This window comes from Paraburkholderia antibiotica (genome assembly GCF_012927125.1).
Lineage (GTDB): Bacteria > Pseudomonadota > Gammaproteobacteria > Burkholderiales > Burkholderiaceae > Paraburkholderia > Paraburkholderia antibiotica.
Map to the genome: position 1 here is coordinate 1 of NZ_JABBFZ010000014.1, position 212,654 is coordinate 212,654.

The 212,654-nt window shown below is 63.8% G+C and carries 174 protein-coding genes, 3 tRNA genes and 3 pseudogenes; 100 read left to right on the forward strand and 80 right to left on the reverse strand.

Going from position 1 to position 212,654, the window contains the following annotated elements; all coding sequences use genetic code 11:
• Positions 1-251 precede the first annotated feature (251 nt).
• Positions 252-7,133: an autotransporter outer membrane beta-barrel domain-containing protein gene (locus HHL14_RS21240; protein WP_169499590.1), complete on the reverse strand. Its 6,882-nt coding sequence runs from the start codon at positions 7,131-7,133 to the stop codon at positions 252-254.
• Between the two features lie 1,012 nt (positions 7,134-8,145).
• Here HHL14_RS21240 and HHL14_RS33290 point away from each other — a divergent pair.
• The 4 genes and pseudogenes from HHL14_RS33290 to HHL14_RS21255 form a co-directional block, all read left to right on the forward strand.
• Positions 8,146-8,310: pseudogene (locus HHL14_RS33290) on the forward strand (IS4/Tn5 family transposase DNA-binding protein); the annotation flags it as partial.
• A gap of 48 nt (positions 8,311-8,358) precedes the next feature.
• Entirely contained in the window at positions 8,359-9,126 is a 768-nt protein-coding gene (locus HHL14_RS33990; RefSeq protein ID WP_407945298.1) for a lytic transglycosylase domain-containing protein, read from the forward strand.
• A 68-nt stretch (positions 9,127-9,194) separates the two neighbouring features.
• Positions 9,195-10,010, forward strand: coding sequence for a TapB family protein (locus HHL14_RS21250; protein ID WP_169499592.1), 816 nt, complete (start codon positions 9,195-9,197; stop codon positions 10,008-10,010).
• 46 nt (positions 10,011-10,056) lie between these two features.
• On the forward strand, positions 10,057-10,443 hold the full coding sequence (locus HHL14_RS21255) for a hypothetical protein (protein ID WP_169499593.1): 387 nt from the start codon (positions 10,057-10,059) through the stop codon (positions 10,441-10,443).
• A gap of 381 nt (positions 10,444-10,824) precedes the next feature.
• Here HHL14_RS21255 and HHL14_RS21260 read toward each other — a convergent pair.
• Positions 10,825-11,007: pseudogene (locus tag HHL14_RS21260) on the reverse strand (transposase); the annotation flags it as partial.
• Between the two features lie 257 nt (positions 11,008-11,264).
• Here HHL14_RS21260 and HHL14_RS21265 point away from each other — a divergent pair.
• Positions 11,265-11,648: a hypothetical protein gene (locus HHL14_RS21265; RefSeq protein ID WP_144241896.1), complete on the forward strand. Its 384-nt coding sequence runs from the start codon at positions 11,265-11,267 to the stop codon at positions 11,646-11,648.
• Positions 11,649-11,801: 153 nt separating this feature from the next.
• On the opposite strand, the gene HHL14_RS21270 is transcribed toward HHL14_RS21265, so the two are convergent.
• The 8 genes from HHL14_RS21270 to HHL14_RS21305 all read right to left on the reverse strand — a co-directional run bounded on the left by HHL14_RS21270 (position 11,802) and on the right by HHL14_RS21305 (position 17,674).
• On the reverse strand, positions 11,802-13,010 hold the full coding sequence (locus HHL14_RS21270; protein WP_169499594.1) for an XRE family transcriptional regulator: 1,209 nt from the start codon (positions 13,008-13,010) through the stop codon (positions 11,802-11,804).
• Complete coding sequence (locus HHL14_RS21275) at positions 13,007-13,654, reverse strand: alpha/beta hydrolase (RefSeq protein ID WP_169499595.1); 648 nt, start codon at positions 13,652-13,654, stop codon at positions 13,007-13,009. Before HHL14_RS21275 ends, HHL14_RS21270 begins: the two co-directional genes overlap by 4 nt.
• 140 nt (positions 13,655-13,794) lie before the next feature.
• Positions 13,795-14,886 (reverse strand): integrase, encoded by a 1,092-nt coding sequence (locus HHL14_RS21280; protein WP_169499596.1) that lies wholly within the window; start codon positions 14,884-14,886, stop codon positions 13,795-13,797.
• Positions 14,887-15,006: 120 nt separating this feature from the next.
• Positions 15,007-15,082: transfer RNA gene (locus HHL14_RS21285), tRNA-Ala, on the reverse strand.
• Between the two features lie 65 nt (positions 15,083-15,147).
• Complete coding sequence (locus tag HHL14_RS21290; RefSeq protein WP_230413149.1) at positions 15,148-15,438, reverse strand: c-type cytochrome; 291 nt, start codon at positions 15,436-15,438, stop codon at positions 15,148-15,150.
• A gap of 80 nt (positions 15,439-15,518) precedes the next feature.
• The gene (locus HHL14_RS21295) at positions 15,519-16,310 is read right to left on the reverse strand and encodes a BON domain-containing protein (RefSeq protein WP_169499598.1); all 792 of its coding nucleotides are present in this window, start codon (positions 16,308-16,310) and stop codon (positions 15,519-15,521) included.
• A 26-nt stretch (positions 16,311-16,336) separates the two neighbouring features.
• Positions 16,337-16,924: a phosphoheptose isomerase gene (locus tag HHL14_RS21300; RefSeq protein WP_169499599.1), complete on the reverse strand. Its 588-nt coding sequence runs from the start codon at positions 16,922-16,924 to the stop codon at positions 16,337-16,339.
• A 240-nt stretch (positions 16,925-17,164) separates the two neighbouring features.
• Complete coding sequence (locus HHL14_RS21305; RefSeq protein WP_169499600.1) at positions 17,165-17,674, reverse strand: YraN family protein; 510 nt, start codon at positions 17,672-17,674, stop codon at positions 17,165-17,167.
• A 262-nt stretch (positions 17,675-17,936) separates the two neighbouring features.
• Here HHL14_RS21305 and rsmI point away from each other — a divergent pair, with 262 nt between their 5' ends.
• Positions 17,937-18,821, forward strand: a complete 885-nt coding sequence (rsmI, locus tag HHL14_RS21310) for a 16S rRNA (cytidine(1402)-2'-O)-methyltransferase (protein WP_169499741.1) — start codon at positions 17,937-17,939, stop codon at positions 18,819-18,821.
• 213 nt (positions 18,822-19,034) lie between these two features.
• On the opposite strand, the gene HHL14_RS21315 is transcribed toward rsmI, so the two are convergent.
• Entirely contained in the window at positions 19,035-19,637 is a 603-nt protein-coding gene (locus HHL14_RS21315) for a septal ring lytic transglycosylase RlpA family protein (RefSeq protein WP_169499601.1), read from the reverse strand.
• A 646-nt stretch (positions 19,638-20,283) separates the two neighbouring features.
• Here HHL14_RS21315 and HHL14_RS21320 point away from each other — a divergent pair.
• The 3 genes from HHL14_RS21320 to HHL14_RS21330 all read left to right on the forward strand — a co-directional run bounded on the left by HHL14_RS21320 (position 20,284) and on the right by HHL14_RS21330 (position 22,107).
• A complete protein-coding gene (locus HHL14_RS21320) occupies positions 20,284-20,928 on the forward strand; it encodes an MBL fold metallo-hydrolase (protein ID WP_169499602.1) in 645 nt (214 codons plus the stop codon).
• Positions 20,925-21,557, forward strand: coding sequence for a 3'-5' exonuclease family protein (locus tag HHL14_RS21325; protein WP_169499603.1), 633 nt, complete (start codon positions 20,925-20,927; stop codon positions 21,555-21,557). The genes HHL14_RS21320 and HHL14_RS21325 overlap by 4 nt, the downstream gene beginning before the upstream one ends.
• Before the next feature lie 91 nt (positions 21,558-21,648).
• On the forward strand, positions 21,649-22,107 hold the full coding sequence (locus HHL14_RS21330) for an Lrp/AsnC family transcriptional regulator (RefSeq protein ID WP_012431468.1): 459 nt from the start codon (positions 21,649-21,651) through the stop codon (positions 22,105-22,107).
• Positions 22,108-22,212: 105 nt separating this feature from the next.
• Here HHL14_RS21330 and HHL14_RS21335 read toward each other — a convergent pair whose 3' ends face one another.
• The 3 genes from HHL14_RS21335 to HHL14_RS21345 all read right to left on the reverse strand — a co-directional run bounded on the left by HHL14_RS21335 (position 22,213) and on the right by HHL14_RS21345 (position 25,197).
• Positions 22,213-23,502 (reverse strand): cation diffusion facilitator family transporter, encoded by a 1,290-nt coding sequence (locus HHL14_RS21335; protein ID WP_169499742.1) that lies wholly within the window; start codon positions 23,500-23,502, stop codon positions 22,213-22,215.
• Between the two features lie 318 nt (positions 23,503-23,820).
• Positions 23,821-24,123 carry an H-NS histone family protein gene (locus HHL14_RS21340; protein WP_008921239.1) on the reverse strand — a complete coding sequence of 101 codons (303 nt, stop codon included), beginning with the start codon at positions 24,121-24,123 and terminating at the stop codon, positions 23,821-23,823.
• Between the two features lie 393 nt (positions 24,124-24,516).
• Positions 24,517-25,197 carry a HugZ family pyridoxamine 5'-phosphate oxidase gene (locus HHL14_RS21345; RefSeq protein WP_169499604.1) on the reverse strand — a complete coding sequence of 227 codons (681 nt, stop codon included), beginning with the start codon at positions 25,195-25,197 and terminating at the stop codon, positions 24,517-24,519.
• Between the two features lie 194 nt (positions 25,198-25,391).
• Here HHL14_RS21345 and HHL14_RS21350 point away from each other — a divergent pair, with 194 nt between their 5' ends.
• Both HHL14_RS21350 and HHL14_RS21355 read left to right on the forward strand, forming a co-directional pair.
• Entirely contained in the window at positions 25,392-26,606 is a 1,215-nt protein-coding gene (locus HHL14_RS21350) for an MFS transporter (RefSeq protein ID WP_169499605.1), read from the forward strand.
• 256 nt (positions 26,607-26,862) lie between these two features.
• Entirely contained in the window at positions 26,863-28,518 is a 1,656-nt protein-coding gene (locus HHL14_RS21355; protein ID WP_169499606.1) for a collagen-like triple helix repeat-containing protein, read from the forward strand.
• 593 nt (positions 28,519-29,111) lie between these two features.
• On the opposite strand, the gene HHL14_RS21360 is transcribed toward HHL14_RS21355, so the two are convergent.
• Both HHL14_RS21360 and HHL14_RS21365 read right to left on the reverse strand, forming a co-directional pair.
• Positions 29,112-30,257 (reverse strand): branched-chain amino acid ABC transporter substrate-binding protein, encoded by a 1,146-nt coding sequence (locus tag HHL14_RS21360; RefSeq protein ID WP_169499607.1) that lies wholly within the window; start codon positions 30,255-30,257, stop codon positions 29,112-29,114.
• A 452-nt stretch (positions 30,258-30,709) separates the two neighbouring features.
• Positions 30,710-31,813 (reverse strand): NAD(P)H-dependent flavin oxidoreductase, encoded by a 1,104-nt coding sequence (locus tag HHL14_RS21365; RefSeq protein ID WP_169499608.1) that lies wholly within the window; start codon positions 31,811-31,813, stop codon positions 30,710-30,712.
• A 403-nt stretch (positions 31,814-32,216) separates the two neighbouring features.
• Between HHL14_RS21365 and HHL14_RS21370 the strand changes: the two genes are divergently transcribed.
• Together HHL14_RS21370 and HHL14_RS21375 are read left to right on the forward strand one after the other, a co-directional pair.
• Positions 32,217-32,915 carry a dienelactone hydrolase family protein gene (locus HHL14_RS21370; protein ID WP_169499609.1) on the forward strand — a complete coding sequence of 233 codons (699 nt, stop codon included), beginning with the start codon at positions 32,217-32,219 and terminating at the stop codon, positions 32,913-32,915.
• A gap of 247 nt (positions 32,916-33,162) precedes the next feature.
• A complete protein-coding gene (locus tag HHL14_RS21375) occupies positions 33,163-34,743 on the forward strand; it encodes an amidase (RefSeq protein WP_169499610.1) in 1,581 nt (526 codons plus the stop codon).
• Between the two features lie 60 nt (positions 34,744-34,803).
• On the opposite strand, the gene HHL14_RS21380 is transcribed toward HHL14_RS21375, so the two are convergent.
• The 4 genes from HHL14_RS21380 to HHL14_RS21395 form a co-directional block, all read right to left on the reverse strand.
• Positions 34,804-36,096, reverse strand: a complete 1,293-nt coding sequence (locus tag HHL14_RS21380; protein ID WP_169499611.1) for an MFS transporter — start codon at positions 36,094-36,096, stop codon at positions 34,804-34,806.
• Positions 36,097-36,405: 309 nt separating this feature from the next.
• On the reverse strand, positions 36,406-36,717 hold the full coding sequence (locus tag HHL14_RS21385) for a high-potential iron-sulfur protein (RefSeq protein ID WP_169499612.1): 312 nt from the start codon (positions 36,715-36,717) through the stop codon (positions 36,406-36,408).
• A 153-nt stretch (positions 36,718-36,870) separates the two neighbouring features.
• The gene (locus HHL14_RS21390) at positions 36,871-37,977 is read right to left on the reverse strand and encodes an NAD(P)/FAD-dependent oxidoreductase (protein ID WP_169499613.1); all 1,107 of its coding nucleotides are present in this window, start codon (positions 37,975-37,977) and stop codon (positions 36,871-36,873) included.
• A gap of 377 nt (positions 37,978-38,354) precedes the next feature.
• Positions 38,355-39,332, reverse strand: a complete 978-nt coding sequence (locus tag HHL14_RS21395) for an AAA family ATPase (RefSeq protein WP_169499614.1) — start codon at positions 39,330-39,332, stop codon at positions 38,355-38,357.
• A 337-nt stretch (positions 39,333-39,669) separates the two neighbouring features.
• Between HHL14_RS21395 and HHL14_RS21400 the strand changes: the two genes are divergently transcribed.
• Both HHL14_RS21400 and HHL14_RS21405 read left to right on the forward strand, forming a co-directional pair.
• Entirely contained in the window at positions 39,670-40,284 is a 615-nt protein-coding gene (locus tag HHL14_RS21400; protein WP_169499615.1) for a hypothetical protein, read from the forward strand.
• Positions 40,285-40,351: 67 nt separating this feature from the next.
• Positions 40,352-41,149: an endonuclease/exonuclease/phosphatase family protein gene (locus HHL14_RS21405; protein ID WP_169499616.1), complete on the forward strand. Its 798-nt coding sequence runs from the start codon at positions 40,352-40,354 to the stop codon at positions 41,147-41,149.
• 119 nt (positions 41,150-41,268) lie between these two features.
• Here the strand turns inward: HHL14_RS21405 and HHL14_RS21410 are convergent, their stop codons facing one another.
• Positions 41,269-42,231, reverse strand: coding sequence for an aldose 1-epimerase (locus tag HHL14_RS21410; RefSeq protein ID WP_206002445.1), 963 nt, complete (start codon positions 42,229-42,231; stop codon positions 41,269-41,271).
• Between the two features lie 451 nt (positions 42,232-42,682).
• Here HHL14_RS21410 and HHL14_RS21415 point away from each other — a divergent pair, with 451 nt between their 5' ends.
• The 5 genes from HHL14_RS21415 (at position 42,683) to HHL14_RS21435 (ending at position 48,908) form a co-directional block, all read left to right on the forward strand.
• Positions 42,683-43,735, forward strand: a complete 1,053-nt coding sequence (locus HHL14_RS21415; protein WP_169499744.1) for a LacI family DNA-binding transcriptional regulator — start codon at positions 42,683-42,685, stop codon at positions 43,733-43,735.
• Between the two features lie 176 nt (positions 43,736-43,911).
• Positions 43,912-44,931 carry an ABC transporter substrate-binding protein gene (locus HHL14_RS21420; RefSeq protein WP_169499617.1) on the forward strand — a complete coding sequence of 340 codons (1,020 nt, stop codon included), beginning with the start codon at positions 43,912-43,914 and terminating at the stop codon, positions 44,929-44,931.
• A gap of 366 nt (positions 44,932-45,297) precedes the next feature.
• Positions 45,298-46,863 (forward strand): sugar ABC transporter ATP-binding protein, encoded by a 1,566-nt coding sequence (locus tag HHL14_RS21425; protein ID WP_206002446.1) that lies wholly within the window; start codon positions 45,298-45,300, stop codon positions 46,861-46,863.
• 43 nt (positions 46,864-46,906) lie between these two features.
• Positions 46,907-47,884, forward strand: a complete 978-nt coding sequence (locus tag HHL14_RS21430) for an ABC transporter permease (RefSeq protein ID WP_169499745.1) — start codon at positions 46,907-46,909, stop codon at positions 47,882-47,884.
• A 67-nt stretch (positions 47,885-47,951) separates the two neighbouring features.
• Positions 47,952-48,908, forward strand: a complete 957-nt coding sequence (locus HHL14_RS21435; protein WP_169499619.1) for an ABC transporter permease — start codon at positions 47,952-47,954, stop codon at positions 48,906-48,908.
• Positions 48,909-49,124: 216 nt separating this feature from the next.
• On the opposite strand, the gene HHL14_RS21440 is transcribed toward HHL14_RS21435, so the two are convergent.
• Positions 49,125-50,087 (reverse strand): NHL repeat-containing protein, encoded by a 963-nt coding sequence (locus HHL14_RS21440; RefSeq protein WP_169499746.1) that lies wholly within the window; start codon positions 50,085-50,087, stop codon positions 49,125-49,127.
• 771 nt (positions 50,088-50,858) lie between these two features.
• Between HHL14_RS21440 and HHL14_RS21445 the strand changes: the two genes are divergently transcribed.
• The 12 genes from HHL14_RS21445 (at position 50,859) to HHL14_RS21500 (ending at position 65,822) form a co-directional block, all read left to right on the forward strand.
• The gene (locus tag HHL14_RS21445) at positions 50,859-51,629 is read left to right on the forward strand and encodes a ferredoxin--NADP reductase (protein ID WP_169499620.1); all 771 of its coding nucleotides are present in this window, start codon (positions 50,859-50,861) and stop codon (positions 51,627-51,629) included.
• A 423-nt stretch (positions 51,630-52,052) separates the two neighbouring features.
• Positions 52,053-52,946 (forward strand): sensor histidine kinase, encoded by an 894-nt coding sequence (locus HHL14_RS21450; RefSeq protein ID WP_169499621.1) that lies wholly within the window; start codon positions 52,053-52,055, stop codon positions 52,944-52,946.
• A gap of 10 nt (positions 52,947-52,956) precedes the next feature.
• Complete coding sequence (rqpR, locus tag HHL14_RS21455) at positions 52,957-53,613, forward strand: response regulator transcription factor RqpR (RefSeq protein ID WP_169499622.1); 657 nt, start codon at positions 52,957-52,959, stop codon at positions 53,611-53,613.
• Positions 53,614-53,949: 336 nt separating this feature from the next.
• Positions 53,950-55,341, forward strand: coding sequence for an amino acid permease (locus HHL14_RS21460; protein ID WP_169499623.1), 1,392 nt, complete (start codon positions 53,950-53,952; stop codon positions 55,339-55,341).
• Positions 55,342-55,759: 418 nt separating this feature from the next.
• Positions 55,760-56,305 carry a (2Fe-2S)-binding protein gene (locus HHL14_RS21465; protein ID WP_169499624.1) on the forward strand — a complete coding sequence of 182 codons (546 nt, stop codon included), beginning with the start codon at positions 55,760-55,762 and terminating at the stop codon, positions 56,303-56,305.
• A 10-nt stretch (positions 56,306-56,315) separates the two neighbouring features.
• Positions 56,316-58,706 (forward strand): xanthine dehydrogenase family protein molybdopterin-binding subunit, encoded by a 2,391-nt coding sequence (locus HHL14_RS21470; protein WP_169499625.1) that lies wholly within the window; start codon positions 56,316-56,318, stop codon positions 58,704-58,706.
• A gap of 27 nt (positions 58,707-58,733) precedes the next feature.
• Entirely contained in the window at positions 58,734-59,531 is a 798-nt protein-coding gene (locus HHL14_RS21475; RefSeq protein WP_169499626.1) for an FAD binding domain-containing protein, read from the forward strand.
• 214 nt (positions 59,532-59,745) lie between these two features.
• Positions 59,746-60,627: an AAA family ATPase gene (locus tag HHL14_RS21480; RefSeq protein ID WP_169499627.1), complete on the forward strand. Its 882-nt coding sequence runs from the start codon at positions 59,746-59,748 to the stop codon at positions 60,625-60,627.
• An 11-nt stretch (positions 60,628-60,638) separates the two neighbouring features.
• Positions 60,639-61,904 (forward strand): vWA domain-containing protein, encoded by a 1,266-nt coding sequence (locus HHL14_RS21485; protein WP_169499628.1) that lies wholly within the window; start codon positions 60,639-60,641, stop codon positions 61,902-61,904.
• Positions 61,895-62,497 (forward strand): CoxG family protein, encoded by a 603-nt coding sequence (locus tag HHL14_RS21490; RefSeq protein ID WP_169499629.1) that lies wholly within the window; start codon positions 61,895-61,897, stop codon positions 62,495-62,497. The genes HHL14_RS21485 and HHL14_RS21490 overlap by 10 nt, the downstream gene beginning before the upstream one ends.
• Positions 62,470-63,492 (forward strand): XdhC family protein, encoded by a 1,023-nt coding sequence (locus tag HHL14_RS21495; RefSeq protein ID WP_169499630.1) that lies wholly within the window; start codon positions 62,470-62,472, stop codon positions 63,490-63,492. Before HHL14_RS21490 ends, HHL14_RS21495 begins: the two co-directional genes overlap by 28 nt.
• A 419-nt stretch (positions 63,493-63,911) precedes the next feature.
• Positions 63,912-65,822 (forward strand): DUF3857 domain-containing transglutaminase family protein, encoded by a 1,911-nt coding sequence (locus HHL14_RS21500; RefSeq protein WP_169499631.1) that lies wholly within the window; start codon positions 63,912-63,914, stop codon positions 65,820-65,822.
• Positions 65,823-65,873: 51 nt separating this feature from the next.
• Here the strand turns inward: HHL14_RS21500 and HHL14_RS21505 are convergent, their stop codons facing one another.
• Both HHL14_RS21505 and HHL14_RS21510 read right to left on the reverse strand, forming a co-directional pair.
• Positions 65,874-66,920, reverse strand: coding sequence for a serine/threonine protein kinase (locus HHL14_RS21505; RefSeq protein WP_407945296.1), 1,047 nt, complete (start codon positions 66,918-66,920; stop codon positions 65,874-65,876).
• Positions 66,921-67,113: 193 nt separating this feature from the next.
• On the reverse strand, positions 67,114-67,326 hold the full coding sequence (locus HHL14_RS21510; RefSeq protein ID WP_169499633.1) for a hypothetical protein: 213 nt from the start codon (positions 67,324-67,326) through the stop codon (positions 67,114-67,116).
• Positions 67,327-67,734: 408 nt separating this feature from the next.
• On the opposite strand from HHL14_RS21510, the gene HHL14_RS21515 reads away from it, so the two are divergent.
• The 5 genes from HHL14_RS21515 to HHL14_RS21535 all read left to right on the forward strand — a co-directional run bounded on the left by HHL14_RS21515 (position 67,735) and on the right by HHL14_RS21535 (position 75,855).
• Positions 67,735-70,917, forward strand: coding sequence for an efflux RND transporter permease subunit (locus HHL14_RS21515; RefSeq protein ID WP_169499634.1), 3,183 nt, complete (start codon positions 67,735-67,737; stop codon positions 70,915-70,917).
• A 91-nt stretch (positions 70,918-71,008) separates the two neighbouring features.
• A complete protein-coding gene (locus HHL14_RS21520; protein ID WP_169499635.1) occupies positions 71,009-72,322 on the forward strand; it encodes an efflux RND transporter periplasmic adaptor subunit in 1,314 nt (437 codons plus the stop codon).
• 197 nt (positions 72,323-72,519) lie between these two features.
• Positions 72,520-73,971: an efflux transporter outer membrane subunit gene (locus HHL14_RS21525; protein ID WP_230413151.1), complete on the forward strand. Its 1,452-nt coding sequence runs from the start codon at positions 72,520-72,522 to the stop codon at positions 73,969-73,971.
• A gap of 38 nt (positions 73,972-74,009) precedes the next feature.
• Positions 74,010-75,287, forward strand: coding sequence for an MFS transporter (locus HHL14_RS21530; RefSeq protein ID WP_169499636.1), 1,278 nt, complete (start codon positions 74,010-74,012; stop codon positions 75,285-75,287).
• A gap of 385 nt (positions 75,288-75,672) precedes the next feature.
• Positions 75,673-75,855: a hypothetical protein gene (locus HHL14_RS21535; protein ID WP_169499637.1), complete on the forward strand. Its 183-nt coding sequence runs from the start codon at positions 75,673-75,675 to the stop codon at positions 75,853-75,855.
• A 107-nt stretch (positions 75,856-75,962) separates the two neighbouring features.
• Here HHL14_RS21535 and mgrA read toward each other — a convergent pair whose 3' ends face one another.
• Complete coding sequence (mgrA, locus tag HHL14_RS21540) at positions 75,963-77,006, reverse strand: L-glyceraldehyde 3-phosphate reductase (RefSeq protein WP_169499638.1); 1,044 nt, start codon at positions 77,004-77,006, stop codon at positions 75,963-75,965.
• A 226-nt stretch (positions 77,007-77,232) separates the two neighbouring features.
• Here mgrA and HHL14_RS21545 point away from each other — a divergent pair, with 226 nt between their 5' ends.
• A complete protein-coding gene (locus HHL14_RS21545) occupies positions 77,233-77,439 on the forward strand; it encodes a DUF3185 family protein (protein ID WP_167282239.1) in 207 nt (68 codons plus the stop codon).
• Between the two features lie 28 nt (positions 77,440-77,467).
• Here HHL14_RS21545 and HHL14_RS21550 read toward each other — a convergent pair whose 3' ends face one another.
• The gene (locus tag HHL14_RS21550; RefSeq protein ID WP_169499639.1) at positions 77,468-78,229 is read right to left on the reverse strand and encodes a phytanoyl-CoA dioxygenase family protein; all 762 of its coding nucleotides are present in this window, start codon (positions 78,227-78,229) and stop codon (positions 77,468-77,470) included.
• A gap of 618 nt (positions 78,230-78,847) precedes the next feature.
• On the opposite strand from HHL14_RS21550, the gene HHL14_RS21555 reads away from it, so the two are divergent.
• Entirely contained in the window at positions 78,848-79,210 is a 363-nt protein-coding gene (locus HHL14_RS21555; protein WP_169499640.1) for a hypothetical protein, read from the forward strand.
• A gap of 367 nt (positions 79,211-79,577) precedes the next feature.
• Here the strand turns inward: HHL14_RS21555 and metK are convergent, their stop codons facing one another.
• Complete coding sequence (gene metK / locus HHL14_RS21560; RefSeq protein WP_169499641.1) at positions 79,578-80,768, reverse strand: methionine adenosyltransferase; 1,191 nt, start codon at positions 80,766-80,768, stop codon at positions 79,578-79,580.
• Between the two features lie 283 nt (positions 80,769-81,051).
• Here metK and HHL14_RS21565 point away from each other — a divergent pair, with 283 nt between their 5' ends.
• Positions 81,052-81,936 (forward strand): lipid A biosynthesis lauroyl acyltransferase, encoded by an 885-nt coding sequence (locus HHL14_RS21565; protein ID WP_169499642.1) that lies wholly within the window; start codon positions 81,052-81,054, stop codon positions 81,934-81,936.
• Between the two features lie 163 nt (positions 81,937-82,099).
• Here the strand turns inward: HHL14_RS21565 and HHL14_RS21570 are convergent, their stop codons facing one another.
• From HHL14_RS21570 to HHL14_RS21585, 4 genes are all read right to left on the reverse strand, one after another.
• Positions 82,100-82,468, reverse strand: a complete 369-nt coding sequence (locus HHL14_RS21570) for a hypothetical protein (RefSeq protein WP_169499643.1) — start codon at positions 82,466-82,468, stop codon at positions 82,100-82,102.
• A gap of 235 nt (positions 82,469-82,703) precedes the next feature.
• A complete protein-coding gene (locus HHL14_RS21575; protein ID WP_169499644.1) occupies positions 82,704-83,000 on the reverse strand; it encodes a hypothetical protein in 297 nt (98 codons plus the stop codon).
• A gap of 93 nt (positions 83,001-83,093) precedes the next feature.
• Positions 83,094-83,450: a hypothetical protein gene (locus tag HHL14_RS21580; protein WP_169499645.1), complete on the reverse strand. Its 357-nt coding sequence runs from the start codon at positions 83,448-83,450 to the stop codon at positions 83,094-83,096.
• 12 nt (positions 83,451-83,462) lie between these two features.
• On the reverse strand, positions 83,463-84,248 hold the full coding sequence (locus HHL14_RS21585) for a hypothetical protein (RefSeq protein WP_169499646.1): 786 nt from the start codon (positions 84,246-84,248) through the stop codon (positions 83,463-83,465).
• Positions 84,249-84,634: 386 nt separating this feature from the next.
• Between HHL14_RS21585 and dapF the strand changes: the two genes are divergently transcribed.
• The 8 genes from dapF (at position 84,635) to hslU (ending at position 93,480) form a co-directional block, all read left to right on the forward strand.
• Positions 84,635-85,582 (forward strand): diaminopimelate epimerase, encoded by a 948-nt coding sequence (gene dapF, locus HHL14_RS21590; protein ID WP_169499647.1) that lies wholly within the window; start codon positions 84,635-84,637, stop codon positions 85,580-85,582.
• A gap of 57 nt (positions 85,583-85,639) precedes the next feature.
• Positions 85,640-86,380: a DUF484 family protein gene (locus HHL14_RS21595; RefSeq protein WP_169499648.1), complete on the forward strand. Its 741-nt coding sequence runs from the start codon at positions 85,640-85,642 to the stop codon at positions 86,378-86,380.
• A 35-nt stretch (positions 86,381-86,415) separates the two neighbouring features.
• On the forward strand, positions 86,416-87,339 hold the full coding sequence (gene xerC, locus HHL14_RS21600; RefSeq protein ID WP_169499649.1) for a tyrosine recombinase XerC: 924 nt from the start codon (positions 86,416-86,418) through the stop codon (positions 87,337-87,339).
• 120 nt (positions 87,340-87,459) lie between these two features.
• Positions 87,460-88,662: a class I SAM-dependent rRNA methyltransferase gene (locus HHL14_RS21605; RefSeq protein ID WP_169499650.1), complete on the forward strand. Its 1,203-nt coding sequence runs from the start codon at positions 87,460-87,462 to the stop codon at positions 88,660-88,662.
• Positions 88,663-88,906: 244 nt separating this feature from the next.
• Positions 88,907-90,013: a CobW family GTP-binding protein gene (locus HHL14_RS21610; RefSeq protein ID WP_169499651.1), complete on the forward strand. Its 1,107-nt coding sequence runs from the start codon at positions 88,907-88,909 to the stop codon at positions 90,011-90,013.
• A 740-nt stretch (positions 90,014-90,753) separates the two neighbouring features.
• Positions 90,754-91,173, forward strand: coding sequence for an RNA polymerase-binding protein DksA (gene dksA / locus HHL14_RS21615; protein ID WP_169499652.1), 420 nt, complete (start codon positions 90,754-90,756; stop codon positions 91,171-91,173).
• Positions 91,174-91,587: 414 nt separating this feature from the next.
• On the forward strand, positions 91,588-92,124 hold the full coding sequence (hslV, locus tag HHL14_RS21620; RefSeq protein ID WP_169499653.1) for an ATP-dependent protease subunit HslV: 537 nt from the start codon (positions 91,588-91,590) through the stop codon (positions 92,122-92,124).
• A gap of 9 nt (positions 92,125-92,133) precedes the next feature.
• On the forward strand, positions 92,134-93,480 hold the full coding sequence (gene hslU, locus HHL14_RS21625) for an ATP-dependent protease ATPase subunit HslU (protein WP_169499654.1): 1,347 nt from the start codon (positions 92,134-92,136) through the stop codon (positions 93,478-93,480).
• A 110-nt stretch (positions 93,481-93,590) separates the two neighbouring features.
• Here the strand turns inward: hslU and HHL14_RS21630 are convergent, their stop codons facing one another.
• Together HHL14_RS21630 and HHL14_RS21635 are read right to left on the reverse strand one after the other, a co-directional pair.
• Complete coding sequence (locus HHL14_RS21630; protein ID WP_169499655.1) at positions 93,591-94,133, reverse strand: response regulator transcription factor; 543 nt, start codon at positions 94,131-94,133, stop codon at positions 93,591-93,593.
• Complete coding sequence (locus HHL14_RS21635) at positions 94,130-95,437, reverse strand: ATP-binding protein (RefSeq protein ID WP_169499656.1); 1,308 nt, start codon at positions 95,435-95,437, stop codon at positions 94,130-94,132. The genes HHL14_RS21630 and HHL14_RS21635 overlap by 4 nt, the downstream gene beginning before the upstream one ends.
• 154 nt (positions 95,438-95,591) lie before the next feature.
• On the opposite strand from HHL14_RS21635, the gene HHL14_RS21640 reads away from it, so the two are divergent.
• The gene (locus tag HHL14_RS21640) at positions 95,592-97,229 is read left to right on the forward strand and encodes a tetratricopeptide repeat protein (RefSeq protein WP_169499748.1); all 1,638 of its coding nucleotides are present in this window, start codon (positions 95,592-95,594) and stop codon (positions 97,227-97,229) included.
• A gap of 49 nt (positions 97,230-97,278) precedes the next feature.
• Here HHL14_RS21640 and HHL14_RS21645 read toward each other — a convergent pair whose 3' ends face one another.
• On the reverse strand, positions 97,279-97,512 hold the full coding sequence (locus HHL14_RS21645; RefSeq protein ID WP_169499657.1) for a cysteine-rich CWC family protein: 234 nt from the start codon (positions 97,510-97,512) through the stop codon (positions 97,279-97,281).
• A gap of 292 nt (positions 97,513-97,804) precedes the next feature.
• Here HHL14_RS21645 and argB point away from each other — a divergent pair, with 292 nt between their 5' ends.
• From argB to HHL14_RS21680, 7 genes are all read left to right on the forward strand, one after another.
• Positions 97,805-98,704: an acetylglutamate kinase gene (argB, locus tag HHL14_RS21650; RefSeq protein ID WP_169499658.1), complete on the forward strand. Its 900-nt coding sequence runs from the start codon at positions 97,805-97,807 to the stop codon at positions 98,702-98,704.
• Positions 98,705-99,214: 510 nt separating this feature from the next.
• The gene (locus tag HHL14_RS21655; RefSeq protein WP_169499659.1) at positions 99,215-99,982 is read left to right on the forward strand and encodes a pyrimidine 5'-nucleotidase; all 768 of its coding nucleotides are present in this window, start codon (positions 99,215-99,217) and stop codon (positions 99,980-99,982) included.
• 41 nt (positions 99,983-100,023) lie between these two features.
• Positions 100,024-100,797, forward strand: a complete 774-nt coding sequence (gene slmA, locus HHL14_RS21660) for a nucleoid occlusion factor SlmA (RefSeq protein ID WP_169499660.1) — start codon at positions 100,024-100,026, stop codon at positions 100,795-100,797.
• A 610-nt stretch (positions 100,798-101,407) separates the two neighbouring features.
• The gene (gene metX / locus HHL14_RS21665) at positions 101,408-102,553 is read left to right on the forward strand and encodes a homoserine O-succinyltransferase MetX (protein WP_169499661.1); all 1,146 of its coding nucleotides are present in this window, start codon (positions 101,408-101,410) and stop codon (positions 102,551-102,553) included.
• Entirely contained in the window at positions 102,550-103,158 is a 609-nt protein-coding gene (gene metW / locus HHL14_RS21670) for a methionine biosynthesis protein MetW (RefSeq protein WP_169499662.1), read from the forward strand. The genes metX and metW overlap by 4 nt, the downstream gene beginning before the upstream one ends.
• 13 nt (positions 103,159-103,171) lie before the next feature.
• A complete protein-coding gene (locus HHL14_RS21675) occupies positions 103,172-104,566 on the forward strand; it encodes an AmpG family muropeptide MFS transporter (protein WP_169499663.1) in 1,395 nt (464 codons plus the stop codon).
• A complete protein-coding gene (locus HHL14_RS21680) occupies positions 104,548-105,942 on the forward strand; it encodes a M48 family metallopeptidase (RefSeq protein WP_407945297.1) in 1,395 nt (464 codons plus the stop codon). Before HHL14_RS21675 ends, HHL14_RS21680 begins: the two co-directional genes overlap by 19 nt.
• Before the next feature lie 96 nt (positions 105,943-106,038).
• Here HHL14_RS21680 and HHL14_RS21685 read toward each other — a convergent pair whose 3' ends face one another.
• The 5 genes from HHL14_RS21685 to gatC form a co-directional block, all read right to left on the reverse strand.
• On the reverse strand, positions 106,039-106,818 hold the full coding sequence (locus tag HHL14_RS21685) for an exodeoxyribonuclease III (protein WP_169499664.1): 780 nt from the start codon (positions 106,816-106,818) through the stop codon (positions 106,039-106,041).
• Between the two features lie 52 nt (positions 106,819-106,870).
• A complete protein-coding gene (locus tag HHL14_RS21690) occupies positions 106,871-107,710 on the reverse strand; it encodes a PPK2 family polyphosphate kinase (RefSeq protein WP_169499665.1) in 840 nt (279 codons plus the stop codon).
• A 132-nt stretch (positions 107,711-107,842) separates the two neighbouring features.
• Positions 107,843-109,318, reverse strand: a complete 1,476-nt coding sequence (gatB, locus tag HHL14_RS21695) for an Asp-tRNA(Asn)/Glu-tRNA(Gln) amidotransferase subunit GatB (RefSeq protein ID WP_169499666.1) — start codon at positions 109,316-109,318, stop codon at positions 107,843-107,845.
• Positions 109,319-109,323: 5 nt separating this feature from the next.
• Positions 109,324-110,817: an Asp-tRNA(Asn)/Glu-tRNA(Gln) amidotransferase subunit GatA gene (gene gatA / locus HHL14_RS21700; protein ID WP_169499667.1), complete on the reverse strand. Its 1,494-nt coding sequence runs from the start codon at positions 110,815-110,817 to the stop codon at positions 109,324-109,326.
• A 133-nt stretch (positions 110,818-110,950) separates the two neighbouring features.
• On the reverse strand, positions 110,951-111,250 hold the full coding sequence (gene gatC / locus HHL14_RS21705; RefSeq protein WP_169499668.1) for an Asp-tRNA(Asn)/Glu-tRNA(Gln) amidotransferase subunit GatC: 300 nt from the start codon (positions 111,248-111,250) through the stop codon (positions 110,951-110,953).
• Between the two features lie 373 nt (positions 111,251-111,623).
• On the opposite strand from gatC, the gene HHL14_RS21710 reads away from it, so the two are divergent.
• The 5 genes from HHL14_RS21710 (at position 111,624) to rodA (ending at position 118,201) form a co-directional block, all read left to right on the forward strand.
• Positions 111,624-112,667: a rod shape-determining protein gene (locus HHL14_RS21710; RefSeq protein ID WP_004189550.1), complete on the forward strand. Its 1,044-nt coding sequence runs from the start codon at positions 111,624-111,626 to the stop codon at positions 112,665-112,667.
• A 154-nt stretch (positions 112,668-112,821) separates the two neighbouring features.
• The gene (mreC, locus tag HHL14_RS21715) at positions 112,822-113,964 is read left to right on the forward strand and encodes a rod shape-determining protein MreC (protein ID WP_169499669.1); all 1,143 of its coding nucleotides are present in this window, start codon (positions 112,822-112,824) and stop codon (positions 113,962-113,964) included.
• On the forward strand, positions 113,961-114,473 hold the full coding sequence (gene mreD, locus HHL14_RS21720) for a rod shape-determining protein MreD (RefSeq protein WP_167042135.1): 513 nt from the start codon (positions 113,961-113,963) through the stop codon (positions 114,471-114,473). The genes mreC and mreD overlap by 4 nt, the downstream gene beginning before the upstream one ends.
• Before the next feature lie 166 nt (positions 114,474-114,639).
• The gene (mrdA, locus tag HHL14_RS21725; RefSeq protein WP_169499670.1) at positions 114,640-117,042 is read left to right on the forward strand and encodes a penicillin-binding protein 2; all 2,403 of its coding nucleotides are present in this window, start codon (positions 114,640-114,642) and stop codon (positions 117,040-117,042) included.
• Positions 117,043-117,052: 10 nt separating this feature from the next.
• Positions 117,053-118,201, forward strand: a complete 1,149-nt coding sequence (rodA, locus tag HHL14_RS21730; protein WP_169499671.1) for a rod shape-determining protein RodA — start codon at positions 117,053-117,055, stop codon at positions 118,199-118,201.
• Positions 118,202-118,265: 64 nt separating this feature from the next.
• On the opposite strand, the gene HHL14_RS21735 is transcribed toward rodA, so the two are convergent.
• The 14 genes from HHL14_RS21735 to def all read right to left on the reverse strand — a co-directional run bounded on the left by HHL14_RS21735 (position 118,266) and on the right by def (position 131,121).
• A complete protein-coding gene (locus HHL14_RS21735; RefSeq protein WP_169499672.1) occupies positions 118,266-119,000 on the reverse strand; it encodes a tetratricopeptide repeat protein in 735 nt (244 codons plus the stop codon).
• Complete coding sequence (locus tag HHL14_RS21740; RefSeq protein ID WP_169499673.1) at positions 118,997-119,779, reverse strand: HpcH/HpaI aldolase family protein; 783 nt, start codon at positions 119,777-119,779, stop codon at positions 118,997-118,999. The genes HHL14_RS21735 and HHL14_RS21740 overlap by 4 nt, the downstream gene beginning before the upstream one ends.
• Positions 119,780-119,985: 206 nt before the next feature.
• Positions 119,986-120,435, reverse strand: a complete 450-nt coding sequence (gene queD / locus HHL14_RS21745; protein WP_206002452.1) for a 6-carboxytetrahydropterin synthase QueD — start codon at positions 120,433-120,435, stop codon at positions 119,986-119,988.
• Positions 120,436-120,444: 9 nt separating this feature from the next.
• Positions 120,445-121,077 carry a 7-carboxy-7-deazaguanine synthase gene (gene queE, locus HHL14_RS21750; RefSeq protein WP_075294827.1) on the reverse strand — a complete coding sequence of 211 codons (633 nt, stop codon included), beginning with the start codon at positions 121,075-121,077 and terminating at the stop codon, positions 120,445-120,447.
• A gap of 134 nt (positions 121,078-121,211) precedes the next feature.
• Complete coding sequence (gene queC / locus HHL14_RS21755; protein ID WP_169499675.1) at positions 121,212-121,943, reverse strand: 7-cyano-7-deazaguanine synthase QueC; 732 nt, start codon at positions 121,941-121,943, stop codon at positions 121,212-121,214.
• 405 nt (positions 121,944-122,348) lie between these two features.
• A tRNA-Phe gene (locus HHL14_RS21760) sits at positions 122,349-122,424 on the reverse strand.
• Between the two features lie 94 nt (positions 122,425-122,518).
• Entirely contained in the window at positions 122,519-123,208 is a 690-nt protein-coding gene (gene esaR, locus HHL14_RS21765) for a response regulator transcription factor EsaR (RefSeq protein ID WP_169499676.1), read from the reverse strand.
• Positions 123,209-125,635 carry a sensor histidine kinase gene (locus HHL14_RS21770; protein WP_169499677.1) on the reverse strand — a complete coding sequence of 809 codons (2,427 nt, stop codon included), beginning with the start codon at positions 125,633-125,635 and terminating at the stop codon, positions 123,209-123,211.
• Entirely contained in the window at positions 125,625-126,224 is a 600-nt protein-coding gene (locus HHL14_RS21775; protein ID WP_169499678.1) for a DUF4390 domain-containing protein, read from the reverse strand. The genes HHL14_RS21770 and HHL14_RS21775 overlap by 11 nt, the downstream gene beginning before the upstream one ends.
• On the reverse strand, positions 126,221-127,669 hold the full coding sequence (gene rsmB, locus HHL14_RS21780) for a 16S rRNA (cytosine(967)-C(5))-methyltransferase RsmB (RefSeq protein WP_169499679.1): 1,449 nt from the start codon (positions 127,667-127,669) through the stop codon (positions 126,221-126,223). The genes HHL14_RS21775 and rsmB overlap by 4 nt, the downstream gene beginning before the upstream one ends.
• A gap of 197 nt (positions 127,670-127,866) precedes the next feature.
• Positions 127,867-128,724, reverse strand: a complete 858-nt coding sequence (htpX, locus tag HHL14_RS21785) for a zinc metalloprotease HtpX (protein ID WP_169499680.1) — start codon at positions 128,722-128,724, stop codon at positions 127,867-127,869.
• 107 nt (positions 128,725-128,831) lie between these two features.
• The gene (locus HHL14_RS21790; protein WP_169499681.1) at positions 128,832-129,473 is read right to left on the reverse strand and encodes a LysE family translocator; all 642 of its coding nucleotides are present in this window, start codon (positions 129,471-129,473) and stop codon (positions 128,832-128,834) included.
• A 116-nt stretch (positions 129,474-129,589) separates the two neighbouring features.
• Positions 129,590-130,585 carry a methionyl-tRNA formyltransferase gene (gene fmt, locus HHL14_RS21795; protein ID WP_169499682.1) on the reverse strand — a complete coding sequence of 332 codons (996 nt, stop codon included), beginning with the start codon at positions 130,583-130,585 and terminating at the stop codon, positions 129,590-129,592.
• A gap of 32 nt (positions 130,586-130,617) precedes the next feature.
• A complete protein-coding gene (def, locus tag HHL14_RS21800) occupies positions 130,618-131,121 on the reverse strand; it encodes a peptide deformylase (protein ID WP_169499683.1) in 504 nt (167 codons plus the stop codon).
• A gap of 241 nt (positions 131,122-131,362) precedes the next feature.
• Between def and dprA the strand changes: the two genes are divergently transcribed.
• From dprA to HHL14_RS21815, 3 genes are all read left to right on the forward strand, one after another.
• Positions 131,363-132,625, forward strand: coding sequence for a DNA-processing protein DprA (gene dprA / locus HHL14_RS21805; RefSeq protein ID WP_169499684.1), 1,263 nt, complete (start codon positions 131,363-131,365; stop codon positions 132,623-132,625).
• A 101-nt stretch (positions 132,626-132,726) separates the two neighbouring features.
• On the forward strand, positions 132,727-133,104 hold the full coding sequence (locus HHL14_RS21810) for a thioredoxin family protein (RefSeq protein WP_169499685.1): 378 nt from the start codon (positions 132,727-132,729) through the stop codon (positions 133,102-133,104).
• Between the two features lie 301 nt (positions 133,105-133,405).
• Positions 133,406-136,072 carry a DNA topoisomerase III gene (locus HHL14_RS21815; RefSeq protein WP_169499686.1) on the forward strand — a complete coding sequence of 889 codons (2,667 nt, stop codon included), beginning with the start codon at positions 133,406-133,408 and terminating at the stop codon, positions 136,070-136,072.
• Positions 136,073-136,252: 180 nt separating this feature from the next.
• On the opposite strand, the gene HHL14_RS21820 is transcribed toward HHL14_RS21815, so the two are convergent.
• Together HHL14_RS21820 and HHL14_RS21825 are read right to left on the reverse strand one after the other, a co-directional pair.
• Positions 136,253-137,350, reverse strand: coding sequence for a LysR family transcriptional regulator (locus tag HHL14_RS21820; RefSeq protein WP_169499687.1), 1,098 nt, complete (start codon positions 137,348-137,350; stop codon positions 136,253-136,255).
• A 344-nt stretch (positions 137,351-137,694) separates the two neighbouring features.
• Positions 137,695-139,551 carry a phosphoenolpyruvate carboxykinase (GTP) gene (locus tag HHL14_RS21825; protein WP_169499688.1) on the reverse strand — a complete coding sequence of 619 codons (1,857 nt, stop codon included), beginning with the start codon at positions 139,549-139,551 and terminating at the stop codon, positions 137,695-137,697.
• Here HHL14_RS21825 and HHL14_RS21830 point away from each other — a divergent pair.
• The gene (locus tag HHL14_RS21830) at positions 139,543-139,872 is read left to right on the forward strand and encodes a hypothetical protein (RefSeq protein ID WP_169499689.1); all 330 of its coding nucleotides are present in this window, start codon (positions 139,543-139,545) and stop codon (positions 139,870-139,872) included. The two genes, HHL14_RS21825 and HHL14_RS21830, sit on opposite strands and share 9 nt — an antisense overlap.
• Positions 139,873-139,945: 73 nt before the next feature.
• A complete protein-coding gene (locus tag HHL14_RS21835; RefSeq protein ID WP_169499690.1) occupies positions 139,946-140,959 on the forward strand; it encodes a D-2-hydroxyacid dehydrogenase family protein in 1,014 nt (337 codons plus the stop codon).
• 102 nt (positions 140,960-141,061) lie between these two features.
• Here the strand turns inward: HHL14_RS21835 and HHL14_RS21840 are convergent, their stop codons facing one another.
• Positions 141,062-141,937: a patatin-like phospholipase family protein gene (locus HHL14_RS21840; protein WP_169499691.1), complete on the reverse strand. Its 876-nt coding sequence runs from the start codon at positions 141,935-141,937 to the stop codon at positions 141,062-141,064.
• A gap of 76 nt (positions 141,938-142,013) precedes the next feature.
• A complete protein-coding gene (locus HHL14_RS21845) occupies positions 142,014-142,418 on the reverse strand; it encodes a PaaI family thioesterase (RefSeq protein ID WP_169499750.1) in 405 nt (134 codons plus the stop codon).
• 205 nt (positions 142,419-142,623) lie between these two features.
• Between HHL14_RS21845 and HHL14_RS21850 the strand changes: the two genes are divergently transcribed.
• The 3 genes from HHL14_RS21850 (at position 142,624) to HHL14_RS21860 (ending at position 144,680) form a co-directional block, all read left to right on the forward strand.
• A tRNA-Lys gene (locus HHL14_RS21850) sits at positions 142,624-142,699 on the forward strand.
• A gap of 395 nt (positions 142,700-143,094) precedes the next feature.
• Complete coding sequence (locus HHL14_RS21855) at positions 143,095-144,372, forward strand: type II toxin-antitoxin system HipA family toxin (RefSeq protein ID WP_169499692.1); 1,278 nt, start codon at positions 143,095-143,097, stop codon at positions 144,370-144,372.
• A 2-nt stretch (positions 144,373-144,374) separates the two neighbouring features.
• Positions 144,375-144,680: a helix-turn-helix domain-containing protein gene (locus HHL14_RS21860; protein ID WP_169499693.1), complete on the forward strand. Its 306-nt coding sequence runs from the start codon at positions 144,375-144,377 to the stop codon at positions 144,678-144,680.
• Between the two features lie 181 nt (positions 144,681-144,861).
• Here HHL14_RS21860 and HHL14_RS21865 read toward each other — a convergent pair whose 3' ends face one another.
• A complete protein-coding gene (locus HHL14_RS21865; protein WP_169499694.1) occupies positions 144,862-146,376 on the reverse strand; it encodes a sensor domain-containing diguanylate cyclase in 1,515 nt (504 codons plus the stop codon).
• A 428-nt stretch (positions 146,377-146,804) separates the two neighbouring features.
• On the opposite strand from HHL14_RS21865, the gene HHL14_RS21870 reads away from it, so the two are divergent.
• Positions 146,805-147,392 carry a LysE family translocator gene (locus HHL14_RS21870; protein ID WP_169499695.1) on the forward strand — a complete coding sequence of 196 codons (588 nt, stop codon included), beginning with the start codon at positions 146,805-146,807 and terminating at the stop codon, positions 147,390-147,392.
• A gap of 120 nt (positions 147,393-147,512) precedes the next feature.
• Here the strand turns inward: HHL14_RS21870 and HHL14_RS21875 are convergent, their stop codons facing one another.
• The 6 genes from HHL14_RS21875 to cadR form a co-directional block, all read right to left on the reverse strand.
• Entirely contained in the window at positions 147,513-148,415 is a 903-nt protein-coding gene (locus HHL14_RS21875) for a helix-turn-helix transcriptional regulator (protein ID WP_169499696.1), read from the reverse strand.
• Between the two features lie 144 nt (positions 148,416-148,559).
• Entirely contained in the window at positions 148,560-149,354 is a 795-nt protein-coding gene (locus HHL14_RS21880) for an ABC transporter substrate-binding protein (RefSeq protein ID WP_169499697.1), read from the reverse strand.
• A 169-nt stretch (positions 149,355-149,523) separates the two neighbouring features.
• Complete coding sequence (locus HHL14_RS21885; RefSeq protein WP_169499698.1) at positions 149,524-150,678, reverse strand: pyridoxal phosphate-dependent aminotransferase; 1,155 nt, start codon at positions 150,676-150,678, stop codon at positions 149,524-149,526.
• Positions 150,679-151,162: 484 nt separating this feature from the next.
• The gene (dbpA, locus tag HHL14_RS21890) at positions 151,163-152,560 is read right to left on the reverse strand and encodes an ATP-dependent RNA helicase DbpA (protein ID WP_169499699.1); all 1,398 of its coding nucleotides are present in this window, start codon (positions 152,558-152,560) and stop codon (positions 151,163-151,165) included.
• 23 nt (positions 152,561-152,583) lie between these two features.
• Entirely contained in the window at positions 152,584-152,784 is a 201-nt protein-coding gene (locus HHL14_RS21895; RefSeq protein ID WP_169499700.1) for a hypothetical protein, read from the reverse strand.
• 156 nt (positions 152,785-152,940) lie between these two features.
• Entirely contained in the window at positions 152,941-153,372 is a 432-nt protein-coding gene (cadR, locus tag HHL14_RS21900) for a Cd(II)/Pb(II)-responsive transcriptional regulator (protein ID WP_169499701.1), read from the reverse strand.
• 81 nt (positions 153,373-153,453) lie between these two features.
• Here cadR and HHL14_RS21905 point away from each other — a divergent pair, with 81 nt between their 5' ends.
• Entirely contained in the window at positions 153,454-155,979 is a 2,526-nt protein-coding gene (locus HHL14_RS21905; protein WP_169499702.1) for a heavy metal translocating P-type ATPase, read from the forward strand.
• Between the two features lie 113 nt (positions 155,980-156,092).
• Here HHL14_RS21905 and eutC read toward each other — a convergent pair whose 3' ends face one another.
• The gene (gene eutC, locus HHL14_RS21910) at positions 156,093-156,908 is read right to left on the reverse strand and encodes an ethanolamine ammonia-lyase subunit EutC (protein ID WP_169499703.1); all 816 of its coding nucleotides are present in this window, start codon (positions 156,906-156,908) and stop codon (positions 156,093-156,095) included.
• A complete protein-coding gene (locus HHL14_RS21915) occupies positions 156,905-158,299 on the reverse strand; it encodes an ethanolamine ammonia-lyase subunit EutB (protein ID WP_169499704.1) in 1,395 nt (464 codons plus the stop codon). Before HHL14_RS21915 ends, eutC begins: the two co-directional genes overlap by 4 nt.
• Positions 158,300-158,719: 420 nt before the next feature.
• Between HHL14_RS21915 and HHL14_RS21920 the strand changes: the two genes are divergently transcribed.
• Positions 158,720-159,601, forward strand: a complete 882-nt coding sequence (locus tag HHL14_RS21920; RefSeq protein ID WP_169499705.1) for an AraC family transcriptional regulator — start codon at positions 158,720-158,722, stop codon at positions 159,599-159,601.
• A gap of 454 nt (positions 159,602-160,055) precedes the next feature.
• On the opposite strand, the gene rtcR is transcribed toward HHL14_RS21920, so the two are convergent.
• Positions 160,056-161,675 carry an RNA repair transcriptional activator RtcR gene (gene rtcR, locus HHL14_RS21925; RefSeq protein WP_169499706.1) on the reverse strand — a complete coding sequence of 540 codons (1,620 nt, stop codon included), beginning with the start codon at positions 161,673-161,675 and terminating at the stop codon, positions 160,056-160,058.
• A gap of 675 nt (positions 161,676-162,350) precedes the next feature.
• Between rtcR and HHL14_RS21930 the strand changes: the two genes are divergently transcribed.
• Together HHL14_RS21930 and HHL14_RS21935 are read left to right on the forward strand one after the other, a co-directional pair.
• The gene (locus tag HHL14_RS21930; protein ID WP_169499707.1) at positions 162,351-163,490 is read left to right on the forward strand and encodes a slipin family protein; all 1,140 of its coding nucleotides are present in this window, start codon (positions 162,351-162,353) and stop codon (positions 163,488-163,490) included.
• 67 nt (positions 163,491-163,557) lie between these two features.
• On the forward strand, positions 163,558-164,781 hold the full coding sequence (locus tag HHL14_RS21935; protein ID WP_169499708.1) for an RtcB family protein: 1,224 nt from the start codon (positions 163,558-163,560) through the stop codon (positions 164,779-164,781).
• Between the two features lie 174 nt (positions 164,782-164,955).
• Here HHL14_RS21935 and HHL14_RS21940 read toward each other — a convergent pair.
• Positions 164,956-166,120, reverse strand: a pseudogene (locus HHL14_RS21940) (IS3 family transposase).
• A gap of 297 nt (positions 166,121-166,417) precedes the next feature.
• Here HHL14_RS21940 and HHL14_RS32875 point away from each other — a divergent pair.
• From HHL14_RS32875 to HHL14_RS21965, 5 genes are all read left to right on the forward strand, one after another.
• The gene (locus HHL14_RS32875; protein ID WP_206002440.1) at positions 166,418-167,233 is read left to right on the forward strand and encodes a GIY-YIG nuclease family protein; all 816 of its coding nucleotides are present in this window, start codon (positions 166,418-166,420) and stop codon (positions 167,231-167,233) included.
• A 455-nt stretch (positions 167,234-167,688) separates the two neighbouring features.
• Positions 167,689-169,047, forward strand: coding sequence for a DNA cytosine methyltransferase (locus tag HHL14_RS21950; RefSeq protein ID WP_169499709.1), 1,359 nt, complete (start codon positions 167,689-167,691; stop codon positions 169,045-169,047).
• A gap of 53 nt (positions 169,048-169,100) precedes the next feature.
• Complete coding sequence (locus HHL14_RS21955; RefSeq protein ID WP_169499751.1) at positions 169,101-170,633, forward strand: ATP-binding protein; 1,533 nt, start codon at positions 169,101-169,103, stop codon at positions 170,631-170,633.
• Positions 170,630-172,870: a Z1 domain-containing protein gene (locus HHL14_RS21960; protein ID WP_169499710.1), complete on the forward strand. Its 2,241-nt coding sequence runs from the start codon at positions 170,630-170,632 to the stop codon at positions 172,868-172,870. The genes HHL14_RS21955 and HHL14_RS21960 overlap by 4 nt, the downstream gene beginning before the upstream one ends.
• A complete protein-coding gene (locus HHL14_RS21965) occupies positions 172,871-173,830 on the forward strand; it encodes a PD-(D/E)XK motif protein (protein WP_329601715.1) in 960 nt (319 codons plus the stop codon).
• 589 nt (positions 173,831-174,419) lie between these two features.
• Here HHL14_RS21965 and gyrB read toward each other — a convergent pair.
• From gyrB to dnaA, 3 genes are all read right to left on the reverse strand, one after another.
• The gene (gene gyrB, locus HHL14_RS21970) at positions 174,420-176,891 is read right to left on the reverse strand and encodes a DNA topoisomerase (ATP-hydrolyzing) subunit B (protein WP_169499711.1); all 2,472 of its coding nucleotides are present in this window, start codon (positions 176,889-176,891) and stop codon (positions 174,420-174,422) included.
• A 114-nt stretch (positions 176,892-177,005) separates the two neighbouring features.
• Positions 177,006-178,109, reverse strand: coding sequence for a DNA polymerase III subunit beta (dnaN, locus tag HHL14_RS21975; protein WP_169499712.1), 1,104 nt, complete (start codon positions 178,107-178,109; stop codon positions 177,006-177,008).
• Positions 178,110-178,389: 280 nt separating this feature from the next.
• Complete coding sequence (gene dnaA, locus HHL14_RS21980; protein ID WP_230413153.1) at positions 178,390-179,979, reverse strand: chromosomal replication initiator protein DnaA; 1,590 nt, start codon at positions 179,977-179,979, stop codon at positions 178,390-178,392.
• Positions 179,980-180,362: 383 nt separating this feature from the next.
• On the opposite strand from dnaA, the gene rpmH reads away from it, so the two are divergent.
• From rpmH to yidC, 4 genes are all read left to right on the forward strand, one after another.
• Entirely contained in the window at positions 180,363-180,497 is a 135-nt protein-coding gene (gene rpmH / locus HHL14_RS21985; RefSeq protein WP_004198824.1) for a 50S ribosomal protein L34, read from the forward strand.
• 10 nt (positions 180,498-180,507) lie between these two features.
• The gene (locus tag HHL14_RS21990) at positions 180,508-180,996 is read left to right on the forward strand and encodes a ribonuclease P protein component (protein WP_206002441.1); all 489 of its coding nucleotides are present in this window, start codon (positions 180,508-180,510) and stop codon (positions 180,994-180,996) included.
• A 113-nt stretch (positions 180,997-181,109) separates the two neighbouring features.
• Positions 181,110-181,340 carry a membrane protein insertion efficiency factor YidD gene (gene yidD, locus HHL14_RS21995; RefSeq protein WP_169499715.1) on the forward strand — a complete coding sequence of 77 codons (231 nt, stop codon included), beginning with the start codon at positions 181,110-181,112 and terminating at the stop codon, positions 181,338-181,340.
• 30 nt (positions 181,341-181,370) lie between these two features.
• Positions 181,371-183,029 (forward strand): membrane protein insertase YidC, encoded by a 1,659-nt coding sequence (gene yidC / locus HHL14_RS22000; RefSeq protein ID WP_169499716.1) that lies wholly within the window; start codon positions 181,371-181,373, stop codon positions 183,027-183,029.
• 137 nt (positions 183,030-183,166) lie between these two features.
• Here yidC and HHL14_RS22005 read toward each other — a convergent pair whose 3' ends face one another.
• On the reverse strand, positions 183,167-183,574 hold the full coding sequence (locus tag HHL14_RS22005; RefSeq protein WP_169499717.1) for an XRE family transcriptional regulator: 408 nt from the start codon (positions 183,572-183,574) through the stop codon (positions 183,167-183,169).
• A gap of 388 nt (positions 183,575-183,962) precedes the next feature.
• On the reverse strand, positions 183,963-184,370 hold the full coding sequence (locus tag HHL14_RS22010) for an XRE family transcriptional regulator (protein ID WP_169499718.1): 408 nt from the start codon (positions 184,368-184,370) through the stop codon (positions 183,963-183,965).
• A gap of 379 nt (positions 184,371-184,749) precedes the next feature.
• On the opposite strand from HHL14_RS22010, the gene mnmE reads away from it, so the two are divergent.
• The 3 genes from mnmE to HHL14_RS22025 all read left to right on the forward strand — a co-directional run bounded on the left by mnmE (position 184,750) and on the right by HHL14_RS22025 (position 187,925).
• The gene (gene mnmE / locus HHL14_RS22015; protein WP_169499719.1) at positions 184,750-186,144 is read left to right on the forward strand and encodes a tRNA uridine-5-carboxymethylaminomethyl(34) synthesis GTPase MnmE; all 1,395 of its coding nucleotides are present in this window, start codon (positions 184,750-184,752) and stop codon (positions 186,142-186,144) included.
• 175 nt (positions 186,145-186,319) lie between these two features.
• Positions 186,320-187,507, forward strand: a complete 1,188-nt coding sequence (locus tag HHL14_RS22020) for a tyrosine-type recombinase/integrase (RefSeq protein ID WP_169499720.1) — start codon at positions 186,320-186,322, stop codon at positions 187,505-187,507.
• 256 nt (positions 187,508-187,763) lie between these two features.
• Positions 187,764-187,925 carry a hypothetical protein gene (locus HHL14_RS22025; protein WP_169499721.1) on the forward strand — a complete coding sequence of 54 codons (162 nt, stop codon included), beginning with the start codon at positions 187,764-187,766 and terminating at the stop codon, positions 187,923-187,925.
• 141 nt (positions 187,926-188,066) lie between these two features.
• On the opposite strand, the gene HHL14_RS22030 is transcribed toward HHL14_RS22025, so the two are convergent.
• Entirely contained in the window at positions 188,067-188,411 is a 345-nt protein-coding gene (locus tag HHL14_RS22030; protein WP_169499722.1) for an ecotin precursor, read from the reverse strand.
• Positions 188,412-188,705: 294 nt separating this feature from the next.
• Between HHL14_RS22030 and HHL14_RS22035 the strand changes: the two genes are divergently transcribed.
• The 8 genes from HHL14_RS22035 to HHL14_RS22070 all read left to right on the forward strand — a co-directional run bounded on the left by HHL14_RS22035 (position 188,706) and on the right by HHL14_RS22070 (position 198,571).
• Positions 188,706-190,337, forward strand: a complete 1,632-nt coding sequence (locus HHL14_RS22035; protein WP_206002442.1) for a methyl-accepting chemotaxis protein — start codon at positions 188,706-188,708, stop codon at positions 190,335-190,337.
• 54 nt (positions 190,338-190,391) lie between these two features.
• On the forward strand, positions 190,392-190,856 hold the full coding sequence (locus HHL14_RS22040; protein WP_169499723.1) for a chemotaxis protein CheW: 465 nt from the start codon (positions 190,392-190,394) through the stop codon (positions 190,854-190,856).
• A complete protein-coding gene (locus HHL14_RS22045) occupies positions 190,853-192,448 on the forward strand; it encodes a CheR family methyltransferase (RefSeq protein WP_169499724.1) in 1,596 nt (531 codons plus the stop codon). The genes HHL14_RS22040 and HHL14_RS22045 overlap by 4 nt, the downstream gene beginning before the upstream one ends.
• Positions 192,441-193,136, forward strand: a complete 696-nt coding sequence (locus HHL14_RS22050; protein WP_169499725.1) for a chemotaxis protein CheW — start codon at positions 192,441-192,443, stop codon at positions 193,134-193,136. The genes HHL14_RS22045 and HHL14_RS22050 overlap by 8 nt, the downstream gene beginning before the upstream one ends.
• Positions 193,133-195,631: a hybrid sensor histidine kinase/response regulator gene (locus tag HHL14_RS22055; protein ID WP_169499726.1), complete on the forward strand. Its 2,499-nt coding sequence runs from the start codon at positions 193,133-193,135 to the stop codon at positions 195,629-195,631. The genes HHL14_RS22050 and HHL14_RS22055 overlap by 4 nt, the downstream gene beginning before the upstream one ends.
• A 5-nt stretch (positions 195,632-195,636) precedes the next feature.
• Positions 195,637-196,671 carry a chemotaxis response regulator protein-glutamate methylesterase gene (gene cheB / locus HHL14_RS22060; protein ID WP_169499727.1) on the forward strand — a complete coding sequence of 345 codons (1,035 nt, stop codon included), beginning with the start codon at positions 195,637-195,639 and terminating at the stop codon, positions 196,669-196,671.
• A 35-nt stretch (positions 196,672-196,706) separates the two neighbouring features.
• The gene (locus HHL14_RS22065) at positions 196,707-197,822 is read left to right on the forward strand and encodes a diguanylate cyclase (RefSeq protein ID WP_169499728.1); all 1,116 of its coding nucleotides are present in this window, start codon (positions 196,707-196,709) and stop codon (positions 197,820-197,822) included.
• 323 nt (positions 197,823-198,145) lie between these two features.
• The gene (locus HHL14_RS22070; RefSeq protein WP_169499729.1) at positions 198,146-198,571 is read left to right on the forward strand and encodes an HIT family protein; all 426 of its coding nucleotides are present in this window, start codon (positions 198,146-198,148) and stop codon (positions 198,569-198,571) included.
• A gap of 226 nt (positions 198,572-198,797) precedes the next feature.
• Here the strand turns inward: HHL14_RS22070 and HHL14_RS22075 are convergent, their stop codons facing one another.
• Entirely contained in the window at positions 198,798-199,019 is a 222-nt protein-coding gene (locus HHL14_RS22075; protein ID WP_206002443.1) for a hypothetical protein, read from the reverse strand.
• A 522-nt stretch (positions 199,020-199,541) separates the two neighbouring features.
• Between HHL14_RS22075 and sap1 the strand changes: the two genes are divergently transcribed.
• Complete coding sequence (gene sap1 / locus HHL14_RS22080) at positions 199,542-199,880, forward strand: surface attachment protein Sap1 (RefSeq protein WP_169499730.1); 339 nt, start codon at positions 199,542-199,544, stop codon at positions 199,878-199,880.
• A gap of 257 nt (positions 199,881-200,137) precedes the next feature.
• On the opposite strand, the gene araH is transcribed toward sap1, so the two are convergent.
• From araH to HHL14_RS22100, 4 genes are all read right to left on the reverse strand, one after another.
• Positions 200,138-201,142, reverse strand: coding sequence for an L-arabinose ABC transporter permease AraH (araH, locus tag HHL14_RS22085; protein ID WP_169499731.1), 1,005 nt, complete (start codon positions 201,140-201,142; stop codon positions 200,138-200,140).
• An 82-nt stretch (positions 201,143-201,224) separates the two neighbouring features.
• The gene (gene araG / locus HHL14_RS22090; RefSeq protein WP_169499732.1) at positions 201,225-202,781 is read right to left on the reverse strand and encodes an L-arabinose ABC transporter ATP-binding protein AraG; all 1,557 of its coding nucleotides are present in this window, start codon (positions 202,779-202,781) and stop codon (positions 201,225-201,227) included.
• A gap of 120 nt (positions 202,782-202,901) precedes the next feature.
• Positions 202,902-203,906 carry an arabinose ABC transporter substrate-binding protein gene (locus tag HHL14_RS22095; protein WP_169499733.1) on the reverse strand — a complete coding sequence of 335 codons (1,005 nt, stop codon included), beginning with the start codon at positions 203,904-203,906 and terminating at the stop codon, positions 202,902-202,904.
• Between the two features lie 191 nt (positions 203,907-204,097).
• Positions 204,098-205,546 carry an aldehyde dehydrogenase family protein gene (locus HHL14_RS22100; RefSeq protein WP_169499734.1) on the reverse strand — a complete coding sequence of 483 codons (1,449 nt, stop codon included), beginning with the start codon at positions 205,544-205,546 and terminating at the stop codon, positions 204,098-204,100.
• A gap of 222 nt (positions 205,547-205,768) precedes the next feature.
• Between HHL14_RS22100 and HHL14_RS22105 the strand changes: the two genes are divergently transcribed.
• Complete coding sequence (locus HHL14_RS22105) at positions 205,769-206,746, forward strand: LysR family transcriptional regulator (protein ID WP_169499735.1); 978 nt, start codon at positions 205,769-205,771, stop codon at positions 206,744-206,746.
• A 142-nt stretch (positions 206,747-206,888) separates the two neighbouring features.
• Positions 206,889-207,443, forward strand: a complete 555-nt coding sequence (locus HHL14_RS22110) for a YaeQ family protein (protein WP_169499736.1) — start codon at positions 206,889-206,891, stop codon at positions 207,441-207,443.
• 104 nt (positions 207,444-207,547) lie between these two features.
• On the opposite strand, the gene HHL14_RS22115 is transcribed toward HHL14_RS22110, so the two are convergent.
• Positions 207,548-207,973, reverse strand: coding sequence for a VOC family protein (locus HHL14_RS22115; RefSeq protein WP_169499737.1), 426 nt, complete (start codon positions 207,971-207,973; stop codon positions 207,548-207,550).
• Between the two features lie 447 nt (positions 207,974-208,420).
• Between HHL14_RS22115 and ada the strand changes: the two genes are divergently transcribed.
• The 3 genes from ada (at position 208,421) to gshA (ending at position 212,474) form a co-directional block, all read left to right on the forward strand.
• Positions 208,421-209,650, forward strand: coding sequence for a bifunctional DNA-binding transcriptional regulator/O6-methylguanine-DNA methyltransferase Ada (gene ada / locus HHL14_RS22120; RefSeq protein ID WP_169499738.1), 1,230 nt, complete (start codon positions 208,421-208,423; stop codon positions 209,648-209,650).
• Positions 209,647-210,564: a DNA-3-methyladenine glycosylase family protein gene (locus tag HHL14_RS22125; protein WP_169499739.1), complete on the forward strand. Its 918-nt coding sequence runs from the start codon at positions 209,647-209,649 to the stop codon at positions 210,562-210,564. Before ada ends, HHL14_RS22125 begins: the two co-directional genes overlap by 4 nt.
• Positions 210,565-210,857: 293 nt before the next feature.
• Entirely contained in the window at positions 210,858-212,474 is a 1,617-nt protein-coding gene (gene gshA / locus HHL14_RS22130; protein WP_169499740.1) for a glutamate--cysteine ligase, read from the forward strand.
• Positions 212,475-212,654 lie beyond the last annotated feature (180 nt).

Genomic DNA, 212,654 nt, shown 5'->3' on the forward strand with positions numbered 1-212,654 from the left:
CGCTACGCTGCTCGCGCACTAAACGTACTGCACGCTCGCGAACCTCCGGGGAAAACTTGGTTGCCTTCTTGTTCATGGCTCCATTCTCTCAAGAGTTGGAGCCTCCACAAAATCCGGTGCGGTTCATGATCAAGTTGCGCACGCTGGGCGAGAAGCTCACGGTAAGATTTCATGGGTGGTGTCCTTTGTGATTCTGTGAGGCGACCGCCTGACACGTTCGAGTAGCCATGTCGGAGCGATCACTCAGTCCGTTACCAGCTATAGCGATAGCCCGCGTGAGCGGCGACGCCCTGCCGGTACTGCCCACCCAGATTGCGCGTGTACTTCACGTCCGCATAGAACTCCCCCGATTTCCCGAAATTCGTGGTCACCCCTACGCCTAGTTGATACCAGGTGCGGCCAAGGCCAGAATCAAAGGAAGCACCACCGATCGACGTCTGGCCCGGCGCAAAAAAATCGTGCAGCACATCGGCCGTGAAATAAGGCGTCGCCGCGCTGGTGTGCGTGTCGTTGTCCATATTGGCACTGAACACGCGCACGCCGAGGCGGCCGCGTAGCGCGTTGGTAGCGGTGCCGGAAACCGCCGAGATGTTGTCCTCGAATCCGTTGAGCTTCAGGTACTGGTACATCAGTTGCGCCTGCGGCTCAATCGCGACCGCGCTGCTGCCCAGGTAGAATGGCTTGCCAACCTCCTGGGACAACGCGAATCCGAAACCGTTTTGCGAAGCCGCGCTACCGTAGACGTCGCTATATTGATTGTTGTAATGCGTCAGTTGCCCGACGCTGTCGAAGTAGGTACCGTCGGGCAGATAGCGGGTCCAGTAACCACCGAGACTCTGCGCATGCATCTCCACCGAGCCCGTCGAGGTCGATAGCGTCGGATTGATGCTTCGCGCCGCATCGCTGAAACTCGCGTCCGCCGTCCCGATGGTGACCGTCGCGCCGGCATGCGTGCTGCCGCCGCTAGCCGCCCCGTCAAGCGTCCAGTCCTTGCCGAACTGCGCGAAGAATGTTTTCTCGTCGGCAGCGAAACGGCTGTCGGCGTTCGCGTCCAGGCTTTGCCCGCCGATGCGTCCCCATACACCGTCGTGATTGCCCGTCTGTTTCTTTTCGACATTCGCGATGTCGCCGACCCGTTCGTGCAACGTGCCCAGCGTAGAAAAGCCATAGTCGGCATTCAGCGATGGCGTCATCGTGTAGCCCACCACACCCGGCCGGTACGCGACTGGTGCAGTCGCGGCGGGTTGGGCCGGTGTCGGCGTCGCACCAGCCGATCCGGAGGGAGGCGTAGTCGCCCCCGAAGTCAGGTCCGAGCGCAAATACCAGCTATCCGCGTTGCTCTGCCCGCCGCGATACAGCAGGTATTCGTACGCGCCTGCCTGCACGGGTCCCGCAAGATGGAACGCCGAGGTGGTTGTCGAGGCGCCATTGGCGGCCACGACAACCGGAATCCCGTCGCTGGTGGTCTGCGCACCGGAACCCGTCGTATTGGTAATCTTCAGCGCTGTCGTACCGCTGGCACTGCCACCGCTCACAAGGAGTTGATCCGTTGGTGAGGTGTCGGTACCAAGGTAGGTGTTCAGCGCAATTGTTCCGCCGTTACCGACGTAGCTGCCCGTCGTCACAGTTTTATAGCTACCCGCCAGCGACGGGTCACCTGTCGGGGCAACGAAGGCCACATTGCCCGCATTGTTCAGACTGCTCAACGTGGAACTGGCGGTCACATTCCAGGTACTCGTGTTGTCGATCGTCATCGCGACCGGATCGATGTAGCCAGTGAGCGTCGTATGGTTCGTCAGGAAGATGTCGCCAGCACTGGCCGCGTCCGAAAAGATGTTGCCGGTCAGGTTTTCACCTGAAGCGGTGAACGTCACATTGCTGCCGTTCGTCAGGTTCAGTAGCGTGCCATTGCCCGCCGTGACCGTCGTGCCGTTCTGGACCGTGATATCGGCCGTGCCGCCATTCGCCAGGAAAGCCGGCCCCGTGGTGGAAGTAACACTGCCGCCGGTGACGGTCACGGTATTGGTTGCCCCATTCGCGAGCGTGTCCGAGGTGACGATGCCCGACGTTGTTCCTTTCAGGGTCGTGACATTCAACGTCAATATGCCACCGCTATCAGCTGTCGCGCCGTTGGCTGCGGCGCTGTTGATGGACGAGCTCGTGTCGGTCACACTGCCGCCGTTTTGTGCGACCAGGCCGTCAGCCTCTGCGCCCGTTGTCCTGACGACGACGGATGCAAGCGTGGCTGCACCGCCGTCCGAAGCCATAACACCGTTGGCGGACGTGCCGGAAGTGGTCACCGCCAGCGCATTGCCCGCCTTGATCGTCGAGGTTGCGCCACTAGCCAGAAGACCGTCGGCCGACGCAGCTCCAGTCGTCACCGACCCGCCGGACAAGGTGGCGGTACCACCCTGGGTACCGGTGCCGATATCGGCCTGGACGCCCGTGGCGTTCGCGCCAGTGGTCGAGATCTGCGCATCCGTCAGTGTCAGCGAGCCGCCGCTGGTCGCGTATGCGCCGATCGCTCTGGCGCCCGCTGTATTGACGACCGTACCACTGGTCGATGTGATCGACGAACCGGCGCCTGTTGCCTGCACACCGTCCGAGCCGTCGCCCGTTGTCTTGACGACGACGGACGCGAGCGTGGCCGCACCACCGCTGGAAGCCATGACGCCGTTGGCGGAGGTTCCGGAGGTGCTCACCGTCAACGCATTGCCCGCCTTGATCGTCGAGGTTGCGCCACTAGCCAGAAGACCGTCGGCCGACGCAGCTCCAGTTGTCACCGACCCGCCGGACAGGGTAGCGGTACCACCCTGGGTACCGGTGCCGATATCGGCCTGGACGCCCGTGGCGTTCGCGCCAGTGGTCGAGATCTGCGCATCCGTCAGTGTCAGCGAGCCGCCGCTGGTCGCGTATGCGCCGATCGCGCTGACGCCCGCTGTATTGACGACCGTACCACTGGTCGATGTGATCGACGAACCGGCGCCTGTTGCCTGCACGCCGTCCGAGCCGTCACCCGTTGTCTTGACGACGACGGACGCGAGCGTGGCCGCACCACCGCTGGAAGCCATGACGCCGTTGGCGGAGGTTCCGGAGGTGCTCACCGTCAACGCATTGCCCGCCTTGATCGTCGAGGTTGCGCCACTAGCCAGAAGACCGTCGGCCGACGCAGCTCCAGTTGTCACCGACCCGCCGGACAGGGTAGCGGTACCACCCTGGGTACCGGTGCCGATATCGGCCTGGACGCCCGTGGCGTTCGCGCCAGTGGTCGAGATCTGCGCATCCGTCAGTGTCAGCGAGCCGCCGCTGGTCGCGTATGCGCCGATCGCGCTGACGCCCGTTGTATTGACGACCGTACCACTGGTCGATGTGATCGACGAACCGGCGCCTGTTGCCTGCACGCCGTCCGAGCCGTCGCCCGTTGTCTTGACGACGACGGACGCGAGCGTGGCCGCACCACCGCTGGAAGCCATGACGCCGTTGGCGGAGGTTCCGGAGGTGCTCACCGTCAACGCATTGCCCGCCTTGATCGTCGAGGTTGCGCCACTAGCCAGAAGACCGTCGGCCGACGCAGCTCCAGTTGTCACCGACCCGCCGGACAAGGTGGCGGTACCACCCTGGGTACCGGTGCCGATATCGGCCTGGACGCCCGTGGCGTTCGCGCCAGTGGTCGAGATCTGCGCATCCGTCAGTGTCAGCGAGCCGCCGCTGGTCGCGTATGCGCCGATCGCGCTGACGCCCGTTGTATTGACGACCGTGCCACCGGTCGATGTGATCGACGAGCCGGAGCCTGTTGCTTCTATCCCATGTGCGCTCAGACCGGTGGTGGCTACCTGACCTCCCGAGAGCGTCCCGCTCGCGCCGCTGCTCATCTGAATGCCGACAGCGTTCTGGCCGGACGTCGTGACGGTAGCGCTGGAATTCGTTACCGTCGAGCCAGCGCCTGAGACAAACAGGCCGATTGCATTATTGCCCACGGTACTGATGGTCGTTGCCGGATCAGCCGAGATCGTTGCCCCGGTACCCGTCGATGACACGCCGTCGCTGGAGTCTGCGCTCGTGTCGATCCTGGTACCAGCCAGGGTGATGGTCGAATTCGCCCCCAGATTGCTGATACCTTGCCCGGAGCCGTTCACCGTGATTGAAGTCGCGCCCGCGCTGACGCCTCCGCCCGAATCGGTCGCATCGATCAGGACGCCATCTGCGGTCCCACCAGCAATTTCGGCTCCTCCACCCGACAGCGTGACCGACGCACCAGCCCCGGTCAGATGAATGGCCGCAGTGCCGCTATCGGCTTCAATGGTGCCCGTGTTGGTCAAGGTTGCCGTCGCGCCCTGAACCAGTGCGCCGGTACCGTCGGACACCTTGATCGTGGAGGTATTGTTGACTGTACCCTGCGGGCCCACAACGACACCGGTGGAACCCGCACCGGTCAACGTAATGGCGCTGTTATTGGCGAGAGTGCCAAGGTTCTGGGCGACGAAACCGGTCACCCCGGCTGTCGCCGACGTCACGGCCGCGTTGTTGGTCAGCGTGGTCGCAGTCGGCGTGCCGGTTGCGGTATTGGTCAGGTCGTAGGCCTGTCCGTCCACGACACCCGCGATGGCGCCCGCTGCATTCAGATTGATGGTGGTTGCTGCATTGATGGTGCCTGCTGCGCCGCCCTCATCCATGATGGCGATGCCGTTCGCTCCGTTGACGTTGTAGACCGAATTACCAGTAGAGAGGGCGGTGCCTGCGTCAGTTGCAACCACTCCCTGCGCGCCCTGGCCATCGATATTCAGGGTCATCGTACCGGCGGACGAGGAGCCTGTATAGGCCGCTCCGCCCGCGACACGGAACAGGGTCGAGCCGGCTGTGCCGACGGTAAGATTCTGGGCGGCAACGTTGATCGTGGAGCCCGCGCCATAGGTGAAAAAACCGATCTGGTTGGTGCCGGTGCTGAAGCCCGGAAGTGCACTGGCGCCGACGTTAACAGTAGCCCCAGCGCTGGCAAAAACGCCGATCGCGCCGGTACCGGTCAGGTTGAGGCCGCCGTTGATCGTGGCGGTGGCCTTTGAGCCCTGCGCCCAGACCCCATAGTTACGCGTTCCCGTGCCCGGATCCGCGCCACCCGCGACATTGATCGTACCCGTCGAGGTCACGGCTGTCGGTGTCGAGCCCGTCCCAAACACCTCGATACCGATGCCATTGATGCCGTTCAGCGTAATCGTGCCGGTATTGGTCACGGTTGCAGCGGTGTTGCTGGCCAGCATGCCGATATTCGCCAGGGGTACTCCCGAAGCCGCACCGTTGATGGTGATGGCGCCGCTATTGTTCAGGATACTGCCGGCAGCGGAGCTGATACTGGCCATGCCAGTGGCATTTTGCGTCTGGCTACCAATAATGATATTGCCGGCATTGTTCGCCGTCCCGGAGCTCCCGGAACTGCCCAGGAGAATGCCATAAGACGTGACGCCAAGCGCCACATCAGGTACGGATTCCGGCGAAGCGACGTCATACTGGGCCGCCCGCCCGATATAGATCGTGCCGCCCGCGATATTGGTAAAAATTCCCCCAGAACCTACCAGGCCGCCGATCGCCTGAGTTGCGGCATTATCAGCGTTGACCCCAACATTGATAATGCCGGCATTTGAAGCAACCGCGTTACCCGATACGTAAACGGCGTAATTTTGCTGGGCCGTGTTGGTATTGGTCAAATTCCAGGCAGCCACGTTCATGATGCCTTTATTGACAAAGCTCGTACCCGTTCCGCTGGCAGCCACACCATCGCCTTCGGTATAGGCATTAAAACCGAAATTGCTGGGCTGGGCAGATGTGCCGGTATTGAAATCAGTACCCGAATTGTACCCGGACGATATCACGCCATTGTTGACACCCTGGGCGCCACTCTGGAGACCGACTAGCGTGAAGTCACCGGAAAGTTGCCCGTAGTTATTAAAACTGGCGCTGTTCTGTGCCAGAACAGCATAACTACCGCGAAAGTCGATCTCGCCGCCGGATTGAATATTAAGCGTGGCGTTTGCGCCACTTCCGTGCATGGCCGTTGTCGTCCCGGCCGGAGCGGTGACCAGATCGCCTGAAGTGACATTGCTGGTGGAGTTATACTGCACAGTCTCAGTTGTGAAACTGACCGCCTGGTTGAATGCTACGTTATAAGCCGCCTGAGAACTCAACGCTCCACTCTGGAGCGACTGGATCAGGAAATTGTTATACGCCGCAAGCGAGGCCGCATCGGTCACTGTCCATGAGCTGCCATTGAATGCCGTGAAGGTTCCACCGTAAGTGGGGACCTGAATGGTAGCAGTGGCAGGTGCACCGCCACTAGGCGCCACCGAGGAATCAAATCTAATCTGATTATCAGAATCCCAATTCACGACACTCGGCGTGGTTCCCGTACCATTGGCGTAGACCAGGTCGAGACTTTTGCCGGCCATTGCAATTGCGTTGCCGGTGGCCGATGGCGAACTTCCTGAATTACCAATGTCGACGGCCAGCGTGCCACCGGTTACGGTACCTACCAGGCCGCCGGGGGTCGAGGTCCCCGCATTGGTATATTGGTTACCATTAACATTCTGGTAGACTGGAACATTCGTTGTCCCCCAGTTTGAGGCAGAAAAATTGTTCGAATTGTAAGCTGCGACGACCGTATTGCTGCCGGTTACCGGATTGGGAGTGGTAACACCTTGCGTTTCCCCTCCAATGCTCAGATCAGTCTGGTTCGGATTACCCGAAATAATGGATACCGTGTTGAGCGGTACAAGAGTGTAGCCACTACTCCCCGTGGTACCTGTCCAGGTACCGTTCATCTGCACCGTTGCACCACCGGTGACTGTCGTCGTTCCCGCCATGTTGTTATTTGCAGCCGGACTGAATGAGGCAACCGTACATGTCTGGCTGACTGTGTAGGTGCCGCCGCAGGTAGCCGCATACGCTGTCCCTGCTGACATGGCCGCGATCGCGAACCCCAGCGCGGTAACGATGCGGCGCTGCTGCCGTACCGGAAGCCGCGCATCGTTCCCAGTTGCCGCGACAACGCCACCCGAGCGCTTGCCGCGCGCCCGGGTTGTTTCCGCAACAGCGACCCAACTGCCAAGCGCGTCACTCCAGATAGAGAGAAATGATTTATTCACGCCAATCCTTTATATTTTTTAGACGTCAAATATTTAATTAAATATATATTTAATATATTTCGCTGCCAAATCTCCCGAACAGAGATTTGCACCCTGGATTGGCGCAGACTCTATTCGAATGGACCGATTTCTGAGTTACTGACAGAACAAGTCATCGAGCATTTCGTGCTTGACCTGGAGGGGTGAAGAGCGGCCGACACGAAATTTCAAACGCCTGAATCCACGCCAGTGCATCACACGCCATGCGGCTATGTTGGACGCGCGCCGTTTAGCATTAAGTGTTGCGAGAAAACGCAATTCAATTTCCATCGGACGGCTCTTCCGAGCACGCGGCAAATAGGTGCGGCGAAATGAAATCTGTTTTCTCGCAATACTTAGCAGCACTCGGCGCCAATCAACTGCCTAACCGGCCCTTAATCTGGGAGCCGTATCCGTGCGCCCAAAAACCGAACTCTTTCGCACCGGTACAACCACCCCGATTCCGATTATTCGAGGCCCGTTTCACCAAAATCAGGCTTTCCATTTCGTCGAACACAGACACGTATTTCATGGGCAAGACAATTCCCTCACATGGCCTGCCCAACATCAACACGTTAACTTCCAATCTGCTGGCTCAATGCACTGGATTTTCATTTCGAAACGTGCTTCAAAAGCATGCAGGTTTTTTCGCAAGCATTGAGACATAAATCCTAGGACTAAAGTCTATACCCCTCCAGATTCCCATTTTCTAAATAACGTTAAATATCAACCTGGAAGTTATAGAAATGTTTAACAAGAATGGCATGATCCGTACGGTTTTATGAAGGGGTGGGCGCGGGTTCTGTCAACTTGCGACCGTAACCGGATAAAATCACAGCATGAAGAAGAGCAAATCACCTTATCAGCATCGTCTTATACACAAGTCTGCCCTCCGCAACCGTAGGCCGGAACAAACCGTCTTCGAGCAATGAGATAGACCGGGCTTGTAAACTTTCGGCGCATCGCGTTTCCCCTCGCTTTTTGCGTGAACGCCTTGGCCCTGGACACACCGTGCTGGACGGAAACCGAATTTACCGACCTTGACCTTGGCGACGCGCGCTTGAACAGGCGAGCGAGGACATTGATGGAACGATTGGCAGCCAGGCCGACGGCTGGCGTGCCGCAGGCGTGTCGGGGCTGGGGCGAGACGATGGCGTCGGTGCCGGTGTGGGCGACCGGCGGCGTGATGTATGTGATCGGCGGCGTGATGTATGTGATCGGCGGACATACGCTGCCGGCACGTGACAGCCGCGTGCGGGTGCTTGGCGCGACGCCGGAGCGCAGTGCGGTTGCGACGCGCTCCGGTGTCGCGCCAGCGGAACGACCAGCACTGCAGGGCAGCGTCGGCGCTGACACAGGCGCTCACGCTGGTGCAGGCTTTGGCGCTAATTCCAACGCTGATGCCGATGCCGCTTTCGACACACCGCGCGCGCATGGCGTCGTGCTCAATAGCGCGGCACGCGAGCTGTCCACTCGCCCGTCCCGGCCGCGCGTGAGCGCCTGTGCCGATTGCAACTACGCGACGATGGAACCGCTCATCCGCAACGTATCGCATGCCGTGGGTGTCGATCCCGCGTTGGTTGCGGCGGTCATCGACGTCGAGTCGGGCTTCAACCGTCGCGCGGTGTCGCCCGCGGGCGCCCAGGGGCTGATGCAATTGATGCCGGCCACCGCGCAGGGCCTCGGCGTGTCCGACGTCTATGATCCGGTGCAGAACGTCGCGGCAGGCACGCTGTATCTCGACCAGATGCTGCGGCAATTTTCAGGCAATCTGTCTTATGCTCTGGCGGCCTACAACGCAGGCGAAGCCAACGTACGCAGCTACGGAGGTATCCCTCCGTTCGCCGAAACGCAGGCGTACGTTCCACGCGTGCTGTCGCGCTACGCTGCATTCAAGGCACGTGGTGCGCCCTGGCACGATATTGCCGAACCAGAGCCTCGCGCGGTACACATGACGCTCACCGAGTATCGCTAGATTGAACTTGCCGCGCGCGGCGGCGGTCCTGACGATCAGGCCTCACCCATAACAGTTGGAGAAGAACGATGAATAGCAGCAGGAATCATCCGGTTGCAATCAGCGTGCGCGAGGCTGCTTCGCCGTTGCGGCGCGCGCTCATGATCGCGGTTGCTGCCGCGTGCGCGGCAGGCGTCTCGCAGGCGCGTGCCGAAGTCGCGTGCGATGCACCGTGGATGCATCAGGGCGGCGGTTTCACCACGACGTCGTTGCCGAGCCAGCGCACGACGGTATTCACCGTGGTCCAGTTTTCGAAACGCGACGGTAACAACTGTAACGGCCAGATCCGCGCGGTGATGAACGTGTCGATGGGCGGCCAGCCGGTGCGGAGCGAATCGAACCTCCGGTTCGAGATTGCCGACGGCAAGGTGCGAGCGCAGACGGAAGCCGTCGCGGGGTCGATGAACAGCCAGGCGGGCGCGGGCACGTTCGGCGCTTCAATGTCGTCGCAGACGGTCGGCGTGCTGAGCTACGTCGGCGAAATCACCAGCGATGGGCAGCGTATCCCGGGTAGCAGCAGCGAAGGCTCGATGTCGGGCAAGCTCGCCAACATGGGGCCGGCGATCGGCACGCTGGCCGCGCAGAAGTTCGTCACGACGACGAGCGACAAGCAGGTCGGCAAGCAGGAGCAACTGCAGACACCGGCCGGCAAGTTTGCGTGCTGGCCTGTTACATATGAGCGCAGCATGCGCGCCGACAATGTGAAGATGATGAGCCGCACCATCGACCTGAATACGCAGATGCACGTTGTCGATCACTTCTGTCCGGCAACGGGTCTTGTCATGCGTCAGGACATGACCACCAACGGGAAGCCGACGTCACAGACGGTCAGCGCGCTGCACTAAGCCGCCTCCGATTGCTTTACTTCAACCCATTCAAGGCCCCCCATCAATGAAGACCCGCCGAAACGCATTGCTCAAACTGTCCACTCTGTTGTTGAGCGTCGCCTGTCTCGCGTTGGGCGCGAGCGGCGCGAATGCGCAGAATCAGGACGCGATGCAGAAGATGATGAAGTCGGCGGTTATGTTGGCCGCGAACAATGCGCGCGTCGCCTCGGAGGTTTGCGGCGTCGATGCGTCGACGGTGTCGGGTTACAAGAACTCGGCGAGCAAGAAGTTCGGCCAGGATTCGAACTTCGCGGCGGACTGGGATACGGGGTGGAAGAGTGCTGCGAAAACCGTGACTGGGTTCCAGCAGATGAAGGCCAGTAATTCCAAGGAATACGATGAGCAGAAATCGGCGACTTGTAAGGATTTGCAGGAGCAGATGAAGTCGTAGAACCGCCATGCGCTGTCGTCAGCGGGCACAGGGCTTTATGTGTAGACAGCAGCATTTGACTCGACAGACAGTGTCGGTTCATCTCGTCATTCCCGACTTGATAGCTGTCGTATCGAGGCGATGAGAAGGTCAAGCCCGAAGCCGCGAAGCGGTGCGCCAGAGGCACAGGCTTGAGGTTCGACTCGTCTCGGAGAATCATTCCCTTGGTCGGGAACGGACGATATCTCTGCTGACATTGCCTGACTGGTCGAGTACCGGCTAATACACTTTATGCCATTGATGCCCGCTACGGCGGCGCTGCGTTTCAGTGTGTCGGATGTTAGTGATCCGGTATGACTATCGACCATGTGGCCGGGCTCCCGGCGGCTCGCTTGGCGGCGCCCCTGCCGCACCAAACACGTCTGCCGCGCGCTCCTGCAACTGCCGCTTCCATTCCGTGATCTGGTTCGGATGCACATCGAACTGCTGCGCCAGTGCGGCCGGCGTCCGCTCGCCTTTGACCGCGTCCAACGCCACCTTTGCTTTGAACGCCGCTGAGTGCGTCCGTCGGGTTCTCTTCGTCATTTCCTCCGTTCCTTTGCCAGCATTATCGCTGGCTCAGGCTCCGGCCAAACCACTTATCTGACTGTCCGAATTTGCGCGGCCACCTCTATACGACTCCTTCGGACCATATCGACCTGATTGGCCGACCATTTCATCTGATGTATTCTGAAGCCGCATCAGCGATGCCCGGCGCAGCCCGAGCGGTAGCCGGCCCAATACAGCGTGACGGCTTTGCCGTATGCCCTACGTCCGATATCAAACAATGTGAAGGGAGAACGATGAACGAGCCTATTAAACGCTCCGCATGGGGCTGGCAACTGCTTGGATACGTGGTGATGTATGTCGGATTTACGTTACTCGCAGCGATGCTAGCCACACCACCGGATAATCCGTCTACGCCATCGTTCGTCTATCGCTTGGGTGGTCTCGCTGGGCAGCTACCCGGCGCCGGCGTCTGGCCAGAACTCATGGACATGAACGGCAAAATTGCGGGCAACTTTCCCGTACCGTTCGTCGGCGGGGCCATTCTAGTTTTACTCGGCGCCGGAGCAATACAAGTGGGGCGCAACATACGCGCACAACGGAAGCATGACGCCGCCATTGCACGCGATGAAGCCATACGTATTGGCGAAAGAGAGCGCCGTCAATCGCGCCCTAGGTAACTCGCCCCATATACATCCGCGATGCATGATTCACTTCTTCCTCGCTACCGGCCCATCTGCGTTTTAGAAGCCTGCATCTGCAACGGCGTCGGCGTCGGCGTTATACGAGTCCCCTAGCACTCATATTCCGCCAACGCCGCCGACAGCCACTCGCTACTTTCTGGGAGATCTAAACGGCAAAACGGTACTGCCCTCTGTCAGCACCTGGGCTGGGGAATTGCCTATCGCCGACCGCAACCGAGCCATGTGAACTACGTTCGGCCTACCCTGGAAGTACCCCTCAGGTAGACCGGCCAGCATCTCGATGTCATATGCCGCCAAACCAATATGGCGGGGAATTGCATCGAGCGGCAGTACGTTTTCCTCAACCAACAGATCAATGGTACGGCGTAGCAAGCGAGGCCGCTCCGGCGCACGATCACCATCCCCCGGCTCTGACTTAGCCCCCCATCTTGCAGAGCGCCGTTTGAAGAGCAGTTGAGCAGCATCTTCATCCAGTATCTTCAACGCACGCAGACGCATTATGATCGCAGCAACGGAAACGCCCCACCGTCTCTTCAACAACAGCAGATCGTCCAATGTGACGGGCGTACGAACTTCATTGGCAAACGTTTCAGCAGGCAGCAAAAATGCGCCAGCAAAACGATGGGCTTGCGCCTCCAGCTGCTTGTGACGCTCTCGTTCCGTTGATCGCGGGATATGCCGGTGCAAAATCAAATGGCCGAGCTCGTGCGCGAGATCAAAGCGGCTGCGGTAGCCGTTATCCTTATCGGCTGACAACAGCACGAGCGGCCGCCCAAGTACCTCGCTCCACGTCGAAAGACCCTCAATCTGCGCAATGCCGGTTTCCTCCCTGATCAAGATGACGCCAGCACCTTCAATTGCGAGCGCGAGATCCGGCACGGCAGTTCGCCCGATGCGCCATAGGTCCCGGCACTCGATCGCCGCAGACTCAATCTCGTCCGGCGTGACCTCATCCGGCTCCTTGAAGTGCCTGACGGGCAAATTCACTTCGGGATAGTCCACGAACTCCGACAACGCGAACGCCACATCCTGAGCCCATTCGACACGCGCCTCCAACATTGCTCGCGCAGCGACATGTGCGGATGCGTTGCTGCGAAACAATGGGGGAGACACTCTCGCAGAAGGTGCTCTCGTGAACCACTCAGGAGTCACGTTAACGACGCTTGCCAGCCGCTCCAAAGTGTCACGCTCCGGCGCTTGAATCCCCGAGCGCCATTTGCTTACTGTTGCAGGTGACACCCCGACCAGCGACGCGAGCTGGGCTTGACTCAACCGCCGAGCTGCCAGAACCTGACTGAGACGTTCATTGTGAAACGCCTGAACACCACCGCGACTCATGACGCCGTACCTTCGTTGCCCTGCTTCTTGATCTTCTTGAGCTTCGGCTTGGCCAGATCGTCCTGCACGGCCGGCTTGTCCTCGTAGCGCTGGAGGAAAGCATCAACGGATTCCCTAAACAACCAGCCGCGCATGTGCCGATCCGGGACCGCAATTTGAATAGACAGCGGCGCATCCGGCTTAACGTGAAGCGATCCGGAAAAGCACGCAACGAAAAATGCCACCGCGTCGGACGGTGCCGAGTACTCATCAAACAGTTCGGGTTGAACCAGCGGCTCGATGGCCCTATTGGCGGCCGACATTTGCCGGCGCGTATGGCTGCGGCGACCGTTGATCCAGAAACCTTCGGGGATGTTGAATCGGGCAAGCGAAAAAACGCCCGAGCGCCCGCTCACGACCCCATTTCCACGAATCGGCGTCGGGGACGCGCCACCCACCTCAAGAGCCCGATGAAACGACTCGTTCATATGAAAGTGCCGCAGTTGCCCGACGGCATGCGGAAGATGCCCGTCGGCCATCCCCTTCGCTGCTGCGAAAGCGCGTTGAGCTCCGGCGGAAAGTGCATCTTCAATTGCCATAACGAGCTCCCGCGGCACATTGCGCAGCAGAAGATCCGGGATCGAGTCAGTCGAGGGATGAGCCATGCGGCCTCCAATGGCAGTTTCGCTTACCGGGATTCTATAGGAGAAAAGTTTCGTTTAAAAGCCCTGACCGGCCCCGACGTTGCGACCTCGCTGAGAGAAAAAGAGAGCAACTATTCAGCCGCGGTTACAGTTGACTTCAGCTATTGAAGCTTCTTCGCCAGATCTTCGGCCAGCGGATGGTAGTAGCGCATCAGCATGCGCGGATCTCGATGACCAGTGATTTTCGCCAAATCATGCATGGGGAAAATCGAAGCCAGCCGCGAGGTCGCTTCGTGCCGCAAATCGTGGAAGCGCAGATCCACGAGGTAGCTCTTACTCGGCAGCTTGCCGTTCGCACCACATTCCGCCTCATATGCGGACCGCGCACGCTCCACTGCCCGCTCGAAGGCGCGAGTAACTGCGTCTCCACGAACGGGAAACACCCTCCCGTCACCTATGCCCTCCTTGGCAGCTTTTCGCTGTGCCTTGAGCACGCCAATTGCCCGAGTCGACAACGGAACATCTCTCGAATTGCCATTCTTTGTTTGAGGAAGGTGGGCGACCCTTCGGCGCAAGTCGACATGTTCCCATCGAAGATCAACGATCTCTCCACGGCGCATCGCCGTTTCCACCGCCAGCCAGATGATCCCCGGCAGAACTTCGGAGTTACTGGCCGCGACGACGCGTTCCAGTTCGCCATCCGTTGCTTGCCGACCGGATTCCATGTCAGGCTCGGCGACAGCCACGCGACGAGTTCGTGCATTGTTCGCAGGCGGTTTGCGGACGTTCTCTACGGGGTTGAGCAAGCTCTCCATGCCCCATTCCTTGCGGGCGATACTAAAAACGTGCGAAAGCACCGCCAGACGGCGCAGCACCGTGGCCGGCTTCAGAAGAGGATTCGCCTGCTTGAGCCAGTCGTCTCGCAGCTTAGCGATGTCGGAACTGCGAATTGAAGCCATCGACCTTGGAGCAATGGCGGCATTCTTCCAAGTCCGCAGCAACGAGGCCTCTTGGGCGTACCCCTTTTTGTTCGACGCGATCTCTCGGTCGTAACGGTCGAGCGCCTCGGCAAGCGTCGTGGACTCTGCCTCGGCTCGACTGACGAAGACCCCACGGTCAATCTCGGACTCAATCTGTCGAGCCCAAGCCTCCGCATCAGCTCGCGTGTTGAACGTCTTGATCTGCACGGGGTAGCCCTTGCGGCGAACACGGGCCTGCCACTGGAGATCTCCTCGACGGGTGATAGATGCCATTCACTGCTCCTCAAGAGTTGCGTCCAAGGCTTCGACAGCCCGAGTGGCGCAAAATTGGCGCAATAAATCGAATCTACCAAAGAAAAAGGGCCTAGCCATCGGCTAAGCCCTTGATTCTATTGGTGGAGAGGAGGAGGATCGAACTCCCGACCTTCGCATTGCGAACGCGACGCTCTCCCAGCTGAGCTACCCCCCCGACACGAAAATCATTCTAGCACAGCCATTTTTTGTTTTGCCATGCGAGGGATCTCGGGGAAAACCTCACTTCGACGGCGCGCCCGCGAGCACCCAATCGACCACCGCGCGGACGTCCGCATCGCTCATCGACTGATGGGCCGGCATCGGAATCATGCCCCACACGCCGGCGCCGCCGTCCTTCACCTTGCGCGCGAGTTTCGCCGGCGCCTGCGCGTCGCCCTTGTATTTCGCGGCGACCTGCTGGAACGACGGCCCGACCAGTTTGCGATCCACCGCGTGACAACCCATGCACGCATTCGCAAACGCGACGCGCTGGCCGTGCGGCACCTCGCCCGCCTGCGCCGACGCTGCCATGACGCCCGTCAGCGCACCCAATCCCAGCGCAAGCGCAACGCTCGCGCGCCTTACCGAACGAGAACGAACGACAGCCCGCATCACTGCGGCGCCTTCGGGTTACCCGGACGCACCGCCGTCGACGAATTGACCGGCGCCGGCGCCTGCTGCTCGAGCGGTTTCGAGCTCACGCCCGAATCGGGAATCGCGCCCACCGTCGGCTCGCTCGCGTCGGGCTGCGACGCGGCCACCGGCGCCGTCCCCGCTGCGGCCGCAGCGGCCGCGGCTTCCTGCGGCTGGATGTACTGGAACACCTTCACGACCTGCACGACGCCCGGCACGCGGCTCGCGACGTCAGCGCCGCGATTGCCTTCGTCCATCGTCACGAGGCCCATCAGATACACGTTGCCGCGCTCGGCCACCACCTTGAAGTTGTTCGCCGAAATGTTCTTCTCGGCGATCAGCGCGGTCTTCACGCGCGTCTCGAGATAGGTGTCGTTGGTGCGCGACGAGAACGAGCTCGCCGGCATGATCGCCAGTTCGTTGACGATCGTATTCACGTTGTTCAGACCACGCACGACGCTCTCGGCACGCTGCTTCGACGCATCGCCCGCAACCTCGCCGGTCAGCAGCACGCGACGATTGAACACCGCGACATTCACGTGCGCGGAGTCCGGCAGATTCTGGCTGATCTGCGACAACGCCTTCACCTGAATCTCGCGATCCTCGGTCTGCGCGCCGAGCGTGCGACGGTCGGTCGCCATCAGCGCGCCGCCACCCGCCGCACCCGCAACAGCGAGAAAGCAACCTTGCAGCGTGGCCGACAGCCCCGCCGCGAACCCCACCACGAGCACGGTTCTCACCAGTGTCTTCTTGACGCGGAATACGCTCATCAACTAGCTCTCCTTCGAAATCAGTCTCAGTCTTCGCCGAGCAACATGGCATCGATGCCGTCGCACAGGCAATGGATGGTCAGCAGGTGTACTTCCTGAATACGCGCGGTGCGATCGGACGGCACGCACACGTGGATATCGGTATCGCTCAACACGTCCTGCGCGCGACCGCCGCCCTTGCCGGTCAGCGCGACGACGATCATCTCGCGCTCGTGCGCGGCTTCGATCGCGGCGAGCACGTTCGCGGAGTTGCCCGAGGTCGTGATCGCGAGCAGCACGTCGCCCGGCTGGCCGAGCGCCCAGACCTGCTTCGCGTAAATCTGTTCAAACGAGTAATCGTTGGCGATCGCGGTCAGCACCGACGTGTCGGTGCTCAAGGCGATGGCCGGCAAGCCCGGCCGCTCGCGCTCGAAACGGCCGATCAGTTCGGCGGCGAAATGCTGCGCGTCGGCGGCCGAACCGCCGTTGCCGCATGCGAGGATGCGATTGCCGTTGGCCAGCGCGGCGAACATCGTGTCGATCGCGGCGGCGATCGGCATCGAGAGTGTTTCCAGGGCTGCGAGTTTGACTTCCGCGCTGTCGCGGAAGTGTTGTTGAATACGTTCGACTGACATCGAGTCTCTATCTTCTACCGCTTGGTTTTACCGTTTGGGGACCGCACTGTGCGGCCGTGTTGTAACGTCATGCTGCCGTTGTGCGCCGCCGATCGACCAAGCGGACAACGCCGCACGCGGAGCGCGAAAAACCTCGTGAAACGCGCAGCTTCGTGCGTCGTTTCGCGTATGACGCTTGATGGCGAGCGCAGCACGCGTGCGCAAGTTTATCGCACTCACGCGCGTTGCCCGCCCGCGCCGTCAGACTTCGTCGGCGCGAAACGCATCGCGCAGCCACACGAGCCGGCCGCCGTCGAACGCGATCACGTCGAAACGGCACGCGGGCTCTTCGTGCGAGTCACGCGGGTCGCGCTTCGTGGCCAGCGTCGCGAGATAGTGCCGCGCCGCGCGCACGATGCGCTGCTGCTTCTGCCAACCGACGCTCGCCGCCGCGCCGCCGTAATATCGCTGCGCTCGCGCGCGCACTTCGACGAACACCAGCGCGCCGTCGCGATCGCGCATCACGAGATCGATCTCGCCGCCCCGGCATGACACGTTGCGCGCGACGAAGCGCAGACGCTGACGCTGCAGAAATTCCTGCGCACGCGCTTCGAACGCCGCGCCGACGGATTTGGACCGGTGGGCCGCGGAAAAGTTGTGGGGTGCCGGGGGCGTGGCTTTCGCGGCGGGTCCGGCCGCCGTGGTGCGTGCGGGGATGCGAGTCGCTGTGCGTGCAGTTGTGCTCGCGGCAGCGCGCGCAGTTTTGCACATGGCAGCGCGCGCCATTTCACTCGCGGCAGCGCATGCAGTTGCATCCGGGACCGAGCATGGAGTGGCGAACCGCACTCCCGCTGCCTTCGCCACGGCATCCGACGCGTTTTTTCGCACCGCCGTTGCCGCGCACGTGGCCGCTTTCGCGGGCATCTTCGCCGACATCTTCGCGGGCCGCCGCGCCTGCCCCGCATCGCCCGATTCCCTCGATCCCGCGTGGCACAATGTCGGCCTCATTCCGTCTGTTTGCGTCTTCCGTTTCATGACTCCTCTCTCCGAACTCGCGCAAGGACAGCAGTACCCCGCCGCCGCGCTGTATGTGGTGGCCACGCCGATCGGCAACATCGCCGACATCACGCTGCGCGCGCTGCATGTGCTCGGACTCGCCGACCGCATCGCCGCCGAAGACACCCGCAACACCGGCCAATTGCTCGCGCGCTACGGCATCTCGAAGCCGCTCGTCGCCGTGCACCAGCACAACGAGCGCACGGCGGCGCAACGCGTGATCGAGTATCTGCAGGCCGGCGAGCGCGTCGCTTACGTGTCCGACGCAGGCACGCCCGGCATTTCCGATCCGGGTGCGAAGCTCGTCGACGCGGTGCGCGAGGCCGGCTTCGCGGTGGTCCCGCTGCCCGGCGCCAGCGCACTCGCGACCGCGCTGAGCGCGGCCGGCGACTGGGTCGCGACGTTCTCGTTCCTCGGTTTCCTGCCGCCGAAACCGAAAGCACGTGCCAGCGCGTTGCAGGCGCTCGCGCAACATCCGCATGCGATGGTGTTCTACGAAGCGCCGCATCGGATCGTCGAGACCGTGCAGGCGCTCGCCGACGCGTTCGGCGGTGCGCGCCGTCTGCTGATCGCGCGGGAACTGACGAAGTTACATGAAGCGCTGCACCAGGGCACCCTGGCCGAAGGGCCAACGTGGCTCGCCGCCGACGCGAACCGGCAGCGCGGCGAATTCGTGCTGGTGGTCGAAGGCGCGACGCCGCAAGCCGCGGGCGAACACGATCACGACGCGCTGCTCGGCATGCTGCTGGAAGAGTTATCGGTGAGCGGCGCGGCAAAGGTCGCGGCGTCGTTGACGGGCGCATCGCGCAACGCGTTGTACTCGCGCGCGCTGGCACTGAAGGAAGACAAGTCCGACGCCTGACGTTCGAGGCGCACGGAAAAAAAAGAAGGGCCGCATGAAGCGGCCCTTCTTTTTGCAAATCGGTTCCGGCAAACGCAACTCGCCGGCCTGAAACCTGGCGCAAGCTGCTGGACGTGGCGGAGCGGATTACCCGACTCCGCCGCCGGCTATTCAACTGCCCGGCGCGACGGCTAACTGCTCACAGCAAGCTCACCGCCCTTCCCGCCATTTACCTCACTTGCTCGCGTCCGAACCCGAGTTCGACGCCAGCGTCTCGTTCATCTCGGCGCGCGCTTCCTGCTGCGTGAGCCCTTCGATCTTGACCTTGGCGGTGCCGCTATGGCGCATGTCGAGCGCGGACGCCGCCGCCATCGACAGATCGATCACGCGGCCACGTGCGTACGGACCACGGTCGTTGATGCGCACGACCACCGAGCGCGAGTTGGCCGGGTTGGTCACGCGCACGTACGAGCCGAGCGGCAGCGTGCGGTGCGCAGCCGTCAGCGCGTGCATGTCGTAGCGCTCGCCGTTGGCGGTGCGGCGACCATGGAAGAAGCGCCCATACCACGACGCGCGACCGGTCTGACGGAAGTCAGACGCATCGACGCCGTCGTCGGTCAGAGGCTGCGCATCGGCCAGCGGCGTGCTGGCTGCGCTCGGGCTCGAAGCCGGTGCGCTGCCGAACGATTGTGGGCCGAACGAGCTCAGACGCACATTTTTTGTGCTGCGCGGCGTGTCATTTGCAGACGTGTCGGTCGCGCCCGGAGGCGTGGCACAGCCGGCCAGTACAAAAAAGGCAAAAAGAGTCCCCAGACCACGGGTTAGCCGAGTTTTCATAAGACGTGCAATCACAGTGTCGAGTCGCGTTGCCCGTCAAGGCAGGGCATGTTGCTTGCGACTCCGGCGGTAGGGACGACAACGCGCCGCGCCGATAAGCGCAGTACGTCAAAGCCCGGATGCGACTCACTCAGCCGCTACCGCACGGTTAATTTTCACGTCTGGCGCAACCTGTCCCCGGCAGCCTGACCAGACCCCACATGCCGCCAACTGAACGTGGCAATCACGTTCTTGCGCGCGCAACTCAACGCACAGGAACGGCGGCGTAGGCCCCACCCAGCGTCACGGAAGTTAAGTCCGTAGCAGGCGCGCGGCGCCTGGCTGGGCAAGACGTGTGCATCGAACGCATCGATACTGGATGGCCGTCGGCATTCCGACAGCCCTTACTTGAACGGCGAGCGGCGTACCTTTTATAGGGACGCATCGCCTTGTGGCAGCGCAAATTTTCTGCGCATGGGTCGCATTATACCCAAAAACTTTTTTCAGGACGGCGAGCGGCCCAACGCCTTGATTAATCTTCACATTTATCGCAAAAATGGGCAGACGAAAGACCCACCTGGCATCGTCCGCAGAGGCCCGTTGCGCGGGCGCCGGCGACATCCGTGGGGCCGGTACAATCAATGTTTTTCCAGCGCGCCGTCCAGCCATGAAAGTCACCCTGATCCCCGTTACGCCGTTCCAGCAGAACTGCTCGCTGCTCGTTTGCGAAGCCACCGGACGCGCGGCCGTCGTCGATCCGGGCGGCGATCTCGACGTGATCCAGGCAGAGATCGCGCGGCAGAACGTGTCGGTCGAAAAAGTTTTTCTGACGCACGGCCATATCGATCACTGCGCCGGCGCGAAAACGCTCGCAACGCATTACGGCGTGCCGATCGAAGGGCCGCATCCCGACGAGCGCTTCTGGCTCGACAAGCTGCCCGATCAAAGTACGCGCTTCGGCTTTCCGGCCGCCGAAGCATTCGAGCCCGATCGCTGGCTCGACAACGGCGAGACCGTGCAGTTCGGCGACGAAACCCTCGAGGTCTACCACTGCCCCGGCCATACGCCGGGCCACGTGGTGTTCTTCAGTCGCGCGCATCGGCTCGCGCTGGTCGGCGACGTGCTGTTCGCCGGCTCGATCGGCCGCACGGATTTTCCGCGCGGCAATCACGCGGACCTGATCCGCTCGATCCGTCAAAAACTCTGGCCGCTCGGCAGCGACGTCACCTTCGTGCCGGGCCACGGCCCGACCTCGACGTTCGGCGCCGAGCGTCGCAGCAATCCGTACGTAGCCGATGGAGCAGGCGCATGAGCAGCGAAATCTATGTGAGCACCGACGTCGAAGCAGACGGCCCGATCCCCGGCCCGCATTCGATGCTCAGCTTTGCGTCCGCCGCGTACACCGAAGACAAGCAGCTGATCGCGACCTTCTCGGCGAATCTCGAAACGCTCGAAGGCGCCGCGCCGCATCCGGTGCAGGAAGCGTGGTGGAAGACCCAGCCCGAGGCGTGGGCCGCGTGCCGCAAGGATCTGCAAACGCCGGTGGCGGCACTGACCGCCTACGTCGACTGGGTCGAGGCGCTGCCGGGCAAGCCGGTGTTCGTCGCGATGCCGGCCGGCTTCGACTTCACCTATATGTTCTGGTACATGATGCGTTTCGTCGGCCGCTGCCCGTTCTCGTGGTCGGCGCTCGACATCAAGACGCTCGCGTTCGCGATGACCGGCCTGCCGTACCGCAAGAACATCAAGCCGCGCTTCCCAAAGCACTGGTTCGACGACCATCCGCACACGCACGTCGCGCTCGACGACGCGATCGAACAAGGCGCGCTCTTCTGCAACATGCTGAAGGAGTTGCGCGCGAGCCGGCCGGAGCAAGCCGCGAGCGATAAGGATGATGGGGACGGCTCAGGGCAAAACGCCGCTCCGGACCCGGTAAATTAGGGCAATCTCGCTCGACTGAGCCGTTTTACATTGCGTTTCGTTTTCGCGCCCTCTACCATGCGTTGATACGGCGACGCTAACGGAGGCGCAGTTGACACTCGATACGTTCTCTCAGAAGATCCTGCGCCTGCTTCAGCTCGACGCGCGCCGTTCGGTGCAGGAAATTTCCGACCAGGTCGGGCTATCGAGCACGCCGTGCTGGCGGCGCATCAAGGACATGGAACAGTCGGGCGTGATCCAGCGCTATACGGCGCTGCTCGATCGCGAAAAACTCGGCCTGCACGTGTGCGCGCTCGCGCATATCCATCTGACCCGCCATACCGAGGGCGGCGTCGAGCAGTTCGAACGGGAAATCGCCACCTGTCCGGAAGTCACCGAGTGCTACAGCACGACCGGCGAATCCGATTACATCCTCAAGATCGTCGCGCCCGACATCAAGGCATACGACAGCTTTCTGCACGAACGCATCTTCAAGATTCCGGCCGTCGCGCAGGTACGCACGAGCGTCGTGCTACGCGAAATCAAATTCGATACGCAGTTGCCGTTGTGACGCGTTGTGACGGATGCCGCTGCGAGCGAGCCAGGCGCACCCTCGCGACGGATTTGACGAGCCTGAAGCTTGAGGCCTGAGGCCAGTAAAGAGGGAAACCGGCAATCAGGCGGCGTTGTGCGGTTCGGCACTCTTCTTCGCCTGACCAGTCCATGTCCCCGTTCCCGCTTCGACTCCCGCCACCGTGGAAACCGTGGCTGCCGCCACGTCCCGTTGCAGCAGCACATCGAGTTTGCGCGCACCCAAGCGGCGCTTGAGCGCGTCCAGATCGACACGTCCGAGCGATTGCGCGTCACTGTCCAGCCCACGTACCGCCTCCGCGCCACCTGAGCCGCCCGCGGCACCGGACGACATCGCCGGCAAAATCACCTCGACGTCGAGCCCCGTACTCAGGTAATGGAGGTTCACCGCCGCGGCATGCAGGCCGCCGCTCGCCAGCGCCGCGTTGACCTCGGCCACTACCCGCTCGCGCGGCGGCAGGTCGACGGGCGGATGCGCGAGCGCATCGTTTTCCGGATCGACGTGGATCAGCGCGTCGAGCACGCGGTTGTCGCCGAGCACACGCAGGCGCGCCGACTCGGCGATGTAATGCCCTTCGGACACCGAAATCAGCGGATCGACGAGGATATGCGCATCGACGAGCGCGAAATCGCCCATCTTGCGTGTGCGCATTTCGTGCACGTCGCGCACCCCGGGCGTGGAGAGCAGCAGCGCGCGCATGTCGGCGGCGGCGGCTTCGTCGAGCGCGCGATCCGACAGGTCCTGCAGCGCGTCCCAGCCGAAGGTCCAGCCCATGCGCGCGACCATGAAGCCGACGATCGCAGCCGCGATCGGGTCGAGCAGACGCACGCCGGCCAGACTTCCGACCACGCCGATGCCCACCACCAGCGACGACGCCGCGTCCGAGCGCGCATGCCACGCGTTCGCGATCAGCATCGCGGAACGCACGCGCTTGGCCTCGCGCAGCATGTAGCGAAACAGCGCTTCTTTCGACACCAGCACGAGCGCCGCGACCGCGAGCGCGCTCGCATGGATCTCGGGAATATTTTTCAGATTGGCAAGCCGCGTGCCCGCGCCCCACAACATGCCGACGCCGACCGAAATCAGCAAGCCGCCCAGAAATAGAGATGCCACCGTCTCATAACGGCTATGTCCGTAATTGTGATCGGCATCGGGCTTTGCGCCGCTATGGTGATTGGCGACCAGCACGACAAAATCGGAAATGAGATCGGCAAGAGAATGGACACCGTCGGCAACCAGCGCCTGGGAATGCGCAACCGTCCCGATGCCGATTTGGAGCGCCATCAACACTGTATTGAGGGCAATACTCACAAAGGTGCTTTTACGCGCAACGCGTTGTTTCTCGGTGGATTGGTCGAGCGTGGCGGAAGACATGTCGAAAAGGAGAAAGGTCAATTCCGATATTGTATCGCGCCGGCTATCGCAGCGAGTTCCAGAGACACAGAAAAAACCTTTTGAATCAGTTGCTTATCTTAACGAAAAGCATTCGCGTTCCGCTCAGAGGACGCGATGGGGACAAACGCATGACATCGTCATTTGACAAAAGCGTGCCCTCAATGACAAAAAGCCGCGCCCTCAACGGTGCGCGGCTTTTGCGAGTCCGGCTTTCTGAGATTCGGCATCCTATAAAACGCCTGCTCAATTGCCGGTAATCCTATTACTGGTCGGCGGTATTAGCTGCCGATCCGGGCATTATTTCTGGATCAGAAATTTTTCGCGATCGAGGCCTGCGATCCAGCGCGGCGGCTTGCCGCGGCCCGACCACGTGCTGCCGCTTTCGGGGTCACGGTATTTCGGTGCGACGCCAGCGCGCGGACGGCTTGCTTTCGCGCCCTTCGGTGCGCGGCCGCCGCCGAGTTCGCTCAGCGAAATGCCGTAGTCGGCCATTTTTTGCTTGATTTCATTCAAGACTTCCGCGTATTCGCGCGACTTCGCTTCTTCTATCTGCTTTTCGAGCTTCTCGCGCTGCGCGAGCAGTTCCTTGTAAGAAGACATAGTTTCCCTTGTGGTATGGATAAATGACTGCCGATCTTAAGCCGACTTGCCTTTGAAGGTTTCATGCCTCGGAATTTGATGGCGAGATTAACACAGAATAGAAAAACTGCAAAAGCGCAAATCAAAAATTAATTTAAATTCGTTTCAAAAAGTTTCCGTCGTGCATCTCTGTCTGGCCACCGCCTTTCAATTAGCTGATTTCGCACTCTGCGGAAAAAAGCAGTGGCTATCCATATTTATACGATTAACTATCAGAAAATGGGATTTGAGATGTGAATTTCGCTTCAACATTTCACGCCATGAGAGCTTTCGTTGCGATAAGCATGCACTATTGAGACAAAAGACGCGCGCCCCGTTCCGCACATGAGTGTTTTCCCGAAAAAAAAATAATGCTTAATGCGCGTGCCGTTCGATGCAAACTTCCAGCGCCGCATGCAATGTTCCGGCGTCGACTCCGATGCCGTCGAATGCAACACGTATGCGCGCGCCGTCGCGTTTCACGTCTATCCCATAACGGTCGATACCGATCAATTCGGCACGACCTGCCGCGCCCGCGTTTGCCGGATTGCCGAAGCGCGGCGCCCATTGCGCGAGCAACGCGTCTTCTTCATCGGCGCCCAACGGCGGCAGCGGATCGAGTTCGGCGCCGTCGAGCCAGCCCATCGCGCCGAAGCCGCCGATATAGCGCAGCCGTTCGAGCTTCATCGCCCAGAACGTGAAGTCGCCGAGCATCAGATAGCGCTCCGCGTCCGCGTGATAGCGCAGATAGCGGCGCACGACTTCCAGGCTCGAATCGATCGGCTCGAAGCGGCCCAGCAGCGTCACGCGCTGCGCGCTGAGCACGTCGCCGTCGGTGGCGTCGACCGCGAGAAAACCGGCACGCGAATCGGCATGCAGGTTGTGCGTGTGCTCGGCGAGACGGCTCACGAGAATCGTCGGCCGATGCCGCGCGTCCGGCGCGAACGGCAGCACCGACGGATAAGGAAAGCCCTCGGGCTGGCGCGCGTGCGTCGCGAGCGTACCGACGGCGGCCGTGTGCAAGAGATGCAGCGGAGCGTGAGCGGGAATTTTCAAGTGAGCGTACCTCGCGAGTGAACCGGCGACCGGATAGCCTGTGCGGGAGATGCAGCGGAGCGCGACCATCTGCGCTTAATCGTACGTGCCCGCGTCCGGCGCTCCAAGCATAAGCGAGCCCGCTTCGATAGAATCGGAAATTCGCTTTCAACGCGCTTTCCCTCGCACTCACGCCCTCTGCGCCCGAGACCTCCGTGCCCGATCACCCAAGCTCCGAATTCGCTGTCCTGCCCGCCGCTCATCGCGACCTGTCCGACACCGCGCGGCAACGCGCGCGCATCGCCACGATGGCGCTGTTTTTCATCGCCGGCATGATGTACGCGTCGTGGGGCGTGCACGTGCCGACGGTGCGCGACCGCTTCCATCTGAACGCGGCGATGCTGTCGTTCGCGCTTTTCGCGGTGGCTGGCGGTTCGATCGGCGCGATGGTGACCAACGCGTCGTGGATCGCCCGCGTCGGCACGCGCCGCGCGTGTCTCGCCGGCGGCCTCGTGATGGCCGCCTGCGCGGCGCTGGTGCTGATCGTACCGGCGTACTGGATGCTGCTGGTCGTGCTCGCGATCTTCGGCGCCGGCATGGCCACGCTCGACGTCGCGATGAACGCCGAAGCGAGCGCCGTCGAAAAAGCGCTCGGCAAGCCGATCATGTCGTCGCTGCACGGCATGTTCAGCGTCGGCGGGATGTTCGGCGCGGCGGCCGGCGGGACGCTGCTGTCGCGCGGCATGGCGCCGGCGCTGCATCTGGCGCTCGCCGCGGCGGTCAGCGCGCTGGTGCTGGTGATCGCGTGTCCGTCGGTGCTGCCGCACGTGCCGCATGCCGAACATCCCGATGCCGCGACGCCGCGCGCGAGCCGCTGGCGCTCGCCGGCGCTGTGGGCGCTCGGCACGATGGCGCTGGTCGCGCTGATCGCCGAAGGTGCGATGTACGACTGGGCTACGGTCTATATGCGCGACGTCGTGCTTGCGACGCCGGCCGTCGCGAGTGCCGCCTACGCGGCGTTTTCGGGCGGCATGGCGGTCGCGCGTTTCGCCGGCGACGCGGTGCGCGCCCGCTTCGGCGCGCCGCAACTGGTGATGATCAGCGCCGCGCTCGCCTGCGCGGGGATGGTCGACGCGCTGCTGTTGCCGAACGCGGTCGCCGCGCTCGCAGGCTTCGCGCTGATCGGCCTCGGGCTCGCGAACATGATGCCGGTGCTGTTCGCGGCGGCGGCCAGCGTGAAGGGCATCCACGCGGCCGAGGGGCTCGCGCACGTTGCAGGCCTCGCGTACTTCGGTCTGCTGCTCGGGCCGGTGATCATCGGCGCGGTCGCGCAGGTGACCAATCTGACGATCGGTCTGTCGGTCGTCGCGGTGTGCGCCGCGCTGATCGCGCTCGTCGGGCCGAAGGTGCTGCGTCGTTTGAAGATCTGACGCGAGCGCGCGCCGGCTCTGCGTCGGCGCACTCCTGCTCCATACGAAACCGGCTCGCTTACGTTACGTTACGCGCGGCCCGCGCGCCGTCGTGTTCCGCGACACATCGCCGTAATACGGCGCCCCACCGCTCTCACGCATCGCCCGCGAACCCTTGATCGACGGGGTTTCGGCGCGCTCCCCGGCGACGGATGAAATTGGCATAAGCTTTGCAGTTAGCTCCCCAGCAATGTCCATATTACGAGGGGAGCGGAACATGTATCGCACATTCAAACTGACGGCAGGCGCGCTCTGCGTGTCATCGATGATCGTCCTCACTGGCTGCGGTAGCGCACTGACCCAGCCGGGCGTGTCGAGCAACTCCGGCGCGGCCGGTTCGAGCAGTGGGTCGACGAGTGGGTCCAGCAGTGGCTCGAGCAGTGGCTCCAGTAGCGGGTCGAGCAGCGGATCGAGTAGTGGCTCCAGCAGCGGATCGAGTAGTGGGTCGAGCAGTGGCTCCAGCAGCGGATCGAGCAGTGGTTCCAGTAGCGGGTCGAGCAGCGGATCGAGTAGCGGTTCCAGCAGCGGTTCCAGCAGCGGTTCCAGCAGCGGATCGAGTAGCGGCTCAAGCAGCGGCACCACCAGCGCCAACCCCGTCGGCGTCGTCGTGCAGAACACCGGCAACGTCGTCACCGCGACCGGCCAGACCGTGGCGGCGGTGGGCAGCCAGATCAGCTCGACCTCGCTTCCCGGCACCAATGCTGCCACCACTAACGCGCTCGGCGGCGTCGTCACGAATCTCGGCAACGGCGTGACCGCGCTCGGCACCGGCGCGGCGAACGGTCTCGGCCAGCTCGGCAATTCGACCGATCCGCTCGCCACCACGCTCGCCAGCAGCGGCACGCTCGTCGCCGACGCAGGCCTGGCGGTCAACAGCGCCGGTCAACTGGTGACAAGTCTTGGCACCGGCCCGACCTCGGCGCTCAGCCCGCTGACGACCCCGCTCGGCAGCGTGGTCTCGACGGTCGGCAACACCGTGACCACCGTCGGCACGGATCTCGGCACCACGCTGTCGAACGGCCCTGTGCAGCAACTCACGCAGGGCCTCAGCACCGCGATCACGCCGATCACCTCGGTGGTCGCTCAAACGACGCAAACCGTCGGCGACACGACCGGCCTCGGCGCACCGCTGAACGGCCTGTTGTCGACGATCAGTCACGGCCTCGACAGCGCCGGCACCAAGATCAGCGGCGCAACCGATAACGCGATCGGCCAGAACCTCGGCAATGTCGTGACGAAACTCGGCGACACGGTCACATCGGTGGGCGGTCTGCTGACGGCCGGCGGCACCAGCGGCAGCAATCCGCTTTCGGGCCTGACCGGCATTCTGAGCGGCACCAGCAGCAGCAGCGGCGGCAGTGGCACGTCGAGCAACCCGCTCGGCTCGCTCACGAGCATCCTGACCGCGCTGCCGAGCACGCTGAGCAGCGGCCTGACCGGCGGCAGCGGTTCCAGCAGCAGCCCGCTCGCGCCGCTGACCAACGTGGTGTCGTCGCTGACCAGCAGCCTCGGCAGCGCCGGTTCGGGTAGCGCGCTGGCACCGCTGACCAACGTCTTGACTTCGGTGACCAGCACCGTCACCGGCGCGCTGGGTGGCGCGACTTCGAGCGGCGGCAGCAGCAGTCCGCTGGCACCGGTGACGTCGCTCGTGACCTCGCTGACGGGCGCGCTCGGCTCGGCGACCGGCAGCAGCTCGGGTAGCGGCAGCAGCACCAGCAGCGCGCTCGCGCCGGTCACGAGCCTGCTGACCACGGTCACGAGCACGCTGACGAGCACCGTCAGCGGCGCGGCGAGCACCTCCGGCAGCAGCTCGGGCGGCGGTCTGCTCAGCGGCCTGACGAGCGGCCTCACCAGCCTCTCGACGAAGAAGTGATCAACAAGAAGAACGACAGCATATAAAGGCGCGGCAGGAACAAGCGCCGAAGGGAGGGTGGCGAGCCGGGCAACCGGCTCGCCATTTTTTTATCGTGGTGGGGCTGCGTGGCTTTCCCGGTTTCCCCGGTTTCCCCGGTTTCCCTGCTTGCCCGGTTTGCTCGACGGCCCCGCCATCCTCGACGCGATCGCCACGCGCGTGTTCGCCCGACACCTCGCGGATCGCGCGCCGCGCCGACACATGCCGATATGGTTCGGTATCCGTAGCGTAGTGACGCGAGCGGCGACACGCGGCGATACAGGCAAACGTTAGCGTGGTCGACGTATGGCTTTTGCCACACCGCCGGCGGCAAGCCGAATGCCCGCGCCAATCGATACATCGATCGCAGCACGTCGACAACAAACACTATCCGCAGCACCAAAGCTCGCGCCACGCCGACAGCAACGGCGACATCCCATCGCCCAACTCGCGCCGAACCACCGGCAACGACACCCCCACCCCACAAAACAAAAGGCACGCAAGCCTCACGGCCCACGTGCCTCTTTAACCGCGATGCGAAGGACGGCTAACCGCCACCTTCGCTCACGCCGGATTTACATCTTCACAACGTCGAGCAGCGTCTTCTTGCCCGACTTGTAGTTGTACAGCGAGATCACGCCGTGCTGCAGATCGCCCTTCGAATCGAAGGTCGTTTCGCCGATCACGCCCTTGTAGTCGGTGGCCGGCATCGCAGCGAGGATCTTCGCCGGATCGGTCGAGTTCGCGCGCTTCATCGCGTCGACGATGATGTACACCGCGTCATACGTGAACGGCGCGTAGATCTGGATCGGCTGACCGAAACGCTTCTGGTACTTCGTCTGGAACTCCTTGCCGCCCGCCATCTTCTCGAGCGCCATGCCGGCTTCCGAGCAGACGATGTTGTCGGTGGCGTCGCCGGCCAGATCCGAGAGCTTGTCGGTACAGACGCCGTCGCCTGCCAGCACCTTCGCGCGCAGACCGAGCTGCTTGGCCTGCTTCGCGAACGGGCCGCCGGTTGCATCCATGCCGCCGTACATGATCGCGTCCGGATTTTCACCCTTGATCTTGGTGAGAATCGCGCGGAAGTCGACGGCCTTGTCGTTGGTCGCGTCATGCGAGACGACGTTCAGGCCGAGCGCCTTCGCGGTCTTCTCGAATTCGTTCGCGAGACCCTGGCCGTAAGCGGTCGAGTCGTCGACGATCGCGACGCTCTTCACCTTCATGCCCTTGGCCGCGTAGTTCGCGAGTGCCGGACCTTGCTGCGCATCGGTCGCGACGACGCGGTAGGTCGTCTTGAAGCCTTGCTGCGTATAAGCCGGATTGGTCGCCGACGGCGAGATCTGCACGATGCCCGCATCGCTATAGATCTTCGAAGCCGGAATCGAAGTGCCCGAGTTCAGGTGACCGACCACCGCGACGACCTTGTCGTCGACGAGCTTCTGCGCAACCTGAGTGGCCGTGCGCGGGTCGGCCGCGTCGTCCTGTGCGTCGAGTTGCAGCGTGATCTTCTGGCCGCCGATCGTCAGCCCCTTCGCGTTGATTTCCTCGACGGCGAGGCGCGCGCCGTTTTCGTTGTCCTTACCCAGGTGAGCGATACCGCCAGTCAACGGCGCAACGTGACCGATCTTGACGACCGTGTCGGCCGCCGCCGAAGTTGCCAACGTCGCGAACAGCATCGCAGCAGCGCTGATCGGCAACAGCTTTTGAATTCTGATGTTCATGTAAGTCTCCAGTGTCGGTCAAAACAACGTAATCGCCCTGTGCCCCGCTTCCCCAACACGTGTCGCTCAGTCCCGTGGACGACCACGCCGGTTGCATCGTTCATGCACTTGGCCAGTACGTTTGCCGGACCGTTTGTGACGGTTGACAAGCCGTACTTGCGCGCAAGTGTAGGTCATCAAATTAAATTGGGGGAATTTTTTGAGAAAGTGGGAACAACACTAATAGCGCGGTTTGCGCGCGCTCTACTTCAGACGTAGGGGAACAGGCTGGAGAGCCCCGCCCCATGCGGGTTTCCGCTAATCGGACTATTTTCCCGCAGGCGCGAATTCAGGGTTTTTACGGTTTGAAGCGCGCGCGATTGGAAGGATTTTTCAACTCTAAAATGTGGGGCGCCGCACAGGTTTGCGAGCGCCCCGCAAAAGATTAAAACAAACTTAAATCGGACAGCTGATCAGCGCCCGAATGCGGCGACTCGCTCGACGGCGACAAGCCATTCCTGTTCGAGTTGCGCCATCAGTTCGGCGGCGCCAAGCGCTTCGGCACGCGCGCGGCCGAGCGGCGCGCCTTGCCCCGCCCACAACGACAGATAGTCGCCGTTCTGCGCGCGCGCCGCGCTCTGCCGCAACTCCTGCGTCAACGCGTTTTGCACCGGATACGGCGCGATGCGAGCCGGCGTTTCGCTCAGACGCTGCATCAACGGATTGCGGATGCCGCGCGCGTGACGGCCGGTAATCGCGCGCGTGACCGTGGTCGACGTATCGGCCATCTCGCGCACGCGGGTTTTCCATACCTCGGGGATCGCGCTTTCGCGGCAGGTCAGAAACGCCGTGCCCATCACCGCGGCCTGCGCGCCGAGCGCGAGCGCGGCAACGATGCCGCGACCGTCCATGATGCCGCCGGCCGCGAGCACCGGCAGCCCGGTCGCGTCGACGAGCTGCGGCACGAGCGCCAGCGTGCCGACCAACGCATCCTCGAATGCACCGATGAAAGTGCCGCGATGCGCGCCCGCTTCCGCGCCCTGCGCGGCGATCGCATCGGCGCCCGCGTCGCGCCACGCTATACCTTCGGCAACATGCGTCGCAGTCCCAACTACATACGTGCCGTTCGCATGCAAACGCTCGACGTCTTCGGCCGATAGCAGTCCGAACGTAAAGCCGGCGACCGGCACGCGCAATTCGATCAGCGTCTCCAGTTGCGCTCGAAAATCCGGCGCGTAGCGTTCGAGCGGCTGACCCGCCGGCAGACCGAGATCGGCGCGCAACGGATCGATCGCTTCGAGCGCGCGACGCACGGTGGCCTCATCGGGCGAAGCGGGATCGAGCACGAACAGATTCACGCCGAACGGGCGATCGGTCAGCGCGCGAATCGCCGCGACCTCGCTCGCAATCTTCTCGGGCGACAACGCCGCGCCCGCGAGAAAACCGAAGCCACCCGCATTCGATACCGCGGCGACCAGCGCGGGCGTCGTCGCGCCGCCCGCCATCGGCGCCTGCACGACGGGCACGCGCATCTGGAAACGCGCGGCGAACGGCGTCACAAAACTGCCTTCATTCATGATCGATTCCTTTCCGGCAAACTGCCGGCGAGAGTGCTGTCGATGATTGCTGTCGATGCGTGTTGTCGATGCGCGCGCAAACGTATCCGTCATCTGTTCACGCTATGTTGCCGATGCGCTTGCGCTGCATGGTTCCGCTGCATCGACGACCGGTTTGCGCTCGCACACACGATTACGCCGACTGTACCGATACGCGTGGTCGCGGGGAAATGAATTATCGAGAATGTTTCAATCGCCTTACGAGAATCGAGTCCTGCGAGGCAAGCCGCAAGGCCTCGTCCAGCCGTACTGCACGCCGTTTCTTTTGATGGCAAACTAACCGCCCGCCGCAGCGCCTCGAGGCCTCCGGCGTTTCGTACACACCGACCTCGCGCGACACTCGCGCGAGTCTATGGAGAACAGCATGACCACGACTTCCCGATGGATCGACATCCCCGCCGGCAACGACAATTTCGGCGGCTACCTCGCGCTGCCGAAGGGCGGCAAGGGACCGGCCGTCATCATCATTCAGGAAATCTTCGGCGTGAACGGCCATATCCGCTCGGTTGCGGATCAGTACGCGCAGGACGGCTATGTCGCGCTCGCCCCGGACGTGTTCTGGCGCGTGCAGCCGCGCGTCGAACTGACGTATGACGGCAAGGACCGCGAAAAGGGCATCGAACTGATGCAGAAGACCAAGCTCGACGATGCGGTCGCCGACATCGGCGCCGCTGCCGCCGCACTGCGCGCGCTGCCGGAAGTGACCGGCAAGGTCGCGGCGATCGGCTACTGCTTCGGCGGCCGCCTCGCGTATCTGGCCGCGGCGGCCGGCTCGGTCGATGCCGCGATCGCCTACTACGGCGGCGGCATCCACACGCATCTGGATCAGGCCGCGAACGTCAAGGTGCCGATGCAATTCCACTACGGCGAACTCGACGCGCATATTCCGCTGTCGGACGTGGGCCAGATCCAGGAACGCTTCGCCGGCCGCGACGACGTGCAGTTCAACATCTACCCGAATGCCGACCACGGCTTCAACTGCTCGGAGCGCGCGTCGTACAACCAGCGCGCGTCGGCGCTCGCGCACGGCCGCACGCTGACGTTCCTCGGCGAGCGGATGTAAATACCGCGAGCGACGATCCGCGACTCAGGTTGCGGATCCGTCATGTCCCGTTTCGCACCGCCTCGCAGGATCGGCGGCACGCATTTGAAGTGCGTGTCCGGATCGTTCGGGATCACGGCGGCGCCTAAATCCGGTACTCTCTGAAAGACGGCGTGTCGACGGCACGCCGTCTTTTTGCATCTGCGACGAATCATCGACCGGCCAAGCTTCAACGCAAGATCCCCATCGACCGTGAGGGCCCTTAGCCGTGGACTCAGACTATCTCGCTCATGACGCGATCGGCCTCGCCGAACTCGTGCGCACGCGCCAGGTCAGCGCGCGTGAATTGATCGACGCGGCGATCTCGCGCACCGAGGCCGTCAACCCCGCGATCAACGCAGTCGTGCTGAAGGACTACGACGCGGCACGTCAGCGTGCGTCGCGCGGCGACGCCATCCGCGCCAGCGGTACCAGCGGCACAAACGACGCAAACAGCGCGAACGGCACAAGCGGCCCGAACGGCACCCCCCACCTCAACGGCACGGACAACTCGGCCGCCCACGCCGCGCTCGCCGGCGTGCCGTTCATGATCAAGGACCTCGGCGCGCCGATCGCCGGACTGCGCATGGCGATGGGCAGCCGCCACTACCGCCACTTCATTCCGACACAGGACGCGCCGGTCGTCGCGCTCGCGAAAGCGGCGGGCCTGAATATCTTCGCGAAAACCAGCACCTCCGAGCTCGGCCAGATGCCTTATACGGAGCCCGAACTATTCGGCCCATGCCGCAATCCGTGGAATCTCGATCACACACCAGGCGGCTCGAGCGGCGGCGCCGCGGCGGCGGTCGCGGCCGGCATCGTGCCGCTCGCGCATGCGTCGGATGGCGGCGGCTCAATCCGCATTCCCGCGTCGTGCTGCGGACTGTTCGGCCTCAAGCCGTCGCGTGGACGTGTGCCGCGCGCGGCCCAGCCCGGCCCCGGCGACCTCGGCATCGATCTCGCGGTGTCGCGCAGCGTGCGCGATAGCGCGTTGCTGCTCGATCTGCTGTCCGGTAACGCGGAGCGCGCGGCCGGCGCGCCCGGTACGTTTCTCGGCGCGAGCCGCGAGCCCTGCAAGCCGCTCACCATCGCGTACGTGACCGAGCCGATGCTCGCACCGTCGCTATCGGCCGATACCCGCGCCGCACTCGACGACGCCGCGCAACTCGCCGCCTCGCTCGGTCATCGCGTCGAGCCGGTCTCGCTCGGCATCGATTTCTCGACGGTCGGCCACGCGTTTCTGACGCTCTGGTCGGTGACCGCCGAAGAACTCGTGCTGAACGCGGAGCGCATCACCGGTCGCAAGCCACTGCGCGACGAGTTCGAAATTTCGACGTGGACGATGGCTCATGTCGGCCGCAAGCTCGGCGAGCAGGGCTTGCCGGCCGCGCTCGACGAACAGCGCCGCATCACCGAGCGCCTCACCGATCTACTGAATCGCTACGACGTATTGTTGTGCGCGACGCTCGCCGCCGCGCCGATCAAGATCGGCGAGATGCAGCCGACGCCGCTCGAGCGCGCGCAGATGCGCGCGGTCACGACGATGCCGCTCGAAGCGCTGATGAAAAAGCTGCTGCACGAAACGTCGAGCCGGGCATTCGCGTGGGCCGGCTGCACGGAGCTGTTCAACCTGAGCGGGCAACCGGCGATGTCGGTGCCGCTGTACTGGAATGCGCGCGGGCTGCCGATCGGCGTGCAGTTCGCGGCGCGCGTCGGCGGTGAAGCGACGTTGCTCAGACTCGCCGCGCAACTCGAAACCGCGCGACCATGGTTCGACAGACGGCCGCCGCTGCTCAATGCGCAGCGTTAGACAGACACGCCACGCCGCAACGTACTTTTAGAAAAAGAAGAAGAGAGATAGCGCGCGACCTCAGGCCGGTTTGCGCTGCGCATCCAGATCGACGTGCCGCTGCCCCGGAATGCACGCGATCGCCGCGATCGACAGCGCGAGCCCCGCCATCACGTACCACGTCGGCGCGAGCGGCGAGCCGGTGGTTTTGATCAGCCACGTCACGGCGAACGGGCCGAAGCCACCGAACACCATCACCGCCACGTTATAGGCGAGCGACAGGCCGATCGAGCGCACATTGGCCGGAAACAGCTCGGCGATCAGCGCGCCGAACGGCCCGTAGTAACCCGATAGCGTAATCGACAGCACCGCCTGCACGAGCACCAGCTTCGACACGCTCGGCTCAGCCGCGAGCCATGCGAACAGCGGATAGATCAGCACGAACGTGAGCATCAGCGACCACAGCGACAAACCCTTGCGCCCGATCCGGTCCGACCATGCGCCCGTCAACGGCGACAGCACGGTCAGCAGCAGATTGCCGACGACCACCGCATAGAACGACTCCGCATACGGCAGCTTCAGTTGCTTGACCGCGAAGGTCGGCAGATAGCCGATCAGCACATAGATCGTCACGGTGAGCGCGATCACCGCGCCGAGTCCGCACAGCACGTTGCGGCTGTGGTTCGTAAACACGTCGTGCAGCGTCGCGCGCGGCGCGTTCCTTTGCGCGAGCAGAAAGACTTCGGAATCGGCGAGATGGCGGCGAATATAAAAACCAACGGGCCCGATCGCGAGACCGATGATGAACGGCACGCGCCAGCCCCAGGACTTCAGCGCCTCGGGCGACAGACCGCGCGTAATCAGCGCGCCGACCAATGCGCCCAGCAGTAGCGCCGCAGCCTGGCCCGCCATCTGACAGCTGCCGTAGAGACCGCGTTTCGAGAACGGCGCCGCTTCGATCAGCAACGCCGTCGCGCTGCCGAATTCGCCGCCGGCGGAAAAGCCCTGCAACAGGCGGCCGAGCACGATCATCAGCGGCGCGGCGATGCCGATCGCCGAATACGGCGGCGCAATCGCGAGCAGCAGCATGCCGAGCGTCATCAACGCGATCACGAGCGACAGCGCCGCCTTGCGGCCGGCGCGATCCGCGTAGAGTCCGAGCACGACGCCGCCGATCGGCCGCATCACGAAAGCGACACCGAAGGTGGCGGTAGTCAGAAGGATCGACGAATAGTCGTTGCTGGAGGGAAAGAATAGCTGGGCGATCACCACCGTCAGGAAGCCGAACACAGTGAAGTCGTACCACTCGAGCGCGTTGCCGATCACGGCGGCGACGACTGCGCGTGTATGAAGGCTCCTCGACGCGGGTGCCATTCGAATCTCCGGCTTGCAAAAAAGTGTCCCGGGGTCAGCGCGGTCGGATGCCCGTATCGACGCAAATGTAGATGCGCCGCACACCGCTGCCCTTGTTTATGCGCAAGAAAAATCGCGCTGGTGCAAGCAATCGCTTTGGAGTGTAAAGAGGGGCCAAACGGTTTTCAAGCCGTTTCAAACATCTCTAAAACATCAGGTGTACGTCTGCCGCTCGTGGCGGCAGACGCTTGAAACGTCCCGCTCGGCAACGCGCCGCGATGTTGCGGCGCATCCCGGAGAGGTCTGTCTGAACGTCAGATGCAGACCTCGTCAGGCTTTCTTGTTATATGCGCTGCACCACCCGGCGGCTGCGACCTGCTTGCCCGCGAACATCGGACAGCCGCCGTACGCATCGCCCGCCTTGCCCTGGAAAAAGCTGCAGTTGCCGCATTGCTGGCCGGCCGCGAATTTGGCGAATTTCGCCTTGTCGACCTTGCTCGCGTCGGCTTTGTAGCCCAGCGCCTGCGCGGTCGGATCGGTTTCGGAAACTTTCGGTGCATCGGCGAACGCCTGGCGCGACAGCGCGAGCGTCGATGCCACACCGATACTGGTGATCAAAAACGTACGACGGGACGATCTCATGGGGACTCACTCCATTTATGGAAAACACGCCGTTCTGATGACAGCGTTCGGCAAGCATAGCAACGAAGCCAGCCGGCGTGACGATCCAATGATGGAGATAAGCAGATCGGTAGGAGCGCGGACGTGCCGCCGCGCGCCCGCCTCCTGTCGGGCTCAGACGCGCCCGCTCAGCTCGCAGACCCGCTGCGCGATCGCCAGCGACGCGGTCAGTCCCGGCGATTCGATTCCGAACAGATTGACGAGCCCGCGCACGCCGTGCGCGGCCGGTCCCTGAATCACGAAGTCCGCGGCGGCCTCGCCGGGACCGGACAGCTTCGGCCGGATGCCCGCGTAAGCGGGCTGCAACGCGTGATCCGGCAACGCGGGCCAATACGCGCGAATCGCCGCGTAAAACGAATCCGCGCGACGCGGATCGACGTCGTAATTGATCGCGTCGACCCACTCGACGTCCGGACCGAAGCGCGCCTGGCCACCGAGGTCGATCGTCAGATGCACGCCGAGGCCGGCCTCGTTCGGCATCGGGTAAATCAGGCGACTGAACGGTGCACGCCCCGAGATGCTGAAGTAGTTGCCGCGCGCGAAGTAAAGCGGCGGCACGTGCCGCGCGTCGAGCCCGCGAATCTTGCGCGCCAGCGCGTTCGCGTGCAGGCCCGCGCTGTTGATCACGCAGGCGGCACTGATCGTGGTCGGCGCCGCGCCGCCGACCGTGACGATGAAGCGGCCGTTGTGTGCCTCGATCGCCTCGACCGGCGAATGAAACGCGCACACCGCGCCATCGCGCTCGGCGTCGCCCTGCAACGCGAGCATGAACTGATGGCTATCGACGATCCCCGTCTGCGGCGAGAACACCGCCTCCACGCATTCGAGCGCCGGTTCGAGCGCCTGCGCCTGATCGCCGGTGATACGCAGCAGATCGAGCACGCCGTTCTCGCGTCCCTTGGCCATGATGCTTTCGAGTTGCGGGATCTGATTACGCGACGTCGCGACCAGCAGCTTGCCGCAGCGCGAATGCGGCACGTTGCGCCCGGCGCAGTAGTCGTACAGCATCTCCCGGCCGCGCACGCACAGCGTCGCCTTCAGCGAACCGCGCGGATAGTAGAGGCCCGCGTGAATCACTTCGCTGTTGCGCGAACTGGTGCCCACGCCGATCGCCTCGGCGGCTTCCAGCACGATCACCTCGCGTCCGCGCGCCGCCAGCGCGCGCGCCGTCGCGAGGCCGATCACACCGGCGCCGATCACTACACATTCGATCTGATCCATATCCGTTGACGCGGCGTGGCTACGCCGCGCGCTGCCTCGTTCAGCTAATGGAGAGAAAGACAGCATGCGGCGCCGTGAGGGCGCTTTCGTTCGTTATCGAACGCATCTGTCTGCTGGTTTGCCTGAGTTTGACTGGGTCTATCGATATCGTTTTATCACCGTCACACAAAATTGTACGACGCAGTACAGACTGGCGTGACCGTCGACGATGCCCGCCCGTTGTCGGCCGACGGGCATCGCCTGGGCGTGAACGCGCGCCCCATCTCAAAAACAGCAACAATTGCCATGGCATTCATAGCGCGCGCAGTACGAATTGCACCCATAAATCATGCGAATCAAATAAATGCCGATTTTTACCCAGAAATTGGCCAAAAACCTCAAAAACCGATCGGTTTTCGCCGGTTTCCGTAATCGAGGCGAATGTCGGCCGGCTCGATCCGGTCGCGGCCCGCGATGCGCGCCGCACCGAAGCCGTTCAGGATCGCGCGGCGCATTTCGCGCGGCGACGCGCGCCTGAGCGCATCGAGCGTCGCGTCGCCAAGCGCTTCCGGGAAACGCAGCCCCCAGTTGTGCGCGCAACGAATCTCGTCGTAGATCGACTGCGCAATGCGCCGCGCGCCGGCATGATCGGGCGGCGGGATTTCGTAGACGTTCATCCGGTTCAGGATCGGCTCGGGAATCGCGCGTTCGTCGTTGGCGGTCGCGATCCAGATCACGTTGCCCGCGTTGATCGGAATCTCCGCGAATTCGTCGATGAAACTCTGCGCGGTGTCATGTTCGAGCAGCGCGTACAACGCGCCGAGCGGATCGTATTGCGAGTCGCCGGTGGCCTTGTCGATTTCGTCGACGGTGATCACCGGGTTCGCGTAGCTGCCGTTCACCAGCGCATCGAACACCTTGCCCGGCTTCGCGTTTTTCCATTGCGACGACGCGCCCGACAGAATCCAGCCCGCCGTCAGCGAACTCATCGCGACGTATTGATACGCGGTGCCGAGCAGACGCGCCAACTGTTTCGCGAAATGAGTCTTGCCGATGCCGGGGTCGCCGAGCAGCAGGAGCGGCATCAGCTCGAGCCGGTCTTCGGTTTCGAGGCATAGCGCGACCTGCTTGCGGATGTCGTCGAGCGGCGCGGAAAAATTGGGCAGCGCGTCGATCAGCGAATCGATCGACGGCATCCGGTTCGGCTTCACGCAAAAGCGCAGATTGCCGGTTTTCAGCATCTTTTCGTAGGTTGCGCGCAGCGCTTCGTTGGCGCCGTCGCCGAGACCGTTCAGCGCGGTTTCGACCTGATCGAGGTCGTACACCCGGCTGAACGAGGCCACGGCGATTTCCTGTTTGACCATTGCTGTCGACATCGCTCACCCCGTTTGACTGGTGTTGCTGCGGCGGTGCCTTGTGAGCACCGGTTCGAGTCCAGTGTAGCGACGACATAAACGCATGCAAGCCAGCAGTCGTATGGCTCTGCTGCTAACAACGGCGGACTGGTCGACGGCTATCGACTCGCGGGTCGCCCGTGGATCGCCTGCTGGCCGCTTGTTTCGGCGATTGCCGTCCTTATCTGGAATGCATTGTTGCTGAACCGGCCACGGTTCGATATGTCAGAAAATCGTTGCGGCCATCAGAGGTAAGATGGCTCTCTCAAATTAATGCGGTGCTTGCTTGCGGATTCATGCCGCGACCGGAGATTCCTGTATGTGGAAAACCAGTATCGTGGCCATGCTGCTTGGCGCTTCGTTGCTCGCGCACGCGCAACAACGACCAACCCAGCAAGCCGTGCAATGGCAGTTGCAGGTGGTGAAGGACGGTCAGCAGATCGACTCGTTCGAAGGCACCACCACCGTGGGCCAGGCGCGCACGGATACGCATCATCAAGTGATCCAGCATAACGTCGGTTGCAAGGACCAGCCGGCCGGCAGTATCGACCTGTCGCGCACGATCACGCTGTCGCCGTTGCGCGTCGACCCGCAGGGCGTGATGTTTTCCATCGATACGCAGGAAACGCTCGAGGACGACAGCGCGGCGCGCACCGACATCGGCTGCAAGCTGCCGCCGCAACCGCGCCAGTTGAGCGCGAGCCATCCAGGCCTCGTGGTAGCGCCCGACCAGTGGGCGAGCTGGACGATCGTCGAGCGCAGCCCGAACCTCGTCTACCGCTTGCACGCGAACGTCGTGGCCAATGGCGCGAACGGCAACGGCGATGCGAATGGCACAGGCAGCACGAGCGGCACGAGCGGCACGAATGGTGCGAATGGTGTGACGAACGGCAATGTCCCCGTCAGCGGCACCGCGACCGGCAAATCGAACTGACATGAACAGCGGACGTGAACCACGCGCCCTCGCGGCGCCCTCAAACAGAACACGTGGATAACGCGGCATGCGAAACCCAGAAGAATTGATCCGCGAGAATCTCGCGCCGAACGATTTCATCGCGGTGAGCTGGAACCTGCACAAGGGCCGCACGCCGCTCGGCTTCCAGGCCTGGCAGGCGATGCAGCGCTGGGTCCAGTCGACTCACGCGGACGCCTATTTCCTGCAGGAAGCGATGGCGCGACGCATGCCGTCGCCGGTGCTCGCGAGCAGCTTCGGCTCGCCGATGGCCGATCCGCTGACTGACGTCTGGCACTGCCAGGCCACCGAAATCGCGCGCGCGCTCGAACTCGAAGTCGCGCTCGGCCCGAACGTATTCAAGCCGTCGTGGCGGCACGGCAATGCGATCCTGTCGCCGCATCCGCTCGATCTCGGCGGCCGCTGGGACATCTCCGCGCACCGCTTCGAGAAGCGCGGTCTGCTGGTCGCGCGCGCGACCTTCGGCGGCCGGCTCGTCACGCTGCTGTGCGCGCATCTGGCGCTAACCCGCCCGGCGCGATTGCGGCAGATGGAGTGGATCGCGCACTGGATCGCGAAGGAAGCCCCCGATGGTCCGCTCGTGCTGGCCGGCGACTTCAACGACTGGCGCAACGACTCGGTGCCGCTCTTTCGCGAGCACGGTTTGCAGGAAGTCGCGACGCTGCTCGGCGAGCCGGCGCGCACGTTCCCGGCGTTCTCGCCGGCGTTGTCGCTGGACAAGATGTTCGTGCGCGGCATGCAGCCGGTCGAATGGATTCAGCCGACCCAGGAGACTGCGTGGCTGTCCGATCATTTGCCGTATATGGCGAAGTTGCGGCTGGATTGACGGGAGGGCGACCGGACGCAATGATCGGCCGGAGAAAAACAGCAAGGGGCGGTCTGGACCGCCCCTTTTCTTTTGGCTCGCTGGAAACACCTGGCGGAGCATCCGCGCCTACAACCTCATCACCCCCGCTGCGGCGTCCACGTCAGCGCCGCCTCGATCTCCTCGCCCGGCTGCAGCACGCAGCCGCCGACCTGCTCGCGCATCCCCGCGTCGTCGAACACGTTGAAGCAGTCGGTCGTATTCGTGACCGGCTCCACGCACAGTTGCGGATCGTTGGCCGGCGCGAACACCACCATGTGATCGAACGGCGCGTCGGCGCGCATCGTCAGGCTGCGATGTTCGTCGGGCCACGCGATCGTCGCCTCGCGCGTCCAGTTCGCGAAGTTGTTGTCGAGATCGAAGGCGTCGGGCGACATGCCCGCGCGCAACGCGTCGACGGCTGGATGCGGGCCGAGATGGGTCGGCAGCACGTCGGCGTTGGCGTGCCACATCGCCCGCACATCGGCGTAAATGCGCGTCTGCGCGGTGCGCGGATAGTACGGATGATGGCCCATGCCGAACGGCATCGGCCGCTCGGCCAGGTTCTGCGCGGACAGCGTGATGCGCAGGCCGCCGTCGCGCAACTCGATGCGCTGCCGCGCGCGATAACGAAACGGCCAGTCGCCGGGCACGCTCGCATCCGGCTCGTGCTCGAAGTGCAATTCGACCGAGCTTTCGCTGCGCGCGCCGATGCGCCACGGACGCCGCCACGCGTTGCCGTGCAGCGCGTGCGCGAAGCGCGTGTCGTTACCGGCGAGATCGATCGTCGCGCCGTCGAAGTCGAAATGCGCATCGCGAATCCGGTTGCAGTACGGAAACAGCGGGAAGCTCGCCATCCGCAGCGGATCGCGCTGCGCGAACGCTGCCGGCGTAGCCGGCCGCAGCCAGTGCTGGGGGCCGTCGGGCGTGACTTCGTAGAAAGCCGCGAGCGCGCCGCCGATGTCCGGCGCCAGCACCGCACGCAACGGCCCGGCCGACAACGCGACGAGCCGCGCGACGATCGCCGGATCGTCGAGCCACGCGAGTTGCGTGCCGTTCTGCATGTCGGTCTGCGCCACGGCCTGCACCACGGCTGGCGCTGAAGTTGGCGCTAAGGCCTGCGCCGCGGCCGGCATCAGCGGCGCCCGGATCGGCTTCAGGGAAGCGTCGCGCATGATCAACAGACGGGAAACCGCGAGCGGAGGGCGGCGTCAACGTGCATTCGTGTCTCCTGTAACGGGCCGCGCACAGCACGCGGCCGGCGGACTGTATCGAGCCAGCGCGATCGAGAATCGCACGACAAGCCCTGCCCAGTCAATATTATTAGTAATAAAATTGTTCACGAGACCCTGTAACGTACCGAAAGCACTGTTCCAAATGACGGGTTAGCGCGCGTTGCCGCACACATATTATTAGTGGTACCGTCATCGGCATGATGCCAGCGGTATCCCCCTGCTTTCGCGCCGCCTCGCCGCGGCCCGCACAATGAAAAAATCGACTCAACGCCGCCCGACCATGACCGACATCGCCAAGCTCACCGGCGTGTCGCAATCCACCGTTTCGCTGGTGCTCAACAACGCGGCCGGCGCGAAATTTTCCGAAGCCACCCGCAACAAGGTGTTGAAGACCGCGCACGACCTCGGCTACCGGATGTCGCTGCGCGAGCCGGTCACGACCTCCGGCGACGAGCGCAATCTGATCGTCTATCTGGCCGACGAAATCTCGACCAGCCCGCATCCGGTCGTCAACGTCGACGGCGCGCGCGACGCCGCCTACGCGAGCGGCAAGATGCTCGCGGTCTACTCGACGCACGGCAACGCCGACATCGAAAAGCAGGTGCTCGACACGGTGCTCACCAACCCGCACGTGTTCGGCGTGATCTACGCGACCGTCTACACGCGCAAGGTCGCGCCGCCGGCCGCGCTGTCGCAGGTGCCGACGGTGCTGCTGAACTGCTACACCGGCGACAGCGCGTTTTCGTCGGTGGTGCCGGCCGAGGTCGCGGGCGGCCATCTGGCGACCGACTACCTGCTGCAAGCCGGCCACCGGCGCATCGGCTACATCAATGGCGAGCCGTGGCAGGATGCCGCGAAAGACCGCCTGAAGGGCTACCGCACCGCGCTCGCGACCGCCGATCTACCGTTCGCGGCCGAACTCGTGCGCGACGGCGACTGGAGCTCCGGCCTCGGCTTCGAGCTGACGCTGTCGCTGATGCGCGAAGCCAACCCGCCCACCGCGATCTTCTGCGCCAACGACCTGACCGCGATCGGCGCGATCGAAGCGCTCAAGCAGCTCGGCCTGCGCGTGCCCGAAGACGTCTCCGTGCTCGGCTACGACGACCAGGAAATCGCCCGTCATACGCACCCGCCGCTCTCCACGGTGGTGCTGCCCAACTACGAGCTCGGCCGCTGGGCGGTCGAGACGCTGCTGCAGGAAGAGCACAACCGCGCGGCCGGCGCGCCGGTGCGGCATCGCACGGTCAAACTCGACGGCCCGCTGGTCGAACGCGCGTCGATCAGGGTAATTACCGAGGCGAAACAGCCAATAATTAATAATATTAGTGATTGACCGATAATAATTCCGAATGGAATAATCGGCACGTCGAGTCGGGAAGACGGACCGCGCCAGGCGATTGCCAACGGGTCCCGTCGGCGGCGCAATCAGCGTCGGGCTCCCGCGCGACACGCGGCAATCCCGAGCAGCACAAAAAGCAAATACACCGTTACCGGTTACTGGAGGAAGACATGGCGTCGCTCAACACGCAGTCGCGCGAGCTCGCGCGCAAGCAGCAGATTCGTCCGCTGGCAGCTTCGCTGCTGGCTCTGGCAATCGGTCTCGGGGGCGCCGCCGCGCACGCCGACGACGCATTGCCGAAGTTGCCCAACAAGACCCCGCTGAAGGTCGGCTTCGCGCAGACCGAAAGCAACAACCCGTGGCGTCTCGCCGAAACCAAGAGCTTCAAGGACGTCGCCGCGAAGTGCGGCTGGCAGGTCGTGATGACCGACGCCAACGGCTCCAATTCCAAACAGGTTTCCGATATTCAAAGCATGATCGCGCAGCACGTCGATCTGCTGGTGTTCCCGCCGCGCGAAGAAAAACCGCTCGCGCCGATCGTGCTGCAGGCGAAGAAGGCCGGCATTCCGGTGATCCTCGTCGACCGCGACGTCGACCAGTCGGTCGCGAAGGCGGGCCGCGACTACATCACCTTCATCGGCTCGGACTTCATCGATCAGGGCCACCGCGCCGCCGACTGGCTCGTCAAGGCGACCAACGGCAAGGCGAAGATCATCGAACTCGAAGGCACGACCGGCGCGTCGGCCGCGAACGATCGCAAGAAGGGCTTCGACGAAGTGGTCGCGAAGAACCCCGGCATGACGATCATCGCGTCGCAAAGCGGCGACTTCGCGCGCGACAAGGGCCGTCAGGTGATGGAAACGCTGCTGCAGGCACATCCGGACGTGACCGCCGTGTACGCGCATAACGACGAAATGGCGCTCGGCGCGATCGCCGCGATCAAGGCGGCCGGCAAGCAGCCGGGCAAGGACATCCAGATCGTCACGATCGACGGCACCAAGGGCGGCATGGATGCGATCGCCGCCGGCGAACTCGGCGCGAGCGTGCAGTCGAGTCCGTTCTTCGGCCCGCTCGCCTGCGACGTCGCGCAACGCTACGCGAAGGGCGAAAAGATCCCCGTGTGGGTCAAGGTGTCGGACCGCTTCTACGACAAGGAAAACGTGCAGCAGAGCATGCAGTACGGCTATTGATCGCGGACCTGGGGAAGCGCCCCTGAAGGCCGCGCTTTCAGGGGCTTCCTCCGGCGCTTCAGCGTTGTAGCAGGAAGTCACCCGCCTTCCATGAAAGTCTCCTCGTCGGGCGGGTGGCGGGAAGGGTTCGAAGCGACGCGCCCGTGCCCTACGGACCACGGACCGTCGCTTCGCTTTTATGCGGCGTACCATGGTTCGGCGATTGCTCCGCGCTCATGCGCGCCGGGCCCGCGCCGAACGCGCTGCGCGCCCCGCCTCGACGGCAACATCGGCACCACCGGCAGTATCCGCATCAGGAGAACCCCCGTGACGGAATCCGGCACGCAAACGCCACACTCCCCTCTTACCCGTTCGCCGCTGCTCGAGATGCAGGACATCGGCATCAGCTTCGGCGGCGTGCCCGCGTTGCGCGGCGCGAATCTGAGCGTCGCCGCGGGCGAAGTGCACGCGCTGATCGGCCAGAACGGCGCCGGCAAATCGACGATGATCAAGATCCTGACCGGCGCGTATCGGCGCGGCTCGGGCAGCGTGCGCTTCGAAGGCCGCGAGGTCGATTTCCGCACGCCGAAGCAGGCGCGCGAAGCGGGCATCAGCACGATCTACCAAGAGATCAACCTGGTGCCGTTCCGCTCGGTCGCGGAAAACATCTTTCTGGGCCGCGAGCCGCGCCGCTTTGGTCTGATCGACTGGCGCACGGTGCAGCAGCGCGCCGCGGCGCTGCTCGAATCGTTCGGTCTGCAGATCGATGTGAAGAAACCGGTGGGCCGTTATTCGACCGCGATCCAGCAGATGGTCGCGCTCGCGCGCGCCGTGTCGTCCGACGCGAAGATGGTGATCATGGACGAGTCGACCTCGTCGCTCGACGAACGCGAAGTGGAACTGCTGTTCACCGTCGTGCGCAAGCTGCGCGACGACGGCCGCGCGGTGATCTTCGTGTCGCACCGGCTCGACGAACTCTACGCGCTGTGCGACCGCGTGACCGTGATGCGCGACGGCCAGACGGTCGCGCAAAGCACGATGGCCGAGATGGACAAGCTGCAGCTCGTCACCACGATGCTCGGCCGCACGCTCGCCGCCGTGGTGCAGGAAGACACCGCGTCGCGCGAGGCGAATCTCGCGAAGCGCGGCAAGCAGGTGATCGGCGCGACAAATCTGGGCGCGCCGCCGAAGGTCAACGGGGCGTCGCTCGAAGTGCATGCCGGCGAAGCGGTCGGCCTCGCCGGTCTGCTCGGCTCGGGCCGCACCGAAACGATGCGATTGATGTTCGGCGCCGATCCGCTCGCGCAAGGCTCGCTCACGATCGACGGCGCGGCGGTCACGCTGAAGTCGCCGCAGGACGCGATCGCGCGCGGTCTCGCGTATCTGACCGAAGACCGCAAGGGCGAAGGCATCGTCCCCGAACTGTCGGTGCGCGACAACCTCACGCTCGTGTGTCTGCGCACGCTCGCGAAGAACGGCGTGGTCGACGTGAAGAAGCAGCAGGCGATCGTCGATCGCTTCATCGCGTCGCTCGGCATCAAGCTGCGCTCGCCCGATCAGCCGATCCGCGAACTGTCGGGCGGCAATCAGCAGAAGGTGCTGCTCGCGCGCTGGCTCGCGGCCGAGCCGTCGCTGCTGCTGCTCGACGAACCGACGCGCGGCATCGACGTCGGCGCGAAAGCGGACGTCGCGAAGATCGTGCGCGAGTTGCGCGACGCGGGGCTCGCGGTGCTGCTGTCGGCGTCCGAACTCGAAGAGCTGACCGCCGTCGCCGATCGCGCGGTGGTGATTCGCGACGGCCGCACAGTCGCCGAACTGAACGGCGCCGACATGAGCGAGACCGCGATCATGGATGCGATCGCGTACGGCAGCGAGGGCCAATCGGTGCTCGCCGAAGCGGCCCAATCCGCACACATCGAAGACGCGTTGGAGGGCGACCGTCATGGCGCTTAAGCTGCATTCAGATTCGCTACGCACCGAGGCGTCGGGCGCCGCCATGCAATCGACCAACACCCCGCCCGCCCGGTCCACCGGCACCGTGCAGAAATGGCGTCATCTGGCGATGCAGCGCGAAGTGATCGTGCTGCTCGCGATGGTGCTGTTCAACCTGATCTTCACGCCGCACTTCTGGTCGCTGCAAACGTTCAACGTGAACATGACGCAGGTCGTGACGATCGTGATCGTCGGTATCGGCATGACGCTGGTGGTGGCGACGGGCGGCATCGATCTGTCGGTGGGCGCGTCGATGGCGATTTCGGGCGCGCTCGCGCCGATGCTGTTCCTGAACATCCCGGGGCCGCTCGGCATCGTGCTCGCGTTCGTGCTGCCGGTGCTGGCCGCAGCCGCCTGCGGCGTGTTCAACGGCCTGCTCGTCACGCGATTATCCGTGCAGCCGATCGTCGCGACACTGGTGCTGTTCATCGCCGGACGCGGGATCGCCCAGGTCGTCACCGACGGCAGCCTGCAGGCGTTCAACACGCCGGCCTTCCAGTGGATCGCGCTCGGCAAGGTCGCGGGCGTGCCGTTCCAGGTGCTGCTGATGCTCGCGCTCGTCGCCGTATTCGTGTGGATCGTGCGCAAGACGCTGTTCGGCCAGTATCTGCTGATCACCGGCGGCAACGAGAAGGCCGCCTATTTATGCGGCGTGCCGACCGCCGCCGTCAAGCTGATCGCCTACACGCTATGCGCGGCGCTCGCGGGGCTCGCCGGACTGATTTCGATCTCGGTGAATTCGTCCTCCGATGCGAACGTGGTCGGGCTCGGCGTCGAACTCGATGCGATCGCGGCGGTCGCCGTCGGCGGCACCGCGCTGACGGGCGGCAAGGCGTATATCGGCGGCACGCTGATCGGCGCGCTGATCATCCAGCTGCTGCGCTACACGCTGCTCGCGCACGGTATTCCCGACGCGGCGGCGCTGGTCGTGAAGGCCGGCATCATCGTCGCGGCGGTATATGTGCAGCGGCGCTCGCGTTGATGCGTTCGCGCTGCCCACTCCCGCCGTCCACCCCGCTATCCCGCACGACACCTCAGGACTCGATGCGATGAAAAAGAATCTTCCTATCCTGCTCGCGCTCGCGGCGCTGGTCGTCTTCGGCCTCGCGCGCTACGAGCACTTCGGCTCGGCGTACAACATCACGTCGTTCTGGCGTTACAACTCGATGTTCGCGCTGATCTCGATCGGCATGGCCTTCGTGATCATCACCGGCGGCATCGATCTGTCGGTCGGCACGGTCGCCGCGCTCGCCAGCGTGGTCGCCGCGCTGGCGAGCGTCTACGGCGGCTGGGTCGCGGTGCTGGCCGGCTGCGCGGCCGGGCTCGCGGTCGGCGTGCTGAACGGCATCATCATCACGCGGATGAAAATCCTGCCGTTCATCGTTACGCTCGCGACGAGCCTCGGCGCGCACGGCGTCGCGCTGCTGCTCGGCAAGAACGACGCGGTCTCGATCGCCGCCGATTCGAACTTCGGCAACTTCGGCCAAGGCGATCTGTTCGGCCTGCCGATCCCTGGGCTCGTCGCGCTGGTCGCGGCGGTGGCGGGCTGGCTCGCGCTGCGCAGCACGCGCTTCGGGCGGCACTCGCTCGCGATCGGCGGCAGCGAGGAAGCCGCGCGGCTGATGGGCCTGAACGTCGACCGCACGCTGGTGATGGCCTACGCGGTGAGCGGCCTGCTCGCCGGCATGGCGGGCGTGATCCTCGCCGCGCAGTTCGGCGCGGGACAGCCGAACGAAGGCGTCGGCTGGGAGCTGTTCGCGATTTCGGCGGTGGTGCTCGGCGGCACCCTGCTGACGGGCGGCGAAGGCTCGGTCGCGATGACGATCGCCGGCGTGCTGCTGCTCGGGCTCGTGTTCAATCTGCTGAACTTCGAGAACGGGCTGGGCTTTATCAGCCTGTCGGCGTACTGGCAGTCGGTGATTCGCGGCGTGTTCCTGCTGCTCGTGATCGTGCTGCAGGCGCGGGTGTTGAAGCAGCGCGGCGCCCGGCGCGCGGCGGCGGCCTGAGCAGGTCGCCCGGGTCGGTCCGGCGTCACCTGATCGACTCAGGTAAATATCCTTGCATAACCGATGGTTGGCGCGATCCTCGTCGCGTCAGCCTCATATCTGTGTACCGAAGATATCAAAGCAATCCCCTCGCTTCGGATGGACGCGGCGCCACGCCGCTACGTCCATGCCCACGGGGCCTCACCCGTCGTTGTGCTGCCGCTTATTGGCTTCCGCTTATTGGCCGTCCGGACGCAGCGTCCAGACCGTCGCCGAATTCGTGTTGTCGTCTACCGCGGCGAACTGCGGATGGCGCTTGCTATCGAGGCCGAATGCCAGGCCGAACGCGGAGCCCGGCGCCGCATCGACCGACAGTTGCGCGACGAATTGCCCGTCGACGGTGAACTCGACGATTTCGCTCGGTTGTTGCGGGTCGGGATTGACCGCGTCGCCATTGGCCGTCACGAGATGCCCGTTGGATGCGAGCGCCAGCGCAAGCGGACCGTGGAGGTGCGTGTTGTCCTGATAGATCATCCGGCCGACGCCGCCGCTCTGCTTCGCGCCGGCGGCGCCGTAGATGGCGAACACCGCGTTGTCGCCCGTCGAGGCGACGTAGAGCACGTCATGCTGCGGGTCGTACGCGAGGCCCGTCGGGCCGACGACGAGCGCCGCCGGATCGGTGCGGTGCACATAGCCCGACGCGATGATGGTCGAGCTCGGCAGCATCTGCACGCCGTTCTCTCCGATCGCCAGATCGATCCGCGCGACCTTGCCGCTCAACACGTCGGAGACGAAGACTTTGACGAATCGTCCCCCGTCGATCACGGTCAGGTCCCACGGGCCATCCAGCAGGTTGGCATCCTTCAGCTCCCGGACCAGCCCGCCCTGCGGATTGAGGATCAGCAGCGATCCCGGCGCGACCACGTTCTTGCCGTCCGGGGCCGGCACGTTGCCCACCAGCACGAAGCCGCTTCTGAGGACGGCAAGCGCCGTCGTGAGGCCGAGATTGTGCCCTTGGAAGAACGTCACCGGATTGCTATTGGAGACGAGCTTGACGATGGTCGTACCGGTTCCCTGCAGATTCGACTTGGCATTGAAATTCGACACCACCACGTCGCCCGGTTTGAGCGTGCTCCAGGACGGCACGCCGGCCGGCACGAAGGCAATGCCGTACGGATTGAGATCGCCGTTGGTCGGCACGGTCGACGAGGTCACCGCCTGCGGCGGCAGAATCGCCTCCTGCGCCTCGGCCCAGGCCGTCCCCAGCGATAAAGCCAGCACACCGGCTGCACACGCCGCATAACGCACGGAGCGCGCGAAGCACACGGTGCGTGCCCCTTTCGTCCTATGCGCCGGCCCATCGAAACCGACGTATGAACGGGATACAGACATCGAACGAGAAGCTTCCATTTGACACCTCCTACTCGCACGGACGGCACCAGCCGCCAGGACGCATCGCGCGACGCCACGACGCTATGTGGCGTCGCGCGATTCGCGTCATGCGTAAACGCAGCGGCGCCGTGCGTATTCCCGCGAAAACCCCGCGCCATCGAGCGATTTCGCGCCATTTGCCAGTTTTATCAGCAGGGTCAATGCTGCAGCGCACGTCGCGTTTCGGTATGATCCTGAAGTCGTTGTCTGCGCGGCGCCGCTTTCGCGCCCGCCGGACAGCCCGAGTGAGCCAGAACGGCAGCCGCCCTGCGCGGCATTCGCCGAATCGCCGTACCCCGCTGAAGCACGGCCGCACTCACGCCAACGTACTTTGCGGCGCCAGAAACCGGCGCCCACGCTTCCTGGTCCGGCAACCCGCTTCACCACGCTCGACCGCCGCGCCGAGGCCCCGCAACCGCGGGCACGGTAAAATGGCGGATTACGCGTGACTCCCGACCACGGGTCAGCGCAGCATCGCCCTTGCCGTGCCGGCCGGCTCAGACGACTGGCCGCCTTTGTTTTCGCACTATCCAAGAAGCCATGAGCAACCTGAATTCACAAACCGTCCTGAGCGTCCATCACTGGACCGATACGCTTTTCAGCTTTACCTGCACACGCGACCCGGGTTTCCGCTTCGAAAACGGCCAGTTCACGATGGTCGGGCTGCAGGTCGACGGCAAGCCGCTGATCCGCGCCTACAGCCTCGCGAGTGCGAACTACGAAGAACATCTCGAATTCCTGAGCATCAAGGTTCAGGACGGCCCGCTCACGTCGCGCCTGCAGCATCTGAAGGTTGGCGACGAAGTGCTGATCGGCAAGAAGCCGGTCGGCACGCTGGTCGCCGACAACCTGCTGCCGGGCAAGACGCTGTGGCTGCTGTCCACCGGCACGGGCCTCGCGCCGTTCATGTCGATCATTAAAGATCCGGACATCTACGACCGCTACGAGCGCGTGGTGCTGACCCATACCTGCCGCTTCGTCGACGAACTCGCGTACAAGGAATACATCACCGACCATCTGCCGGCGCACGAGCACCTCGGCGAACTGGTGCAGGAAAAGCTGCTGTACTACCCGACCGTCACGCGTGAAGCGTTCCAGAACCGCGGCCGCATCACCGAGCTGATCGAAACCGAAAAGCTGTTCGCCGACCTCGGCGTGCCGGGCTTCTCGCTCGAAAACGACCGCATCATGCTGTGCGGCAGCCCGCACATGCTGCGCGACACGCGCAAGCTGCTCGACGATCTCGGCTTCAAGGAAGGCAGCAACAACGACCCGGGTCACTACGTGGTCGAAAAGGCCTTCGTCGGCTAAGCGATACCCCCGTTTTTGCGGCCCGCGCGCCGCGAATTCACGAAAAGGAGCCTACGGGCTCCTTTTTTGTTGCCCGTTACAATTTGCCGTCATCCGCCTAACATTTGATGTCGGTATTCTTCTGACACCAGGTTATGCAAAAGACATCAAGTGACAGGTGAGGACTCAGCGCTAACCCTTGGTACGACTGCATTTTTTATTTTTTTGAGATATCATCGCGCCGCCAGTTCGGACGAATTCATCACGCCTGTCGTACGTCCGAGTTGTTACTGAATGTAAATTTCGTTACTTTGAGCCATAGTGTTTCATCCGTCACGCGCTATGTGTGACGAACGCCTGGACTCGATAGCGCCGGGATTCGCGTTTTCCGCGCCGCACGTGCGCACCCGCTTCGCCGTCCACCGCTTCCTGAGAGGGACATTCATGGATACGTCGACTGCCGTCCCATTCAACGCTCTGCTGACATCGTCAGCGGCACGTGATGGCGTCGACGCGCCGTCGCGGGCCATCGAGCGTGAACTCGCGCAATTACGGGCGCGGGTACGCGAGCTGTCGGCCGAACTCGTCGACGCGCAGGAGAGCGTGCGCCGCCACGTCGCGCGCGAGTTGCACGACGGCGTCGGCGCCGAGCTGACCGCGACGCGCTTTGCGCTCGCCGGCATCGAAACCTGGCTGCCTGCCGACGCGCCGTCGCAATGCACGGCCGCGCTGGCGGTCGTCAGCCGTTCGCTCGACGCGGTGTGCGCGGCCAACCGCGAGGCCGTCGCGCAACTGCACGCGCCGTCGTTCGAGATGGGTGTCGCGGCGGCGCTGCGGCACTGGAGCCGCGACTTCGCAGCGCGCACCGGTTTGCACACCTCGTTCGGCTGCAGCGACGACGCGCGGCTCGCGCGTCTATCCGCCGACGCGGCGCTCGCGGTGTTCCGCGTCGCGCAGGAAGCGCTGAACAATGTCGCGAAGCACGCGCGTGCGAGCTGCGTCGACGTCCGCATCGAAGCCGGCACGCGTCATCTGAAGCTGTTCGTCAGCGACGATGGCATCGGCATGCCGCGCGGCGGTCACAAAAAAAACCGTAGTCAGCACGGCGGCCATTTCGGCCTCGCCGGCATGCAGGCGCGCTGCGTCGCGTTCGACGGCACGCTGCGCGTGAGCGCTCGGCGCGCCAGCGTGAACCGTGCCGTCGAAGCCAACGATGCCACCGCTTCAGCCTCCGGCACGTCCCCACGCGGCACGCTGATCCAGGCCCGCTTCGGCTGGGACGCGCTGCTCGCCCCCGTCTCCACGGTTCGCGCCAGCCGGCGCGCGCTGCAATCGTGAGCTCGCGACCATGAGCCTGCGCATCCTGATCGTCGAAGATCACGCGGTGGTCCGCCAGGGCGTGCGCCAGTTGCTGCTCGATCGCGGCATCGCGCGCGAGGTCGCCGAGGCGCAAAACGGCAGCGAAGCGTTCGATGCGGTCGGCCAGCACAGCTTCGACGTCGTGCTGCTCGACATCTCGCTGCCAGACATGAACGGCGTCGAAGTGCTGAAACGCTTGAAACGCAAGGCGCCGCGCGTGGCGGTGCTGATGTTCTCGATGTATCGCGAGGACCAGTACGCGGTGCGCGCGCTGAAGGCCGGCGCGTCCGGCTATCTGTCGAAAACCGTCGACGCCGCGCAGATGATCGGCGCAATCCAGCAGGTCGCGGCGGGCCGCAAATACGTGAGCCCCGAGATGGCCGAGGCGCTCGCCGACTACGTGTCGTTCGACGGCGAGCAGTTGCCGCACGAAAAGCTCTCCGATCGCGAATACCAAACGCTGTGCATGCTCGCGTCGGGCAAGCGGCTCACCGACATCGCGACTACGCTGTCGCTGTCGGTGAAGACGGTCAGCGTGTACCGCACGCGCCTGCTCGAAAAGATGAAGCTGCGCAACAACGCCGAGCTTACGTTCTACGTGATAAGCAACCGCCTGGTCGACCTGAATCCCGCGATGGCCGGCTGAGCGCGTTTGCGCCGTGTGCAGTGCGCCGCGCGCCGCCGTCGCTGTCGCCCGCGCAAGCGGCGATTCGCCGCAAAACGCCCACCGTGGCGTCGCCATCACGGGAGAGATTCCTCCCCATTAATTGCTTATCTCGTAAAAGCTTTGCCGCCGCTCCGCCTCCGGCACACCAGGACCAACCCTGAACTTCCCTCCTGACGGGAGTTTCCGCCCGTCGTCCGAGACTGAAAAACGACGCTGCCGGCCAGCCCCGGCGTACGCATCCGCTAGAATTGCGGGTTTTCCCGACATCCCGACATTCGGCGCGCAACACGCGTGCACTACTGGAGACCCACGCCAATGTCCCTGTTTCGCAAAAAGAGCGTCGAGCATCTGCTCGCGACCAGCGCTCAGACCGCCGGCCTGAAAAAGGCCCTCGGCGGCCTGGACCTGACCTTCCTCGGCGTCGGCGCCATCATCGGCACCGGCATCTTCGTGCTGACCGGCACGGGCGCCGTGCAAGCCGGCCCCGCGCTGATGATCTCGTTCGTGATCGCGGCGATCGCCTGCGGCTTCGCTGCCCTCGCCTACGCGGAATTCGCGTCGACGATCCCGGTCGCCGGCTCGATCTACACGTACTCCTATGCGACGCTCGGCGAGCTGGCCGCGTGGATCATCGGCTGGGACCTGATGCTTGAGTACGGGCTCGCGACCTCGGCGGTGTCGGTCGGCTGGTCGGGTTATCTGCAGTCGCTGCTGTCGGGCTTCGGCGTATCGCTGCCGACGGCGCTGACGGCCGCGCCCGGCGCGATCCCCGGCGTGCACACGCTGTTCAATCTGCCCGCGTTCCTCGTGATGATGGCGATCACCACGCTGCTGTCCGTCGGCATCCGCGAATCCGCGCGGATCAACAACATCATGGTCGCGATCAAGGTGACTGTGGTGCTGCTGGTGATCGTGGTCGGCGTGTTCCACGTGACCCCGGCCAACTGGCATCCGTTCATGCCGAACGGCTGGAGCGGCGTGTTCGGCGCGGCCGCGGTGATGTTCTTCGCGTTCATCGGCTTCGACGCGGTGTCGTCGGCGGCCGAGGAAGTGAAGAATCCGAAGCGCGATCTGCCGGTCGGCATCATCGCGTCGCTCGGCGTGTGCGCGGTGCTGTACGTCGCGGTCGCGGCGGTCGTCACCGGCATCGTGCCGTCGGAGAAGTTCGTCGGCATCTCGCACCCGGTGTCGTACGCGCTGCAACTGGCGGGGCAGAACTGGGTCGCGGGCTTCATCGATCTCGGCGCGGTACTCGGCATGCTGACCGTGATTCTGGTGATGGCCTACGGCCAGACGCGCGTGATCTTCGCGATGTCGCGCGACGGCCTGCTGCCGGCCAAGCTGTCGAAAGTGCATCCGCGTTTCTCGACGCCGTTCTTCACGACGTGGCTGGTCGGCATTTTCTTCGGGCTGATCGGCGCGCTGGTGCCGCTCAATGTGTTGGCTGAACTGATCAATATCGGCACGCTCGCCGCGTTCTCGATGGTGTCGATCGCGGTGCTGGTGCTGCGCAAGACGCACCCGGACCTGCCGCGCGCGTTCCGCTGCCCGGGCGTGCCGGTCGTGCCGGTGCTGGCCGTCGCATCGTGCCTGTTCCTGATGCTCAATCTGAAGGGCGTCACGTGGGGCGCGTTCGGCATCTGGCTGGCGATCGGCATGCTGGTCTATTTCGGCTACTCGCGCCGTCATTCGAAACTGGCGAAGTAAGTCCGAAGTAAGTCTCTACGCTGGCGAGGCCGCGTTCAAGCGCTCGACGTGCTCGACGTGCGCGGCCCGAACCCCGGCCTTTCCGCTGATCTATCGTTGCGCCCCGTCATGTACCGCATGACGGGGCGCAACGCTTTTGGGCACCCGGTTCGTCGGATCTCACGCGCTGCTGCGTGCGCCCGCGCGCACCGAACACACTTCCCCTCATAGCGCGCTCGCGCGATTTGTGCTTTACTTTTCGGCAGACCTATAACACCCGCAGCACCCGCATCGGACCTCGCGAATCGCAATCAGCACGCAGTCGAAGCACAGCAGGGGCAATAAAAAACACAGGTCCGGTCTCACCCACAGCAGCGACCTTGCATGGGACGCAGTCAGCGCCAAGGCGCTCATTGCGGCCAACAAAGGAGACAGCTTCATGACGATCAGCATCAGTCTGACGGTCAATGGCGCCCCCGTAAGCGCCTCGATCGATCCCGGCACCCTGCTAGTCCAGTTCCTGCGTGACCAACTCCGACTGACCGGCACGCACATCGGCTGCGATACGGCCCAATGCGGCGCCTGCACCGTGCATCTGAACGGCCGCGCGATCAAGTCCTGCAACATCCTCGCGGCGCAAGCGGACGGCGCGCAAGTCACCACCATCGAAGGACTCGCGCACAACGGCACGCTGCATCCCATGCAGGCCGCGTTCAAGCACTGCCATGGTCTGCAATGCGGCTTCTGTACGCCGGGCATGGTGATGAGCGCGGTGTCGCTGGTGCAGCGTCAACCCGACCTCACCGGCGACGACGTGCGCGCACAACTCGACGGCAATCTGTGCCGCTGTACGGGCTATCACAACATCGTCAAGGCCGTGCTCGAAGGCGCCGAAGGGATGAAGTCGTGCGGCGCGAATGCGGGCACGAATGCCGGCATCAACGCAGGCTCACATGCAGGCGCGGCCACCGCGCCCGCCGCCTGAGGAGCCGACGATGAACGCACCCGATACCCCAAGCCTGATCGGCGCCGCCGTCGAACGCAAGGAAGACTATCGCTTCCTGACCGGCAAAGGCCAGTACACCGACGACATCGTGCTGCCGCAGCAAACCTACGCGGTGTTCCTGCGCTCGCCGCACGCGCACGCGAAGATCAGCCGCATCGACACGCGCGCGGCGAAGCAGTCGCCCGGCGTGGTCGCGATCTTCACCGGCGCGGACCTCGCGGCGGAGAACGTCGGCGGCCTGCCGTGCGGCTGGCTGATTCATAGCACCGACGGCAAGCCGATGAACGAGCCGCCGCATCCGGTGATCGCGCATACGAAAGCGCGCCACGTCGGCGACCAGGTCGCGCTGGTGATCGCCGAGTCGATCAAGGCCGCGAAAGATGCCGCCGAATTGATCGACGTCGATTACGACGTGCTGCCCGCGGTGGTCGACACCGCGCATGCGGCCGATGCGGGCCAGCCGGCCGTGCACGACGAAGTGCCCGACAACATCTGCTACAACTGGGGCCACGGCGACAAGGCCGCGACCGACGCCGCGTTCGCGAAAGCCGCGCACGTCACCACGCTCGACATCGTCAACAACCGCCTCGTGCCGAACGCGATCGAGCCGCGCGCGGTCAACGCGAGCTTCTCGGCGCAGGACGACAGCTACACGCTGTATGTGGCGAATCAGAATCCGCACGTCGAGCGCCTGTTGATGGCCGCGTTCGTGCTGTCGCTGCCGGAATCGAAACTGCGCGTGATCGCGCCCGATGTCGGCGGCGGCTTCGGCTCGAAGATCTTCCTGTACGCGGAAGATGTCGCGCTCACGTGGGCGTCGAAGAAGATCGGCCGGCCGGTCAAATGGACCGCCGAGCGTTCGGAAGCGTTCGTCTCCGACGCGCACGGCCGCGACCATGTGACCAAAGCCGAACTCGCGATGGACGCCGACGGCAAGTTCCTCGCGATGCGCGTGCACACGATCGCGAACATGGGCGCGTATCTGTCGACGTTCGCCTCCAGCGTGCCGACCATCCTCTACGCGACGCTGCTCGCCGGCCAGTACGCGACGCCCGCGATCTACGCGGAAGTGAAGGCGGTCTTCACCAACACCGTCCCCGTCGATGCGTATCGCGGCGCGGGCCGTCCGGAAGCGACGTTCGTCGTCGAGCGTCTGGTCGAAGCGGCCGCGCGCGACATGAAGCTCGATCCGGCCGAAATCCGCCGCCGCAACTTCATCACGCAGTTCCCATACGCGACGCCGGTCGGCCTCACCTACGACACCGGCAACTACGACGCGCTCCTCACGCGCGCGCTCGAACTCGCGGACGTCGAGGGCTTCGCCGCGCGTCGGCAGGAATCCGAACGAAACGGCAAGCGGCGCGGCCTCGGCTACTCGTGCTACATCGAAGCGTGCGGGCTTGCGCCGTCGAACATCGCGGGCGCGCTCGGCGCGCGGGCCGGCCTCTTCGAAGTCGGCCAGATCCGCGTGCATCCGACCGGCTCGGTGACGGTCTTCACCGGCTCGCACAGTCACGGTCAGGGACACGAAACGACCTTCGCGCAGGTGGTCGCGGACCGCCTCGGCATCCCGCTCGACAGCGTCGAGATCGTACACGGCGACACCGGCCGCATCGCGTTCGGCATGGGCACCTACGGTTCGCGTTCGATCGCGGTGGGCGGCTCGGCGATCTCGAAGGCGCTCGACAAGATCGAGGCGAAGGCGAAGAAGATCGCCGCGCATCTGCTCGAAGCGTCGGCCGAAGACATCGAGTTCAGCAACGGCGTGTTCCGCGTCGCCGGCACCGACCGCACCAAGGCGTTCGCGGAGATTTCGCTCGCCGCCTACGTGCCGCACAACTATCCGCTCGACGTGCTCGAGCCGGGCCTCGAAGAAAGCGCGTTCTACGATCCGACCAACTTCACGTATCCGTCCGGCGCGTACCTCTGCGAGATCGAGGTCGATCCCGACACCGGCGTGTGCCGCATCCAGAAGTTCACCGCGGTCGACGATTTCGGCAATGTGATCAATCCGATGATCGTCGAAGGCCAGGTGCATGGCGGGCTCGCGCAGGGCATCGGCCAGGCGATGCTGGAGCGTTGCGTGTACGACAACGAGAGCGGCCAGTTGCTATCGGGTTCGTACATGGACTACGCGATGCCGCATGCGTCCGACCTGCCCGACTTCAACGTCGAAACCTCGAAGGGCACGCCGTGCACGCACAATCCGCTCGGCGTCAAAGGCTGCGGCGAGGCGGGCGCGATCGGCTCGCCGCCGGCGGTGATCAACGCGATCATCGACGCACTCGCGCCGCTCGGCGTGACCGAGCTGCAGATGCCGGCGACGCCGCATCGCGTGTGGTCCGCGATTCAAGCGGGCAAACAGGCGGCGCAGCCCTGACCAACGATCCTGAGCGGAGCATTCGACATGTATTCATTCGAGTATCAACGCGCGACGGATCCCAAAGCGGCCGCCGCAGCCCTCACCGCCGACAGCGACGCGAAATTTCTGGCCGGCGGCCAAAGCCTGCTGCCGACGATGCGCCTGCGCCTCGCGCAGCCGTCGCAACTGGTCGACGTCACGCGCATTCCCGCGCTGAAGTCGATCACCGTCGACGCGAACAAGGTGACGATCGGCGCGGCCGTCTGTCACGCGGACGTCGCCGATCACGCCGACGTGCGGCGCGTGCTGCCGGCGCTCGCGGATCTCGCCGGCCATATCGGCGATCGCCAGGTGCGCGCGCTCGGCACGATCGGCGGCTCGCTCGCGAACAACGACCCCGCCGCGTGCTATCCGGCCGCGGCGCTGGCGCTCGACGCGACGATCGTCACCGACCGGCGGCGCATCGCGTCGGGCGATTTCTTCGTCGGCATGTACGAGACCGCGCTGGCGCCCGACGAGCTGATTGTCGCGGTCGAGTTTCCGGTGCCGGAGCGGGCCGCGTACGAGAAATTCCGCAATCCGGCCTCGCACTTCGCGCTGGTCGGCGTGTTCGTCGCGAAGTTCGCGAGCGGTGTGCGCGTGGCGGTGACGGGCGCGGCGGCGTCGGTGTTTCGCGCGACGGAGCTCGAAAGCGCGCTATCGGCGAACTTCACGCCGGACGCCGCACGCGCGGTCAGCGTCGCGCCCGACGCGCTGAACGACGACATGCACGCGAGCGCCGCGTACCGCGCGCATCTGATTCCGGTGATTGCCGCGCGCGCAGTTACGAAGGCGAATAGTTAGCAATCTTGACTAATCGGGCCGGCTTGCCGCGTGTCGATGTATCGCGTGGACAAGCCGGCTTCGCCCGCTTTGCGCATGCGCGCCGATGCGCGACGTCAGTACGCTTTTTCGTGCGGCGCTGTCGCCCGTAGCTCGCGTGGCACGATGCACGCGCCGCGCTTCGACATTCATCCGCCACGTCAGCCCCAGCAGATCGCACAGATTCAGGACCACCATGCAGCCGGCTTCAATCGACGACACCCTCGCCCAACTCGCCGCCCAACGCTACTTCGCGAGCCGCGAGCTGGCGACCGCGTTGTATCTGGCGCTGCGCATGGAGCGGCCGCTGTTCGTCGAAGGTGAGCCGGGCGTCGGCAAGACCGAACTCGCAAAAGCCGCCGCCGGCATGCTCGGCACCACGCTGCTGCGACTGCAATGCTACGAAGGCCTCGACACCGCGAGCGCGCTCTACGAATGGGACTACCCGCGCCAGATCATGGCGCTGCGCCTTGCCGAAGCAAGCGGCGAGCGTCCCGACAACGACACGCTGTATCGCGGTGAATTCCTGCTGAAGCGTCCGCTGCTGCAGGCGCTCATGCCCGACGAAAACCACCCCGGCGCGCGCCGCGTGCTGCTGATCGACGAGATCGATCGCGCCGACGAGCCGTTCGAGGCCTTCCTGCTCGAACTTCTGTCGGACTTCCAGGTATCGATTCCCGAATACGGCACCGTGCGCGCGACGCAGCCGCCGCTCGTCATCATGACGTCGAACCGCACGCGCGAAGTGCACGACGCGTTGAAGCGCCGCTGTCTGTACCAATGGATCGGCTATCCGGATCGCGAGCGCGAACTCGAAATCGTCGCCGCGCGGGCGCCGCACACGTCGGCGCAATTGCAGCGGCGCGCGGTCGATTTCGTGCATCGGCTGCGCGGCATGGATCTGTTCAAGGCACCCGGCATCGCCGAGACGATCGACTGGTGCCGCGCGCTCGAAGCGCTATCGGCGACCGAACTCGATCCGCAATCGGTGCAGGACACGCTCGGCGTGCTACTCAAGTATCAGGACGATCTCGCGCGCGTCGACGCCGCGCAGATCGCTCAATGCCTGTCCACGTGAGGATCGTTTGGATGACGAACGAATCTGGCACAGTCAACCCTCACTACGCGAACAAGGCGGACGCGCCGATGCTCGCGCGCAACGTCGTCCATTTCGTGCGCGTATTGCGCGGCGCGGGTTTGCCGATGTCGCCCGCGCAGGCGGTCGACGCCCTCGCCGCGCTGCAATGGATCGACCTCGGCCGCCGCGACGACGTGCGCGCCGCGCTCGCGGCGCTGCTCGTCACCGCTCCCGACGAACGCGAACTCTTCGACGCCGCGTTCGAGCTGTTCTGGCGCGATCCCGATTGGGAAGGCAAACTGCGCTCGCTCCTGCTGCCGAAAGTACGCGACGGCCTGCCGCCGCCTAAACGCAACAACCGTCTCGCCGACGCGCTCGCGGTGCGCATGCCGCCGTCGCCGCACGTCAACGCGCAGCAGGAAACCGAGCAGCACGAGTTGCACGCGCAGCTTACGTTCAGCGCGGAAGAGCGGCTCCGTCACCGCGATTTCGACACGCTCAGCGCCGACGAATGGCGCACGCTACGTCATCTGATTCGCGGCCAGCGTCTGCCGCTCGCAACCGAGCCGACACGTCGTCTGAAAGCGGCCTCGCGTGGCACGCACGCGGATCTGCGCGCGAGCGCGCGCCACGCGGTGCGCGCGGGCGGCGACTGGACCGTGTGGAAATATCGCGCGGTGGCCGAGCGCAAGCCGCCGCTCGTGTTGCTGCTCGACATCTCCGGCTCGATGAGCCACTACTCGCGCGCGGTGCTGTATTTCTGCCACGCGCTGCTGCAATCGCGCGAACGTCTGCAGGTGTTCCTGTTCGGCACGCGGCTCACCAACGCCACGCGCGCGTTGCGCGAGCGCGACCCCGACGTGGCGATCGCCGCGCTCAGCGATCAGGTGCTCGACTGGTCGGGCGGCACGCGCATCGGCGCGGCGCTCGCCGAATTCAACCGACGCTGGGCACGTCGCGTGCTGAACGGTCGTGCCACCGTGCTGCTCGTCACCGACGGCCTCGATCACGAAGCGATCGATATGCTCGACACCGAAATGGCGCGCCTCGCACGCTTCGCGCATCGCATCGTATGGCTCAATCCGCTGCTGCGTTTCAGCGGCTTCACTCCGAAAGCGCGCGGCGTGCAGGCGATCCTGCCGCATGTCGACGCGCATCGTCCGGTTCATAATCTAGACAGTCTCGCCGCGTTCGGCCGCGACCTCGCGCAACTCACGCGCGCGCCTCGCCACGCCGTCGCCGCGACGACACCCGCAGGAGCAACGCCATGGAATTGACCGAGACTCACACGCTGCCGGTCGCGCAGCAGCAAACGTGGGACGCGTTGAACGACACCGCCGTTCTGCGCGCGTGCATCCCCGGCTGCGAAAGCATCGATCCCGATGGCGAGAACGCGTACCTCGTCGCGCTGAGCGCGGCGGTCGGCCCGGTCAAGGCACGCTTCAAGGGACGCATGCAACTGACCGACATCGACGCGCCGAACACCTACACGATCGTGTTCGAAGGCCAGGGCGGCGCCGCCGGTTTCGCGAAGGGCAATGCGCAAGTCACGCTCGAAGCCGACGGCGATGCCGCGACGAAGCTCAGCTACACGGCCAACGCGCAGGTCGGCGGCAAGCTCGCGCAGATCGGCTCGCGACTCGTCGACGGTGCGGCGCGCAAGATTGCCGGGGAATTTTTCAGGCGCTTCAGCGCCCAGCTCTCGGGCGACAATAGCGGCGAGGCAATAGATGGCGGTGCCGCGGCAGAGCAATCCGATGCTGCCGCGGCCGCCGCGCAAACAGAATCGAACGAGGCCGCGGACGGCGAGTCCGACGGCGACGCAAAGAAAGGGAAGAAATCATGGACAGCGTGGATCTCGAGGTCTTGAAATCCAGCGCCCGCTGGCTCGAAGAAGGACATCGCGCGCTTCTCGTGACGGTCGTGAAGACGTGGGGTTCGTCGCCGCGTCCCGAAGGCGCGATGCTCGCGGTGCGCGACGACGGACTCGTGGTGGGCTCGGTATCGGGCGGTTGCATCGAGGACGATCTGATCGATCGTGTACGGCAACGGGGCATCGAGCAGACGCATCCGGAAGCGGTGAAGTACGGCATCACGGCCGAGGAGGCGCATCGCTTCGGACTGCCGTGCGGCGGCACGATCCAGCTGGTGCTCGAACCGTTGACGCTCGCCAGCGGCGTCGCCGAGCTGTGTCATGCGGTCGAGAACGGCCGGCTGGTCGCGCGCGCACTCGACATGACAACGGGCGCGGTGCGGCTCGACAACGCGCAGGCCACCGACGGCGTGCACTTCGACGGCGAACGTCTGCTGACGATCCACGGGCCGCGCTACCGGATGCTGGTGATCGGCGCGGGGCAGTTGTCACGCTACCTGTGCCATATCGCGGTGGGACTCGACTATCAGGTCACCGTCTGCGATCCGCGCGAAGAATACACCGAGGAATGGGACGTGCCCGGCACGAAGATCGTGCGCACGATGCCCGACGACACGGTGATCGACATGAAGCTCGACGAGCGCTGCGCGGTGATCGCGCTCACGCACGATCCGAAGCTCGACGACCTCGCGCTGATGGAAGCGCTGAAAACGCCGGCGTTTTACGTCGGTGCGCTCGGCTCGCGCAGAAACAATCACGCGCGCCGCGAGCGGCTCAAGGAGTTCGATCTGAACGAGGCCGAGTTGGCGCGTTTGCATGGGCCGGTCGGTATTTATATCGGCAGTCGCACGCCGCCTGAGATCGCGGTGTCGATTCTCGCGGAGGTGACCGCGGCGAAGAACGGCGTGTCGCTGCCGACGCTGCTGCAGGTCGAAGGTGCAAAGGCCGCGCGGGAAATTGCGGCGTCGGGCGGGGCTGCTTGCAGCGTGTAGCGCTGCGCCCGGCTGCCGGTTTGCGGGTGTCGACCTCGCGGCTACGTTTGCTCGCGTGAACACAAGCGCCGCGCTGTCCGGCGGCGGACCCGCTTATTCGGCAGAAGCGGGAAAAAAGCGGGAAGCAGGAAGGAGTCGGATCGCCCGGCTTGCGGTCCGGGCGATCCGGTTGAGAGGCTGGCTGGCAGTCACAGAGGAGGAGAAATGTGACGGGAAGCTGGCGGCGCCCCTCAATTGAGAATCATTATCATTACATATTTGAGTGATTTGCTCAATGGCGGCTACACGGTACGCATGACGTGCACGACGTGCATAGACCCACGTCAAGCGGAATGCGAGCAAGCCGCTTGACATCCATGCAGCGCGAACCGACGCTAGCTGGCGATCCCGTCAACGTCACCGTTCGGATACCCCCCGTCATGCGCCTCTCCGTGCTCGTCCGCGTTGCTTCGCTCGGCTGGCTCGTCGGCTTTCACGCCGCGAGCGCGAGCGTGTCCGTCAAGCTGGACGACCCCTATACCAACGAAGGCGAGACGCAGACCTTCACGGTCAACGCGGACGGTTCGTACTCCAAGCTCGATTCGATGACGCTACGCGTGAACAACGAAGCCGGCGTCAGCCGGGTCGCGCAGCAATACGTCTGGTTCAACCGCAACATGGCGGACGTGCGGATTCTCGAGGCCTACACGCTCACCGCGGACGGCCAGCGGCACGACGTGCAGCCCGAGCAGATCCGCGACGTGCAGGAAGCCCGTTCGTTCGACGCGCCGATGTTCCAGGACATCCAGGAAAAGGTGATCGTGTTTCCGGCGGTCGAACCGGGCGCGCGCGTGCATCTGACCTACCGGAAGACACAAAGACAGCCGATCGTGCCGGGCGAGTTCAGCGACTTCACGCCGCCCGATCTCGCGCCGACGCGCAACTTGCGCCTGATCTACGATCTGCCCGCCGACAAGCCGCTCTACGCCGACGCGCGCGGCTTCAACGCGCTGCAGCCCGTCACGCGCGACGGCCGCACGCGCTACGAATTCCGCTACGACAAAGCGCATTTCGACCGGCTCGAACGCGGCTCGATCGCGTATGTGTCGTATGGCGACCGGCTGATGGTGTCGACGTTCCCGAGCTATGCGGCGTTCGCCGCGTCCTATCGCGAGTCGGCGGCGGCCCAGGGCACGCATGACCCCGCGATCGCGCAGTTCGCGCGGCAGCTCACCGCGCACGACGCTACGCCGCGCGACAAGGCGAAAACGCTCTACGACTGGGTACGCCGCAACGTGCGCTACGTCGCGATCTACGTCGGCCGCGACTCGGTCGTGCCGCACAGCGCAAGCGCGGTGCTCGCCAACCGCTACGGCGACTGCAAGGACCACGTCGCGTTGTACGGCGCGCTGCTCGATGCGCTCGGCGTGCGCAACGAACCGGCGCTGATCAGCAGCGGCACGATCTACACGCTGCCGAGCGTGGCCGGCTACGGCGTGATCAATCACGCGATCACCTGGTTGCCCGACTTGCAGCTCTACGCGGATTCGACCGCGTCGAATGTGGAATTCGGCTTTCTGCCCGCGTCCGACATGAACCGCCCGGCCGTGCTGGTCGGCGCTGGCGTGCTCGCGCAAACGCCGGCCACCGCGCCGATGACGCGCAGCACCGAACTCGCGATCAAGGTCGCACCAGATGGCTCGGCGAGCTTCACGTACCGCTTGCAGGACGCGGGACCGTACGCCGAACAGGGCCGCGAGAGACTGCGCACGCAAACGCCCGCGCAGCGCGAGGAATCGATTCAGGCCGAGTTGCGCAACGCGAATCTGCGCGGCACCGCGACGCTCACGACGAGCGACCTCGCCGCTACCGACGGCCCGCTCACGCTGACCATGAAAGGCACGCTCGAAGACCTCGTCGTGACCGGCATGACGGCATCCATTCGGGCGTTGACGAGCCTCGGCGGCGGCGTCGAAGCGGACACGCGCTACTGGCTCGGCGAACGCAGGCGCACGCAGCCGTTCGTGTGTCACAACCTCGCGATCCACGAAAGCGCGCGCATCGAGTTGCCCGCCAATTTTCGCGTGCTCGATATGCCGGAGGCGCAACGCACGCAGGACCGCTTCGTCGATTTCACGTCGCAATACGCGTTCGATCCGCAGACCAATGTGGTAACGATGGCGCGCGACGGCGCCACCCATTTCGACAGCGAAGTCTGCACGCCCGACGATTTCACGCGGATGCGGCCCGCGATCGAAGCGATCGGGCGCGACGTGCGCGCGGAGGTGATCGTCAGGTCGACGCTGATGGAGTCGTCGAGCGTGGCGTCGAAGGCGCCTCAGACGCCTTGAGGCGCGCGTAACCCGAAACGTCTGTGCAAACGTCTGCACAAACGCCGAACTTCACACCGGCCACAACGGCCCTTCCTGCATCGCGCCGATCTGCTCGCGCATCTCGAGGATGCGCTCCTCCCAGTAACGCTGCGTGTTGAACCACGGAAACGCAGCCGGGAAAGCCGGATCGTTCCAGCGCCGCGCGAGCCACGCCTGATAGTGAATCAGCCGCAGCGTGCGCAACGCTTCGATCAGATGCAGTTCGCGCGGCTCGAATTCGCAGAAATCCTCGTAACCGGCGAGCAGATCCGTCAATGCACGCGACGCCTCCGCGCGCTCGCCCGGCAGCAGCAGCCAGAGATCCTGAATCGCGGGACCCATGCGGCTGTCGTCGAAGTCGACGAAATGCGGGCCGGCATCGGTCCACAGCACGTTGCTCGGATGACAGTCGCCATGCAGACGCAGCGTGCGAATTTCGCCGGCCCGCTCGAACGCGCGCGCGACGCCTTCCAGCGCGAGATTGACTGCCGTTTCCCACGCGGTGCGCAAATCATCCGGTACGAAACGATGCGCGAGCAGAAAGTCGCGCGGCTCGTAGCCGAACGTGTCGATGTCGAGCGTGGGACGCTCCGCGTAATTCTGCGTCTGCCCGATCGCATGAATGCGGCCGATAAAACGGCCCAGCCATTCGAGCGTGTCGCGCCGGTCGAGATCGGGCGCGCGGCCGCCGCGCCGCTCGAACACCGAGAATCGGAAACCGTCGAACGTGTGCAACGTGCGGCCCTCGAGCACACGCGCGGGCACGACCGGAATTTCGCGCGCGGCGAGTTCGGCGACGAACGCGTGTTCTTCGAGGATCGCGGCATCGCTCCAGCGCTCGGGGCGATAGAACTTCGCGACCACCGGCGGACCGTCTTCGACGCCGACCTGATACACGCGATTCTCGTAGCTGTTGAGCGGCAGCAGCCGACCGTCGGTGCGTACCCCGTCGGTGGCAAGCACGCCGTCGAGTGCGTCGAGCACGGTTTCCGGCGTGAGCCGCGCGAACGGCACGGCGCTATTCGCGCCAGCCTCGGGATGGGAAGGATCGGGAATGGTGTCGTTCATGCCCCGCATTGTGCGCCGCGCAGCGGGTAAAGACGAGAGCAGACGAGAACCGACGGAAGCGGAGGAGCGCTAAAGCCCGCCAACCGGCCTCACCTTACAGCTTCACTACAATCTGCGCATGACCTGCCCATGCGTGTCACGGAAGTGCAACGAAACGTAGCAATTAAAGAGGCAACGACAGATGCCGCCGCTGCGGCCCACATCAATGCGTTTGCGCGCCGGCCGGACGTATCAGGTCTCCGGTATCGATCAGATCTTCAAGGAAAAAGGGTTCGGTATTCAGTTGCTGCGAGGCGCCGGGCTCGCCGGCGTACCACGCCACCATCGCCATGTCGCCAAGAATGCGCATGACGATTCCGCGCGCACCTTGCGGCACGGCGATATGTACCGTTCGGACAATGGAACCGACTTGCATGATATTTCCCCGTTTCCCTTAGCCGGCTTCATGATTTCCCGCCGGTCGAGGTGATGATAAAAACGCCGCTTCGCGTGTAACGTTGCGAGCGCACCTAATCCGCCGCGCTCCTTGCGCGTATGAGGTTCGAGTCATTGTTCCCGTTTTGCGGGGCTTTGGGAAGCGCGAACAAAAGGCTTTTCACCCGTCGTTTCGCCCTATTCCAATTACGCTGCGCACGGCCGATGATCTCGGCGTAAGACCTCGTCATGCGAACCATCATAAACCCTCGCGGGCCGGAGACCTCAAAAACGTGCGCTGCCAGAACGATCTGCCTGAGCGCGGCTGCGGCCGCCCGTATCGCACGCTTTATGCGCGCGCCGCCGGCATGCACGCCGGCGTGACTCACTTCGCTCGTTCGCGCTAGCCATGTGGATCGTTCGTCTCGCGCTGCGGCGTCCCTATACGTTCATCGTGCTGGCGCTGCTTCTGCTGATCGTCGGGCCGTTGACCATCCTGCGCACGCCCACTGACATTTTCCCGAACATCGACATTCCGGTGCTCTCGGTGATCTGGTCGTATAACGGCCTGCCCGCCGACGAAATGGAGCGACGCATCGCGCTGAACTACGAGCGCGGCTTGTCGGTCGCGGTCAACGATATCGAGCACACCGAGTCGACCTCGCTGAACGGCATCACCGTCATCAAGATCTTTTTCCAGCCGCACGCGAATATCGACGAAGCGCTCGCGCAGGTCACCGCGCTGTCGCAAACGCAGTTGCGCTCGCTGCCGCCCGGCATCACGCCGCCGAACATCCTGCGCTACAACGCGTCGACGGTGCCGATTCTGCGGCTCGCGCTGTCGTCGGCGTCGCTGACCGAGCAGGAGCTGTACGACTTCGGCAATAACTTCCTGAAGACCCAGCTCGCCACCGTGCCCGGCGCGTCCGCGCCGCTGCCGTACGGCGGCAAGCAGCGGCAGATCATGGTCGATATCGATTCGCGCAAGCTGCAGGAGCGCAATCTGTCGCCGCTGGACGTGGTCAACGCGGTGACCGCGCAAAATCTGATCCTGCCATCGGGCACCGCGAAAATCGGCTCGACCGAGTACTCGGTGGAAATGAACGGCAGCCCCGATTCGCTCGCGGGCCTGAACAACATTCCGATCCGCACCACCGCGAACGGCACCGTTTATATCCGCGACGTCGCGCACGTGCGCGACGGTTATCAGCCGCAGACCAACATCGTGCGCGTGAACGGCCAGCGCGCCGCGCTCCTGACGATCAACAAAAGCGGCAACACGTCCACGCTCGATATCGTCGATCGCATCAAGACGATGATGCCGACGCTGCGCAATCTGGTGCCGCCGTCGCTGAACATCGACCCTGTCGCCGACCAGTCGCTGTTCGTGCGCGCGTCGGTGCAGGGCGTGCTGCGCGAAGCGCTGATCGCCGCGTGCCTCACAGGTCTGATGATTCTGCTCTTCCTCGGCAACTGGCGCGCAACGCTGATCATCGCCGTATCGATTCCTTTGTCGATGATCACGTCGATCATCGCGTTGTCCGCGCTCGGCCAGACCATCAACATCATGACGCTCGGCGGGCTCGCGCTCGCGGTCGGCATTCTGGTCGACGACGCGACCGTCGCGATCGAGAACATCAGCCATCAGCTCGAACAGGGCAAGACGCTTGAGCAGGCGATTCTCGACGGCGCGCATCAGATCGCGATTCCGACGCTGGTCTCGACGCTGTCGATCTGCATCGTCTTCGTGCCGATGTTTCTGCTGACCGGCGTCGCGCACTATCTGTTCATTCCGCTCGCCGAAGCGGTGGTGTTCGCGATGCTCGCGTCGTACTTCTTCTCGCGCACGCTCGTGCCGACGCTCGCGAAATATCTGCTGCGCCATCACCACAAGCCGGCCGATCCGCATCACGCGCCGGCGCAAACGCGCAATCCGTTCATGCGCGTGCACTATGCGTTCGAGCGCGACTTTTCGCGTTTGCGCGAGCGGTATCGCGTGTTTCTCGAAGCGCGTGTCGCGAAGCCGGGCCTATTCGTTACGCTATTTCTCGTCTGCTGTTGCGCGTCGATGCTGTTGCTGCCGTTTATCGGTCGCGACTTTTTTCCCGCCGTCGATGCCGGCACGATCGCGCTGCACATGCGCGCGAAAACCGGCATGCGGGTCGAGGAAACCGCGGTGCTCACCGATCGCGTCGACATGCGGATCCGTCAGCTGATTCCGGCGGACGAGCTGCATTCGATCATCGACAACATCGGCCTGCCGGTGTCGGGTATCAATCTGTCGTACAGCAACACCGGGACGATCGGCACGTCGGACAGCGACGTCCTGATTACGCTGAACCCCGATCATCATCCGAGCGCCGGCTATGTACGCGCGCTGCGCCGCACGCTCAGCGACGAATTCCCCGGCGTGCAGTTCGCGTTCCTGCCCGCCGATATCGTCAGTCAAACGCTGAACTTCGGCATGCCGTCGCCGATCGACATTCAGATCGTCGGACGTGAAGTGGCCGCCAATCGCGTGTTCACCGCGAAGCTGCTGAACCGTCTGCGCACGGTGCCGGGTCTCGCCGATGTGCGCATCCAGCAGCCGGCCGATCTGCCGAAAATCTTCATCGATGTCGATCGCACGCGCGCGCAGCAGGCCGGTTTTTCGCAGCGCGATATCGCGAGCGATCTGCTGATCACGCTGTCCGGCAGCCAGCAAACCACGCCGACGTTCTGGCTCAATCCGCGCAACGGCGTCAGCTACAACGTGATCACCGAAGCGCCGCAATACACGATCGATTCGCTGCAATCGCTCGCGAACATTCCGTTGAACGCGAACGGCCATAGCAACATCCTCGGTTCGCTCGCGACGATGCGCCGCGAAGCCGGCAATGCTGTGCTCACGCACTACAACGCGCAGACCACGATCGACATCTACGGCACCGCCGACGGCCGCGATCTCGGCGGCGTGTCCGACGACATCCGCAAGATCATCGACGACTCGAAAGCCGACCTGCCCAAAAGCTCGACGATCGAACTGCGCGGCCAGGTGCAGACGATGAACGATTCGTTCTCCGGACTACTTGCGGGTCTGCTGTTCGCGGTGCTGCTCGTGTATCTGCTGATCGTCGTGAATTTCCAGTCGTGGCTCGATCCGTTCATCATCATCACCGCGCTGCCGGGCGCGCTCGCGGGCATCGTGTGGATGCTGTTCCTCACGCACACCACGCTGTCGATTCCGGCGCTCACCGGCGCGATCATGTGTATCGGCATCGCGACCGCGAACTCGATTCTGGTGATCAGCTTCGCGCGCGAACAACTGCTGTTGCACGGCGACGCGACGCGCGCGGCGATCGAGGCGGGCTTCACGCGCTTTCGTCCAGTGCTGATGACCGCGCTCGCGATGGTGATCGGCATGGTGCCGATGGCGATCGGTCTCGGCGAAGGCGGCGAGCAGAACGCGCCGCTCGGGCGCGCGGTGATCGGCGGTCTCACGGTCGGCACGGTGGCGACGCTGATCTTCGTGCCGGTGGTGTTCTCGATGATCTATCGACGGCTCGAGACGCGGCATCGGCGCGCGGCCGAACACGTGGTGCAGAAGCCATGAACGCCACGCGCACGACGATGACGGTGGCCGGCACGCGCCGCCCGACAAGAGGCAGCCTCGACTGCCCGGGTATTTTCAAAGGGGAAGTTTGATGGAAGCACAACGTCCAGACGGCGAGCACGATCCCGCCGCGCGCGCCCGGACACCAGCGAAGCGCACGCGCTGGCTTGCGATCGCCGCGGCCGTCGCGGTGCTCGCGCTCGCCGCGCAAGGCATCTGGTCGCGCCACGATGCGCACGCGGCGCTCGAACGCGATGCCGAGCACGCGAGCCAGATCAGCGTCGAAGTCGTGCAACCGCAGAAGTCGTCGGCCGGACTCGATCTGGTGTTGCCCGGCAACGTGCAGGCCTTTCTCGACACGCCGATCTACGCGCGCACCAACGGCTATCTGAAGAAGTGGTACGCGGACATCGGCGCGCACGTGAAGAGCGGTCAGTTGCTCGCGGAGATCGACACGCCCGAAGTCGACGATCAGTTGCGCGCCGCCCGCGCCGATCTCGCGAACGCCAACGCGAACTACGCGCTCGCGAAGAGCACCGCGGATCGCTGGACGGAAATGCTCAGGAGCAAGTCGGTGTCGAAGCAGGAGACCGACGAGAAAGTCGGCGACATGCTCGCGAAAAAAGCCACGCTCGATGCCGCGCGTTTCAACGTCGCGCGTCTCGAGAAAACGCAGTCGTTCCAGAAGGTCTACGCTCCGTTCGATGGCACCGTGACCGCGCGCAACGTCGACGTCGGCGCGCTGATCGATGCGGGCAGCTCGGGCGGTCCCGCGAAGGAGCTGTTCCATGTCGCGCAGGCGGACCGGCTGCGTGTCTACGTGAACGTACCGCAGGCGTACGCGCAGCAGGTGCGCGCGCAGCAGAGAGCGTATCTGACGCTGACCGAAACGCCGGCTCGGCATTATCCGGGCACCGTCGCGCGCACCGCGGGCGCGGTCGATGCGCAGCAGCGCACGATGCTGGTCGAGGTCGACGTCGACAATCGCGACGGCGAACTGCTGCCGGGCGCGTATGCGCAGGTGCATTTCGCGCTCGGCGCGGGCGCGGCGTCGTTCACGCTGCCGGGCAACACGCTACTGTTTCGTCCGGACGGCGTGAAGGTCGCGAGCGTCGATGCGCAGCACAAGGTGAAGCTGCTGCCGGTATCGCTCGGCACGGACTTCGGCACGCGCGTCGCGATCGTGTCGGGTTTGCAGGGCAACGAGCAGGTGATTCTGAATCCGCAGGATTCGATCGTCGATGGCGCGCCGGTGCGGATCGTGCCGCGCAAGGCGCAGGGTGGCGGCGGTAGTAGCAATGGCGGCGGCGCCTCCGAAGGTGCGAGCGGCGCGGCGGCAGCGGCGGCTGGCGCGGCAAGCTCGTCGGCAGCGCAAAGCGGCGTGCGGCCGGCCGCGAGGACGTGATCATGAAGATGCCGGTTTTGCGCCGGGCTGTCGTTGTGGCTACCGCTGCCTCTGCTGCATCGTCAGCTACGACTGTGGCCACGTGCGTTTCCAATCACATCTCGGCGCGCTCGCGCGCACGGGTTGCGGCATGCGCGGCCACCGCCACCGCGCCTCGCGAGCCGAGCCGCTCCGCACTGCGCGCGTCGGCGTTCGCAATGATCGCCGCCAGCCTGCTCGCCGCCTGCACGGTCGGCCCCGATTACGTGAAGCCTGTCACCGTGACGCCCGCGACGTATCGCGAACTCGACGGCACCGGCTGGAAGCCCGCGCAACCGGCCGACGCGCTCGCGCGCGGCGCGTGGTGGCACATCTACGGCGACCCGTCGCTCGATGGGCTCGAGCAGCGGGTCGCGAGCGCGAACCAGGACGTGCAGGCCGCCGAAGCACGCTTTCGCGCCGCGCGCGCGAGCGTCGCGCAATATCGCTCGCAGTACTTCCCGGTCGTCAGCGCGGGCGCCAGCTTCACGCGTACGCGGACCTCGGAGAACGTGCTGCACAAATCGACGGCCGGCCTGTCGCTGAACGACTATCTGGTACAGGCCGACGCATCGTGGGAACCCGATCTGTGGGGCCGCGTGTCGCGCAGCGTCGAAAGCGCGAAGGCCGGCGCGCAGGCAAGCGCCGCCGATGTCGAAGCGGCGCTGCTATCGATGCAGGCCGAACTCGCGACGGACTACTTCGAGCTGCGAGGAATCGATCAGGAACGCCAACTACTCGACGACACGCTGCACGCCTATCAGCAGGCACTCGAACTCACGCAGCACCGCTACGCGGGCGGCATCGCAACCGACGCCGACGTCGCGCAGGCGCAAACGCAGTTGAAGACCACCCAGGCGCAAGCGCTCGACCTCGGCGTGCAGCGCGCACAACTCGAACACGCGATCGCGATCCTGATCGGTCAGCCACCGTCGACGTTCACGCTGCCGGTCGCGCCGCTCGTCGCGGTGCCGGTGGTCGCGGCGACCGGCGTGCCGTCGGCGCTGCTCGAACGACGGCCCGACATCGCAGCGGCCGAACGGCAGGTAGCGGCGATGAATGCGCAGGTCGGCGTCGCCACGGCAGCGTTTTTTCCGAGCCTCGTGCTGGCGGTGACGGGCGGGCTCGAAGCGACCAACTACAGCCAGTGGCTGCTCGCGCCGAGCCGGCTGTGGTCGCTCGGGCCGACGCTGGCGGGCACGCTGCTCGACTTCGGCGGACGCGCGGCCGTCAAGGAGCAGGCACGCGCGCATTACGACGAAAGCGTCGCGCAGTATCGGCAGACGGTGCTGAACGCGTTCGGCCAGGTCGAGGACAATCTCGCCGCGCTGCGCGTGCTCGAACAGGAAGCCGCCGCGCAGGACGACGCGGTCGCGGCCGCGCGAAGGGCGCTCGCGGTCGTGTCGGACCGCTATAAAAACGGCGCGATCACCTATCTCGACGTCGTGGTCGCGCAGACCACCACGCTCACCAACGAGCGCAACGCGGTCGCGATCGCGCGCCGCCGGATGGCCGCGAGCGTCGCGCTGGTAAAGGCGCTCGGCGGCGGCTGGGATGCCTCGGCGTTGCCGACCGACGAAGCGCTGGTGCATCCGTCGGCGGCCAGCGCGCCCTTTTCAGCGTATCCTTAACGCCTTTCAGCTTTTCGTATGACCCAAGGAGTTATGTTGTGACCTTGCCGCCGGAATCCCAGCGGACTGCATCTGCCGTTCCCTCCGTTTCCGCAGCTTCGGCTGCTGCCACCGGCACCTCCGCCGTGTCGGACATTCCCTATCTTGAACGTGGCTCGCGAGCCTATTGGCGCGCGAGCATCGCGCTGCTGTTCGCCGGTTACGCGACGTTCTCGCTGCTTTACTGTGTGCAACCGTTGCTGCCGTCGTTTTCCGAGGCGTTCGGCGTGACGCCCGCGCAAAGCAGCCTGTCGTTGTCGCTGTCCACCGCGGCGCTCGCGCTGGCGATTTTCGTCGCCGGTTTCGTCTCCGAAGGATGGAGCCGGCACAAGCTGATGACGCTTTCGCTGACGGTGTCGGCGCTGCTGACGCTTGGCGTATCGATCGCGCCGCATTGGCATCAGCTGCTCGTGCTGCGCTTTCTCGAAGGACTCGCGCTCGGCGGCGTACCGGCCGTCGCGATGGCTTATCTCGCCGAGGAAGTGCATCCCGATGGCCTCGGTCTCGCGATGGGGCTGTACGTCGGCGGCACCGCGATCGGCGGCATGGCCGGGCGGGTGATTACCGGCGTGGTCGCCGATCTGTTTTCGTGGCGCGTCGCGATCGGCACGATCGGCGTGCTCGGCCTGCTGTCGATGCTCGCGTTTCGCGCGCTGCTGCCGCCGTCGCGCCATTTCGTGCCGCGCCGTGGGCTCGGCTTCGCGCATCACCGCAGCGCGCTGCTCCGGCAGTTCACGCGACCGGGCCTGCCGCTGCTGTTCCTGCTCGGCTTCGTGCTGATGGGTAGCTTCGTCACGCTGTACAACTACCTCGGCTACCGGCTGCTGGCGCCACCGTATCGGCTGAGTCAGACGGAGATCGGCGCGATTTTCGTCGTCTATCTGGTCGGCGTGATTGCCTCGCCGTGGTCCGGGCGCATGGCCGACACGTTCGGCCGCGCGCGGGTGCTAACCGCGAGCCTGCTGCTGATGGTCTTCGGCGTCGCGCTGACGATGCTGCATCCGCTCGCCGCAATTGCGCTCGGTATCGCCTGCGTGACGTTCGGTTTCTTTGCCGGGCACTCGGTCGCGAGCGGCTGGGTCGGGCGACTGGCGAAAGACGCGAAAGGCCAGGCCGCGGCGTTGTACCTGCTCGCGTATTACCTCGGCTCCAGCCTGATCGGTTCGTACGGCGGACACGTGTGGGCCGGACACGGATGGAATGGCGTGGTCGGGCTGGTGGGCGCGTTGCTCGCGATCGGCCTGTTGGCGGCATCACGTTTGCGTGGGCGCGAATAGCATCGCAGCATCGCAGCCGGTTTCACGCGACGAAGTTCGCGTGTGCCGGCGCTGCGCTGCATGCGCTTCGAATCGCGCCACGCGCGACACCGCCCGTCGCGCAATGACCCAGCCGGCATGGATTAGCGGCGAAACGCAAGCCAATCGTAAGTGTCCGCTTCATATTTTTCGCCGCTTTTGCTGCGCCGCGCCAATCGCCGGACGCCCGACGCCATCGGGTTCAGCGGCTTGCGAATAAGCGTCGCCGGCCGTGGTCGTCCGATCATGCCGCGTCACCGGTCTCCTATACTCGAAACGAGCGCGGGCGCTGCCTGATCCGCAAGCCGCAGCCCGCGTCGGAACGACTCAGCAATCCTGTTGCATGGGTTCGACAACGGAGACGAATATGACGTACTTCACGATCGGCGATTTCATCCTTGTCATTCCGATGGCACTGGCGGGCGCATTGTTTGTCGGCGCGCTGCCATGCAAGACCGAGATGCGCCACAACGCGCTGCGCGTGCTGGGCGCGCTGATCGGCGTGATGTGCGCGGTCGCGCTGGTCGAGGGTCTGCCGGCGCTCGTGTAGCGGCGCGCGCGAAAGCGATCAACACACAACCGCCATAAAAAAACCGCACGCGAGCCGCGTGCGGTTTTCTCTGTCCGCCAGCTGCGCGGACACACACCGTCACACGATCAGATGTCCTGATCCGTCGACGGCTTTTCCCACAGATTGATCCCACCTTCGGTCGCAAAGCGATCGATCTCCGCCAGCTCATCCGCCGAGAACGCGAGGTTCTTCAACGCGCCGACGTTCTCGCGCACCTGCTCCGCGCGGCTCGCGCCGATCAGCACCGAGGTCACGCGCTGATCGCGTAGCGCCCACGCGAGCGCCATCTGCGCGAGGCTCTGACCGCGTCGCTGCGCGATGTCGTTGAGCTTCCGCACATGCTCGATGTTCTGCGGGCTCAGATGCTCGTCCTTCAGCGAGCCGCCGCCCGGCTTGTTGACGCGCGCATCGGCCGGCACACCGTTCAGGTACTTGCCGGTCAGCAGACCCTGCGCGAGCGGCGTGAATGCGATGGTGCCCGCGCCGACTTCGTCGAGCGTATCGAGCAGGTCGCGTTCGATCCAGCGGTTCAGCATGTTGTACGACGGTTGATGGATCAGCAGCGGCACCTTGTATTCGGCGAGCAGCTTCGTCATTTCGCGCGTCTTCGCCGACGAGTACGACGAGATGCCGATATACAGCGCCTTGCCCTGCTGCACCGCGCTCGCCAATGCGCCGGCGGTTTCCTCGAGCGGCGTGTGCGCGTCGAAACGATGCGAATAGAAAATATCGACGTAATCGAGGCCCATGCGCTTCAGGCTCTGATCGAGACTCGCGAGCACATACTTGCGCGAGCCGCCGCCCTGGCCGTACGGACCCGGCCACATGTCCCAGCCGGCCTTCGACGAAATCAGCAACTCGTCGCGATACGGTTTGAAATCGTCCTTGAAGTGACGGCCGAAATTGGTTTCCGCGCTGCCGTACGGCGGGCCGTAGTTGTTCGCCAGATCGAAGTGCGTGATGCCGAGATCGAAGGCCGTGCGCAGGATGTCGCGCTGCGTCGAGATCGGCGTGGTGTCGCCGAAGTTGTGCCACAGGCCGAGCGACAGCGCCGGCAGTTTGAGACCCGACTTGCCGCAGACGCGGTATTGCATATCCGAATAGCGTTCTGAAGCTGCTTCGTAAGCCATTGCTAGTGTCCTTGTCGATGAAATCGCCCGGCGTTTGCGGGCATGGGGATTCGCGCGTTGCGGGAGGCGTGCGGCTCGGAGATTTGTTGTTGTGGTGTGTTGCGGTACGGCCAGACCCGCTATGTTAGCCAATCGACGCGACGCTTGCAGGCACCCGATATGCGGGATGGACGCGCGCAAACGGCTCCCCTACACTCTGGCCGGATCAAGCTGATGGGAGGATTAGATGACGAAGGCGATTTCGATCGCGCTGATTGTCGGCGGCATCGTGCTGCTGTATTTCGGCGGGCAGGCGTTCAATTCGGTAAGCAGCGACGTGTCGCGCTTCTTTACCGGCTCGCCGACCAACAAGGCGATCGTGCTGATCGTCGCGGGCGTGGTCGCGACGCTGGCCGGCTTGACCGGCGTGGCGTTGTCGGGGCGCAAGCGCTGAACATTCGCGCGCGGCCCCTGATCGAAAACTAGAACGCGATCTCGGGCTTCGCCGCGGAGCGCGTGCCGGGCAGCGGCACGTTGCTCACGCCGTGATAGGTGTACACCAGCGAAAACTTCACCTGATCGCTCAGATTCTTGCCGGCCGAGTGCAGCGTGTTGCAGTGAAAGAACACCACGTCGCCGGCCTTCAGTTCGGGCGACACCGCCGTGCGGATCGCCGCCTGATTCTCGTCGAGATCGGTGCGGAAAAATTTCGCTTCGTCGAAACGGTCGGACGTGAACGCCGAGCCGTGCGATTTCGGCACGAACCACAACGCGCCGTTATCGACCGTTTCCGGGCCGACCGCGAGCCACACCGACACCAGATCGTCGCGCTCGAACGACCAGTAGCGCACGTCGCGATGCCAGCCAGTGAGGCTGCCGTACGCGGGGTGCTTGGTCATCATGCAGTTGTGATGCGCGCGCGACAGACGCGGCTCCTCGCCGAAATACAGCTCCATCCAGCCGCGAATTTCCGGCGCGGTCGCCCATTGCGCGAACGCCGGATGACGCCCGTACGCATCGAGCAAACGCCGCACCGTATGGCCGCCCGGCGCATCCTTCGACGACGGCGCGCCCGGGTATTGCAGATCCGCTTCGAACTCGATCGGCGCGGCGGCTTCCTGCAACTGCTGTTGCGCGATCCGCTTCAGTTCTTCGCAACGCTCCGGCGACACGAGTCCGGGCACGACGACGAACCCCTGCTCCCGTAACGCCTGGATCTGCTCTTTCTTCGAATGGAGTGACATGGGTGTTTCCGTTACTGTCGACTAACTTGAGGTTCGATTGTAAAACGGGCGCGATCGGGGTGCGTGGTTTCGCCGGTGTGGGCGCTTGATCGGGCGCAGCGGCGAGCGTACTGCGGGCTCCCGGCAAACTCGCAGGGAGCTGTTTTTCCCGGCCATTTCCCAGCCGCCCTCGCCGCACGACGATGCATCGGTTCACGCGGAATGCCTGCTGGATTCGCACCGGTGCTGGGCAAACACGCACGCAAAACGGTCTCAAAGGGTGCGATCGCGTGTGCATCTGCGACGATTCGATCCAGGAGAAACCCCGACTCGCAGGGTAATAACGGACTTTCTGACGTCACGATTCGCGTGTAGCCTTCAAGGCTATGTTGATCGTCGCTTACGCACTTTCTTGCCGTGCGCGGGCCGTCAGGGCTCGTGCCGTCGGTTTCTCCGCGTTTTTCCGTCGCTGCCTGTGGCGCCGTCCGCCGCATCGCGTAGTCCGTCGCAGCGATTCATATCGAATTTCCGGCTTTCAGGCCGCTCTTCGCAAGCCCGTCATTGGCACACCTGGTGCTGAACTTGCGTGCACATCCGGTGCACGTGCCGACGTCCGGTACATTGCCTACTCGTGAAGCCATGCATACTCTTCTAAGCACTCGTCTTACCCGCGCCGCGCTGAAAGCGGCGCGTCCCGCGCGCCGTCATCTGGTACGGGCGCTGCGCCACCACACCGCTCGCAGCCGCGCGCTCGGCGAACAATGGCGCGATGCGAAGGCCGTCGACGGCATCCGCACCTGGTTCAATACGTTCTTCTCCGCGCTGCGCCAGCAAGGCGGCACGCGCCGCCTGTCGCTGCGCACGCTGCTGCGCAAACCGACGCCGCTGCGCCTCGCTGTCGGCAAACGTACGCAGGTCGTCCGCCAGGCGACGAGCCGCCGGCCGCGTCGGCTGTCGACGAGCAGCAGCGGGTGGTTCGCGTTCGCGTTTGCGAGTCGGTGAGAATTGGTGCTTTGGCGGGTTGCTGGCTATCAGGTGAGCTAGCTAGTGGCCTGCTGAGGCGTGCGTTGAGGCGGCTGTGCAATCGTCCTGCTGATTCACTGCGTGGCAGCTTTACATGCTCTGCGCGGCATCGCGGCAAGAAGCCAGGGGCGTATCGGGCGAAACGATCCGCCACGTTGAGTGCGGCGGCTAGTACCGTACCAATTCCTCGATAAACCACGCATCAACGTCAATCGGTACGCGTCTATATCCGCTTTTCGGTGCACCAAAAGAAAAACCCCGCCCGGCTCGCGCCGGCGGGGTTTTTTGCTGCGTATCCGCTAGCAGCAAGTGCTAGCAGGGGCTCACAGCGAGCGCTCAGCCGCGCTTACTCGGCAAGCGCCGCAACCGGCTCCGTGCCGGCCGCTTCGGCGAGTGCCAAGGCCTTGTCGGTGGCTTCCCACGTGAATTCCGGCTCTTCGCGGCCGAAGTGACCGTAGGCCGCGCTCTTCTCGTAGATCGGGCGCAGCAGGTCGAGCATCTGGATGATGCCCTTCGGACGCAGATCGAAATGCTCACGCACGAGTTGCGTGATCGTCGCATCCGACACGCGGCCCGTGCCGAACGTGTTGACCATCACCGAGGTCGGCTGCGCGACGCCGATCGCGTACGACACCTGAATCAGGCAGCGTGAAGCAAGACCTGCAGCAACGATGTTTTTCGCGACGTAACGGCCAGCGTAAGCCGCCGAGCGGTCGACCTTCGACGGATCCTTGCCCGAGAACGCGCCGCCGCCGTGCGGAGCCGCGCCGCCGTACGTATCGACGATGATCTTGCGGCCCGTCAGACCGCAATCGCCTTGCGGACCGCCGATCACGAAGCGACCGGTCGGGTTCACGAGGAACTTGATGTCGCCCTTGATCAGCTCGGCCGGCAGCGTTGGCTTGATGACCTCTTCGATCACCGCTTCGCGCAGCGTTTCCAGCGAGATGTCCGGCGAGTGCTGGGTGGACAGCACGACGGTGTCGATGGCGTGCGGCTTGCCGTCGACGTAACGCACGGTGACCTGCGACTTCGCATCCGGACGCAGCCAGGGCAGACGGCCGTCGCGGCGCAGATTGGCCTGACGCTCGACCAGACGGTGCGACAGGTGGATCGGCAGCGGCATCAGTTCCGGCGTTTCCTCGCACGCGTAGCCGAACATCAGGCCCTGGTCGCCGGCGCCCTGGTCGAGGTTGTTGTCGTGCGCGCGGTCCACGCCCTGGGCGATGTCCGGCGATTGCTTGTCGTACGCGACGAGCACCGCGCAGCCGCGGTAGTCGATGCCGTAGTCGGTGTTGTCGTAGCCGATGCGCTTGATCGTGTTGCGCGCGATCTGGATGTAGTCGACGTTCGCGGTCGTGGTGATTTCACCGGCCAGCACGACGAGACCCGTGTTGCACAGCGTTTCTGCGGCGACGCGCGAGTACTTGTCCTGAGCGAGGATGGCGTCGAGGATGGCGTCCGAGATCTGATCCGCGACTTTGTCGGGATGGCCTTCGGAGACGGATTCGGAAGTGAAGAGATAGTCGTTTGCCACGTTGCAGACTCCTGTTGTGGTTACGGTTGATTTTCACGTAGCCAGCTTCGAAGTCTGAAGCGGCGACGCTTTAGCGGATTACCTGACCGTTGGACGCCTGCCGCATGGAAACCCATGGACCGCACCCGCCGGCTTCGCCCCGCAAGTTGTCTATTAACTCGGCGAAGCCCTTATTATAGCGACTTCCCTTGAATGTCACAGAGTGTCCACGCGTGCGGTATCCCGTTACTTTTTCCGCTTCCCCGCAGTCCGTTAGTCGCGGTGCCCCCTTCGTGGAGGCCGCATGCTGAGCCGCTATGGTCCGAAGCTCGCGATCGGGCTGCTCAAACTCTTTGCGCTGTTGCCCTATGGTTTCGTCGCCCGACTCGGCGACGGGCTCGGCTGGCTGCTCTATCAGATCCCGAGCCGCCGCAAGCGCATCGTCCACACCAACCTGAAGCTGTGCTTCCCCGACTGGAGCGACGAGCGTCGCGAGGACGTCGCGCAGAAACACTTCCGGCACGCGATCCGCAGTTATCTCGAGCGCAGCGTGCAGTGGTTCGGCTCGGCGAAGAAGCTGGAGAAGCTGATCCAGCTCGACAGCGCGATCGACCTCACGGACCCGAACCTGCCGCCGACGCTCTTTCTCGGCTTTCATTTCGTCGGCATCGAGGCCGGCTCGATCTTCCTGAACTACTCGCTGAAGCGCCAATGCGGCTCGCTCTATCAGCCGATGTCGAACCCTGAACTCGAGGAAGTCGCCAAAGCGGCGCGCGCGCGTTTCGGCGCGGACATGGCAAGCCGCGCGGACAGCGCGCGTATCGTGCTGCGCTGGCTGCGCGAGCGCAAGCCGGTGATGCTCGGCGCCGACATGGACTACGGCGCGCGCAACTCGACGTTCGTGCCATTTTTCGGCGTGCCGACCTGCACGCTGACCGCGGTCGGCCGTCTCGCGAAGGTCGGACATGCGCAGGTCGTGCCGTTCATCGGCGAAGTGCTGCCGAACTACAAGGGCTACCGCCTCAAGGTCTTCAAGCCGTGGGACAACTACCCGACCGGCGACGACGACGCCGACGCGCGCCGCATGAACGAGTTTCTCGAAGAGCAGATTCCGCTGATGCCCGAGCAGTATTACTGGGTGCACAAGCGCTTCAAGACGAGGCCGCCGGGGGTGCCGGGGGTGTATTGAGCGGCGGCCTAGCCAGTTTTCGGGCGATGCGACTGGGTTCGTAATCGCTGTTCTGGCCGGGCGCCGTGATGAAAAAGCCGACTCTCGCGAGTCGGCTTTTTTGTTGCATCGTGGAAGCTGGAAGCCGCCGCAAGCTCGCCGACACGGCGTGCTCACTTTCCGGTCACGCCAGATTCGTCACGACCTCCACCGTATCGAACTCGATCGGCAATTCCGCGCCCAACGTGGCGCTTAGCGAAGCAATCGGCTTATTGGGGCGACTCTCTTTGCCGAAATACGATTTTTCTAGCGCATGAAGCGCGCGCTGATAGTCAGGGGACTCGAAATCCGTGAGCACCTTCACTTCGTAAATGATGTTCTGGATGAGGAAATCGTTTGCAAGGCAGCGCGTGGCGCCCTTGAATTGGACGCGAGCCCGGTCTTTTCCGTTGTCGAACATCAAGGCGAGTTCAACGATGCGCGCCTCTCGATCGGCTAAGACGCCCATCAAGTACCAGTCGTGAAATGCGTTGAGTTTGTTGGTGAGGTCCATCGGATGATTCCTTTCAAGGATGCCAAGGGTTGAACGGCACAACGTCATCGCTGCCGTTACAGACACCGTTGCCCCGATTGTGTGCATGGGGCTGCAATCCGTTGTGCACGTGGTCAAAGTCGAGATCGACAACGGGTTTTCTGTCATCTCCGTACAGCCGCATTTGCCCGCTACCTGGGTTTGCGTACAAGGCCCTCGGATCTCCGAGGTTCGGAGTTCCGGCGATATCGAACGCTCACTCCGACGGCGGCTCGACTGGCGTCCAGTCCATCGGCGCTTCCGTAGTAATTTCCAGGCGCTCTCGCAGTTCTGGATGTGCGTTACCGTGAGCCAGAAGGGCCATGGCGCCGAGCTTTCGGGCATCCTCGTCGGTAAACGGCGCTTGCGAGTGGTCCGGCGCGTCTGGCGGCAAGGTGAGAGTCAATGCGCGGTCGATGGCAGCCTGGACCCGTTCGCGCAGGACGACACAGAATTTCACCTGCCCGGTTTCTTTGTCGTAGAAACTGATGAATGCCGATTCCCGTTTGTTCATTGATACCCTCTACATGCCTGATAGTTGCTAAACGCACGCTGCTCACAGCAAGAAGGTGCGTGAATCCCGATGCTGTGATGGCGCGTGAGAAGCTCAGGTGACAGGTGACTCAATTTCCAGCAGATCAAATTCAATGACAAGCTCGGCTCCGCATGTTGAGACGATTTGCGCGACGCTAGCCGGTTTGCTATCAGTCCATCGTTGAGCCTTGGCCAATACCCTCTGCGCTTTCTCCCAGCGCGCAGTACCCGGTTCCAGCACATTGATTCCGTAAACAATATTCAGAAGACCGATATTTTCGAGCACACATCGATTCATTCCAACGAATGACACCGAAGCACGCCTGTCTTGCTGGTACAGGCCAAGTCTCAGCGTTTCACGCTCTGTCGAAACATGGAACGTGTCGATATACCAATCGTGGAAGTGATTAAAAGCTTTGAGGTCGTCCATAGGATTACCTTGTTACGGAAGAATTGATACCGGGTTACCGAAGTCACGTTTCAATCCGTCCCAATTATGGGAATGTGGCGCTCCGAAACCGTGGTCATGATCAAAGTCGATATCCACTGCAGCATCACCGTTGGCGTCGTATAGGCGCAATTGCCCGCTGCCCGACGGATTCGTTACCCAGGTATTGGGCGGCCCCTCCTTGATTGGCATACCGGCCAGCGTCGCATCGTCACCTTGCAGAGAATTCTCGGCATACTCAAACGGCTGCACCTCACCCAGCGGCGTCGCTACCGGCGTAGCGATGGTCCCATCCGGCAACACGTCGCCCGGACGAGCGAACCAGATCGCGAGACCATCTTCGGCCGGCAAGCGCGGCAATTTCGGGCGCTCGAACGAACGTGCGGCGCGCACGACAGGCTGCGAGCGTCCGAATAGCTGGGAGGGCGTGAAGGTCTCGTAGTACGGCCGGATTTCCTGCTCGATGGGTGCACGGCTTCTGGCCGAAGCTAGCGGCTTCGATACGACGGCAATCACGTCGCCCCGCTCGACGGTAGCCTGCAGCGTCCGCACAAGCTGTTCCGGCGTCGCGCCGCCCACCGACATACCGATGCGCGCGTCACGCATGAACTTGAGCAGCCGGCTGATCTGACGGCTATCGCGCGTCAGTTCCGACGGCGCGGCCGAGGTAACAAGCTGGCGACCGTCGCGCGCCTCGCTGCTCAAAGGGTTACCGCGATATTCCTGCCGTGTGTGGAGCATGCAGCTCCGGTGGGTTCCGACCTTGAAATCAATCGCCATCTACTTGTAATCCATCGACACGCACCGCTCCGCCGAATCTCGACAAGCATCTATACGACCATGTCACGCCGGTTCGCAGCAATCAGCGCGTTCCGATTGTGTGTAACGCTGGTCGATCCCCCCCGCCCACGACATCGCGCGCGGGCCGATGATGCAACCAGCCCGAGCCCGCACCCACCGCAGACCTCCAGCACACGCCCCCGCCCGTCTCGCCCCACCGTACCGGTTCCCGTGTGCCAGCGTGTATCATTTGCCATTGGCCAAACACGCTCGAAGGGACGCCCGGAACGGGCGTGCAACCCCGACGGCCGGCCAGACCAGCACTCCAGCTTTCCGGCTTCGCGCACACACGCGAGGCCCTACGCAGCAACGGATACACAGAAAACGTGAAGCTCAAGTTCACCAAAATGCACGGCGCCGGCAACGACTTCGTCGTGCTCGACGGCTACAGCCGGCCGGTCAACCTGACCGCCGCGCAGGTGCGCGCGCTCGCCAACCGGCACTTCGGCGTCGGCGCCGACCAGCTGCTGCTGGTCGAAAAACCGACCGTCGACGGTGTCGATTTCAGATACCGCATCTTCAATTGCGATGGCGGCGAGGTCGAGCACTGCGGCAACGGCGCGCGCTGCTTCGTCAAGTTCGTGCGCGATCGCGGTCTCACCGACCGGCGCAGCGTGCGCGTGCAGGTCCAGAAAGGCACCATCACGCTGACGATGCAGGACAACGGCGAAGTGATCGTCGATATGGGCACGCCCGTGTTCGATCCCGAGCGCGTGCCGTTTGCGACCAAGGGCCTGCAGGGCCGTCCGGAAGGCGCGGACACGCTGTGGCCGCTCGACGTCAACGGCACGACGCGCTGGATTTCGGTCGTGTCGATGGGCAATCCGCACGCGGTGCAGGTCGTCGACGACACCGAAGGGTTCCCGGTGCTCGTCGAAGGTCCCGCGATCGAGCGGCACACGCGTTTTACGCAGCGGGTCAACGCGGGCTTCATGCAGATCGTCGGCCGCAACGAGATCCGGCTGCGTGTCTACGAGCGCGGCGCGGGCGAAACGCTCGCCTGCGGCACCGGCGCGTGCGCGGCGGTCGCGGCCGGCATCCGGCGCGGTCTGCTGGACTCGCCCGTGCTGGTGCACACGCACGGCGGCGATCTGACCATCACGTGGGACATCGCGCAGCCAGGCTCGCCGCTGTTGATGGCCGGCCCCGCGACGACCGTCTTCGAAGGCGAGATCGAACTGGCCGATGAGCTGGCCGACGAGCTGGCCCATGCATCATCCGACGCCGTCGGCAACGCATCCGTGAAGCCGGCCGCTGCCGCATCCGCTGTTTAATCTCATTGACCGGCGCGCCGTCCCAAACGGCCGTCCCGTAGTCTTCTAGCCGAAACCATGAACGATCGCGAAGTCGCCGAATACCTGCTTGCCAATCCCGAATTCTTCGTCGAACACGCGGAAACGCTCGCGACGATCCGGCTCGCGAACCCGCACGGCAAAGCCGCGGTGTCGCTGCAGGAACGGCAAATGGAAATGCTGCGCGACAAGAACAAGCATCTGGAGCGCCGTCTCGCCGAACTGCTGCGCTACGGTCACGAGAACGACAGCATCGCGTCGAAATTCAATCGCTGGACGATTCGCGTGATGGCCGAGCGCGATCCGTACGCGTTGCCGCGCACGATCGCCAACGGTCTGCGCGACATCTTCGACGTGCCGCAAGCCGCGCTGCGCGTGTGGGACGTCGCCGAGCCGTACGCGCAGGCCGACTTCGCGCGCCACGTCGGCGAGGAAGTGCGCATCTTCGCGAACAGCCTGGCCACGCCGTACTGCGGCGCGAACACCGGCTTCGAGGCGGCGCAGTGGCTCGCGCCGGCGGCGAATGCAAGCGGCGCGACGAACGGCGCAAGCGTAGCCGACGAGAACGGCGCGGCCCCGGCCGAGGCCGCGCAGACCACCGAATCGATCGCGCTGCTCGCGCTGCGCGACCCCGACGGCGCCGAAGACGCACCGACCTTCGGCCTGCTGGTGATGGGTTCGGCCGACGCCCGGCGCTTCCACGACGGCATGGCCACCGACTTCCTCACCCAGATCGGCGCGCTCGCGAGCGCCGCGCTGAGCCGGCTGCTGCCGCGCTGAGTCCGGCCCCGCCCGCGCCCGCTGCCCAGCCCACCGTGACCGCCGCCGATCCGATCGCCGCCTACCTGTCGCATCTCGAACACGAGCGGCGGCTGTCGGCGCACACGCTGCGCGGCTACACGCACGAATTCGACGAACTGAAGCGGCTCGCCAACGGCCGGCCGCTCGAAAGCCTGAGCGCCGTCGATATCCGCGGCGCCGTCGCGCGCGCGCATGCGGGCGGTCTCTCCGCGCGCTCGATCGGCCATCGGCTGTCGGCGTGGCGCGCGTTCTATCGCTGGCTCGCGGGCCGTGTCGAGATGCCGGCCAATCCGGTCGCCGCCGTGCGCGCGCCGAAGCAGGCGAAGCTGCTGCCGAAGGCGCTTTCCGTCGACGATGCCGCGCGCCTGATGGACAACCCGCCCGCCAGCTCGCCCGAAGGCCTGCGCGACCACGCGATGCTCGAACTGTTCTACTCGTCGGGCCTGCGTCTCGCCGAACTGGTCGGCCTCGACGTGCGCTTCACCGAGGTCGACGGCTACCGCTCCGCCGGCTGGCTCAAGCTCGATTCCGGCGAGGTCGAAGTGCTCGGCAAGGGCAACCGGCGCCGCATCGTGCCTGTCGGCAGCAAGGCGGTCGCGGCGCTGAACGCGTGGCTCGCGGCGCGCGACCAGATGGTCCGGCACGATCCGCATCCGCTCTTTCTGTCGGTGCGCGGCAACCGGCTTTCGCCGAACGTGGTGCGCGAGCGCGTGAAGCGCGCGGCGCTCGTGGCCGGTATTCCGGCCAATGTGCATCCGCACGTGTTGCGCCATTCGTTCGCGACACACGTGCTGCAATCGAGCGGCGATCTGCGCGCCGTGCAGGAGCTGCTCGGCCACGCGAGCATCACCGCGACGCAGGTTTATACGGGGCTAGATTTCCAGCACCTCGCCCGCGTCTACGACAGCGCGCATCCGCGTGCGAAAAAACGCGACTGAAGACTGAGGGCGCGACTGACGCCCCCCCACGCGGCCTCGCGGCCAGCGTCTGAATTTCACCCGCCGCGCCGGCCTCACGGCGCGGCCCATTGCCTGATCTACCGCTTTACCGACACCCTGATGAATACCGTTACGCTCAAACCGTCGAAAGAAAAATCGCTGCTGCGCCGCCATCCGTGGGTCTATGCCAACGCGATCGAACACGTCGACGGCAAACCCGCGCCGGGCGCGACCGTGCTCGTGCGCGCGCACGACGGCCGCTTTCTCGCGCGCGCCGCGTATAGCCCGCACTCGCAGATCCGCGCGCGCGTCTGGAGCTTCGACGAAGCCGAGCCGATCGACCACGCGTTCTTCAAGCGCCGCGTGCAGCGCGCGCTCGCGCATCGTCGGACGATGGTGCGCGACACCGGCGCGGTACGGCTGATTTTCGGCGAGGCGGACGGCCTGCCGGGCCTGATCGTCGATTATTACGTTGCCGAAGACGCCGGCCAGCGCAGCCAGATCGTCTGCCAGTTCATGGCGACGGGCGTCGAGGCGTGGAAGGACGCGATCGTCGCGACACTGGTCGGCGCGACTGGCTGCCCGAACGTCTACGAACGCTCTGACGTGTCGATCCGTCAGAAGGAAGGGCTCGAGCAGATCACCGGTGTGCTCGCGGGCGAGCCGCCGTCGGAGCAGTTGATCGCGAGCGAAAACGGCGTGCGCTATCACGTCGACGTGCGCAACGGCCACAAGACCGGCTTCTACGTCGATCAACGCGACAACCGCCTGCTCGTGCAGCAGCTCGCGCAGGATCGCGACGTGCTGAACTGCTTCTGCTACACCGGCGGTTTTTCGTTGGCGGCGTTGAAGGGAGGCGCGAAACGCGTGGTGTCGGTCGATTCGTCCGGCGAAGCTTTGGCGATCGCGCAGCGCAACGTCGAGGCCAACGGCTTCGACGCCGAGCGCGCGACATGGCTCGACGCCGACGCGTTCAAGACGCTGCGCCGCCTTTACGACGAAGGCGAGCGCTTCGATCTGATCGTGCTCGATCCGCCGAAATTCGCGCCGTCGCGCGAGCATGTGGACCGCGCGTCGCGCGCGTACAAGGACATCAATCTGACGGGTCTCAAGCTGCTGCGACCGGGCGGCCTGCTGTTCACCTACTCGTGCTCGGGCGCGATCGACCCGGAGTTGTTCCAGAAGATCGTCGCCAGCGCGGCCTCCGACGCGCGGGTCGATGCGCGCATCCTCAAGCGGCTCGGCGCGGGCGTCGATCATCCGCTGCTGACCGCGTTCCCGGAAGGCGAGTATCTGAAGGGCCTGCTGTTGCAAGTCGCCTGATCGCCCTTATGTACGGTCGATTACGCATGCCGGCGACAGCAACGGCAGGCGTCGGCGCAGACGAACCTCGACCCGGCCTCAACCGGCCGCGCCCAGTCCGACCTGCGCCCGCCTGGCAAATATGTTTCAATATCCGGCTGGACTGGGCCGCGCGCCGACCGGCTGCCGCGCCCACCTTATGCATCCGGCTAGCCTCGCGCTAGCGTTCGATCACGCACCGTTTCACGACTTACAGGCGACCCACATGATCCCAGTCACCATCCTGACCGGCTTTCTCGGCAGCGGCAAAACCACCCTGCTCAAGCGCATCCTGAACGAAAAGCACGGCATGAAGATCGCCGTCATCGAGAACGAGTTCGGCGAAGAGAACATCGACAACGACATCCTCGTGCAGGACAGCAACGAGCAGATCATCCAGATGAGCAACGGCTGCATCTGCTGCACGATTCGCGGCGACCTGTCGCGCGTGCTGGGCGATCTGGCCGCGAAGAAGCAGGCGGGCGAAGTGGACTTCGACCGCGTCGTGATCGAAACCACCGGCCTCGCGAATCCGGGCCCGGTCGCGCAGACCTTCTTCATGGACGACCAGATCGCGAGCGAATTCCTGCTCGACGCGATCATCACACTGGTCGACGCGAAGCACGCAAACCATCAGCTCGACGAACACGAAGTGGTGCAGCGCCAGGTCGGTTTCGCGGACCGCCTGTTCATCACCAAGGCCGACCTGGTCGATGAAAAGCACATCGCCGATCTGCGTCACCGTCTGCTGCACATGAACCCGAAGGCGGCGATCAAGGTCGTCAATTTCGGCGAAGCGGACATCAAGGAAATCTTCGATCTGCGCGGCTTCAACCTCAATTCGAAGCTCGAAATCGATCCGGACTTCCTGACCGAAGACGAACACGCGCACAGCCACGCGCATGCGCACGACGAGCACGGCCATACCCACGCCGATCACGACCATGACCACGATCACGCGAACTGCGATCACGACCATGGTCATTGCGATCACGAAGGCCACGACCACGCGCATCACCACCATGCGCATCACGACGACAAGATCAAGTCGTTCGTGTACCGCAGCGACCGTCCGTTCGACGCGAACAAGCTCGAGGACTTCCTCGGCGGCATTCTGCAGATCTACGGCGAGCATCTGCTGCGCTACAAGGGCGTGCTGTACATGAAGGGCGTCGATCGCAAGGTCGTGTTCCAGGGCGTGCATCAGATGATGGGTAGCGATCTGGCCGCCAAATGGCAGCCGGCCGAGAAGAAGACCAACAAGATGGTGTTTATCGGCATCGATCTGCCGCGCGATCTGATCACCGACGGTCTCGACGCCTGCCTCGCCTGAGCGGACCGCACACCGGGCTCGCGCCGGCCGACGCCGCGCAGGCCCGGCGATCCGCCAGCCGGGCTGCCGAACGCGGGAAGCGGCATGCGCCGTGCTACTTGCATGCACATCCGCTCGCTACGGGCGCTGGTCGCCGCAGCCCTACGCGACGCGCAACGCCGAGTTAATCGTCTGCTGAAAATACCGGGCGACTCGCATCACGCTGCCCGACGGCCGCATTTGGACGCCGCTCACGTGAAAAGCGCGTGAAAACCCTGCTGTATGAATACGTGCACGACCATCGCTTTTTGCTCTTGTGCGCGTTATATTTTCGGGATATCAATGCGCCGCAGACAGATTTTCGGCAGATGCGGTAGCGGATTGTGATTCAGTTACAATACGTGCCCACTGGAGAATGACAACGAATTGCCCGGTCGCGCGTATCCCGCGACGGGCCAGAAACGGCGCCGGAAAATCTTGTCCGGAGACACGCCGAAAATGCCGGCGGGCAAGGCCTGAAAGGGCACGCGCTTGCCGGCAAGCGATGCCTCAGGAGCACTGAGAATCGGTTTCCAGAGGAGTTCGGCCCCGCAGCGGCGTAGCTAGCAAGGCCCGGCGTTTGGCCGCCTGGCGCTTCGGCGTCACGACAGCCCATCGTTCGTGGCCACCCTGCGCTGCGCGTCCGCGCGACGCCTTTGCGGGCTATACGAGAGTGCGGGCACTATGTAAGAGTTTTGCCTCACATTGAAGAAGTAAGCCAGATGACGACGAAACGACTCTTGACCGAAGCCGAAATCCTGAAGATGAGCGACAAGGATTACATGAATGAGGATCAGCTCGCCTTCTTCAAGAACAAGCTCGAACAGCTGCAGGCGGACATTCTCCGCAATGCCGGCCAGACGACCGAGAACCTGCGCGAAACGGTAATCGTGCCGGACCCGGCCGACCGCGCAACGATCGAGGAAGAGCATGCGCTCGAACTGCGCACGCGCGACCGCGAACGCAAGCTGCTGAAGAAAGTGCAGCAATCGATCGCACGCATCGACGCGGGTGAATACGGCTGGTGCGAAGAAACCGGCGAACCGATCGGCATTCCGCGTCTGCTCGCGCGCCCCACGGCTACGCTGTCGCTCGAAGCCCAGGAGCGCCGCGAACTGCGCCAGAAGCTGTTCGGCGACTGATCAGCTGCGGCGCGGCTTCGGCTCCGCGCCCTGAAAACGCTGCTTCGTCGAGAGGCGCACGGAGAACCGTGCGCCTTTTCTTTTTGTGTCAATTTCTGTGAAGATTCGCCGTGAGTTCGCGGTAAGCCGCCCTCCAGAGGCCGTCCTTGCGCCTCACGCGTCCGCCGTCCGGTGAACGCACCGCCTTGCCCCCTCAGCGCAACCTCTCCGCGTCCTCCTTTCTGCCTCTCACGCACTCGATGCGCCGTTTTTTGTCCTATGCCTTTTGGCGGATCTTGATATGAAGGCGTGCGCCCTAAAATAGATCGGACATGCGCTCACGAGCGCGCCAGCCGGCGCGCCGTCCGCTGACAGGATTCATGCGGTGGCGCGCCGCGCCGCCGTGTCCTACCCGTTTTGCAAAGAGGAACGCATATGGAGCAATTTCACGGCACGACGATCGTTTCCGTGCGCCGCGGCAACAAGGTCGCGCTCGGCGGCGACGGCCAGGTGACGCTCGGCAACATCGTCATGAAAGGCGGCGCCAGGAAAGTCCGGCGCATCTATAACGGCAAGGTGCTGGTCGGCTTCGCTGGCGGCACGGCCGACGCCTTCTCGCTACTCGACCGCTTCGAGGCGAAGCTGGAAAAACATCAGGGCAATCTGACGCGCGCCGCCGTGGAGCTCGCGAAAGACTGGCGCACCGACCGCATGCTGCGCCGCCTCGAAGCAATGCTGATCACCGCGGACGCCACCACCACGCTCGTCATCACCGGCAACGGCGACGTGCTCGACCCCGAAGGCGGCATCTGCGCGATCGGCTCGGGTGGCGCGTATGCGCAGGCGGCCGCGAAAGCGCTCGCGGACAACACCGAGCTGTCGCCGCGCGACATCGTGGAGAAGTCGCTGGAGATTGCCGGCGACATGTGCATCTACACGAACCACAACCGCGTCATTGAGACGATCGAGTAAGGACCCACGATGAGCACCATGACCCCCGCCGAGATCGTCTCAGAACTCGACAAACACATCATCGGCCAAGGCCGCGCGAAGAAAGCCGTGGCTGTCGCGCTGCGCAACCGCTGGCGCCGTCAGCAGGTCGAGGATCCGCTGCGCCAGGAAATCACGCCGAAGAACATTCTGATGATCGGACCGACCGGCGTCGGCAAAACCGAAATCGCGCGGCGTCTTGCGAAGCTCGCGGACGCGCCGTTCATCAAGATCGAAGCGACCAAGTTCACCGAAGTCGGTTACGTGGGCCGCGACGTCGACAGCATCGTGCGCGACCTGATCGAGATTTCGGTCAAGCAGACCCGCGAAACGGAAATGCGCAAAGTGCGGACCAAGGCGGGCGACCTCGCCGAAGACCGCATTCTCGACATCCTGCTGCCCACCGCCCGCCCGGTCGGCTTCGGTTCGAGTTCGAGCGCGACCGACACCGCCGACGAGGGCAGCAGCACGCGCCAGACCTTCCGCAAGCGTCTGCGCGAAGGCGCGCTCGACGACAAGGAAATCGAGCTCGACGTCGAGCAGCCGCAGGTCGGCATGGACATCATGGGGCCGCCGGGCATGGAAGACATGACCGAGCAGATCCGTTCGATGTTCGCCAACATCGGCGGCGGCAAGAAAACGCGCCGCAAGATGAAGGTGAAAGAAGCGCTGAAGGTGCTCACCGACGAAGAAGCCGGCAAGATGCTGAACGACGAAGAGGTGAAGACCAAGGCGGTGCAGAACGTCGAACAGAACGGCATCGTGTTCCTCGACGAAATCGACAAGATCGCGTCGCGCAACGAAGCCGGCGGCGGCGAGGTATCGCGTCAGGGCGTACAGCGCGATCTGCTGCCGCTCGTCGAAGGCACGACGATCAACACCAAGTACGGCATGGTGAAGACCGACCACATCCTGTTCATCGCGAGCGGCGCGTTCCATCTCGCGAAGCCGAGCGATCTGATCCCCGAGCTGCAAGGGCGCTTTCCGATTCGCGTCGAACTCGACTCGCTGTCGGTGAAAGACTTCGAATCGATCCTCGTGTCGACCGATGCAAGCCTCGTCAAGCAGTACCAGGCCCTACTCGCGACCGAAGACGTGCACCTCGAATTCGCCGACGACGGCATTCGTCGTCTCGCCGAAATCGCCTACTCGGTCAACGAGAAGACCGAGAACATCGGCGCGCGGCGTCTCTATACGGTGATCGAAAAGCTGCTCGAGGAAGTGTCGTTCTCGGCCGGCAATCATTCGGGCCACACGGTGCATGTCGACGCGGCGTATGTCGATCGCGCGCTCAACGAAGTCGCCGACGACGAAGACCTGTCGCGCTACGTGCTGTGATAACACAAAGCGCTGACGCGTAAAAAACGGGCTGCCCTGCAAAGGCAGCCCGTTCTGTTTTTGCGTGGCGGGATGCGCCACGCCGACAGTCACCGCATCCGGCCCGGCGTTTATTGCTTGACCGGCCGCTTCGCGAGCTTGCGCTGCAGAGTCCGTCGATGCATGTTCAGCGCCCGCGCGGTCGCCGAAATATTGCCGCCGTTGTCGGCGAGCACGCGCTGGATATGCTCCCATTCGAGCCGCGCCACCGACAGCGGCTGAGGATGCTCGATCGCCTCCTCCGCCTGCAACGCGCTCGCCTCGCTTTGCAGCGCGGAGAGAATCGTCTCGACGTTGGCCGGCTTCGCCAGATAGTTATCCGCGCCGTCCTTGACCGCCTGCACCGCGGTCGCAATGCTCGCGTAGCCGGTCAGCACCAGCATGCGCGCATCGGGCTGCAGATCGCGCAACGGCGCGACGAGCGTGAGACCGGAGTCGTTGCCGAGATGCAGGTCGACGGTGATCTCGCTGAACTTCTGCTGATTTGCGAGCCGGATCGCTTCGTCCGCGTTGTGCGCCTCGCTCACCGTGTAGCCGCGCCGCGTCAAACCACGAGCGAGGATGCCGGAGAACACTTCGTCATCGTCGATCACCAGAAAATTCTTTTCGCTCATGCCTGTTTCTCCGTGTTGGATGGCGCGGCGCCTTGCTGGCTCCCGCCGGAAATTTTGCGCGCGGCGATCGGCAATCGCAGCACCGCGCGCGTGCCACGCGGTTTTGCCGCGCTGACGTCGGTCAACTCGATCGATCCTTTCAGACGCGCCGCCGCCGAGAACGCCAGGTACAACCCGACGCCATGGCCGCCCTGCGTGCTGTCCACCGGCATCGTGCCGAGCGAGCCGCGCAGCGCCGCCGGAATGCCCGGGCCGGCGTCGCACACTTCGAACACGATCTGATCGCCGCGCGCTGCCAGCGCACACGACAACGTGACGTGATCGCGGCTCGCGCGCGCGGCGTTGTCGAGCAGGATCGTCAGGATCTGGCTGACGGCCACCGTGTCGTCGAGATTCACGTCGGCGGGCGGCGTGCCGGGACGCTCGAACTTCACGTGCGGATGACGCAGCCGCCATTGCTCGGAGAACGATTCGAGCCACTTGCCGACGGGCTGGCGGTTCGTCGTCGTCGCGCGGCTGCGCAGGCGCGCAAGCGCGGACGTACATAGCGTCATCTGCTGTTCGAGCAATTCGAGATCGGCGCTGTACGGCGCGAGGCCCTGGTCGGTACGCGCGGCGTCGCGTAATTCTTCGGACAACATGGCGATTGTAGACAGAGGCGTCCCGATTTCGTGTGCCACGGTGGCCGCCTGCACGCCGAGCGCGACCGCCCGTTCGTCGTGAAGCAAGCGCTGCTGCGCATCTCCAAGCGCTGCGTCACGTAGCCGCAGCGCCCTCGACATGCGCGCGACGAACCATGCGATCAGCCCGACGCTCACCATGAAGTTGACCCACATGCCGGCACGGTAATACTCGAACAGGTTCGCGGGATTGTCGAGATTGAGCGGCACGGAATCGAAACTGAGCATCGCGTAGCAGGCGACCGCGAACGCGGCGAGCCAGGCCATCAGATACCACGGCAACACGGCCGCGGCGATCGCGAGCGACGGCAAGTACAGCGAAACAAACGGATTGGTGGTACCGCCGGACAGGAACAGCAACGCGGACAACGCGCCGAGGTCGACCCAGATCTGGCCGAACAGCTCGATGTTCGACTCGGGCCGCTGCTGCGAGACCCGCCACCACGTGAGCGCGTTGAACAGCACTTCCAGCGCGATCACGAGCAGCATCGCGGACAGCGGCAGCTTGACGCCGATGAAGATCTGCACGAACGCGATCGTCAGCAGTTGACCGATGATCGCGAGACTGCGCAGCCAGAACAGATGACCGAGGTTGACCCGGCCGGTGTTGGTTATACGATGCATGACCTCAGGGTCTGTGGCGTATGTGAACAGACCCTAGTCTACCCGTTCGGACACGTCCCGCGACCACGCGGCCCGAGTGCCGGTAACATGTCTGTCTTCGAGATGATGTCGCGCAGACCGGGCGACATCGATGGCTACTCCGCGCAACCTGTTCATGCTACCCACCTCCGACCGCGAAGCCGACGCTTCCTCCGCATTCCTGACTTTTCTGCGCGCCGCCGCCGCGGCGAGAGCAAATGGCGCGACAGCGCGCGAAACCAGTTACCTCGATGCCGCCGCCAGGCTGCATCCGCTCGACGACGCCTCGCTCGACGCGCTGGTCGCCACGCTGCTCGCGCAGCAGCGCCATGCGGAAGCGGTCGAGCTCGGCGCTCTCGTCGCCCAACTCGATCCGCACAGCGCCCTCGCGCAGTTCCGCGCCGGCTACACGCTGCAGATGGCCAACCGGCATGCCGACGCGATCGTGCCGTATCGTCGCGCGCTGGCGCGCGATCCAGCGTTGCCGCAGTTGCGCAACAACCTGGCCGGCGCGCTGATGCTCACCGGCGGCGATCTTCACGAACAGCTCGCGCTGCTCGAAAGCGCGGTCCGCGATGCTCCCGAAGATGCCAACGCGTGGATCAATCTCGCCAACGCGTATCGCAAGAGTCTCGACCTGCCGCGCGCACTCGAGGCCGGCGCACAAGCCGTGCAGCGCGCGCCGCAAAGCCCGCTCGCCCACAACAACTACGCGCTGACGCTACGTGAAGCGCAACGCTGGGACGACGCCGAACGGGCCGCGGTGACGGCCAGTGAACTCGCGCCGCAGAACCCCACGATGCGCTCGAACCTCGGCATGCAGCAACTCGTGCGCGGCAACTATGCGCAGGGATGGCCGTCGCACGAATCGCGCTGGGAGGGCTCGCTGGAACTCGGCGGCAATCGGCCGGTGATGCCGGCGCCAACCTGGCGCGGCGAATCGCTCGCGGGCAAGACGCTGCTGGTCTGGGGCGAACAGGGCATGGGCGATGTGCTGCAGTTCAGCCGTTACATCCCGATGCTGGCCGAGCGCGTTCATCGCGAAGGCGGCCGTCTTTTGTGGAACTCGTTTCCGCAAATGGGCGAGTTGCTCGTCCGCAGTCTCGGTGCTTACGTGGACGCCTATTCGTCCGGCGGCGGCATCGAATCCCTGCCGCCGATGGACTACGAAATTCCGCTGCTGAGCCTGCCACTGATCTTCGACACGCGCGAAGAGACGATTCCGGCCGCCTCGCCGTATCTGTTCGCCGACCCGGCCGCCTGCGAGTCGTGGCGCAAGCGCCTTGCCGGCGGGCGTCGCCTGAAGGTCGGACTCACGTGGACCGGCAGCCGCGGCCATCAGCGCAATCCGTATCGCAGCGTCGGCTGGCAGCGCTACGCCCAGTATTTCGCCGGTATCGACAACGTCACCTTCTATTCGCTGCAGCCCGGTGCGGCCGCCGAGGTCGCCGCCGCCCACGAGGCCGGCCTGCGGATGATCGATCACACCGCCAGCTTCGCAAGCTTCGACGACACCGCCGCGTTCGTCGGCGCGCTCGACCTCGTGATCACCGTCTGCACGTCGGTTGCGCATCTGAGCGGCGCGCTCGGGCAGCGCACCTGGGTCCTGCTCGACGTCAATCCGCACTGGGTCTGGTTGCTCGAGCGCAGCGACAGCCCGTGGTATCCGAGCGCAACGCTGTACCGACAGCCGCGCTTCGGCGAATGGGAGCCGGCGTTGCAGGCCGTGGCTCACGATCTGCGGAAATTGGCGGCGCAGCATCACGGCAAGTAGGGGCAGCGAATCCGACTCGTTCGGACTCGCTCAGACCCGCTCCGCTCCGTCAGCCCCGCTCGTCCCCCGTCTCACCCCGCGCCGCCCGCGCGATCTCCGCCGCGAGGCACTCCGGGCACAGACACCGGCTCTTCGGGTCGAGCCGCTCGGCCGGCAACGGTGGTAACGCGCGGCACCAGCACTGGCCCGGCGTCATCTGCATACCGCAGTCGAATGCGGTGCCACAACGTGGGCAGCGCGGACAACGCGCGCTACGTTCGGAACGGGTGGAAGACGGACTCATCGTAAAGCGGGAAATTGGGCTTCGGACACAAGGACAATGCAGGGCCATGGACATCGGTCAGACCATGATGCCACGATCGATGCCCCCAGGGGCAGTCGTCCGTTCGGCCGATTCACAACCGTCATTCAAGCGCGTTAAGCTTGCTGCTCGACCCGCCTCCTGGGCCCGTCGTGGTGCGGCACGCCAGGCCCGCACCGCCCGTCGCTTGCGTCGCTGCCGAAAACCCTGTTGCAGCGCGCCAGTCCTGTACAATTCGCGCTGTTTTAACTGTTCCGTGCCCGAGCCTGCCGCCATGTCCGAGCTTCCCGACCTTTCGCAGATTGCGCCCACCCTGAAAGCCGAAATTCTGGCCGAGGCGCTGCCTTATATCCGTCAATATCACGGTAAAACCGTGGTCATCAAATACGGCGGCAACGCCATGACCGAGGAGCGTCTGAAGCAGGGCTTCGCGCGCGACGTGATTCTGCTGAAGCTGGTCGGCATCAACCCGGTCATCGTGCACGGCGGCGGTCCGCAAATCGACCAGGCGCTGAAGAAAATCGGCAAACAGGGCACGTTCATCCAGGGCATGCGCGTCACCGACGAAGAGACGATGGAAGTCGTCGAATGGGTGCTCGGCGGCGAGGTGCAGCAGGACATCGTGATGCTGATCAACCACTTCGGCGGCCATGCGGTCGGCCTGACCGGCAAGGACGGCGGCCTGATCCACGCTCGCAAGATGCTGATGCCGGATCGCGACAATCCTGGCCAATACGTCGACATCGGCCAGGTCGGCGAAGTCGAATCGATCAACCCGGCCGTGGTGAAGGCGCTGCAGGACGACGCGTTCATTCCGGTGATCTCGCCGATCGGCACGGGTGAAGACGGTCTGTCGTACAACATCAACGCGGACCTCGTCGCGGGCAAGCTGGCGGTCGTGCTGAACGCCGAAAAACTCGTGATGATGACCAACATCCCGGGCGTGATGGACAAGGAAGGCAATCTGCTGACCGATCTGTCGGCACGCGAAATCGACGGGCTGTTCGCCGACGGCACGATCTCCGGCGGCATGCTGCCGAAAATCTCGTCCGCGCTGGATGCGGCGAAGAGCGGCGTGCGCTCGGTGCACATCATCGACGGCCGCATCGAACACTCGGTGCTGCTCGAGATTCTGACCGAACAGCCGTTCGGCACGATGATCCGCTCGCACTGATCGCGGCGGCAAACCCGGCATAAGCGGCGCAACGCTTGTGCCGGTCAATCGGGCACGGGCGTCGAATGCGGCGCGGGTTCGCCGAGCGGGCGGCAGTTGTAACGGCGTGAGCGGTGCGGGCTGTAGCGCGGGCCGCTCGGCCTGATTCGCGGAGGCGGCCTGATTCGCGGAGGCGGCCTGGTTGGCGGAGATGGTCTGATTCGCTGAGGCGGTCCGGTTGGCAAACGCGGCCTGATTCGCCGGCTTGAGCGGGATTGGTTAGCTCAAGCGGCCGGGTCAGCTGACTACCGCGGCAGCATGCACAGGCAGGCGCGGCCGAACAACGGACAGCCTCGCTCACCGCACGGCTTGCCAGCCGGCCGCCCCGGCTCTCCAGCCCAACAGCTGGACAAGCCGGACAGCCACACCGCGCGCCTCGCCCAAGCCCCCGCGGGCACCACGAATTCCGCCCGTCCCACCATCCAGCAGCGCTGGCCCGAGCATCCGTTAGCGTCTGAAGGCCTCCACATCATGCGCACTTCCACTTCGCGACGCCGTCGTCCGCACATCGCGGGCGGTAAGCCCGTCTGGCTGTTCGATCTCGACAACACGCTGCACCGCGCGTCGCATGCGATTTTTCCGGCGATCAATCACGGAATGACGCAATACATCATCGACGCGCTGCAGGTCGACATCGAAGAAGCGAACCGTCTGCGCACCGGCTACACGCAGCGCTACGGCGCGGCGCTGCTTGGCCTCACGCGCCATCATGCGCTCGACGCGCACGACTTCCTGAAAGTCGCCCACACCTTCCCCGACCTCGGCTCGATGATCCGCCACGAACGCGGCGTCGCGCGTCTGGTCGCCGCGCTGCCCGGCCGCAAGATCGTGCTGACCAACGCGCCCGAGACCTACGCGCGCGCGGTGCTCGCCGAGTTACGCATCGAGCGGCTGTTCGAGCGCGTGATCGCGATCGAGCACATGCGCGACCGCCGTCAATGGCGCGCGAAGCCCGATCACGCGATGCTGCGCAAGGCGATGCGCGACGCGCACGTATCGCTGAACGACGCGATCCTCGTCGAGGACACGCGCTCGCATCTGAAGAACTACCGGCGGCTCGGCATCCGCACCGTGTGGATCACCGGGCATCTGTCGCGCAAGCCGCACGCGGACGGCGTGCCAACGCGCCTGCCGGGCACCGGGCGGCCGCACTATGTCGACCGCAGCATTCGTTCGTTAAAATCGCTACGACCGGGCGTGCGCCTGGTTCGAAGGACGGAACGCAAGCCGGGACAGTAGGAACGAAAGCCGCCAACGACCGCAGCCGGGGGACGACAGCCATGCAGCCGATCGACAAGCCTGACGAAGCCTTAGCCGAAGCCTCCCCCGCGACGCCTGCCGCCGCGCCCGCGACGCCCGCCGCTGCCCGCTCGCCGCGCCCCAAGCCGGGCGAGCGGCGCGTCCACATCCTGCAGACGCTCGCCAGCATGCTCGAGGCGCCGAAGAGCGAAAAGATCACCACGGCCGCGCTCGCCGCCCGGCTGGGTGTGTCGGAAGCCGCGCTGTATCGCCATTTCGCGAGCAAGGCGCAGATGTTCGAAGGCCTGATCGAATTCATCGAGCAGACGCTATTCGGGCTCATTAACCAGATCACCAGTCACGAGAGCAACGGCGTGCTGCAAGCCCGCGCGATCGCGCTGATGCTGCTGAACTTTCCCGCGAAGAATCCCGGCATGACGCGCGTGCTGACCTGCGAGGCGCTGGTCGGCGAACACGAGCGGCTGACCGAGCGCGTGAACCAGATGCTCGAGCGCGTCGAGGCGTCGCTGAAGCAGTGTCTGCGGCTCGCGCAGACGGAGGCGCTCGCAAGCGCCAATGGTAATAGCGATGGCGAGCGTGACGGTGCGGGGGCAGCCAGCGCCAATGTCGCCGCATCGACCTCGCTGCACAACGACACCTCCGCCACCGCGCTGTCCGCCGGCTACGATCCCGCGCTTCGCGCGAGCCTGCTGCTGAGCTACGTGATCGGCCGCTGGCATCGCTACGTGCGCAGCGGTTTTTCGCGCTTGCCCGCCGAACAGGCGGATGCGCAATTGCTGCTGATTCTTCAATAGCGTATCCGGGCGCGCCGCGCGTCACGGCTGCTGCGCTCGCCCGTGCCCACAAAGCCCCTGTCAGGCGCTCGGCTGAGTGTCCGGCGCCCCCAGCCAGCTACATGCTTAAGTACCCGCACGCCAGCCGTCGAAAATGCGCTCGAGTGCAAGCGCAACTTTGCTCGAATACACGGCCCGGAGCCCGCGCAGTGCCCGCCGAGCACTCCACCCAGCCAGCCGTGCAGCGCCCGCCGAACACACCGCCCCGATCCCGCGCAGCACCCGTCGAACCCACCACCTCACGCCCCCACAGCCCCCGCCCCAGCGCCTCCGCGTCCCCACCGGCGATGCTGCCGCACGAATTTTTCCGCTATACTTTGCGCCTGACGCGGCCGCTGCGCTATGGATACACACCGGCCCGCGCTCAGGAATCCCGAACACGTCGTACCCTTGGTTGTACCGATTTCACGCGCCGATTTGCTGACTCGATTGCGGGCGCGCGAACCACTGGCCACAGGCCCGCGGTTCACTATAAATGCGGCTAAAGAGGTCGTCAGCCGCGCACACCGTTTCTCCCCCGTGCCTCGCCGACGCCGTTTAGCCGCCCTGTTTTGACTCAATGGCGGAATGAATGGACTCCATCGGCATCGTCGCTCCCCAAAAAATGCATTTCCCCGACCCGCTGCCCTTGCGCAACGGCAGCTCGCTCGCCGGTTACGACCTGATGGTCGAGACCTACGGCACGCTGAATGCCGCGCGTAGCAATGCGGTGCTCGTGTGCCATGCGCTCAACGCGTCGCATCACGTGGCGGGCGTGTACGCCGACAATCCGAAGGACGTCGGCTGGTGGGACAACATGGTCGGCCCAGGCAAGCCGCTCGACACCGACAGATTCTTCGTGATCGGCGTGAACAACCTCGGCTCGTGCTTCGGTTCGACCGGCCCGATGAGCATCGATCCGTCCACCGGCAAGCCCTACGGCGCGACGTTTCCGGTCGTCACCGTCGAGGACTGGGTCAACGCGCAGGCGCGCGTCGCCGACGCGTTCGGCATCGAGCGCTTCGCCGCGGTGATGGGCGGCAGCCTCGGCGGCATGCAGGCGCTCGCATGGAGCATGATGTATCCGCAGCGCGTCGCGCATTGCATCGTGGTCGCGTCGACGCCGAAGCTGTCCGCGCAGAACATCGCGTTCAACGAGGTCGCGCGCTCGGCGATCCTGTCGGACCCCGACTTCCACGGCGGCGACTACTACGCACACGGCGTAAAGCCAAAGCGCGGCCTGCGCGTCGCGCGGATGATCGGCCACATCACCTATCTGTCGGACGACGACATGGCCGAGAAATTCGGCCGCTCGCTGCGTCGCGCGGAAGGGGCGCCGGGCGACTACAACTTCAACTTCGACGTCGAGTTCGAAGTGGAGTCGTATCTGCGCTACCAGGGCGACAAGTTCGCCGACTACTTCGACGCGAACACCTACCTGCTGATCACGCGCGCGCTCGACTACTTCGATCCGGCCAAGAACTTCGACGGCGATCTGACCGCCGCGCTCGCGCACACCACCGCGAAGTATCTGATCGCGAGCTTCACGACCGACTGGCGGTTCGCGCCGGCACGCTCGCGCGAACTGGTGAAGGCGCTGCTCGACCACAAGCGCACGGTGACGTACGCGGAAATCGACGCGCCGCACGGCCACGACGCCTTCCTGCTCGACGACGCGCGCTATCACAACGTGCTGCGCGCCTACTACGAACGCATTGCAAAAGAGGTCAACGCATGAACCAGCGAGCACTTGATTACCTCGCGTCGCGCCCGGACTTCCGCGCGATCGCCCGCTGGGTCGAACCGCGCTCGACCGTGCTCGATCTCGGTTGCGGCGACGGCTCGCTGCTGTCGCTGCTGAAGGAAGAGCTCGAAGTCCAGGGCTACGGCATCGAGATCAACGACGCCGGCGTGCTGGCCTCGACGCAGAACGGCGTCAACGTGATCCAGCAGAATCTCGAAGACGGACTGCGTCTCTTCGAGGACGGCAGTTTCGACTTCGCGATCCTGTCGCAGACGCTGCAAACCATCCATCAGACCGCGGCGATCCTGCGCGAGACGGTGCGCGTCGGCAAGGAATGCATCGTGTCGTTTCCGAACTTCGGCTACTGGGCGCATCGGCTGTCGGTACTGCAGGGGCGCATGCCGGTGTCGAAATCGCTGCCTTATCAATGGCACAACACGCCGAACGTGCGCGTGCTGACAATCAAGGACTTCGAGGCGCTCGCGCCCGAAGTCGGCATCGAGATTCTCGATCGCGTGGTGCTGCACGACGGACAGGTGGTGCGTTGGGGCGTGAACTGGCGTGGTAGTCTTGCGGTCTATCGCGTCAAGAAAAGCTAACGTACTTATCCACATGTCGAACCCGCCGCACGAGGCGCCCGCACTTAACGCTCACGAAGAACATCCCGGCTGGCGCGCGTTCCTGAATACGCGCATGCTGATCTGCGTCTTTCTCGGCTTCACGTCGGGATTGCCGCTGTTTACGCTCGTCTACCTCGTGCAGGCATGGCTGCGTTCCGAAGGCGTCAATCTGAAGGAAATCGGCCTGTTTGCGCTGATCCAGTTTCCGTACACCTGGAAGTTCATCTGGGCGCCGCTGATGGACCGCTACGTGCCGCGTCTGCCGGGCTGGCGGCCGGGCCGACGGCGCGGCTGGATGCTGGTCACGCAGATTCTCGTGGCCGGCGCGATCGCCATGCTCGGCTACGTCTCGCCGCGCGACTCGATCTGGACGGTCGCCGCGCTGACCGCGCTAGTCGCGTTCTTCGGCGCGAGTCAGGACATCGTGATCGACGCGTACCGGCGCGAGTTGCTCAGCGACACGCAGCAAGGTCTCGGCAACGCGGTGCACGTGAACGCGTACAAGATCGCGGCGCTGGTGCCGGGTTCGCTCGCGCTGATTCTGTCCGACCATCTGCCGTGGAGCACGGTGTTCATCGTGACGGCCGCGTTCATGCTGCCGGGTATGGTGATGACGCTCGTCGTGCGCGAGCCCGAAGTGCACGGCAAGCCACCGAAAAATCTGCGCGAGGCGATCGTCGAGCCGTTCCGCGAATTCATTCAGCGCGACGGCTGGCGCGGCGCGCTGTTCGTGCTCGGTTTCATCTTTCTGTACAAGCTCGGCGATACGATGGCGACCACGCTGTCCACGTCGTTCTTCCTCGACATCGGTTTTTCGCGCACGCAGATCGGCGTGATCGCGAAGACAACCGCGTTCGGCGCAAGCCTCGCGGGCGGGATCGTCGGTGGGATCTGGCTGATGAAAGTCGGCATCGGCCGCGGCTTGTGGATTTTCGGTTTTCTGCAGATGGTGTCGACGCTCGGCTTCGCATGGCTCGCGCATCTCGGCCCCGACTCGCCCGGCCTCGCCGCAATCTACGACATCGCGGTCGCGGTGAGCCAGGGGACGACGAAGCTGCTCGCGCTGGTCGGCGTCGACTGGAGCGTACAGCTCGATCCGCGCTCGGTCGCGCTCGCGCTGGTCTACGGCTTCGAGACGTTCACGACCGGTCTGACGATGGCCGCGTTCACCGCGTACATCGCGAGCACCACCGACCCGCGCTATACGGCCACCCAGTTCGCGCTGTTCACGAGCCTCGCGTCGGTGCCGCGCACGCTCGCGTCGGCGGCGAGCGGTTACGTGGTCGCGCGGATCGGCTGGTTCGACTATTTCATCGTGTGTACCGCGCTCGCGGTGCCGGGCATGTTGCTGTTGTTGCGTATCGCGCCGTGGAGGGCCCAGTCGTGACGATGCGCTTGCCGACGCGCGCGCGGCGTCGCGGGCAACTCGCGTCCGCTGCGCCCCGCGCCTTATCGAGCGACGTGAACCGGCTAGCGCTACACGCGGCCTGGGCGCTCGGTTGCGCGAGCGCGCTGCTGGCGATGCCAGCGAGCGCGGCTGCGGCCGGCGCGGCGGCGACGGACTCCAGCGCGGCTAACAGCGCCCAGTCGCCAGCAACCGCGACTTCGACCGGAACGACAGGCGCCACCGCGCCCGCGGCCAAATCCGCGACCAGCGCCGTCAACGCGGAAAGTGCGACCTCGGCGGTGTCGGGCGCTACCGGCAACAACGGCGCAAATAGCAGCACAAGCGGCGGCACAAGTAGCACCACGACCGCCGCCCCCACCACGCCCAGCACTGGCGGCAGCGCACCAGCCACGACGGCGCCGAATTCTGCACCGAATGGCTCGTCGAACGCAGCTAACGCAACCAACGCAACACCCAACTCCGCGCCGCAGACGGCGCAACCGCCCGCCGCCGCCAAAGCCCCGGCCGCAACCTCCGCGCCGGCCGCCCCGCCGCCGTACTACGTGAGTCCGCAGCTGCGCTACGGCGGCTACATGGTGTTCCGCAACCTGATCCCGTCGCCGATGCTCGAGACGCAAGCCACCGCCGAATTCGGCCAGATCGTCTACGGCGCGAGTCATGCGAAAAGTCTGTATGCCGACAACGACGCGCACGTCACGCGCGTGCGCTCGATCGTCGACAAGATGGTGCCGTACTCGCTGAAATGGAACGAGCGGGCCAAGGGCTGGAAGTGGGAGGTGGCGGTGGTGCGTTCGAACGACATCCGCATGTACTGCCTGCCGGGCGGCAAGATCGTCGTCTATAGCGGGATACTCGATCGCGTGCGGCTGAACGACAACGAACTCGGCATGCTGATCGGCCACGAGATCGCACACGCGTTGCGCGAGCATGCACGCATGCGGCTCGGTCAGTTGCAGGCGAGCCAGCTCGATTCGTCGGGCACGATCCCGCAACTGTTCGGGCTCGCCGATCTCGGCATGGCGCCGCTCGGCATCGGCTCGCGTCTGCTGGAAATGAAGTACGAAAGCACCGACGAAACCGAAGCCGACGTGATCGGCAGCGATATCGCGTCGCGCGCCGGCTTCGATCCGCGCGCGGCGGTCACGCTGTGGGACAAGCTCGCGCAGGCGACGCGCGGCAATCGCGAGCATGGCTTCATCTACGTGCATCCGTACACGCCGACGCGCCGCGAGGACATTATCAAGCGGCTGCCGGACATGCTGCCGCTGTACGCGAAGGCGATCGGCAAGAGCGTCGACGCACTGCCCGATTACGCGGGCATGGGCCGGCCGACCCGTAAATCGGCGCGCGACTGATCCGAACGCGCGAGAACCACGGCATGCTCGCCGGGGTTCATGCGTACGCGCCAGTTTGCGTCGCGTGCGCGTCGCCCGGCACGCGCCGCCGTGTGCTTACTTCTTGACCTTGTGGTCGTAATCGACGGTCAGCGGCGCATGGTCGCTGAACTTGATGTCGCGGAACACGTCGGTGCGCTTCGCCGTGCCGGCAATGCCCGGCGTCGCGATCTGGTAATCGATCCGCCACCCGACGTTCTTCGCATACGCCTGGCCGCGATTGCTCCACCATGTGTACTGTTCGGGCCGCTGGTCGAGCGTGCGGAACACGTCGACGTAACCGACGTCGTCGAACAGCTTGTCGAGCCACGCGCGCTCTTCCGGCAGGCAGCCCGAATTCTTCTGGTTGCTCTTCCAGTTCTTGATGTCGATTTCCTTGTGCACGATGTTCACGTCGCCGCACACGATCACTTCGCGCTCCTTCGCCAGTTCGGCGAGATGCGGCATGAACTCGTCCATGAAGCGGAACTTGGCCTGCTGGCGTTCGTCGCCGCTCGAACCCGACGGCACATACACCGAGATCACCGACAGCTTGCCGAAGCGCAGTTCGACATAGCGACCTTCCGGATCGAACTCCTCGCTGCCGAAACCGATCACCACTTCGTCCGGCTCGTGGCGCGTATAGACGCCCGCGCCGCTATAGCCCTTCTTCACCGCGTGCTGGAAATAGCCGGTGAAATCGTGCGGCGCGAGAAACTCCGGCGTCATGTCGTCCTGCGAGCATTTGATTTCCTGCACGCACAGCACGTCGGCTTTCTGCTCGCCGAACCACTCGAAAAAACCTTTTTTCGCCGCCGAGCGAATGCCGTTCAGATTGGCGGTAATCACACGCAACATGTCGTTCCTCTAATGTTCGATTCGTTTCTGATGCCAAAGGGCAAAGCCGCGTTCACTCGACCTTGACGCCCCTCAGCGATTCCTTCGCGGGCGGATAGTCGAGCTTGAGCCCTTCGAGCGTGCGTAGCAGCAACTCGCCGATCATCACGTTGCGATGCATCTTCGAGTCGGCCGGAATCACGTACCACGGCGCGTACTCGGTCGACGTCACCGCGAGCGTGTCGCGATACGCGGACTGATACGCGTCCCACTGCTTGCGCGCTTCGAGATCGGCCAGGTCGAATTTCCAGTGCTTGTTCGGGTCGTCGATACGCGACTGCAAACGCTCGCGCTGCTCGTCCTTCGAGATGTGCAGCATGCACTTGAGGATCGTCGTGCCGCTGTCCGCGAGCATCTCCTCGAACTCGCGGATGTGGCAGCAGCGCTGCTCGAACGCGTCGGCCTTGAGCTCGCCGAGCACGGTCGGCACCAGCAGGTCTTCGTAGTGGCTGCGGTTGAAAATCGTCAGCTCGCCGGCCGCGGGGGCCTGCGCATGCACGCGCCACAAAAAGTCGTGCGCGAGTTCGACCGGGGTCGGCGCCTTGAACGGGACGATGCGCAAGCCGAGCGGATCGACTTCGTGAAACACCGCGCGAATCGTGCCGTCCTTGCCGCTCGTGTCCATGCCTTGCAGCACCAGCAGCACGCGGCGCTGCTTTTGCGCGTGCAGACGCTCCTGCAGATTGTCGAGCTGGGTGCCGATCTCCGATAGCCGCGCACGGTCCGTCTCTTTCGATCCGGACGAAAACGGCTTCATGCCGGGGTCGAAATCGTCGAGCGAGAATTTGCCGTTTTTCTTGCTGCTGTCGAAATACGGCACGCGGAAATCGTCGAGTTCGGGTTGCTTCGACATGCACACACTCCGTGATCTGCGCTTACGCTGGTTTGAACGGACCCGCAAATAAAACGGGCCGTTGCCCTACTTTCGATCCGGCAACAGCCCGCGATGGCCCGGACGCGCGCGCCCGGCCGTTGGTACTTCGACTCAGGACAGCTTCTTCTTCAGCAGTTCGTTGACCTGCGCGGGATTCGCCTTGCCCTTGGTCGCCTTCATCGCCTGGCCGATCAGCGCGTTGAACGCCTTTTCCTTGCCGGCGCGGAATTCGTCGACCGATTTCTGGTTCGCGGCGAGCACTTCGTCGATGATCGCTTCGAGCGCGCCGGTATCCGAAATCTGCTTCAGCCCCTTCGCCTCGATGATGCGGTCGGCGGCGGCTTCGTCGGTGGCCTTTTCTTCCCAGATCGCGAGGAAGATTTCCTTCGCGATCTTGTTCGAGATCGTGCCGTCGGCGATACGCTGCAACACCAGCGCAAGCTGCGCGGCCGAAACCGGGCACGCGGCAATCTCGAGGCCTTCGCGATTCAGTTGCGACGACACTTCGCCCATCACCCAGTTCGCCGCGACCTTCGCGTTCGCCGCGCCGGTCTTCGCGACCACCGCCTCGAAGTACGCGGCCGTCGCCTTGCTCGACGTCAGCACGTTCGCGTCGTACGGCGTCAGGCCGTATTGCGACACGAAGCGCTGCTGGATCGCTTCCGGCAGCTCCGGCAGCTCGCCCCTCACGCGCTCGACCCACTCAGCGTCGATCACGAGCGGCATCAGGTCGGGGTCGGGGAAGTAGCGGTAGTCGTGCGCGTCTTCCTTGCTACGCATCGAACGCGTTTCGCGCTTGTCCGGATCGTACAGACGCGTTTCCTGCACCACCGTGCCGCCGTCTTCGATCAGCTCGATCTGACGACGCACTTCGTACTGGATCGCCTCTTCGAGGAAGCGGAACGAGTTCAGATTCTTGATCTCGGCGCGCGTGCCGAATTCCTTCTGGCCGACCGGGCGCACCGACACGTTCGCGTCGCAGCGGAACGAGCCTTCCTGCATGTTGCCGTCGCAGATGCCGAGCCACACAACGAGCGTATGCAGCGACTTCGCGTAGGCAACCGCCTCGGCCGCGCTGCGCATTTCCGGCTCGGTGACGATTTCGAGCAGCGGCGTGCCGGCGCGATTCAGGTCGATGCCGGTCATGCCCGCGAAGTCTTCGTGCAGCGACTTGCCGGCGTCTTCCTCGAGGTGCGCGCGGGTCAGGTTGATGGTCTTCTCGTACGCTTCCTTGCCGGCCTTTTCATTGGCCGGCACCTGGATCGTCAGTTGACCGCCTTGAACGACCGGGATTTCGTACTGGCTGATCTGATAGCCCTTCGGCAGATCGGGGTAGAAATAATTCTTGCGCGCGAAGATGCTGCGCGGCGCGACCGTCGCGCCGATCGCGAGGCCGAATTGAATGGCGCGCTCGACGGCGCCGCGGTTCATCACCGGCAGCGTGCCCGGCAACGCCAGATCGACGGGGCTCGCCTGCGTGTTCGGCTCGGCGCCGAATTGCGTCGCGGTACCCGAAAAGATTTTCGACTGCGTCGACAACTGCGTGTGGGTCTCCAGACCGATCACGACTTCCCATTGTTTGGTCATGGTGCTCACACTCCTGCCGGTGCCTTGCGGTGCCAGTCGGTCGCGCGCTGGAACGCGTCGGCCACCTGCAGCATCCGGGCTTCATTGAAATAGTTGCCGATGATCTGCAGACCGACCGGACGCTGCGCATTCGCGCCCGCACCGAAGCCGCACGGCACGCTCATGCCGGGCAGGCCGGCGAGGCTCACCGACAGCGTGTAGATATCGGCCAGATACATCTGCACCGGATCGTCGCCCTTCGCGCCGAGGTCCCACGCCACCGACGGCGCGACCGGTCCCATGATCACGTCGCACTGTTTGAACGCTTCCTGGAAGTCCTGCGCGATGATGCGGCGGATCTTCTGCGCCTGCAGGTAGTACGCGTCGTAGTAGCCGTGCGACAGCACGTAGGTGCCGACCAGAATGCGGCGCTTTACTTCCGGGCCAAAGCCCTCGGCGCGCGACTTCTTGTACATGTCGAGCAGATCGCGGTACTCGGCCGCGCGATGACCGAAGCGCACGCCGTCGAAACGCGACAGGTTCGACGACGCTTCCGCCGGCGCGATCACGTAGTAGACCGGGATCGACAGTTCGGTTTTCGGCAGCGACACCTCGACGAGCGTCGCGCCGAGCGCTTCGTATTGCTTGAGCGCGGCGTCGATCGACGCGCGCACGTCATCGGCGAGACCGGCGCCGAAGTACTCCTTCGGCAGACCGATGCGCAGGCCCGCGAGCGGCTTGTCCGCGCTCGCCGCGCCTTCGTTCCACGACTTGCCGAGGTAGCGCGTGTAGTCTTCGTGCTCGTGCGACAGGCTCGTCGAGTCGCGCTCGTCGAAGCCGGCCATCGCGTTGAGCAGCGTCGCGCAGTCGGCGGCGGTTTGCGCCATCGGGCCGCCCTGATCGAGCGACGACGCGAACGCGATCATCCCGTAGCGCGACACGCGGCCGTACGTCGGCTTGATGCCGGTGATGCCCGCGAACGACGCCGGCTGGCGGATCGAGCCGCCGGTGTCGGTGCCGGTCGCGGCGGGCGCGAGGCGCGCAGCCACGGCGGCGGCCGAGCCACCCGACGAACCGCCCGGCACGGCCTTGCGGTCCCACGGATTCTGCACGGCGCCGAAGTACGAATTCTCGTTGGACGAACCCATCGCGAATTCGTCCATGTTGGTCTTGCCGACGCACACCATGCCGGCGTTCGCGAGACGCGCGACCACGGTGGCATCGAACGGGCTTTGGTAGTTCGCGAGCATCTTCGAGCCGGCCGTGGAGCGCCAGCCCTTCGTGACGAACACGTCCTTGTGCGCGATCGGCAGGCCGACGAGCGGGCCGATGTGGCCGCTGTGCAGCAGCGCGTCGGCGGCTTTCGCCTGCGCGAGCGTCAACTCGGGATCGACCTGGATGAACGCGTTCAGGCTTTTGGCTGCGTCGATCCGCTTCAGGTACGACTGCGCCAGTTCGACTGCGGAGCATTCCTTGGCCGCGAGCGCGGCGCGCAGTTCGGTCAGACTTTTTTCATGCATTGCGTTTTATCCTGGAAAGCGCGGCAGCGCGGTCACGCTGCCGTGGAGGCGTTCGGTTGCCCGCTGGCAGGCCGGAGGCGGCAAAACTCGCGACATACGCCGCGGGCCGGACCCGCAGCCCGCCTGGCGGGTCTTATTCGATCACCTTCGGCACGAGGTACAGGCCGTCCTGCACGGCCGGCGCGGGGCGCTGGAAAGCCTCGCGCTCGACCGTCTCGGTCACGGCGTCGTCGCGCAGACGCAGCGCGACGTCTTCGATCTGCTCGATCGGGTGGGCAAGCGGCGCGATGCCGGTGGTATCGACCGCCTGCATCTGCTCGACGAGGCCAAAGAAATCGTTGAGCTGGGTACGGGTGTGTTCAGCGTCGGCATCGGCCAGTTCGAGCCGCGCGAGATGCGCGATGCGCTTAACATCGGTCAGGGTCAGAGCCATGCAGTCACCGGAAAGGGGTGGAATGTCGTAACAATTGAAAAAACCGCGTTGTAACAGCGGGTTACGACACGATAGGACAATCCCGAAAAAGGACCCGTAGCGGCAAAAAGTGCGCTCCGTTTCCTTTAAAACATCCAAAATTATAAGGTATCATTACGCGTTCGACCCAAACCCGGACCGACTTACCAGAGCCTTAGGACAATTCCTATGAACGTCCGGCGCTTTGCGCTCTGGCTTTGCAACGGCCTCCGGTAGACTCCCCCGCAGCTTCAAGCTCCTGTGGCGCCGCTTCGCCCGGTTGAGGCTGTTATTTTTCCGCTGCCGCCCTACGCATACGGTGCGAGGCCCGGCCCCCAGCGAGACAGGATTTTGAATGTTCGGTTTTTTGCGCAGCTACTTCTCCAACGATCTGGCGATTGACCTCGGCACCGCCAACACGCTTATCTACATGCGCGGCAAGGGCATCGTTCTCGACGAACCGTCGGTCGTGTCGATCCGCCAGGAAGGCGGCCCCAACGGCAAGAAGACCATCCAGGCCGTCGGTAAGGAAGCCAAACAGATGCTCGGCAAGGTGCCGGGCAACATCGAGGCAATCCGCCCGATGAAAGACGGCGTGATCGCCGACTTCACCGTCACCGAGCAGATGATCAAGCAGTTCATCAAGACTGCTCACGAATCGCGCATGTTCTCGCCGTCGCCGCGCATCATCATCTGCGTGCCGTGCGGTTCGACCCAGGTCGAGCGCCGCGCGATCAAGGAAGCCGCGCACGGCGCCGGCGCTTCGCAGGTCTACCTGATCGAGGAACCGATGGCCGCCGCGATCGGCGCGGGCCTGCCGGTTTCGGAAGCTACCGGCTCGATGGTCGTCGACATCGGCGGCGGCACGACCGAAGTCGGCGTGATCTCGCTCGGCGGCATCGTCTACAAGGGCTCGGTGCGCGTTGGCGGCGACAAGTTCGACGAAGCGATCGTCAACTACATCCGCCGCAACTACGGCATGCTGATCGGCGAGCAAACCGCCGAAGCCATCAAGAAGGAAATCGGCTCCGCGTTCCCGGGCTCCGAAGTCAAGGAAATGGAAGTGAAGGGCCGCAATCTGTCGGAAGGCATTCCGCGCAGCTTCACGATCTCCAGCAACGAAATTCTCGAAGCGCTGACCGATCCGCTGAACCAGATCGTGTCGTCGGTCAAGATCGCGCTGGAACAGACGCCGCCGGAACTCGGCGCCGACATCGCCGAGCGCGGCATGATGCTCACTGGCGGTGGCGCGCTGCTGCGCGATCTGGACCGTCTGCTCGCCGAAGAAACCGGCCTGCCGGTGCTCGTCGCCGAAGACCCGCTGACCTGCGTCGTGCGCGGCTCGGGCATGGCGCTCGAACGCATGGACAAGCTCGGCAGCATCTTCTCGTACGAGTAAGCGAGCTTTTCTCTCATGTCAGTAGCGCAGATCTGGCACACGGCCCCTCGCGGGCCGCTTTGCCGTTGGCTGGCCAAACCAGCCGCCGCGCGCTGACCGCGCGCGCCTCACGCGCCGCCGTCTCACCCAACCGCTCACGCCCCCGGCGCCGACCATGGAATACAGTCCGCCGCCCCTGTTCAAGCAAGGCCCCTCCGCTCTCGCCCGACTGGTGTTCTTCGTCGTGCTGGCGCTCGCCCTGCTGATTTCCGATGCCCGCTTCCAGACGCTCGAAATCGTCCGCGGCGTGCTCGGCGCGGGTCTCTATCCTTTGCAGCGCGCCGCACTCGTGCCGCGCGACATCTTCATGGGCGCCGCTGATCTCGCCGTGACGAGCGCAACCTTGCGCAACGAAAACGACAAGCTGCGCACACGCGATCTGCAGATGTCGCAGCAGGCCAACACGGCCGCGTCGCTCGCAGCCGAAAACACCCATCTGCGCGCGCTGCTGCAACTGTCGCAGCACCTCACCACGCAATCGCTGCCGGCCGAAATCCAGTACGACACGCGCGATCCGTTCACGCAGAAAGTCGTGATCGGCCGCGGCGCACAGCAAGGCATCCAGAACGGCTCGCCGGTCGTCACCGAAGACGGCGTGATCGGCCAGGTCACGCGGGTGTTCCCGCTGCAGGCCGAAGTCACGCTGCTCACCGACAAGGACCAGGCCGTGCCGGTCGAAATCCTGCGCACCGGCTTGCGCAGCGTGATCTACGGCACGCCGAAGGGCGATTCGCTCGATCTGCGCTTCGTGCCGATCAGCGCCGACGTGCAGACCGGCGACGAGCTCGTCACGAGCGGCCTCGACGGCGTGTATCCGCCGGGGCTGCCGGTCGCGAAGGTCGTGCGCGTCGACAAGCAGGCCGATACCGCGTTCGCGCGCGTGATCTGCCAGCCCGTCGCGGCGGTGCGCGGCGCGCGTCAATTGCTGGTGCTGCATGTCGTGAACGACGTGCCGCCGCGCCCGGCCGACGAACCCGATGCGGCTACGGTCGCCAAGGACGCCAAGTCGAAGAAGGGTGGCAAGGCGGACGCGAAGGGCGCAGCGGACAAAAACGCCGCCAAGGCAGGCGACAGGAACGCCGCAGACAAAACCGCAGCCGACAAGTCCGCCGCAAAATCGGCTGAAAAAGCGCCGGCCAAACCCGCAGCAACCGACAAGAAGGCCGCGCCGGAGAAGAAAGCCGGCAAGCAGGCTGACAAGCCGGCCGCCGCGAAGAACGCGAAGCCGCAGCAAGCCGCGCCGGGGGCTCAGCCATGAACCGCCCGCAATACATCCTGCAACCGGTCAACCCGTACTTCATCGCGTTCAGCCTCGCCGCCGCGTTCCTGCTGAACCTGATGCCGTGGGGGCGTCTGGCCGGCGTGCCCGACTTCGTCGCGCTCGTGCTGCTGTTCTGGAACGTGCACCAGCCGCGCAAGGTCGGCATGGGCATCGCGTTTCTGCTCGGCCTGCTGATGGACGTGCACAACGCCAGCCTGCTCGGCGAGCACGCGCTCGCCTACACGCTGCTGTCGTACGGCGCGATCACGATCCACCGCCGCGTGCTGTGGATGTCGCTCGGCGTGCAAACGTTCGCGGTGATGCCGCTGCTGGTCGTCGCGCAACTGGTGCCGTTCGTGATCCGGCTGTTGACCGGCGCAGCGTTCCCGGGCTGGAGTTACCTGATCGACGGTTTCGTCGAAGCCGCGCTGTGGCCGCTCGCGAGCGTGCTGCTGCTGATGCCGCAACGCCGTCCGGCCGACCCGGACGACACGCGGCCCATTTGATGTCTATTTGATCGCGCCCCGGACCCGCCGGCCGCTGCGTTGCGACACCTCGCACGCAACCTGAGCCGGCGACCTGTCCGACGCGCACCGCAGTTTCTGCCCCCGGCCGCAGCCGGTTTGGGCGCACACTCTAGATGGCCGCGCGCCGGCCTTTTGCTTAAATCGCATGACCGAATTCAAGGACACCCAGCAGCAGCTCTCGAAATTCCGCCTGCGCGTCGCGGCGGCGGGCCTGTTCGTGTTCGTCTGCTTCGGGCTGATCGGCTTCCGCTTCCTGTTCCTGCAGGTCTGGCACTACAGCAAGTACTCGCTGCAGGCCGACGAAAACCGCATCTCCGTCGCACCGATCGTGCCGAACCGCGGCATCATCACGGACCGCAACGGCGTGGTGCTGGCGAAGAACTACTCGGCCTACACGCTCGAAATCACGCCGTCGAAGCTGAACGACACGCTCGATAACGTGATCGACAATCTCGCCACGGTTGTGTCGATCGACGCGCGCGACCGCCGCCGCTTCAAGAAACTGCAGGAAGACTCGAAAAATTTTGAAAGCCTGCCGATCCGTACCCGCCTGACCGACGACGAAGTCGCGCGCTTCACCGCGCAGCGCTTCCGCTTTCCGGGCGTCGAAGTGCGCGCGCGGCTGTTCCGCCAGTATCCGCTCGGGCCGACCGCCGCGCACGTGATCGGCTACATCGGGCGGATTTCGCAGCGCGACCAGGACCGCATCGACGACGCCAGCGATCAGAACGACAGCGATCCGGACCACTACGATCCGCGTCTGGACGCGAACAACTACAAGGGCACCGACTACATCGGCAAGATCGGCGTCGAGCAGAGCTACGAGACCGAGCTGCACGGCCAGACCGGTTTCGAGGAAGTCGAAGTGACGGCGGGCGGCCGGCCGGTGCGCACGCTGTCGCGCACCCAGGCCACCCCGGGCAACAACCTCGAACTGTCGCTCGATATCGGCCTGCAGCAGGTCGCCGAGCAGGCGTTCGCCGGCCGCCGCGGCGCGCTGGTCGCGATCGAGCCCTCGACCGGCGACGTGCTCGCGTTCGTGTCGGCGCCGAGCTTCGATCCGAACTCCTTCGTCGACGGCATCGACCAGCAGACCTGGGACGAGCTGAACAACTCGCCCGACCATCCGTTGCTGAACCGCCCGCTGCACGGCACCTATCCGCCGGGCTCGACCTACAAGCCGTTCATGGCACTCGCCGCGCTGACGCTGCACAAGCGCACGCCGGGCTGGGGCTTCCAGGATCCGGGCTCGTACACGTTCGGCGGCCACACGTTCCGCAACGACGTGCGCTCGGGCCAGGGCTGGGTCGACATGAACCGCGCGATCGTCGTGTCGAACGACACGTACTTCTACATGCTTGCGCACGACCTCGGCGTGAACAACATCGCCAACTTCATGAAACCGTGGGGCTTCGGCCAGATCACCGGCATCGATATCGCCGGCGAGGCGAAGGGCATCCTGCCGTCCACCGACTGGAAGCGCAAGGCGTACCGCCGCCCCGAGCAGCAGAAGTGGTACGAAGGCGAGACGATCAGCCTCGGCATCGGCCAGGGCTACAACTCGTTCACGATCCTGCAACTCGCGCACGCCACCGCGACGCTCGCGAACAACGGCGTCGTGATGAAGCCGCACCTCGTGCGTGATATCGAAAATCCGATCTCGAAGGAAACGCGGCCGGTCGTGCGCGATCCAAGCGACAAGATCTCGGTCAGGCAGCAGGACATCGACTTCATCAAGCGTGCGATGGTCGGCGTCGTGACCAACGGTACGGCGTCCAAGCTCTTCATCGGCGCGCCGTATCAGGCGGCCGGCAAGACCGGTACCGCGCAGGTTTACTCGCTGCAGGGCGCGAACTACAAGGGTCACGCGCTCGCCGAGCATCTGCGCGACCACGCGCTCTTCATCGCGTTCGCACCGGCCGAACAGCCGAAGATCGCGCTCGCGCTGATCGTCGAAAACGGTGGCTGGGGCGCGGAAGCGGCCGGCCCGATCGCGCGCAAGGTGCTCGACTATTACCTCGTCGGCAAGAACAAGCCGGGCGCCGAGGCGGCGGCCGTCGCGGCGGCGGCCTCGGCGACGCTCGATGCGTCCGCGCCGCAGGTCGGCGACGCGCCGGCCTCGCGCGACGGCGTCCAGCCGATCAGGATCGCGGCGGGCTTCGCGGCGTTGCCGGTACCGGGAGCGTCGGAGGCCGCGGCTGCCGCGGCGGCATCGGGCGCATCGGCGGCGGTTGCAGCGTCGGCTGCGGCCCCCAATGGCACATCGGCTCCGTCGGGGACCTCGGCAGCAACTTCCGCCACAGCACCGGTCGCCGCGTCGGCGACGGCCAGAACCAGGGCCAAGGCCAAGGGCGCGCAAGCCGCGTCGGCGGCCAAGCCCGCGTCCGACTCCGCCGCCGTCAAGAAACCCGCGTCGCGTTCGTCCGGCGCACCGCATCAACCCCGTCCGGCTAGCGATCCGGCGCCGAGCATCGCCGCGCCATCGCGCGAAGACGGCGTCCAGGACGCGTCGCCGCGCCAGCCGGCCGCCGGCGGCATCGACGAATAAGGAGAAAGGCATGCAATTCGACAAGCGCGCCTGGCTCGACCGCATCAAGCGGATGTTCGCGGGCTTCGATCGCCCGCTCGCACTGGTCGTGTTTCTGCTGCTGTGCGTCGGCATCGTCACGCTGTACAGCGCGAGTCTCGACGTGCCTGGCCGCGTCGAGGACCAGTTGCGCAACATCCTGCTCACCTTCGTGCTGATGTGGGCGCTCGCCAATGTGCCACCCAATACGCTGATGCGCTTCGCTGTCCCGCTCTATACGTTCGGGATCGCGTTACTGGTCGCGGTCGCGATGTTCGGCCTCACGCGCAAGGGCGCGAAGCGCTGGATCAACGTCGGCGTGGTCATCCAGCCATCGGAAATCCTGAAGATCGCCACACCGCTGATGCTCGCGTGGTACTACCAGCGCCGCGAAGGCGTGATGCGCTGGTACGACTATCTGGTCGGTTTCGTGATCCTCGCGGTGCCGGTCGGCCTGATCGCGAAGCAACCCGACCTCGGCACCGCAGTGCTGGTGTTCGCGGCCGGCTTCTTCGTGATCTACTTCGCGGGCCTGAGCTTCAAGCTGATCGTGCCGGTGCTGATCGCGGGCGTGATCGCGGTCGTCTCGATCGCCGCGTTCCAGGACAAGATCTGTCAGCCCGAGGTGCAGTGGCCGCTGATGCACGACTACCAGAAGCACCGCATCTGCACGCTGCTCGACCCGACCTCGGACCCGCTCGGCAAAGGCTTCCACACGATTCAGGCGGTGATCGCGATCGGCTCCGGCGGCCCGCTCGGCAAGGGCTGGCTGAAGGGCACGCAGGCGCATCTGGAGTTCATCCCCGAAAAACACACCGACTTCATTTTCGCGGTGTTCGCCGAGGAGTTCGGTCTGGCGGGCGGGGTCGTGCTGCTCACGCTCTACATGCTATTGATCGCGCGCGGGCTCTACATCGCGGCCAATGGCGCGACGCTATTCGGGCGATTATTGGCCGGCTCATTGACGATGGCGTTTTTCACCTACGCGTTCGTCAATATCGGCATGGTGAGCGGCATCCTGCCGGTGGTCGGCGTGCCGTTGCCGTTCATGAGCTACGGCGGCACCGCGCTGACGACGCTCGGTGTCGCGACCGGACTCATCATGAGCGTCGCGCGACAGAAGCGCCTGATGCAGAGCTAGCGACGCACAAGCACCGAACTCAAAACACCAAGGGCGCTCCTCTCACGAGAAGCGCCCTTTTCTTTTACTGAGGCTTCACTTCCTTCTGATCGCGCAGCTGCGCGCTCAACTGCTGGTACTTGAGCCGCGCCGCCGGATCGCCCTGCGCCGCCGCGGCCGCGTAGTACGCGCGCGCGACGTTCAGATTCCTGTCGACGCCATCGCCGCCGCGCTCGTAGAACGAGCCGGTCACGTATTGCGCGGTCATGTCGCCGCCCTGCGCCGCCTTCTTGTACCAGACGAACGCCTGGCGGTTGTCGCGCTCGGTGCCGCGGCCGTCGAGAAACTGGTTGGCGAGCGCAAGTTCCGCCTGCACGTGCCCCTGCGCAGCCGCCTTCAGAAACCAGCGATGCGCCTCGACCGGATCGCGCGCGACGAACTCACCATCGTCGTACATCTTGCCGTACACGTATTGCGCGTGCGACATGTTGGCGTCGGCGGCCTTGCGCAGCCACTTCTTGCCTTCGTCGACGTTGACCGGCGTGCCTTCGCCGTTCAGCAGCATCATCGCGTAGTTGAATTGCGCGAGCCGGCTGCCACGCTCGGCGGCCTGGCGGAACTCGCTCAGCGCCGCGCCAAGATTGCCGGCGTTGTAGTCGGCCACCGCGGATTGCGTCTGCGGATCGTTCGACTTCGCGGCGCGGTCCTGCGCGGATGCGACGTCCGCCGCGCCGAGCGCGAGCAGCGCCGCCGCGACGCCCAGTTGCGCGGCCGCCCGCCTCGCGGCACGCGCCGCGACACCCTGCCTTGTGCCGTTCATGATCTCGCCTCCTGTATGGCCTGGCGCGCCGCGCGCAACATCCAGATGACGTCGGCGGCCAGCGCGACGAAGCGAAAACCCGCGGCGCGATACTGCCGCGCGCTCGCCGCGTCCATCGCGAACATGCCCGCGGCGATGCCGGCCTTGTCGGCGGCATCGACGACACGCGTCATTGCGTTCAGCACGTCGCCGTGCTTCGCGTCGCCGAGATGGCCGAGGCTCGCCGCCAGATCGGCCGGTCCGACGAAGATGCAATCGACGCCCGGCGTCGCCGCGATCTGATCGACTTCCTCCAAGGCGCGCGCCGACTCGATCTGCATGATCGTCGCGATCTGCGCGTTGGCCGTCTGTATGTAGTCGCGCCGCATCCCGTAGCCGGCCGCGCGCACCACGCCGGCGACGCCGCGCAGGCCGTCGAGCGCCTCGGCGGTTGGATATTGGGTGAGGCGCACGGCGCGTGCCGCGTCCTCGGCGGATTCGATATTCGGGAACATCAGCGTGCGTGCGCCGGCATCGAGCACACGCTTGACGAGCCACGGCTCGCTCGCGGGCACTCGCACCACGGGCTCGCTCGGCAGATGCGCGGCGGCGATCGCGCGCAATTGCGACTCGACGTGGCCGCTGTCGTTCGGCGCGTGCTCCATGTCGATCAGCAGCCAGTCGAAGCCCGCATGCGCGAGCGCTTCGGCGGCCGTATCACTGCCGAGCGACAGCCACAGACCGAACAGCGACGAACTGTCCTTCAGACGTTGTTTGAGGGGATTGGTGAAGGTGCTCATCGACTGGCCTCGCGCTCGTTCGTGACTGAAAGCGGAGCCAGATATGAGACCGGGCGGGCAGCGGGGCGCTGATGGCCTCGATGCCCGTTGCGACGCAATGCGGTGACCGGCATGTCTCGCTCCGCGTGGGTGTCGGAACGATCATACCGTGTCCATCACGCGAGGGGCGGCTCGCGCGGCGTGCCGGGCAGGCGGGTGGCGGTGAGTTAGCCCTGGTCGCGGACCACGTCGGCCCAGCAGTTCGGCGTTTCGTACAGACGCACCTTATGCAGACGCAGGTTCACGCCGTAATGCGCGTCGTACACGTTCGCGAGGATGTCGAACGCGATCGCGGCGAGGTTCTCGACGGTCGGAATGCGATCGAGCACGATCGTCTTGTGGCCGGCCATGCTGTCGAGAAAGCCGCGCACCTGCGTGTCGCCTTCGTAGACGAGAAACGCGTGGTCCCACTTGTCGACCAGATGCTCGTTGGCGAGCGACTTCACGTCGGCGAAGTCCATCACCATGCCGCGATCGGGCGCGCCTTCGGTGTCGACCAGATCGCCTTGCAGTGTGATTTCGAGCACGTAGCGATGGCCGTGCAGATTACGGCACTGGCTGCGGTGATCGGGGATGCGGTGGCCCGCGTCGAATTCGAGTTTTCGGGTAATCGTCAGCACGGCAAATCAGGGAATGTTCAGATACTTGTGGGTCTGCATCGACAGGCGCCATTGCGGATGACGCTTGCACCAGTCGATCGCGAGCTTCGTGTTGATGTCGCGCGACGGGCCGTCCATCGGCTGGACGAGGAAATACTCGAAGTCGAGCTTCGCGTAGTCGGCGAGGCGCTGATTGTCCTGCGGAATCACGACTTTCAGCTCGTTGCCCTTCGTCACGACGAGCGGTGCGTCGGCCTTCGGGCTCACGCAGATCCAGTCGATCGTCTCGAGCACCGGCAGCGAGCCGTTGGTTTCGATCGCGATCTCGAAGCCGGCCGCGTGCAGCGCATCGACGAGCGGCTGATCGATCTGCAGCATCGGTTCGCCGCCGGTGCAGACCACGAAACGCTCGCCCTCGCCTTGCGGCCATTGCGACGCAATCATCGCGACGAGTTCTTCAGGGGTGCGGTACTTGCCGCCGTTCTCGCCGTCGGTACCGACGAAATCGGTATCGCAGAAGCGGCACACGGCGTCCGCGCGATCCTCTTCGCGGCCCGACCACAGATTGCAGCCCGCGAAGCGGCAGAACACGGCCGGACGCCCGGCATTCGCGCCCTCGCCCTGCAACGTGTAGAAGATTTCCTTGACCGCGTAAGTCATGCTGCTTTCTGCCTTGTGTTCCTGAATGAATGAGCCCGATTGATCCCGAACGATCCCGAACGATCCCGACTGAGCCGTGAGTGCGGACGCTCCGCATGTGAGACCTATGCCTCACTCACATGCCACCTGAACTATCAGACCGGTTCGGTGACGTTTTCGCCGGCGAGATACGCCTCGTAGCCGCGTTTGCGCAACCGGCATGCCGGGCACTCGCCGCAGCCGAAGCCCCATGCGTGCAACTCGGCACGCTCGCCGACATAGCAAGTGTGCGTCTCGACGCGCACCAGCTCGACGAGTTCGTCGCCGCCGAGCTCGTGCGCGAGACGCCACGTGTCGGCCTTGTCGAGCCACATCAGCGGCGTCTCCAGCGCGAAGCGCGTGTCCATGCCGAGATTCAGCGCGACCTGCAACGCCTTCATCGTGTCGTCGCGGCAATCGGGGTAGCCCGAGAAATCCGTTTCGCACATACCGCCGACCAGCACCTGCAAACCGCGCCGATACGCAATGGCCGCGGCGATCGTCATGAACATCAGATTGCGGCCCGGCACGAACGTGTTCGGCAAACCGTTGGCCGTAGCTTCGATCTCGATCTCGCGCGTCATCGCGGTGTCGCTGATCGCGCCGAGCAGCGACAGATCGATCATGTGATCCTCGCCGAGACGATCGGCCCACGTGGGAAACGCACGCACGACAGCCTGACGGAACCCTTCGCGGCACTCGAGTTCGACGCGATGCCGTTGACCGTAATCGAAGCCGAGCGTTTCGACCGTGTCGTAACGCTCGAGCGCCCATGCGAGACAGGTGGCGGAATCCTGGCCGCCGGAAAACAGCACGAGCGCGCTACGCTTAGCGTCTTTGCGGATCACCGTGAAACTCCGTGAATGAAAGTGCCACGTCGCGCTACGCGAGGTGCGCCATGCGAGCAACGCGACGCGACGTGTGCCGGCATTGCTGCCGGCCAAAGCAGTATAGGTCGTGCGTTGCGCGTGAACGTGGCTGGGCGCTTATACCGCCGATCGTCGGGCGAAGGATTGGGTGCTTCGATGCTTCGTGGTGCCTGGTACTGCATTACGAGCTGCGCGATTGCGTGCGCGCCTGTATGCAAGTCCTTGAAGTGGCGCGATTTTATCACGCGACACCGAATGCCACCGGAGCCTGCCGCCCGGGCTTCGCGCCCCAGCCTGCTTCACCGACGCCTGACGAATCCAAACAACGACTGCCCGCCAAACGGAAAAGCCCCAGGAATCTTGCGATTTCCTGGGGCTAAATCCTGGTGGCCTGGGGCGGAATCGAACCACCGACACGCGGATTTTCAATCCGCTGCTCTACCAACTGAGCTACCGGGCCAACGAAGAACGAAACTATATCAAAGGGTTTTTAGTTCAGCAAGCCCTTTCGTAAAAAAATCTGCTGGGCCGCGTTTGTCTGCAATGCGTGACGCTCACTCGCCCTTGTTCTTGCCGAGATCGACGCCGAGTTGCTTCAGCTTGCGATAAAGATGCGTGCGCTCCAGACCGGTCTTCTCCGCGACGCGCGTCATGCTGCCGTTCTCGCGCGCGAGGTGATATTCGAAGTACGCGCGCTCGAAGGCGTCGCGCGCATCGCGCAGCGGAATGTCGAACGAGATCGATGCGGTTTGCGCGGCCAGCGCGCCGCCGCTCATACCGTCGGCCGACAGCATCGGCAACGCGGCCGCGGACGCGACCGTCGATGCGCTGACCGGCATGGCCGGCTTCGCGGCGACACCGCCCGGGACCGCCGCCGCGTTGCCGCGAGCGAGGCCCTGCTCGACTGCCTTCAGCAGCTTCTGCAACGCGATCGGCTTTTCGAGGAAGTTGAGCGCGCCGATCTTGGTGGCTTCCACCGCGGTGTCGATCGTCGCGTGGCCGGACATCATGATGACGGGCATCGTCAGCTGTCCTTGCGCGGCCCATTCCTTGAGCAACGTCACGCCGTCGGTGTCGGGCATCCAGATGTCGAGCAGCACGAGGTCCGGCGCCTGACGCAGACGGAACTCGCGCGCCTCCTGCGCATTTTCAGCGGCCTCCACGACGTGCCCCTCGTCGCTCAGGATCTCCGAGAGCAATTCCCGGATGCCCATTTCATCATCTACCACCAGGATGGTTGCCATTTACGCTGCCCTTGTCTGCACTGTTGCTTTTGTCGTTCCCTGCGACACACCACCGTGTGCCGGAGACGCGCCTGTACCATGCGCGCCCGGCGCCGCAGGGTCGTCCGCCAGTTGAAGGAAGAGGATCGAAATCTGCGCGCCTTCGATCACATCGCCGGCTTTCATGCGATTGCGAATGTCGATGCGCGCGCCGTGTTCGTCGACGATCTTCTTGACCATCGCAAGACCGAGGCCCGTCCCCTTGGCCTTGGTCGTCACGTAAGGCTCGAACGCGCGCGTGAGAATGCGCGCGGGGAAACCCGGTCCGTTATCCGACACTGTCAGACGTACCGCGATGCGGACCTTTCCTTCCGCGTCGGGGTCTCCGTATTCTACTGTCCTCGTCTCGAGCAAAACACGCGGATGCGCGACTTCGGCGACCGCATCCTGCGCGTTCTGCAGCAGGTTGTGGATCACCTGACGCAATTGCGTCGCGTCACCGCGAATCGCGGGCAGCGTCGCAAGCTCGACCTGGATCGCGCCCTTGCCTTCCTCGATACCGTACAGCGTGAGCACCTCGCTGACCAGATCGTTCAGTTGCAGATGCGCGAGCACCGCGGGCGGCGTGCGCGCGTAGTCGCGGAAATCGTCGACCATCTGCTTCATCGCGGCGACCTGATTGACGATCGTCGTCGCGCCGCGCTTGAGCACGTCCGCGTCCGACGGCGCGAGCTTGTCGGCGAGTTTCATCTGCAAGCGCTCGGCCGACAGTTGAATCGGCGTGAGCGGATTCTTGATCTCGTGCGCGAGCCGCCGCGCGACTTCGCCCCAGGCGATCGAACGCTGCGCGGAGATCACGTCGGAGATGTCGTCGAACACGATCACGTAGCCCGAGGTCTGCAGGTCTTCCGCATCGCGCCCGTTAGCCGCGACGAGACGCGCGCCGCGCACGAGCAGCGTCAACGGCTCGGTTTCGCCGGGCACCGGCACCGAGAACTGCTGCTGCCAATGACCGTTGTCGTCGTGGCCGTCGCCGCTCGCGGCCTCGCGGTCGGCGAACGCCTTGCGCACCATCGCGCCGAATTCGCTGAGCACGCCGATCTGATCGAGCGACGAACCGAGCGCGGTCTGGAACGGCTGACGGAAAATCCGCTCGGCGCCGCGATTCGCGGTGGTGAGCCGGAACTGCCGGTCGAACACGAACACGCCCGCGGTCAGATTCGCGAGGATGCTCTCCAGATACGCTTTTGAATGCTCGAGCGCGACGCGGTTCTTTTCGACCGCGGCGCGCGCTTCGGAGAGCTGCCGCGTCATCGCGTTGAACGACTGCGTGAGGAAGCCGAGTTCGTCGCGCGATTTGATTTCGCGCTTCGGCGTGTAGTCGCCCTCGGTAATTTCCTTCGTGCCCTGCGCGAGCAGGAACAGCGGCCGCGCGAGCTGATTGCCGAGCGCGAGCGCGAGCATCATCGCGATGAAGGTCGCCAGAAACAGCGACAGCGTCAGCGTGCCGATGTACATCTTGCGCAGGCCGGTGCGGCCGAGCGCTTTCTCCTGATACTCGCGATACGCCCGCTGCACCGCATCGGCATTGCGCGCGAGCGTGCGCGACACCGGCTGCGTGAGTTGCAGGAAGCGCTCGGCGGGCTGCAGCAGCGACGCGTTCGAATCGGGAATGCGCTGCACGACGCGCAGCCGCAACACGCCCTTGCCGCCCGCCGCATGCTGATCGCCATCCACTTCGCCTTCGATCGCCGCATAGCCGTGGCCGCGGGCCTGCTCGATCATCAGCGGCGTCGGCAAATCGTTCGGCAGCAGCGTCGCGTAATTGCCGGACGCCTGCGCGACCACGTGCATGTCGGGCGTCGCGCCGGACATGCTGCGCGTCGGCTCGACGATCGTCGCCTCCTGCACGCCGAACTGGTCGCGCAACCGCAGCAGCGTGAGCGTGGTGCCCGACGCATCCGCGGTTGCGAGTTGCTCGGACATCAGCCGCGCCTTCGTCTGCAGATCGGACAGCGACGCGTCGAGCATGCCGCGCCCGAGATTCAGGCCCGACGCGAGCGCGGTTTCGACGTTCACGTCGAACCACGATTCGATACTGCGCGACACGAACTGATACGACACGATGTAAATGATGCCGCCCGGCACCACGCCGACGAGCGCCATGAAGAACGCGAGCTTCGCTAACAGCCGGGTGCCGAATTTACCGGTGCGTAATCGCACGATGATGATGACGACGAGCGTCGCCACCACCAGCAGAAAGATCATCGCGACCGCGACGTTGGCCGCGTACAGCCACTGGTAGTAGCGGTCGAAGAATTCGGTATTCGCGCTCGCGGCGGCCAGCAGCACGAGCAGCAGCACGGCCGTCACGGCGACCGTCGACACCAGCACGCGCACGACGATGCTGCTGACGCTGGTAGGAGATGAGCGCACTTTATTTAGCACGTTCGGTTGCCGTGAAGGTGAAGCGTTTCCATTCGGACGAGAGGTTCCAGTCGCGGTTGTTCACCGCGTCGATCTGGAACGGCTTGGGCATCAGCGCGATGTCGAGTTGCATGCGCACCGACGCGGTATAGGTTTCGCCGACGCGCACCTGATTGCGGTCGATTACATGCCACGAGGTCACGTGCTTGATCACCGCGAGCGCATCTTTCAGCGTGGAAAAGCCGAGCTGCAGACCGCCCGACGATACGCTCGACACGCGATACTCGCGCGTGAGCGGTTGAAACGACAGCCGCAGACTTTGCGACACGCTGACCGGCTGTTCGTCGAACCAGTACCAGCGCGGCCGGCTCAGTTCGAAATCCGTCGTGAAATAAAGCGGAATGCCTTTGTTGACCGCGTCTTCGAGATTGCTGTTCAGATCGAAATCGAAGTGCGCGTCGAGACTCCAGCCGCCGTTGTCGGCCTGCAGCGACGCCCGCTGCACCGCGATCGAATCAGCGTGCGCCGCGCCCGGCGCCGCTAGCCAGACGGCCAGCGCGATCCAGAGCACGGCAGCGAGCCGAAGCGGGAAGAAGCGTTTGATGGTCACCGTTTCTGAAAGCGCGCGTAGAAAAATCCGTCGTGGTCTGAGTTCGCACCGGCGCTCGCTTCACCGGATTGAGCGTGCTGTCCGACATCGGAACCGGCCGATGAGTCGGCGGGCGCGCGGGCAACTGAAGGTAAAAGTTGCCCCGGCGCGTCCAATCGTACCGCATCCTGATACTTGTTTCCAAACCACTGCGCCTGCAACTCGCCTTCTTCGGGAAAGATCGAGCACGTAACGTAAAGCAATTCGCCACCTGGTTTCACGAGCGGCCACAGCGCGTCGAGAATGCGGCGCTGTTCGGCGGCGAGCGCGGCGATATCCGACTGCCGACGCAGCCAGCGAATATCCGGATGACGTCGCACGATGCCCGACGCTGAGCACGGCACGTCCGCGAGAATGCGGTCGAACGGCTGGTCGAGGTCGTCGTGCCACTGCGCGGGCGTACCCGCGTCGCCGATCCGCACTTCCGCTTCGAGCTTCAGACGACGCAGGTTTTCGCCGATGCGACGCGCCCGCGACGCATCGCTTTCGAGCGCGACGAGCTGGAGATTGGCGAGTTCGAGCAGATGGCCGGTCTTGCCGCCGGGGGCCGCGCATGCATCGAGCACGCGCATGCCGTCGCGCACGCCGAGCAGTTGCGCGGCGAGTTGCGCGCCCGCGTCCTGCACCGACACGACGCCGTCGCTGAAGCCGGGAATGCGCTCGACCGGCATCGGCGTGGCGAGCGTGACCGCGTGCTCGCCGGCCTTCGTCGCGGCGATCTGCTGACGTTGCAGCACTTGCAGGTACGCATCGACCGTCGAATGACGCGCGTTCACGCGCAACGTGAGCGGACCTTGCGTGTTGCCGGCGGCCAGCACGGACTGCCATGCCTCCGGCCACGCCTGCTTCACCGCGTCGATCCACCAGGCCGGATAGTTCCAGCGCGCCACTTCGTCGGCTTGCGCGGCTGCGAGCAGCGTGTCGCGCTCGCGCAGGAAACTGCGCAGCACCGCGTTGACGAGCCCCTTCGCAAATGCGAATTCACGGCGCGCGGCGATCGCGCTGACCGCCTGGTCGACCACCGTGAACGGCGTGTAGGCGGCGTTCGCTTCGTCGTCGACGAGCAGGGCGAGCGCGCAGGCGAGCACATGGGCGACGTGCGGCGGCGGCGCTTTCTTCACGAGCTTCGCGATCAGCCACTCGACGGTCGCGAGACGCCGCATCGTACGGTACGCGATGTCTTGCACCGCCCCGCGCGCCATCGCGACATTGCCCTCCGGCATCCCGACGAACACGCTCTGCAACGCCGCGGGCAACGCCGCGCCGACGCGCACGGCGCCCACGGCCTGGGCCGCGCAGTCGAGCGCGAACCCGAGCGATTCGGGCGACAGATGCAGCGCCGACAAACGGGATTCGCGCGAACGCGCCGACGAAGAAGCAGAACGCGAAGAGGGCTTTGAAGTCATGAAAGGAGCAAGGGCAAGCCGCACGGTGCGCGCGGCGCAGTCAGCGCACATTGTAGCGTGGCGCTGGGCAGGCGCCGCTGCGCGCGAGCGGCGGCGGTAGGCGGCCGCCCGACGGCGGTGCAACGCGCGAAAAAAAGCGGGCCTTGCAGGCCCGCTTTTCAGCATTCCACGCTTGCCGAGCCAGACGGCCCGACAACTCAGTCGAAGCGCCCGGTACGCGCCATTTCCATCAGACGCGCGATGCGTTCCTCGGTCGCCGGGTGAGTCGAGAACAGATTCGCGATACCGCCTCCCGACAGCGGATTCATGATCATCATCTGCGCGGTGGCCGGATGCGCCTCGGCAGTCGGGAACGGAATGCCGCTCGCATAGCGATGGATCTTGTCGAGCGCCGAGGCGAGCGCCTGCGGGTCGCCGGAAATCTGCGCGCCGCCACGGTCAGCCTCGAATTCACGGGCACGCGAAATCGCCATCTGGATCATTGCGCCCGCCAGCGGCGCAAGCAGCGCGACCGCAATGCTCGCAATCGGGTTCGCACGACGGCCGTTTTCGTCGCGGCCACCGAAGAACATCGCGAAATTCGCCAACGCGGAAATCGCGCCGGCCATCGTCGCCGAAATCGTCGAGATCAGAATATCGCGGTGCTTCACGTGCGCGAGTTCGTGCGCCATCACGCCGCGCATTTCGCGCTCGGACAGCACCCGCAGAATGCCGGTGGTCGCCGCGACCGCCGCATGCTCCGGATTGCGGCCAGTGGCGAACGCGTTCGGCGCGTCTTCGTTGATCAGGTAGACGCGCGGCATCGGCAGATTCGCGCGCGTGGCCAGCTCGCGCACCATGCGATAAAACTGCGGCGCACTGCTTTCGTCGACTTCCTGCGCGTTGTACATGCGCAGGACCATCTTGTCGGAAAACCAGTACGAGAAGAAATTCATCCCGAGGGCGACCACGAGCGCGATCATCATGCCGCGCGACCCGCCGATCATCCCGCCGATCACGATGAAGAGGGCCGTGATGGCGGCCATCAGCATCGCGGTTTTTACCCAGTTAAACATGTCTGCAACTCCTTGCCCCAAGCGTGGGCTTCGTCTCCATGCCGCGTAATCGCGGCGCCCGAGAGTGTAAGCGAACTGTTAAATATGGGCTGTACAGGAAAATTCAATCAGCGCGACGCGGTGGCCAGCTTGATTCCGAGGCCGACAAACGCACTGCCGACGCCGCGATCGAGCCAGCGCTTGACCGACGGCTTACCCGAAAAGCGCTGCGTGACGCTGCCCGCGATCCACGCGACAAAGCTGTTCCAGACCATGCTCATCAGCACGAACACCGCGCCGAGCGTCAGGAACGCGAAGGTCTTGTGCTCGCTGCCGGTCGCGACGAATTGCGGGAAGAACGACACGAAGAACAGCACCACCTTCGGGTTCAGCACGTTGGTCCAGAAGCCTTGCAGGAACAGCTGCCGCAACGACTTCGGCGCGGACGGCGAGCGTGTGTCGCCGACGGGCGCATCGGCGGCCGGCTTCGCGAAAATGAGGCGCACGCCCAGATAGATCAGATACATCGCGCCGACGAATTTGATGACCGTAAACGCCGTGGTCGACGCGGCCAGCAGCGCGGTCAGACCGAACGCACAAGCCAGCGAGTGAATGCAGCAGCCCGCCGAAATGCCGAGCGCCGACATCAGGCCCGCGCCGCGGCCCTGCGCGACGCTGCGCCCGACGATATAAGCCGTATCCGGCCCCGGCGTGACGTTCAGAAGAAAAACCGCGACGACGAAAAACTCGAAATGGACGATGCCGAACATGTGATGAACCCTCGAAACTTTACCTGTTGCATAGAGGATTCTAACGCGCCGCGAGCGCTCGGCGAGCGCAACGAACATCGGCCGAACGGACGATGTTCAGACCCTACGCGACACGGTTATCCTGCTTCCGGAACCTGAAAGCGCTGGCCGGCGGCGAGTGTCGAACCGGCCAGAAATTCGCGCACCGGCAGGCGTTTGCCGCCGGGTTTCTGCAATTGCGTCAGACGCAGCGCGCCTTCGCCGCAAGCCACCACGACGCCTTCCGGCGAGACCTCGAGGATCGTGCCCGGCGCCTTGTCGCCGGAGGCAGCCGGTGCGGTCATGGCAGCAGCCGCCCAGATCTTCACGAGGCTGCCGTCTTCGAGCGTGCCCGCGCCGCCCGGGAACGGATCGAATGCACGCACCTGACGGGCGAGCGCATCGGCAGGCCGGCGCCAGTCGAGCGCCGCCTCGTGCTTGGCGATTTTCTCGGCGTAGGTCACGCCATCGGCCGGTTGGGGCGTCGAGGCGAGCGTGCCGCTGCGCTCGAGTTCGAGCAGCGCGTCGACGATCAACTGCGCGCCATCCTGTGCGAGGCGGTCGTGCAGTGTGGCGGTGGTATCGGTGGCGGCAATGGGGGTACGCACTTCGGAAATCATCGCGCCAGTGTCGAGACCAGCGTCCATCTGCATCAGCGTGATGCCGGTTTGCGCATCGCCCGCCTCGATCGCGCGATGAATCGGCGCCGCGCCGCGCCAGCGCGGCAGCAGCGACGCATGAATGTTGATGCAGCCGTGGCGCGGAATATCGAGCACTTCCTGCGGCAGGATCAGCCCGTAGGCGGCGACCACCATCACGTCGTGCGGCGTCGCGCGCAACTGGTCGATCGCGGCGGCAGCCTCCTGCGGATACTTGCCGGCGCGGCGCAGCGACGTGGGCTGCGCGACCGCGAGCCCGTGCTCCTGCGCGTAGCGCTTGACCGGGCTTGCCTGCAGCTTCATGCCACGTCCAGCGGGACGGTCCGGCTGGGTCAGCACGAGCGGCACCGGGAAACCGGCGCGATGAATCGCGGCCAGCGCGGCCGCGGCGAATTCCGGCGTACCGGCGAAGATGACGCGCAACGAATGACTCATGAATGGGCAGCGGTAAGCAAGGTGAACACGCGTTACATCGCGTGGGCGAGCTTCTTCATCTTGCTCTTGATGCGCGTCTGCTTGAGCGGCGAGAGGTATTCGACGAATACGCGGCCCATCAGGTGATCCATTTCATGCTGGATGCACACGGCGAGCAGCCCTTCGCAATCGATCTCGAAGGTTTCGCCTTTTTCGTTCAGCGCGCGCACGCGCACTTTTTCAGCGCGCTCGACGTTGTCGTAGATGCCCGGCACCGACAGGCAACCCTCTTCCGAGAGCTTTTTCTCGTCGCTCGACCAGACGATTTCCGGGTTGATGAACGCGAGCAGTTCGTCGTGCGTTTCCGACACGTCGATCACGATCACGCGTTCGTGCACGTCCACCTGGGTGGCGGCGAGACCGACGCCGGGCGCGCCGTACATGGTCTCGGCCATGTCCGCGACGAGACGGCGGATGCGGTCGTTGACTTCCGCGACCGGCTTCGCCACCTTGTGCAGCCGTTTGTCCGGGTAGTTGAGGATGTTCAGTAAAGCCATGATTTTGAGTGTGTTTTTGACGCCGCCAGGCAAAGGAGCGCTCGCGTTGGCCATTCGGCCAGCTTGTGAGCCCGTCGTAATACGCAGAGGATAGATGATGTCGAACCGGTTCGATTCAACGCGCCCCGTGCGCCCAACGACGAACCCGCGCGAACAGGCGCGGCGTTGCAGTTATTTCGGATGATGAAAATTCTAGCATGGTGACGGCCTGCCCGCAGGCCCCGCCAGAGGAGCGATCTGCATGCACACTTTGCCCGCAACCCGTATCGAACTGGCCGCCTGGCTGCGGCTGTCGCTCGCGCCGGGACTGAAGCCCGCCGCGCTGCGTCTGCTGCTTGGCGCATTCGGGTTGCCGGAGTCGATTTTTACGCAAGCGCCGGAAGCGCTCGTCGAGGTTGCGGGCGAGGCCGCCGCGCGCGCGGTACTGACGCCGCCAGGCGCGGATTTCGAAGGCCAGCTCGATGCCGTGCTCGCGTGGCTCGAATTACCAGGCAACCAGGTCGTCACGCTCGACGACCCCGCGTATCCGCCCGCGCTACTGACGATGCCCGACCCGCCGCCGCTGCTATATATAAAGGGCCGACTCGATCTGCTGCATACGCGGGCGGTCGCGCTGGTGGGCAGCCGCAGCGCGACGCCGCAGGGCCTCGAGGACGCGCAGCGGTTTGCGCGCGAACTGTCGGCGGCAGGCGTGACGGTCGTCTCGGGGCTTGCGCTCGGCATCGACGGCGCCGCGCATCGGGGCGGACTCGAAGGCATCGGCGGGACGGTCGCGGTAATCGGCACCGGCGCGGACCTCGTGTATCCAGCCGCGCATCACGCGCTCGCGCGGCAGATCGCGGTGCAAGGTGCGGTCGTTTCCGAATGGCCGCTCGGCACGCCGGCGCGCGCCGCCAATTTCCCGCAGCGGAATCGGCTGATTGCCGGGCTGGTCAGCGGCGTCGTGATCGTCGAGGCAGCAATGCGCTCGGGCTCGCTGATTACCGCGCGGCTCGCCAACGAAATGGGGCGCGACGTGTTCGCGCTGCCCGGCTCGATTCACGCGCCGCTGTCGCGCGGATGTCATCGGATGATCAAGCAAGGCGCGCGTCTGGTGGAAACACCGGACGAGGTCCTGGAAGAACTGGGTTTCGCGAAGCGTCCGGCGATGCGCAGCGAGCGCGCAGCAAAGCGGGAAGTGAAACGAAGCGTTGCGCTGGACGTGACCGGTTCGCGGCTTCCGCTCCTGCGCGAGCCCGGGTCTGCCTCTGTGGCAGCCCCACCACAGCCGACCGCCCCCTTTGCGGAAGCGGTCCCGTGCGTTCCACGCCCCAAGCCGCCGCTCGCCCCTGAAGCCGAGCGCCTGCTCGCCGCACTCGGCCACGCACCGACGTCGCTTGAAATTCTTGCCACCCGCACCGAGATGGAAGACGCCGCATTGCACGCCACGTTGCTGCAGCTCGAACTCGCCGGCGAGGTCACGCTGCTGCCCGGCGGACGCTTCATGCGAGCTCATCGTGCCTGAGCGACAACTGACCCGCGTCAATGGGCATTGGCCACCCTTCGGGACCGGCCATGCTACATTCGCGCCAAAGCATCTGCCAAAGTACATAAGGAAACCGTCTCATGCCCGCGCTGAATCTCGACACCGATCAGGACCGGATCGCCGAGCGCGTCAACGAAGCCGACACGTTGTTCGTCGCCTGCCTCTGCGCGGAGTGGTGCGGGACGTGTCGCGAGTACCGGGACGCTTTCAACCGGCTGGCCGAACGGCACCCGGAGGTCTGTTTCGCGTGGATCGACATCGAAACCCATGCGGACCGCTTCGACGATCTGGACGTCGAGAATTTCCCGACGATCCTGATCGAAGACTCGGTGACGACACGATTCTTCGGTACGGTTTTGCCGCAGGTGTCGATCGTGGAGCGGATGTTGTCGGACCTGACGGCGCTGCCTGGCGTAACCGGCGCGCCGAAGTTGCGGCCCGCCCTGGCGGTCGCCTGACAGCGGCATTCGCAGCGCCAGGCAGCATCGCGCGGAGCTCGCAGCGCGTGTGTTGCAACATCGCGGCAAGGAACCGCCGCATAGCCGGCAAAGCCGTGCGCCCGCGGCGTTTGCCACAGCTTGATCAACCGCGCGGCACGCACTTATGATGGCGCGCTTTCAAAAGAGTTGACACGACCGCTTCGCGCCTTGTGCTATAAAGCGGTCGTTAATGGGTCGAAACAGGTCGCAAACGAGCATCGCGCGCCATTTTGGCGAGCGCAAGGCCACCCACCCGGATCTACCAACCTCACATCGAGTCATGTCCAAAGCACTGATCATCGCCGAAAAGCCTTCCGTCGCGAACGACATCGCGCGCGCTTTGGGCGGCTTTACCAAGCATGACGAATACTACGAAAGCGACGACTACGTCCTTTCCTCGGCAGTGGGCCATCTGCTGGAAATCGCCGCGCCCGACGACTACGAAGTCAAGCGCGGCAAGTGGAGCTTCGCCAACCTGCCCGTCATTCCGCCGCACTTCGATCTGAATCCGATCGCGAAGAGCGAGTCGCGCCTGAAGGTGCTGACGAAGCTGATCAAGCGTAAGGACATCGACCGTCTGATCAACGCATGCGACGCGGGGCGCGAGGGCGAACTGATTTTCCGCCTGATCGCGCAGCACGCGAAGGCAAAGCAACCGGTGCAGCGGCTGTGGCTGCAATCGATGACGGCCGGCTCGATCCGCGACGGTTTCGCGCGTCTGCGTAGCGACGAAGAGATGCAGCCGCTCGCCGACGCGGCACGCTGCCGCTCGGAAGCCGACTGGCTGGTCGGTATCAACGGCACCCGCGCGATGACCGCGTTCAACAGCAAGGGCGGCGGCTTCTTCCTGACCACGGTCGGGCGCGTGCAGACGCCGACGCTGTCGATCGTCGTCGAGCGCGAAGAGAAGATTCGCCGCTTCGTGCCGCGCGACTACTGGGAAGTGAAAGCCGAGTTCGTCTGCGCGGGCGGTTTCTACGAAGGCCGTTGGTACGACCCGAAATTCAAGCGCGACGAATTCGACCCGGAAAAGCGCGACTCGCGTCTGTGGGCGCTGCCCGCGGCCGAGACGATCGTCGCGGCCTGCCGCGGCCAGCTCGGCACGGTGACCGAAGAGTCGAAGCCATCCACGCAGCTCTCGCCGGCGCTGTTCGACCTGACCAGCCTGCAGCGTGAAGCCAACGGCCGCTTCGGTTTCTCGGCGAAGAACACGCTGGGCCTCGCACAGGCGCTGTACGAAAAGCACAAGGTGCTGACCTATCCGCGAACCGACGCGCGCGCGCTGCCGGAAGACTATCTGGACACGGTCAAGCAGACGCTCGGCATGCTCAAGGAGAGCAACAACTACCTGCCGTTCGCGAAACAGGCGCTCGACAAGGGCTGGGTGAAGCCGAACAAGCGCATCTTCGACAACTCGAAGATCAGCGATCACTTCGCCATCATCCCGACGCTGCAGGCGCCGAAGAACCTGTCCGAGCCGGAACAGAAGCTCTACGACCTCGTCGTGAAGCGTTTCCTCGCCGTGTTCTTCCCCGCTGCGGAATACCGCGTCACGACGCGTATCACCGAAGTGGTCGGCCATCACTTCAAGACCGAAGGCAAGGTGCTGGTCGAGCCGGGCTGGCTACAGATCTACGGCCGCGAAACCAGCGGCGACGACGCGAACCTGGTGCCGGTGCAGAAGGACGAGAAGGTCAAGACCGACAAGATCGCCGCCCAGCAACTGGTGACGAAGCCGCCCGCACGCTACAACGAAGCGACGCTGCTGTCGGCGATGGAAGGCGCGGGCAAGCTGGTCGAGGACGACGAATTGCGCGAAGCGATGGCGGCCAAGGGGCTCGGCACGCCGGCCACGCGCGCGGCGATCATCGAAGGTTTGCTCACGGAAAAGTATCTGATCCGCGAAGGCCGCGACCTGTTTCCGACGGCCAAGGCCTTCCAGCTGATGACGCTGCTGCGCGGCCTCGGCGTGAAGGAGCTGACCGCGCCGGAACTGACCGGCGAGTGGGAATACAAGCTGTCGCAGATGGAGCGCGGCAACCTCCCGCGCGACGCGTTCATGCAGGAAATCGCACGCATGACGCAAACCATCGTCAAGCGCGCGAAGGAATACGATTCGGACACGATCCCGGGCGATTACGCGACGTTGCAAACACCTTGCCCGAATTGCGGCGGCCAGGTGAAGGAAAATTACCGGCGCTTCGCGTGCTCGAAGTGCGAGTTCTCGATCTCCAAGATTCCGGGCGGCCGTCAGTTCGAAATCGCAGAAGTCGAAGAGCTGCTGCAGAACAAGACGATCGGACCGCTGTCGGGTTTCCGCAGCAAGATGGGGCGGCCGTTCTCGGCGATCCTCAAGCTGTCGCTCGACGACGAGATCAAGAACTACAAGCTCGAATTCGACTTCGGCCAGGATGCGGCCGGCGAAGACGGCGAACCGCCCGATTTCTCCGATCAGCAGCCGGTCGGCGCATGCCCGAAGTGCAAGGGCCGCGTGTTCGAGCACGGTATGAGCTACGTCTGCGAGAACTCGGTCGCGAATCCGAAGAGCTGTGACTTCCGCTCGGGCAAGGTGATCCTGCAGCAGGAAATCGCCCGCGAGCAGATGGCCAAACTGCTCGAGGAAGGCCGCACCGACCTGCTGACGAACTTCAAGTCGTCGCGTACGGGTCGTAACTTCAAGGCGTTCCTCGTCAAGCAGAGCGATGGCAAGATCGGCTTCGAGTTCGAGAAGAAAGAGCCCGCAGCGGGGAAAACCGCGGCGGCCAAGACTTCGGCGGCTCGCTCCGCGGCGAAGGCAATGCCGGAAGACGATGGCGATACCGCCGTCGCAGTGAAGGCCGAGCCGGCCGCGAAGAAGGTAGCGGCGAAAAAAGCGCCCGCTGCCAAGACCGCGGCTGCCAAGAAAGCGCCTGCGAAGAAAACCGTGGCGCGTAAAACCGGCTCGTAATTCTCGCCTTGATACCGGCGACGGGCTGCGTGAGCAGCATCGATCGCCGGGCGGCGGATTTGCGTGATACAGCCAGGATCCGCCGATCCTTCGCCCATGAAAAAAGCGCAGTCACCTGAAGTGACTGCGCCTTTTTAATTTCCTCGCCCGCTCGCTTTGCGAGGGGCTTCGGCATTCAGCTTAAAGCGGCGACAAGGCCGTCGGCCGCGTACGGTTCGTCTTCGTCAGCGTCTTCGCTACCGGCGACAGCTCGCTATCGAGCAGACGCGACAGCGGCTCGGCACCGTCGAACGCTTCCGGCGCGCGCGATTCGGTGGAATCGAAGGCACCCGACACGGCCGGCCGTTCGACGCCATCCTTGATCCACTGCTCGCCCAGCTGGCTGTTCGGCGTCTGGTTGAAGTGCTCGACCAGATGGTCGATGAACGTGCGCACCTTGGCCGGCAGGTGACGGCGGCTCGGATACGCGATGTTGATCTCGACCTGCGGCAGACGATAGTCGCCGAGCAGACGCACCAGCCGGCCACGGGTCATGTCACGACCGATCAGATAGCTCGGCAGAATCGCGATGCCCATACCCAGCAGCGCAAACTGCCGCAGCATTTCGGTGTTGTTCGCGACGATCACGTTCGACGGCCGCACCCGCACTTCGCCTTCCGGCCCCGTGAACACGCGCTCGTCGCCCCAGTATTCGGACGGCAGGCTCAGGCACGGATGCTCGAGCAGATGTTCGGGACGCGTCGGCGTGCCGTGCTTTTCCAGATAGGCCGGCGTGGCGCAGACGGTCATGCAACCGGTAGTCAAGCGCCGCGTGACAATGCTTGCGCTGCGCATTTGCCGCGCGATCACAACGCCGACGTCAAAGCCTTCCTCGACCAGATCCACCTGACGATCGACCAGCGTGACGTCCGGGATGACTTTCGGGTAGCGCTCCGCGTACGTTTGCAGCACGGGCGCGAGGTTATGCAGCCCAAACACGACGGGCGCGACGATGCGCAGCGTACCGACGGGTTCGTGATTGCGAGCGACCACCATCTGTTCGACGTCTTCCAGTTCGTCGAGAATCTGACGGGCGCGCTCAAGGTAGACCTGACCGGATTCGGTCAGCGACAAGCTGCGGGTTGTGCGATTGAGCAGCCGCGTACCAAGACGGCCTTCGAGGTCGGCAACGTGGCGGGTAGCGACCGCGTTGGAAATATCCATCGCGCTCGCGGCGCGGGCAAAACTGCCGAGATCCGCCACCTTGACGAAAACTCGCATCGACTGCAAATGATCCATAGGACAACTCCTGCCGTGTTACTGCTTCCTGACAATTAGTGAAAACCAGTGAAGCGAACTTGGAATTCTCCTACGACTCGCAACTTCGTGCATAAGTTGCCTTCAAAACTCGAAATATTGTCAATTTTGATGCGACTGTGCCGACAGAAGCGGGGCCCGACCGCCAATTATTCTAAAAATTAGAATAATCTGCTGCGCCGCAGCTTGCACTGTCTTTTTTGTTCGAACAGACGCAAAGGTCACCCCGGTATTGCGGAAACAGAAAAAATCGACGGAAACGGTAGATCCATCAAAGAAAAAGCCGCCCGAAGGCGGCTTTGCATGCGAAGTGAACACTCACATGATCAAGCGCTGAGTTTCTCCTCGAGCGCGCGTTTGGCATTGGTCAAGGCCGGCGGCAGACCCTGTTGCAACGTGTCAAACAACTCCGCGTGCAGCGCGAGTTCGTCGCGCCATGCAGCGTCGTCGACGGAAATGACCTGCTCGAACTGCTCGCGGCTGAAGTTCAGGCCGCTCCAGTCGAGGTCGTCATAGTGCGGCGACACGCCGAACGCATGCTCCTCGCCTTGCGCGCTGCCTTCGATACGGCCGACCATCCAGCTCAGTACACGCATGTTCTCGCCGAAGCCCGGCCACACGAACTTGCCGTCCGCGCCCTTGCGGAACCAGTTCACGCAGAAAATCTTCGGCAGCTTCGCGTTCAGTTGCTCCAGACGCTCGCCAGTCTTCAGCCAGTGGCTGAAGTAGTCGCTCATGTTGTAGCCACAGAAAGGCAGCATCGCGAACGGATCGCGACGCACCACGCCCTGCTGGCCGGCTGCGGCCGCGGTCGTCTCGGAGCCCATCGTTGCCGCCATGTAGACGCCTTCGACCCAGTTACGCGCTTCGGTGACGAGCGGCACGGTGGTCGAACGACGGCCGCCGAAGATGAACGCATCGATCGCGACGCCTGCCGGATTTTCCCAGTCCGCATCGATCGACGGGCACTGCGAAGCCGGTGCCGTAAAACGCGCGTTCGGATGCGCAGCCTTGCGGCCGGTTTCCTTCGCGATCGCCGGCGTCCAGTCGTGACCCTGCCAGTCGATCAGGTGCGCGGGCGGCACGTCGGTCATGCCTTCCCACCAGACGTCGCCGTCGTCGGTCAGCGCGACGTTCGTGAAGATCACGTTTTCTTTCAGCGTGGCGAGCGCGTTGTAGTTGGTCTTTTCGCTCGTGCCCGGCGCGACGCCGAAGTAGCCGGCTTCCGGGTTGATCGCGTACAGGCGGCCGTCCTTGCCCGGCTTGATCCACGCGATATCGTCGCCGATCGTGGAAATTTTCCAGCCGTTCAGGCCCGCCGGCGGAATCAACATCGCGAAGTTGGTCTTGCCGCACGCCGACGGGAACGCCGCCGCGACGTGATGCTTGCGCCCTTCCGGCGACGTCACGCCGAGAATCAGCATGTGTTCGGCGAGCCAGCCTTCGTCGCGGCCCATCGTCGATGCGATGCGCAACGCGAAGCATTTCTTGCCGAGCAGCGCGTTGCCGCCGTAGCCCGAACCGTAGCTCCAGATTTCGCGCGATTCGGGGAAATGCACGATGTACTTGGTCTTGTTGCACGGCCACGGCACGTCTTTTTCGCCGGCCGCGAGCGGCGCGCCGACCGAATGAACGCACGGCACGAATTCGCCGTCTTCGCCGAGGACCTCGTACACCTGGCGGCCCATGCGCGTCATGATGCGCATATTGGTCGCGACGTACGGGCTGTCGCTCAACTCGACGCCGATGTGCGCGATCGGCGAACCGAGCGGGCCCATCGAGAACGGCACCACGTACATCGTGCGGCCGCGCATTGCGCCGTCGAACAGGCCGTCGAGCGTCGAGCGCATTTCGGCCGGGGCGATCCAGTTGTTGGTGGGGCCCGCGTCTTCGGCGCGTTGCGAGCAGATGAAGGTGCGGTCCTCGACGCGCGCGACGTCGGAGGGATCCGAACAGGCGAGGTAGGAATTGGGACGTTTGGCGGGGTTGAGCTTTTTCATCGTGCCCGCTTCGACCATCTGCGCGCACAGGCGGTCGTATTCTTCCTGCGAGCCGTCACACCAGACAACTTTCTCAGGCTTGGTCACTGCGGCGATGCGCCGGACCCAGTCGATCAGCTTGCGGTGTTTGACCCATGTGGGCGCCTCAATAGTGGGCTGCCCTTCGAACGAGGGATGATTCATCGACTTGTCTCCGTCTTGAAAGCAATGGAAAAACGGTACAAGCCCTTGGAACGCTGCGTGCGAGAGGCATTCATTCAGCGCACCGGTGTGTCGATTCTGTCGATTTACACTACCGGCGCGCGTTGCGCAGATCGTCCTGGGCCACAACAGCTTGCCAGGCGGAGGCGCGCTACCGACAAGGCTTCTGCAACCTTGTGTAAAGCGGCTTGCCTCAACACGCAACAAACTGCTAAAAACGTTCTCAATTCGCCTTCACGCAGTGCTGCCGTTCTTTTGTGCGACAGCTTCTACGGTAAGGCATTCAGCCAGACCAGCGTGTGATGTAAGTCACATGCTGGGACAGTCAGCATAACATTCCGATCGCACCACAGCGGTGCGCCGCAAAAAACATACCATGAAGATTGCCATCCTCGACGATTACCAGGACGCCGTTCGCAAGCTCGACTGCTTTCAATTGCTGGCCGACCATGAGGTAAAAGTTTTCAACAATACCGTGCGCGGTCTCGGCCAACTGGCGAGCCGTCTGGCCGAGGTCGACGCTCTCGTCCTGATTCGCGAACGCACCCGCATCAGCTCGCAACTGCTCGACAAACTGCCTCGTCTGCGCATGATCAGCCAGACCGGCAAAGCCGGCAGCCACATCGATCTCGCGGCCTGTACCGAGCGCGGCATCGCCGTGCTCGAAGGCGTCGGCTCGCCGGTCGCGCCGGCCGAACTGACGTGGGCACTCATCATGGCTGCTCAACGGCGTATTCCGCAATACGTGGCAAACCTTAAGCAGGGAGCCTGGCAGCAGTCGGGACTGAAGACGTCGGCACTGCCGCCGAACTTCGGTTTGGGCCAGGTGCTGCACGGTCAAACGCTCGGTATCTGGGGCTACGGCAAGATCGGCCGTCTGGTGGCCGGCTATGGCAAGGCGTTCGGCATGAACGTGCTGGTCTGGGGTCGCGAGCATTCGCGCGAAGCCGCGCGCGCCGACGGCTATGGTGTCGCGCAAAGCCGTGAAGAACTGTTCGAGACCAGCGACGTGCTGTCGCTGCACCTGCGTCTGCACGACGACACGCGCGGCATCGTCAAACAGGACGATCTGATGCGCATGAAGCCGACCGCGCTGCTCGTGAATACGAGCCGGGCCGAACTGCTCGAGGAAAATGCGCTGGTGAACGCGCTGTCGCATAACCGCCCGGGGATGGTTGCGATCGACGTCTACGAAAGCGAACCGATCCTGCAGGGCTACAGCCTGCTGCGGATGGAAAACGTGATCTGCACGCCGCACATCGGCTATGTGGAGCACGAGAGCTACGAGCTGTATTTCACCGCCGCGTTCAAGAACATTCTGGCGTTCGACGCGGGCGATACCGCGAGTGTGGCGAATCCGGAAGCGTTGCAGGGTGGTCGGCGGCGCTGATTCGCGGGCGGGTCTGGCGGCGGCGTCTTGGGGCGCCGTCAGCAGAGCCGACGGCATGGCGCTCGCTCGCGCGAGTCACTCGGCGAGACTTAACAGCAAGATTCAGCGCGCTTCGTGCGCCCCCGCCTCCAGCAGCGCAGGGATGCGCTCGAGGAACACCTCGCCGTCTGCGCGGCCGAGGTTGTACGCGTGCACCATCTGCGATGGACTCGTGTAATCCCAGCTCGAAATCGGCACCTTGCGCGACGGCTGCACATAGAGGCGCTGCTGCACGCCGTGCGGCACGACGAACATCTGCGGCCGCGGATAAAGACGCGTGACCATCACGAGCACATTGCCGGGCGCCTCGGCGTCCAGCGCGTCGACCGGCACGTTGTCGACCATCCCGCCATCCAGCACGGGCCGACCGTTGCGCCGCAAAACCGGCGTGAACGGCGGCGTACTCGACGATTGCAGGATCAGATCGGCGAGTTCGTCGACGCTCGCACAATCCTGCGCACGGACGAATTCCGGATGAAACCCGAGCGTCCGACCCAAGGTCGGATGCAACGCCTTGCGCACGTATTTTTCGATGTTGTACGCGACCAGCCCTGCCGCGACCGCGCTACGCGCGCCGAGCCAGCGCGGCAGATGCGACACGCCGATGCGAATTTCCGGCGCATCCGCGAGCTTCGAAAACTTTTCGCCGTAGATGTCGAGCAGCGCCTGCCGGTAGATCCGGTAGTGCGGAAACACCGATTCGCCGCGCAGCAGGTTGCCCCAGTATGCGTTGCGCGTATTGTGGCGCAGCGCATCCTCGTAATAGCGCATGACCCAGTCGGAATCGCGTGTGTAGAGCATGCACGCGGTGGCGGCGCCGGCCGAAATTCCGGTGATGACACGTGGGCGGATATCGAGTTGCGGCTGCACGACGTCCCAGAAACCTGCCTGCCACCAGCAGCGATTGCCGCCGCCGGCGAATACGACCTGATCGAACATGCTGCTTTTTCCTTGCTGTGCCTGCATCGGCTGTTGCGTGGCCGCTTTCGACCGACGCGGGCGCACCGCCGGGCGTTCAGTCGAGCAGCGCGTAAGTAGTGGTGGCGTGGACGGCCATGTTGCCGCCTTCCTCGAACAACTCAACTTCGCCGAACACCAGATTGCGGCCCATGCGCAACACGCGCGCGTGGATCAGCACGTCGCCCTTGCGGACCGCGCGCATGAAGTTGATGTTCAACGATACCGTACTCATCGGTTTGAAGCCGCCGAGCGCGGCGGTAATCGCGACGACCATCGCCGTGTCCGCGGCCGCCATGAAGACCTGCCCGCTGATCATGCCGCCCGAATGACGCCACTCGCCGGAAAACGGCAGACGCAGTGTCACGCCCTCCTCGTCGACCTTGACCGGCTTTAGCGTGAGCGCCCGGACCCAAGGCGCGAGGACTCGTTCGAGCAGCTCGGTAATCTCTTTGTCATCCATGGCAATCCCCGGTCGAAAGCCGCGCGACGCTTCGTGCGTCAGCGTGTCCGCGACATGATACCGGGACGCCTGGACGCGTCGATATTTTTGAGATGACAGTGATGGCGAAGGAAGACTCCAACTTTGTCGATGTGAGTTTTTTAATAAATTTGCTAAAAGGGGCTTGGCAATCTCGAAAAGATCCGGCATACTTTTGCTTCTGTTGGGGGCGTTAGCTCAGTTGGTAGAGCAGCGGACTCTTAATCCGTAGGTCGAGTGTTCGAGTCACTCACGCCCCACCAAAGATATCAAGCAAAAAGCCCGGTCGAATGACCGGGCTTTTTGCTTTCTAGCGTCCCAAGTAGAAGGACTCCAGGCGCGGCATCAATTATTAGATCTCGCCCACGCATTTGAATCGAATTTTGAACGTGAGATTGCCATCACCTCTCACGGCTACACGGCTCAATCATTTCTTGAAGAGCTAAAGCGCCTTTTGCGCGAATAGCCCTCACCACCATCAGCAAACTCAAAGGCTTGCCCATCTGCGCAAGCCTTTTTCGTTTCCGCCACGAAGCCGAATACTGACCCAAGCACCCCCCACATCCTACCGCCTCACCCAAAAAAACCTCTTATAAGAAGCACATAGCCGCTCCAGCCCCCTCTTATGCTACATTTATGAGGCACAAGGAGTTGCCCCATGGATTGCACCCTGCAAATATTCCTCGACGATCACTGGATCGACTGCGCGCAAATCGAGCTCAACGGAGCTCTTTGCCAGTGGAATCACCTGATCGAGTACGCGATCGATCACCCGGACGCCCCGGTGTCGCTGGTCGAACCTGTCGATCTCGAGATCCGCGCGACTCAGAGCCTGCCCGCGTTCGCCTACGACCTCGTCCCACAGGGCGCCGGCCGTCGCTTCCTGCTGGGCGAGCTCGAACTACCCGACGGTCCGGATGCGGATTTCCCGCTGATCTGCGCGGGCGCGTTCAATCCGATCGGTCGAATCCGCGTCGCCGAGGCCGTGAAATACTTCGACGAGCATGTGGAAAGGCACGCAGACGCGCGTGGATTGCCCGGCATGACGATCGACGAAGTCGTCATGCGCGGTCCGGATTTCGCGGAAAGAATGTTCCTGCACGGGATGCTCGGCACCGGCACCACCGGGGTTCAAGGCGCGGCGCCGAAATACCTGCTGACGCGGGATCGCGCCGGCCTGTTGCACGGCGACGCGGTTCTGCCCGATGCCAACGCCGTCCAGCACCTGATCGCCAAACTACCGCGCGGCAGCAGCGCGGCCGACGAGAAAGTCCTGCGCAATGAAGCGGCCTACATGCGGGTCGCAGCCGAACTCGACGTCCGCACCCATCCGGACTTGCCGACTCTACACGGCGACGTGCTGCTGATTCCGCGCTTTGACCGGATTGCACGCGACGGAAAAGTCATCCGCCTTCATCAGGAAAGCGTGGCATCCATTCTGGGACTGGCCGGCTTCGATCTACGACCGAGTCTGTTCGAGGTCGTGGCCGGCATCCGCAAGGTGGTCAGCGACCCGGCCGCCGAAACGCTCGAGTTCATCAAGCGGGACGTGCTCAATCTGGCGATGCGCAACACCGACAATCATGCCCGCAATACGGCCGTGCAATTGATCGAAGGTCGGGTCCAGCTCACGCCGCTGTTCGACTTCGCGCCGATGTACCTCGACCCCGAATTGATTCCGCGCGCGCTGCGCTGGTATCGGCCGGATACCAAGGCCGAGTTGACGGACTGGGGCGACGTGCTCGCAGCCTTGCCGATCCCCGACCACGAGCGCCAGATGCTTGCCGAGGCGTTGAGCCGCTTTGCCGTGCAAATCGAACGTCTGCCCGAGATCATGGCGGCGCAAGGAGTCGATCACGACATCATCGAGTTCCTGACGCAGCCCATCGATACCCAGGTGCGGCAACTGCAAGCCCTTAAACCGTTGGAGGCCTGAGCATGCCCCGTCGGATTCGCCCCACCCGTGAAGAGCAGAACGCCCTGCGCCGCACGTTCTATGACCGGATCAACCAGGGCGATATGAGCATTCCCGAAGCGATGAAAGCGATGCGCCAGATGACAGGTCTGACTCAGGCGGAATTCGCCGCGCACCGAGGCGTCAGCCGCCGGGTCATCCAGGACATCGAACGCGGAACCGGCAATCCGACTGTCGAGTCGCTCAACAGCATTGCGAAGCTGTTCGGCCTGAAGGTCGGCTTCGTGCCGATCAGGCGTAGCGAGCCCTCTTCGCCGCCTTCAAGCTAAACGCTGCCAGGAACGTCGAGCGTCTACTACGAGCGCTCGACCAAATGCATATTGCCCCTTGGCGTAATAGCGCCCATCAAAGCGCATTGCATTTTCGCCGCGAGCCGCGAGCCCTCACGCCTCAAGCCGCGAGCCAATCTCGGCAAACCGAATTGAACCGGAACGCAACGGAACACAACCCTCACCCCATCCCCACCTGCGCCACCCTATTCCTCCCACCCGCCTTCGCCGAATACAGCGCCTCGTCGGCGGCCCGGATCACCACGCTCACATCCGTCTCCAGATCCGGCCGCCACGTGGTCGCGCCGATGCTGACGGTCACGCGCCCGAACTCGCAGCCCCTGTGCGCGATCCCCAGCCCGCCGATCGCCGCCCGCATGTTCTCGGCCACCACCGTGGCGCCCGCCGCATCGGTATCCGGCAGCACCACGATGAACTCCTCGCCACCGTACCGGCCGACGCAATCGCCCGGCCGCTGGATCACCGTGCGGATGCAGCTCGCGACCGCGGTCAGCGCGGCGTCGCCCGCCTGGTGACCGTACGTGTCGTTGTACGCCTTGAAGTGATCGATATCGACGAACAGCAGCGACAGCACGCTGCCCGTACGCCGCGCGCGCAGCCATTCGCGATCGAGCGTCTCGCACAGCGCGCGACGGTTATGCAGCCCGGTGAGTCCATCCGTGCCAGCGAGCCGTTCGAGTTCCCGCTCCACGCGCTGGCGCCGCCGCAACTCGGCGCCGAGCCAGGCCGACAGCACGACCACGCCGATTCCGAAGATCAGCATCAGCGAACCGATCGTCAACGCGCGCCGCCACCAGCTCGCATAGATATCGGCGGTCGACTCGGCGACCAGCACGATCAGCGGCAACTGCGGAATCCGCCGGAACGAATAAAGCCGCTCGACGCCATCGAGCGGCGAATCGGCGACAAAGCTGCCCTCGTCCTGCGCGACCAGTTGCTGGAAAAACGCCGTGCCGCCGATGTTGCGCCCGGTCACCTCGCGATCGTCGGGGCGTCGCACAATGATCGTGCCGTCCGTTCTGATGATCGACACCGAACCGTGCTGGCCGATCCGCAGATCGGCAAACAGGCTCGCGAAATATTCCTGATCGACGCCAAGCGCGACGATGCCGGCGAACGAACCGTCGAGCCGCGACAGGCGCCGGCTCAACGCGACACTGCGTGAGCCCGGCCGCAGCCGCGAGTCGTACGGCGCGCTGACATCGAGCCCGAGTTGCGCGTTATCGCGATGAATCCGGAAGTACGGACGATCCGCCAGATTGCCGCCGTGCGGCACGTCGCTCTCCGAATTCATCACGACGTTGCCTTGCGCGTCGATCACGACCATCGCGCCGACGTACTGACCGGTGGCCGCACGATCGAACAGGATCTCGCGCCGCAGCCGCGGCGAGTCCAGCACGCCGGGCCGCGCGAGACCATCGGCGACGGCCTCCAGCGACAACGCGTACAACTCGAAATTGCGCGCGATGTCGCGCTCAGTGATCGTCGCGACATCGCGCGACGAATCGAGCGCGCGCGCACGCGCATCCTCTCGGCTCTGATACAGCGCATAGCCGCACAGCGCGAGCATCGCCAGCACCACGCCGCATCCCGCGTAAATCACGCCATGGCGCCGCATCCGCAATCTTCCCGCCAGCGCGATCAGCACGCGCGGCAGCCCCGTTCTCTTCACCATCCTGTGCCCTACGTTTCCAGCGCCGCGCATCAGTTCGTCGAAGGCCGCGCTCACGCGGACTGTTGCGACAGCAAACGCAGCAGATAGCACTCTCTTCTATCTATGCACAACGGATATTTTCACCGTCGCAACAGACGCGCCGTTACGGCGTTCAGCCTGTTTATCGGTCAAATTAATCGTCTGCTTTATAGGGGCATATCATAGGTGTTAATCAGCAGCATTTACCTGATAATTTAATAAATCCGTTTTACCGGTAACGTTTGCGCGAATTCGCAAAATATAAAACCGGCTGGCGGTTTTCATTGCTGGTTTCTCTGCTTATTCACCGAGCGGTTTTCTCCGAGCAATTTCCTTCAATACACGCTGTCGTCGCCTCGCTAACGTCGAGCCTCGCGATCTGTTCGCGCACTTACGTTTCGAGGCATCCAATGACCGCACTCCTTTCGATGGCAGCCTTCGCGCTCGCCTGCTCCATTTCCCCCGGCCCCGTCAACGTCGTGGCGCTCAGCGCCGGCGCGCAGCATGGGCTCGCTGCGAGTCTGCGGCACGTGACCGGCGCAACGGTCGGCTTCACGCTCCTGTTGTTGTTGATCGGCCTCGGCCTGCATGAATTGCTCGCGCGCTTTCCGGATCTGATCGCCATCGTCCGATGGGTTGGCGTCGGCTTTCTGCTGTATATGGCCTACAAGCTCGCTGTCGATAATGGTCGACTCAGCGCGGACAAGCCGGCGCGTGGACCGTCGTTCGCGCATGGCGCGGCGATGCAATGGCTCAATCCGAAGGCATGGCTCGCGTCGCTGGCCGGCATGGGTGCATATGCGGGCAACGGCGACGGCCGGATCGTCTGGCAATTCGCGGCGCTGTATTTCGTGATCTGCTATCTGTCGATCGCGAGCTGGGCATACGCCGGCACGTTTCTGCGCAAGTATCTGCGCGAAGCGAAGCGGGTCAGGGTATTCAATCGGGTGATGGCAGCGCTGCTGGCGGTGAGTGCGATGTATCTGCTGATGGAGTGAATCGGCGCGCGTGTCGCATCGAGTCGTGTCGAATCGCGCGGTTTGCTCGCGCGGCTTCCGATCACGGCATTTGCAACAGCAATTACAGCCGGCGGTTGCAACGCAATACAATGCCAAAACTCAACTGCGATACTGCCCCGGCGTCGCCGCCACCAGCCGCTTGAAGGTGCGCTGCAAATGCGCCTGATCGGCGAAACCGGCATCGAGCGCGACGTCCGCGATCAGACGACCGCGCCGCAGTTGCGCGCGACTGTACTGGATGCGTCGATTGATCAGATACGCGTGCGGCGTCATGCCGTAGCGCTGCTTGAACGCGCGGATCAGATGCGATGCGGAGAGGTCCGCCGCCGCGCAGATGTCGTCGAGTTTCAGCGCGCGCGTGCAGTTGTCGGCGATGAATTCGGCCGCGCGCACGAGCTGGGCGCTCGCGTCATGCTCGGGCAGCTCGCGGGCCGGGTTGAATTTCTGCTGGACGGCCGAGAAGAACGTGATGGCCGCGCTTTCCTTGCGCAACGTGTCTGCGCCGCTGCCGCTGCCAGTGTCGCTATCGTTATCGGTGAGGATCGCGCACAGGCGGTTCAGGCCGTCGAACAACGTCGCGTCGAGCGTCATGATCTGCGAGAACGCGCGAAACGCGTGGTTCTCGCTGAAGCCGAGCTCGTGCTGCAGTTTCGTGAACCACGCAACGTCGACGTGCAGCATCCGATACGACCAGCGTTCGCCGGCAACCGGATTGCACGCATGCACGTCGTCGGGGTTCATCATCACGACCGCGCCCGCGCCGATCCATTCGCGCGCGTGGCGGTTCAGGTAGACGCTGTGACCGCCCGTCACCGCGCCGATCGAAAACGTTTCATGCGAATGCTTCGCGTAGCAGACCTTGCGGCCATCGTCGATGGAACGTGCTTCGATGAACGGCAGCGCGTCGCTGCGCCAGAAGCGCGGCGCGGCTGCGTTGTTGGCGTGCGCGCTTTGGGTGTACGCGTGGTTCGCCTCGCTGGCCGCTTCAGTCGTCTCGTTCATACGCTCTCCGCTCGATCCGTCGACTTCGCCGTCACCTTCGCGAAGCCTACGTATCGTAGTCGTCAAACGCATGCACAACAAGCAAACGGGCGACGCCGTTCGCCAACGACTCCGCCCGTCAGACACCACACGCTTATTTCGTACTTACTTCGCGCTCACATCGATATTGCCGAGATACTTCGCGGCCAGCGTCTTCACCGTGCCGTCGGCCTGCACCTTCGCGATCGCCGTGTTCAACTGATCGCGCAACGCGGTGTCGCCCTTGCGAATACCGTATGCGATGCCGCTGCCGAGAATCTTGTCGTCACGCACCGGCTGGCCGACAAACGCGTAGTCCTTGCCTTCCGGCTTCGACAGAAAACCCGTTTGGCCGGCAGGCGCGAGCACCAGCGTGCCATCGAGACGACCTGCGGTCAGGTCCGTATAGACCTGGTTCTGATCCTGATACGGCAGCACGATCACGCCGAGCGGCTCCCAATGCACCTTCGCGAAGGTCTCCTGGATCGAGCCCTGCAACACGCCGACGCGCTTGCCCTTCAACGAGGCCGGGGTCGGCTGCAGTCCGCTGTCGCGACGCACGATCAACTGCGACGGCACGCGATAGACGACCGTCGTGAAATCGATCGCCTGGCGGCGCTGTTCGGTCGCGTTCATCGCCGAATTGATCGCGTCGAACTTGCGGCCTTGCAGCGCGGGAATCAGGCCGTCGAACGAGGTCTCGACCCACTTGCAGGTCACGTGCGCGGCCGCGCAGACTGCATTGCCGACGTCGATATCGAGCCCTTGCAGCTCGCCGTTCGACCCTTTCGATGCGAACGGCGGGTACTGCGCTTCGAGGCCGAAACGCAGCGTCGAGGTATCGGCGGCGCTTGCGGAAAACGACGCGGTCAGCGACGCGCAGGCACAGGTCAGCGCCAACAGAGAATGGAGCAACTTCATCACGGGTCCCCTCTTTCTTCGAATGCTTCGATAACTTCCAGTGCGTCGCCGCGCGCGTTCATCTACCGATGAATCGCAACGCGACGATCATACTGCGTTCAAAAATGCCGCCTTTCACGGCCCGTTTGCGAATCCTTGCGCGGGCCTCTCGCGGCGTTCGGCCGCGTGCTCAGATCTCGCACAAACGCCGCGCGCCTTCGAGCAGCGTCGCGTCGTCCTTCGAGAAGCTCAGGCGGATCAGGCCGGAATCGGTGCCGTCGGTATAGAACGCCGACAGCGGAATCGTCGCGACGCGCGCATCGCGAATCAGGCGCAGCACGAAATCGCTGTCGCTTTCGTCGGAGAAGCCGCGAAAACGCGCGAGCATAAAGAAACTGCCTTCGCTCGGCAACAGTTCGAAGCGCGATTCGCGCAGCGCATGCGCGAGCAGATCGCGCTTCTGCTGATAGAACGCGGACAGCCCGAGGTAGCTGTCGCGATTCGCGAGCGCATCGGCGAACGCGTACTGCATCGGCGTGTCGGCGGAAAACACCATGAACTGATGGACCTTGCGGATCTCGTCCATCAGCGCGGCGGGCGCGAGGCAATAGCCGAGGCGCCAGCCAGTCACGTGATACGACTTACCGAACGACGACACGATCACGCTGCGCTCTGCCAGCTCGCGATGGCACGCCATGCTCTGATGTTTCGCGCCGTCGAACACGACGTGCTCGTAGACCTCGTCGGACAGAATCACGATGTCGGTGTTGCGCGTCAGCGCCTTCAGCCGCTCGATATCGGCTTCGCTGAACACGGTCGCGGTCGGATTGTGCGGCGTGTTCACGATGATCATGCGCGTCTTCGGCGTGATCGCGGCGGCCACTTCGTCCCAGTTCACGCGGAAATCGTTCAACGACAGTTTGATCGCGACCGGCGTCGCGCCTTGCAGACGCACGATCGGGCCATAGCTGTCGAACGACGGCTCGAAGTAGATCACTTCGTCGCCGGGATGCACGAGTGCGCTGATCGTCGAATAGAGACCTTCGCTCGCGCTCGCGATCACGGTCACTTCGCTGGCCGGGTCGTAGCGCACGCCGTACAGCGTTTCGACTTTGTCGGCGAGCGCTTCGCGTAGCGCCATGATGCCGGCCATCGGCGCGTACTGGTTGTGACCGTCGCGCATCGCCTGGGCGACACCGTCGACGAGCTTGGCGTCCGGCGCGAAATTCGGCGCACCCTGCGACAGGTTCAACGCATCGTGCTGCGCGGCCAGTTGGCCGATCACGGTAAAAATGGTGGTGCCGACATCCGGCAACTTCGAGCGGGCTTGCATGGCGCTCTGCATAAGACTTTCTCCTTTCTTCAGCCCGCGCGGCCGCGCGTGCGGCGGCTATGGGGCGGTCCTTCCGGTGCAGTGATTAGGCATCAGCCAATTAATCGTCACAATCGAAACTTTGTCATGCGCGGCATGCGTTTTCTTCATGACTCGCGGGAATGTGCCGGGCGCGGCGTGGAGTTGGTGAAATCAGGATTTGCAGGGACGTGGCGGGCAGTCCAAGGCAGGCGGTAAACTTCACAGGTATGACGGAATGTGATGCCGGGTACGCTCCCGGTTCAAACGGTCGCGGCAGTCGAGCCACGGCGACGCCGAGAGATGCGAGGTTTGTGGCGCGATATCTCACCGCGTATCGCATCGAATGCACCGAACACCGCGCGGAAAACGAGCTTGCAAGACAAAAATCGCGCGAATGAAAACGGCCGCGAATGCGGCCGTTTCATGAGTCGTCGGGCTTCTTTCTGATTCGACAGCCAGCCGTGGCCTCGCTGAATCAGTCCTCGTCCATCAACCGGACTTTGACCTTGCGGCCCTTCAGCTTGCCCGCGCTGAGCCGGCGCACCGCCTCGCGCGCGATGCTGCGCTCCACCGCGACATAGGTCGACATGTCGGTCACGTTGATCTTGCCGATCTGCGAGCCCGCGAAACCGGCGTCGCCGGTCAGCGCGCCGAGCACATCGCCGGGACGGATCTTGTCCTTGCGGCCACCGAGAATCTGCAGCGTTTCCATCGGCGGCAGCAGCGGCTCGTTGCTGTCCGACTTCAGCTCGGCCAGCTTGTGCCACTCGACGTCGCGCTTATGCGCCTGCTCGATCCCGCCGACGCGTCCCATCTCGTCCATGCTCGCGAGACTCAGCGCCCAGCCTTCCTGATCGGCACGACCCGTGCGGCCGATACGGTGCGTGTGCACTTCCGGATCCGGCGTCACGTCGACGTTGATCACCGCTTCGAGTTGCGCGATGTCGAGGCCGCGTGCGGCAACGTCGGTCGCGACGAGCACCGAACAGCTGCGGTTCGCGAACTGGATCAGCACCTGATCGCGCTCGCGCTGATCGAGCTCGCCGTGCAGCGCGAGCGCATGAAAGCCCTGCGCGCGCAGCACGTCGAGCAGATCGCGGCATTGCTGCTTGGTGTTGCAGAACGCGATCGTGCTGACCGGACGATAGTGATTCAGCAACAGACCGACCGCGTGCAGACGCTCGTCTTCGCTGACTTCGTAAAAGCGCTGACGGATCTTGCTGTCGTCGTGCCGCTCGGCCAGTTTGACTTCCTTCGGATTACGCAGGAATTGCTGGCTCAGCTTCGCGATGCCCTCGGGGTACGTCGCCGAGAACAGCAGCGTTTGCCGTTCTTTCGGGCATTGGCGCGCGACCTTCGCGATGTCGTCGAAGAAACCCATGTCGAGCATGCGGTCGGCTTCGTCGAGCACCAGCGTGTTCAGCCCCTGCAGCACGAGGGTGCCGCGTTCGAGGTGATCCATGATGCGGCCCGGCGTGCCGACCACGATGTGCGCACCGTGTTCGAGACTCGCCGTTTGCGGGCGCATCGGCGTACCGCCGCACAGCGTCAGCACCTTGATGTTTTCTTCCGCGCGCGCGAGACGGCGGATTTCCTGCGTGACCTGATCGGCGAGTTCACGCGTCGGGCACAGCACCATCGCCTGGGTGTCGAACTTACGGGCATCGAGCCGCGCGAGCAGCGCCAGCGAAAACGCCGCGGTCTTGCCGCTGCCGGTTTTCGCCTGCGCGATCAGATCCTGGCCGGCGAGCGCGATCGGCAGGCTCGCGGCCTGGATCGGCGTCATCTCGACGTAGCCGAGCTGCGTGAGGTTCGCGATCGTGGCGGGCGGCAGCGGCAGCTCGCTGAAGGCCGCGGATTTGGGACTATTCATAGGATGGTCGGTAGAAATCGCGATTACTCGGCCATCGGGCCCTGGTCGGGGCGGCCCGGCAGCTGCTCGTACAGCACCGCGCCGTCGTCGCCGTCGAAACGCTCGACGTAGTTGCGCGCGCCGCACATCGGGCAGCGGAACAGCAGCCCCTGACCTTCGTTCTTGATGACGACGTCGGATTGCTCCCACTGCGTGCCGCAGGACTGGTTTCTACAGGTGAACACGTTGATTCTCCAACTGGATTTCTTTCGATGATCGATTGACCGGGCCGCACATCGGCCCGGCCATGCATGGGGTTATTGCTTCGCTGCTGCGTGCCAGGGCATTGCGATGCTGCTCGTTGCGGCGACTCACGACGACTCACGACGGCTCGCGCCGCCTCAGCCCAGATGCGTATGCCGCGGACGCGGCACGGCCACATCCCGGTCGGTCAGGCCGTGCACGATGCCGCAGTCTTCGACCTGATGCTCGCCGTGACATTGGTCGCGCAGCGTCGTCAATTGCGCTTTCAGTTGCTGCAGCTCTTCGATACGCGTGTCGACATGCGCGACGTGCTCGTCGATCAGCGCATGCATGCCGCCGCAGCCGTTCGCCGGCGCATCGGTCAGACGCAGCAACGCGCGGATTTCGTCGTGGGTCATGTCGAGCGCGCGGCAATTGCGGATAAAGCGCAGACGCTCGACGTGCTTCGCCGTGTAACTACGGTAATTGGCTTCGGTGCGCTCCGCCTCGGGCAGCAGGCGCTCTTTTTCGTAGAAACGGATGGTTTCCGTCGTGCAATGGGCGATTTTCGCCAGTTCGCCGATTTTCATGGACCTTTCCTCCACACGGCCTTGACCTTGTAGTGGCTTCAAGGTGTTTACTAGACCACAAATCGCACGAGGAAGCCACCCATGCCTGAAACCAACCACCTTGCCACCACTCGCCCGGAATTGGGCGAAGCCTTGCCGCACGGAGCTCACGGGGAAGTTGGCGCGCAGCCCGGCCACCCGCGCGATCACGGGGCGGAAGGCTGCTGCGGACATCGCGAGCACGCGCATGCCGATGACGAGCATGCGCACGCTCAAAGCGCGACTGAAGACGGCGGCGAACGGCGCGAAGAGCATCGCCACCACCGTCAAGACGCCTGCGAAGCGGGTCACGATCACGCTGACGGGCACGACCACGAACATGACCACGGCCACGCGTCGGCCTCCGCTCATGACCACGCCGACGGCGCCTGCTGCGCCCCCGCCGCGTTCGCACCGACGTCGCTGCGCCTGCCGCCTTCCGAAGCCGTCGGCGACGATCTGCGCACCGCGATCCGCATCCTGCAGATGGACTGCCCGACCGAAGAAGCGCTGATCCGCAAGAAACTCGGCCGCATGCCGGCCGTGCGCAGCCTGGACTTCAACCTGATGCAGCGCGTGCTGACCGTCGTGCACGCGCCCGATGCGCTCGACACCGTCCTCGCCGCACTGCGTTCGCTCGACTTCACGCCCGAACTGGCCAGCAATACGGGTGGCGAAAGCGGGAACGGGGCGAACGCCGGCGCCGCGTCGCACGCGGCCGCCAGCGCCACGCGCAAGCCTTGGTGGCCGCTGATCCTCGCCGGCGTCATCGCGGCGGCCTCAGAGGCCGCTAGCTGGCTCGGCGCGCCCATCTGGATGGTGGCGGGTCTCGCGATCGTCGCGATCGCCTCCTGCGGTCTCACGACGTATCGCAAGGGTTGGCTCGCGCTGCGCAACGGCAACCTGAACATCAACGCGCTGATGAGCATCGCGGTGACCGGCGCGGCGCTGCTCGGCCAGTGGCCCGAAGCTGCAATGGTGATGGTGCTGTTCACGATCGCCGAGCTGATCGAGGCACGCTCGCTCGATCGCGCGCGCAATGCGATCGAGGGGTTGATGCGGCTCACGCCGGAAGAAGCGAGCGTGCAGCAACCTGACGGCGCGTGGCAGTCCGTGCGCGTCGACGCGATCGCGCCCGGCGCGCTGGTGCGCGTGAAGCCGGGCGAGCGGATCGCGCTCGATGGAGAACTCGTCGCGGGACGCTCGAGCGTCGATCAGGCGCCGATCACCGGCGAAAGCCTGCCCATCGATAAGACCGTCGGCGATACGGTGTTCGCCGGCACGATCAACCAGAGCGGCTCGTTCGACTATCGCGTGACGGCTGCGGCCGGCAACACGACGCTCGCGCGCATCATCCATGCGGTCGAGGAAGCGCAGGGCACGAAAGCGCCGACGCAGCGCTTCGTCGATACCTTCGCACGCGTTTATACGCCGATCGTGTTCGCGATCGCGCTGGCTGTTGCGCTGGTGCCGCCGCTGCTGTTCGGTGGCGCGTGGCATGCGTGGGTCTACAAGGCGCTGGTGCTGCTGGTGATCGCGTGTCCGTGCGCGCTGGTGATCTCGACGCCGGTGACGATCGTCAGCGGACTCGCGGCCGCGGCGCGCAAGGGGATTCTGATCAAGGGGGGCGTGTACCTCGAACAGGGGCGCAAGCTGAGCCGGCTCGCACTCGATAAGACCGGGACGATTACGCATGGCAAGCCGGTGCTGACGGGGTTTGAGGTGTTGGGCGACGAAGCCGACACCGTCCACTACCGCACGCTCGCGGCAAGTCTCGCGGGCCGCTCGGATCATCCTGTCTCGATGGCGATTGCCGCAGCCCCTGACGTTGGCGACATTAAGCATCTACACGTCGACGCCTTCGAAGCGCTCGCCGGACGCGGCGTGCGCGGCGACATCGACGGCGTGACGTACTGGCTCGGCAATCATCGCCTGATCGAAGAGCTGGGCCGCTGCTCGCCGCAACTCGAAGCGCGTCTCGACGCGCTCGAACAGCAGGGCAAAACCGTCGTCATGCTCGCCGACGCGCAGCGCGTGCTCGCGCTGTTCGCGGTCGCCGACACGGTGAAGGACACGAGCCGCGACGCCGTCGCCGAATTGCGGCGGCTCGGCGTCGGCACCGCGATGCTCACCGGCGACAACCGCCACACCGCCGCGGCGATCGCGCAGCAGGTCGGCGTCGATGAAGCACGCGGCGATCAGTTGCCCGAGGACAAACTCGACGCGGTCGCGCAGTGGTCGGCCGCCGGCGCGACCGTCGGCATGGTCGGCGATGGCATCAACGATGCCCCAGCGCTCGCGCGCGCCGACATCGGCTTCGCGATGGGCGCGATGGGCACCGACACCGCGATCGAAACCGCCGACGTCGCGCTGATGGACGACGACCTGCGCAAGATCCCGGCGTTTATCCGCCTGTCGAAGGCAACGCATGCGGTGCTCGTGCAGAACATCGCGCTCGCGCTCGGCATCAAGAGCGTGTTTCTCGTGCTGACGTTGATGGGCTTTGGCACGATGTGGATGGCAGTGTTCGCCGATGTCGGCGCAAGTTTGCTGGTGGTGGGGAATGGGTTGAGGTTGTTGCGGAAGTGAGCACGCTGGGTTGGGGGGCTTGCCGTGCGGCGTATACCGCTACCGCTCGCACACGGTAACGAACGATGCCCGGCTGATCGCACGCCAGCTTCGCCGCGCGTTAACTCTCCGGCTTAGCCCGCCGTTGAATCTGAATCCGCATCGCTGCTGACGGCTGGCATCGCTGGAGTGCTCGTCAGCAGCGCATCGCTATCGTCTTTCAAACCGACCCCGGTTAACCGAAGGGCACGTGCCTGCGTCAGCAGATAGTGCAGCTTGTGCGCGGCCTGCGGATAGTCGAGGCCTTCGGGACGCACGTTCGAAATGCAGTTGCGCTGCGCGTCGCTGCAACCCGTTTTCGGCGCGTACGTGATGTAGATGCCGAGACTATCCGGCGAACTCAAACCGGGCCGCTCGCCGATCAGCATCACGACGATCCTCGCGTTCAGCAATTCACCGATTTCGTCGCCAAGCGCGACGCGTGCCTGCCGCGCGACTACCACCGGGCCAATGGTCCAATCCGTCAGCTTCGGATAGATCGCTTGCAGCAGCGGGACAGCCTGCTTCGATGCGGCGAATGCCGATAGGCCATCGGCGATCACGAACAGTACGTCGCTGGGTTGCGTGGGCGCATGCGCTTGCCTTTTTAGCAATGCCGCACGGCTTTCGTCCGACAAACGTCGCCCCAGATCAGGACGCCTTAAATAATGCTCGCGATCCGGCGCCGCGCTGTGCACGTCGAGCGATTCGAATCCGTGCGCGCGCAATGCTTCGTGAAGTGCATTTGCATCGAGCGGCTGATGCACGGCGTCGCGCGCCTGCGCATGCGCGAGATTGAACGCGAGCAACGGCGCGGTCGGCAGACCGTTGCCCGCGCGGCCCAGCGCGATACGCGCCTGAGTGAACTGACGCAGCGCGTTCCACGGATCTTTATCGAGCGAATCGTTCATGCGATGCCCATCCAGTCGCGTGCGCCTTCGAGCAGCGGTTGCCGCGCCGCTGTGCCGAGCAATGCGCCGCTGGAATCGATGATCTGCATCGACTCCAGCCACGCTTCGAACTCGGGCGCGCGCCGTAAGCCGAGCACCTCGCGCACGTACAGCGCGTCATGAAACGACGTGCTCTGATAGTTGAGCATCACGTCGTCCGCGCCCGGTACGCCCATGATGAAATTGACGCCCGCGACGCCGAGCAGCGTCAGCAGATTGTCCATGTCGTCCTGATCCGCTTCGGCGTGATTCGTGTAGCAGATGTCGCAACCCATCGGCACGCCGAGCAGCTTGCCGCAGAAGTGATCCTCGAGACCCGCGCGCGTGATCTGCTTGCCGTCGTACAGATACTCGGGGCCGATGAAGCCGACCACTGTGTTCACCAGAAACGGCTTGAACTTGCGTGCGACCGCATACGCGCGCGCCTCGCAGGTCTGCTGATCGACGCCGAAATGCGCATCGGCCGACAACGCGCTGCCCTGCCCCGTTTCGAAGTACATCAGATTGCTGCCGACGGTGCCACGTCGCAGCGACAGCCCAGCGTCGTACGCTTCCTGCAGCAACGCGAGCGAAATGCCGAAGCTCGCGTTGGCTTTCTCCGTGCCCGCGATCGACTGAAACACCAGATCGACGGGCGCGCCTTTTTCGATCGCGGCGATCGTGTTCGTCACATGCGTGAGCACGCACGATTGCGTCGGCACCTGATAGCGCTGGCGGAATTCGTCGATCATCAGCAGTAGCTTTGTGATCGCGGCGAGGTTGTCGCTGGCGGGATTGATGCCGATCATCGCGTCGCCGCAGCCGTAAAGCAGGCCGTCGAGCATCGACGCGGCGATGCCTTTGACGTCGTCGGTTGGGTGGTTCGGTTGCAGGCGGACCGACATGCGGCCCGGCAAACCGACCGTGTTGCGAAAACGCGTGACGACCGGGCGTTTACGCGCGACGGCGATCAGGTCCTGGTTGCGCATCAGCTTCGAGACTGCGGCGACCATTTCGGGTGTGAGGCCGTCGGTGATGCGTTCTAGTGTGGTTGTATCGGTCGTGCTGCTCAGCAGCCAGTTGCGGAAATCGCCGACCGTCAGATGCGAGATTTCGGCGAAGGCTTGCGGCGAGTGATCGTCGATGATCAGGCGGGTGACTTCGTCGGTCTCGTAGGGAATCAGCGGTTCATTCAGGAAGGTGCGCAGCGGGACCTGGGCCAACGCCATCTGGGCGACGACCCGCTCTTCTTCGCTCGCTGCCGCGATGCCGGCGAGTTGATCGCCCGAGCGCTGCGGGCTCGCTTTGGCGAGCAGGGTCTTCAGGTCGGCGAAGCGGTACGTGCGACCGCCGATCGATTCGGTGTAGCTCATGTTTACGGCTCCATCGCTTCGCGCGAACGCGGGCGGGAAGGGAACAGCGGTTTACATGTTGCGTACTGCAGGTGGCGTGCGTCAAACGATAACGCCAAATCGACGCGGCGTCACGTTGCGGGGTTTTAGACTTCTCTGTGCTGTTTACCGATGCACGGCTTAGGGATGCTGTTTTGTCGACGCTGATTTTCGACTCGCGACGTATACCGGCGCTGCTGTGCCCGCATTGGCCGCTTTTTGCCGCTCGCGTCGCGATGTTTATCGACTCCACGAGATCAAGCGCGCGAAATGGTCAGCGGGCGCTTAACCTGCGTCACGAAGAGCCAGCGGGTTAACTCCGCAGAATTTGGTAAACGGCGGCGACGCGCCGGCGTGATACCTTGTCCGCATCCTCTCGCGCCAATTTTCCGCGGTCCAGTCATGAACGAGTCAGACCATCGCGCTCGATACGAAACGCGGCTCGCCCGCGTGCTCGACCATATCTACGATCACCTCGACGAACCGCTCGATATCGGACGGCTTGCGGAGATTGCGTGTCTGTCGCCGTATCACTGGCACCGGATTTATCAGGCGATGTACGGCGAGACGGTCGCGACGACGGTGCGGCGTTTACGACTGCATCGTGCGGCGGGTTTTCTTGCGAATAGCTCGATGCCGATTGCCGAGATCGCTGAGCGCTCGGGGTATAGCAGTTTGCAGTCTTTTTCGCGGACGTTTCGCGCGGTGTTCGGCGTGCCGCCGGCGCAGTATCGCAGGCAGGGCGCGCATAGCCGGTTCCGGCCGGCGCTTTCAGGAGACGATCAAATGTCGATGATGCGTGAAGTAACGATTCGTTCCGTGGAGCCGATGGAAGTGGTATCGGTCGATCATGTCGGGCCTTATATGCAAATCGGCAAGGCCTTCGATGCGTTGTTCGGCTGGCTGGGACAACACAATCTGCTGGCTGGGGAGATGCGGATGATCGGGCTGTTCTTCGATGATCCGAGCGTGGTCGAGGAGCAGAAGTTGAGGTCGAAGGCGGCGGTGTTGTTGCCGGGGCGGGTGATGGATGAGGTTCGAACGGCGGTGGCCGCTAACGGTGGGGTTTCGCTGACGCGTATACGCGGTGGCGAGTATGCGGTGTTGCGGCACGTCGGGCCGTATAGCGATATGCGGGCGGCCTATGAGTGGTTGTATGGGACGTGGCTCGTGCAGTCCGGACGGGAAGCGGCGGATGCGCCAGCGTTCGAGGAGTATTTGAATAACCCGAAGGAGACGGCGCCCGCGGAGTTGGTTACGGAGATTTGTTTGCCGTTGGGGTGAGGTGGGGGGCGTGGTTGTAGAAGTGTTTGGCTGCTGCCTTTTGCTTTCTTGCTTCTGCTTGCCGTGAGGTTGCGGTCGTCGTGTGCGTATACGTTGCGCGGACTTTCGCCTGCTCCTCTGGTTTTTATAGTCTTTGTATATGTATACGTAGTAATAGTTAACAAGCAACGCATTCCGCTGTGGATAACTTCGAAGTTCGTTTACAGATCAACGCGCTGCGGAATCGATAACCCTTGGGAGCGCACGCGGACAGGTTAACGGAGCTCGGGAGAATTTTTGGGCGGCCGGTTAACGTCGTGCGCTTATCAAGGTTTCGCCCACAACGTGTTCCGGGGTTTTTACAAAAGTTGTCCAGAGGGGGATGTGGATAAGTTGGGAAGTCAACTCAGCCAGATCTTTACGTGTAATCGGCGCGGCCTCTTCGGGGACACCGTCCGCACTCTCCAAGATTTCCTCAAATCATCGCCTGTTTCACCTTCTCCCAATCCAACCCAAACCTCGCCAAATACTTTCTCAACCTATCCGCATCATTTGGCTGTTTTTTACTCCGCCGTGACACAGCAAACAGTACACGCCCGGCTTCCGACAAATTTACGGCCGTACGACAAACCTCTAACACTCGTTCAAGCAGCACCCGGTCGAACATATCGAGTTCGTCAGCTGCGGCCCCTAACACCACGGAGACTAAATCGCTCTTCGCGCCCTTCGCGCCCTTCGCGTCTGCTCCGCCCCACGTCCACTCCAGTCTTTCCACCTCCTGCGCGACAATTCCTTCAGTAATTCTCCCCGCATCCGCCAAGGTCGCCATCCGCGTCACAGATGCCGAAAGCTCACGGAAATTACCCGTCCATGCCGCACGTGCGGACGTCGCAAACGCCAGATACCGCCGCTTCGCCTCGACGTTGAATCTCACCTGTTCTCCCTGCTCATGACCGAACCGATCAAGTTCGAAATCAAGGTTGGGCTCGATATCCTCTCTCCGCTCTGCAAGCCCCGGGAGCTCATACGTCCACAAATTGATTCGTGCATACAGGTCCTCACGAAACGTCCCGGCTGCAACCATCTGACGCAAATCGCGGTGAGTGCCCGCGATCAACTCGAAATCGCTCGTCACCTCGACATCCGCACCGACTGGAAAAAAGCGCTTCTCCTCGATCGCCTTCAGAAGCATTGCCTGTTCATCCAGGCCAAGTTCGCCTATTTCGTCGAGAAACAGCAAACCTCCATCCGCCGCGCGTAGCAACCCTGCACGCGCGGTCTGCGCACCGGTAAATGCGCCCTTCACGTGTCCAAACAGCGTCGACATCGCTGCATCGCCACGCAGGGTTGCACAGTTGACCTCGATGAACGGTCCCGCCAGTCGATGCCGCCCGCGCTTGAGCTCATACACGCGCTTCGCAAGAAACGACTTGCCCGCACCGGTCGGCCCAACCAGCAGCATCGGCGCACGCGAGCGCACCGCCACGCGTTCCAGTTGCTCGATCAGTGCATTGAAACGTGCATTGCGCGTCGCAATACCCGCTTTCAGAAACGACACCGTATCGTCGCGCTCTCGCGTAAAACGCTGCGCGATCCGGTTATAGCGCGACAGGTCGAGATCGATCACCGAGAGCTTGCCGGGCCCGCTCGGCCCTTCATCGGTTTGCGGCGGCGGCGCTGTCTGCACAAGCCGGGCGGGCAGATAGCGCGCCTCCGCGAGCAGGAACCAGCAGATCTGCGCGACGTGCGTGCCGGTCGTGATGTGAATCAGGTAATCCTCGTGGTCAAGGTCGAACGGATACGCACGAGCGTAGTCGTGCAGCGTTGCGTAGACCTCCTCGAAATCCCACGGGTCGCGAATCGTTAATGGCGTGAGCCGCACCTCGGTATGCGGCGATGTGCGCGATAGATCATCCTTCACGCGATTCGCAAGCCGATCGAAGTCCGGCGAATGCAGCAGTTCGAGCCGGTCGATCGGTAACTCCGGCTGGGCGCACAGCGAAATGGTTGGCCGCCACTTTTGCCAGCGACGCGGCGCGCGGCCACCCTGATCGAGCACGGTGCCTAGAAAACCGATCGCAACTGTCTTCCGCATATTTATCCAAAAAAATAAAAGACGATCCAATTATATCGATTTGGCCCACTTTCTGAGCATCTCATTAAGCAATCTTAAATTTTAGATAGAGAAATTTCTTTTTAAATTCAATATGTTGATGATTTTTTCCGTGAACTGACCCAGCGCTGGCACGTTAGTCGCTAGATATACCGCAGCCGGACGTCCCTCTGACCCACGAGCCAAGGTTCACAACCTTGCTGGTGCGCCGCCGCCGAACTCTGTTCGTCGCGACTGCGTATGCCGCCATGGACAAAAGATGGCTACAAGGGGCGCGCCTGGAGCGCCATGTCCAGGTTCGATTCCTGGAGCGTCCACCACTGTTCGAAAAACTCATCTGGTTGAGGCTGCCGGTGAAAACCAGCGGTTGCGGGTTCGAATCCCGCGCGAGCATTGTCCGCAAGGACAACAGCAGTACCCGCCGGCCCGGGCCGCAAGGCCCGCCGCGCGTCGGACCGGTCACGGTGCCGCGCGAACGGCCGGGAGAACGAGTGGCATGCGCAAGCACGTGCGCCGACGCAAGGTAATAGGCAGTACAACCAGGCGTTGTTGAGTGTGCGAGTTCAATGCCCGCGTTCAGCCCGCCCGTTCGTGTCGCGCCCTGATCCGTGCGATGCGTGCGTGCCGGCGGTCATCAAGGAAAAAAAGGAAATAGATATGTGGAAGCGTTATGTAGTGAAGAAGAACGAACGCGCACTGTTGATGAATGAAGGCGACTTCGTAAAGGTATTGGAACCGGGCGTGTTCCGTGCCTTTGATCCGTTCAATCGTCTGTCGGTGCAGGCTGCGAGTCTCAATGCGCCACTCGCGGACAAAGCGCTCGCTGATTATCTGCGTCACGACGCGCAGGACGTACTCGCGCAATACTTTGTCGCGATGGATCTTGCGGACGATGAAGCGGGTCTGCGCTACGAGAACGACGCACTCGTCGAAATCTTGCCGCCGGGCACGCGTCGGCTGTACTGGACCGGCCTCGTCGAGCACCGGCTCGAGCGCGTCGATCTTGTGCAAGATCATGCATTGCCGGCGGCACTCACAAGACGGCTGACACAGCCGACGCTGCGCGCAAGCGCCGTGGCGGGCCTTGCAGGTGTTTTGATCGCTCAGGTACCGGCTTACCACGTTGGTGTGCTGAAAGTCGATGGCAAGATCGAGCAGTTGCTGGAAGCAGGACTGTCTGGTTTCTGGCGTTTCAACCGCGATGTGGCGGTCGAACTCGTCGATCTGCGACTGCAGGCACTCGAAGTTAGTGGGCAGGAAATCCTGACGCGCGACAAAGTCGCGCTGCGGCTGAATCTGTCGGCGACCTGGTGCTATGCGGATGTGCTGCGCGCGTTCGGGCAACTGCAGAAACCCGTCGACCATCTGTACCGCGAGTTGCAATTCGCGCTGCGCGCCGCCGTCGGCACGCGCACGCTGGATGAGTTGCTCGAAAACAAGCAGATGATCGACGACGTCGTGATCGCACAGGTGCGCACGCGCCTTGCCGATTCAGGCATGGACGTGCGTAGCGTCGGCGTAAAGGACATCGTGCTGCCTGGAGAGATGAAGACGATCCTCGCTCAGGTGGTCGAAGCCGAGAAGGCTGCGCAGGCGAACGTGATCCGCCGCCGCGAAGAAACCGCGGCAACCCGTTCGCTGTTGAACACTGCAAAGGTGATGGAAGAGAACCCGACCGCACTGCGCCTGAAGGAACTGGAAACGCTTGAGCGCGTCGCGGAACGGATCGACCGCATCTCGGTGTTCGGCGGTCTGGACCAGGTACTGAATGGCCTTGTGAGCATCAAGGCGACGTAATAAACGCTTGCGATGCGATACGACGTGTTAGCGCCGCATCGCAGGCATGACGAAATTGGGTGAAGCAATGAATGAACTGGATTATCAGGTGATGGAACTGGCGCACGGCAAGCCAGTGAAGATGTGGACCAACGGCGTCGCCGTCGAGGACGACGCTCGCACACAGCTGTGCAATACCGCGCAGATGCCGTTTATTTTCAAGCACGTCGCGGTGATGCCGGACGTGCACCTTGGCAAAGGCTCGACGATCGGCAGCGTAATTCCGACGCAGGGCGCGATTATTCCGGCGGCGGTCGGTGTCGATATCGGCTGCGGCATGATGGCCGCGCGTACGACGCTCACCGCCTCGGATCTGCCGGACTCACTCGCGGGTCTGCGTAGCGCGATTGAACGGGCAGTGCCGCATGGCCGTGCGCCCGGGCGACGCGATCCGGGTGCGTGGGGCAATCGCGCGCCGGCAGCGGTCGATGCCACGTGGAAGTCGCTACAACCGGGCTTCAAACAGATCGTCGACAAGTATCCGAAGCTGGAGAAGACGAACCACTATGCGCATCTCGGCACGCTTGGAACGGGCAATCACTTCATTGAAGTGTGTCTGGATGATACCGACAGCGTGTGGTTCATGTTGCATAGCGGATCACGCGGCGTCGGCAATGCAATCGGCAGTCTGTTTATCGAGCTCGCGCAGAACGATATGCGTCAGCACATCGCAAATCTGCCGGACCGCAATCTCGCGTATTTCAGCGAGGGCAGCCAGCATTTCGACGATTACGTCGAGGCAGTCGGTTGGGCGCAAGATTTCGCACGCCGTAATCGTCAGGTGATGATGGACGCGGTGATCAGTGCGGCGCGTGCCGTAATCGGCAAACCGTTCGGCGTCGATGAACACGCGGTGAATTGCCATCACAACTATGTGCAGAAGGAACGTCACTTCGGTGAAGACATTTTTGTGACTCGCAAAGGCGCGGTGTCAGCACAGAAGGGTGAACTCGGGATCATTCCGGGTTCGATGGGCGCGAAAAGCTTCATCGTGCGCGGGCTCGGCAATTCGGAGAGTTTTTGCTCGTGCAGTCACGGCGCCGGTCGGACGATGAGCCGTACGGAAGCCAGGCGCCGCTTCACGGTTGACGATCAGGTGAAGGCGACGCAAGGCGTGGAGTGCCGGAAGGACATAGGTGTCGTCGACGAAATCCCGATGGCCTACAAGGACATCGACATGGTGATGGCGGCACAGCGAAGTCTCGTCGAAGTGGTGCACACACTGCGTCAGGTGGTGTGCGTGAAAGGATAGCGCGGCGGATGGCCGGCCGCCGTGCGCAAAAGACAGGAAATATGATGAAACGGGAGAAGGAACTCATGATGGTGCGCAGCGCGCATCCGGTCGAGTCGGCCATGCGCGAGCGAGTACTCGATCAACATCGTGGTCAGTTCAACTTCACGGTGGATTCATCAAATAGTGTAGTGGTCAACTCATCCCGGACACTACGTTAAGTTTTTCTTCCGCAACGGCGGGTGCCAGTCCGTCATTGAACTGATGCGGCCGTATCCAGTTGTACCGATGCATCAGGTAATGGCTGATATCCCGATGCGCTTCCTGCGCCGACATGTAACCCACTGACGGCAGCCATTCCGTCTTGAAGCTGCGGAACAGCCGTTCCATCGGGGAGTTATCCCAACAGTTTCCACGACGGCTCATGCTCTGCGGTATCCGATAGCGCCACAGTCGCTGACGGAATTTCCGGCTTGCGTATTGACCACCCTGATCGGAATGAAACAATAATTCTTGCGGCCTGCCGCGCTGCTCGTAGGCCATCTCCAGCGCCTGCACGACCAGGGCGGCATCGGCGCGTGCCGAGAACGCCCAGCCAACAACCCGCCGCGTGAACAGATCGAGCACAACGGCCAGATAATGCCAACGGCCTTGCGCCCAGACGTACGTGATATCACCGCACCAGACCTGATTAGGCGCACCCACCTCGAACTGCCGATTGAGATGATTTGGGATATCGATCCGCTCGACCGTGGCCTGCTTGTAGGCGTGGCTGCCGGGCTGCTTGCAGATCACAACCCCAGCTCGTCCATCAAGCGGCTGACCTTGAAGCGGCCAATCGCCGTACCTTCCTCGCGCATCATGCCCATGATGCTGCGACTGCCCGCAGCGCTTCGACTTTCGACGAACAGTTCATGCACCCGGCTACGCAATTGCATACGCTCGGCATCAACGCGCCGCGCACGCTCCCGATACGCATACAGGCAGGACCGCGATACGTCGAAAACCGCGCAGATCAATTCGACCGATTCGCTTGCACCGATCTGGTCGATTACTTCGTACGTTCGATGCCTTCTGACATCAAGAGCGCGGTAGCCTTTTTTAAAATGGCCTTCTCGCGCTCGAGGCGTTCGATACGCGCCTCAAGTTCCTGGATGCGTTGCTGATCCGGCGTGATTGCCTTGCCCTGCGGGGTGATGCCATTACGTTCAAGTTGAAGCTGCTGCACCCAGCGACGCAGCACCGTCTCGCCCACGCCGACCGAGCGACTCGCTTCCATATGGTTATAGCCCTGGTCGAGCACCAGACACGCAGCTTGCTGCTTGAACTCCGGGGAAAACGTACGACGTTGCTTGCTCATCAGACACCTCTTCATGGCGAGCATTCTCGCCTAAATCAGTGTCCGGATTCATTAGACCACTACATAGCGACCACTGAAGTGAGCCTGTCTAGCTCTCCATTGTGAGTGTTTCTAAGCAACGGCGCGCTGCCGAATATCGTCCAGCACTTGCACAATCCGGGTTACTTGCGCGGGAGGGAACACGTCAACCCGAGCACCTAAGAGGGTACCAGCGCGGAGCAACTCTTTTGTGCTGCCGCCCGCGACCCGAACCACCTACACTGTGGCTCCATTCACTTCCACTGGCAGGGTGCGCCCATGAACAGACTGCTCGACATCGGCTTCCAGGTGGCCGGCGAGTGGCTTCCCGATAACGACACGGTGCGGATGTCGTTTCAGCGGCTCGCCGGGCAGCACAACATCCTCTATGCCTTCGTCTGCAATGGCGAGGTCAAGTACGTCGGCGTGTCATCGCAGACCCTGCGCCAGCGCATGGCCGGGTACCGGTCGCCCGGGCCGAAAAGCACGACCAACATCCGCAATAACCGCAACATTCGCGGACAACTGGACCAGGGCGTCGCGGTCGAGGTCTATGCGCTGCCCGACTCCGGGCTGATGCACATCGGCCCGTTTCACCTCAATCTCGCCGCCGGCCTCGAGGCCAGCATCATTACGTCGCTGCGTCCCGAGTGGAACATTGTCGGGAACCGGCTCATGAAGGAGCAGATTCGTGATGGCGAGCCGGAACTGGTGGAACTGGAGCCGGCCGTGTCGTCTGATGGCTCGACGCCCGGCACCCTGTCAGAAGCGCAGGACGACGGCGCCGTGCCGTTGGGGGCGTTCGAATTCACGCTGCAGCGGAGCTACTGGAAGGACGGCTTCTTCAACGGCGGAGTGGCCGCGAAGGACCTCCTGGGCGCGGGCGGCGAGCACATAGAGATTTTCTTTGGCGACGAGGCGACTCCGATTAACGGTACGATTAACCGCAGTTCGCCGGGCAACAGGACACCGCGCGTGCACGGGGGACGAGAATTGAAATGGCGTTTCCAAACGCTGCCCGAGTTGACGCCGATGCTCGTCGAGGTGTTTGCGCCTACATCTATCCGTATCCGCAGCAAGGACGGCGTGGGTTGAGCTGTAGCCGCACGAGCGGATGGACAGGCGCCCTCCCTCTGGAAGCAGTACGCTCCCCCTGTCAGCGCGCTCCCAAGTTGAGATTGCGCACTATGGCCGGCGTCCTCGACTACAGCGAATTTCAAGGTCGCAGCGCCGAACGAGACCGCATTCGAAGCGTTGTTATGGCACGACGAACGGTATGTGCCAGCCGACCCAAAAAGTACGCGCCGCCAGCAAGCATTTTGACAATGCAGGCTGAATTTTCAACGCCATCCACGCATCCACGCGGCATCATTTCTGCACGTAGGGTGTACATTGGGTATGTATGGATATACAGTATCGATGAGTGCTTCCGCGTGCGCATCCTTGCGTGGCGCGGAAGTTTAGCTGGCATAATGGCGCGCGCGCCGCGCCTGCGCGCGAGGCAATGGGCCGCATCGAATGAAAACTAACGTCAACCCTATTTGGCGCAAATGAAGTCTTTCCGTTTCGTCGACTTGTTCGCCGGGCTCGGCGGCTTCCACTTGGCGCTTGAGCGTCTAGGCGGAACTTGTGTCTTTGCCGCCGAGTGGCAGGAGCACCTTCGTGACCTATACGAGGTCAATTTCGGGTTAAGGCCCGAGGGTGACATAACGCAGATATTGCCGGAGAAAGTTCCTGCGCATGATGTGCTGACTGCGGGATTTCCGTGTCAGCCGTTTTCGAAAGCAGGCGACCAACTCGGCTTTGAATGCACGAAGCAGGGTAATTTGTTTTTTAATGTCGAGGCAATCCTGAAAGAGAAGATGCCTCGATTTTTCATTCTTGAGAATGTCCCGAACCTGCTGAAACATGATGAAGGCAGAACGTGGGAAAAGATTCAGGAAATACTCGGACTCGATGGTTTGGGTTACCACATTAGGGCCGAGAAGCTGTCGCCGCACAATTTCGGTATACCTCAGATTCGGGAGCGGGTGTACATCGTCGGTTCAATTGAGCCGCTGACAAGCTTCCAGTGGCCGGAGATGCTGCAGGGCGAGACGACTATCGAATCCATTCTCGATGAAAATCCCGAGGACGCTCGACGGCTATCGACGCAAGTTACTGAATGCCTCGAGGTGTGGAACGACTTTCTGGCTCGAAGTCCTTCAAAAGTTGAGTTGCCGTCGTTCCCCTTGTGGTCTATGGAGTGGGGCGCAACCTACCCTTTCGAGGAATCAACGCCGTACGCCGCATTTGTGGAAAAGGGGAAGCGAGGGCTCTATGAGATGCGTGGGTCGCACGGTGCTCGGCTGGGCGACTGGGAGTCTGTAGACGACCGTTGGGCGGCGTTGCCGAGTCACGCTCGGACTGAGCAAATGCAGTTTCCGAAATGGAAGCGGGACTTCATAAGGCAAAACCGCCAGTTTTACGCCGACAACAAGAAATGGATTGCCCCCTGGCTTCCGAAGATTCTCAAATTCCCTTCCAGCTTGCAGAAATTGGAGTGGAACGTGAAGGGTGGCGAGCGAAGCATCTGGCAATATGTGTTGCAATTCAGAGCATCGGGCGTGCGTATAAAGCGCCGCACTACGGCACCAAGCCTAATTGCAATGACCGATACACAGGTACCCATTATCGGCTGGGAACGGCGGTACATGACACCCAGGGAGTGCGCACGGCTGCAAAGTCTGGAAGAACTGAAGCAGTTGCCGGGTAGCCCGACCAAGGCATTCCACGCGCTGGGGAACGCCGTAAATTCCAGAGTGGTCGAAAATGTTGCACGGGCACTACTGAACGGTACGCGGCGCACGAGTCCGCCCATTACGCGTAGCAAGCGGGCAGACCGTCAACCGGCGGAGTCGACCGCGTGACGGACGAGAGCTACGAGCATGTGACGAAGGTCGGCATCCGCCCGAAGGTGTCGATGCTCTCGGTCCTGTCTAGGCTGAACTACAAGGCCTGGTTCGCCGTGGCCGAGTTCGTCGACAACAGTGTGCAAAGCTATTTCGCGAATCGCGAGCAGTTGCAACGCCTTCATGGCGATAATTTTGTCCTGAAAGTCTTCATCCGGTTGGACGCAGCGAGTCGACTTATCGAGATTGTTGACAATGCCGCGGGTATCGCTGGACGCGATTTCCCGCGCGCGTTCCGCCCAGCTGAAGTGCCGCCGGACCGCAGCGGTCTGTCAGAGTTCGGCATGGGCATGAAGACAGCCGCTTGCTGGTTCACGAACACCTGGAGTGTCCGAACCAAAGCGCTTGGCGAGGCAGTGGAACGAACAGTCAGATTCGATATTCACGACATCCTCGAAGCAAATCTGGATGACCTGAATGTCCGGGAAACACGGGCGGACCGGCTGTCCCACTACACCGTCGTCCGGCTCGAAAATCTCGGCAAGAAGTTCCCGCAAACAAAGACGCAGAAAAAGCTGCGGGACCATCTTGCGAGTATCTATCGGGTGTACATCCGTACGGGGGAGGTCGAGCTGTATTTCGGTGACGACCAGTCGCGTCTCACGTATGACGAGCCGGAGAGCCTGGTTGCTCCCCCGTACAACGCCCCGAATTCGCTGCCGGTGCAGTGGCGAAAGGACATCAATTTCGAATTGCCGGCCGGTCGGCGCGTATGGGGTTTTGCAGCATTGCGTCGCGAAGCATCCACGTCGCATGCCGGCTTTGCCTTGTTCCGAAGAAATCGGTTGATTGTGGGTAGCGATGACGAAACATACCGGCCACATGAAATCTTCGGCAATACAAACAGCTACCGCTACCAACGGCTCTTTGGTGAACTGCATGTCGAGGGGTTCGATGTTAGCCACACAAAAGACGGGTTCAGTTGGGATGAGTATGAAGAGGAGTTTCTCGATAAGCTCAGAGACCATCTGGAGGTCGAGCCGCTGAATCTTCTGAGGCAGGCGGAACAATATCGTGCGCGCCCATCGAAGACGGCATTACAGCCTCTGCTCAATGCCGCATCCCGGTCATTGGCATTGGACCTGGAGCGCAGTGGTGGGCAAGCGCTAGACAGCAGTTCGGAAAATGGCAGTCAAATAGATACGGCTGCCATAGAGGATTCTGATTTTCTACAGAGTTCGACGGTCCCGTTGGTTGCGACGGAGAAAACGTTCAGCCTGTTGGTCGACGGAGATGTGTGGAACGTTGTCATTCGCAGTTTGGTCGACCCCTCTGTTACCGATTGGCTCAAAGTGGGGAAGTCGGAGCGTAACCAGTTGGGTCAGCTTCTGGTGAACGAGATTGCGATTGACGTGTCGATGGCACATCCATTTGTGCAGCAGTTCATCGGCCCCAAAAACGAAAATGCGGAGCTTTTCCTTCGATTCGCGGTGGCCATCGCCTTGGGCGCGGTCAAGGCGAGTCGGGGAGGCTATCCGTCTGCGCCTATGATGAGCTGGATGAACCGGCTCTTGCGCGAAGCGCTCACCGGAGACCACGAATGAGCATTGTCGTTAAAGAGTTGAAAGACGTACGCCCGCCACTGCTGTGGGAGCCGAATGCTGGTCCAGAGACGGACGACTTCGTTAAGCGGAAGCAGGCCAACGACCAGATTCCGCCTGTGGCACTGCAACGGGTCGTTTTCGAAGCTCAGCAAATCCTGGGCCGTTGTGTAGACCCAACAAAGGGGCCCGAGGGTGCGACCGGCCTCGCGGTCGGGTATGTCCAGAGTGGTAAGACGCTCTCGTTCACGACGCTGGCCGCACTCGCTCGCGACAACGGCTACGGAATGGTCGTCCTCATCGCTGGCGTGCTCGACAACCTGCTCAAGCAGACGCTTACGCGCTTGACGGCGGACCTCAACCTTGCTGGGGGGCTTGCTCGGCCGTGGGTACTAGTTGATAGGCCAACGCCTGGTAAAGCTTCCGCGACGCAGTTGCAGCAGCATCTTACGAAGTGGAGTGACCCGAGCCTGTCGCCCCAAAAGAAGCGCACCGTGATGGTGGTCGTGCTGAAGAATCACAAGCGTATGGGGAATCTACGTGCATGTCTGAAGGGTCTCGACCTGAGCGCGGTGCCGACTCTTGTCATCGACGATGAGGCAGACCAGGCGAGCCTGAATAACTTCGCATATTCGAACAGGCGCACTGGAAGCAATAAGAAGAGTACGAACTATAGTGAAGTTACGGCACTGAAGGCGCTTCTCCCACATCATACCTACGTTCAGTACACCGCTACGCCGCAGGCTCCGCTGCTTGTCGGGCTTTCCGATGCCCTATCGCCGAGCTTCGCAGAATTGTTAAGCCCAGGCGACGGTTACGTCGGTGGCAAAGTGCTATTCGCACCGGGCGCGAGATATTCGCGTGCAATTCCAGATGAAGAAGCCGATGCTTCGCTCGCAACGTCAACTGACGGACCGCCTTCAACACTGGTCGATGCACTGCGGATATTTCTTCTGGGCGCGTGTGCAGTCGAGGAGTCTGGGAAGATTGCTCACCGCACAATGATGGTTCATCCGTCGCACCACACGGAGAATCACAAAGACTACCAAGTTTGGATTGCGGACTTAGTAGGTGCATGGCGCTCCATGGCAAGCAACGCGGCATTGAAGGACGAGTTCTTCGAGCATTTTCGCAGGGCGCATACTGACCTAGCAGAAACCGTCGGGAATACGCTTCCCTCTCTCGAGGTGCTCGTGGGCCACATGTCGTACGTCTTGAAAACGGTGAACTATCGGGAAGTGAACTCGACTGGACCTGGCTCCGAGCCAGTGGACTGGTCCGGCTGCGAATATTGGATTCTGGTGGGCGGGGCAAAGCTCGACCGGGGTTTCACCGTCGAGGGACTTACCGTGACCTACATGCCCCGTCCGATGGGCGTGGGCAATGCGGACAATCTTCAGCAGCGTGCGCGGTTCTATGGCTATAAGCAAAAGTACGTCGGCTACTGCCGCATTTACCTAAGGCGAGAAGTCAGAGACGCTTTCCGTAACTACGTCGAGCATGAGGAGGCGATACATGAAAGCCTCCGAAAGACTCGTGGCGAGGCGCTGAGCAAATGGAATCGCCAGTTCACCCTCGACGGAGCCATGAATCCCACTCGCAGGAATGTCATTGGCATTCCCTTGGAGGAGGTTGTTGCCTCCAACTGGGTTCATCCGAAAGCGGCATATGTGGACCGGGACTGTGTCGAAGACAATCGCCAAGTCTTCAAGGACTTCATAGCGCAACTCGGGGGGCTCAACAACGGAGTAGCCGCCAACGATGTAGACCCCGAGCGCTACATCGACAAGCGCTCAGGCAAGAAGAACATTCTGTTCGAGAATGTGTCTCTCGAGACAGTCATCGATGGCTTGCTTGAGCGACTGCGCATGGGTGACGGCGATGACGCCGTGCAGAGGGTCGGCTGCGTTCTCGCGTTGCGACAACTCATCAAGGACGGGCAGACGCATGCAGATGTCTTCGTCATTGGCGAACTCGAGCCGCAAAATCGCAGTAAGAAAGGTAAAGCGATTAACCAGGTTTTCCAGGGCAAGAATCCCGACACGACAGACCGCACGCAGTTGCTGTACGGCGGTGACCGAGACTTCGCATCGGCAAGTCGGGTCTCGCTGCATCTTCGCGCATTCAATCTGCTGAACGCGAATACGAGGGCGACGGAAGAAAAGAACGTGCCTTGGTTTGCGATGCATGTGCCCGAATCGCTCAAGAAGCGATTGCTGATACAAGCGGAGGGCGTGTAAGTGCAGGCCTCTCTGTGGCAGCAGTTCCAAGCGCTAAGGAAATCGAGTGACGGGGAGGCATCGGGGACAATCCGGTGCGGTGCAGGTCAACGACATCTCCTGCTGAAAGGCGAGCGTGACGAACCGATTCTCTTGCTCGCGACGGCACAACGGCGCTCGCCTAGGGCGCCTATCAGGCTTAAGCACGTTAGCATCCAGTTCGATGCTCGCTACGAGTTGACCTCCACTGACACCGGGAAGTCGTCGAGCGAATGGTTTTGCAAGGTCGCGTGTGACGCCAGCAGCGCATCGTTACATGGTTACTTTGTCGAACTGCTTGCGGCAACAGCGAATGCTCTCCCAGGCCCGCTCGATGATTCAGCCGTCGACGAGGCCGTCGAGGCACTGATGGAACTGTTCCGAAAAATGGCTGTGCCGTCTCGGGCATCCATGACGGGACTCTGGGGAGAACTGCTTCTCATAAATGCCTCATCGTCACCGCAAACGATGGTCGACGCGTGGCATGTTGCGCCAACCGACGATTTTGATTTCGCCACCGACGCTTTCCGGATTGAGGTGAAATCGACCACCAGCACAATTCGGGAGCACGAATTCTCGTTGCGGCAGGTTCGGTCCCGCCGGCCAGATGACTTCATAGCCAGTGTTGTGCTTCGAAGCAGCGCAGACGGATTGTCGGTCCTTGACCTTGCCCGCCGTATCGCGCCGCAACTCACCGACGCGGGGCAGGCAAAGCTGTGGCAACTGATTATCGAGACCTTGGGCGACGACGCAGAGTCGACCGAGTGGCAGGCGTTTGACGTGGCGGCTGCGGCAGCATCGATTATGCTGGTGCCGGCTACCCACATACCGGCACCTTCAATTGCTCCAGGCGATGCTCAGGTCGTGTCGGACGTGCGCTTCAGGGCGCAGATTGGAATTGTCTGCAGTCAACATGCTGTGCCCGTTTCAACTCTCCTTTGAGTTCGCAAGGCGTCGCAGTCGTTCGGTAACTGGCCTTCAATGCCTTCATCCGTCGGACGGTTACCCATGCGTAATGGAGCATCCGTATGAAAGAAAGATGCGAGAGCTGCGGTTGCACCCCGAAATCCCCTCGCCGTCGCTGTGGTACATGCAAAAAACTCGTTTGCGTCAGCAACTGTTGGGTGCCACGGGACAAGTGCTGCCGGCGATGTGCGCCGAGCACATATCTTGGTGCCGGTTACACGGAAAGCAGTAGCAATCGCTGCAAATTCTGCGATGCGGAAATCGGCAATAGGGACAGCCGTTGCAGTAAATGCTTCGGTTTAGTTTATTGATGACAGCATGTCCGATTTGGCTTCCCCCTTTGCCATACTGTGTTGCGAGATGAATGCGCCCTCGGCGGGAAATCCAGTGCAGTAATAGCAAAGAGTGCAAAACAAGACGGCCACCTCATTGAGGTGGCCGTTGTTCTTTTCCGAATGGCAACCGGTCAGACGCCATCAGTCCGAGCTATCAAGGCACATCTATCAATAAAAATCCAGATGGATGCTTCCCAAAATCCAGCTTTATGGTTCCCGCTACACTATCCTCAAACATCAATATTCCCCGCCCTCAACGCATTAGACTCGATGAAAGCCCGACGCGGCTCCACATCATCCCCCATCAGCGTAGTAAAGATGCCGTCGGCAGCAATAGCATCCTCAATCTGCACTCGCAGCAACCGCCGCACAGTCGGGTCCATCGTAGTTTCCCAAAGCTGCCCAGGATTCATCTCACCCAAGCCCTTATAGCGCTGCTTCGACATATTCCGTTCAGCATCGGCAAGCAGCCACTTCATCGCACTCTTGAAGTCGGTAACCGCCATACTCCGCTCGCCACGCTTAATCACAGCGCCAGCCCCAATCAGCCCCTTAAACGTATTAGCCGTATTAATGAGCTGCTGATAATCCGCCGTCAGCTGAAACTCTTCATCGAGCACGGAAATCTTCTGATTACCGTGATGCGTGCGCGCGACGCGCAGCGAGCGCAGTTCCCGCACCGGGTCATACATCGTCGTCACGGTCACTTCAGGCTTCAGCGCATCGTCCCGCAGCTTCGCTTCGAGCGCACGAGCCGAAACCTCGGCCGCCTGCTCGCTGGACAGATCGATCGCGACGCCATCCATCACCGCCTCGAGCGCACCCGCGTCATACAGCCGGCTCAACCGGTCCACCACTGCCTGCGCCAACAGATAAGCCCGCGCCAATTCGCCCAGCGCATCGCCGGTAATCGGCGTCGCATTTTCAGAAGCGACCAGTTCCGAGCCCTGCAACGCGAGCCGCAGAATATGCGCGTTCACCTCAGACTCGTCCTTCAGATACCGCTCATCCTTACCCGCCTTGATCTTGTACAGCGGCGGCTGCGCGATATAGATATACCCGCGCTCGATCATCTCCGGCATCTGCCGATAGAAGAACGTCAGCAACAGTGTCCGGATGTGCGCGCCGTCCACGTCAGCATCGGTCATGATGATGATGCGGTGATAGCGCAGCTTGTCGAGGTTGTAGTCTTCCTTGCCGATCCCGCAACCGAGCGCGGTGATCAGCGTGACGATCTGCTCCGACGAAAGCAGCTTGTCGTAACGCGCCTTCTCGACGTTCAGCACCTTGCCGCGCAGCGGCAAAATTGCCTGGAACTTCCGGTCACGTCCCTGCTTCGCCGAGCCACCCGCCGAGTCGCCCTCGACGATATAAATTTCCGACTTCGCCGGATCTTTCTCCTGGCAGTCCGCGAGCTTGCCCGGCAGACCAACGCCGTCGAGCACGCCCTTGCGCCGCGTCATCTCGCGCGCCTTGCGCGCCGCATCGCGCGCACGCGCCGCGTCGACGATCTTGCCGCAGATGATCTTCGCGTCACCCGGCGTTTCGAGCAGGAATTCCTCCAGCGCCTTCGCGACGACTTCTTCCACCGGCGCGCGTACTTCCGACGACACGAGTTTGTCTTTCGTCTGCGAGCTGAACTTCGGCTCCGGCACCTTCACCGACAGCACGCACGAAAGCCCTTCACGCATGTCGTCGCCGGACGTCTCGACCTTCGCCTTCTTCGCGACTTCGTGATCGGCGATGTACTTGTTCAGCACGCGCGTCATCGCCGCACGCAGACCGGTCAGGTGCGTGCCGCCGTCGCGCTGCGGAATGTTGTTGGTGAAGCACAGCACGTTTTCGTTGTAGCTGTCGTTCCACTGCATTGCCACTTCCACCCCCACACCCTCCTTCTCGCCGATGATGTGGAAAATCGTGGGGTGCAGCACGGACTTGTTCTTGTTGATGTACTCGACAAAGCCCTTCACGCCGCCGACGAACGCGAAATCCTCTTCCTTGCCCGAGCGCTGATCCAGCAGACGGATCCGCACGCCGTTATTGAGGAACGACAGTTCGCGAATCCGCTTGGCGAGGATGTCGTAGTGGTATTCAACATTGCCGAAAATCGTCTCGTCGGCCATGAAATGCACTTCGGTGCCGCGGTTTTCGGTGTCGCCAACCACCTGCATCGGTGACGTCATCACGCCGTCGATTTCTTCGAGCACGCGGTTCTGCGGCACGCCACGGTGGAATTCCATGAAGTGCTTCTTGCCGTCGCGGCGCACGGTCAGGCGCAGCCATGCCGAGAGCGCGTTCACGCACGACACGCCCACGCCGTGCAGGCCGCCCGACACCTTGTAGCTGTTCTGGTCGAACTTGCCGCCGGCGTGCAGCTCGGTCATCACGATTTCGGCGGCGCTGCGCTTCGGATCGTGCTTGTCGTCCATCTTCAGGCCGGTCGGCACGCCGCGGCCGTTGTCGGTGATCGAGATCGAGTTGTCGGCGTGGATGATCACCTGGATGTCGTTGCAATGTCCGGCGAGCGCTTCGTCGATCGAGTTGTCGAGCACTTCGAACACGAGGTGGTGCAAACCGGTGCCATCCGATGTATCCCCGATGTACATCCCAGGACGCTTGCGCACCGCCTCCAGACCTTCGAGGATCTGGATGGACGAGGCGCCGTAGCTGTTATCGGGCTGCGTATTGTTCGTTTCAGTCATGGATTTTTTCCGGTTCTGCGTTGCTGCTTGGTTGCTGCTCGGGACTTTTCAAAACGCCATAAAAACGCCAAAGGGGCGCTGCGCCCCTTGGTGTTTTTGTTGATGTTGGCCGCGTCAGATGCGCATCGGCATCACCACGTATTTGAATTCGTCGTTCTCGGGAATCGTAATCAGCGCGCTGGAGCTGGCGTCACCCAAGCTCACCTGCAGCGTGTCGACCTTCAGGTTCGCGAGCACGTCGAGCAGATACGTGACGTTGAACCCGATATCGACGCTGTCGCCGTCGTATGCGATTTCCAGTTCTTCCTGCGCCTCTTCCTGATCGGCGTTGGTCGACATGATCTTCAACTGGCCCGGCTCGATGATGCAGCGCACGCCCTTGAATTTGTCCGACGTCAAAATCGCCGCGCGTTGCAGCGAGCGCTGCAGTTCTTCGCGGCCGATTTCGAACCTGTTCTTGTGCGACTTCGGAATCACGCGCTGGAAGTCGGGGAACTTGCCTTCCACGAGCTTCGACACGAGTTCGACCTGGCCGAACGTGAACTTGACCTGGGTCTGCGCGATGTCGATCTTGACCGTGTCGTCGATGTCTTCGAGCAGGCGTTGCAATTCGAGAATCGTCTTGCGCGGGATGATCACTTCCTGACGCGCGAACGAACCCTCGATCTTCATCGACGAGAACGCGAGACGGTGGCCGTCCGTCGCGACCGCCATCAGCTGGTCGCCGTCCACCACCAGCAGCATGCCGTTCAGGTAGTAGCGGATGTCCTGCTGGGCCATCGAGAAATGGACCATGCCGAGCAACTGGCGGAATGTTTTTTGCGGAACCACGAGGCTCGCGCCGTAGTCTTTAGCTTGCGCGACGGTCGGGAATTCGTCTGCGGCGAGCGTTTGCAGCGCAAAGCGGCTCTTGCCGGATTGCACGGTCAGGCGCTTGTCGTTCAGGGTGAGCGTGACCTGGCCGTCGGGCATCGCGCGCAGAATATCGAGGAGCTTGCGCGCTGCCACCGTGGTCGCGACCGAATCGCCGCCTACGCCGAAATCGGCGCGCGTGGTGATCTGCAACTCGAGGTCGGTCGACAGGAACGATACGTCAGGACCGTTCTTGGTGATCAGCAAATTGGCGAGGATCGGCAACGTATGGCGGCGTTCGACGATGCCGCTCACGGTTTGCAGCGGCCTGAGGAGGTTATCGCGTTCGGTCTTGACCAGTTGCATAGGGTTCCTTCGTTGATATAACGGCCTGCACGCCTTACGGGACAAGCTTTCCAGCGTGCAGCCGCGGCTCCCCGCCGGCGCCACGAAAAGCGCCCGTCACGGCGTGAAATCCGCCCGCGGCCGCCGGGCGGTTAAACCTGTATTGTGCCTGAAAACGGAACCGCCTCACTAAAATGGGGGCGAGTTCGGGAATAAACAGGTCGATTTTGCGGCAGCGGGATTCGGGCTGCGATGTTCCCCGCCGCCGGCCCCCGGGTTCAGTCGGGCGCGATCGGCGCACCTAGCCCTTCAGCGTCTGTTCCAGCACGTGCAGCTCATGGTTCAGCTGCGCGTCCTTGCTACGCTCGTCGGCGATCTTGCGCACCGCGTGCAGCACCGTCGTGTGGTCGCGCCCGCCGAACAGCTCGCCGATTTCCGGCAGGCTCTTCTGCGTCAGCTCCTTGGCCAGATACATCGCGATCTGCCGCGGCCGCGCGATGTTCGCCGGACGCTTCTTCGAATACATGTCCGCGACTTTGATGCTGTAGAAGTCGGCGACCGTTTTCTGGATGTTTTCCACCGAAATCTGCCGGTTCTGCACCGTCAGCAGGTCTTTCAGCGCTTCCTTGGTCAGCTCGATCGTGATTTCGCGGCCGTGGAATTTCGAGTACGCGAGGATCTTGCGCAGCGCGCCTTCGAGTTCGCGCACGTTCGAGCGCAAATGTTTCGCGACGAAGAACGCGACGTCCTCGTTCAGGCTCACGAACTCCGATTGCGCCTTGCGCATCAGAATCGCGACGCGCATTTCGAGCTCGGGCGGCTCGATCGCCACCGTCAGGCCGGAGTCGAAGCGCGAGATCAGGCGGTCGTCGATACCCGAGATTTCTTTCGGATACGTGTCGCTCGTGATGATCACCTGCGCCTTGTTCGCGACCAGCGCCTCGAACGCGTAGAAGAATTCTTCCTGCGTGCGCGACTTGCCCGAAAAGAACTGAATATCGTCGATCAGCAGCAGATCGAGCGAGTGGTAGTAGCGCTTGAAGTCGTCGAACGCCTTGCGCTGATACGCCTTCACGACGTCGGACACATACTGTTCCGCGTGGATGTAGCGGATCCGCGCGCCGGCCTTGTCCATCAGCAACTGGTTGCCGATCGCGTGGATCAGGTGGGTCTTGCCGAGACCGACGCCGCCATACAGGAACAGCGGGTTATACGAGATGCCGGGGTTGTCGGCGACCTGGATCGCCGCGGCGCGCGCAAGCTGGTTCGCCTTACCGGTCACGAAGTTATCGAAGGTCAGCACCGGGTTCAGCTTCGAGCGCTCGTACATCGAGTCGTTTTCGCTGCCCGCCGCGGCGCCCGCGCCTTGGCCCGGACGCCAGGTGCGGCGGCCGGCGGCGGCTTCGTTCGCGTCGAGACTCGGCAGATCGAGATCGGCTGCGTCTTCGGCGGCGCTGCGCACGTTCGCGTTGTGCATGGCGAGCGCGGCGGCCGCCACAGCGGGATTCGCGCGCGCGACCTGCGCCGCCTGCACGGTGCTCACGGCCGCATCCACGGCGGCGATGCCGCCGGCATGGCCACCTTGCGGCGCGACCGGGCGCGCGGGAGACGGCGCGGGCGCCACCGCCGGGCCGCGCATGCCGGCCTTCGGATCCAGTACGAACTGCACGTCGACCGGCGCGTGCCAGAAATCGCGGGCCATATCCGCGATGCGGCCGGAGAACTGGCTCTTGACCCAGTCGAGCTTGAAGCGGTTCGGCGCGGCGATGGAAAGCGTGTTCGCATCGGCGTCGAAGGCGACCGGGGCCAACGGTTTGATCCACGTCACGTACTGCTGGGGCGTGAGCTCACGCTCCAGCAATGCGGAACAGTGTTGCCAGAAATCGTTCATCGAGTTGCTGTCGTTATGGTGTGCACGGCGGTCGCCGCTGCCCCTGTCGCGCGTGCGCAACAAGGCCCTGAGCAGCCAGGCGTGATGGCTCCAGGCGCTTGTGCCACAAGGGTTTGCGGGACAAACGTGCCGGAGCGACGTGCAACATTTTTGGGAAGTAAGGCGAGATTCTAACGCCAAAACGGCACCGCAAGTGAGTTATCCACAGGGACGGATCACTTGGTCCGGCGGATACGGGCTGCGTCGGAAGATGGCTAAACTATTGACGGCCAACGGAAAACCAGTTTAAATAGCGGGTTCCGCGAAAACCAATTTCAGTAAACCACCGGCCATTGCGCTTTCAGCGATGATCGCGCGGTTTTTTTCGATCAAGTGAGAGCAACATGAAACGTACTTACCAACCTTCCGTTACCCGTCGCAAGCGCACCCACGGCTTTCGCGTTCGCATGAAGACCGCTGGCGGCCGCAAGGTCATCAACGCACGTCGCGCGAAGGGCCGCAAGCGCCTCGCGATCTAAGGCAAGCGGATTGCGCGCTGTGACCGAAACCCGCAGCGAAGCGGGAGCGGCCGGGGCGCAGCAACCGGGCTCGGTTCCGTTGCGAGCGCAAGCCGCCTTCCCCAAAGCCGCAAGGCTGCTAAAAACGGATGAATTTTCATCCGTTTTTCGTTTGCGGCCGTGGCGCCGTACCGCGCATTTTGTCGTGTACGGCCGGCCTACCGGCAACGAGGCGCGTCTTGGCCTCGTGATCGGCAAGAAGTATGCGCCGCGCGCGGCCACGCGTAATCTGGTGCGCCGGATTGCGCGGGAAGCCTTCCGGCTGCGTCGCGCGGAATTCGGCGGTTGGGATGTGCTGCTGCGTCTGCACACGCGTTTCGACAAAAAAGCTTTGCCGAGCGCGTCGTCACCGCCGCTAAAGGCGTTGTGCCGCAGCGAAATCGAAGCGTTGCTCGACAAGGCAGCGCGCGAAATTACCCGTCGTCAGGCGCCGCCCGCGGAGGCGCCCAGGACGGAATGACGCAGTGACCGCCCGCACCTGCGGCCGGCGCAACCCGCGTTGCGTCGGTGCTTTCAACGGTGCGGACGTCGCCCGGTATTCACGTTGCGCGGCGCCCTCCGGCCGCATCTGCCATGCAAACGGTACTCATCGCTTTATTGCGTTTTTACAAGCTTGCCGTGAGCCCCATGCTCGGCAACCGGTGCCGTTTTTACCCTTCCTGCTCTGATTACGCGCGCGAGGCAATCCAGTATCATGGCGCCGCGCGCGGGACTTATCTCGCCGTGAAGCGTGTTTGCCGCTGTCACTCGTTTTCCGCGGGCGGCATCGATCTCGTCCCGCCTCCCACTTCTGAAAAGCGCTGACGCGCCGTTCCATCGACACTGAGACAACGCATGGATATCAAACGCACCGTCCTATGGGTCATCTTTTTCATGTCAGCGGTCATGCTGTTCGACAACTGGCAACGCGACCACGGACGCCCGTCGATGTTCTTCCCGAGCACGACGCCGACCCAGACCGCGGGCAATGCCGCGCCGGGCACCACGACCCCGGGCACCCAGTCGGCCGATCTGCCGGCCACCAGCGCGAGCGCGCCCGGCAACGCACCGGCCGCCGCGCAATCGCAGCTCGTGAAGTTCGCAACCGACGTCTATAGCGGCGAAATCGACACCCGCGGCGGCACGCTGTCGCGCCTGTCGCTCGTCAAGCAGGGCGACGGCAAGCAGCCGGATCTGGTGATCACGCTGTTCGACAAAACGAACGACCACACCTATCTGGCGCGCACCGGCCTGCTCGGCGGCGATTTCCCGAATCACAACGACGTCTTCACGCTGATGCCGAATCAGCCGACGCAGTTGGCCGACGGTCAGAACTCGTTCCAGATGAGCTTCGAGTCGCCGGAAAAGGGCGGTCTGAAGGTCATCAAGACGTATACGTTCACGCGCGGCAGCTACGTGATCGGCGTCGAGACGAAGGTCCAGAACGTCGGCACCACGCCGGTGACGCCGCAGGTCTATATGGAACTCGTGCGCGACGACCAGCCGGTCGAAACGCCGCGTTTCTCGCACACGTTCATCGGACCGGCTGTCTACACGGACGAGCATCACTTCCAGAAGATGACGTTCAGCGATCTCGACAAGAACAAGCAGAACTTCGCGACGTCGGCCGACAACGGCTGGGTGGCGATGGTCCAGCACTACTTCGCGTCGGCCTGGATTCCGCAGCAGGGTGTGAAGCGTGATTTCTATGCCGAGAAGATCGATCCGTCGCTGTATCGCGTCGGCATGAAGCAGACGATGCCGACCATCCAGCCGGGCCAGACCGTCGCCGTGTCCGCGCGCCTGTTCGCCGGTCCGGAAGAAGAGAAGATGCTCGCCGGTATCGCGCCGGGGCTCGATCTGGTGAAGGACTACGGCTGGGTCACGATCATCGCGAAGCCGCTGTTCTGGCTGCTGTCGAAGATCCACAGCTATGTCGGCAACTGGGGCTGGTCGATCGTGCTGCTGACGGTGCTGATCAAGGCGGTGTTCTTCCCGCTGTCGGCCGCGAGCTACAAGTCGATGGCGCGCATGAAGGCGATCACGCCGCGCATGCAGGCGCTGCGCGAGCGCTTCAAGGGCGATCCGCAGAAGATGAACGCCGCGCTGATGGAGCTGTACAAGACCGAGAAGGTCAATCCGTTCGGCGGCTGTCTGCCGGTCGTGGTTCAGATTCCGGTGTTCATCTCGCTGTACTGGGTGCTGCTGTCGTCGGTGGAAATGCGCGGCGCGCCGTGGATTCTGTGGATTCACGATCTGTCGCAGCAGGATCCGTACTTTATCCTGCCGGTGCTGATGGCCGTGTCGATGTTCCTGCAGACGAAGCTGAACCCGACGCCGCCGGATCCGGTTCAGGCAAAGATGATGATGTTCATGCCGATCGCGTTCTCGGTGATGTTCTTCTTCTTCCCGGCCGGTCTCGTGCTGTACTACGTCGTGAACAACGTGCTGTCGATCGCGCAGCAGTACTACATCACGCGGATGATGGGTAGTTCGAAGGCGAAACCCGCCTAAGTCCTGCCCTCGCGGCTGCCGGCACGGCTGCCGCGACGCCCGCTAAAACAAAAAGCCGCCCGGTGTGAACCGGGCGGCTTTTTTCATGGTGCGGTTGAAAAAATGCGGTGGGCGCCGCGTACTCGCAGCGCTCCGGCTTACTCTTCCTCGCCGTCTTCACCGTAGAAGCGCACGACCATTTCCTCGACCAGATTCCGGTCTTTCGGCGTCAGCGATGCAATTTTCGAAGCAAGTTCGATCATTTCAGATGTTGGCGGATATTTTTCTCCACGCGCCATCGGTCTCGCGTTGGTGCCGGGCGACGGTCCGTAGTGAAGCCAGTGCTCGTTGACGTTCAGCCATTCGGCAAGCGTGCGCAATTTGTCCGGTTTCGGAATCGTCGTGCCCGTCAGCCATTTGTGTGCGGTTTGCGGCGTAACGGAGCGCTCGCCGCGATAACGAAGATTGAATTGCTCGGCGAGTTTGGTCCCGCCGCGAATTTTCAGCGGCTCAAGCAAATCCTTCAACCTCTTGGCGAAGGCGGCTTTTTCTTTGTCGGTAGGCATGGGCCAGATTGTGCAATTCAGCGTTCTCCCCGTTGACAACTGGCCAAGCTTGTATTTCTCTTATTTGAGATAAATTTAGCTTACATCCCAAGTCAGGCAGCGCATTGCGCGAAATCGACTTTTTTCATCTCTCTATTGCCTGGCTTGCGTTTGCGCAGAGACGAGCACCGCTCGAAAGTCCATTATGCCGATTGGCTGCAGTAGTAATCGCAGCTTGATTAGGATAAATCCTAAATGCTCCTAAAACGGGCCTGGCGGGGCGGTCGTCCGTCGGGCGCCGCTGCCAGCCGTCCTTGCATCCGAATGGCGCGCATTACATGCGTCGCGCCTTCCCGAGCGGCGCTGCCCTGCTCTCCTCCTGCTTTTTGCCGAATTCCATGCCCCGGCTTTACTCTTCCTCGTCGTCTTCGCCGTAGAAGCGCACGACCATTTCTTCGAGCAGATTCCGGTCTTTCGGCGTCAGCGATGCAATTTTCGAAGCAAGTTCGATCGTTTCAGATGTTGGCGGATATTTTTCTCCACGCGCCATCGGTCTCGCGTTGGTGCCGGGCGAAGGTCCGTAGTGAAGCCAGTGTTCGTTGACGTTCAGCCATTCGGCGAGCGTGCGCAACTTGTCCGGTTTCGGAATCGTCGTGCCCGTCAGCCATTTGTGCGCGGTTTGCGGCGTGACGGAGCGCTCGCCGCGATAACGAAGATTGAATTGCTCGGCGAGTTTAGTCCCGCCGCGAATTTTCAGCGGCTCAAGCAAATCCTTCAACCTCTTGGCGAAGGCGGCTTTTTCTTTGTCGGTAGGCATGGGCCAGATTGTGCAATTCAGCGTTCTCCCCATTGACAACTGACCAAGCTTGTATTTCTCTTATTTGAGATAAATTTAGCTTACATCCCAAGTCAGGCAGCACATTGCGCGAAATCGACTTTTTTCATCTTTCTATTGCCTGGCTTGCGTTTGCACAGAGACGAGCACCGCTCGAAAGTCCATTATGCCGATTGGCTGCAGTAGCAATCCTAGCTTGATTAGGATAAATCCTAAATACTCCCAAAACATGCCGAGCGATGCCGTCGCCCATCGGGCGCCGCTGCCAGCTGTCCTTGCATCCGAATGGCGCGCGTTACAATGCGTCGCGCCTTCCCGAGCGGCGCTGCCCTGCTCTCCTCCTGCTTTTTGCCGAATTTCCATGCTCACGACCGACTCCGATCCCATCGTCGCCATTGCTACCGCGCCCGGCCGGGGAGGCATCGGCGTGGTGCGGATTTCGTTCGGCCGTGCCGGCGAAGCCGCGGCTCAGCCGCTGATGCAGGCACTCACCGGTCAGACGCTCGCGCCGCGCCACGCGAGCTACGTGCCGTTTCTCGATGCGAGCGGCAACCCGCTCGATCGCGGCATCGCGCTGTACTTTCCGGCGCCGCATTCGTATACGGGCGAGCACGTGCTCGAACTGCAGGGCCATGGCGGCCCGGTCGTGCTGCAACTCGTGCTGCAACGTTGCATCGACGCCGGCCGCGCATTTGGCCTGCGGCTCGCCGAGCCCGGCGAATTCACGCGCCGCGCGTTTCTGAACGACAAGCTCGACCTCGCGCAGGCCGAAGCGGTCGCCGATCTGATCGAGGCAAGCACCGAGGCCGCCGCGCGTTCGGCCGGCCGCTCGCTCGACGGCGCGTTCTCGCGCGACATCCACGCGCTCGTCGAAGAAGTGATCACGCTGCGCATGCTGGTCGAGGCAACGCTCGATTTCCCGGAAGAGGAAATCGACTTTCTCGAAGCCGCCGACGCGCGCGGCAAGCTCGCGCGCATTCGCGAACGCCTCGCGCACGTGCTGAGCGAGGCGCGTCAGGGCGCGTTGCTGCGCGAGGGGCTGTCGGTCGTGCTCGCGGGGCAGCCGAACGTCGGCAAGTCGTCGCTGCTGAACGCGCTGGCCGGCGCGGAGCTCGCGATCGTCACGCCGATCGCCGGCACGACGCGCGACAAGGTCGCGCAAACCATCCAGATCGAAGGCATTCCGCTGCATGTGATCGACACGGCCGGCCTGCGCGAGACCGACGACGAGGTGGAAAAGATCGGCATCGCGCGCACGTGGGGCGAGATCGAGCGCGCGGACGTGGTGCTGCATCTGCTCGACGCGCGCACCGGCATGACCGCCGACGACGAAACGATCGCCGCCCGTTTCCCGCGCGCCGTGCCGGTCGTGCGCGTGCTGAACAAGACCGACCTGATTGGGCTCGCACCGGCGACCCAGGCGCTCGACGCCGATCTCGAACTCAGCGAGGTGCGGCTCTCCGCGAAACAGGGCGATGGCGTTGGGTTGCTGCGCGACGAACTGCTGCGCATCGCTGGCTGGCAGGCGGGCGCGGAGAGCGTCTATCTGGCGCGCGAGCGGCATCTGATCGCGCTGCGCGCGGCCGAAGAACATCTCGCCACCGCCGCCGCGCATGCGGAACAGAACGCCCAGGCGCTCGATCTGTTCGCCGAAGAATTGCGACTCGCGCAGGATCAACTGAATTCGATTACCGGCGAGTTCAGCTCGGACGATCTGCTTGGAGTGATTTTCAGCCGATTCTGTATCGGCAAGTAACGCTGGCGGCACGGACTCCCCTTCGAGTCCCGTTTAATGAAGCGCGGCAAGAAAATTCTGCGTACTCCACGTAAGCTAAAAATCTCGCCTTGCCTACCTAAATCACGCCGAATCTTTGGTACACAGACGGCATAAGCATTAAAATCGCGGCAATCCGTGTATCAAGGATACCAGCATGCCGCGCCTCGCCACACCCCTCACCGAATCCCAGATCCGCGCGCTCGAACCGCGCGCCACCCGTTACTGCGTCGCCGACGGCAGCGGCCTCGTGATCGAGGTCATGACGACCGGCAGCAAGATCTGGCGCTTTCGCTACACGCTGAACGGTAAGCGCCAGCCGCTCGCGACGATCGGCGACTACCGGATGATTTCGTTGCGCGTCGCCCGCGCGAAGGCGCAAAAGTACGCGGCGCTGGTCGCGCAGGGCATTTCGCCGGTGGCCACCGCGCGGCGCGACCGCGGCGCCGAAAGCAAGGCCGACGTCCTGCGCGAAGCCGCCGAGCTGTATGTCGCGACCGCGCTCGCCGGCAAATCTCACGAATACCGCCGCACCACCCGGCGCGCGCTCGACAAGGACGTGCTGCCCGCCATCGGCGGCAAGCCGATCGGCGCGGTGAGCGCCGACGACATCGTCGCGATCTGCGAGCGCATCAAGAGCCGGGGCTCGCCGAAGATGGCGCTGCACACGCGCAACGTCGTGAAGCGCCTGTACGCTTATCTGATCGCGCGACAACTCGCGACGCACAATCCGGCGGAGATCGTGCCGGCGCGCTCGATCGCGACCTTCGACAGCCGTACCCGCGTGCTGTCCGGCGCCGAAATCGGCGTGACGCTGCGCACGATCGAGACATCGAACATTCGCCGGCCGCTGAAACTCGCGCTGCATCTGCTGGTGCTGACGATGGCGCGCAAGTCCGACCTGGTGGAATCGAAGTGGGCCGAATTCGACCTCGACGACGCGCGCTGGACGATCCCCGCCGCCCGCCTGAACGCGCGCGCGGACCGGGTCGTCTACCTGCCGCGCCAGGCGGTCGCACTGCTGCGCGAACTGCGGCACGCGCGCTCCAGCGAGAATTACGTATTCCCGAGCGTGCGCGGCGACGACCGGCCGATCGCGAAAAGCACGCTGAATCAGGCGGTCAAGGCGCTGGGGCTCGACGTGGAGCATTTCGTGCTGCATGACTTTCGTCGCACCGCGTCGACGCATCTGCGCGACATGGAGCAGCAATCGGGCGCGCGTGACGTCATGCAGAGTGAAGCAACCGATGAAGCGGCGCGCCAGCGCCACCTGCTTCAGAGTTGGGCGGATTTTGTCGATAGCCAGATAGACGCCGCGCGGCACGTGGCGAACGGGGCGGCCTGACGGCATTGTCATGGGTTTTGGCGTGATGCGCCGTTTGCCGCCGTGCAGCCGGTGGATTGGTACACAAGCCTAGTCGACCATGCGCCAAACCAGCACGGATAAAAGAAAAATCTTCAAAAATACAGGTTTCGAAACCGGCCAAAAGCCGGCCACAAACGTGCGATAGCCGCTTCAAGCGGCCGCTTCACATCGTCGTTCTTTCCCCGCTTCCATCGCCTACACTCAGAGATGGACGCAAGCCGTTACGGAGGTTCCGATGTCTGAATCGCTGCTCGCCTATCTGATGGGGCCCGTCGTCATGATCGTGGTCGGCTTCGCCATCTGGATGACGTCGCGTCACCGCGACCCGTCGCAGCCGCCCAGGCTCGAGCGCTGGCTCGATACGCACTACGCGGAGTGGCTGCATCACAAGCATTAAGCCGTACATCGAATTGCAAAGGCCGTCGCATCGAGCGACGGCCTTTTTGTCTGTGGACCTGTCTGCGAACCGCGCGCCTGCATCGCTGGCGCGCATCGACCTTGTTCACGCAACGCCGCGTTTACACGCGCGCCGGCGAACTCACCAGCCCGGCTGCGGTTGCGGCTGCGCGTAACCGTACTGTCCCGGCGGCGGCGCACCGCACGCGACATACGCGCGCTGATACTGGTCGTAGCAATAGCCGGGGGGCGGCGCCGCATACGCGGGGGCCTGCTGATACGCTGGCTGCGCATACACCGGTTGCGCGTAGACCGGCTGCTGATAAGCGACCACCGGCGCCGGCGTCAATGCGGACGACACCACCGCGCCCAGCACCGCGCCGCCGATCAGCGCACCCACGACGTCACCGCCATGTCCGTGCGCGGACGCCTGGCCCGCCATCGTCAAACTACCCGCCATTACCAACGCTACTGCGATCTTTTTCATATTGAGCTCCAGCCACTGAGGCATGAACGGATTGTGGCCCGCATGCGCCGAAATAGATGCTGCAGTTGGTAACGGAAGATTAACTATGTAACAGGCACATAACGGCACGCGCCGCCGCATCGGTATTTACGCGTTATGCCTGGGTTTTTGCCTTCTAATCCACGCAAAATGCCCGTGTGATCCATGTAGAATTCGCCGCAAGAGCCGTCGGATTACTCCGACGAAACAGAAAAGCTTTCCAATCCGACGATCCGGCCCGACAGGCGGATACGCGGGGCGATCCAGGCAGGGGGCATGCGCGTGAAACAATGGACCATCCGTCAACGGATTCTTTGCAGCTTCGGGATCGTGCTGATCGTGATGCTGGCAATGGCGATCGTCGCGTTCGAACAACTCGGCGGCATCGATCAGGATGCGAAGAGCCAGCAGCAGGATTCGATGCGAGGCCTCTACTATGCGACCTCGATGCGCGCGGCCTGGGTCGAGAACTACACGACCACGCAGCGACTGATCTTCGTCGATACGGACGCCGATTCCACCCGGCGCGACATGGCGCGTTTGCAGGACACGCAGCAGACGCTGCAAAAACTCATCAACGACTACGGCGCGACGGTCTTTCGCACCACCGACCGCGAACTCTTCAACGAATTCCGCCAGTTCCACACGCAGTACGTGCCGATCCAGGCCTCGCTGCTCAATAGCCTGCCGACCTCGAAGGACAACGCCGCGCGCATCTTCAACGCGCAGTTGACGCCGACCTGGGAAAGCGGCCGGCTGACGGTGCGCAAGCTGGTCGAGAACAACAAGAGCTACGCGGACCAGTCTACCGAAAACATCCGCAAATCGGTGGAAACGACCCGCATCGTGCTGCTCGTGATGCTGCTGCTCGCCGCGGTCGTCGCGGTGCTGGCCGGCTACTGGCTGCTGCGCGCGGTCACGGTGCCGATGGCGAAGGTGCTGCAGGTGGTCGATGTGATGCGCACCGGCGATCTGACGCAGCGTCTGCAACTGAACCGCTCCGACGAAATCGGCGCGCTCGAGTCGGGCTTCAACCGCATGACCGACGAACTGACCGCGCTGGTCGGCCAGGCGCAAAAATCGGCGGTGCAGGTGACGACGTCGGTCACCGAAATCGCCGCGACCTCGCGCGAACAGCAGGCCACCGCGAACGAGACCGCCGCGACCACGACCGAAATCGGCGCGACCTCGCGCGAGATCTTCGCAACCTCGCGCGACTTGCTGCGCACGATGAACGAGGTGTCGGAAGTGGCGGGCCAGTCGGCCGCGCTCGCCGGCACCGGCCACGCGGGGCTCGCGCGCATGGAGGAAACCATGCGCCACGTGATGGAGGCGGCCGGCTCGGTCAACGCGAAGCTCGCGATCCTCAACGAGAAGGCCGGCAACATCACTCAGGTCGTCGCGACCATCACCAAGGTCGCGGATCAGACCAACCTGCTGTCGCTGAACGCGGCGATCGAAGCGGAAAAAGCCGGCGAATACGGTCGCGGCTTCGCGGTCGTCGCGACCGAAATCCGCCGCCTCGCCGATCAGACCGCCGTCGCGACCTACGACATCGAACAGATGGTCAAGGAGATCCAGTCGGCGGTCGCCGCGGGCGTGATGGGCATGGACAAGTTCTCCGAGGAAGTGCGCCGCGGCATGCACGACGTGCAGAACGTCGGCGGTCATCTGACGCAGATCATCGAACAGGTGCAGCAGCTCGCGCCGCGCTTCTCGATGGTCAACGAAGGCATGCAGACCCAGGCGACCGGCGCCGAGCAGATCACCCAGGCGCTGACGCAGTTGTCCGAGGCCGCGCAGCAAACCGCGGAATCGCTGCGCCAGTCGACCCAGGCGATCGACGACCTGACCCACGTCGCCAACAGTCTGCGCACCGGCGTGTCGCGCTTCAAGGTCGTGGCCTGACGCGCGTCATACGATCCGTCGAAGCCCGCTTCATTCACGTTTGCGCCCACGCCGATGCTCTTCATTCTTTTCACGCTCGACAGCGAACGCTACGTGATCGACGCGACTCAGGTGGAGCGCATGATGCCGCTCGATCCGGGTGCGCCGCCGAAGACGATCCCCGGCGCGCCGTCGTGGGTCGCGGGCGTGCTCGAACACGACGGCGCGCCGCTGCCGCTCATCGACGTGCCCGCGCTCGCGCTCGGCCGCCGCGCCGCGCAGCTGATGTCGACGCGCGTCGTGCTGGTGCGCTATCCGCATGCGGGCCGCGAACGTCTGCTCGCGCTGCTGCTGGAAGGCGCGACGCGCACGATTCGTCTGGATCCCGAAGCATTTCGCGAGACCGGCATCGACACGCCGCACGCGCGCTATCTCGGCCCGGTCGCGAGCGAAGGGGGCGGCCTCGTGCAGTGGATCCGCGTCGACGCACTGTTGCCCGACGACGTGAAGGCGCTGCTCTTTCCCGAGGCGCACGCATGAACGCGCATCACGACAACGCGCCGCTTTATCGCCACTTCACCGCTCTGCTGCATCGAACGATGGGGCTCGACGCGAGTTCGCTCGGACTTCACGCGATCGAACGCGCGGTCGATCAGCACGTGGCCGGCTGGCGCGAGACCGCGTGTGCCGATGCGACGCTCGCCGATTACTGGAACGCGGTCCAGGCGTCGCCGGCGCTGCTGCAGGCGCTGATCGAAACGCTGACGGTGCCGGAGACCTGGTTCTTCCGCGACGCCGACGCGTTCCGCGCACTCGCGCGGCTCGCGCACGAACGTCTGGACGAACGCCTACGCACGCGCGGTCATACGCTGCCGTTGCGCATCCTGAGCCTGCCGTGCTCGACCGGCGAGGAGCCGTACACGATCGCGATGGCGCTGTTCGACGCCGGTCTCGACGCCGCGCAGTTCCGCATCGACGCGATGGATATCAACGAACGCTCGCTCGCCTTGGCTCAGCGCGCGCACTACGGGCGCAATTCGTTTCGCGGCAACGCGCTGGCGTTTCGCGACGCGCACTTCAGCCGCACCGAGGACGGCTGGCGGCTCGCGCCGCGCATCGTCGATACGGTGCGCTTCGCGCACGCGAATCTGATGCAGCTCGATGCCGCCGCGCTCGGCGTGTACGACTTCGTGTTCTGCCGCAACGTGCTGATCTACTTCGATCGCGACACGCAGCAGATCGCGTTGCAGGCGCTCAACAGCGTGCTCGCCGATGGCGGCACGCTGTTCGTCGGGCCCGCCGAGACCGGGCTCCTGATGCGCTACGGCATGCAGTCCGCGAAGATTCCGCTGGCGTTCGCGTTCCATCGCGCGGCGCCGGACAACACGCAGGCGAACGGCTGGCACACCGCGCCGCTCGCCACCGCCGCCGCGCTCGCGATGACCCCACCGCCCGCGCTCGTGCTCGCGTCTGCACCGGTGTATTCGGCGGAACCGTTCGCGTGGCCGGATCCGGTCGCGCGCAATCCGTTCGATGCTTGCACGCCGCAATGGGCGGTGCCGCCGACCACGTCGACGTCCGCGTCCACCTCCGGGGCGGCGGCGCAACCGCGGTGGTCGACAGTGCAAGCGGCGCCACAAGCGAAGCCGGCTTTCGGCGCGCCCATTGGCGCCGCTAGCGTAGTTCGAGGCATTCCGGCCGGCACGCCGCAGATCGACACCTCCGTCAGCGCGCCAGGCCACGCGCAACGCAGGCCTCAGGCGTCGACGCCGATGCACAACCCGTCGCCCGACATACCCGGCGCGCCTCTCGCTGCCGCTCGCGACACGTTGCGCGCCGCGCACGACCTCGCCGACGCCGGCCGTCTCGACGAAGCCGCCGCCGCGGTCAACGCGTATCTCGAACAGCACGCGCCGTACGCGGACGCGTTCTATCTGCTCGGCGTGCTCGCCGACGCGAACGGCGAAACGAACGTCGCTCGCGGCCAGTATCGCAAGGCGCTCTATCTCGACCCGCAGCACGCGGAAGCGCTCGCGCATCTGGCCGCGCTGCTCGAACTCGAAGGCGACCGCGACGGCGCGCGTCTGCTGATGCAACGCGCGTCGCGCGCGCAGGGGGTGTCCCGTGCGTGAACATCGCGACATCGTCTTCGACGACTGCTGGAACCGCATCGGCGTGCGCGGCGACTCGTCGTGCGAACGGCTCGCCGAATACGTGCGCTGCCTGAATTGCCCGGTGTTCGAGGTGGCCGCGGCGAAACTACTCGATCAGCCGGTGCCGCTCGTCGAACTGCCGCGACACGACGCGCGTGCGACTCCGGCAACGCCGCGCGGCACGCCCGCGTCGCAGCGGGAAGCCACCGAATCGTTCCTCGTGTTCCGCATCGGCGGCGAATGGCTCGCGCTGCCGACGCCGATTTTCAGGCGCATCGTGCAGACGCGTACCGTGCATACGTTGCCGCACCGGCAGCATCGCGCGGTGCTCGGCGTCGTCAACGTACAGGGGCAATTGCTGGTGTGCCTGTCGCTCGCGCATCTGCTCGGCTTCGAACCGCAGACCGCCGGCGCGCGCGACGACCGCACGCGCCTCGATCTGCCGCGCCTGCTGGTGGTGGCGCGCGACGAAGAACACGCGGTGTTTCCGGTCGACCAGGTCGACGGCGTGCAGCGCTTTGCACCGTCGACGTTCTGCGCGCCCCCCGCGACGCTGTCGCAAAGCGCCGCGCTGCACACGCGCGCGGTCGTGCCGTGGCGCGGCGTGAGCGTCGGCCTGCTCGACACCGACGCGCTGTTCGACACCTTGAACCGGAGCCTCGGATGATCGACGACCCACGTCGCCCGTCGCTGATCGATCTGTTTCGCGAGGAAGCGCGCAACCAGGCACGCGTGCTCAACGACGGCCTGCTGGTGCTCGACCGCACGCCGGCCGACGCCGCCGCGCTCGAAGCGTGCATGCGCGCCGCGCATTCGCTGAAGGGCGCGGCGCGTATCGTCGGTGTGCAGGTCGGCGTCGAGCTCGCGCACGCGATGGAGGACTGCTTCGTCGCCGCGCAGGAAGGCCGCGCGCTGCTCGACGGCGCGTGGATCGACGTGCTGCTGCGCGGCGTCGATATCGTCGCGCGCATCGGCAACGATGAGGATGACGCCGCGCGCGACGCGGTCAGCGAATGCGTGGCGGCGTTGCAGGCGCGGATGGCGGGCGTCGTGCCGCATGGCGGCGGGATGGCCGGGTTGTCGGGTTTGTCGGCTGCTCCCGCGCTCGCGCCGAGCTCCGACGCTTCCCCCGCGAGCGAAGCACCCACTCAAGTGCCCTCTCACGACGAGAGCTTCGATCTGCTCGCTCATGCGCTGCGCGCCGAAGCCTCAACGGGCAGCGCATCGGCGATTGCCGGTTCCGCCCCCCCTGACACGGCCGCTGCGGCTGACGGCACACCCATTGCAACACCCTCACCGCTTGCACCGCTGCCCTCGCCCGCCGACACCGCTTCTACTGCCTCGCCGGCGAACCTGTCCACCAGCGCCATAAGCACGAGCACTGCGAGCCGCACCAGCCACCCCACCGAAACCGGCCGCATGCTGCGCGTACGCGCCGACAACCTCGACCGCCTGCTGTCGCTCTCAGGCGAATCGCTGGTCGAATCGCGCTGGCTCAAACCATTCGCGCAATCGATGCTGCGCGTCAAACGCGTGCAGCGCGACAGCGCCCGCGCGCTCGATCATCTGCACGAAAAGCTCGCGGATCTGCGGCTCGATCCGGCCGCCCATAGCGCGCTCGAAGAACTGCGGCGCCTGAGCGCCGAAGCGCAGCAACTGCTCGGCGAGCGTCTCGCCGATCTGGAGAGTTTCGATCGTCGCTCGACCCATCTGTCGCAGCAGCTCTACGATGCCGCGCTGCAATGCCGGATGCGCCCGTTCGGCGATGGCACCGGCGGCCTCGCGCGGATGGTGCGCGACGTCGCGCGTTCGCTTGGCAAGAAGGTGCGCTGGCAGCTGATCGGCGAATCGACGCAGGTCGATCGCGACATCCTCGATCTGCTCGAAGCGCCGCTCGGCCACATGCTGCGCAACGCGCTCGACCACGGTATCGAAGCACCCGCCGTGCGCCTCGCGCATGGCAAGCCGGAAGAAGGCACGCTGACGCTCGAAGCGCGCCACAGCGCCGGCGCGTTGCAGATCACCGTTTCCGACGACGGCGCCGGCATCGACCTCGCCGCACTGCGCGAGTCGATCGTGCGCAAAAAGCTCGCGAGCGAAGACACCGCCGCGCGCCTGTCCGAAACCGAGCTGCTCGAATTCCTGTTCCTGCCCGGCTTTTCGCTGCGCGATCAGGTCACCGACGTGTCGGGCCGCGGCGTCGGACTCGACGCGGTGCACGACGTCGTCAAGCGCGTGCGCGGCACCGTGCGCATCACCCAGGAGCCCGGCATCGGCACACGCATGCAGATGCAGTTGCCGCTGACGCTGTCGGTGATCCGCAGTCTGCTGGTCGAAGTCGGCGGTGAACCGTACGCAGTGCCGCTCGCGCACGTGAACCGCACGCTGCAGGTGAGCCGCGCCGATATCGAGTTGCTCGAAGGTCATCAGCACATCGCGTTTTCCGGGCGGCGCATCGGCGTCGTCACCGCGCATCAGATTCTCGAGACGGCATTGCCGCCCGCGCACGACAACGGCAGCGTGTGCCTCGTCGTGATCGGCGACGGGTCGCAGACCTATGGCGTGGTGGTCGACCGTTTTCTTGGCGAACGCATGCTGGTGGTGCAGCCGCTCGACGCGCGGCTCGGCAAGATCCGCAACGTCAGCGCCGGCGCGCTGATGGAAAACGGCGACCCGGTGCTGATCGCCGACGTCGACGACTGGCTGCGCTCGGTCGAGCGGCTCGTCAGCGGCGGTGCGCTGAGCCACGCGCAGCAACGCGGCGTCGAAGCCGCGCGGCGCGCGACGCGGCGGGTGCTCGTGGTCGACGATTCGCTGACCGTGCGCGAGCTCGAACGCAAGCTGCTCGCGACGCGCGGCTATGACGTGACGATCGCCGTCGACGGTATGGACGGCTGGAACGCGGTGCGCAGCGAGCAGTTCGACCTCGTGATCACCGACATCGACATGCCGCGCATGGACGGCATCGAGCTCGTCACGCTGATCAAGCGCGATCCGCAGTTGCAGTCGCTACCGGTGATGATCGTTTCATATAAGGATCGCGAGGAAGATCGCCGCGCCGGCCTCGATGCGGGCGCGGATTATTATCTGGCCAAGGGCAGTTTTCACGATGAAGCACTGCTCGACGCGGTGCGCGATCTGATTGGCGAGGCCTACGGGTAGAACGGATGAAAATTGGAATCGTCAACGACATGGCACTCGCCGTCGAGGCACTGCGGCGGGCACTGGCCGCGCGCGCCGACTACGAGGTGCTGTGGGTCGCATCGGACGGTCAGCAGGCGCTCGATTTCTGCGTCGCGCAGCGGCCCGACATCGTGCTGATGGACCTGGTGATGCCGAATGTCGACGGCATCGAGGCGACACGTCGCATCATGGCGCGCGCGCCGTGTGCGATCCTGATCGTGACCGTCGACGTCGGCGCGAACGCGTGGCGCGTCTACGAAGCGATGGGCGCGGGCGCGCTCGACGCGGTCGATACGCCATCGCTGTCCGGCCCCGACGCGCATAAAAGCATCGCGACCCTGATTGCGAAGATCGACAGCGTCGCCGCGCTCGTCAAGGAACGCCATGCGCCCAACACCGCCGCCTGCGCGCCGCGCGAGCGCGCAGGCACCCGCGACATGCCGCTCGTCGCGATCGGCGCGTCGGCGGGCGGGCCGGCCGCGCTCGCGACGCTGCTCGGCGGTTTGCCGAAAGACTTCGGCGCGGCGATCGTGATCGTGCAGCACGTCGACGCGGCATTCGCCGCCGGCATGGCCGACTGGCTGAACCAGCAGTCGGCGCTGCCGGTGCGCATCGCGCGCGACGGCGACCGGCCGCAAGCGGGCGTCGCGCTGCTCGCCGCCACCGACGATCATCTGCATCTGAAGCTACCGAACGTGCTCGGCTATACGCGCGTGCCGGAAGAAACGCCGTATCGTCCGTCGGTCGACGTGTTTTTTCACAGCGTGGTCGAGCGCTGGCCCGCGCGCGCGATCGGCGTGCTGCTGACCGGCATGGGCCGCGACGGCGCGATCGGCCTGAAGGCAATGCGCACCAAGGGCCACCACACGATCGCGCAGAACGAGGCGACCAGCGCGGTGTACGGCATGCCGAAAGCGGCGGCCGCACTCAACGCCGCGGCAGAGATCCTGCCGCTGCCGCGCATCGCCGCCGCGCTCGCGGGCGCGGTTAACGAACGCCAGCCGCCGCCCGCGACCTGACGTGGATTTCCTGACATTCATTCTGGCTGAACAACATGGACACGCCTAACACGCCCCCGAACGCCGCTGCGCAGTCTGCCGCAGACGAGGCGAACACCCCGGCGCACGCGCTTGCCGCGGAGGATGCGCCCAGTCTCGCGATCGACGACGCGCTCGCGCGCATCCTCGCCAATCCGCCGGCGGCCGAATGCCCGATCATGGTGCTGCTGGTCGACGACCAGGCGATCATCGCCGAGGCGGTGCGCCAGGCGCTTGCCGGCGAACCGGGTGTCGACTTTCACTACTGCGCGTCGCCGGAAGAAGCCGTGCTGTGCGCCGAAGAAACGCGCGCCACCGTGATCCTGCAGGATCTCGTGATGCCCGGCACCGACGGCCTCACGCTGGTGCGTCAATACCGGCAGAATCCGTCCACCCGCGACATCCCGATCATCGTGCTGTCGACCAAGGAAGAACCGCTCGTCAAAAGCGCGGCATTCGCGGCCGGCGCGAACGACTACCTGGTGAAGCTGCCCGATCGCATCGAACTGATCGCGCGGATTCGCTATCACTCGCGCTCGTATCTGAACCTGGTGCAGCGCGACGAGGCGTATCGCGCGCTGCGGCAGTCGCAGCAGCAACTGCTCGCGACCAACCTGGAGCTGCAGCGGCTCACCCATTCGGACGGCCTCACGGGCCTGTCGAACCGGCGCTACCTCGACCAGTATCTGGCCGCCGAATGGCGTCGCGGCACGCGCGACCGCAGCGGTCTCGGCTTCCTGATGATCGACGTCGACAACTTCAAGGCCTACAACGACACCTATGGGCACGTGGCCGGCGACGAAGTCCTCAAGAGCGTCGCGCATACGATCGAATCGTGCCTCGGCCGCTCGCCGGATCTCGCGGCGCGCTTCGGCGGCGAAGAGTTCGCGGTGGTCGTGCCGGGGACGTCGGCCGGCGGCTTGCGGCTGCTCGCTGAGAAAATCCGCATCGCGATCGAAGACCTCGCGATTACCCATGCGGGCTCGGCGACCGGCGTCGTGACGATCAGCATCGGCGCGGCGACGCTGGTGCCGTCGGCGGCGGAACCGGTGACGACGCTGATCGAAGCGGCCGACATCGGTTTGTATCGGGCGAAACGGGACGGTAAGAATCAGGTCGCGATGAGCGGCTGAGTCTGGGGCTCACGTTTGCTGGGCTTAACGGGCTTATGGGCTTGCCGGGCGCGGCGCTCGTGTCGCTCACGTCACGCGCTCGCGGCGTTGCGCGTCAAATCGGCACGCGCGGAGCTCGCAGGCCGTCATGCGAGCGAAACGGTCACGGTGGACACGGGCTTCATCGACACCGGGCGGAAGCAACGCACCGCACCCATGCTGCACATGCGTGCTGTAAGCGAGCGGGTGGAGAATAGGCGCATGAGCCGGGGCGCACGAGTCGTGCGGCCGCTGCGCCATCGACCGGTACATCGAACCCAGCCCAAACGAGGAAAGGAAACGCGATGAGCTACAACGACAGCAACCCGTTCGCGAAGATTCTGCGCGGTGAATTACCCTGCATCAAGGTGGCGGAAAACGACCGCGCTCTGGCGTTCATGGACTTGATGCCGCAAGCCGACGGTCATCTGCTGGTCGTGCCGAAAGAAGCCGTGGCGGAGATTTTCGATCTGTCGGATGCGTCGCTCGTCGCGTCGATGCGCATGGCGCAGAAGCTCGCGATCGCGGTGCGCGCGGCGTTGCGCCCCGATGGCGTGTTCATCGGCCAGTTCAACGGCGCGGCGGCCGGCCAGACCGTGCCGCACGTGCACTTTCACGTGATTCCGCGCTGGGAAGGTCAGTCGCTGAAAATGCATGCGCGCGAGCCGGCCGACACCGACACGCTCGAAGCGCTGGCCAAACGGATTCGCGAGCATTGGCGCGCGCACTGAAGCCGGTCCGGGTTGTCGTTGTCGCAGGACCGTAAAGCAGCGTCGTTGGCGCGTGGCACCGAAGAACCTTACGGTCACGCGCCGTAACATCTGTAAAAGCCGCTGAAACCACCGCCGGCCGCATCGTCGCTAGACTGCGAACTGCCTTGTGTTCAAGGCATTGAGTGTGGATCTCTTTTTCAGCCTGCCCATTGCGGCAGGCTTTTTTCTTTGGCGATCTTACCGCTCACAGACGATCGCGCGAACGGCGCAGCGGATGCCGCCAGTCGTGCCGCCTGGGTCGCGGATGCAGCGGCTGTCCGTCGTGTCCTTCGTGCAGATGACGATGCTCCTGCCACAGTTCGTCGGAGAAAAGAAACGCGACGATCAGCAGCGGAACGACCAGAAAAATGCCGAGTATCACTTGCTCGTTCACGATAGCCTCCCAGGTGCCGGAGATTGATTTCATTGTAGAGCACCGTCCGTTCCCGTCGGATGCTGCGCCACGCGCATGGCCGATATCGCACCGGAAAATGCGGCTTCGGCACGAAGTCCAACCGCTCGGGCAACCCGCTACCAGGCGGCCATTTGCATAGCTGGCATCATTTATTTTCTGCATCTACACCGTTATTTCGCTTTCGGCGATTTGCCTACTGAATGACTTTGTGTGCGACGCACAAAATGCGTGATTAATTTTTATTAAATGCTTAATTGACGCTGCTGGTTTACGCGAATACGCGCGCAAAGCTTTACCAGTTAAAGCAGTGCGCACCATCGTACTTTTAGTTATCCGTTTCATTCGCGATCAAACAGACGTTTGCTCACATCTTAATCAGCCGCGACGCATGGTGCGACAATTCGTCACTGTTGCGACCGCACACAAAATATGCTTGTCGTTCCCTTTGGTTCTCCTAAAGTGCAAGTTGCAGGTTCGTCGTTAAAGTTAAATACATAGCTAACCTGAGTATTTTGACCTGCACCGGAGGAAAAAATGAAAACTCGAATTGCCGTTGTTTTCGCCATTGCGGGTTTGGCTGCCGCGAGCGTTCAGGCGCAAGACGTCATGATCAAGCCGCAGCAAACCATTCAGTTCAAAGCCAATGCGTATGGCTGCGTGTCGAAGGACAAGCTCGACGCCGCCGACCAGCATGCGCAAGCCGGTGAACAGCAACAGATGCAGGAGTTTTTCTCCGGATATCAATGCGTGTCGACGCCGTCCAATTCGAATTTCCGCGTGGTGCGCGTAGTCGGCCACGACATCGAATTCGTGAATGCGGGCAATAGCGACACCGAAGGATTATGGGCTAACGACCGGTTTATCAAGCAATAAACACAATACCGGTATTCCGGCAAAAGCCGGGATACGGTCGCATGCGGTTCACTTGCAGCTTTAAAAGCGGCAGGCGTGAACGCGTGGGCTAAAAGGCGGCTTGAGCATTCGAATGAGTGCCAGGCTGTTTTTTTATTTGAACGCCGCCCGGCGTCGCGCGGAGGAAATAAAAAAGCCGATGCGGGTTGATCGATCCGCATCGGCAGTACGCCTTCTCGCAAAGCGCAGGAAACCGTTGCAAGCCCGGGCAATGCGCGTCAGTGCACGCGCTTGCTGCGGCGGAACTGGTCGAACAGCACCGCGAGCAGCAGAATGCCGCCGCGAATCAGGTATTGATAGAAAGTCGGCACATTCAGGAGGCTCATCGCGTCCTGCACCGAGCCCATGATCAATACGCCGACCAGCACGCCGGAAATCGTCGCGACGCCGCCCGTCAGCGACACGCCGCCGAGCACGCACGCGGAAATCACGCCAAGCTCCAGCCCGACTGACGTCTTCGGATCGCCGAGGCTCATCCGCGATGCGAGCATCACGCCCGCGAAGCCGGTCACGAGACCTTGCAGCACGAACACGGTGATCTTGATGCGCGTCACCGGCAGCCCCGCGAGCACCGCCGCCTCACTATTGCCGCCGACGGCCAGCACGTTCTTGCCGAACACGGTCTTCTTCAGCAGGAAGCCGAACAGCACGAAGCCGACGATGTTGCTCCAGATCGGATACGAAATGCCGAGGAACGAGCCGCCGCCGAGATCGAAGAAGCGCTCCTCGGAGATCATCACCGCGTCGCCGTTCGACGTGATGAACGCGAGCCCGCGCACGACTTCCATCATCGCGAGCGTGACGATCAGCGAGTTGATCTTGTAGCGCGCGACCAGCGTGCCGTTGACGAGCCCGACCACGCCGCCCGCGAGCACGCCGGCAGCCACACCGATCGTCACGCTATGCGTCGCGGTGATCAGCACGGAGGCGACCACGCCGGAAAACGCGACGATCGACGCGACCGACAAATCGACCTCGCCGAGCGCGAGCACGAACATCATCGTCACGGAGATCGAGCCGATCAGCGTGACCGACAGCAGCAGGCCCTGGATGTTGCGCGAACTCAGAAAGCCGGGCACCGTGAACGACAACACCGCGAACAGGATGAGGAACACCATCACGATGCCGGATTTGTTGATCAGGTCCCAGGTGCGCGCCGCGCGCGCGGTGAGGCCGGCCGAAACGACGGCGGGAGAGGAAGAATCGGTTGAAGGTGTGTTCATGGTGTCTGTTCCATTCGATGCCGTTGGCAATGCGGTATGCGGTGTTCGATAGGGAATCGGGCCGCAGAGTCGGGGCGGACGCTCAACGCGGCAGCGCGAGCTTGATCAGCGCGTCCGGTGTGGCTTGCGCCTTCGGCAGATCGCCGACGATCGCGCCTTCCTTCATCACGATCACGCGGTCGGCCACGCCGATCACCTCGGCGAGATCGCTCGACACGACGACGACCGTGCGGCCCGCCTCGGCGAGCCCATACAGCAGGCCGTAAATCTCGCTGCGCGCGCCGACGTCGATGCCGCGCGTCGGTTCGTCCATCAGGAACACGTCGATGTCTTCCGCGAGCCAGCGCGACAGAATCACTTTCTGCTGATTGCCGCCGGACAGCGTGCCGATCGGCGTATCGCCGTTGCGCGTCTTGATCGCGAGCCTGGCGATGAACTCGCGCGTGGTCTGCGCTTCCTTGCGGCCGTCGAGCACATGAAAGCGGCTGAAGTGACGCCGGCAACTGATGTTCAGGTTGTCCGACACCGACGCGATCGAGACGATGCCTTCCTGCTTGCGATCCTCGGGACACAGCGCGACGCCGGCACGCACCGCATCGCGCGGCGTCACGAAACGCACGGGCTTGCCCTTGAGCACGACCTCGCCGGCGCTCGGCTTGACCGCACCGTAGATCAGCTTCATCAACTCCGAGCGGCCCGCGCCGACCAACCCGAAAAAGCCGACGATCTCGCCCTGGCGCGCCGCGAACGATGCCGGTTCGCGCAGCCCCGGACCGAGCAGACCGTCGACCTGCAGCTGCACGTCGCCGGGTTCGCGCGGGCGATAGCCGTACACGTCGCTGATCGAGCGGCCCACCATGCAGCTGATCAGGCGATCGCGATCGAGTCCCGCGCCGGCCTCGAACGTATCGATGCGGCGACCGTCGCGAAACACGGTGACGCGATCGCACAGTTCGTAGACTTCCTCCATCCGATGCGTGACGTAGATGATCGCGCGGCCCTCGGCGCGCAACGCGCGGATGATCCGGAACAGTTGCGTGGTCTCGCGCGATGACAGCGAACTGGTCGGTTCGTCGAACGCGATCACACGCGCGTCGCGCATCAGCGCCTTGCCGATTTCGATCATCTGCCGCTGACCGATCGACAGATGCTTGACCTGCTGCGACGGATCGATCTTTTCGCCGAGCCGTTCGAGTTCACGCATCGCGCGCGCGACCAGCGCCTTTTCGTCCAGTACACCGAAACGATTCGGCAGCGCGCCGAGCATGAGGTTTTCGGCGACGGTCAGCTCCGGCACCAGATGCAGCTCCTGATAGATGATTGCGATGCCCGCGGCGATCGCCGCTTTGGTGGTCGCGAACTGCTGCTCGACGCCGTCGAGCGCCAGCGTGCCCGCGGCCGGATGATTCACGCCGGACAGCACTTTCAGCAGCGTCGACTTGCCGGCGCCGTTTTCGCCCATCAGACCATGCACTTCGCCGCGTCGCACTTCGAGCGAGACCTGGTCGAGCGCGAGCACGCCCGGAAAGCGCACGGTGATGCCGTCGAGCTGCAGATAAGGGGCGTCGGAGGTGGGCATCGAAGGCGACGGCGCAAGCGCCGTGTCGCCGCCGTCGGAGCCGGTGAATAAGGACGTCATCGAAAAACCTCGAACGGGTAGAACCTGTGCGGACCGCGCTCGCGCGTCGGACGCGAAACGCGAGGCGGCCCGCTACGTGCCGCGTGAAAACCCGCTGAAACGCGGGTTAAATGCCGCCGCTCAGATGCCGAGTTCCTTGCGCACGTCCTGCCAGTTGCCGCGCACCATCAGCTTGCCGGTGGTCTGCGTATCGGCGGGCGGCTGCTTGCCGGCCTTGATCCACTCGACCAGGTTTTCCGTGCTCTCCTTGCCATGGTTCGTCGAGCTCACGGCGATCGTGCCGTAGAAACCGGTCGGCTCCTTCTTCTGGAATTCGGCGAAAGCCTCGCCCGCACCGTTGATGCCGACGCCGATCACGTCGGCCGACGGAATGTGCAGCTGCTCGGTCGCGCGCACGCCGCCCAGCACGCTTTCCTCGTTCAGCGCGAAGATCACCCACTTCTTGATGTTCGGATGCTGCGCGAGCACCGGCGACACCGCGTTGAAGCCGCCTTCGTCGTCGGTAGTTTTCTGCGGCGCGTCGAAGATGTTTTCCTTCCTGAAGCCGCCGGCGAGCAGCGATTGCGTCGCGCCGTCGGTGCGCAGTTTCGCGGTCGGCAGTTCGTAGTCCGTAATGCGCAGCGCGCCGACTTCTTCGGGCTTCCAGCCGCGCCGCTTCATTTCCTCGCTGATCGCCGTGCCGACCTGATTGCCGATCTTGAACGCGGACATGCCAAGGTGCGGCACGTTCGCGAGCGGCTTGCCGGTCGAGTCGACGAGCTGGTCGTCGACGGTCACGAACTTCATGTTGTAACGCTTCGCGCGGGCCTGAATCGCCGGTCCGAGACGCACGTCGGGCGCGCAGATCACGAAGCCCTTCGCGCCTTGCGCGCCGAGGTTATCGATCGCGGCCAGCACTTTTTCGCCGTCCGGCGTGCCGATGTTGACCACCGAGAAGCCGTCCTTCTGGCCGAGCGCGGTCGCGGCCTTCTGTTCGTTGATGAACCACGCCTGCTCCGGCATCTTCACGAGGAAGCCGACTTTCAGCGGTTCATCCGCATGGGCGGACAGTTGCGCGGCGAACGGCGCGGCAAGGGCGGCGGCCGCGATCGCGGTCAGGGTCAAACGGCGAAGCTTGCTGGTCATCTTTTGTCTCCTGAGGTTGGAAAGCTGCATTGATCTCGTGTAGTTGCAGCGGGGTCACGCGCGAGGCGACAGTCGCCGTCGTGCGAAATAGCGCGCAGTCATGCCGGGCGCGTGCCACGCCGCGCCCGCGACATGCAGTGAAAACCGGACAGAACCTACGACGAAGCGCGCTGCGGCAACCCTCATTGCGCTCAGCCAGCCACGTAGGCCGTTTTCACGGCGGTCCAGAACGCGGTGTCGGTTGCGCCGTAGGCCGAGGCCTTGCGACCGCCGCCGGGCCCGTGATGCTCGACGGCCGTGGTCGGCAGATTGATCGTCACGAGGCCGCTTTGCACGTGGCGGCGGAAATGCCGCGCGCGTTCGAGCGAGCGCGTGCAGATGCCGGCGCACAGCCCGTAGGCGGTGTCGTTCGCGAGATGCAGCGCGTGCTCGTAGTCGTCGGCGCACAGCACGACCGCGAGCGGCCCGAAAATCTCTTCGCGCGCAATCCGGTGCTCGGGCTCGCCGACGAACAGCGCCGGCTCGAAGAAGTAGCCGCGCGTCGCGCGCTCCAGCAACCGGCCGCCGCGCAGCAATTGCGCGCCTTCCTGCTCGCCGATGCGCACGTAGTCGAGATTGCGTTCGAGCTGCGCGGCGTTCGCGACCGGGCCGATGTCGACGCCGTGCTTCAGCGCGTGATCGACGCTGAGTTTCGCGAGCTTCGCCTGCAACGCATCGACGAACGGCGCGAACACCGCGCGCTCGACGATCAGCCGCGCGGCCGCCGTGCAGCGCTGGCCGGTCGCGCTGTAGGCGCCGGTGAGCGCGGCATCGACAGCGCCGTCGAGATCGGCATCGGCCAGCACGACGAACGGATTCTTGCCGCCCATCTCCAGCTGCACGCGCGCCTGACGCGCGGCGGCCGCCTGCAGCACGCGCGTGCCGATCTCGCTCGAACCGGTGAAGCTGATCGCCGCGACGAGCGGATGCGCGACGATGCGCGTGCCGACCTTGCGGCCGCTGCCCATCACCAGGTTGAACACGCCGGCCGGCAATCCCGCGCGGCTGACGATCGACGCGAGCGCCGCCGCGCACGCGGGCGTCGCTTCGGCCGGTTTGTAGACGACGCAGTTGCCATGCGCGAGCGCCGCGCCGATCTTCAGCGCGGCAACCGCGAGCGGCGCGCTCCACGGCGCGATGACGCCGACCACGCCGAGCGGCTCGCGCGTCACGTCGATCTCGACGCCGGCGCGCGCCGACGCGAGCGGCTCGGCAAACGCGCGCAGCGCCTCGGCGGCGAACAGTTTGAACAGTTGACCCGCGCGTGTCGCTTCGGCGAGCGCTTCGGGCAGCACCTTGCCGATTTCGCGCGCGAGCAGCCGGGCCAGTTCCTCGCGACGCGCGAGCATTTCGCTGCCGATTGCGTCGAGCGCATCGGCGCGGCGCTGCGCCGACGCCAGCGACCAGTCGCGAAACGCCGCCTGCGCGGCCTCGATCGCGCTGTCGGTCTGGCGCACGTCGGCGCGCACGTATTCGCCGACCGGTTCGTCCAGATCCGACGGATTGAGCGACACGCCGGTGGTCGCGCCGGTCTCCCATCCGCCATTGATGTAATGGCGAAACGGGCTGGCAACGAGCGGGACGAGCGGATCGCGGTTCATCGGCGGAAAGGGCGCGCAAGGCAGGGCGCCTCACGGGCGCCGCAGCGGAAATCTCAAGGAAGCTCACAAAGTCCACGAATGGTATGGGCCGTCCTAATAACTTTCCAATCCCTTTTTCGGCCTCTCCGATATCACTTTCGGTATGGCATCATGAGCGCCTGAGCGGGAGAAGCCACGTGCAAAAGCGGCCACACCCGCTCGCCAAACCATGGAGACCACCCGATGACGCGTAGCTATTCGAACTGGTTCGTGCGCGCGCGGCTGAAGACGCGCCAGTTGCTGCTGCTCGCGGCGATGGAGGAGGAAGGTAACGTGCGCCGTGCCGCCGACGTGCTCGGCATGACGCAGCCGGCCGCGTCGCGCCTGCTGAAGGAACTGGAGGACATGCTCGACGTGAGCCTGTTCGACCGCACGCCGCACGGCATGCACGCGACGCTCTACGGCGAAGTGATGATCCGCCACGCGCGCATGGTGCTGTCGAATCTGAGCCAGGCGCACGACGAAATCTCGGCGCTGCGCTCGGGCCTCGCGGGACAGGTACGGATCGGCGTGATCGCCGCGGCAGCCGCGACGATGGTGCCGCGCGCGATCGCCAGCGTGAAGGAACGCTATCCGCAATTGCAGATCTGGACCGAGGTCGAGACCTCCGACGTGATGCTGCCGCAACTCGCCGAGGGCGATCTCGACATCATGATCGGCCGCGTGCTCGAACGGCAGAACCAGTTCAAGACCGACGTGCGCTACGAGCCGCTCGCCGACGAACCGCTGTGCGTGGTCGCGCGCCCCGGCCATCCGCTCGAAAATGAGACAGGTTTGACACTGCGCGGGATCGTCAACGCGAGCTGGGTGCTGCACCCGCCGGGCAGCGTGCTGCGCCATCGCTTCGATCTGATGTTTTCGCAGATCGGGCTGAATCCCCCGCAAAACGTCGTCAATACCAACAATTTCCTCGCGATTTCGAGCCTGCTGCTCCAAAGCGACATGTTGGCGGTCCTGCCCGATGAAGTGGCGCGTCAGTACCAACAGTACGGCGTATTGAAACGTGTACCGATCGATTTACCGTGCAGGATGGATACATTCGGTATCATCACGCGCCAGTCGCATCTGCTGTCGCCGGCCGCGGCCGTCGTGCTCGACGCGTTGCGGGACGCGGCTCGCGAGGTCTACGGCGTGGCCAGCGAGCCCCCCGTGGCCCGGTAAATGCTTCCTTCCACGTCATAGGCACCGGCTGACGGCGCGGGAGGTACATGCGATGTACGGCAAACACAAGAAACGGCAACGCGCCGTCGACGACTCTTTTTCGCTGCGCTCCGGTGGAGCGAGCGCCTGGTTTAGCAACGGCATGGCTCTCAAATCGACGATTTACAAGGCGGAACTGCAGATCGCGGACATGGACCGGCACTATTACGCCGACCATTCGCTGACGATCGCCCGTCACCCCTCGGAAACCGACGACCGGATGATGGTCCGCGTCGCCGCGTTCGCGCTGTTCGCACAGGAACGGCTGGAATTTTGCAAGGGTTTGTCGGATGTCGACGAACCCGACCTGTGGCAGAAGGACCTGACCGGCGCGATCGAAACCTGGATCGAGGTCGGCCAGCCCGACGAGCGGCGCATCGCGAAGGCGAGCGGGCGCTCGAACCACGTGGTCGTGATCGCTTATGGCGGCCGCGCGTCGGAGATCTGGTGGCAGGGCGTGCGCAACAAGGTCGAGCGCATGCGCAATGTGACGGTGTGGACGCTCGGCGAAAACGTCGCGGCATCGCTCGGCTCGCTCGCCGAACGCACGATGCGGCTGCAATGCACGGTGCAGGACGGCGAAGCGTGGCTCGGCAGCGCCGAGGCCGACGCGGTGAAAATCGACTGGACTGTGCTGAAGGCACCCGCCGACGCCTGAGCTGTTCGATCGTCCCGAGCCGTCCGAATGGCCCGATTGTTCAGATCTGAACCGGTTTGTGTCGGATTTGCGTCGCCGCGCGCGAGCCGGCTTCGACACGACGTTTAGAGCGACGTGACCCGCGCCGCTTCCGGCGGCCCCTTCAGTTCGACCATGTTGCCCTCCGGGTCGAACAGATACAGCGACGGTCCAAAACCGTCCGCGCCATAACGCACCCCATGTTCGCCGAGCCGCGCACCGTGTGCGGCCAGATGCGCGCGGAGCGCATCGGCGTCGAACGCGTCGACGCGCAGGCACAGGTGATCCATGTTGCGCCCGGCGCCCACCACACCGTTTTCCGCGCGATCGAGCTTCGCGCCAACCTGCAGCAGATCGATCAGCGAGCGTCCGGCGCGCAGTTGCGTAAGGCCGAGTTCGCGCTGCTCCTTTTCGAGGCTGCAGCCGAGCACGTCGCAGTAAAAGCGCGCCAGCGTGTTTGCATCGGCCGCGCGGATCACCACGTGGTCGATCTCGCGAATGTGGATTTTCATGTCGCACGCCCTTTGGCTGGTTCGGAGAACCGATTAGCGAAGTGTAGGAGAAAGGGCGGGAGGGCGACGTGGCCCGGAAAGGTGAGCAAAAAACGCGGGCAAAAAAAAAGCCCGCTCAAGTGGAGCGGGCTGAATCCATATCAGGAGGAGACATGGAGGAGACAGTTCCTAATATACACATCGGGTTGGTGCGACGCAATAACTTTTTAAGGGAAAACCCGATATTGGGAAAAATTGTCGTGGTTTGAGGCAAAACGCCCGACCAGTAGGCATCTCGAGGCGCTTCGGACTACGATTTACCGGGTTTTGACCCCGATGGAAGTAGGGACAAACGTCGTCGAATGACAGAGCAAGAAGCGGGGCGTAGTGTGTCGCCATCGGGCCTACATTGATGAGCATCGACATTGCCTGCTCCGATGTCTGTCACCGGGGCTCACAGGACCCATCATGAACGCCACCACCCGCAACTCCGCCGCCGTCCGCGCTGCCGCTCATGCCGCCGCCCCGGCCGCTACCGACACCGTTACCGACACCCCCGCCTGGCGCACCGACGACGAGCGCTGGGACGCCGTCACGCGCCGCGACCGCGAGGCCGACGGCGCCTTCTTCTACGCGGTCAGGACGACCGGCGTGTTCTGCCGGCCGTCGTGCGCGTCGCGCCAGCCGCGGCGCGAGAATGTCGCGTTTTTCACCGATGCCGCCGCCGCGCGCGCCGCGGGCTTTCGCGATTGCAAACGCTGCCAGCCCGGCGGCCTGCCGCGCGAACTCGACATCGTCAATCGCGCGTGCACGGCGCTCGACGCCGATCCGCAGCAACGTCTCACGCTCGCGCAGTTGAGCGACGCCGTGCACGTAAGCCCGTTTCATTTGCAGCGGCTGTTCAAGCGCGTGGTCGGCGTGTCGCCGCGTCAATATCAGGCCGCGCAGCGCGGCGCCGCGTTGCGCGATGCGCTGAAGGGCGGCGCCGACGTCACCCGCGCGACGCTCGACGCCGGCTTCGGCTCGCCGTCGCGGATGTATGACAGCGCGCCGGCCGAGCTCGGCATGGCGCCGTCCGCGTATCGCCGCAAGGGCGCGGGGCTGACCGTGCGTTACGCGAGCGCGCCGACCTCGCTCGGCTTCGTGCTGGTCGCCGCGACCGACAAGGGCATCTGCAAGATCGGTTTCGGCGACGATGCCGCGCCGCTGCTCGACGAACTGCGCGGCGAGTTCGCGAACGCCGAGCTGCGGGAAGACGCCGGCCGGCTCGCTCCGTTCGTCGCGCAGATCGACGCCTATCTGCGCGGCACGCGTCAGGACTTCGATCTGCCGCTCGACATCGCCTCGACCGCGTTCAAGCAGCGCGTATGGGACGCGCTGCGGCGCATTCCGTACGGCGAGACGCGCAGCTATTCGCAGATCGCCGAGGCGGTCGGCTCGCCGCGCGCGGTGCGCGCGGTCGCGAGCGCCTGCGCGACGAACCCGGTCGCGCTCGCGATTCCGTGTCATCGCGTGGTACAAAAGGGCGGGGCGCTCGCCGGCTATCGCTGGGGGCTGCCGCGCAAGGCCGCCTTGCTCGACAATGAGGCCCAGCATGCCGGCGGCGCCGCAGCCGGCGATACACCGCGCCGCGCCGGCCGCACCGAAGCCGGCGCGCACGCCAAGAACAACGACAACCGACTGGATCACGCCGCGTGAGTACGCTTAACGACGTCGCAACTCTCGAACTTCCGTTCAAAGCCCCGTTCGACTGGCCGCGCCTGCTGCGCTTTTTCAGCGGCCGCGCGACGCCGGGCGTCGAAGCCGTCGAAGATGGCGCGTATCGTCGCGCGATCGAGTGGAACGGCGACAGCGGCACGCTCAGCGTGCGGCTGCATCCGCGAAAACACTGCATCGTCGCGAGCATCGACGGGCCGGTCAGCCGTCACGCGGACGCGCTGGCCGTGCCGGTCGCGAAGATGTTCGATTTGCGCGCCGAGCCGAAGAAGATCGCCGCCGGACTCGCCGCCGACCCGTGGCTCGCGCCGCTCGTCGAAGCCGTGCCCGGCCTGCGCGTGCCGGGCGCGTGGTCGGGCTTCGAGCTGGTGGTGCGCGCGATCGTCGGACAACAGGTCAGCGTGAAGGCCGCGACGACGATCATCGGGCGGCTCGTGCAGCGCGCGGGCGAGCGCATCGACGGGCATCCGCACGAGAACACCGCGTGGCGTTTTCCGACGCCGGCCGCGCTCGCCGAGGTCGATCTCGCGCAGATCGGCATGCCGGGCAAACGCGTCGCCGCGTTGCAAGGCTTCGCGCGCGCGGTTGCGAGCGGCGACGTGCCGCTCGATAGCGACGCGGTCGACGCCGCCAGCCTGCGCGCGGCGCTGCTCGCGCTCGCGGGCATCGGACCGTGGACCGTCGAATATGTGGCGATGCGCGCATGGCGCGACCCCGATGCGTGGCCCGCGTCGGACCTCGTGCTGATGCAGTCGATCTGCGCCCGCGACCCGTCGCTCGTGCGGCCCGCGCAGCAGCGCAGTCGCACCGACGCGTGGCGGCCGTATCGCGCGTATGCGGCGATGCATCTGTGGAACGAGATCGCGGATCGGGCGGGCGCGGCGCGCGGCGGGTGAAGACCGCCGTGACGGTGTGGCGTGATGACGACATAGCGGTGTGACGCTCTGGCGGCGAGACCGCGGTTCCAGCCGCGCAACGCGACGCCCGGCCGCCGATTTCATCGCGAAAACAAACGGCAAACGATGCCGCGACGCGACGCCGAACCCGTGCCGAGGCGACCGCAAGCAGCCGTTCTGGCGAGATGTTAAAGTGCCCGCTACTGAAAATTCCGCCGAACGTTGTCGCCACACCGTTTCGCCTGCGCAGCATCGGGCGGTTCACAGTGGTGGGCACCGCGCGACTCGCATCAATGCCAAACACGACACCTTCCCGCACGACCGACGCGTTCTCGCACCGCCTGTCCGTGCTCAGCTCAGGCCCACAGCGCGATGCGCTGATACACGGCCTGCGCGGCATCGAAAAGGAAAGCCTGCGCGTCGCGCACGACGGCCAGCTCGCGATAACGCCGCATCCGCGCGCGCTCGGCTCGGCGCTCACGCATCCGTCGCTGACGACCGACTACTCCGAAGCACTGCTGGAGCTGATCACGCCGGCCGAACAGGACGTCGCCGAGACGCTCGCGCAACTCGACGTGCTGCATCGCTTCGTCTACGCGGAACTGGGCGACGAGATCCTGTGGAACAACTCGATGCCGGGCCTGTTGCCCGCCACCGACGACGGCATTCCGATCGCGAACTACGGCACCTCGAACATCGGCAAGCTCAAGCACGTGTACCGGATCGGTCTCGCGCTGCGCTATGGCCGCACGATGCAGTGCATCGCCGGCATCCACTACAACTATTCGCTGAACGAAGAAGTGTGGCGGCGGCTGCACGCGGATGAGCAGGCCACCGCGAATGCCGTCGATTTCCAGTCCGACCGCTACCTCGCGCTGATCCGCAACTTCCGCCGCACGAACTGGTTGCTGATGTATCTGTTCGGCGCGTCGCCGGCGCTCGACCGGCGCTTCCTGCGCGATCGCCAGCACACGCTCGACACCTTCGACGCCGACACGCTGTATCGCCCGTACGCGACGAGCCTGCGTATGAGCGATCTCGGCTATTCGAACACCACCGCGCAAGCCGCGCTGCACGCCGACTACGACACGCTGCCGGGTTATCTCGACGCGCTCGCGAAGGCGGTGAGCCAGCCGTTTCCGGCCTACGAGCAGATCGGCACGCAACGCGACGGCGAGTGGGTGCAGATCAACACCAACGTGCTGCAGATCGAAAACGAGTTCTACTCGACGATCCGGCCGAAGCGCGTCACCTATCCGGGCGAGCGACCGCTGCATGCGCTCGCGGCACGCGGCGTGCAATACGTCGAAGTGCGCTGCATGGATATCGATCCGTTCGAGCCGAGCGGCATTTCGCTCGAGACCTCGCGCTTTCTCGATGCCTACCTGCTCGTCTGCGCGCTCGACGACAGCGCGCCGCTGCCGCCGGCTGCGTACTGCGAAGCGAACCAGAACTTCGGCCGCGTGACGATGGAAGGCCGCAAGCCGGGCCTCGAACTGAGCCGCGACGGCAAGCCGGTTGCGATGCTCGAATGGGCCGACGAATTGCTGGTGAAGATCGACGCCGCAGCCGCCGTGCTCGACAGTCTGCACGGTGGCGACGCGCATGCGCGCTCGGTGGCGGTGCAACGCGCGAAGCTCGCGGACGTGTCGTTGACGCCGTCGGCGCGCGTGCTGCAAATGATGCGCGACAAGCAGCAGAGTTTTCTCGCGTTCGGCCTCGCGCAAAGCGAAGCGCACGCCGCGTACTTCCGCGCGCGTCCGCTCGATGCCGCACAAAGTCAGGCATTCGCCGCGCTGGCGGTGCAATCGCTCGACGAACAGGCCAGGCTCGAACGCGAGGAAGTCGGTTCGTTCGATGCGTTCGTGGCTGCATATCGCGCGTATACGCTGAATCGTTTCAGCGTCTGAGCGCGCTTCAGGCGCGTGCATCGCGTTGGCATATGTGGAAAAGCGGCCTGGATTGAACTGCACCCCAAAAGTTGGACACTGATCCAACCTTTGGGGTGTTTTTCATGGCGAAGTACGACGAACGGTTCAAGCAGCGGTTGGTAGACGCATATTTGCAAGGCGAGAGTGGGATTAAAGCGT

Coding starts and splice junctions, on each gene's coding strand:
- HHL14_RS33990 (WP_407945298.1), top strand. CDS start 8,359: ATGTATGTGATCGGCGGACATACGCTGCCGGCACGTGACAGCCGCGTG.
- HHL14_RS21250 (WP_169499592.1), top strand. CDS start 9,195: ATGAATAGCAGCAGGAATCATCCGGTTGCAATCAGCGTGCGCGAGGCT.
- HHL14_RS21255 (WP_169499593.1), top strand. CDS start 10,057: ATGAAGACCCGCCGAAACGCATTGCTCAAACTGTCCACTCTGTTGTTG.
- HHL14_RS21265 (WP_144241896.1), top strand. CDS start 11,265: ATGAACGAGCCTATTAAACGCTCCGCATGGGGCTGGCAACTGCTTGGA.
- HHL14_RS21270 (WP_169499594.1), bottom strand. CDS start 13,010: ATGAGTCGCGGTGGTGTTCAGGCGTTTCACAATGAACGTCTCAGTCAG.
- HHL14_RS21275 (WP_169499595.1), bottom strand. CDS start 13,654: ATGGCTCATCCCTCGACTGACTCGATCCCGGATCTTCTGCTGCGCAAT.
- HHL14_RS21280 (WP_169499596.1), bottom strand. CDS start 14,886: ATGGCATCTATCACCCGTCGAGGAGATCTCCAGTGGCAGGCCCGTGTT.
- HHL14_RS21290 (WP_230413149.1), bottom strand. CDS start 15,438: ATGGCAGCGTCGGCGCAGGCGGGCGAGGTGCCGCACGGCCAGCGCGTC.
- HHL14_RS21295 (WP_169499598.1), bottom strand. CDS start 16,310: ATGAGCGTATTCCGCGTCAAGAAGACACTGGTGAGAACCGTGCTCGTG.
- HHL14_RS21300 (WP_169499599.1), bottom strand. CDS start 16,924: ATGTCAGTCGAACGTATTCAACAACACTTCCGCGACAGCGCGGAAGTC.
- HHL14_RS21305 (WP_169499600.1), bottom strand. CDS start 17,674: ATGTGCAAAACTGCGCGCGCTGCCGCGAGCACAACTGCACGCACAGCG.
- rsmI (WP_169499741.1), top strand. CDS start 17,937: ATGACTCCTCTCTCCGAACTCGCGCAAGGACAGCAGTACCCCGCCGCC.
- HHL14_RS21315 (WP_169499601.1), bottom strand. CDS start 19,637: ATGAAAACTCGGCTAACCCGTGGTCTGGGGACTCTTTTTGCCTTTTTT.
- HHL14_RS21320 (WP_169499602.1), top strand. CDS start 20,284: ATGAAAGTCACCCTGATCCCCGTTACGCCGTTCCAGCAGAACTGCTCG.
- HHL14_RS21325 (WP_169499603.1), top strand. CDS start 20,925: ATGAGCAGCGAAATCTATGTGAGCACCGACGTCGAAGCAGACGGCCCG.
- HHL14_RS21335 (WP_169499742.1), bottom strand. CDS start 23,502: ATGTCTTCCGCCACGCTCGACCAATCCACCGAGAAACAACGCGTTGCG.
- HHL14_RS21340 (WP_008921239.1), bottom strand. CDS start 24,123: ATGTCTTCTTACAAGGAACTGCTCGCGCAGCGCGAGAAGCTCGAAAAG.
- HHL14_RS21355 (WP_169499606.1), top strand. CDS start 26,863: ATGTATCGCACATTCAAACTGACGGCAGGCGCGCTCTGCGTGTCATCG.
- HHL14_RS21360 (WP_169499607.1), bottom strand. CDS start 30,257: ATGAACATCAGAATTCAAAAGCTGTTGCCGATCAGCGCTGCTGCGATG.
- HHL14_RS21365 (WP_169499608.1), bottom strand. CDS start 31,813: ATGAATGAAGGCAGTTTTGTGACGCCGTTCGCCGCGCGTTTCCAGATG.
- HHL14_RS21370 (WP_169499609.1), top strand. CDS start 32,217: ATGACCACGACTTCCCGATGGATCGACATCCCCGCCGGCAACGACAAT.
- HHL14_RS21380 (WP_169499611.1), bottom strand. CDS start 36,096: ATGGCACCCGCGTCGAGGAGCCTTCATACACGCGCAGTCGTCGCCGCC.
- HHL14_RS21385 (WP_169499612.1), bottom strand. CDS start 36,717: ATGAGATCGTCCCGTCGTACGTTTTTGATCACCAGTATCGGTGTGGCA.
- HHL14_RS21390 (WP_169499613.1), bottom strand. CDS start 37,977: ATGGATCAGATCGAATGTGTAGTGATCGGCGCCGGTGTGATCGGCCTC.
- HHL14_RS21395 (WP_169499614.1), bottom strand. CDS start 39,332: ATGTCGACAGCAATGGTCAAACAGGAAATCGCCGTGGCCTCGTTCAGC.
- HHL14_RS21400 (WP_169499615.1), top strand. CDS start 39,670: ATGTGGAAAACCAGTATCGTGGCCATGCTGCTTGGCGCTTCGTTGCTC.
- HHL14_RS21405 (WP_169499616.1), top strand. CDS start 40,352: ATGCGAAACCCAGAAGAATTGATCCGCGAGAATCTCGCGCCGAACGAT.
- HHL14_RS21410 (WP_206002445.1), bottom strand. CDS start 42,231: ATGCAGAACGGCACGCAACTCGCGTGGCTCGACGATCCGGCGATCGTC.
- HHL14_RS21415 (WP_169499744.1), top strand. CDS start 42,683: ATGACCGACATCGCCAAGCTCACCGGCGTGTCGCAATCCACCGTTTCG.
- HHL14_RS21420 (WP_169499617.1), top strand. CDS start 43,912: ATGGCGTCGCTCAACACGCAGTCGCGCGAGCTCGCGCGCAAGCAGCAG.
- HHL14_RS21425 (WP_206002446.1), top strand. CDS start 45,298: ATGCAGGACATCGGCATCAGCTTCGGCGGCGTGCCCGCGTTGCGCGGC.
- HHL14_RS21430 (WP_169499745.1), top strand. CDS start 46,907: ATGCAATCGACCAACACCCCGCCCGCCCGGTCCACCGGCACCGTGCAG.
- HHL14_RS21435 (WP_169499619.1), top strand. CDS start 47,952: ATGAAAAAGAATCTTCCTATCCTGCTCGCGCTCGCGGCGCTGGTCGTC.
- HHL14_RS21445 (WP_169499620.1), top strand. CDS start 50,859: ATGAGCAACCTGAATTCACAAACCGTCCTGAGCGTCCATCACTGGACC.
- HHL14_RS21450 (WP_169499621.1), top strand. CDS start 52,053: ATGGATACGTCGACTGCCGTCCCATTCAACGCTCTGCTGACATCGTCA.
- rqpR (WP_169499622.1), top strand. CDS start 52,957: ATGAGCCTGCGCATCCTGATCGTCGAAGATCACGCGGTGGTCCGCCAG.
- HHL14_RS21460 (WP_169499623.1), top strand. CDS start 53,950: ATGTCCCTGTTTCGCAAAAAGAGCGTCGAGCATCTGCTCGCGACCAGC.
- HHL14_RS21465 (WP_169499624.1), top strand. CDS start 55,760: ATGACGATCAGCATCAGTCTGACGGTCAATGGCGCCCCCGTAAGCGCC.
- HHL14_RS21470 (WP_169499625.1), top strand. CDS start 56,316: ATGAACGCACCCGATACCCCAAGCCTGATCGGCGCCGCCGTCGAACGC.
- HHL14_RS21475 (WP_169499626.1), top strand. CDS start 58,734: ATGTATTCATTCGAGTATCAACGCGCGACGGATCCCAAAGCGGCCGCC.
- HHL14_RS21480 (WP_169499627.1), top strand. CDS start 59,746: ATGCAGCCGGCTTCAATCGACGACACCCTCGCCCAACTCGCCGCCCAA.
- HHL14_RS21485 (WP_169499628.1), top strand. CDS start 60,639: ATGACGAACGAATCTGGCACAGTCAACCCTCACTACGCGAACAAGGCG.
- HHL14_RS21490 (WP_169499629.1), top strand. CDS start 61,895: ATGGAATTGACCGAGACTCACACGCTGCCGGTCGCGCAGCAGCAAACG.
- HHL14_RS21495 (WP_169499630.1), top strand. CDS start 62,470: ATGGACAGCGTGGATCTCGAGGTCTTGAAATCCAGCGCCCGCTGGCTC.
- HHL14_RS21500 (WP_169499631.1), top strand. CDS start 63,912: ATGCGCCTCTCCGTGCTCGTCCGCGTTGCTTCGCTCGGCTGGCTCGTC.
- HHL14_RS21505 (WP_407945296.1), bottom strand. CDS start 66,920: ATGCGGGGCATGAACGACACCATTCCCGATCCTTCCCATCCCGAGGCT.
- HHL14_RS21510 (WP_169499633.1), bottom strand. CDS start 67,326: ATGCAAGTCGGTTCCATTGTCCGAACGGTACATATCGCCGTGCCGCAA.
- HHL14_RS21515 (WP_169499634.1), top strand. CDS start 67,735: ATGTGGATCGTTCGTCTCGCGCTGCGGCGTCCCTATACGTTCATCGTG.
- HHL14_RS21520 (WP_169499635.1), top strand. CDS start 71,009: ATGGAAGCACAACGTCCAGACGGCGAGCACGATCCCGCCGCGCGCGCC.
- HHL14_RS21525 (WP_230413151.1), top strand. CDS start 72,520: ATGATCGCCGCCAGCCTGCTCGCCGCCTGCACGGTCGGCCCCGATTAC.
- HHL14_RS21535 (WP_169499637.1), top strand. CDS start 75,673: ATGACGTACTTCACGATCGGCGATTTCATCCTTGTCATTCCGATGGCA.
- mgrA (WP_169499638.1), bottom strand. CDS start 77,006: ATGGCTTACGAAGCAGCTTCAGAACGCTATTCGGATATGCAATACCGC.
- HHL14_RS21545 (WP_167282239.1), top strand. CDS start 77,233: ATGACGAAGGCGATTTCGATCGCGCTGATTGTCGGCGGCATCGTGCTG.
- HHL14_RS21550 (WP_169499639.1), bottom strand. CDS start 78,229: ATGTCACTCCATTCGAAGAAAGAGCAGATCCAGGCGTTACGGGAGCAG.
- HHL14_RS21555 (WP_169499640.1), top strand. CDS start 78,848: ATGCATACTCTTCTAAGCACTCGTCTTACCCGCGCCGCGCTGAAAGCG.
- HHL14_RS21565 (WP_169499642.1), top strand. CDS start 81,052: ATGCTGAGCCGCTATGGTCCGAAGCTCGCGATCGGGCTGCTCAAACTC.
- HHL14_RS21570 (WP_169499643.1), bottom strand. CDS start 82,468: ATGGACCTCACCAACAAACTCAACGCATTTCACGACTGGTACTTGATG.
- HHL14_RS21575 (WP_169499644.1), bottom strand. CDS start 83,000: ATGAACAAACGGGAATCGGCATTCATCAGTTTCTACGACAAAGAAACC.
- HHL14_RS21580 (WP_169499645.1), bottom strand. CDS start 83,450: ATGGACGACCTCAAAGCTTTTAATCACTTCCACGATTGGTATATCGAC.
- HHL14_RS21585 (WP_169499646.1), bottom strand. CDS start 84,248: ATGGCGATTGATTTCAAGGTCGGAACCCACCGGAGCTGCATGCTCCAC.
- HHL14_RS21595 (WP_169499648.1), top strand. CDS start 85,640: ATGAACGATCGCGAAGTCGCCGAATACCTGCTTGCCAATCCCGAATTC.
- HHL14_RS21605 (WP_169499650.1), top strand. CDS start 87,460: ATGAATACCGTTACGCTCAAACCGTCGAAAGAAAAATCGCTGCTGCGC.
- HHL14_RS21610 (WP_169499651.1), top strand. CDS start 88,907: ATGATCCCAGTCACCATCCTGACCGGCTTTCTCGGCAGCGGCAAAACC.
- dksA (WP_169499652.1), top strand. CDS start 90,754: ATGACGACGAAACGACTCTTGACCGAAGCCGAAATCCTGAAGATGAGC.
- hslV (WP_169499653.1), top strand. CDS start 91,588: ATGGAGCAATTTCACGGCACGACGATCGTTTCCGTGCGCCGCGGCAAC.
- hslU (WP_169499654.1), top strand. CDS start 92,134: ATGAGCACCATGACCCCCGCCGAGATCGTCTCAGAACTCGACAAACAC.
- HHL14_RS21630 (WP_169499655.1), bottom strand. CDS start 94,133: ATGAGCGAAAAGAATTTTCTGGTGATCGACGATGACGAAGTGTTCTCC.
- HHL14_RS21635 (WP_169499656.1), bottom strand. CDS start 95,437: ATGCATCGTATAACCAACACCGGCCGGGTCAACCTCGGTCATCTGTTC.
- HHL14_RS21640 (WP_169499748.1), top strand. CDS start 95,592: ATGCTACCCACCTCCGACCGCGAAGCCGACGCTTCCTCCGCATTCCTG.
- HHL14_RS21645 (WP_169499657.1), bottom strand. CDS start 97,512: ATGAGTCCGTCTTCCACCCGTTCCGAACGTAGCGCGCGTTGTCCGCGC.
- argB (WP_169499658.1), top strand. CDS start 97,805: ATGTCCGAGCTTCCCGACCTTTCGCAGATTGCGCCCACCCTGAAAGCC.
- HHL14_RS21655 (WP_169499659.1), top strand. CDS start 99,215: ATGCGCACTTCCACTTCGCGACGCCGTCGTCCGCACATCGCGGGCGGT.
- slmA (WP_169499660.1), top strand. CDS start 100,024: ATGCAGCCGATCGACAAGCCTGACGAAGCCTTAGCCGAAGCCTCCCCC.
- metX (WP_169499661.1), top strand. CDS start 101,408: ATGGACTCCATCGGCATCGTCGCTCCCCAAAAAATGCATTTCCCCGAC.
- metW (WP_169499662.1), top strand. CDS start 102,550: ATGAACCAGCGAGCACTTGATTACCTCGCGTCGCGCCCGGACTTCCGC.
- HHL14_RS21675 (WP_169499663.1), top strand. CDS start 103,172: ATGTCGAACCCGCCGCACGAGGCGCCCGCACTTAACGCTCACGAAGAA.
- HHL14_RS21685 (WP_169499664.1), bottom strand. CDS start 106,818: ATGTTGCGTGTGATTACCGCCAATCTGAACGGCATTCGCTCGGCGGCG.
- HHL14_RS21690 (WP_169499665.1), bottom strand. CDS start 107,710: ATGTCGAAGCAACCCGAACTCGACGATTTCCGCGTGCCGTATTTCGAC.
- gatB (WP_169499666.1), bottom strand. CDS start 109,318: ATGACCAAACAATGGGAAGTCGTGATCGGTCTGGAGACCCACACGCAG.
- gatA (WP_169499667.1), bottom strand. CDS start 110,817: ATGCATGAAAAAAGTCTGACCGAACTGCGCGCCGCGCTCGCGGCCAAG.
- gatC (WP_169499668.1), bottom strand. CDS start 111,250: ATGGCTCTGACCCTGACCGATGTTAAGCGCATCGCGCATCTCGCGCGG.
- HHL14_RS21710 (WP_004189550.1), top strand. CDS start 111,624: ATGTTCGGTTTTTTGCGCAGCTACTTCTCCAACGATCTGGCGATTGAC.
- mreC (WP_169499669.1), top strand. CDS start 112,822: ATGGAATACAGTCCGCCGCCCCTGTTCAAGCAAGGCCCCTCCGCTCTC.
- mreD (WP_167042135.1), top strand. CDS start 113,961: ATGAACCGCCCGCAATACATCCTGCAACCGGTCAACCCGTACTTCATC.
- mrdA (WP_169499670.1), top strand. CDS start 114,640: ATGACCGAATTCAAGGACACCCAGCAGCAGCTCTCGAAATTCCGCCTG.
- rodA (WP_169499671.1), top strand. CDS start 117,053: ATGCAATTCGACAAGCGCGCCTGGCTCGACCGCATCAAGCGGATGTTC.
- HHL14_RS21735 (WP_169499672.1), bottom strand. CDS start 119,000: ATGAACGGCACAAGGCAGGGTGTCGCGGCGCGTGCCGCGAGGCGGGCG.
- HHL14_RS21740 (WP_169499673.1), bottom strand. CDS start 119,779: ATGAGCACCTTCACCAATCCCCTCAAACAACGTCTGAAGGACAGTTCG.
- queE (WP_075294827.1), bottom strand. CDS start 121,077: ATGACTTACGCGGTCAAGGAAATCTTCTACACGTTGCAGGGCGAGGGC.
- esaR (WP_169499676.1), bottom strand. CDS start 123,208: ATGGCAACCATCCTGGTGGTAGATGATGAAATGGGCATCCGGGAATTG.
- rsmB (WP_169499679.1), bottom strand. CDS start 127,669: ATGACTTCAAAGCCCTCTTCGCGTTCTGCTTCTTCGTCGGCGCGTTCG.
- htpX (WP_169499680.1), bottom strand. CDS start 128,724: ATGTTTAACTGGGTAAAAACCGCGATGCTGATGGCCGCCATCACGGCC.
- HHL14_RS21790 (WP_169499681.1), bottom strand. CDS start 129,473: ATGTTCGGCATCGTCCATTTCGAGTTTTTCGTCGTCGCGGTTTTTCTT.
- fmt (WP_169499682.1), bottom strand. CDS start 130,585: ATGAGTCATTCGTTGCGCGTCATCTTCGCCGGTACGCCGGAATTCGCC.
- def (WP_169499683.1), bottom strand. CDS start 131,121: ATGGCTTTACTGAACATCCTCAACTACCCGGACAAACGGCTGCACAAG.
- dprA (WP_169499684.1), top strand. CDS start 131,363: ATGCACACTTTGCCCGCAACCCGTATCGAACTGGCCGCCTGGCTGCGG.
- HHL14_RS21810 (WP_169499685.1), top strand. CDS start 132,727: ATGCCCGCGCTGAATCTCGACACCGATCAGGACCGGATCGCCGAGCGC.
- HHL14_RS21815 (WP_169499686.1), top strand. CDS start 133,406: ATGTCCAAAGCACTGATCATCGCCGAAAAGCCTTCCGTCGCGAACGAC.
- HHL14_RS21820 (WP_169499687.1), bottom strand. CDS start 137,350: ATGGATCATTTGCAGTCGATGCGAGTTTTCGTCAAGGTGGCGGATCTC.
- HHL14_RS21830 (WP_169499689.1), top strand. CDS start 139,543: ATGATTCATCGACTTGTCTCCGTCTTGAAAGCAATGGAAAAACGGTAC.
- HHL14_RS21825 (WP_169499688.1), bottom strand. CDS start 139,551: ATGAATCATCCCTCGTTCGAAGGGCAGCCCACTATTGAGGCGCCCACA.
- HHL14_RS21835 (WP_169499690.1), top strand. CDS start 139,946: ATGAAGATTGCCATCCTCGACGATTACCAGGACGCCGTTCGCAAGCTC.
- HHL14_RS21840 (WP_169499691.1), bottom strand. CDS start 141,937: ATGTTCGATCAGGTCGTATTCGCCGGCGGCGGCAATCGCTGCTGGTGG.
- HHL14_RS21845 (WP_169499750.1), bottom strand. CDS start 142,418: ATGGATGACAAAGAGATTACCGAGCTGCTCGAACGAGTCCTCGCGCCT.
- HHL14_RS21855 (WP_169499692.1), top strand. CDS start 143,095: ATGGATTGCACCCTGCAAATATTCCTCGACGATCACTGGATCGACTGC.
- HHL14_RS21860 (WP_169499693.1), top strand. CDS start 144,375: ATGCCCCGTCGGATTCGCCCCACCCGTGAAGAGCAGAACGCCCTGCGC.
- HHL14_RS21865 (WP_169499694.1), bottom strand. CDS start 146,376: ATGGTGAAGAGAACGGGGCTGCCGCGCGTGCTGATCGCGCTGGCGGGA.
- HHL14_RS21870 (WP_169499695.1), top strand. CDS start 146,805: ATGACCGCACTCCTTTCGATGGCAGCCTTCGCGCTCGCCTGCTCCATT.
- HHL14_RS21875 (WP_169499696.1), bottom strand. CDS start 148,415: ATGAACGAGACGACTGAAGCGGCCAGCGAGGCGAACCACGCGTACACC.
- HHL14_RS21880 (WP_169499697.1), bottom strand. CDS start 149,354: ATGAAGTTGCTCCATTCTCTGTTGGCGCTGACCTGTGCCTGCGCGTCG.
- HHL14_RS21885 (WP_169499698.1), bottom strand. CDS start 150,678: ATGCAGAGCGCCATGCAAGCCCGCTCGAAGTTGCCGGATGTCGGCACC.
- dbpA (WP_169499699.1), bottom strand. CDS start 152,560: ATGAATAGTCCCAAATCCGCGGCCTTCAGCGAGCTGCCGCTGCCGCCC.
- cadR (WP_169499701.1), bottom strand. CDS start 153,372: ATGAAAATCGGCGAACTGGCGAAAATCGCCCATTGCACGACGGAAACC.
- HHL14_RS21905 (WP_169499702.1), top strand. CDS start 153,454: ATGCCTGAAACCAACCACCTTGCCACCACTCGCCCGGAATTGGGCGAA.
- eutC (WP_169499703.1), bottom strand. CDS start 156,908: ATGAACGATTCGCTCGATAAAGATCCGTGGAACGCGCTGCGTCAGTTC.
- HHL14_RS21915 (WP_169499704.1), bottom strand. CDS start 158,299: ATGAGCTACACCGAATCGATCGGCGGTCGCACGTACCGCTTCGCCGAC.
- HHL14_RS21920 (WP_169499705.1), top strand. CDS start 158,720: ATGAACGAGTCAGACCATCGCGCTCGATACGAAACGCGGCTCGCCCGC.
- rtcR (WP_169499706.1), bottom strand. CDS start 161,675: ATGCGGAAGACAGTTGCGATCGGTTTTCTAGGCACCGTGCTCGATCAG.
- HHL14_RS21930 (WP_169499707.1), top strand. CDS start 162,351: ATGTGGAAGCGTTATGTAGTGAAGAAGAACGAACGCGCACTGTTGATG.
- HHL14_RS21935 (WP_169499708.1), top strand. CDS start 163,558: ATGAATGAACTGGATTATCAGGTGATGGAACTGGCGCACGGCAAGCCA.
- HHL14_RS32875 (WP_206002440.1), top strand. CDS start 166,418: ATGAACAGACTGCTCGACATCGGCTTCCAGGTGGCCGGCGAGTGGCTT.
- HHL14_RS21950 (WP_169499709.1), top strand. CDS start 167,689: ATGAAGTCTTTCCGTTTCGTCGACTTGTTCGCCGGGCTCGGCGGCTTC.
- HHL14_RS21955 (WP_169499751.1), top strand. CDS start 169,101: ATGCTCTCGGTCCTGTCTAGGCTGAACTACAAGGCCTGGTTCGCCGTG.
- HHL14_RS21960 (WP_169499710.1), top strand. CDS start 170,630: ATGAGCATTGTCGTTAAAGAGTTGAAAGACGTACGCCCGCCACTGCTG.
- gyrB (WP_169499711.1), bottom strand. CDS start 176,891: ATGACTGAAACGAACAATACGCAGCCCGATAACAGCTACGGCGCCTCG.
- dnaN (WP_169499712.1), bottom strand. CDS start 178,109: ATGCAACTGGTCAAGACCGAACGCGATAACCTCCTCAGGCCGCTGCAA.
- dnaA (WP_230413153.1), bottom strand. CDS start 179,979: ATGAACGATTTCTGGCAACACTGTTCCGCATTGCTGGAGCGTGAGCTC.
- rpmH (WP_004198824.1), top strand. CDS start 180,363: ATGAAACGTACTTACCAACCTTCCGTTACCCGTCGCAAGCGCACCCAC.
- yidD (WP_169499715.1), top strand. CDS start 181,110: ATGCAAACGGTACTCATCGCTTTATTGCGTTTTTACAAGCTTGCCGTG.
- yidC (WP_169499716.1), top strand. CDS start 181,371: ATGGATATCAAACGCACCGTCCTATGGGTCATCTTTTTCATGTCAGCG.
- HHL14_RS22005 (WP_169499717.1), bottom strand. CDS start 183,574: ATGCCTACCGACAAAGAAAAAGCCGCCTTCGCCAAGAGGTTGAAGGAT.
- HHL14_RS22010 (WP_169499718.1), bottom strand. CDS start 184,370: ATGCCTACCGACAAAGAAAAAGCCGCCTTCGCCAAGAGGTTGAAGGAT.
- mnmE (WP_169499719.1), top strand. CDS start 184,750: ATGCTCACGACCGACTCCGATCCCATCGTCGCCATTGCTACCGCGCCC.
- HHL14_RS22020 (WP_169499720.1), top strand. CDS start 186,320: ATGCCGCGCCTCGCCACACCCCTCACCGAATCCCAGATCCGCGCGCTC.
- HHL14_RS22025 (WP_169499721.1), top strand. CDS start 187,764: ATGTCTGAATCGCTGCTCGCCTATCTGATGGGGCCCGTCGTCATGATC.
- HHL14_RS22030 (WP_169499722.1), bottom strand. CDS start 188,411: ATGAAAAAGATCGCAGTAGCGTTGGTAATGGCGGGTAGTTTGACGATG.
- HHL14_RS22035 (WP_206002442.1), top strand. CDS start 188,706: ATGCGCGTGAAACAATGGACCATCCGTCAACGGATTCTTTGCAGCTTC.
- HHL14_RS22040 (WP_169499723.1), top strand. CDS start 190,392: ATGCTCTTCATTCTTTTCACGCTCGACAGCGAACGCTACGTGATCGAC.
- HHL14_RS22045 (WP_169499724.1), top strand. CDS start 190,853: ATGAACGCGCATCACGACAACGCGCCGCTTTATCGCCACTTCACCGCT.
- HHL14_RS22055 (WP_169499726.1), top strand. CDS start 193,133: ATGATCGACGACCCACGTCGCCCGTCGCTGATCGATCTGTTTCGCGAG.
- cheB (WP_169499727.1), top strand. CDS start 195,637: ATGAAAATTGGAATCGTCAACGACATGGCACTCGCCGTCGAGGCACTG.
- HHL14_RS22065 (WP_169499728.1), top strand. CDS start 196,707: ATGGACACGCCTAACACGCCCCCGAACGCCGCTGCGCAGTCTGCCGCA.
- HHL14_RS22070 (WP_169499729.1), top strand. CDS start 198,146: ATGAGCTACAACGACAGCAACCCGTTCGCGAAGATTCTGCGCGGTGAA.
- HHL14_RS22075 (WP_206002443.1), bottom strand. CDS start 199,019: ATGAAATCAATCTCCGGCACCTGGGAGGCTATCGTGAACGAGCAAGTG.
- sap1 (WP_169499730.1), top strand. CDS start 199,542: ATGAAAACTCGAATTGCCGTTGTTTTCGCCATTGCGGGTTTGGCTGCC.
- araH (WP_169499731.1), bottom strand. CDS start 201,142: ATGAACACACCTTCAACCGATTCTTCCTCTCCCGCCGTCGTTTCGGCC.
- araG (WP_169499732.1), bottom strand. CDS start 202,781: ATGACGTCCTTATTCACCGGCTCCGACGGCGGCGACACGGCGCTTGCG.
- HHL14_RS22095 (WP_169499733.1), bottom strand. CDS start 203,906: ATGACCAGCAAGCTTCGCCGTTTGACCCTGACCGCGATCGCGGCCGCC.
- HHL14_RS22100 (WP_169499734.1), bottom strand. CDS start 205,546: ATGAACCGCGATCCGCTCGTCCCGCTCGTTGCCAGCCCGTTTCGCCAT.
- HHL14_RS22105 (WP_169499735.1), top strand. CDS start 205,769: ATGACGCGTAGCTATTCGAACTGGTTCGTGCGCGCGCGGCTGAAGACG.
- HHL14_RS22110 (WP_169499736.1), top strand. CDS start 206,889: ATGGCTCTCAAATCGACGATTTACAAGGCGGAACTGCAGATCGCGGAC.
- HHL14_RS22115 (WP_169499737.1), bottom strand. CDS start 207,973: ATGAAAATCCACATTCGCGAGATCGACCACGTGGTGATCCGCGCGGCC.
- ada (WP_169499738.1), top strand. CDS start 208,421: ATGAACGCCACCACCCGCAACTCCGCCGCCGTCCGCGCTGCCGCTCAT.
- gshA (WP_169499740.1), top strand. CDS start 210,858: ATGCCAAACACGACACCTTCCCGCACGACCGACGCGTTCTCGCACCGC.